Source organism: Kineosporiaceae bacterium, from assembly GCA_016713225.1.
Lineage (GTDB): Bacteria > Actinomycetota > Actinomycetes > Actinomycetales > Kineosporiaceae > JADJPO01.
The window spans coordinates 228,884-455,988 of sequence record JADJPO010000001.1 but is presented as its reverse complement, the minus strand read 5'-3'; the positions used below and the strand labels follow the sequence as shown (position 1 = coordinate 455,988).

Annotated in this window: 219 protein-coding genes and 4 pseudogenes (2 of these 223 running past the window's edge); 100 read left to right on the top strand and 123 right to left on the bottom strand. The window is 71.0% G+C overall.

Going from position 1 to position 227,105, the window contains the following annotated elements; translation table 11 throughout:
- From pdhA to IPK24_02060, 6 genes and pseudogenes are all read right to left on the bottom strand, one after another.
- Positions 1–966, bottom strand: the 5' portion of a protein-coding gene (gene pdhA, locus IPK24_02085; protein MBK8074363.1) for a pyruvate dehydrogenase (acetyl-transferring) E1 component subunit alpha. Its footprint begins 192 nt before the window's first position; only the first 966 of its 1,158 coding nucleotides appear in the window; it begins with the start codon at positions 964–966; its stop codon lies off the left edge, out of view.
- 179 nt (positions 967–1,145) lie between these two features.
- The gene (locus tag IPK24_02080; GenBank protein ID MBK8074362.1) at positions 1,146–1,709 is read right to left on the bottom strand and encodes a hypothetical protein; all 564 of its coding nucleotides are present in this window, start codon (positions 1,707–1,709) and stop codon (positions 1,146–1,148) included.
- A 752-nt stretch (positions 1,710–2,461) separates the two neighbouring features.
- A pseudogene (locus tag IPK24_02075) lies at positions 2,462–2,722 on the bottom strand (procyclic acidic repetitive family protein).
- A gap of 315 nt (positions 2,723–3,037) precedes the next feature.
- Positions 3,038–4,027 (bottom strand): ornithine cyclodeaminase family protein, encoded by a 990-nt coding sequence (locus tag IPK24_02070; GenBank protein MBK8074361.1) that lies wholly within the window; start codon positions 4,025–4,027, stop codon positions 3,038–3,040.
- 88 nt (positions 4,028–4,115) lie between these two features.
- A complete protein-coding gene (locus IPK24_02065) occupies positions 4,116–4,667 on the bottom strand; it encodes an ERAP1-like C-terminal domain-containing protein (GenBank protein MBK8074360.1) in 552 nt (183 codons plus the stop codon).
- Entirely contained in the window at positions 4,604–6,628 is a 2,025-nt protein-coding gene (locus IPK24_02060; GenBank protein MBK8074359.1) for an aminopeptidase N, read from the bottom strand. Before IPK24_02060 ends, IPK24_02065 begins: the two co-directional genes overlap by 64 nt.
- A 144-nt stretch (positions 6,629–6,772) precedes the next feature.
- Between IPK24_02060 and IPK24_02055 the strand changes: the two genes are divergently transcribed.
- Positions 6,773–8,302, top strand: a complete 1,530-nt coding sequence (locus tag IPK24_02055; GenBank protein MBK8074358.1) for a UDP-N-acetylglucosamine 1-carboxyvinyltransferase — start codon at positions 6,773–6,775, stop codon at positions 8,300–8,302.
- 6 nt (positions 8,303–8,308) lie between these two features.
- Here IPK24_02055 and IPK24_02050 read toward each other — a convergent pair whose 3' ends face one another.
- The 11 genes from IPK24_02050 to IPK24_02000 all read right to left on the bottom strand — a co-directional run bounded on the left by IPK24_02050 (position 8,309) and on the right by IPK24_02000 (position 18,537).
- Positions 8,309–8,650 carry a CD225/dispanin family protein gene (locus IPK24_02050; protein MBK8074357.1) on the bottom strand — a complete coding sequence of 114 codons (342 nt, stop codon included), beginning with the start codon at positions 8,648–8,650 and terminating at the stop codon, positions 8,309–8,311.
- A gap of 241 nt (positions 8,651–8,891) precedes the next feature.
- Positions 8,892–9,323: a DUF2752 domain-containing protein gene (locus IPK24_02045; GenBank protein ID MBK8074356.1), complete on the bottom strand. Its 432-nt coding sequence runs from the start codon at positions 9,321–9,323 to the stop codon at positions 8,892–8,894.
- A gap of 4 nt (positions 9,324–9,327) precedes the next feature.
- Entirely contained in the window at positions 9,328–9,786 is a 459-nt protein-coding gene (locus IPK24_02040; protein MBK8074355.1) for a CD225/dispanin family protein, read from the bottom strand.
- A gap of 107 nt (positions 9,787–9,893) precedes the next feature.
- Entirely contained in the window at positions 9,894–10,511 is a 618-nt protein-coding gene (locus IPK24_02035) for an RDD family protein (GenBank protein MBK8074354.1), read from the bottom strand.
- A 117-nt stretch (positions 10,512–10,628) separates the two neighbouring features.
- Positions 10,629–11,984, bottom strand: coding sequence for an aldehyde dehydrogenase family protein (locus IPK24_02030; GenBank protein ID MBK8074353.1), 1,356 nt, complete (start codon positions 11,982–11,984; stop codon positions 10,629–10,631).
- Positions 11,985–12,091: 107 nt separating this feature from the next.
- A complete protein-coding gene (locus IPK24_02025) occupies positions 12,092–12,628 on the bottom strand; it encodes a YbhB/YbcL family Raf kinase inhibitor-like protein (GenBank protein MBK8074352.1) in 537 nt (178 codons plus the stop codon).
- Positions 12,629–12,688: 60 nt separating this feature from the next.
- Complete coding sequence (locus IPK24_02020; GenBank protein MBK8074351.1) at positions 12,689–13,708, bottom strand: proline racemase family protein; 1,020 nt, start codon at positions 13,706–13,708, stop codon at positions 12,689–12,691.
- A gap of 30 nt (positions 13,709–13,738) precedes the next feature.
- Complete coding sequence (locus IPK24_02015; GenBank protein ID MBK8074350.1) at positions 13,739–14,563, bottom strand: SAM-dependent methyltransferase; 825 nt, start codon at positions 14,561–14,563, stop codon at positions 13,739–13,741.
- Between the two features lie 119 nt (positions 14,564–14,682).
- Positions 14,683–15,732 carry a dihydrodipicolinate synthase family protein gene (locus IPK24_02010; GenBank protein MBK8074349.1) on the bottom strand — a complete coding sequence of 350 codons (1,050 nt, stop codon included), beginning with the start codon at positions 15,730–15,732 and terminating at the stop codon, positions 14,683–14,685.
- A complete protein-coding gene (locus tag IPK24_02005; protein ID MBK8074348.1) occupies positions 15,632–17,371 on the bottom strand; it encodes an FAD-dependent oxidoreductase in 1,740 nt (579 codons plus the stop codon). The genes IPK24_02010 and IPK24_02005 overlap by 101 nt, the downstream gene beginning before the upstream one ends.
- A complete protein-coding gene (locus tag IPK24_02000) occupies positions 17,368–18,537 on the bottom strand; it encodes an FAD-binding oxidoreductase (GenBank protein ID MBK8074347.1) in 1,170 nt (389 codons plus the stop codon). The genes IPK24_02005 and IPK24_02000 overlap by 4 nt, the downstream gene beginning before the upstream one ends.
- Here IPK24_02000 and IPK24_01995 point away from each other — a divergent pair.
- Positions 18,536–19,027 (top strand): phage holin family protein, encoded by a 492-nt coding sequence (locus IPK24_01995; protein ID MBK8074346.1) that lies wholly within the window; start codon positions 18,536–18,538, stop codon positions 19,025–19,027. The two genes, IPK24_02000 and IPK24_01995, sit on opposite strands and share 2 nt — an antisense overlap.
- Here IPK24_01995 and IPK24_01990 read toward each other — a convergent pair.
- The gene (locus IPK24_01990; GenBank protein MBK8074345.1) at positions 18,996–19,433 is read right to left on the bottom strand and encodes a VOC family protein; all 438 of its coding nucleotides are present in this window, start codon (positions 19,431–19,433) and stop codon (positions 18,996–18,998) included. The two genes, IPK24_01995 and IPK24_01990, sit on opposite strands and share 32 nt — an antisense overlap.
- 79 nt (positions 19,434–19,512) lie before the next feature.
- Here IPK24_01990 and dhaK point away from each other — a divergent pair, with 79 nt between their 5' ends.
- The 9 genes from dhaK to IPK24_01945 all read left to right on the top strand — a co-directional run bounded on the left by dhaK (position 19,513) and on the right by IPK24_01945 (position 27,277).
- The gene (dhaK, locus tag IPK24_01985) at positions 19,513–20,508 is read left to right on the top strand and encodes a dihydroxyacetone kinase subunit DhaK (protein ID MBK8074344.1); all 996 of its coding nucleotides are present in this window, start codon (positions 19,513–19,515) and stop codon (positions 20,506–20,508) included.
- A 2-nt stretch (positions 20,509–20,510) separates the two neighbouring features.
- Positions 20,511–21,182 carry a dihydroxyacetone kinase subunit L gene (dhaL, locus tag IPK24_01980; protein ID MBK8074343.1) on the top strand — a complete coding sequence of 224 codons (672 nt, stop codon included), beginning with the start codon at positions 20,511–20,513 and terminating at the stop codon, positions 21,180–21,182.
- 3 nt (positions 21,183–21,185) lie between these two features.
- Positions 21,186–21,605, top strand: coding sequence for a dihydroxyacetone kinase (locus IPK24_01975; protein MBK8074342.1), 420 nt, complete (start codon positions 21,186–21,188; stop codon positions 21,603–21,605).
- 634 nt (positions 21,606–22,239) lie between these two features.
- The gene (locus IPK24_01970; protein ID MBK8074341.1) at positions 22,240–24,135 is read left to right on the top strand and encodes a DUF222 domain-containing protein; all 1,896 of its coding nucleotides are present in this window, start codon (positions 22,240–22,242) and stop codon (positions 24,133–24,135) included.
- A gap of 122 nt (positions 24,136–24,257) precedes the next feature.
- Positions 24,258–24,500 carry a hypothetical protein gene (locus tag IPK24_01965; protein ID MBK8074340.1) on the top strand — a complete coding sequence of 81 codons (243 nt, stop codon included), beginning with the start codon at positions 24,258–24,260 and terminating at the stop codon, positions 24,498–24,500.
- A gap of 52 nt (positions 24,501–24,552) precedes the next feature.
- Positions 24,553–24,798 carry a hypothetical protein gene (locus tag IPK24_01960; protein MBK8074339.1) on the top strand — a complete coding sequence of 82 codons (246 nt, stop codon included), beginning with the start codon at positions 24,553–24,555 and terminating at the stop codon, positions 24,796–24,798.
- An 18-nt stretch (positions 24,799–24,816) separates the two neighbouring features.
- Entirely contained in the window at positions 24,817–26,031 is a 1,215-nt protein-coding gene (locus tag IPK24_01955; GenBank protein MBK8074338.1) for a hypothetical protein, read from the top strand.
- 31 nt (positions 26,032–26,062) lie between these two features.
- The gene (locus tag IPK24_01950) at positions 26,063–26,491 is read left to right on the top strand and encodes a carboxypeptidase regulatory-like domain-containing protein (protein MBK8074337.1); all 429 of its coding nucleotides are present in this window, start codon (positions 26,063–26,065) and stop codon (positions 26,489–26,491) included.
- Between the two features lie 60 nt (positions 26,492–26,551).
- Positions 26,552–27,277: a 1-acyl-sn-glycerol-3-phosphate acyltransferase gene (locus IPK24_01945; protein MBK8074336.1), complete on the top strand. Its 726-nt coding sequence runs from the start codon at positions 26,552–26,554 to the stop codon at positions 27,275–27,277.
- Positions 27,278–27,297: 20 nt separating this feature from the next.
- Here the strand turns inward: IPK24_01945 and iolD (IPK24_01940) are convergent, their stop codons facing one another.
- The 4 genes from iolD (IPK24_01940) to iolC form a co-directional block, all read right to left on the bottom strand.
- On the bottom strand, positions 27,298–29,220 hold the full coding sequence (gene iolD / locus IPK24_01940) for a 3D-(3,5/4)-trihydroxycyclohexane-1,2-dione acylhydrolase (decyclizing) (GenBank protein MBK8074335.1): 1,923 nt from the start codon (positions 29,218–29,220) through the stop codon (positions 27,298–27,300).
- A 90-nt stretch (positions 29,221–29,310) separates the two neighbouring features.
- Positions 29,311–30,282, bottom strand: a complete 972-nt coding sequence (gene iolB / locus IPK24_01935; protein ID MBK8074334.1) for a 5-deoxy-glucuronate isomerase — start codon at positions 30,280–30,282, stop codon at positions 29,311–29,313.
- Complete coding sequence (locus IPK24_01930) at positions 30,279–31,196, bottom strand: aldolase (protein MBK8074333.1); 918 nt, start codon at positions 31,194–31,196, stop codon at positions 30,279–30,281. Before IPK24_01930 ends, iolB (IPK24_01935) begins: the two co-directional genes overlap by 4 nt.
- Positions 31,193–32,194 carry a 5-dehydro-2-deoxygluconokinase gene (gene iolC, locus IPK24_01925; protein MBK8074332.1) on the bottom strand — a complete coding sequence of 334 codons (1,002 nt, stop codon included), beginning with the start codon at positions 32,192–32,194 and terminating at the stop codon, positions 31,193–31,195. The genes IPK24_01930 and iolC overlap by 4 nt, the downstream gene beginning before the upstream one ends.
- Positions 32,195–32,411: 217 nt before the next feature.
- Between iolC and IPK24_01920 the strand changes: the two genes are divergently transcribed.
- Entirely contained in the window at positions 32,412–33,158 is a 747-nt protein-coding gene (locus tag IPK24_01920; GenBank protein MBK8074331.1) for a GntR family transcriptional regulator, read from the top strand.
- Between the two features lie 10 nt (positions 33,159–33,168).
- Here the strand turns inward: IPK24_01920 and IPK24_01915 are convergent, their stop codons facing one another.
- Positions 33,169–34,242: a transaldolase family protein gene (locus tag IPK24_01915; GenBank protein MBK8074330.1), complete on the bottom strand. Its 1,074-nt coding sequence runs from the start codon at positions 34,240–34,242 to the stop codon at positions 33,169–33,171.
- A 178-nt stretch (positions 34,243–34,420) separates the two neighbouring features.
- Positions 34,421–35,440 (bottom strand): Gfo/Idh/MocA family oxidoreductase, encoded by a 1,020-nt coding sequence (locus IPK24_01910; protein ID MBK8074329.1) that lies wholly within the window; start codon positions 35,438–35,440, stop codon positions 34,421–34,423.
- A 101-nt stretch (positions 35,441–35,541) separates the two neighbouring features.
- On the opposite strand from IPK24_01910, the gene IPK24_01905 reads away from it, so the two are divergent.
- Positions 35,542–36,543 carry a LacI family DNA-binding transcriptional regulator gene (locus IPK24_01905; GenBank protein MBK8074328.1) on the top strand — a complete coding sequence of 334 codons (1,002 nt, stop codon included), beginning with the start codon at positions 35,542–35,544 and terminating at the stop codon, positions 36,541–36,543.
- 3 nt (positions 36,544–36,546) lie between these two features.
- Here the strand turns inward: IPK24_01905 and IPK24_01900 are convergent, their stop codons facing one another.
- The 5 genes from IPK24_01900 to IPK24_01880 all read right to left on the bottom strand — a co-directional run bounded on the left by IPK24_01900 (position 36,547) and on the right by IPK24_01880 (position 40,968).
- Positions 36,547–37,653 carry a hypothetical protein gene (locus tag IPK24_01900; protein MBK8074327.1) on the bottom strand — a complete coding sequence of 369 codons (1,107 nt, stop codon included), beginning with the start codon at positions 37,651–37,653 and terminating at the stop codon, positions 36,547–36,549.
- A 197-nt stretch (positions 37,654–37,850) separates the two neighbouring features.
- Positions 37,851–38,606 (bottom strand): alpha/beta fold hydrolase, encoded by a 756-nt coding sequence (locus IPK24_01895; protein MBK8074326.1) that lies wholly within the window; start codon positions 38,604–38,606, stop codon positions 37,851–37,853.
- A 50-nt stretch (positions 38,607–38,656) separates the two neighbouring features.
- Complete coding sequence (locus IPK24_01890) at positions 38,657–40,108, bottom strand: hypothetical protein (protein MBK8074325.1); 1,452 nt, start codon at positions 40,106–40,108, stop codon at positions 38,657–38,659.
- Complete coding sequence (locus tag IPK24_01885) at positions 40,105–40,566, bottom strand: hypothetical protein (protein MBK8074324.1); 462 nt, start codon at positions 40,564–40,566, stop codon at positions 40,105–40,107. The genes IPK24_01890 and IPK24_01885 overlap by 4 nt, the downstream gene beginning before the upstream one ends.
- A 138-nt stretch (positions 40,567–40,704) precedes the next feature.
- Positions 40,705–40,968, bottom strand: coding sequence for a hypothetical protein (locus IPK24_01880; GenBank protein ID MBK8074323.1), 264 nt, complete (start codon positions 40,966–40,968; stop codon positions 40,705–40,707).
- A gap of 162 nt (positions 40,969–41,130) precedes the next feature.
- Here IPK24_01880 and IPK24_01875 point away from each other — a divergent pair, with 162 nt between their 5' ends.
- Entirely contained in the window at positions 41,131–41,679 is a 549-nt protein-coding gene (locus IPK24_01875) for a low molecular weight phosphotyrosine protein phosphatase (protein ID MBK8074322.1), read from the top strand.
- 32 nt (positions 41,680–41,711) lie between these two features.
- Positions 41,712–42,491, top strand: a complete 780-nt coding sequence (locus IPK24_01870) for a fructosamine kinase family protein (GenBank protein ID MBK8074321.1) — start codon at positions 41,712–41,714, stop codon at positions 42,489–42,491.
- 15 nt (positions 42,492–42,506) lie between these two features.
- On the opposite strand, the gene IPK24_01865 is transcribed toward IPK24_01870, so the two are convergent.
- Together IPK24_01865 and IPK24_01860 are read right to left on the bottom strand one after the other, a co-directional pair.
- On the bottom strand, positions 42,507–43,538 hold the full coding sequence (locus IPK24_01865) for a threonine aldolase (GenBank protein ID MBK8074320.1): 1,032 nt from the start codon (positions 43,536–43,538) through the stop codon (positions 42,507–42,509).
- Complete coding sequence (locus IPK24_01860; protein ID MBK8074319.1) at positions 43,510–44,805, bottom strand: MFS transporter; 1,296 nt, start codon at positions 44,803–44,805, stop codon at positions 43,510–43,512. Before IPK24_01860 ends, IPK24_01865 begins: the two co-directional genes overlap by 29 nt.
- Positions 44,806–45,008: 203 nt before the next feature.
- Here IPK24_01860 and IPK24_01855 point away from each other — a divergent pair, with 203 nt between their 5' ends.
- A complete protein-coding gene (locus IPK24_01855; protein ID MBK8074318.1) occupies positions 45,009–45,848 on the top strand; it encodes an EamA family transporter in 840 nt (279 codons plus the stop codon).
- Here the strand turns inward: IPK24_01855 and IPK24_01850 are convergent.
- The 3 genes from IPK24_01850 to IPK24_01840 are packed head-to-tail and all read right to left on the bottom strand — an operon-like array spanning position 45,793 to position 48,074.
- Positions 45,793–46,965 carry an MFS transporter gene (locus tag IPK24_01850; protein ID MBK8074317.1) on the bottom strand — a complete coding sequence of 391 codons (1,173 nt, stop codon included), beginning with the start codon at positions 46,963–46,965 and terminating at the stop codon, positions 45,793–45,795. The two genes, IPK24_01855 and IPK24_01850, sit on opposite strands and share 56 nt — an antisense overlap.
- Before the next feature lie 8 nt (positions 46,966–46,973).
- On the bottom strand, positions 46,974–47,627 hold the full coding sequence (locus IPK24_01845) for an MBL fold metallo-hydrolase (GenBank protein ID MBK8074316.1): 654 nt from the start codon (positions 47,625–47,627) through the stop codon (positions 46,974–46,976).
- 45 nt (positions 47,628–47,672) lie between these two features.
- Positions 47,673–48,074, bottom strand: coding sequence for a hypothetical protein (locus IPK24_01840; protein ID MBK8074315.1), 402 nt, complete (start codon positions 48,072–48,074; stop codon positions 47,673–47,675).
- 68 nt (positions 48,075–48,142) lie between these two features.
- On the opposite strand from IPK24_01840, the gene IPK24_01835 reads away from it, so the two are divergent.
- The gene (locus IPK24_01835; protein ID MBK8074314.1) at positions 48,143–49,117 is read left to right on the top strand and encodes an EamA family transporter; all 975 of its coding nucleotides are present in this window, start codon (positions 48,143–48,145) and stop codon (positions 49,115–49,117) included.
- Positions 49,118–49,407: 290 nt separating this feature from the next.
- Here IPK24_01835 and IPK24_01830 read toward each other — a convergent pair whose 3' ends face one another.
- From IPK24_01830 to IPK24_01795, 8 genes are all read right to left on the bottom strand, one after another.
- Positions 49,408–49,827: a YeeE/YedE family protein gene (locus tag IPK24_01830; protein ID MBK8074313.1), complete on the bottom strand. Its 420-nt coding sequence runs from the start codon at positions 49,825–49,827 to the stop codon at positions 49,408–49,410.
- Complete coding sequence (locus tag IPK24_01825) at positions 49,827–50,519, bottom strand: YeeE/YedE family protein (GenBank protein ID MBK8074312.1); 693 nt, start codon at positions 50,517–50,519, stop codon at positions 49,827–49,829. Before IPK24_01825 ends, IPK24_01830 begins: the two co-directional genes overlap by 1 nt.
- A gap of 614 nt (positions 50,520–51,133) precedes the next feature.
- The gene (iolD, locus tag IPK24_01820; GenBank protein ID MBK8074311.1) at positions 51,134–53,017 is read right to left on the bottom strand and encodes a 3D-(3,5/4)-trihydroxycyclohexane-1,2-dione acylhydrolase (decyclizing); all 1,884 of its coding nucleotides are present in this window, start codon (positions 53,015–53,017) and stop codon (positions 51,134–51,136) included.
- On the bottom strand, positions 53,014–54,234 hold the full coding sequence (locus tag IPK24_01815; protein MBK8074310.1) for a Gfo/Idh/MocA family oxidoreductase: 1,221 nt from the start codon (positions 54,232–54,234) through the stop codon (positions 53,014–53,016). Before IPK24_01815 ends, iolD (IPK24_01820) begins: the two co-directional genes overlap by 4 nt.
- Positions 54,231–55,145, bottom strand: coding sequence for a 5-deoxy-glucuronate isomerase (gene iolB / locus IPK24_01810; GenBank protein MBK8074309.1), 915 nt, complete (start codon positions 55,143–55,145; stop codon positions 54,231–54,233). Before iolB (IPK24_01810) ends, IPK24_01815 begins: the two co-directional genes overlap by 4 nt.
- Positions 55,142–56,122, bottom strand: coding sequence for a hypothetical protein (locus IPK24_01805; GenBank protein MBK8074308.1), 981 nt, complete (start codon positions 56,120–56,122; stop codon positions 55,142–55,144). The genes iolB (IPK24_01810) and IPK24_01805 overlap by 4 nt, the downstream gene beginning before the upstream one ends.
- Complete coding sequence (locus IPK24_01800; protein ID MBK8074307.1) at positions 56,119–57,078, bottom strand: 5-dehydro-2-deoxygluconokinase; 960 nt, start codon at positions 57,076–57,078, stop codon at positions 56,119–56,121. Before IPK24_01800 ends, IPK24_01805 begins: the two co-directional genes overlap by 4 nt.
- A 6-nt stretch (positions 57,079–57,084) precedes the next feature.
- A complete protein-coding gene (locus tag IPK24_01795) occupies positions 57,085–57,984 on the bottom strand; it encodes a TIM barrel protein (protein MBK8074306.1) in 900 nt (299 codons plus the stop codon).
- Positions 57,985–58,132: 148 nt separating this feature from the next.
- Here IPK24_01795 and IPK24_01790 point away from each other — a divergent pair, with 148 nt between their 5' ends.
- Both IPK24_01790 and IPK24_01785 read left to right on the top strand, forming a co-directional pair.
- On the top strand, positions 58,133–59,182 hold the full coding sequence (locus IPK24_01790; GenBank protein MBK8074305.1) for a Gfo/Idh/MocA family oxidoreductase: 1,050 nt from the start codon (positions 58,133–58,135) through the stop codon (positions 59,180–59,182).
- Positions 59,183–59,211: 29 nt separating this feature from the next.
- Positions 59,212–60,222, top strand: coding sequence for a LacI family DNA-binding transcriptional regulator (locus IPK24_01785; GenBank protein ID MBK8074304.1), 1,011 nt, complete (start codon positions 59,212–59,214; stop codon positions 60,220–60,222).
- Here IPK24_01785 and IPK24_01780 read toward each other — a convergent pair.
- The 4 genes from IPK24_01780 to IPK24_01765 all read right to left on the bottom strand — a co-directional run bounded on the left by IPK24_01780 (position 60,215) and on the right by IPK24_01765 (position 63,434).
- Positions 60,215–60,445 carry a biotin/lipoyl-binding protein gene (locus IPK24_01780; protein MBK8074303.1) on the bottom strand — a complete coding sequence of 77 codons (231 nt, stop codon included), beginning with the start codon at positions 60,443–60,445 and terminating at the stop codon, positions 60,215–60,217. The genes IPK24_01785 and IPK24_01780 overlap by 8 nt on opposite strands.
- Positions 60,446–60,447: 2 nt before the next feature.
- Positions 60,448–61,428, bottom strand: coding sequence for an alpha-ketoacid dehydrogenase subunit beta (locus IPK24_01775; protein ID MBK8074302.1), 981 nt, complete (start codon positions 61,426–61,428; stop codon positions 60,448–60,450).
- A gap of 83 nt (positions 61,429–61,511) precedes the next feature.
- A complete protein-coding gene (locus IPK24_01770; GenBank protein ID MBK8074301.1) occupies positions 61,512–62,501 on the bottom strand; it encodes a thiamine pyrophosphate-dependent dehydrogenase E1 component subunit alpha in 990 nt (329 codons plus the stop codon).
- A gap of 162 nt (positions 62,502–62,663) precedes the next feature.
- A complete protein-coding gene (locus IPK24_01765; protein ID MBK8074300.1) occupies positions 62,664–63,434 on the bottom strand; it encodes a helix-turn-helix domain-containing protein in 771 nt (256 codons plus the stop codon).
- Positions 63,435–63,586: 152 nt separating this feature from the next.
- Here IPK24_01765 and IPK24_01760 point away from each other — a divergent pair, with 152 nt between their 5' ends.
- From IPK24_01760 to IPK24_01750, 3 genes are all read left to right on the top strand, one after another.
- Positions 63,587–64,417, top strand: coding sequence for a methyltransferase domain-containing protein (locus tag IPK24_01760; GenBank protein ID MBK8074299.1), 831 nt, complete (start codon positions 63,587–63,589; stop codon positions 64,415–64,417).
- Positions 64,418–64,487: 70 nt separating this feature from the next.
- A complete protein-coding gene (locus tag IPK24_01755) occupies positions 64,488–64,922 on the top strand; it encodes a DUF4395 domain-containing protein (GenBank protein ID MBK8074298.1) in 435 nt (144 codons plus the stop codon).
- Positions 64,923–64,966: 44 nt separating this feature from the next.
- Complete coding sequence (locus IPK24_01750) at positions 64,967–66,034, top strand: NAD-dependent epimerase/dehydratase family protein (protein MBK8074297.1); 1,068 nt, start codon at positions 64,967–64,969, stop codon at positions 66,032–66,034.
- 46 nt (positions 66,035–66,080) lie between these two features.
- Here the strand turns inward: IPK24_01750 and IPK24_01745 are convergent, their stop codons facing one another.
- Entirely contained in the window at positions 66,081–67,217 is a 1,137-nt protein-coding gene (locus tag IPK24_01745) for a HAMP domain-containing histidine kinase (GenBank protein MBK8074296.1), read from the bottom strand.
- Positions 67,217–67,942 carry a response regulator transcription factor gene (locus IPK24_01740; GenBank protein MBK8074295.1) on the bottom strand — a complete coding sequence of 242 codons (726 nt, stop codon included), beginning with the start codon at positions 67,940–67,942 and terminating at the stop codon, positions 67,217–67,219. The genes IPK24_01745 and IPK24_01740 overlap by 1 nt, the downstream gene beginning before the upstream one ends.
- Positions 67,943–68,044: 102 nt before the next feature.
- Here IPK24_01740 and IPK24_01735 point away from each other — a divergent pair, with 102 nt between their 5' ends.
- The 3 genes from IPK24_01735 to IPK24_01725 are packed head-to-tail and all read left to right on the top strand — an operon-like array spanning position 68,045 to position 70,020.
- Positions 68,045–68,719, top strand: coding sequence for a glycosyltransferase (locus tag IPK24_01735; GenBank protein MBK8074294.1), 675 nt, complete (start codon positions 68,045–68,047; stop codon positions 68,717–68,719).
- Positions 68,720–68,761: 42 nt separating this feature from the next.
- Positions 68,762–69,385, top strand: coding sequence for a DUF2064 domain-containing protein (locus IPK24_01730; protein MBK8074293.1), 624 nt, complete (start codon positions 68,762–68,764; stop codon positions 69,383–69,385).
- Entirely contained in the window at positions 69,382–70,020 is a 639-nt protein-coding gene (locus IPK24_01725) for an SAM-dependent methyltransferase (protein MBK8074292.1), read from the top strand. Before IPK24_01730 ends, IPK24_01725 begins: the two co-directional genes overlap by 4 nt.
- Positions 70,021–70,102: 82 nt before the next feature.
- Here IPK24_01725 and IPK24_01720 read toward each other — a convergent pair whose 3' ends face one another.
- Together IPK24_01720 and IPK24_01715 are read right to left on the bottom strand one after the other, a co-directional pair.
- On the bottom strand, positions 70,103–70,438 hold the full coding sequence (locus IPK24_01720) for a hypothetical protein (GenBank protein ID MBK8074291.1): 336 nt from the start codon (positions 70,436–70,438) through the stop codon (positions 70,103–70,105).
- On the bottom strand, positions 70,435–71,442 hold the full coding sequence (locus IPK24_01715; GenBank protein MBK8074290.1) for a molybdopterin-dependent oxidoreductase: 1,008 nt from the start codon (positions 71,440–71,442) through the stop codon (positions 70,435–70,437). Before IPK24_01715 ends, IPK24_01720 begins: the two co-directional genes overlap by 4 nt.
- A 262-nt stretch (positions 71,443–71,704) precedes the next feature.
- Here IPK24_01715 and IPK24_01710 point away from each other — a divergent pair, with 262 nt between their 5' ends.
- Positions 71,705–73,105, top strand: coding sequence for a DUF2029 domain-containing protein (locus tag IPK24_01710; GenBank protein ID MBK8074289.1), 1,401 nt, complete (start codon positions 71,705–71,707; stop codon positions 73,103–73,105).
- Here IPK24_01710 and pntB read toward each other — a convergent pair.
- The 3 genes from pntB to IPK24_01695 form a co-directional block, all read right to left on the bottom strand.
- Positions 73,095–74,573: a Re/Si-specific NAD(P)(+) transhydrogenase subunit beta gene (gene pntB, locus IPK24_01705; GenBank protein ID MBK8074288.1), complete on the bottom strand. Its 1,479-nt coding sequence runs from the start codon at positions 74,571–74,573 to the stop codon at positions 73,095–73,097. The two genes, IPK24_01710 and pntB, sit on opposite strands and share 11 nt — an antisense overlap.
- Before the next feature lie 3 nt (positions 74,574–74,576).
- The gene (locus IPK24_01700; GenBank protein MBK8074287.1) at positions 74,577–76,103 is read right to left on the bottom strand and encodes a Re/Si-specific NAD(P)(+) transhydrogenase subunit alpha; all 1,527 of its coding nucleotides are present in this window, start codon (positions 76,101–76,103) and stop codon (positions 74,577–74,579) included.
- A 301-nt stretch (positions 76,104–76,404) separates the two neighbouring features.
- Positions 76,405–77,124: a peroxiredoxin gene (locus IPK24_01695; protein MBK8074286.1), complete on the bottom strand. Its 720-nt coding sequence runs from the start codon at positions 77,122–77,124 to the stop codon at positions 76,405–76,407.
- A gap of 158 nt (positions 77,125–77,282) precedes the next feature.
- On the opposite strand from IPK24_01695, the pseudogene IPK24_01690 reads away from it, so the two are divergent.
- From IPK24_01690 to IPK24_01670, 5 genes and pseudogenes are all read left to right on the top strand, one after another.
- A pseudogene (locus IPK24_01690) lies at positions 77,283–77,972 on the top strand (hypothetical protein).
- Between the two features lie 511 nt (positions 77,973–78,483).
- The gene (locus tag IPK24_01685; protein ID MBK8074285.1) at positions 78,484–80,460 is read left to right on the top strand and encodes a bifunctional diguanylate cyclase/phosphodiesterase; all 1,977 of its coding nucleotides are present in this window, start codon (positions 78,484–78,486) and stop codon (positions 80,458–80,460) included.
- On the top strand, positions 80,457–81,620 hold the full coding sequence (locus IPK24_01680; protein ID MBK8074284.1) for a diguanylate cyclase: 1,164 nt from the start codon (positions 80,457–80,459) through the stop codon (positions 81,618–81,620). Before IPK24_01685 ends, IPK24_01680 begins: the two co-directional genes overlap by 4 nt.
- Before the next feature lie 46 nt (positions 81,621–81,666).
- Positions 81,667–83,058, top strand: a complete 1,392-nt coding sequence (gene purB / locus IPK24_01675; GenBank protein ID MBK8074283.1) for an adenylosuccinate lyase — start codon at positions 81,667–81,669, stop codon at positions 83,056–83,058.
- 107 nt (positions 83,059–83,165) lie between these two features.
- Entirely contained in the window at positions 83,166–84,545 is a 1,380-nt protein-coding gene (locus tag IPK24_01670) for an AAA family ATPase (protein MBK8074282.1), read from the top strand.
- A gap of 29 nt (positions 84,546–84,574) precedes the next feature.
- On the opposite strand, the gene IPK24_01665 is transcribed toward IPK24_01670, so the two are convergent.
- A complete protein-coding gene (locus IPK24_01665; protein MBK8074281.1) occupies positions 84,575–85,477 on the bottom strand; it encodes a DMT family transporter in 903 nt (300 codons plus the stop codon).
- A 66-nt stretch (positions 85,478–85,543) separates the two neighbouring features.
- Entirely contained in the window at positions 85,544–86,290 is a 747-nt protein-coding gene (locus IPK24_01660; protein MBK8074280.1) for a phosphatase PAP2 family protein, read from the bottom strand.
- 266 nt (positions 86,291–86,556) lie between these two features.
- Between IPK24_01660 and cysK the strand changes: the two genes are divergently transcribed.
- The 3 genes from cysK to IPK24_01645 are packed head-to-tail and all read left to right on the top strand — an operon-like array spanning position 86,557 to position 90,357.
- A complete protein-coding gene (gene cysK, locus IPK24_01655) occupies positions 86,557–88,419 on the top strand; it encodes a cysteine synthase A (GenBank protein MBK8074279.1) in 1,863 nt (620 codons plus the stop codon).
- A 43-nt stretch (positions 88,420–88,462) separates the two neighbouring features.
- Complete coding sequence (cysE, locus tag IPK24_01650) at positions 88,463–89,200, top strand: serine O-acetyltransferase (protein ID MBK8074278.1); 738 nt, start codon at positions 88,463–88,465, stop codon at positions 89,198–89,200.
- The gene (locus IPK24_01645; GenBank protein ID MBK8074277.1) at positions 89,197–90,357 is read left to right on the top strand and encodes a glutamate--cysteine ligase; all 1,161 of its coding nucleotides are present in this window, start codon (positions 89,197–89,199) and stop codon (positions 90,355–90,357) included. The genes cysE and IPK24_01645 overlap by 4 nt, the downstream gene beginning before the upstream one ends.
- 58 nt (positions 90,358–90,415) lie before the next feature.
- Here the strand turns inward: IPK24_01645 and IPK24_01640 are convergent, their stop codons facing one another.
- The 3 genes from IPK24_01640 to IPK24_01630 form a co-directional block, all read right to left on the bottom strand.
- Positions 90,416–91,018: a hypothetical protein gene (locus IPK24_01640; protein ID MBK8074276.1), complete on the bottom strand. Its 603-nt coding sequence runs from the start codon at positions 91,016–91,018 to the stop codon at positions 90,416–90,418.
- A 35-nt stretch (positions 91,019–91,053) separates the two neighbouring features.
- Entirely contained in the window at positions 91,054–91,638 is a 585-nt protein-coding gene (locus IPK24_01635) for a hypothetical protein (GenBank protein ID MBK8074275.1), read from the bottom strand.
- Positions 91,639–91,742: 104 nt separating this feature from the next.
- A complete protein-coding gene (locus IPK24_01630) occupies positions 91,743–94,913 on the bottom strand; it encodes a hypothetical protein (protein ID MBK8074274.1) in 3,171 nt (1,056 codons plus the stop codon).
- Positions 94,914–95,246: 333 nt separating this feature from the next.
- Between IPK24_01630 and IPK24_01625 the strand changes: the two genes are divergently transcribed.
- From IPK24_01625 to IPK24_01600, 6 genes are all read left to right on the top strand, one after another.
- Positions 95,247–95,483, top strand: coding sequence for a DUF2630 family protein (locus IPK24_01625; GenBank protein MBK8074273.1), 237 nt, complete (start codon positions 95,247–95,249; stop codon positions 95,481–95,483).
- Between the two features lie 250 nt (positions 95,484–95,733).
- On the top strand, positions 95,734–96,015 hold the full coding sequence (locus IPK24_01620) for a metal-sensitive transcriptional regulator (GenBank protein MBK8074272.1): 282 nt from the start codon (positions 95,734–95,736) through the stop codon (positions 96,013–96,015).
- 181 nt (positions 96,016–96,196) lie between these two features.
- Entirely contained in the window at positions 96,197–96,415 is a 219-nt protein-coding gene (locus tag IPK24_01615; protein ID MBK8074271.1) for a heavy-metal-associated domain-containing protein, read from the top strand.
- A gap of 64 nt (positions 96,416–96,479) precedes the next feature.
- Complete coding sequence (locus tag IPK24_01610; GenBank protein MBK8074270.1) at positions 96,480–98,753, top strand: copper-translocating P-type ATPase; 2,274 nt, start codon at positions 96,480–96,482, stop codon at positions 98,751–98,753.
- A 49-nt stretch (positions 98,754–98,802) separates the two neighbouring features.
- Positions 98,803–99,591, top strand: coding sequence for a sulfite exporter TauE/SafE family protein (locus tag IPK24_01605; GenBank protein ID MBK8074269.1), 789 nt, complete (start codon positions 98,803–98,805; stop codon positions 99,589–99,591).
- A gap of 26 nt (positions 99,592–99,617) precedes the next feature.
- Complete coding sequence (locus IPK24_01600) at positions 99,618–100,679, top strand: endonuclease/exonuclease/phosphatase family protein (GenBank protein MBK8074268.1); 1,062 nt, start codon at positions 99,618–99,620, stop codon at positions 100,677–100,679.
- 10 nt (positions 100,680–100,689) lie between these two features.
- Here IPK24_01600 and IPK24_01595 read toward each other — a convergent pair whose 3' ends face one another.
- From IPK24_01595 to IPK24_01570, 6 genes are all read right to left on the bottom strand, one after another.
- Complete coding sequence (locus IPK24_01595; protein ID MBK8074267.1) at positions 100,690–101,880, bottom strand: lycopene cyclase; 1,191 nt, start codon at positions 101,878–101,880, stop codon at positions 100,690–100,692.
- Between the two features lie 128 nt (positions 101,881–102,008).
- Positions 102,009–103,097, bottom strand: coding sequence for a diguanylate cyclase (locus IPK24_01590; GenBank protein ID MBK8074266.1), 1,089 nt, complete (start codon positions 103,095–103,097; stop codon positions 102,009–102,011).
- Positions 103,098–103,280: 183 nt separating this feature from the next.
- Positions 103,281–104,201 carry a biotin-dependent carboxyltransferase family protein gene (locus IPK24_01585; GenBank protein MBK8074265.1) on the bottom strand — a complete coding sequence of 307 codons (921 nt, stop codon included), beginning with the start codon at positions 104,199–104,201 and terminating at the stop codon, positions 103,281–103,283.
- On the bottom strand, positions 104,198–104,836 hold the full coding sequence (pxpB, locus tag IPK24_01580; protein ID MBK8074264.1) for a 5-oxoprolinase subunit PxpB: 639 nt from the start codon (positions 104,834–104,836) through the stop codon (positions 104,198–104,200). The genes IPK24_01585 and pxpB overlap by 4 nt, the downstream gene beginning before the upstream one ends.
- A gap of 24 nt (positions 104,837–104,860) precedes the next feature.
- Positions 104,861–105,658, bottom strand: a complete 798-nt coding sequence (locus IPK24_01575; GenBank protein ID MBK8074263.1) for a LamB/YcsF family protein — start codon at positions 105,656–105,658, stop codon at positions 104,861–104,863.
- Positions 105,659–105,738: 80 nt separating this feature from the next.
- Positions 105,739–106,554, bottom strand: coding sequence for an HNH endonuclease (locus IPK24_01570; protein MBK8074262.1), 816 nt, complete (start codon positions 106,552–106,554; stop codon positions 105,739–105,741).
- Between IPK24_01570 and IPK24_01565 the strand changes: the two genes are divergently transcribed.
- Entirely contained in the window at positions 106,553–107,581 is a 1,029-nt protein-coding gene (locus IPK24_01565; protein MBK8074261.1) for a Gfo/Idh/MocA family oxidoreductase, read from the top strand. The genes IPK24_01570 and IPK24_01565 overlap by 2 nt on opposite strands.
- A gap of 27 nt (positions 107,582–107,608) precedes the next feature.
- On the opposite strand, the gene IPK24_01560 is transcribed toward IPK24_01565, so the two are convergent.
- From IPK24_01560 to IPK24_01535, 6 genes are all read right to left on the bottom strand, one after another.
- Positions 107,609–108,535, bottom strand: a complete 927-nt coding sequence (locus tag IPK24_01560; protein ID MBK8074260.1) for a hypothetical protein — start codon at positions 108,533–108,535, stop codon at positions 107,609–107,611.
- Between the two features lie 207 nt (positions 108,536–108,742).
- Complete coding sequence (locus IPK24_01555) at positions 108,743–110,896, bottom strand: serine/threonine protein kinase (GenBank protein ID MBK8074259.1); 2,154 nt, start codon at positions 110,894–110,896, stop codon at positions 108,743–108,745.
- Positions 110,897–110,913: 17 nt separating this feature from the next.
- Positions 110,914–113,442, bottom strand: coding sequence for a serine/threonine protein kinase (locus IPK24_01550; GenBank protein ID MBK8074258.1), 2,529 nt, complete (start codon positions 113,440–113,442; stop codon positions 110,914–110,916).
- A 434-nt stretch (positions 113,443–113,876) separates the two neighbouring features.
- Positions 113,877–114,872, bottom strand: coding sequence for a hypothetical protein (locus IPK24_01545; GenBank protein ID MBK8074257.1), 996 nt, complete (start codon positions 114,870–114,872; stop codon positions 113,877–113,879).
- Positions 114,873–114,890: 18 nt separating this feature from the next.
- The gene (locus IPK24_01540) at positions 114,891–115,547 is read right to left on the bottom strand and encodes an ankyrin repeat domain-containing protein (GenBank protein ID MBK8074256.1); all 657 of its coding nucleotides are present in this window, start codon (positions 115,545–115,547) and stop codon (positions 114,891–114,893) included.
- Between the two features lie 74 nt (positions 115,548–115,621).
- A complete protein-coding gene (locus IPK24_01535) occupies positions 115,622–116,593 on the bottom strand; it encodes an SBBP repeat-containing protein (GenBank protein ID MBK8074255.1) in 972 nt (323 codons plus the stop codon).
- A gap of 78 nt (positions 116,594–116,671) precedes the next feature.
- On the opposite strand from IPK24_01535, the gene IPK24_01530 reads away from it, so the two are divergent.
- Positions 116,672–117,172 carry a winged helix-turn-helix transcriptional regulator gene (locus IPK24_01530; protein MBK8074254.1) on the top strand — a complete coding sequence of 167 codons (501 nt, stop codon included), beginning with the start codon at positions 116,672–116,674 and terminating at the stop codon, positions 117,170–117,172.
- Between the two features lie 30 nt (positions 117,173–117,202).
- Here IPK24_01530 and IPK24_01525 read toward each other — a convergent pair whose 3' ends face one another.
- The gene (locus tag IPK24_01525) at positions 117,203–117,727 is read right to left on the bottom strand and encodes a permease (protein ID MBK8074253.1); all 525 of its coding nucleotides are present in this window, start codon (positions 117,725–117,727) and stop codon (positions 117,203–117,205) included.
- Here IPK24_01525 and IPK24_01520 point away from each other — a divergent pair.
- The 3 genes from IPK24_01520 to IPK24_01510 are packed head-to-tail and all read left to right on the top strand — an operon-like array spanning position 117,689 to position 120,698.
- On the top strand, positions 117,689–118,672 hold the full coding sequence (locus IPK24_01520; GenBank protein ID MBK8074252.1) for a response regulator transcription factor: 984 nt from the start codon (positions 117,689–117,691) through the stop codon (positions 118,670–118,672). The two genes, IPK24_01525 and IPK24_01520, sit on opposite strands and share 39 nt — an antisense overlap.
- On the top strand, positions 118,672–119,808 hold the full coding sequence (locus IPK24_01515; protein ID MBK8074251.1) for a HAMP domain-containing histidine kinase: 1,137 nt from the start codon (positions 118,672–118,674) through the stop codon (positions 119,806–119,808). The genes IPK24_01520 and IPK24_01515 overlap by 1 nt, the downstream gene beginning before the upstream one ends.
- Before the next feature lie 35 nt (positions 119,809–119,843).
- Positions 119,844–120,698: an EamA family transporter gene (locus IPK24_01510; GenBank protein MBK8074250.1), complete on the top strand. Its 855-nt coding sequence runs from the start codon at positions 119,844–119,846 to the stop codon at positions 120,696–120,698.
- Here IPK24_01510 and IPK24_01505 read toward each other — a convergent pair.
- Positions 120,646–121,863: an AlkZ family DNA glycosylase gene (locus IPK24_01505; GenBank protein MBK8074249.1), complete on the bottom strand. Its 1,218-nt coding sequence runs from the start codon at positions 121,861–121,863 to the stop codon at positions 120,646–120,648. The two genes, IPK24_01510 and IPK24_01505, sit on opposite strands and share 53 nt — an antisense overlap.
- Before the next feature lie 25 nt (positions 121,864–121,888).
- On the opposite strand from IPK24_01505, the gene IPK24_01500 reads away from it, so the two are divergent.
- A complete protein-coding gene (locus IPK24_01500; GenBank protein ID MBK8074248.1) occupies positions 121,889–123,322 on the top strand; it encodes an MFS transporter in 1,434 nt (477 codons plus the stop codon).
- On the opposite strand, the gene IPK24_01495 is transcribed toward IPK24_01500, so the two are convergent.
- The 5 genes from IPK24_01495 to IPK24_01475 form a co-directional block, all read right to left on the bottom strand.
- Entirely contained in the window at positions 123,292–124,728 is a 1,437-nt protein-coding gene (locus IPK24_01495) for an amidase (protein ID MBK8074247.1), read from the bottom strand. The two genes, IPK24_01500 and IPK24_01495, sit on opposite strands and share 31 nt — an antisense overlap.
- Positions 124,729–124,755: 27 nt before the next feature.
- Positions 124,756–125,979 carry a Fic family protein gene (locus IPK24_01490; protein MBK8074246.1) on the bottom strand — a complete coding sequence of 408 codons (1,224 nt, stop codon included), beginning with the start codon at positions 125,977–125,979 and terminating at the stop codon, positions 124,756–124,758.
- A gap of 328 nt (positions 125,980–126,307) precedes the next feature.
- A complete protein-coding gene (locus IPK24_01485; GenBank protein MBK8074245.1) occupies positions 126,308–126,490 on the bottom strand; it encodes a hypothetical protein in 183 nt (60 codons plus the stop codon).
- Positions 126,491–126,515: 25 nt separating this feature from the next.
- A complete protein-coding gene (locus IPK24_01480) occupies positions 126,516–127,484 on the bottom strand; it encodes a pirin family protein (protein ID MBK8074244.1) in 969 nt (322 codons plus the stop codon).
- Positions 127,485–127,530: 46 nt separating this feature from the next.
- Positions 127,531–127,863 carry a helix-turn-helix transcriptional regulator gene (locus IPK24_01475; protein ID MBK8074243.1) on the bottom strand — a complete coding sequence of 111 codons (333 nt, stop codon included), beginning with the start codon at positions 127,861–127,863 and terminating at the stop codon, positions 127,531–127,533.
- A 126-nt stretch (positions 127,864–127,989) separates the two neighbouring features.
- On the opposite strand from IPK24_01475, the gene IPK24_01470 reads away from it, so the two are divergent.
- Entirely contained in the window at positions 127,990–128,667 is a 678-nt protein-coding gene (locus tag IPK24_01470) for a nucleoside phosphorylase (GenBank protein ID MBK8074242.1), read from the top strand.
- Here IPK24_01470 and IPK24_01465 read toward each other — a convergent pair.
- From IPK24_01465 to IPK24_01455, 3 genes are all read right to left on the bottom strand, one after another.
- Positions 128,654–129,667, bottom strand: a complete 1,014-nt coding sequence (locus IPK24_01465; GenBank protein ID MBK8074241.1) for an NAD-dependent epimerase/dehydratase family protein — start codon at positions 129,665–129,667, stop codon at positions 128,654–128,656. The genes IPK24_01470 and IPK24_01465 overlap by 14 nt on opposite strands.
- A 79-nt stretch (positions 129,668–129,746) precedes the next feature.
- Positions 129,747–131,441, bottom strand: a complete 1,695-nt coding sequence (locus IPK24_01460; GenBank protein MBK8074240.1) for an FAD-dependent oxidoreductase — start codon at positions 131,439–131,441, stop codon at positions 129,747–129,749.
- A 14-nt stretch (positions 131,442–131,455) separates the two neighbouring features.
- Entirely contained in the window at positions 131,456–132,346 is an 891-nt protein-coding gene (locus IPK24_01455; GenBank protein ID MBK8074239.1) for a hypothetical protein, read from the bottom strand.
- A gap of 92 nt (positions 132,347–132,438) precedes the next feature.
- Between IPK24_01455 and IPK24_01450 the strand changes: the two genes are divergently transcribed.
- From IPK24_01450 to IPK24_01420, 7 genes are all read left to right on the top strand, one after another.
- Positions 132,439–133,059: a threonylcarbamoyl-AMP synthase gene (locus IPK24_01450; GenBank protein MBK8074238.1), complete on the top strand. Its 621-nt coding sequence runs from the start codon at positions 132,439–132,441 to the stop codon at positions 133,057–133,059.
- A 124-nt stretch (positions 133,060–133,183) separates the two neighbouring features.
- On the top strand, positions 133,184–133,657 hold the full coding sequence (locus IPK24_01445; protein MBK8074237.1) for a hypothetical protein: 474 nt from the start codon (positions 133,184–133,186) through the stop codon (positions 133,655–133,657).
- The gene (locus tag IPK24_01440) at positions 133,644–134,144 is read left to right on the top strand and encodes a hypothetical protein (GenBank protein MBK8074236.1); all 501 of its coding nucleotides are present in this window, start codon (positions 133,644–133,646) and stop codon (positions 134,142–134,144) included. The genes IPK24_01445 and IPK24_01440 overlap by 14 nt, the downstream gene beginning before the upstream one ends.
- Positions 134,141–134,794, top strand: a complete 654-nt coding sequence (locus IPK24_01435) for a hypothetical protein (protein ID MBK8074235.1) — start codon at positions 134,141–134,143, stop codon at positions 134,792–134,794. The genes IPK24_01440 and IPK24_01435 overlap by 4 nt, the downstream gene beginning before the upstream one ends.
- A gap of 36 nt (positions 134,795–134,830) precedes the next feature.
- Entirely contained in the window at positions 134,831–136,060 is a 1,230-nt protein-coding gene (locus IPK24_01430) for a hypothetical protein (protein ID MBK8074234.1), read from the top strand.
- Entirely contained in the window at positions 136,057–136,284 is a 228-nt protein-coding gene (locus IPK24_01425; protein ID MBK8074233.1) for a ferredoxin, read from the top strand. Before IPK24_01430 ends, IPK24_01425 begins: the two co-directional genes overlap by 4 nt.
- 37 nt (positions 136,285–136,321) lie before the next feature.
- Positions 136,322–136,537 (top strand): DUF5302 domain-containing protein, encoded by a 216-nt coding sequence (locus tag IPK24_01420; GenBank protein ID MBK8074232.1) that lies wholly within the window; start codon positions 136,322–136,324, stop codon positions 136,535–136,537.
- Between the two features lie 29 nt (positions 136,538–136,566).
- On the opposite strand, the gene IPK24_01415 is transcribed toward IPK24_01420, so the two are convergent.
- Both IPK24_01415 and IPK24_01410 read right to left on the bottom strand, forming a co-directional pair.
- Positions 136,567–137,253: a nucleotidyltransferase domain-containing protein gene (locus IPK24_01415; GenBank protein MBK8074231.1), complete on the bottom strand. Its 687-nt coding sequence runs from the start codon at positions 137,251–137,253 to the stop codon at positions 136,567–136,569.
- 39 nt (positions 137,254–137,292) lie between these two features.
- A complete protein-coding gene (locus IPK24_01410) occupies positions 137,293–137,523 on the bottom strand; it encodes a DUF2461 family protein (GenBank protein MBK8074230.1) in 231 nt (76 codons plus the stop codon).
- Positions 137,524–137,864: 341 nt separating this feature from the next.
- Between IPK24_01410 and IPK24_01405 the strand changes: the two genes are divergently transcribed.
- Entirely contained in the window at positions 137,865–139,568 is a 1,704-nt protein-coding gene (locus IPK24_01405) for a hypothetical protein (protein ID MBK8074229.1), read from the top strand.
- Positions 139,569–139,608: 40 nt separating this feature from the next.
- Here IPK24_01405 and IPK24_01400 read toward each other — a convergent pair whose 3' ends face one another.
- Positions 139,609–140,250, bottom strand: a complete 642-nt coding sequence (locus tag IPK24_01400; protein ID MBK8074228.1) for a DUF4230 domain-containing protein — start codon at positions 140,248–140,250, stop codon at positions 139,609–139,611.
- Positions 140,251–140,650: 400 nt separating this feature from the next.
- Here IPK24_01400 and IPK24_01395 point away from each other — a divergent pair, with 400 nt between their 5' ends.
- Genes IPK24_01395 through IPK24_01385 form a run of 3 tightly spaced genes read left to right on the top strand, consistent with a single transcriptional unit; the run spans position 140,651 to position 143,919 of the window.
- Positions 140,651–141,271 (top strand): ribonuclease HI, encoded by a 621-nt coding sequence (locus IPK24_01395; GenBank protein MBK8074227.1) that lies wholly within the window; start codon positions 140,651–140,653, stop codon positions 141,269–141,271.
- Between the two features lie 60 nt (positions 141,272–141,331).
- Positions 141,332–142,255 carry an ABC transporter ATP-binding protein gene (locus tag IPK24_01390; GenBank protein ID MBK8074226.1) on the top strand — a complete coding sequence of 308 codons (924 nt, stop codon included), beginning with the start codon at positions 141,332–141,334 and terminating at the stop codon, positions 142,253–142,255.
- Positions 142,252–143,919: a hypothetical protein gene (locus IPK24_01385; GenBank protein MBK8074225.1), complete on the top strand. Its 1,668-nt coding sequence runs from the start codon at positions 142,252–142,254 to the stop codon at positions 143,917–143,919. The genes IPK24_01390 and IPK24_01385 overlap by 4 nt, the downstream gene beginning before the upstream one ends.
- A gap of 27 nt (positions 143,920–143,946) precedes the next feature.
- Here the strand turns inward: IPK24_01385 and IPK24_01380 are convergent, their stop codons facing one another.
- Together IPK24_01380 and IPK24_01375 are read right to left on the bottom strand one after the other, a co-directional pair.
- A complete protein-coding gene (locus tag IPK24_01380; GenBank protein MBK8074224.1) occupies positions 143,947–144,543 on the bottom strand; it encodes a globin domain protein in 597 nt (198 codons plus the stop codon).
- Positions 144,544–144,553: 10 nt separating this feature from the next.
- Positions 144,554–144,961, bottom strand: coding sequence for a roadblock/LC7 domain-containing protein (locus IPK24_01375; protein ID MBK8074223.1), 408 nt, complete (start codon positions 144,959–144,961; stop codon positions 144,554–144,556).
- A 196-nt stretch (positions 144,962–145,157) separates the two neighbouring features.
- Between IPK24_01375 and IPK24_01370 the strand changes: the two genes are divergently transcribed.
- On the top strand, positions 145,158–146,036 hold the full coding sequence (locus tag IPK24_01370) for an OmpA family protein (GenBank protein MBK8074222.1): 879 nt from the start codon (positions 145,158–145,160) through the stop codon (positions 146,034–146,036).
- Positions 146,036–146,620, top strand: a complete 585-nt coding sequence (locus IPK24_01365; GenBank protein MBK8074221.1) for a hypothetical protein — start codon at positions 146,036–146,038, stop codon at positions 146,618–146,620. Before IPK24_01370 ends, IPK24_01365 begins: the two co-directional genes overlap by 1 nt.
- A gap of 20 nt (positions 146,621–146,640) precedes the next feature.
- Here IPK24_01365 and IPK24_01360 read toward each other — a convergent pair whose 3' ends face one another.
- Together IPK24_01360 and IPK24_01355 are read right to left on the bottom strand one after the other, a co-directional pair.
- Positions 146,641–147,966, bottom strand: a complete 1,326-nt coding sequence (locus IPK24_01360) for a saccharopine dehydrogenase NADP-binding domain-containing protein (protein ID MBK8074220.1) — start codon at positions 147,964–147,966, stop codon at positions 146,641–146,643.
- Positions 147,967–148,095: 129 nt separating this feature from the next.
- The gene (locus tag IPK24_01355) at positions 148,096–149,325 is read right to left on the bottom strand and encodes an MFS transporter (GenBank protein MBK8074219.1); all 1,230 of its coding nucleotides are present in this window, start codon (positions 149,323–149,325) and stop codon (positions 148,096–148,098) included.
- On the opposite strand from IPK24_01355, the gene IPK24_01350 reads away from it, so the two are divergent.
- Positions 149,306–151,060 carry a DHA2 family efflux MFS transporter permease subunit gene (locus IPK24_01350; protein ID MBK8074218.1) on the top strand — a complete coding sequence of 585 codons (1,755 nt, stop codon included), beginning with the start codon at positions 149,306–149,308 and terminating at the stop codon, positions 151,058–151,060. The two genes, IPK24_01355 and IPK24_01350, sit on opposite strands and share 20 nt — an antisense overlap.
- A 57-nt stretch (positions 151,061–151,117) precedes the next feature.
- On the opposite strand, the gene IPK24_01345 is transcribed toward IPK24_01350, so the two are convergent.
- The 3 genes from IPK24_01345 to IPK24_01335 form a co-directional block, all read right to left on the bottom strand.
- On the bottom strand, positions 151,118–152,500 hold the full coding sequence (locus tag IPK24_01345) for a hypothetical protein (GenBank protein ID MBK8074217.1): 1,383 nt from the start codon (positions 152,498–152,500) through the stop codon (positions 151,118–151,120).
- A gap of 365 nt (positions 152,501–152,865) precedes the next feature.
- Complete coding sequence (locus IPK24_01340) at positions 152,866–153,885, bottom strand: OmpA family protein (protein MBK8074216.1); 1,020 nt, start codon at positions 153,883–153,885, stop codon at positions 152,866–152,868.
- 287 nt (positions 153,886–154,172) lie between these two features.
- Complete coding sequence (locus tag IPK24_01335) at positions 154,173–154,547, bottom strand: PH domain-containing protein (protein MBK8074215.1); 375 nt, start codon at positions 154,545–154,547, stop codon at positions 154,173–154,175.
- A 957-nt stretch (positions 154,548–155,504) separates the two neighbouring features.
- Between IPK24_01335 and IPK24_01330 the strand changes: the two genes are divergently transcribed.
- Entirely contained in the window at positions 155,505–156,389 is an 885-nt protein-coding gene (locus IPK24_01330; GenBank protein ID MBK8074214.1) for a universal stress protein, read from the top strand.
- 55 nt (positions 156,390–156,444) lie between these two features.
- Here the strand turns inward: IPK24_01330 and IPK24_01325 are convergent, their stop codons facing one another.
- From IPK24_01325 to IPK24_01310, 4 genes and pseudogenes are all read right to left on the bottom strand, one after another.
- Positions 156,445–158,400 (bottom strand): APC family permease, encoded by a 1,956-nt coding sequence (locus IPK24_01325; protein ID MBK8074213.1) that lies wholly within the window; start codon positions 158,398–158,400, stop codon positions 156,445–156,447.
- Positions 158,401–158,485: 85 nt separating this feature from the next.
- The gene (locus IPK24_01320) at positions 158,486–159,529 is read right to left on the bottom strand and encodes an FAD-dependent oxidoreductase (protein ID MBK8074212.1); all 1,044 of its coding nucleotides are present in this window, start codon (positions 159,527–159,529) and stop codon (positions 158,486–158,488) included.
- Entirely contained in the window at positions 159,526–160,059 is a 534-nt protein-coding gene (locus IPK24_01315; protein ID MBK8074211.1) for a GNAT family N-acetyltransferase, read from the bottom strand. The genes IPK24_01320 and IPK24_01315 overlap by 4 nt, the downstream gene beginning before the upstream one ends.
- Positions 160,060–160,899: pseudogene (locus IPK24_01310) on the bottom strand (2-phosphosulfolactate phosphatase).
- Between the two features lie 92 nt (positions 160,900–160,991).
- Between IPK24_01310 and IPK24_01305 the strand changes: the two are divergent.
- The 3 genes from IPK24_01305 to IPK24_01295 all read left to right on the top strand — a co-directional run bounded on the left by IPK24_01305 (position 160,992) and on the right by IPK24_01295 (position 162,754).
- On the top strand, positions 160,992–161,501 hold the full coding sequence (locus tag IPK24_01305; GenBank protein ID MBK8074210.1) for a DinB family protein: 510 nt from the start codon (positions 160,992–160,994) through the stop codon (positions 161,499–161,501).
- 62 nt (positions 161,502–161,563) lie between these two features.
- On the top strand, positions 161,564–161,776 hold the full coding sequence (locus IPK24_01300; protein MBK8074209.1) for a low temperature requirement protein A: 213 nt from the start codon (positions 161,564–161,566) through the stop codon (positions 161,774–161,776).
- A 21-nt stretch (positions 161,777–161,797) separates the two neighbouring features.
- Positions 161,798–162,754 carry a low temperature requirement protein A gene (locus tag IPK24_01295; protein ID MBK8074208.1) on the top strand — a complete coding sequence of 319 codons (957 nt, stop codon included), beginning with the start codon at positions 161,798–161,800 and terminating at the stop codon, positions 162,752–162,754.
- Between the two features lie 4 nt (positions 162,755–162,758).
- On the opposite strand, the gene IPK24_01290 is transcribed toward IPK24_01295, so the two are convergent.
- Entirely contained in the window at positions 162,759–163,562 is an 804-nt protein-coding gene (locus IPK24_01290) for an LLM class F420-dependent oxidoreductase (protein ID MBK8074207.1), read from the bottom strand.
- A 107-nt stretch (positions 163,563–163,669) separates the two neighbouring features.
- Here IPK24_01290 and IPK24_01285 point away from each other — a divergent pair, with 107 nt between their 5' ends.
- The gene (locus IPK24_01285) at positions 163,670–164,500 is read left to right on the top strand and encodes a maleylpyruvate isomerase family mycothiol-dependent enzyme (GenBank protein ID MBK8074206.1); all 831 of its coding nucleotides are present in this window, start codon (positions 163,670–163,672) and stop codon (positions 164,498–164,500) included.
- 89 nt (positions 164,501–164,589) lie between these two features.
- Complete coding sequence (locus IPK24_01280) at positions 164,590–165,132, top strand: NAD(P)H-dependent oxidoreductase (GenBank protein MBK8074205.1); 543 nt, start codon at positions 164,590–164,592, stop codon at positions 165,130–165,132.
- 26 nt (positions 165,133–165,158) lie between these two features.
- On the opposite strand, the gene IPK24_01275 is transcribed toward IPK24_01280, so the two are convergent.
- A complete protein-coding gene (locus tag IPK24_01275) occupies positions 165,159–165,974 on the bottom strand; it encodes a PIG-L family deacetylase (GenBank protein MBK8074204.1) in 816 nt (271 codons plus the stop codon).
- 269 nt (positions 165,975–166,243) lie between these two features.
- On the opposite strand from IPK24_01275, the gene ppk2 reads away from it, so the two are divergent.
- A complete protein-coding gene (ppk2, locus tag IPK24_01270) occupies positions 166,244–167,311 on the top strand; it encodes a polyphosphate kinase 2 (GenBank protein MBK8074203.1) in 1,068 nt (355 codons plus the stop codon).
- A gap of 27 nt (positions 167,312–167,338) precedes the next feature.
- Here the strand turns inward: ppk2 and IPK24_01265 are convergent, their stop codons facing one another.
- Together IPK24_01265 and IPK24_01260 are read right to left on the bottom strand one after the other, a co-directional pair.
- Positions 167,339–167,929, bottom strand: a complete 591-nt coding sequence (locus tag IPK24_01265; protein MBK8074202.1) for a GNAT family N-acetyltransferase — start codon at positions 167,927–167,929, stop codon at positions 167,339–167,341.
- Positions 167,930–167,951: 22 nt separating this feature from the next.
- Positions 167,952–168,311, bottom strand: a complete 360-nt coding sequence (locus IPK24_01260; protein ID MBK8074201.1) for a hypothetical protein — start codon at positions 168,309–168,311, stop codon at positions 167,952–167,954.
- A gap of 275 nt (positions 168,312–168,586) precedes the next feature.
- On the opposite strand from IPK24_01260, the gene IPK24_01255 reads away from it, so the two are divergent.
- A complete protein-coding gene (locus IPK24_01255; protein ID MBK8074200.1) occupies positions 168,587–169,063 on the top strand; it encodes a CoA-binding protein in 477 nt (158 codons plus the stop codon).
- A gap of 90 nt (positions 169,064–169,153) precedes the next feature.
- On the opposite strand, the gene arfB is transcribed toward IPK24_01255, so the two are convergent.
- Positions 169,154–169,579 carry an aminoacyl-tRNA hydrolase gene (gene arfB / locus IPK24_01250; protein MBK8074199.1) on the bottom strand — a complete coding sequence of 142 codons (426 nt, stop codon included), beginning with the start codon at positions 169,577–169,579 and terminating at the stop codon, positions 169,154–169,156.
- A gap of 71 nt (positions 169,580–169,650) precedes the next feature.
- Here arfB and IPK24_01245 point away from each other — a divergent pair, with 71 nt between their 5' ends.
- The 4 genes and pseudogenes from IPK24_01245 (at position 169,651) to IPK24_01230 (ending at position 172,179) form a co-directional block, all read left to right on the top strand.
- Entirely contained in the window at positions 169,651–170,022 is a 372-nt protein-coding gene (locus IPK24_01245; protein MBK8074198.1) for a DUF1905 domain-containing protein, read from the top strand.
- Between the two features lie 150 nt (positions 170,023–170,172).
- Positions 170,173–171,083, top strand: a pseudogene (locus IPK24_01240) (ABC transporter ATP-binding protein).
- Positions 171,080–171,937, top strand: a complete 858-nt coding sequence (locus IPK24_01235; GenBank protein MBK8074197.1) for an ABC transporter permease — start codon at positions 171,080–171,082, stop codon at positions 171,935–171,937. The pseudogene IPK24_01240 and the gene IPK24_01235 overlap by 4 nt, the downstream one beginning before the upstream one ends.
- Before the next feature lie 5 nt (positions 171,938–171,942).
- Entirely contained in the window at positions 171,943–172,179 is a 237-nt protein-coding gene (locus IPK24_01230; protein MBK8074196.1) for a helix-turn-helix transcriptional regulator, read from the top strand.
- An 86-nt stretch (positions 172,180–172,265) separates the two neighbouring features.
- Here the strand turns inward: IPK24_01230 and IPK24_01225 are convergent, their stop codons facing one another.
- Both IPK24_01225 and IPK24_01220 read right to left on the bottom strand, forming a co-directional pair.
- Positions 172,266–172,724: a GNAT family N-acetyltransferase gene (locus IPK24_01225; GenBank protein ID MBK8074195.1), complete on the bottom strand. Its 459-nt coding sequence runs from the start codon at positions 172,722–172,724 to the stop codon at positions 172,266–172,268.
- Positions 172,725–172,761: 37 nt separating this feature from the next.
- Positions 172,762–174,366 carry a CotH kinase family protein gene (locus tag IPK24_01220; GenBank protein ID MBK8074194.1) on the bottom strand — a complete coding sequence of 535 codons (1,605 nt, stop codon included), beginning with the start codon at positions 174,364–174,366 and terminating at the stop codon, positions 172,762–172,764.
- A 494-nt stretch (positions 174,367–174,860) separates the two neighbouring features.
- Here IPK24_01220 and IPK24_01215 point away from each other — a divergent pair, with 494 nt between their 5' ends.
- The 3 genes from IPK24_01215 (at position 174,861) to IPK24_01205 (ending at position 176,684) form a co-directional block, all read left to right on the top strand.
- Positions 174,861–175,160, top strand: coding sequence for a hypothetical protein (locus IPK24_01215; protein MBK8074193.1), 300 nt, complete (start codon positions 174,861–174,863; stop codon positions 175,158–175,160).
- The gene (locus tag IPK24_01210; protein ID MBK8074192.1) at positions 175,157–175,753 is read left to right on the top strand and encodes a VTT domain-containing protein; all 597 of its coding nucleotides are present in this window, start codon (positions 175,157–175,159) and stop codon (positions 175,751–175,753) included. Before IPK24_01215 ends, IPK24_01210 begins: the two co-directional genes overlap by 4 nt.
- 166 nt (positions 175,754–175,919) lie before the next feature.
- Complete coding sequence (locus IPK24_01205) at positions 175,920–176,684, top strand: hypothetical protein (protein ID MBK8074191.1); 765 nt, start codon at positions 175,920–175,922, stop codon at positions 176,682–176,684.
- Positions 176,685–176,734: 50 nt separating this feature from the next.
- Here the strand turns inward: IPK24_01205 and IPK24_01200 are convergent, their stop codons facing one another.
- On the bottom strand, positions 176,735–176,953 hold the full coding sequence (locus tag IPK24_01200; protein MBK8074190.1) for an RNA-binding S4 domain-containing protein: 219 nt from the start codon (positions 176,951–176,953) through the stop codon (positions 176,735–176,737).
- A 136-nt stretch (positions 176,954–177,089) separates the two neighbouring features.
- Between IPK24_01200 and IPK24_01195 the strand changes: the two genes are divergently transcribed.
- From IPK24_01195 to IPK24_01165, 7 genes are all read left to right on the top strand, one after another.
- Positions 177,090–179,294 carry a serine/threonine protein kinase gene (locus tag IPK24_01195; protein MBK8074189.1) on the top strand — a complete coding sequence of 735 codons (2,205 nt, stop codon included), beginning with the start codon at positions 177,090–177,092 and terminating at the stop codon, positions 179,292–179,294.
- 95 nt (positions 179,295–179,389) lie between these two features.
- Positions 179,390–179,830 (top strand): peptide-methionine (R)-S-oxide reductase MsrB, encoded by a 441-nt coding sequence (msrB, locus tag IPK24_01190; GenBank protein ID MBK8074188.1) that lies wholly within the window; start codon positions 179,390–179,392, stop codon positions 179,828–179,830.
- Between the two features lie 6 nt (positions 179,831–179,836).
- Positions 179,837–181,387, top strand: a complete 1,551-nt coding sequence (locus IPK24_01185; protein MBK8074187.1) for a YdiU family protein — start codon at positions 179,837–179,839, stop codon at positions 181,385–181,387.
- A 343-nt stretch (positions 181,388–181,730) separates the two neighbouring features.
- Complete coding sequence (locus IPK24_01180; protein ID MBK8074186.1) at positions 181,731–182,861, top strand: hypothetical protein; 1,131 nt, start codon at positions 181,731–181,733, stop codon at positions 182,859–182,861.
- A gap of 178 nt (positions 182,862–183,039) precedes the next feature.
- Positions 183,040–184,938 carry a dynamin family protein gene (locus tag IPK24_01175; protein ID MBK8074185.1) on the top strand — a complete coding sequence of 633 codons (1,899 nt, stop codon included), beginning with the start codon at positions 183,040–183,042 and terminating at the stop codon, positions 184,936–184,938.
- Positions 184,925–186,448, top strand: coding sequence for a dynamin family protein (locus tag IPK24_01170; GenBank protein MBK8074184.1), 1,524 nt, complete (start codon positions 184,925–184,927; stop codon positions 186,446–186,448). The genes IPK24_01175 and IPK24_01170 overlap by 14 nt, the downstream gene beginning before the upstream one ends.
- A complete protein-coding gene (locus IPK24_01165) occupies positions 186,441–188,315 on the top strand; it encodes an Hsp70 family protein (GenBank protein ID MBK8074183.1) in 1,875 nt (624 codons plus the stop codon). The genes IPK24_01170 and IPK24_01165 overlap by 8 nt, the downstream gene beginning before the upstream one ends.
- On the opposite strand, the gene IPK24_01160 is transcribed toward IPK24_01165, so the two are convergent.
- Both IPK24_01160 and IPK24_01155 read right to left on the bottom strand, forming a co-directional pair.
- Positions 188,291–188,701: a DUF1801 domain-containing protein gene (locus IPK24_01160; protein MBK8074182.1), complete on the bottom strand. Its 411-nt coding sequence runs from the start codon at positions 188,699–188,701 to the stop codon at positions 188,291–188,293. The two genes, IPK24_01165 and IPK24_01160, sit on opposite strands and share 25 nt — an antisense overlap.
- A 76-nt stretch (positions 188,702–188,777) precedes the next feature.
- Positions 188,778–189,194 (bottom strand): MmcQ/YjbR family DNA-binding protein, encoded by a 417-nt coding sequence (locus IPK24_01155; protein ID MBK8074181.1) that lies wholly within the window; start codon positions 189,192–189,194, stop codon positions 188,778–188,780.
- 47 nt (positions 189,195–189,241) lie between these two features.
- Here IPK24_01155 and IPK24_01150 point away from each other — a divergent pair, with 47 nt between their 5' ends.
- Complete coding sequence (locus IPK24_01150) at positions 189,242–190,219, top strand: NADP-dependent oxidoreductase (GenBank protein MBK8074180.1); 978 nt, start codon at positions 189,242–189,244, stop codon at positions 190,217–190,219.
- A 56-nt stretch (positions 190,220–190,275) separates the two neighbouring features.
- On the opposite strand, the gene IPK24_01145 is transcribed toward IPK24_01150, so the two are convergent.
- On the bottom strand, positions 190,276–191,268 hold the full coding sequence (locus IPK24_01145) for an NAD-dependent epimerase/dehydratase family protein (protein ID MBK8074179.1): 993 nt from the start codon (positions 191,266–191,268) through the stop codon (positions 190,276–190,278).
- Positions 191,269–191,384: 116 nt separating this feature from the next.
- Here IPK24_01145 and IPK24_01140 point away from each other — a divergent pair, with 116 nt between their 5' ends.
- Together IPK24_01140 and IPK24_01135 are read left to right on the top strand one after the other, a co-directional pair.
- Positions 191,385–193,124: a beta-lactamase family protein gene (locus tag IPK24_01140; GenBank protein MBK8074178.1), complete on the top strand. Its 1,740-nt coding sequence runs from the start codon at positions 191,385–191,387 to the stop codon at positions 193,122–193,124.
- Positions 193,125–193,143: 19 nt separating this feature from the next.
- Positions 193,144–193,710 carry a TIGR00730 family Rossman fold protein gene (locus tag IPK24_01135; GenBank protein ID MBK8074177.1) on the top strand — a complete coding sequence of 189 codons (567 nt, stop codon included), beginning with the start codon at positions 193,144–193,146 and terminating at the stop codon, positions 193,708–193,710.
- 125 nt (positions 193,711–193,835) lie between these two features.
- On the opposite strand, the gene IPK24_01130 is transcribed toward IPK24_01135, so the two are convergent.
- The 8 genes from IPK24_01130 to IPK24_01095 form a co-directional block, all read right to left on the bottom strand.
- Complete coding sequence (locus tag IPK24_01130; protein MBK8074176.1) at positions 193,836–195,452, bottom strand: alpha/beta fold hydrolase; 1,617 nt, start codon at positions 195,450–195,452, stop codon at positions 193,836–193,838.
- A 170-nt stretch (positions 195,453–195,622) separates the two neighbouring features.
- Positions 195,623–196,492: an aldo/keto reductase gene (locus tag IPK24_01125; protein ID MBK8074175.1), complete on the bottom strand. Its 870-nt coding sequence runs from the start codon at positions 196,490–196,492 to the stop codon at positions 195,623–195,625.
- On the bottom strand, positions 196,489–197,133 hold the full coding sequence (locus IPK24_01120; GenBank protein MBK8074174.1) for a proteophosphoglycan 5: 645 nt from the start codon (positions 197,131–197,133) through the stop codon (positions 196,489–196,491). Before IPK24_01120 ends, IPK24_01125 begins: the two co-directional genes overlap by 4 nt.
- Positions 197,134–197,246: 113 nt before the next feature.
- Positions 197,247–197,831, bottom strand: coding sequence for a TIGR03086 family protein (locus IPK24_01115; protein MBK8074173.1), 585 nt, complete (start codon positions 197,829–197,831; stop codon positions 197,247–197,249).
- A 6-nt stretch (positions 197,832–197,837) separates the two neighbouring features.
- A complete protein-coding gene (locus IPK24_01110; GenBank protein MBK8074172.1) occupies positions 197,838–198,356 on the bottom strand; it encodes an SRPBCC family protein in 519 nt (172 codons plus the stop codon).
- Positions 198,353–198,727 carry an ArsR family transcriptional regulator gene (locus IPK24_01105; GenBank protein ID MBK8074171.1) on the bottom strand — a complete coding sequence of 125 codons (375 nt, stop codon included), beginning with the start codon at positions 198,725–198,727 and terminating at the stop codon, positions 198,353–198,355. Before IPK24_01105 ends, IPK24_01110 begins: the two co-directional genes overlap by 4 nt.
- A 146-nt stretch (positions 198,728–198,873) precedes the next feature.
- Complete coding sequence (locus IPK24_01100; protein MBK8074170.1) at positions 198,874–200,151, bottom strand: bifunctional glycosyltransferase family 2/GtrA family protein; 1,278 nt, start codon at positions 200,149–200,151, stop codon at positions 198,874–198,876.
- The gene (locus IPK24_01095) at positions 200,148–202,199 is read right to left on the bottom strand and encodes a glycosyltransferase family 39 protein (protein ID MBK8074169.1); all 2,052 of its coding nucleotides are present in this window, start codon (positions 202,197–202,199) and stop codon (positions 200,148–200,150) included. Before IPK24_01095 ends, IPK24_01100 begins: the two co-directional genes overlap by 4 nt.
- Before the next feature lie 164 nt (positions 202,200–202,363).
- Here IPK24_01095 and IPK24_01090 point away from each other — a divergent pair, with 164 nt between their 5' ends.
- From IPK24_01090 to IPK24_01080, 3 genes are all read left to right on the top strand, one after another.
- Positions 202,364–203,323 carry an ABC transporter ATP-binding protein gene (locus tag IPK24_01090; protein ID MBK8074168.1) on the top strand — a complete coding sequence of 320 codons (960 nt, stop codon included), beginning with the start codon at positions 202,364–202,366 and terminating at the stop codon, positions 203,321–203,323.
- Positions 203,320–204,168, top strand: a complete 849-nt coding sequence (locus IPK24_01085) for an ABC transporter permease subunit (GenBank protein MBK8074167.1) — start codon at positions 203,320–203,322, stop codon at positions 204,166–204,168. The genes IPK24_01090 and IPK24_01085 overlap by 4 nt, the downstream gene beginning before the upstream one ends.
- Positions 204,169–204,546: 378 nt before the next feature.
- On the top strand, positions 204,547–205,338 hold the full coding sequence (locus IPK24_01080) for a DUF2183 domain-containing protein (GenBank protein MBK8074166.1): 792 nt from the start codon (positions 204,547–204,549) through the stop codon (positions 205,336–205,338).
- A gap of 21 nt (positions 205,339–205,359) precedes the next feature.
- On the opposite strand, the gene IPK24_01075 is transcribed toward IPK24_01080, so the two are convergent.
- Entirely contained in the window at positions 205,360–205,734 is a 375-nt protein-coding gene (locus IPK24_01075) for a carboxymuconolactone decarboxylase family protein (GenBank protein MBK8074165.1), read from the bottom strand.
- 113 nt (positions 205,735–205,847) lie between these two features.
- Between IPK24_01075 and IPK24_01070 the strand changes: the two genes are divergently transcribed.
- From IPK24_01070 to IPK24_01060, 3 genes are all read left to right on the top strand, one after another.
- Positions 205,848–206,360 carry a YbaK/EbsC family protein gene (locus tag IPK24_01070; protein MBK8074164.1) on the top strand — a complete coding sequence of 171 codons (513 nt, stop codon included), beginning with the start codon at positions 205,848–205,850 and terminating at the stop codon, positions 206,358–206,360.
- 10 nt (positions 206,361–206,370) lie between these two features.
- Complete coding sequence (locus tag IPK24_01065) at positions 206,371–207,312, top strand: LLM class F420-dependent oxidoreductase (GenBank protein MBK8074163.1); 942 nt, start codon at positions 206,371–206,373, stop codon at positions 207,310–207,312.
- Positions 207,313–207,402: 90 nt separating this feature from the next.
- Positions 207,403–208,866 carry a threonine synthase gene (locus IPK24_01060; GenBank protein MBK8074162.1) on the top strand — a complete coding sequence of 488 codons (1,464 nt, stop codon included), beginning with the start codon at positions 207,403–207,405 and terminating at the stop codon, positions 208,864–208,866.
- Positions 208,867–208,950: 84 nt separating this feature from the next.
- Here IPK24_01060 and IPK24_01055 read toward each other — a convergent pair whose 3' ends face one another.
- From IPK24_01055 to IPK24_01025, 7 genes are all read right to left on the bottom strand, one after another.
- On the bottom strand, positions 208,951–210,519 hold the full coding sequence (locus IPK24_01055; protein ID MBK8074161.1) for a hypothetical protein: 1,569 nt from the start codon (positions 210,517–210,519) through the stop codon (positions 208,951–208,953).
- A 10-nt stretch (positions 210,520–210,529) separates the two neighbouring features.
- Positions 210,530–211,249, bottom strand: coding sequence for an ABC transporter ATP-binding protein (locus IPK24_01050; protein MBK8074160.1), 720 nt, complete (start codon positions 211,247–211,249; stop codon positions 210,530–210,532).
- On the bottom strand, positions 211,246–212,133 hold the full coding sequence (locus tag IPK24_01045) for a hypothetical protein (protein ID MBK8074159.1): 888 nt from the start codon (positions 212,131–212,133) through the stop codon (positions 211,246–211,248). The genes IPK24_01050 and IPK24_01045 overlap by 4 nt, the downstream gene beginning before the upstream one ends.
- Positions 212,134–212,614: 481 nt before the next feature.
- Positions 212,615–212,971 carry a DUF1801 domain-containing protein gene (locus IPK24_01040; protein MBK8074158.1) on the bottom strand — a complete coding sequence of 119 codons (357 nt, stop codon included), beginning with the start codon at positions 212,969–212,971 and terminating at the stop codon, positions 212,615–212,617.
- Positions 212,961–214,385: a sugar kinase gene (locus tag IPK24_01035; protein MBK8074157.1), complete on the bottom strand. Its 1,425-nt coding sequence runs from the start codon at positions 214,383–214,385 to the stop codon at positions 212,961–212,963. The genes IPK24_01040 and IPK24_01035 overlap by 11 nt, the downstream gene beginning before the upstream one ends.
- 26 nt (positions 214,386–214,411) lie before the next feature.
- Complete coding sequence (locus IPK24_01030; protein ID MBK8074156.1) at positions 214,412–215,911, bottom strand: FAD-binding oxidoreductase; 1,500 nt, start codon at positions 215,909–215,911, stop codon at positions 214,412–214,414.
- A gap of 5 nt (positions 215,912–215,916) precedes the next feature.
- Positions 215,917–216,693 (bottom strand): SDR family oxidoreductase, encoded by a 777-nt coding sequence (locus IPK24_01025; protein MBK8074155.1) that lies wholly within the window; start codon positions 216,691–216,693, stop codon positions 215,917–215,919.
- A 62-nt stretch (positions 216,694–216,755) separates the two neighbouring features.
- Between IPK24_01025 and IPK24_01020 the strand changes: the two genes are divergently transcribed.
- Positions 216,756–217,817 (top strand): acyl-CoA/acyl-ACP dehydrogenase, encoded by a 1,062-nt coding sequence (locus tag IPK24_01020; GenBank protein MBK8074154.1) that lies wholly within the window; start codon positions 216,756–216,758, stop codon positions 217,815–217,817.
- Positions 217,818–217,861: 44 nt separating this feature from the next.
- On the opposite strand, the gene IPK24_01015 is transcribed toward IPK24_01020, so the two are convergent.
- The gene (locus tag IPK24_01015; protein ID MBK8074153.1) at positions 217,862–218,299 is read right to left on the bottom strand and encodes a hypothetical protein; all 438 of its coding nucleotides are present in this window, start codon (positions 218,297–218,299) and stop codon (positions 217,862–217,864) included.
- Positions 218,300–218,362: 63 nt separating this feature from the next.
- On the opposite strand from IPK24_01015, the gene IPK24_01010 reads away from it, so the two are divergent.
- The 7 genes from IPK24_01010 (at position 218,363) to IPK24_00980 (ending at position 226,898) form a co-directional block, all read left to right on the top strand.
- The gene (locus tag IPK24_01010) at positions 218,363–218,752 is read left to right on the top strand and encodes a cupin domain-containing protein (protein MBK8074152.1); all 390 of its coding nucleotides are present in this window, start codon (positions 218,363–218,365) and stop codon (positions 218,750–218,752) included.
- Positions 218,753–218,890: 138 nt separating this feature from the next.
- The gene (locus IPK24_01005; GenBank protein ID MBK8074151.1) at positions 218,891–220,573 is read left to right on the top strand and encodes an ABC transporter ATP-binding protein; all 1,683 of its coding nucleotides are present in this window, start codon (positions 218,891–218,893) and stop codon (positions 220,571–220,573) included.
- Between the two features lie 11 nt (positions 220,574–220,584).
- The gene (locus tag IPK24_01000) at positions 220,585–222,360 is read left to right on the top strand and encodes an ABC transporter ATP-binding protein (protein MBK8074150.1); all 1,776 of its coding nucleotides are present in this window, start codon (positions 220,585–220,587) and stop codon (positions 222,358–222,360) included.
- A gap of 64 nt (positions 222,361–222,424) precedes the next feature.
- On the top strand, positions 222,425–223,324 hold the full coding sequence (locus tag IPK24_00995; GenBank protein MBK8074149.1) for an SDR family NAD(P)-dependent oxidoreductase: 900 nt from the start codon (positions 222,425–222,427) through the stop codon (positions 223,322–223,324).
- Positions 223,325–223,452: 128 nt separating this feature from the next.
- Positions 223,453–224,400, top strand: coding sequence for a YegS/Rv2252/BmrU family lipid kinase (locus tag IPK24_00990; GenBank protein MBK8074148.1), 948 nt, complete (start codon positions 223,453–223,455; stop codon positions 224,398–224,400).
- A gap of 879 nt (positions 224,401–225,279) precedes the next feature.
- Positions 225,280–226,386, top strand: coding sequence for a hypothetical protein (locus IPK24_00985; GenBank protein MBK8074147.1), 1,107 nt, complete (start codon positions 225,280–225,282; stop codon positions 226,384–226,386).
- A complete protein-coding gene (locus IPK24_00980) occupies positions 226,383–226,898 on the top strand; it encodes a hypothetical protein (protein ID MBK8074146.1) in 516 nt (171 codons plus the stop codon). The genes IPK24_00985 and IPK24_00980 overlap by 4 nt, the downstream gene beginning before the upstream one ends.
- Before the next feature lie 45 nt (positions 226,899–226,943).
- Here IPK24_00980 and IPK24_00975 read toward each other — a convergent pair whose 3' ends face one another.
- On the bottom strand, positions 226,944–227,105 hold the 3' portion of the coding sequence (locus IPK24_00975) for an LD-carboxypeptidase (protein ID MBK8074145.1). The gene runs 888 nt beyond the window's last position; the window shows 162 of its 1,050 coding nt (coding positions 889–1,050); the start codon falls outside the window, past its right edge — the gene reads right to left on this strand; it ends in the stop codon at positions 226,944–226,946.

Sequence of the window (227,105 nt, the reverse complement as noted above, 5' to 3'; positions counted from 1 at the left end):
GCGTTCATCGCCGGTTCCGGTGAGCAGCAGGTATTCGACCAACCGGTCGATCGGATCGAGTTGCTGCCAGTGTTCGAGTTCGCCCGTCGGCCGGTATCGGCTCGGATCATCGGACGTCGTGTGCGCGCCCATCCGGTAGGTGTAGGCCTCGATGAAGGTCGGCCCCTCGCCGCGGCGCGCCCGATCGAGGGCCGCACGGGTGACGGCGTACACCGCCAGCACGTCGTTGCCGTCGACCCGGATCCCGGGGAAGCCGAAGCCGGATGCCCTGCGGTACAGCGGGATCCGGGTCTGGCGCTGATTCGGCTCCGAGATGGCGAACTGGTTGTTCTGGCAGAAGAAGACCACCGGCAGGTTGAACACACTGGCGAACACGAACGCCTCGCTGACGTCGCCCTGCGAGGTCGCACCGTCCCCGAAACAGGCCAGCACTGCGGTGTCCCGCTCCGGATCGCCGGTGCCCACGTTGCCGTCCCGTTGGATGCCCATCGCGTAGCCGGCCGCGTGCAGCACCTGGGTGCCGATGACGATGGAGTACAGGTGCAGGTTGTGTTCGGTCGGGTTCCACCCGCCCAGACTCACCCCGCGGAACAGTTCGAGGATCTGCGCCGGTTCGATGCCTCGGCACCAGGCCAGACCGTGCTCGCGGAAGGTGGGGAACGCGAAGTCCTGGGCCGCCATGGCTCGGCCGGCCCCGATCTGCGCCGCCTCCTGACCGAGCAGCGGCGCCCAGAGGCCGAGTTCACCGTGGCGCTGCAGGGCCGTGGCCTCGGTATCGAACCTGCGCAGCAGGACCAGGTCGCGGTAGAAGCCGCGCAACGTTTCGGCGTCCACATCGAGGGGGTACTCGGCCGGACGCTTGCGGGCGCCGTCCGGGGTCAACAGCTGGACGAAGTCGATCGCCTCGCCACCGGAGGCCATGGTGTGCGGGGCGGTATCGCCCCGCGGGGACTCAGCATCGTTCATCGTGCGCTCCTTCGTCGGACCGCAGTCGGGGTCTCCGCTGTCGGCTCGGCCGGACCGGCGCCTGCCTGCCGGGTGAGGAGGCCGAACACCGCACGCTGCACGCTTCGTCGCAGCGTGCTGCCACGATACAGATCGAGGGCGTTCGCGCAGAAGACGCCGGAGCGGGCGTTCGGCGAACCTCAGCCGCCCACGGCACCGCGCCGCCACGAGGTCGGTGCCGGAACGGGAGCCGAGCGGCGTGCGGCCGGGCGGGCCGGCGTCCGAGGGGTCGCGAGCGCCGGGTCGATGATCCGAACGGTGACCAGCCGCCCGCTGCGGCTCAGCTCACGCACCAGGGTGACCGGCGGCGGTCCGATCCTGGCCGGCGGCACATTCTCGGCCGGCACGAACGGCGCTGCCTGGTCGGTCTGGTGGGTCTGGACGGTCTGGTGGGTCTGGACCGGCCGCGCGGACGCGGTGCGGGGGTCGCGCCCTGTCGGCCGCTGCGCGCGGGGGTGGCGAACCGGCTCGGCAGCGAGGACGGCGCGCCCGGTCCCGGCGGTCCCGACCGGTCCGGTCAGGGTGATCGGGGGCGGAGCGGTGGACGCCGCGAGCACGGGAGCGGCCTGCGCCGCCGGCTCGGCCGAGCGCACCTCGGCGTTGCCCGGACTGGCGATCAGACCGAAGGCCAGCACCGACCCGGCACCCATCAACGAGGCGGCTACCACGGGCAGCACAACCCCGGTCGAATGATCCACGCGCATGAGGTCACTCTATGCGTTCGATCGCCTGCAATACGTAGCCAACGGCTATGGCGCGGTCAGGATGCCGAGGCGGTGGGGGCAGGACGCGTGATCGCCGAGGTGTTCGGGGAGGAACTCGGCGACGGGCCGACGGGGGACGGTGAGGGCGAGGTGGAGATCGCACTGGTCGGCCGACTGCTGACGGACTGCGGGACGTTGCCGACGACCACACCTCGATACCTGGCACCGACCAGCCTCCACCTGGTGTCGGCCCGGTGCATCACGGCGAGATCGTCGACCGTGAAGTACTCAGGCCTGCTGCCACCCGCTGTCACGTCGCGGAACCAGATGACCACGGTGTCGGCGTCGATCGACTCGGTGCGGTCGGCGGCCACCGACATGTCGCGCAGCACCTGCTTGCGCTGCTCGGTCGCCGTGTCGTACCCCTGCTGCTCGGACTCCACGCAGATCTCTCGCGTTGCCCACATACCGTCGCGACCGATGCCGTCGTAGTGGTCGCAGACCGCCGCGATGTCGCCGCGGGCCCAGGCGGCGTTGCCGTCGCGCCACGCCGTGACAGCCGCCTGTCGCACATCGGTCTGCGTGGCCACCTCGCGCAATCGGCCCGCCCCCGGCCAGAAGACCAGGGCGAGGCCGGCCAGCGCCCCCACCACCACCGCGGCGATCACGATCGGCCGGCGGCGTGATCGCGGCTGCGGGGACGACGACGGGTGGAGTGCCGAGGGGGCCTCGGAGGTCGGCCTCAGGTCGAGGGGCGTCACGACCGGCTCCGGCTCCACTGCCGGCGGGGACGTCACCTCTGGAGCGAGCTTCAGGACCGGCTCGGGTTCGGGTTCCGACTCGGGGTCCGGTTCCGGCTCGGGTTCGGGTTCGGGTTCCGGCTCCGGTTCGGGCTCCGGCTCGGGTTCGGGTTCCGGCTCCGGCTCCGGCTCGGGTTCCGGCTCCGGCTCCGGTTCGGGCTCCGACTCTGGCTTCGGTTCGGGCTCTGGCTCGGGCTCGGGTTCAGGCACCGGCGCCAGAGCCGGCTTCGCGCTCGGTGCAGCGGCCGGGGCCGGCTCCTCGCGCGTCACCGGCTCAGCGGCGGGGGTGGCCGGTGCAGCAGGGGTGGCCCACCAGCCGACCGGACGCGATGCCTCGGCCTTCTCCCGCTGCTCACGAGGGACTGCTGTGCCGCAGGCGGTGCAGAACAGGGCCTTCGCGCCCAACTCGGCGCGGCAGGACAGGCACAGACGCGGGGACACGTCTGTGGTCGTCATCGTTCGACCCCCTGATCGGTCGTCAGCTCACGGCACGGCCACCTGCCCCAGCAGGTCACCCGCAGGATACGGCTACCAGCCGGTGCGAGTGCCGAAGGGCGGGGTGTGCGACGACTCCATCCGGTCATAAGCGGCAGACGCGACGACCAGGTCCTGCCAGGCCTCACCACAGCCCTTGAACAGTCGCGGACGGGGATCGTCCAGCTTGAGGTGCTCCTTGACCAGTTGGGCCAGATCACCCGTGATGATGTCGGGGCCGCACTCGCCGTCCCGGATCGGGATCAGCAGGTCACCGGCCTCGCGCAATGCGGTCTCGCGCGTCTCGACCACCACCAACGAGCGCAGCACGGTGGTGGAGTCCACCTCACGAGCATCGGGTTCGTGGCTGCCGACGGCGACCACCACGGCCTCGTCCCTCAGCCACTCGCCACGGATCACCGGATCCTGAGCCGTGGTGGCACACACCACGACGTCCGCCGCACGCACCGGCTCCTCCAGCCCGTCGGCCAGATCCGCGCCCGCCACGACCTCGACGATCAGCCCCTGCCCGGCCGCCCAGCCGGCCATCGCCTCGGCGCGCTGCCGATCGCGGCCGACGACGGTCAGGTGCGACACCGGCCGGACCGCCTGCACGGCCTCGACGTGGCCGTATCCCTGCGGTCCGGTGCCGATGACGACCAGCCGGACGGCGCCCTTGACGGCCAACCGACGAATGGCCACCGCCGAGGTGGCCGGGGTGCGCAGCGAGGTGAGCGCCACGCCGTCCACGATGGCCACCGGGCTCAGCCCGACGGCGTCCATCAAGACGTAGACCCCCTGAATCCGCGGGCGGCCGATGGCCGGGTTGTCCGGCGCGATGGTCACCAGCTTGATCCCGACGAACCGCGACGTGGCGGCCGGCATCAGCAACAGCTGCCCGGCCTGGGTCAGCACCGAGGTGCGCGCCGGGGTGGCCCCAGGGGCCGTCCCGTCGTAGAGCGCCGCCTCCAGCGCGACGATGGCAGCGGTCATCGGCACGAGAGCTCGAAGCTGCGTCGCGCCCAGGACAGGAAGGCCGGCCATGCCGGCGGCCACGTTCGTCATCACCACGAAGCGTCGCGCCATCGACAGGGCACCGCCACCGATCCGGCAAAGAAACCACCAGAGATGGTCACCCCGGGTGAGTCGCGGACGTCTCAGGTGGTTGAATCGTCACCATTAGTGAGTGATCCGACACAGCGAGGCGGCGACGGAGGTCATCCGCGCGATCGAGCACCACCCGGGCCACGGCCCGGTCGACCTCCGGTCGGGCCGCCAGGTCCTCGGCGAGCCGGACGGCAGCGCGATTCGACGTCGTCCAGGGGAAGAAGCTGCCGGCGGCGTCGGCCAGCGCCCAGCCGGACCGGTGCTCCGCCATCGAGGCGACGACCTCGAAGTACGGCAGCACGTAGGGGTCGGTGAGCGCCTGCTGCCCCCACTGGTACATGCCCGCACCCGCGGCGGCGACGACGTAGTTGGATGCCCTGGTCTCACCGGTGACGTGGCGCCAGGCCCAGGCCTTGGCCGACGGTTCGGGCAGGGCCGCCAGACACCCGGCCAGGGCGATCTCGGCCCGAGCGCTCGGGTCGTCCCGACAGCGGCGGTGGAGTTCGTCGCTGGTCACCTCACCGAGGGCGGCCAGGCGGTGCAGGATCCGCCAGCGCAGGTCGAGATCGACTGCCACCTCACCGATGACGGCCGCCTCCAGCCAGCCGCGCAACGCCTGCGCCGACGTCGCGGAGTCGACGCCCACGCGGGTCGCCGCCAGCCGCACGTCCGCCGTGCGGTGGTGGTCGTGGTGGAGGCCATCACGCCACACATCACGTCGTGCAGCGTGGCGAGGGCCTGCGGCGGGTCGTCGCACACCGGCACCAACCGGGTCACGGCCCAGTGCCCGATCGTCTCCACCGCGACGCTGTCCCGCTCCGTCGGCAGGGCGGCGAGCACCAGGTCGAGCGCCACCGTGGGGTCGAGCTCGGCCTCGTGCAGGCTGCTGCGCAACGCGGTCCAGGTCGCCGCCCGCAGCATCGGGTCGCCGGTGCCGGGCAGGATCTCGACCAGCGCCGTGACGGTCTGCGGGTCGAGGCAACTCACCGCCCACGAGGTCACGCCGGCGTCCAGGACGACGGCTGCCCCGGCCCTGACCGCCGCTCCGGCAGACTCGGGTAACGGTGTTCGAGTTCCGTTGGCCTGCACGGCATGCCGCGCCCACCCCGACTCGTGGTGTACCGCCACGGTCACCGGGTGCCGCCGCGCGCTCACCGGCCGGACGCCGACCGCAGCCGTCGACCGGTCGAGCCGCAGCCGGTCGACCCCCGGCGCCGCGAGCCAGTCGCGCACCCAACCGGACAGGTCGATCCCCGCGGCCGACTCCCAGGCCGAGACCAGGTCGGCCATGGTGGCGTTGCCGAATCGATGGCTCACGATGTGCTGCCGCAGACCGGCCAGGAACGCCGCATCGCCCAGGGTGGTCGCCAACTGGGCGACCAGGGCCGCCCCCTTCGCATAGGAGATGCCGTCGAAATCGGCCAGCGCCGTGGCGGCATCCGGCGCCGGCCCACCCGCGACCGCGTGGGTGGTGGGACGGCTGTCGGCGGCGAGCCCCCAGTTGCGGCGGCGAAACGTGTCGTGCACCCGGGCATCGGTGTACTCGGTGGCCTGCGACGTGACCCGTTGGCCCAGGTACTCGGCGAAGGACTCGTTGAGCCACAGGTCGTCCCACCACCGCGGGGTGACCAGGTTGCCGAACCACATGTGGGCCAGTTCGTGCGCCACCGTCGTCGCGCGGTTCAGCACCTCTCCCCGAGTGATCCCGGAATCGAAGATCATGCTGTCGCGCAGCGTCACGCACCCCGGGTTCTCCATGGCGCCGGCGTTGAACTCGGGCACGAAGGCCTGGTGGTAGTCGCCGTAGGGGTAGCGGACGCCGAACAGCCGGTGCAGTTCGGCGAAGCTCTGCCGGGTCACGGTCAGGATGTCCTCGGCCTGTCGGTCCAGCTCGACGGCCAGCGAGCGCCGGGCGGACAGGCTCAACGGAATCGACACCCCGTCGACCTCGGCCACGTCACGCACCACGTGATACGGCCCGGCCACCACGGTGAACTGATAGGTGGCCAGCGGTGGAGTCACCGCGAAGGTCCATCGGCCCGGTTCGACCTGGTCACCGGGGGCATTCGCGAAGACCACCCAGTCGGGGTGACAGGTCACGCTCAACTGCACCGGAGCCTTGAGATCGGGTTGGTCGAAGCAGGCGATGATGCTGGGCGCGGCGTCCAGGAAGCTCATCGCGTAGAGATAGACCCGGCCGTCGGCGGGGTCAACGGCCCGGTGCAGGCCCTCACCGTCGGTGCGGTAGGCCATCTCGGCCTCGACCTCGAGCTCGGCCTCGCCCGCCTCGAGGTGTAGCGGGAAGCGCGCGCCGTCCAACTGGTCGACCTGCAGGGCCACCCCGTCGAGCCGGACGCCGATCAGCCGCACCGGGGCGACGTCCAGGAAGGTGGTGCCGGCTCCGTGAACGGTGAGGCCGATCCGGGTCCGCGAGATGTATCTGGTGGTGTCGTCGCCGAGATCAAGCTCGACGACATAGTTGCGGACCGTGATCATCTCGGAACGCCGGGCCGCCTCATCGCGACGCAGGGAAACCATCGGATCACCTTAGGGGCGCTACAGATCGGCGGCCACCACGGCAATCGACAGGTCCCGTGCCACCCTGTGACGCTTCACTCTCGGTGGGCGCGTCGTGGGGCGAAGCGGTCATCGGCATCTCACATACGAGATACGGTGTGCGCCATGTCCGAGGCCCACCTCGCCCAGATCGGCACGCTGATCCGCGGCGCCCGCACCCATCGCGGGCTCACCCAAACCCAACTCGCCGAGGCGCTCGGCACGAGCCAGAGCGCGGTGCACCGCATCGAGCGGGGTCAGCAGAACCTCACGGTCGAGATGATCGCCCGGATCGGCGAGGCACTGGACTCGGAGCTGTTCCACCTGGGCTCCGGCCCGGTGCACCTGCGGGTGCACGGCCCGACCAAACTGGCCGGCGCGATCGATGTGAAGTCGTCGAAGAACGCCGGCGTGGTGCTGCTGTGCGCGGCCTTGCTCAACCGCGGCCGGACGACGCTGCGCCGGGTCGCGCGCATCGAGGAGGTCAACCGGCTGCTCGAGGTCCTGGACAGCATCGGCGTACGCAGCCGGTGGCTCAACGGTGACGGCGACCTCGAGTTGACCCCCAGCGGCGCCATCGACCTGTCGGCGATCAACGCCGACGCCGCCCGTCGCACCCGTTCCGTCATCATGTTGCTCGGTCCGCTGCTGCACCAGCTGGAGTCGTTCCACCTGCCGTACGCGGGTGGCTGCCAGCTCGGACTGCGCACGGTCGAGCCACACCTGACAGCGCTGCGACCCTTCGGCCTGACCGTCGCGGCCACCGAGGGCGAGTACCTGTGCCAGGTGAACCGCGAGGTCGCCCCACACCGGCCGATCGTGCTGACCGAGCGCGGCGACACCGTGACCGAGAACGCCTTGATGGCCGCCGCACTGCACGAGGGCGAGACGGTGATCCGCAACGCCTCGTCGAACTACATGGTTCAGGACCTCTGCTTCTTCCTGCAGGAGCTGGGCGTCACCGTCGAGGGCATCGGGACGACGACGCTGCGGGTGCGCGGGGTACGCGAGATCGACGTCGACGTCGACTATGCGCCGTCCGAGGACCCGATCGAGGCGATGTCGCTGTTGGCGGCCGCCATCGTGACGGACTCCGAGATCACGATTCGCCGGGTGCCCATCGAGTTCATGGAGATCGAACTCGCCGTCCTCGAGGGCATGGGGCTGGACTACGAGCGCAGCGAGGAGTACCTGGCCGCCAACGGCCGCACCCGGTTGGTCGACCTGACCACCCGCAAGTCGGTGCTCCACGCGCCGATCGACAAGATCCACCCGATGCCGTTCCCGGGCCTGAACATCGACAACCTGCCGTTCTTCGCCGTGATCGCGGCCACCGCGACCGGGCAGAGCCTGATTCACGACTGGGTCTACGAGAACCGGGCGGTGTATCTGACCGAGCTGAACCGGCTCGGCGCCTCGGTGACGCTGATGGACCCGCACCGCGTGATCGTCCAGGGGCCCACCCGCTGGTCGGGCACCGAGGTGGTCTGCCCACCGGCGCTGCGTCCGGCGGTGGTGATCCTGCTGGCCATGCTGGCCGCCAAGGGCACCTCCGTGCTGCGGTCGGTCTACGTGATCAACCGAGGCTACGAGGACCTGGCCGAGCGACTGAACGCCCTCGGCGCCGACATCGAGATCTTTCGCGACACCCTCTGAGGCGGTTCATGGCGCGAGGCCTCCGGGCCTCTGGGCCAGGAACACCGGGATGGCCACCGAGACCACGATCGAGAGCCCGATCACCACGATCGTCGACAAAGCCGAGATGACCGCCCACTTCTTGGCCGACTGTGCCGCGACCATCGCCTCGGTGTGCCGGCCCGCGTCGTACAGGTCGTTGACCTTCGCAGCCTGCACAATCGACACGATGCCGGCCGGAAGGCAACACAGCACGGTGGTGAGGATGGCCCAGACCAGGTAGTTCTCGGGCCGGGTAGCGGCGCCCTGACCGGGGCGCCCGTACAGGCCCGCCCCCTGCCGCGTCGGTGTCCCGAACTGAGGTGGCATCCCGAACTGAGGTGGCGTCCCGAACTGAGGTGGCGTCCCGAACTGGCCGACGCCCGGCAAGCCGCTGCTCGCCTCGCCCGCCGGGGGCGGGAGCGACCCGTAGCGGCCAGTGCCGAACTCATGGCCACGCGACTCAGCGCCCACCGGCCGTGAGCCGAACCGATTCGACTCGTCCTGGCCAGGATCATCGACCACGTGCACTCCTCGGGATCGGTCTCATCGGGATGTCTCGGTGCCGACCTCAGCCGGACGGCGCGAGCCCCATAAACGGTGGCCAGGGCAGATTGCGCGCCACCCAGTACGCGCCGACCAGTACCGCCAGGGCATAGATCACCCGGGACGGCGCATGGGCAACCCGCGGCCAACGCTTCGTCCACCGAGGCGGCAGCGACCAGGCCAACCAGGCATAGCCGAGAACCGGCACCACGATCACGGCGAGCACGTTGTAGCTCACCGCCCCGGAAAGGTCACCGGCGAGCAGGCGGTTCAGCGCCCGCAGCGACCCGCACCCCGGGCAGTAGGTGCCGGTCAACGCCAGCCAGGGGCAGACGCCGTAGGCGGCGGGCTGCCGCGGATCGTGCACGGTCAGCGCGGCGGCGGCGAGCAGCGTCGCGCAGCCGGTCGCGGCCGGCGCCACCCATCTCGGCAGCGACCGGCCGACGCGTCCACGCATCGCGTCAGGGAGCGAGACTGCCGCTCGAACTCACCAGGACGACGAATCCGAGGTAGAGGACGCCGACGACCACGGCGGCGACCGCGGAGATGATCGACCACTTCTTGGCCTGGTCGGCCGCAGCCTGCGCCTCGGCGTAACGACCGGTGTCGTACAAGCCGTTGACCTTGCCCGCCTGGACGATCGCCACGATGCCGGCGGGCAGACAACAGAGCACCGTCGACAGGATCGCGATCACCAGGTTGTTGTTCGGCCGCGGCCTGCTGGGCGGAGCCGGGTAGCCGGTCTGCGGTGCCCCGAGCTGCGACGCACCGAACTGCGGCGACCCGAACTGCGGCGACCCGAACTGCTGAGGCGACCCGAACTGTCCGCCCGCAGGAGGCGGGAACCCACCACCGGGTGGCTGCTGGCCGGGCGGCTCGTACCGAGGAGGCTCGGACGGCGGGAAGGGGCTCTCGGTCACGACACTCCTCCAGAGGTCTGGCTACTGAACGTGAGTCATATCGACGTCGAGTAGCCAGATCCTGAGGGGTTGCGACATGTTGCCCCGAGGCCGGGCCGCCGTGACGGTCAGCGGGGGGCGGCCGTGATCACCACTGTGCTGCAGACCTTGTCGGCGAAGGTCTGACGGCGCTCGTCCCAGAGCGGCCACAGGTAGCCGATCATCATCGACCACGAGTCGAGCAGGTGCGCCAGGTCGCGCACGAAGGCCATGCCGCCACCGATGGGTCGACCGGTGCTCGAACTGACCAGCCAGAGCCCCAGCTTCTTCTTGCCCCAGGATTGACCGCGCCCGCCCAGGACGTAGCGGTTCCAGATCACGCCGGCGAGCATCACCAGGCCGCCGATGCCGACCAACGCGATCCCTGCGACGGTGACACCATCGCTACCCATCGTGCCGTCCTCACGCAGATTGGCGAACAACAGGCCGAACCCCACGAGGTAGGGAATCGCGAACGGGATCATGAACACCTGGTCCAACAGATAGGCCCCCACCCTCGTGCCCCAGCCGGCGTACGCCGAGGTCGACGCATACGCCTGCGCCGGTGGTGCGGGGTACGCCGGTGTGCCGTACGCGGGCACCGGTGCCCCGTGTGCCGGCGTCCCATAGGCCGGCGCCCCGTAGGCCGGCGCCACCGGGGTCGACGCCCCATATTCGGGCGCTGCGTAAGGGTTCGGTTCACTCATCGGTCGCTCACCTGCATGCTGATCACAGTCCCTCGAGTCGGTTGATCTTCGGGGAGCGACCCTACTGCGCACCACCGACATTCGCCCCCGAGTGGGGTGATCCACGGAAACCGGCCATCAGGGGTGCGGCGAGAGCGTGATGGTGCGCGTCGAGGCGTAGAAGTCCAGGGCGGCCAGCCCCTGCTCGCGCGGGCCGTAGCTCGACTCCCGCTCGCCGCCGAACGGTGCCCAGAAGTCCACCCCGGTGGTCGGCGCGTTCACCTTCACCAGCCCGGTCTGCACCTGCCGCGCCACCGTCAGCAGCGCCCCCAGGTCACGCCCGTGCACGCTGGTCACCAGGCCGTAGCGCACGTCCTCGGCCAACCTGACCGCCGTGGCGACGTCCGCGGCCGGCAACACCACGCTGAGCGGGCCGAACGTCTCCTCCTGCGCCACCGGGTGATCTGCGGCGAGACCATCGATCACCGTCGGGGCGACGAACCAGCCGTCGCCCTCGGCGCCCGCGGCGACGCTGACACCGCCGGCGAGCACGCGCCCCCCACCGGCCGTCGCCGCCTCGGTTGCGGCCAGCACCTTCTCGCGTGCCGCCGGCGTGATCACCGGTCCGACCGCCACCCCGGCCGACGCCGGGTCACCCGGCTCCAGGGCGCGCACCGCGGCCACCAGCGCCTCGGTGACCTCGGCGACGCGCGCGGCGTCCCCGATGGCGATCACCCGGCGGGTGGCAGTGCACTTCTGACCGGCGAACCCCATCGCCGCACCGGCGATCATGGCGGCCGCTGCGGCCGGGTCGGCGTCCGGCAGAACGATGGCGGCGTTCTGGCCCCCCATCTCGGCCTGCACCGGGACGCCGCGCTCGACGGCCGCCATCGCCACGCGGCGACCGACCCCGGCCGAGCCGGTGAAGCTGATCACATCGGAGTTCTCGACCAGCGCGGCACCGGTCACCGGGCCGCCGGGAACCACTTGGAACAGGTTGGCCGGCAAGCAGTCTGCGAGCAGCTGCGCCAACCACTGGGCACCGCCGAGGGAATCCGGGGACGGCTTGAGCAGGACGGCGTTGCCCGCCGCCAGAGCAGGTGCCGCCTTCCACAACGGGATCGCCAGCGGGAAGTTCCACGGTGTGATCAGGCCGGCGACGCCGTGCGGACGCCGCTCGGTGAGCAGCATGCCGGGCAGACTCGGCGGCAGAACGCTACCGAGCGGGGCATAACACGCCTGGGCGTAGTACTCGAGGATCGCCACCGCGCGTCCCACCTCGCCGGCGGCCTCCCCCGCCGGCTTGCCCACCTCGGCCACGATCAACGCTGCGGCCTCGGAGGCCTTGGCGCGCAGGGCATTCGCCGCGGCCGTCAGGGCCGCGGCCCGCGCCGGGGCCACCTGCCCCCACCACTCCCGCTGCGCCCTCCGGGCCCGGTCGGCCGCTGCGGCCACGTCGACCGGGGTGGCCGACGGCGACTGCGCGACCACCATCGACGGCTGCTGAGGGCTGAGCGAGCGGATCTGGCCGTCGTCGATGGCGGTCACGAGTGAGGGTCCTCTCGAGGGTGATCGGGCAGAAGGGCTGAGGGACGGGTGATCTAGTGCGCGAAGGTGCCCACCACGATGGCTCGCGCCAGCGTGTGGAAGGCCAGGTTGAACGAGACCACGGCCGGGCTGGCCGAGCCGTCGACCGGCAACGCGTCGACGTCCACGGCGTGCACCACGAAGAAGTAGCGGTGCACCTGGTCGCCGGGCGGCGGGGCGCAGCCGTCGTAGCGGCGGTTGCCGAAGTCGTTGCGGACGTGGAACGCGCCGTCCGGCAACTGGTCGTCGTCCGCGCCGGCACCGGCGTCCAGCGAGGTCACCTCGGCCGGGATGTTCACCGCGAGCCAGTGCCAGAAGCCGGACGGCGTCGGCGCATCGGGGTCGAAGCAGGTGACACAGAACGAGCGGGTGCCCTCGGGCGCCCCGGACCAGCTCAGCTGGGGCGAGACGTTGGCGCCGGCGGTCGAGTCGTGCACGAAGCGCAGGTCCATCGCGGCGCCGTCCGACAGATCGGCACTGGTCACGGTGAACGATCCGACGGCGGGCAGCAGGTCATAGGGGTTCGGGGAGACGGGTCGGTCCAGGCTCATCACAGGCTCCTTCGCAGGCGTGGCGGGACGGAGAATACGGCTCCGAACTTCAGCTCGGGACTACAGCTCGAAGCCTTCCGGGAAAGGGTCGCCCGGGTCCAGGTGCCATTGGGCCGTTCCGGTCACCCAAGCCCGTCCGGTGATGGTCGGGATGATCGCCTCCAACGCGGCGGCACCGCCCTGACCGCCGACGGTGACCCGCTCGACCGCGCGGCCGACGAAGTGCGTGCCGATGAACGACTCGTTGACGAAATCGGTGTTCAGCTCGAGCTCGCCGCGCGCCACCAACTGGGCCACCCGGGCACTGGTGCCGGTGCCGCACGGGCTGCGGTCGAACCAGCCGGGGTGGATCGCCATCGCGTGCTGCGAGCGCTGCGCGGTCGAGCCCGGCGCCACGAACTGCACGTGATGACAGACCGCGATCTCGGGGTTGTCGGGGTGCACCGGACGACGCTGCTCGTTGATCGCGGCCATCAGGGCCAAGCCGGCGTCCAGGATCTGCTGCTTGTTCGCCCGGTCGAACGCGATACCGAGCTGGGCCAACGGCAAGATGGCGTAGAAGTTGCCGCCGAAGGCCATGTCGTAGCCGACCTCGCCGAAGCCCTTCACCTCGACCGTGGCCTCGCGCTCGAGCAGGAAGCTCGGCACGTTGCGGATGGTCACCGCGCGCGCGGCACCGTCCTCGACCCGGACGTCGGCGATCACCAGCCCCGCCGGGGTGTCCAGCCGGATCGTGGTCACCGGCTCGACCACCTCGACCATGCCGGTCTCGACCAGCACGGTGGCGACCCCCATGGTGCCGTGGCCACACATCGGCAGACAGCCGGAGACCTCGATGTAGAGCACCCCGACGTCGGCGTCCGGGCGGGTGGGCGGTTGCAGGATCGCCCCGCTCATGGCCGAGTGGCCCCGCGGTTCGGTCATCAGGAACGTCCGCAGGCCGTCCAGGTGGGTCATGAAGTGCCGACGACGGTCGAACATCGTCTCGCCGGGGATGACCCCGACTCCTCCGGTGACCACCCGGGTGGGCATGCCCTCGGTGTGGGATTCGACGGTGTGGATGACCCGGCGCGACCTCATGGGCGGCACTCTACGGTCGCCGCGGCGCTCTCAGGGCTTGCGGGCGACACCACACAGCGCCGGCGAGTAGTCCACCGACGCGGAGGTGCCCGGCGCCGGACGCCACTCGTTCAGTGAGACCACCCCGGGCTCGATCAGGTCGAGGCCCTCGAAGAACGCCGTGATCTCGTCGCGGGTGCGCCGCTTCATCTGCGTCCCCACCTTCTCGTTGTACTTCGAGGTGGCAGCGTTGGCGATGCCGACCTCGTCGTCCCGCATCGGGTGCGAGACCACCAGGTAGCTGCCGGGGGCGAGGGCCGCAACCAGGTCGCGCACCAGATCGTGGGCGTCGTCCATCAAGAACTGCAGCGTCATCAGCAACAACAAGCCGACCGGACGGTCGAGGTCGAGGGTCTCGGCCGCCCGCCGCAGCACCGCGGCCGGGTCCCGCAGATCGGCATCCAGGTAGGCGATGGTGCCCGGACTGCCGACGAGCAGCGCATGGGCGTGCACCAACACGATCGGATCGTTGTCGACATAGACCACGCGGGTGTCCGGCGCGATCGCCTGGGCCACCTCGTGCACGTTGTTGGCCGCGGGCAAACCTGTTCCCAGATCGAGGATCTGAGAGATCCCGGCCTCTCTCACCAGGTACTCGACGGCCCGCACCAGGAAGGCCCGATTGGCGCGCACGCCGGGCACGATGCCGGGGTTGGCCCGGATGACCGCCTCGGCGGCCTCTCGATCGGCGGGGTAGTTGTCCTTGCCCCCGAGCCAGTAGTCGTACACCCGGGCCGGATGAGCCACCGAGGTGTCGATCTGCACCACACCGCGGTGATCGCCCAGTCCGGAGGATCCGTGCTGGCCTGCTGACATGAGGTGACCCTGCCTGCCGTCGTCGACGTGTGCACTGATTGCCACGAACGTTGACGATTATGCCTGCCCGGCTCCCCCGGCGACGATGCCGGGAAGGTCAAGGAATCCTCGAGAACTCCTCAGCGCAGCCCGGCGTCCTGGGCTGCCTGCGTGGCCGTGCGGACCGCGGCCTCCTGCTCGGGCAGCAGCGGTTGACGGGGCGGACGGCACGGGCCGCCGTAGCGTCCGGCCATGTCCATCGACAGCTTGATCGCCTGCACGAACTCGGTTTTCGAGTCCCAACGGAGCAACGGGTGCAGCGCCCGGTAGAGCGGCATCGCCTCGCTCAGCCTCGATCCATCGGACGCCGCGGCCAGGCTCGCGCGCCACAGGTCCATGCTCGCCCGGGGCAGGGCATTGGGGTAGCCGGCCACCCAGCCGACCGCGCCGGCCAGGGCCAGCTCGAGCGTGACGTCGTCGGACCCGACCAGCAGGTCCAGACCCGGCGCGAGTTCGGCCAGTTCATAGGCCCGCCGGACGTCGCCACTGAACTCCTTGACGGCGACGATCAGTCCCTCACCGTGCAGTCGGGCGAGCAACGCCGGGGTCAGATCGACCTTGGTGTCATAGGGGTTGTTGTACGCCACGATCGGCAGGCCGACCCGGGCAACCTCGCGATAGTGCTCCATCACGGCCCGCTCATCGGCGCGATACGCGTTGGGCGGCAACAACATCGCACACGGGGCGCCGGCCTCGGCGGCCTGCTCGACCCACCGGGCCGATTCCCGCGCACCATAGGCGGCCACACCGGGCATGACCACGAACGGGGTGCCCGCGGCGATCAGCTCGGCGGCGACCTCACCGGCGGTACGCGCCACGGCGGCACGCTCGTCGTCCGTCAGGGTCTGGTACTCACCCAGCGACCCGTTGGGCACGACGCCGTCGCACCCGTTCGCCGCGAGCCAGCGCAGGTGGTCGGCGTAGCCGTCGAGGTCGACCGCCAGCGCGTCGCCACCGGCCGGACGCAGCGGAAGCGCGGTGGCCACGAGCACGCCACGCCAGGGAGTCTCGGTCACGGCAACCCTCGATTCAGAGTGATTCGTCGGATGATTCGACCAATGATGCCAGTCGTGGGGCCGCCGCAACAGGGCGCGGGTCGACGAACTGCCCCGAGCGCCGTCCGGTGGCATCGGCCACCAGGCGGTCGACTCCCTCGCCGCAGATCCGTCCCTGACACCAGCCCATGCCGCATCGGCTCAACAGTTTGGCGGTCCGGGCGTCGGTGGCACCCAGCTCCCGGACGACGCCGCGCAGCCGCTCGGCGTCCACCTCTTCGCAGCGACACATCACCGTCTGCGGCGTGACCGCCTCGAGCCAGGCGGGCCGCACCGGGTGCGCCAGGTGCATCGTGGCCGCGAAGGCGGCGAGCTTGCGACGGCGGGCCAGGTCCGCGCCATCCGGGGCACTGGGGACGCCGCGTGCCCGAGCCGCGGCGGCAGCCCCGGCCAGGCGACCCGTCACCTGGGCCAGTGCGGCACCACCGACACCCGCGACCTCGCCGGCCACGAACACGCCCGCCACGCCGGTGCGGCCCTCGGCGTCGGCGACCACGGCCGGGGTATCGGCGTGGGCGATCAGGTGCGAGGCCCCCACGGTGCACCCGGCCTGCTGGGCCAGCTCGAGACGAGGGGTGAACCCCCAGCCGACGGCCAGCGCATCAGCCCGTACCCAGCGCGCCGACCCTGGCACCAGATGACCATCGCCGGTCAGCCGCATCACCTCCACGGCCTCCAGTCGATCACGCCCCCGCGCTGAGACCACGGCGTGCCGGGGACGGACCGGAACCCGTTGCCGCGCAAGGATGGTGGCGTACTGCGCGGCCTCGAGCAGCACCTGCGGGACGGCGGTCGCCGTGCGCCAGCGACGCGCCCAGGCCCGGCCGTCACCGGCCTCGAACACCGCCGCGACCTCGGCCCCGGCCTGCACCAGACCGGCGGCCAACGACACCAGGAACGGGCCGGTGCCTGCCACCACGACCCGCCGCCCGGGCAACACCCGGTGTTCCTTCAGCAGCGCCTGGGCACCACCGGCGCTGAGCACGCCCGGCAGGTCCCAGCCGGGGAACGGCAACACCCGGTCGTGCGCCCCGGTGGCCACGACCACGGCGGACGCCGTGAACGTGACCGCTCGCTCGCCGGGGCCGTCGGGCCGCTGCGTGCCGCCGTCGAGGGCGTGGACCACCACCCGGCCGGGCACTGCGGTCACGTCGAGCCGCCACACGCGGTGCCGGGGCCGGTGACGCAGCAGGCCGATGGCCGCCGCACCGCTGACCGCCACCTCGAGGGTGTGCCAGGCCTCCACGCCGTGATGATGGGGGCCGAAACCGTCCGGGCCATGACGCCAGTACTGGCCGCCCAGGCGCGCCTCGGCGTCCAGGAGCACCACCTTGGCGCCGTCGGCCGCGGCAGCAGCTGCGGCGGCCATCCCCGCAGGGCCACCGCCGATGACCACCACGTCGGTCGAGACCTCTTCGAGGGGAATCTGTTCCGAGGTGGTATCGACTGCGGGGGGAAGGGCTGCGCCGGACTGCGGTACGACAGACATGCCCGCCGCGGCCGGAGTGATGCAGGCCCGCTGGTCACCGACCCCATCGATCACGACCAGGCAGTCGTGACAGATCCCGATGCCGCAGAACACCCCGCGGGGCGAGCCGGCGACCCGGGTGGTGCGCAGCACATGGTCACCCGCCGCCCACAGCGCGGCACCGACGCTCTGGCCCGGCTCGAAGGGAACCCGCCGACCGTCGAAATCGAACCACCCCGTGCTCACGCCGCCCCCTCGAAGCGTTCGGGCCGCACCGATGCCAGGTCCGCGCTCGGCGGGGCACCGGTGAGGATCTCGGCCACCAGCTGACCGGTGCCCGCGGCCAGGGCCACGCCGGCGCCCTCGTGACCACACGCGTGCACCAGCCCCGGGGCGCGTGGGTCCTCACCGATCACCGGCAGGTGGTCGGGTGAGTACGGCCGGTAGCCCCGGTAGGTCCGCAACAGCCGGGCACCGGCGAGCACCGGGAACAAGGCGACGGCCTGAGTGGCCAACCGCCGGACGACGGGCACCGGCATCCCCGGATCGAACCCCACGCGTTCGCGGCTGGCGCCGATCAGCACGGTGCCGGACGGCGTCCCCTCGACCACGGCACTCGACTCGAGGCCGGCCGCGTCGCTGGCCACGGTGGACAGGTACTCGGCGGCATACACCTTGCGCCGGATCAGCGGCGGAAGCGGTTGGGTGACCAGGACGACGCCGCGCCGCGGCAGCACCGGCACGTTCACCCCGGCCAGGGCGGCCAGCGGCTGCGCCCAGGCCCCGGCGGCGTTGACCACGTGAGCGCACTCGATGCGGGCGCCACCGGACAGCTCGACCCCGACCACCCGGCTGCCCCGGCGAAGGAACCCGGTCACCTCGACGTGGGTGCGCACCACCGCACCCAGCCGGCGCGCGGCGGCCAGCAACGTGGCGGTGGCGAGCATCGGCTGCAGCTGGCCGTCCTGGGGGTAGAGCATGCCGCCCGCCAAGCCGTGCGCCAGGTGGGGTTCGAGCTCGCGCAACCCCTCGGCGCTCACCGTCGAGGCCTCGATCCCCATGCCCCGTTGGCCGGCGGCGATCTCCTCCAGCCGGGTCAGGGTGGCGGCGCCGGCGGCGATCATCAGGCCGCCCTTGCGCTCCAGCTCGATGCCGCCGCCCGGCAGACCGGTCACCTCGGCCAGGTGTTCGCTCACCTCGTCCCAGTGCGCCAGGGAGTGCTGCGCCAGAGCCAGCTCGGGCCCGGCCGGTTTGTCCGAGACCAGCAGATTGCCCTCACCGCCACTACTCGCACCACCGAAGATCGTGCCGCGATCGAGGACGGTCACCGCCAACCCGGCCCGGGCCGCCGCCAGCGCACACGCCGCTCCGACGATGCCGGCGCCGATCACCACCACATCGGGCGAGCTCATGGGGCGTTCGTATCACGCAGCGGCAGGCTGCGGCATCAGACCATGCCGATCTCTCCGATCAGGACCAGCGGTGGCCGAGCGAGGCCGACCTTGCGAGAATGCGATCGTGAAGTCTCTCGCGATCAAGGTCGTGGTCAACGCGCTGGCGATCTGGGTCGCCACGCTCGTCGTCCCTCAGGTCGATGTCACCGCCGCCGACACCACCGGGCGCGTGGTGACCCTGCTGGTGCTGGGCGCCGTGTTCGGGGTGATGAATGCGCTCGTCAAGCCGATCGTGAAGGTGCTGGCGTTCCCCTTCTACGTGCTCAGCCTCGGGTTGTTCGCGTTCGTGGTGAACGCGTTGATGCTCGAACTCACCGACTGGTTGTCGGACTCGCTCGGCATCTCGTTCAGTTCCGGACCGTTCTTCTGGTCCACCATCGGTGCCGCCGTCGTGGTGACGTTCGTCAGCATGGTGCTCAACCTGGTGCTGCCGGACGGCAAGGAATGACGCTCTGACCGATCGGCCCGGGGTTGAAGGCCACCTCCCACCGGAACCCGCTGGGGTCGGCGAAGTAGCCCGAGTAGCCGCCCCAGTCCCGGTGCTCCCCGGCTCGCACGTGGCGTGCACCGGCCGCTCCGGCCGCCTCGAGCACGGCGTCCACCTCGGACGGCGAGGACACGTTGTGTGCCAGCGTGATCGGCACGATGCCGTCACCGCGCCGGATCGGGCCCACCTCGGCCTCGAATCCGGTCGCGCTCCACAGCGAGAGCACCACGCGCTCGGCCACCCGGAACATCAGCACCTCTCCGGGCACGTCGAGGTCGGATCGCCACCCCAACCCGTCGACGTAGAACCGCCGCGCGGCGTCCAGGTCGTCGACCGCGAGGGTGATGAAGCTCAGGCGCTGATCCATGTATCGACCTCCGCGAGCGGGTGCATGCTGGTGCCCGCATCCTCTCGCGTCAGCCGGCTGCCGACCTTTGGAGATGGCGATGAAGAAGCTCGTCAACGACCCGGCCGAGATCGTCACCGACGCCTTGCGGGGCATGGCCGCGGCGCACCCGAGGCTGCGGGTCGATCTCGAACACAAGGTGGTCTCGCGCGGCGATGCTCCGGTCGCCGGCAAGGTCGCGCTCGTGTCGGGCGGCGGATCGGGCCACGAGCCACTGCACGCGGGCTTCGTCGGGGTCGGCATGCTGGACGCCGCGTGCGCCGGTGAGGTGTTCACCTCGCCCGTGCCCGACCAGATCCTGGCAGCGACCACGGCCGTGGACGGCGGCGCCGGCGTGCTGCACATCGTCAAGAACTACACCGGCGACGTGATGAACTTCGAGATGGCGGCCGAGTTCGCGGCGGACGCCGGGATCGAGGTCGCCTCGGTGGTGATCGACGATGACGTGGCGGTGCAGGACAGCACCTGGACCGCGGGCCGGCGCGGCGTCGGCGGCACGCTGCTGGTCGAGAAGATCGCCGGGGCCGCGGCGGCCCAGGGCCGATCACTGACCGAGGTCACCGACCTGGCGCTACGAGTGAACGCCTCGGTGCGCAGCATGGGCGTGGCGCTGACCTCGTGCACCGTGCCGGCCGTCGGTCACCCGACGTTCGACCTCCCCGAGGATCAGATGGAACTCGGCATCGGCATCCACGGCGAGCCCGGACGGCGACGCGTGCCGCTGGCCTCGGGCCGGGAGGTGGCCGCGATGCTGGTCGAGCCGATCCTCGCCGATCTGGACTTCACCGGAGCGCCGGCGCTGCTGTTCGTCAACGGGCTCGGGGGCACGCCGCTGATCGAGCTGTACCTGATCTACCACGAGGTGGCCGAATTGCTCTCGGCCGCCGGGGTCACCGTGGCACGCAACCTGGTCGGCCCCTATGTGACCAGCCTCGACATGGCCGGTTGCTCGGTGACCCTGCTGCGCGCGGACGACGACCTGCTCGGCCTGTGGGACGCGCCGGTGGACACGCCCGCACTGCGGTGGGGAATGTGACGATGACCGGCGAGAGCATCGACGCCGCGGCTGTCGACCGCTGGCTTCGTGAGGCCGCCCGACTGGTACACCTGGAGCGAGATGCCCTGACGGCGTTGGACTCTGCCATCGGGGACGCCGACCACGGGCTCAACCTCGACCGTGGGTTCAGCGCCGTGGTCGCCGAGCTGGACGCGGCGGGCGATGGGTCGACAACGCCTGCGGCCGTCCTGAAATCGGCCGGCATGAAACTGGTGAGTACCGTCGGCGGAGCCAGCGGGCCGCTCTACGGCACTCTGTTCCTGCGCATGGCTGGCGCGGCCGGCGCCTCGGAATCCCTGGACGCCAACGGGTTCGCGGGGGCGTTACGAGCCGGGCTGGACGGCGTCCGGGCTCGCGGCAAGGCCGATCTGGGCGACAAGACTCTGGTCGACGCCCTGGAACCGGCATGTCTCGCCGCTGAATCAGCCGTGTCGGCCGGCGAGGGTCTCGGCTCGATGCTCGAGGTGGCGGCCACTGCCGCCGTGGCCGGGCGCGATGCCACGGTTCCGATGCTCGCCCGCAAGGGCCGGGCCAGCTATCTCGGCGAACGCAGTGTGGGACATCAGGATCCGGGAGCGACGTCGATGGCGCTGTTGCTCAGGGCGGCTGCCGACTCGCTGGTCACCACCTCCGGCTCACCCGGGAACGGCTGAGCCGTGGTCGGTTTGGTGGTGGTGAGCCACAGCCGGGCCTTGGCTCGCGCAGCGTTGACGCTCGCTGAGCAGATGCTGACCTCGCGCCGTCCCCCGATCGAGCTGGCCGCAGGGCTCGACGAGACCACGTTCGGCACCGATGCCACCGCCATCGCGGCCGCCATCACGGCGGCCGATGCCGCCTCCGGTGGTGACGGCGTCGTGGTGTTGATGGACCTCGGCAGCGCCGTACTGTCGGCCGACCTCGCACTCGACCTCGTGGACGACGCAGGGTTGCGTGAACGGGTGGTGCTGTCCCCCGGCCCCCTGGTCGAGGGCTTGGTGATGGCTGCGGTGACCGCCGCCACCGGCGCATCGCTGGCCGCCGTGGCCGAGGTCGCAGCGAATGCCTTGCACCCGAAACAGGTACGCCTCCAGGCGTGAGCCACGGCCGCAGGGCGAGATGAGAGCGGATGACGGATTCCCTCTGCAGTGCGGGCTCTACCTGCGCCCCTTCGCTCGCGCCACCTGCCACGACGGCATCTTCCCCAACCGCGGGCGTGACCCCCTCACGCCGCATGACGTGCGGCGCCTGGTGGAGCGGCTGCGCGAGGCAGGGCTGCCGCCGGAGCGACCCTTCGGCAGCGCCGTCTCCGGGAACGCCAGCCAGCCTGGGGCGATCCCGTCACGGTCAACCTCCCCGCCCTCGCCAAGGCGGGGGCAACGTGGTGGATGGAGTCGCTGATCCACCACGACCCACTCGACCTCTCGCTGAGGTCGTCGACGCCGGGCCGCCTCACAGCTGAGGTCAGGGTTATCGACGGGTCAGGGTTATCGACGGGTCAGGGTTATCGACAGGACAGCGCCATCGAACCCGGCGCGCGCCGGCTGGTGGGGCGAAGTCTCTGAACGTCGTCGTCGGTGCGAGGCTTGGGCGCAGAGTTCTCCCGATAGGCAAAGTGCCCTGAAGGCTCACTCTGTGACAGTGAATTCCTTCAAAAAAATCGTTCTGCTGCAATGGCTTTCATAGCCTCATCAGGCGGCTTGGTTGTCGGTGGTCGCCCGTACTGTTCGATTCATGGAGCCGGAGCAGACACCCGATCCGGACGGCGACCCCGCCGTCGGGAACGGCGACGTATCCGGTATCCCGCATGATGCCGGCCAGGCCGCGGATGAGTTCGGTGCCAGCCAGGTCACCGCAGTGTTGGACGAGGTCACGACCCGAATCATGCAACTGCAGACCACCCCCACACTGACCTTGTCGGACGATGAACTGCGCACCGCGGTGATCGCTGCCCACCGGGTCGCGAACCAGGTCGAGGCCGCCGTCCTGCACCTGGTCCGCGCCCTGGATGATCGGCCCGAGGCAATGCCGACCTGCGCACCCGGCAAGGTCGCCGCCACGTTCCTGGTGCATGCACTACGCATCGACCCCGGCACCGCCGCCCGCGACGTGGCCGCGGCCCGTGCCCTCGACCCGGACGGCGCCGGGGTGGGCGTCGGCGGCGACAGCGACGGTGCGGGTCTGGGCGGCGCCGTGTCGGGGTTGCCCGGGGTCGGGGCGGCGTTGGCGGAGGGGGACATCTCCCGCCGCCACGTCGAGCACGCCGTCGGCTGCCTCGGTCGCATCGATGCCGACGTGCTGACCCATGTCGACCCGGACGGGATCTCTGGGATCCAACGAGTCGACGATTTCCTGGCCGAACAGGCCCGCAAGCACGCCCCGCACATGTTCCGGCGTCTGTGCACCCAGCTCGAAGAAGCACTGAACCCCGACAAGGGATTCGATCCCGAGGCCCACCAGAAGCGCTACCTGCACCTGGGCACCGACGCCATGACCGGGATGCTGATCGGCCGGTTCGCGCTCTCCCCCGCCGACGGACTGATCGTCCGCAATGTGATCCACGCATTGAGCGAACCCACCAAACCCAGCAAGACCACCGAGACCGACGCTGACGCCTGCTCTGGCGGGCAGGTCCAAGGTGAACTGCCGCTAGGTGATCCACGCACCGCGGCGCAACGCCGGGCCGACGCCCTGACCCACCTCGCCCGTCTCGCCCTGCACCGTGGCACCGACCCCGACGAAGGCACCGACGAAGGCACCGACGAAGGACCACCCGCCGATGCCGCGGGCCGCAACGACACCGCCACCCCGACGGATACCGCCACCAGCCCCAGCGACGACACCGGCAACGACAGCAGCTGCAACAGTGACAGTGATAGCAGCGACAACGGCAGCGGCAGCGGCGTCAGTGACGACGCCGGCGAGGATGGCAGTGGCGCGACGTCGTCCGCGGGGCCGGCAACCACCCGCCAGAGCAGCCCACCCACCACCGGCAGACCGCCCAGCCCGCCACCCCCCAAAGGCGTGCACATCTCGCTGATCGCCACCCTCGACCAACTCACCGCCGCCCTCACCCCGAAACCCACCCCCGGTGCCGGGCTCGGCAGCGACCTCGGCCCCGGCGGCGGACCCCTACCCCGCCACGTCCTGGCCCAGATGCTCTGCACCGCCCTGATCTCCCCCACCATCCTCGACGGCAACGGAGCCGTGCTCGCTCAGGGACGGGCCCAACGCCTGGCCACCCCGGCCCAGCGCCGCGCCGTATTCGCCCGCGATCGCGGCTGCGTGATTCCCGGGTGTGATGCCCCGCCCGACTGGTGCGAGGTCCACCACATCACCCCCTGGGCCGACGGCGGTCTCACCGACGTCGACAAGATGGCAGCCGCGTGCGGACGCCATCACACCGGCTTCCATGCCGGCATCTGGACCATAACCATGATCAACGGTGTGCCCTGGGTCATCCCCCCGGTCTGGCTCGACGCCCTCCAACGCCCCCGCCGCAACACCATCCACGACGATGAGCGAGCCGCCCACCACCTCGCGCAGCACCTGGCCGAGCAGCTCGAACTCGACCTCGACGCAGCGCCCGGTCTCCCGCTCGGCCTCGAGAGGCCCGAGGACCCACCGTGACCAGCCGGCGGCCGCGAGACAAGCCGAGAGAAGTTCAGCTGCGATGTATCCGGCAGACTCGCCGGCCCCTCAACAGTGTGATGCGCGTCAGACCGAGCGCGCCGAAGAGCAGGGGGTCGGGTGTGAGAACGTCATCGCGCCCATGGTTGTGGGCGACCACTGCACTGTTCGTGATCTTCTCGCTGCTCCTGGTGGCAGCCTTGGTGGCACCGACCTGGATCGAATCGGTGCTGGGCTTCTCGCCCGATGCCGGCACCGGCGAGGCGGAGTGGGGACTCGCCACGGCATTCGGGGTCGTCGCCGTGGCGTCCGGCCTCTTCGCGGGGCGTCAGTGGCGCCGAGTGTGGGTCAGTTCCCGCGCTTGACCGTCGGTACTCGCCCGCCAGTATCAGAACGACATGACACGAGGAGCATCGAATGCCTGACGAGGAGACACCTGTCGTGTTCGACGACGTCGAGGACGCGTCGTCCGCCGACGCCGGCCCGGAGCGACGGCTGCCCCGCGGCGTGAGGAGCGCGTCGGCCGACCAGGACCGGCCCAGTGCGCAGGAGCTCGACCAACGCGAGGCTCGCATGAGCGGGCCGCGCAAGCCCATGGGTCCTGACGACGACCGGCCGCTGCTGGACGACGGAGTCGAGCCGACCGAACCCGAACAGCCCTGACGACACCGAAGAGGCGTGATGGCTACTGTCCAACTGATCAGAAACATCGGCCTGACCGACACCGCCACGACGGCCTCGACCTCGAACGTGGGCGAACCGAGCGCCGCCACCTCGGGTGGCAACATCTTCTTCACCGGCAACTGGTACGCATCCCGGTCCACCAACGACGGCACCAACTGGACCTTCGTCGATCCGTACACCACGCTGCCGGCAGCCGCCGGCGGGTTCTGCTGCGACCAGTTGGTGCTGTACAACCCGCGCCACGACATCTGGGTCTGGGTTCTGCAGTACGTGGCCACGGGGGGCAACAACGTGTTCCGCGTCGCGGTGAGCCGCGGTGCGTCGTTCGGGTCCTGGTATTGGTGGGACTTCAATCCCCGGTCCCTGGACGCGACCTTCACCGACCTGTGGTTCGACTATCCCGACGCGGCGTTCAGCGCCAACCATCTCTACCTGACGTTCAACTCGTTCAATGCGGCCGGTAACTGGCAACGGGCCTTCGTGTTCAAGCTGCCGCTCGCCACGTTGGCCTCCGCCGGATCGTTGGGGTACCAGTGGTGGTCGACGACCGCCAACGGTTCGCTGCGCCTGACCCAAGGTGCGGGAGCCAACATGTTCTTCGGCAGCCACAACGGCGGGACGACCCTGCGGGTGCACTCCTGGCCGGACGCCGTGACCTCCATCTCCTCGTTCACCGTCACCACGGCGGCGTGGAGCAACGGGCCGTACACCGCTCCCGGCCCGGGTGGCGTCGATTGGTTGGGCAGGCTCGACTCCCGCATCACGGGGGCCTGGACGAGCGGCTCGGAGGCAGGCTTCATGTGGTCGGCCTCGGCCCGAGCGGGCCGTCCCCTCCCGTACGTCAAGGTCGTCACCATCGATACCTCGGCCAAGACGATCACCGGTCAGCCGGACATCTGGAACGAGACCTCGGCCTTCGCCTACCCGGCGTGCGCGCCCAACTCCTCCGGTCAGGTCGGCGTGAGCATGTTCTTCGGGGGCGGCGCTCGGCATCCGTGCCACGTCGTCGGCGTCCGGGACGGTTCGGCCTGGCGGTTGGTGATCACACGGTCCTCAACCAATGGCCCGAGCGGCAACCGATGGGGCGACTACGTCACGGTGCACCCACACAGCCCGGACTCCTCGACGTGGGTGGCCACCGGCTACACCATGCAAGGAGGCACAGACCGCCGCAACGTGGAACCGCAGTATGTGCAGTTCCGCGCCGTCTGAGGTTTCTCAGGTCGGACGCCGGGTCCGCGGGGTGGGTCCGCTGGTCGGCGCAGCGCTGATCCTGCTGCCGCTGGCCGGCCTCGGCACCGGGTGCGGCGGGAGCGATGATGGCCGATCAGCTCCGCGGGCGGTGGTGGTCACCGGACGGGTGGTGACCACCGCCTGCCCCGAGGTGAGGTCACCACCCCCCGGTGGCTGCCCCGCCAGCCCGATCGCGGGGGCGACCGTGGTCGTGCTCGATGCCGGTGGGGTCGCGGTGGTCCAGACGACCACCGCGGACGACGGAACGTTCCGTCTCGCGACTCAGCTCACGCCTGGCCCCTGCACGATACGAGCCACCGGTCCGCAGCCGGGCGCAGCGGGACCGGCCACGGCGTCGGCCACGGTGACGGTGACCGACGGGTCGCCGGAGCAGCGGGTGTCCGATCTCGAACTCCGCCTCGACACCGGAATCCGCTGATCGTGTCCTCGGGGGTGGGTGTCTCGGTTCGGCCGGCTGGTTCGCGCATAATGATCCGCCGTGAGTCTCTACGCGGTCGCGATCACGGTGATCGACGCCGTCCTCGGTCTGAGCACGCGGCGCACGCATCGCCACCTCGACCGGATTCCGCGCGACGGGCCGGCGATCGTGGTCAGCAATCACCTCTCGCTCAGCGACCCGCTGGTGCTGGGGTGCGCGCTGCGTCGGGCCGGGCGTCGAGGCACCTTCCTCGCGATGGCCGAGGCCTTCTCCTGGCCCGTGGTGGGCAACCTGCTCCGCCGCACCGGGCAGATCCCGGTGCGGCGTGGTCTGGACCCCCAGGCTGCGATCCAACCCGCGCTCGAGGCCCTCGCCCACGGCTGGGTGGTGGCGCTCTACCCCGAGGGCCGCATCACCACCGAGCCCGACTACCGGCCGATGCCGACCGGCCGCAGCGGCGCCGTCCGGCTCGCCCTGGCGGCGGACTGTCCGATCGTGCCGGTCGCGCAGTGGGGCGCCCACTGGCTGGTCACCCGCGAGCACACCTCGTCGCTCACCCGCCGGCTTCGCTGGCTCGGCAGGCTGCGGCCCAACCGGGTGCCGCGACGACCCCCGGTCACGGTGACGGTCGGCGCACCGATCAGCCCTGCCGAGCTACGGGCCGCGGCCGGTCCGGACGGCACCGACCTGCGCGCCGCCACCGATCTGGTGATGAGTCGGGTCCGGGCACTGCTCGCCGAGATCGCCCACGACGACCTGCCCGACCTGCTCGACCCCGCCGCCTGAGCGATCGGCCTGGCACACACTCAGCCGAGCCAGCGCACCTGCAAGCCCTTGTTCGCCTCATAGGACTCGCGACCCGACAACGAGGTCGGCACCCCGACCTCCCACCAGGCGCCGGCCTCGGTCCAGGACGACGGATGCGTACGGCAGAACACCACCGCCGGACGACGCGTGGTCCGGGCGGTCTCCTTCGCGCGCAGGTAGGCGGCGCGCAGGTCCTCGACGCTCGATCCCTCGGGGACGTCCTCCACCTCGGCACCCAGCGCCCGGGCGTGGGCGGCGAAGTCCACCCGCAGCTTGGATTCGGCACCCGGGCCGCGGGCATCGTCCAGCAGGTTGTTGAAACCCGCTGCGCCCTGGTTGGTCTGCAACCGATGGATCACCGCGTAGCCACCGTTGTCGCACAGCACCATGACGAACGGGTGACCCGAGAACGCCGCCGAGTAGAGCTCCGAGTTGAGCATCAGGTACGACCCGTCCCCCAGCAGCGAGGTCACCACGCCGTCCGGGTGGGTTCTCGCGCGAGCCATCGACGCGCCCCACGGCCCGGCGACCTCGTAGCCCATGCACGAGAAGCCGTACTCCAGATCCATGGTGGCGCCCGAACCCGGGTGCACCGGCGTCTTGTCCTCGGGCACGTCGTTCACCGTGCGCCAGCCGCCGTGGATCTCGCCGGGGTAGCCCCCCGAGGAGACGACCACGTAGTCGTCGTACGTGCTGGCATCGTTGACCACACCCAGCACCTGGGCGTAGGTGAGCGACCCGTTTGGCGCCGCCCCGGCGCGCAACGTGTCGATCTGCGCATCCCACGAGGCCTTCTCGGACGCCGCCCGCGCCGTCCACGACCGGTCGACGACCCAGCCGGCCAACGCCGCCTTCAGCTCGACCAGCGTCTCGCGGGCATCGCCGACCACGGCGTGGGCATTGTGCTTGACCGCATCGAAGCGAGAGGTGTTGATGTGCACCAGCTTCGTGTCCGGCCCGAACAGGGTCCACGAGGCAGTGGTGAAGTCCTGCAGCCGAGTACCGACGGCCAGGACGACGTCCGCCTCGCCGGCCAGGGTGTTCGCCGAGGTCGCGCCGATGATGCCCAGTGCACCCCCGTAGAGCGGGTGATCGTGCGGCACCAGAGTGCGTCCCGCCGGGGTCTCCACGATCGGAACCCCGTGCACCGTCGCCAGTTCCATCAGGTATTGGCCCGCACCGGAGTACCGCACGCCACCACCGGCGACGAGCAGCGGCCGCTTGGCGGCGCGCAGGATCTCGACGGCCTCGCCCAGCGCCCAACTGTCCGCCCGCGGCCGCGGCACCTTGTGCACCCGGGTGGCGAACATGGCCAGGGGGTAGTCGAACTCCTCGGCCTGCACGTCCTGGGGCAGGGCCAGGACGACGGGGCCGACGTCCGCGGGATCGGTGAGCACCCGGGCCACCTGGGGCAGCGTCGACATCAGCTGCTCGGGCTTGGTGATCCGGTCGAAGTACCGCGAGACCGCGCGGAAGGCGTCGTTCGCCGTCGTGGTCGGGTCGCCGTAGTGCTCGACCTGCTGCAGCACCGGGTCGGGGCCGCGGCCGGTGAAGGTGTCGCCGGGCAGGAGCAACAGCGGCAACCGGTTCGCCATGGCCAACCCGGCGGCGGTGACCATGTTCAGCGCGCCGGGGCCCACCGAGGACGTCGCGACCATCACCTGCCGGCGGTCCATCGCCTTGGCGTACGCCGCCGCGGCGAGCGCCATGCCCTGCTCGTTCTGGCCTCGCCAGGTGGGCAGGGCCTCCCCCGCCTCGTGCAGCGCCGTCCCCAGCCCCAGCACGTTGCCGTGACCGAAGATGCCGAACACCCCGGCGAACAGCGGCGCCTGGCTGCCGTCGAGCAGCTCGGTGCGCTGGGCGATCATCCAGCGCACCAGCGCCTGGGCGGTGGTCAGGCGAACCGTGTCGGGGTGGGTCATCGCGAATCTCCCGGGAAGTCTTGGTACTACGTGACTTTGGGTCCGGCTCCGGTTCGGCTCCGGTTCGGCTCCGTGCGACTCCGATTCGGGTCAGGTCGCTCGCAGGCCGTCGGTGCGGCCCTCGGACGTGGTGACCGGGCACCGGGGATCGGTCGGCATGCCGTCCCAGGTGTCCCGCACCCAGCCGTGGGTCGGGTCGTCGCAGAACGCCATCGACCGGTCGGCGGCCGGCCCGGCCATCACGTTGAGGTAGTACATCGGGTACCCCGGCGCCGCGACGCACGGGCCGTGGTAGCCGTGCGGCACCCGGACGGCGTCCCCGTCGCGCACCTCGATGAACTCGTTCAGCTCCGCCAGCCCGGCGGCCTCGTGTTCGGGGCCGGTGTAGGTGCGGTGATAGCCGAACCCCTCACGGCTGTGACTCACCTGATCGTGTCCGGCGATCTTGTAGAAGTAGATCTCCTCGTTGACCACCGGGCAGTCGTGGGTGGCATCGTGCTTGTGCGGCGGATAGCTCGACCAGTTGCCGGGCGGAGTGATCAGCTCGACGGCGATCAGCTTCTCGGCGTGGTCCCACACCCCGGGCACCCCGAAGGCGTTGACCTGTCGCGTCGCCGGCCCGGCGCCACGGAGCTCGATGCTGACCGCCTCGGCAGGCCCGTAGCGCGGCGGCAGCCGGTTCTCACACCGGGCCGAGGGCAGGGCCACCTCGGCGCCGTGCGCGCTCACCATGGTGATCATGCTGTCCCGACCGATGTAGGCGAAGTCGCTGACTCGCTCGAAGGCGCTGACCCGCCCCTTGAGCGCGTACCGGGCCTCGGTGATCGCCGGGGAGTTCTGCGGCCCCACCTCGAGCGTCAGCCCACCCGCGAGCGGCAGCACGAAGAACTCCTCGTTGCCGGTGGGGAACCGGCGCAGCTCGCCGGGCTCGAGCCGGAACACGCGCAGCCCGCTGTACGTCCAGCCGGCCTTCTCCGGGGTCAGGGTGAGCAGGTCACCCGGTCCTGGTCCGGCAAGGGTGAGCCAGGGATGATGCAGAACCGACTCGATGGACTCGGTCATGGCGACGGTGCCTCCTCGGCTGCCGCTCGGAGCACCCTCGCCGCGGCATCGACAGCGCCGGCGACATCGTCGTCCGGCGGGTAGAGCAGGGAACGACCGACGACCAGGCCGCGCACGACGTCCTGGCGCAGGGTGCGCCCCCACGAGGCCAGGGCGGCCTCCCGGTCCGGGCCGGGTGCGCCTCCCAGGACGACGCAGGGCAGCGTCGTCGCTCCGAAGACCACGTCCGGCTCCTCACACGCGGGCATCTTCAGCCAGGTGAAGGCACTCGAGGTGCCGAGCGCCGAGGCCACGGTAGCCGCCCGGGCCAGCGCCCCGGGATCTCTGAGCAGCTGTGGTGACCCTGCGGAATCGCGCGTGTACGGCAAGGGTTCGACCATGGCCATCAAGCCCCGGTCGGCCAGCTCCGACACCGCCCCGGCGCAGGCCTGCAGGGTCGGCGCGACCCCGGGGTCGGAGTCGTCGATCCGCAGCAGCATTTTGCCGCCCTGCAGCCCGCAGCGGGCGATCGCGGCGGCGTCATACCCGGTGAACCGGTCGTCCATGGTCCACACCGCACCGTCCAGCCCGCCGCGGTTCATCGAGCCGATGACCACCTTGCCGTCCAGGGCACCGAGCAGCAGCAACTCCTCGACGATGTCCGGGCTGCCGAGCACCCCGTTGACGTCGGGGTGCGCCAGGGCGGTGACCAACCGGTCGAGCAGGCGGCGACGATCGGCCATCGCCATCGGGTTCGCCCCGATGGCGAGCGCCCCCCGGCCCGGGTGGTCGGCCGCTACCAGGAACAGGTTCCCGGCCTCGTTGAACCAACTGGACGGCGCGCGCCGGTCCGCGTAGGCCGGCGCGATCCGGTGCGGCTCATACGTGCGGCGGCGCACCAGCTCGGCCCACGCGGCGTCCGAGATCGCGGTCATGACGTGCCCTCGGCGCGGCTCTGCGCGACGAAGTCGTCCAGCTCGCCGATGGTGGGCATGGCGTCGGCGCAGGCCAGGCGCGAGGCGACGATCGCTCCGGCGGCATTGCCGTACTCGGCGCAGCGCACCGGGCTCCACCCCGAGAGCAGACCGTGGATCAGCGCAGCGCCGAACGCATCCCCGGCACCGAGCCCGTTGACCACCTGGACCAGCCGCGGGGCCACGGTGGCCATCCCGTCCCTGGTGGCGACCAGAACCCCCTCGGCGCCTTTCTTGACCAAGGCCACCTCGATGCCGAGGTCGAGCAGCCGCAGCGCCGCCTGCTCGGGGTCGGCGGTGCCGACGGCGACCTCGACCTCGGCCCGATTGCCGACCGCCACGTTCACGAACGGCAGCACCCGGCCGTACTCCTCGCGCGCCTGCGAGACGGAGTTCCAGAACGAGGCCCGCCAGTCGAGGTCGAGGACGGTGAACCGGCCCGATCCGGGGGCCGGGCGGCCGCGCCGGGCGAGCATCTCGAGCTGCGTCGAGCGCGACGGCTCGCGAGAGGCTCCCGTGGCGGTGACCCAGAGCAGCCGGACGTCGCTGATCACTGCCCAGGGCACATCCTCCGGCTGCAGGGTGAGATCCGGGGCGACCGGTGCCCGGTAGAACAGCAGCGGCGGGTCCTCGGGCGGGTTCAGCGCGCAGAAGGCGATCGGCGTCCGCAATCCGGCGGCGGTGCCGACGTAGCGGGGGTCGACCCCGAAGCCGCGCATCGCCGTCCGGGCGAAATCTCCGAAGGCGTCCTCACCCACCTTGGTGAGCACGCCGCTGGCGTGCCCGAGCCGCGCCGCGCCCACGGCGACGTTGGTCGCCGTGCCGCCGAGGAACTTGGCGAAGCTGGTCACCTCGGCGAGCGGAACCCCCGACTGCTGCGGATAGAGATCGACCCCGACCCGGCCGACGGCGAGCACCTCCAGGGCGCCGTGAGGCGGGTCCGGCTGGCTCACGGTCATCTCCAGGGGTCGCAGCGTCGCCTTTCATCCAACCGGGCCACCTCGAAGCATGTCAATACTTTGTCCTAACATAAAGACAGATGCGGAGAACATATCCGGCGGTCTCGGCCTATTGTCCTGACATCTCTAGTAGATGACTTTGTCTCCTCGATGTGGCCATACTGCCAACGTGCCGACCCCACCGGACCACCGCGTCGTGCCCTCGAACTCTCAGGCCGTGATGGCCGCGCTGACCCTCGACCGCACCAGTCCGGTGCCGTTGTACTTTCAGGTCGCCCAGGCCCTCGAGACCGCCATCCTGGACGGCCGGCTGCCGCCCGGCACCCGGTTGGACAACGAGGTGCAGCTCGCCGAGTCGCTCGGCCTGTCCCGTCCGACGATGCGCCGGGCGATGCAGTACCTGGTCGAGAAGGGCGTGCTGGTGCGCCGCCGCGGCATCGGCACCCGGGTCGTCCAGCCGAAGGTGCGTCGTCCGCTCGGGCTCAGCAGCCTCTTCGAAGACCTGACCGCCAGCGGACAGCGCCCCACGACCCAGGTCCTGGCCTTGACCGTCGAAGCCGCCGACGGGGCCATCGCACAGGCCCTGGCCGTCGAGCCGGGCACACCGATGAGCGTCCTGGTCCGCCTGAGATCGGCGGCCGGCTCGCCGATCGCCCGGATGTGCAACTACCTGCCGCACACGATTCCCGGCATCGCCGACGGCCTGACCGTGACAGCACTCGAGGACCAGGGGCTCTACCAACTGATCCGGGCGGTCGGCGTCCAGCTGCACGCCGCCGACCAGACCATCGGTGCCCGGACGGCGACCGCCGAGGAAGTGCGCCTGCTCGGCGAGTCCCGAGGGGCCGCCCTGCTCACCATGCAGCGCACCGCCTACGACGACCACGGCCGGGTCGTGGAGTACGGCACCCACGTCTACGCGGCGTCCCGATACTCGTTCTCGCTGAGCATGTTGGCCGGCTGACCCGGTCTGCTCACCGCAGGGGGCTGGGCACCACCACGTCGCGCACCAGGGACTCGAGCTCGTTGTTGGCCGCCAGGAACTGGCGCAGGGTATTCAGGGTGGCCCCGAAGTCGTCGAATTCCTCCACACTCATGCCGTCGACGTCGTACGCCGTGCGGAATTCGGCGAGGTGACCGTAGAGCGCCTCGACGATCCGCGGATCGACGGGGTTGTCCATGCGCGGGGTCGCGCTGATCCCGCTGGTGTTGAACCGCTTCTGCCACCCGAACGGCGGCGAGATCACCACGTTGCCGCCGATGAACTCGCTCCAGTGCATGTGGTTGCGGAATGCCGCCGACAGCAACCGGGTGCGATATCCCCGCTCGGCGTAGATGGCATGGGCCTTCTTCATCACGGCCACCCCGGCCCACTCGTAGTAGCCCGGGTCGAGGGTGACGCCGGCCTGCTCGGCGGCGACCTTCATCCAGTCGTCCAGCCGGCCGACCATGATGGTGCAGACGGGTCCCATGGTCGAGACGTCCAGTCCCTCGGCCTCCCGCCGGCGCAGGCCGTTCTCGACCGCCTCACCGACGGCCAGCGCCTGCGGCACCGTGAACGAGACGGTGGCGTTGACGCTCACGCCACGGTAGGTGACCTCTTCGATGGCCGCGATACCCGCTGCGGTGGCGGGGATCTTGACGATGATGTTCTCGGCGAGCGAGTCGAAGTGCACCGCCTGGGCGACCAGACCGTCGACATCGCGGTGCAGCCGGGGGTCGGTCTGCACCGAGAGCCGGCCGTTGCGGCCCTTGTGCTCGACGAAGGTCGGGTGCAACAACGAAGCCGCCTTGACCGACAGCTCCTCGACGATCATCCAGCCGATGGCATCCTCGGTGGCCGTCGGGTGCGCGGTGGCCAGCTCGGCGATCCGCGCCCGCCAGGACGGAAGGTCGGCGTTGATGGCCGCCAGCGCGATCACCGGGTTGCAGGTGGCACCGACCGCACCGAAGCTCATCGACTCGGCGAGCTCGCGCGGGTCGGCGGAGTCGTTCCACAGGCAGGTGGGCGTGGTGCGCGTCATCTGCAACAGCGGACTGATGGTCATCGAGTGCTCCTCATGCTTGGTTGGACACAATGATAGGACAAAGTCGATGCGACAGAAAGAGCCCCTCGGCGACGACCGAGGGGCTCTCCACGTGTGGTTCTGCAGCGGGCGGCGAGCTCAGCCGGCAACCGCCGTGGCCAGGTGACGCCCAGACGGCCGGCGCTTCGGGCCTTCCGCCTCAGCCGACGCGCAGGTCGGCGGGATCGATGCGCACCGGGGATCCGGTACGGCGGGAGGTCTCGCACGCCTCGGCCAGCACCAGGCTGACCAGGCTGTCCTGCACGGGCGAGGGGTTGGGGACGCGACCGGCGATGACGTCCAGGAAGGTCGCCATCTCGCGGACATACGCCACGGCATACCGCTCGATGAAGCCCGGGTAGGCGCCCTCGCCCGGGTTGTGGCCGCCTGCCTCGAGACTGGTCAGCGGGGTCCTGGCGTCCCATCCGGCCGCCAGGGCCTGCTCGCTGCCGATCGCCTCGATCCGGTTGTCGTAGCCGCCACCGTGACGCCGTCCGCCGGCCAGCTGGGCGATCACTCCGCCCTCGAAACGCAGCGTGATCGACACCGTGTCGACATCGTCCGCCTCGGCGAATGCCGGGTCGACCAGCACCGACCCGGTGGCGTGCACCTCGACCACGTCGCGTCCGACCAGCCAGGGCACGCAGTCCAGGTCGTGGATGAACAGGTCGCGGAAGATGCCGCCGGACGTCGCGACGTACTCCGCACTCGGGGGCTCCGCGTCGAAGGCCGTGGCCCGCACGACGTAGAGGTCGCCGAGCGCCCCACGGGTGATGCGCGCCTTCAGCTCGGCGATCGCCGGATCGAAGCGGCGCTGGAAGCCCACCAGCACCGGTACCTCGGTGCGCTCGACGGCCCGGATCACCTCACGGATCGTGGCCAGGTCGGCGGCGACGGGCTTCTCGACCAGCACCGGGACGCCGGCGTCGAGAGCGGTGTAGACCGCCTCGGCGTGGGCCGGGGTCGGCACCGCGACCAACAGGCCGTCCGCACCCTTCAGGGCCGTGGCCAGGTCGGGTGCCGCGGTCACCGGGACGGCGCCGGTCAGCAGGGCTGCCACCTCGGCCGCCCGGCCGGGGGCCGGGTCCTGGACGACGACCTCGCTCACGCCGGGTGTGGCGGCCAGGTTGCGCGCGTGCATGACACCGATCCGGCCGACGCCGGCGACTGCGATCCGCATGAGCATTCCTCGCGAGTGGAATTGGAGCGCTCCAACAATTGGAGCGCTCCAACGATGTAGGCTGCACCGGCACCGTGTCAAGACGTCTCAGGAGGTGTGCCGTGCGCCGCCCCACCATGGACGACGTGGCCGCCCGGGCCGGCGTCTCGCGCTCGCTGGTCTCGCTGGTGATGCAGGACTCCCCCAAGGTCAGCGCCGCTCGCCGAACCGCCGTGCGCGAGGCGGCCGCCGAGCTGGGCTATGCCCCCCACACGCTGGCCCGCGAGCTGGCCAGCGGCAGCTCGTCGGTGCTCGCCGTGCTGGTCTCGGACCTGCGCAACCCCTACTTCGCCGATGTCGTCGAGGGCGTCGAAGCCGCTTGTGAGAGCGCCGGTCTGCAGGCCATCCTGATCACGGGTGGACGCCGCCCGAGCACCGAGGAGCGGGCCATCGACACCCTGCTCGGGTTTCGCCCGGCCGGCTTGGTGCTGCTCTCACCGGTGGTGGCCTCAGCGGTGTTGGCCCGGGCCTGCCGCGGCGTCCCGGTGGCAGCGGTCGAGCGGGCGGTACGGCTGGCCGGGGTGGACACCATCGTCGACGACGGCCGGACCGGCGCCACGCTGGCCGTCGACCACCTGGTCGGTCTGGGACACCAGGCGATCGTTCACCTCGACGGCGGTCGCGGCGCGGGCTCGGCGGTGCGCCGCCGCGGTTACGCCGAGGCGATGGCCCGACACGGCCTGACCGCCCGGATCGAGCCGAGCGAGTACACCGAGCAGGCCGGGGCCGCCGCCGTCGGCCGGCTGCTCGCCACCCGCCGGCGGTTCACCGCCCTGGTGGCCGCCAACGACATCAACGCCGTCGGGGCGATCGCCGCGCTCGAGGACGCCGGACTGCGGGTGCCGCAGGACGTCTCGGTGATCGGCTACGACAACACCCGGCTGGCCGCGTTGCGTCACATCGGCCTGACCACCGTCGATCAGCCTCGGCTCGACATGGGCCGGCTGGCCGTCGAGTGCGTGACGCAGCGGCGCGATGACCCGACTACGCCGGCCCGCCGTCACCGGCTGGACCCGACTCTGGTGGTCCGCACCACGACGGGTCCTCCCCCGGCCTCGGCCTGAACCTCAGCCGGAGGCGCCCGTCGGCGCATCAGCCCATCGCTGCCAGGCCGCCAGCGCGTCGTCCTGGGTCACGGCGAGGGTGGTGACCCAGTCGCGCAGCCCGGCGACGTCGTCCGGCGGGGGCTGCCCCGAGCGGGCGGACCAGGCCGCCAACCAGGCCAGCTGCGCCGTCCGGCTGGGCACGTCGGAGTCGAAGACCGTGAACCGGATCATCTCGGTGACCGCCCGAGCGCGCAGTTCCTCGCCGGTGAACCACGCCGCCAGTTCCGCCAGCGTGGTGGCCTGGTTGACCATCGCGGTGACCGAGCGATCGGCGGCACGACGCGGCTGGCTCGCCAGGCGCATCTGCGCCCTGGTGGCCTGCTCCCACAGCCGTGCATGATCCTCGCCCTGACGCGAGGACGCCCGTGGCCGGCGTCCTGAACGGATGGTGGCCTGCCGATCCACCGAGTCCGCGATGAGCAGGCGGAGCAGCGACTCGTGAGCCGCCAGCCCCTCGACCGGCGGCAGGTCCCAGTCCTCGGGTGACGAGGAGGGGCCGGGGCCGGCCTCACGCACACGAGCCCACTCGGCGTCCCGCGCCTCCAGGTAGGGGGCGAGATCGTCAACGGTCACCAGGTGCACATCGTCCAGAGTGATGCCGCGGCCGGTGACGCACAGGGTCACCCCAGCGACTGTGGCGCGAGCGGCCCAGGTGTGGTGCGGCCCCTGGACGAGATGGGCGGGCTCACGGATATCGGCCACCCAGAGCTCACCCGGCTCCGGGCCGGTCACGGCGGTCGAGCCCGGCTCGTCCACCTCAGCTGACTCGCCCACCCGATCGAGCTCGGCCTCGACGGCATCCTCGAGCGGCGACGACAGCTCGGCGGAGTTCACCGTGGTGACCTCGAGATAGGGCCCCGAGACCGACAGGTAGTCGCCGAAGCTGAGGGTGACCCGCTCCCAGAGGCCGTCAGAGGTTCCGAATTCCGTGAGCATGGCAGGGGTGAGCCGCGGCTCGGCCAGCCCGAACACCGGGAACGGCCGGCCCGCCAGCAGGTCGGCACGCCAGGCGCGTTCGAGCTGATCGTGCAGCGCGAGCTGCGGGTCGTCGGGCTCGGCATACTCCATCTGGCCACCCTGACCCGACGATCCGCGACGGACAAGGCCCGCAGGTCGACTCGCGACCGACCGGGTCAGTTGCGCGACGAGGGGCAGGCCGGCTTCGGGCGACGGGCTCACGGTCGGCCTCGCGCGGGTCAGGGTTGCCCGATTCGGCGGAGCCCATCACGGAGTCCGATCAGGAGTCCGGTCTCAGGAGTCCGATCTCAGTCGATGCAATGCTGCCGGATGGTCGTCACGACGAGGTCGGGCACCCGCACCTGCGGCAGATGGTCGACGTCGGGGATGCGGATCAACCGCGCCGAGGGAATCCTGGCCGCAGCCGCCGTGGCGGCCTCCACCATGGACGCCGGGTCGAGGTCGCCGACCATCAGGACCGTGGGAATCGTCAACTCCCCCAATCGATCCCAGGCAGGTTCGAGCTCCCGCCAATAGGCCTGTTCACCGGCGTCCGCCCCGGCTGCGGCCGTCACCAGGTCACGCACGAACGGCTCGCGGCCGGCCGCGCACCAGACCTCCAGCATCAACTCGACCAACCCGGGACGGTCGCCCGCCTCGGCCAGGGCCACCCACCGTTCGCTGAGCTCGGGCTCCTCCGGCCAGGGGTAACCACTGATCCCCGGGGCGAGCAGCACCAACGAGCGCACTCGCTTCGGCGCATCCAGGGCCGCTGCGAGCGCCGTCGCACCGCCCATGCTGTTGCCGACCAGATGGGCGCTGTCGAGGCCGGCGTGATCGAGTACCCGGAGCAGGTCGCTGACCCAGTCATAGGGCTCGGTCGGCTGCGACGAACCGCCGTACCCGCGCATGTCGTAGCGGATCACGCGGTGCGTCTCGATCAATGCCGGCCACACCGGATCCCAGACCCGCATGTCGGCGATGCCGGGGTGCAACAGCACCACCGGTGGGCCGTCGCCGGCCGAGTCCTCCACCTGGAGGTGGTCGCGCCCCGCCTCGATCATCTGCCGCACAGTGCCACCCTAGCCGCGGCCCGGCGAGGGGCCAGTGCGCGTCATCCGCTCACCCTCGTCATCCGCTCACCGGTGACGAGCCACGTGGTCGAGGTCGCCCCGGGCCGATCCAGGAAGCCGGTGAGCTCGCCCCGAGCGCGCACCAGGCCCGGATCGTGCGAGGCCTCGACCTTCGCGGCGGTCTCGGCGTATCGGGTGAGCTCGTGCGCCCCGGCCGGGTGGGTACCGGACGGCGCACGCACCGTCACCCAGCCGGGCCGGTCGGGATTGCGGGCGCCCTCGGCCCACGGCACGGCGTCCTCGACGTGCTCCAGCGACAGCACCCGCACGCCGACCGGCACCGGGGTGGCACCGATCGGCGAGCCGGCAGTGACCACATGGGTGACGGTCACCTGCTGGCGCACCGCCGGATCGGTGGCCACCTGCGCCGCGACGATGCCCCCGAGCGAGTGCCCGACCAGCAGCACCGGCTCGTCCGGCCGGGCACCGCAACGGCGTAGCCCCGTACTCACCAAGGCGGCCACGGCCGTCGTCCGGCCGTCGAGGGCGTGGATGTCGGCGGTGACGTCGAACGGCTGGCTGCCGGCCTGGGGCGACCATCGCCGGGTGCCCGGGATCATCACCACCCACGAGCGTGCGCCGTCCGCGCCCGTGACCCGGTCGACCCGGATGGTGCCGACCTGCCCGGCCGCCGTCGAGGTGCTACCGGGCACGTCGGACGGCGCCGCGGACAGGCTCGCCGTGCGGGTCAGCAGGTCCGCGAGGCCGGACGACGCGCGCCCGGCGTGCGCCGCCCCCACCTCGGCGCGCACCCGCGCGGTCTCGGCGAAGATCGGTGTCACCGCACCGGCCCGGGCCAGCAGCCCGATCAGGCGGCGTTGATCGGCAGGGATCGCCCCGGCCAGCAGCAGCCCCAGCGGACCGGCCAGGGGTCCGAGCGTGACGGCCACGGTGCGCAACGCGGAGGGCAGCGCAGCGCCCAGGGCATCGCCCGCCCCCGCGCGCTCGGCGAACAGTCCGAACAGTCGAGCCGCGTCGGCAGCCAGCCCGGGCCAGGTCTGCGGCCCCAGGGCCAGGGTGCCCGCCACGGCGCCACCGAGCCCGAGGGGCAGCACGGAACCGCCGAACCCCACCAGCCGGCGAACCACCTGTGCCGCCACGGCATCACCCGTGCGATAGAGCTGCGCGGCGCTGCGCAACGCGGCGCCCAGAGCGCCGACCCGCAGCGCGCAGCCGGCCAGACCGGACGGCCCGGCCAGCGCTCGGGCCAGGGCACCCTCGGCGACCACGGCGGTGGCCGGCGCCACCGCCCAGGTGGCCACCAGAGCCGGGTCGGTGCTCACCTCCAGCACGCGGGCGGCAGCGACGACGAGGTCGTTCCCGGCCGTCGACAGCCGGGCCGCGGTGGCCTCGAGATCCTCCAGCCAGGCCTCCGTCCCGCCCACGCCGCCCCGCACCCTCAGACCGTCGTCCGGGTCACGGTCGGTGCTCATCGCATCGGCTCGACGGGCGGCTCCAGGACGGCGGACAGGCGTCGTCGCAGCTGTTCGCCCAGGGCCTCGGCGGGGCCGTCATCGGGCTCGTCGACAGAGCACCACAGCCCGTCCCGGGCCTGCCAGCGAGCCAGGGGCTGAGCCCTCGCCCCGGCCGCGGTGACCTCGAGCCGGGTGCCGTCGGCGAGCCGGGGCGCTGATTCCGCCGACCCCACGAGAGGAATCCACCGCAGCACCTCCTCGACGGCCGCCCCGGCGGGCAGCAACGCCACCTGCACCCAGGCGACCGTGTCCGGCTCATCCCGGGGACGACACCCCAACCGGACCAGCGTCATCACCGCAGCCAGCCCGTCGGCGACCGACAGGTGCGCTGCCAACCGCACCGTGCCCGACGAGAGGAGCAGGTCCACGGCGTTCTCGCCGCGCGCCAGCACCGCGGTCACCGCCGCCACGACCACCGGCGCGACCTGCTGACTCTGCTCGCTCAGCTCGCCCAGCTCGCCCAGCCAGCCACGGCTCGCCGAGGCACCAGGCCCGAAACGTGGCCAGGTCGACGGTGAGCCGCACCGCGGTATCGCACGTCACCGCCTCGGCGGTCACGAGAGCACCCCGGCCAGGGCCTGCACCCGCTGCCGCTGCACCGCCACGGCGTGCCCGGTGAGGGCCGCCGCGGCCTCGCTCAGCAGCTCCGCAACCCGGCTCACCCGCTGCCCCGCCTCGGCCAGTTCAGCCCGAAACCGCTCGGCGGCCAGACTCGACCACACCACCGAGTCTGCCCGGACCAGCGCGGTGGCGACCTCGGACACCGCCGCGGCCACCAGCGCCGTCCGATGGGCCAACTGATCGATCTGACTGCTCACGTCGTGCTCCCTCCCGAAGGAGTCGCCCCTGCGACACCTGCCCCGGCACGCTAGGTCGCTCGCCCGAGAGAGGTCATCCATGTGGCCCTCGCCTGTGGACAGCGGTACCGTCAGAGGCCGCAGTGGACGGAACGACGAGCAGATTGCGAGCCTGCGATCGTGATGCACCAGCCGGCTCAACGGGCCTATCGGGTCTGTTTCGTGTGCACGGGAAACATCTGTCGCTCTCCGATGGCCGAGTACGTGCTGCAGGCCATGGTCGAGACGCGCGGCCTGCAGAACCTGGTCGAGGTCGACTCCGCCGGCACCGGCGAGTGGCACATCGGTGAACGCGCCGACCGGCGAGCCCTCGCCGCACTCAGCCGACGCGGCTACGACGGCAGCGAGCATCGGGCCCGGCAGTTCGAGCCGTCATGGTTCACCGACCACGACCTGATCATCGCGTTGGATCGCGGTCACCTGCGCAGCTTGCGCTCGTGGGCGCCCACCGAGAGCGCCCGCGAGCGGGTGCAGTTGTTGCGCGGATTCGACCCGGCCACCGAGCCCGACGCCCTCGGCTCCGATCTCGATGTCGCGGACCCGTACTACGACGGCACCCAGGCGTTCAACGAGGTGCTCGCCCAGATCGAGACCGCCTGCGCCGGACTGCTCGATTGGGTGGTCGAGCACCAGGCGCTCGCCGCCCAGCGACCCGGTTCCGCAGTGCACTGAGGGGCGACACCGTGGACCACCCATCCGACCCGGTGATCAAACACCGCGCGGATGCCCCCCGGGGCTTCTTCGCCGTCGAGGCGGCCGGTCTGGCCTGGTTGGCCCGGGCACGGCAGGACGGCGGCGCCGAGGTGGCACTACCGATCGGGCCGGTACCCCTGGACGCCACGGCCTTGCGGGTCCCGCGGGTGCTCTCACACCCGGCCACCCCCGCGGCGGCCGAGCAGTTCGGACGCGAGCTGGCCGCCACGCACCGCGCCGGAGCCCCCTGGTTCGGCTGCCCACCCGAGGGGTGGGATGCCGACGGATTCATCGGGCCGATTCCCTTGCCCCACAATCACTCTCAACGGGACATCGGCTGGGGGGAGTTCTTCGCCCGATATCGGATCGAGCCCTATCTACGCCAGTCCCACGATCGCGGTCTGTTGCCGGATCGGGCCGAGCGAGACCTCAGCGCCCTGTGCGAGAGGCTCGCGGGCGGCGATGCCCGGCTGTGCGGTCCGGACGAGCCGACGTCCCGGCTGCACGGTGATCTGTGGTCGGGCAACGTCTTGTGGGACGGCGTGAGCGCCGTCCTGATCGACCCTGCCGCCCATGGTGGGCACCGGGAGAGCGACCTGGCCATGCTCGCCCTGTTCGGCCTGGACCAGCTGGACCGCGTACTGGCCGCCTATGACGAAGCGGCTCCGCTGGCCGACGGGTGGCGCGACCGGGTCGGACTGCATCAACTCTTCCCGGTGCTGGTGCACACCGTGTTGTTCGGCCAGTCCTACGGCGCCCAGGCCGCAGCCCTGGCCAGGCACTACCTGTGAGCGAGACCGCCGACGTCAGGCGAGCAGCTTCCGGGCCGCCGCGATGAACTCGTCCACCAGTTCGACCGTGGTGTCCCACGAGCAGAGCAACCGCACTTCGGTGGTCGCCTCGTCCCACACGTAGAACATCGCCACCTGCTGCAGCGACTCGACCACCTCGCGGGGCAGGGTCACGAAGACGTGGTTCGCCTCGCGTGGCCTCGTGACCCGAACCCCGGGCAGGCCGACCAGACCGTCATGCAGTCGAGCCGCCATCTCGTTGGCGTGCAACGCATTGCGACGCCACAACTCATCGGTGAACAACGCCAGGAACTGGGCCGACAGGAACCGGCCCTTCGATCCCAGCTGCATGAACTGTTTACGCACGAAACGAAGCGAGGGACGCAACTCCTCCGCGAAGACGACGACCGCTTCGGCGCCCATGGCACCGTTCTTGGTGGCGCCGAACGACATCACGTCGACGCCGGCACCGACGGTCAACTCGGCCAGCGAAACCCCCAACGCTGCAGCGGCATTGGCGATCCGCGCGCCGTCCACGTGCAGGTACATGCCGTCCTCGTGAGCGGCGTCCGCCAGGGCTCGCAGTTCGATCGGCGTGTAGAGCGTGCCGTATTCCGTCGACTGGCTGACCGATACCACTCGCGGCTGCGTCTGATGCTCATCGCCGAGGCGGGTCCGCACGCCGCGCACCAGGGCGGGCGTGAGCTTGCCGTCAGGCGTGGGCACGGCGATCAACTTGGCGCCGGTGATCCGTTCCGGTGCACCGCACTCGTCCACCGCGATGTGGGCCGTCGCGGCACACACCACGTGATCCCATGGCCGCAGCATCAGCTGCAGCCCGACCACGTTGGCCCCGGTTCCGTTGAACACGAAGGCAATCCCCGCCTGCGACCCGAGCTCGGCCTGCATCGCCGCCACGGCCCTGGCGGTGACGTCGTCCGCGCCATAGGGAGTGGCGTGACCGATGTTCGCGGCTGCGAGGGCAGCCATCACCTCGGGGTGGACGCTCGCGTAGTTGTCACTGGCGAGACTCGGCGGATTCGACAGCTTCGGCGGATTCGGCGGATTCGGCGGATTGGACACGGTCCCCTGACTCTCGGTCGATGTGGTGGTGGCGCCACACACGTTGGGCGAGCAGCGACAACGCCACCGCGCCGAACAGGGCGAGGGTAGCGCCGCCGAAGCCCACCCGCGGGCCGCCGCGGTCGATCAGCAGCCCCGCCAGCGCCGTCCCACCGGCAGCCCCGGCGGTGAACGCCGTCGTCAGCCAGGCCTGTGCCTCGCTCAGCCGGTCGCGCGGGGCACAGTCGTCGGCCAGGTTGCCGAGCATGATGATGGCCGGGGCAATGGCCAGGCCCGCCGCGAACAACACCGGCATGAGCAACCACAACGTGCTGGTACCCCGGGCGACGAACACGGTGACCAGCCCCAGCCCCACCCCGAAGGCACCCAGGACGAAGGGCAGCCGGGGCGGTTCGGCACCAGGCCAGTGCCGCATGCCGTACAGGGTGCCGCCGATGGCGCTGCCCCCGGCGATGGCGGCGAACAGCAGGCCGACCCGTGCCTGGCTGCCCAGCACCACCTCGGCGGTGGCCGCCAGCGATACGTCGAGCTGACCGAAGCCCAGCGCCAGCAGCACCGTCACGGCGAGCGTGGCCACCACGCCGACCGAACGCAGCGGTGACTCACCCCGCACGTGCGCCCCGCGCGCATGGGGCTCGGGCTCCCAGGCCCGAGCCGCCGGGGTGAGCGCATAGCCGATTCCGCCGGCACCCAGCAGGAGCGCGACGATCAGCAGGGGCAACTCGTCGACCCCCAGCACCAACAGCGCCGACAGCAGCAACGGGCCGCCGACGAACATCACCTCGACGACCACGGCCTCGAGCGCGTAGGCCGCTCGCCGGTCTGCCTCGTCGTCCAGGATCACGCGCCAGGCGGCACGCATCGCGGGCGAGATCGGCGGGAAGGCGACCCCCACCCCCACCGCGAGCACCAACAACGTGGCGTCGGATGCGCCGTGCACCGCACCCAGCGCGAGAGCGGCCAACAGCACACAGGACACCGCCGAGAGCGGCGCGATGACCCGGGGCTGGCCGACCCGGTCGATCAGGGCACCCCACCCCGGCGAGGCCAGCGCCACCCCCACGGTGAACGCGGCGGTGACGGCACCGGCGATGGCGTAGGTGCCGCGCACGGACTGCACCAGCAGCACCATGCCCAGCGGCGCCATCGAGATGGGTAGCCGGGCGGCGAAGGCAGCCAGGAAGGGCCACATCGCACCACGGGTGCCCAGGATGCGCAGGTATCGCCTCATCGGGCATCACGTCGGGGCATCGGGTCAGTGTGCCAGCCCTTGTGCCCGTCGCCACCGAGTCATCCCATGAACCTGCGTTTTCGCTCCGAGACCGCGAGGCCTCACACTGTGCCGTGGTCACCGCCGAACAACCCCTGGGCACCGACCCGACGGGCGTCACCCGACCCGGACGCCGCCGAACCCGGCCGCGCGACGTGGCGCTGATGCTGACCGCGGCGGGCAGCACCCAGACCGGCGCTGCGTTGGGTGCACGGGCCTTCGACACCATCGGCCCGGCCGGGGTGGTCGCCGTCCGGCAATTGGTGGCCGCGGCGGTGCTGCTGCCGCTGGCCCGGCCCGACGTCCGCCACCTGCGCTGGGCGCAGTGGTGGCCGATCCTGTTGCTGACCACGGTGTTCGCGGTGATGAACCTGTCGGTGTACGCCGCGATCGACCAGATCGGGCTGGCCCTGGCGGTGACGCTCGAGTTCCTCGGACCACTCGCCGTGGCCCTGGGCAACTCCCGGACGGCGCGCGACCTGGTCACGGCGATCGCCGCCGGCGTCGGCGTCTACGTGCTGGTGTTGCCGGGGCCGACCAGCGACTACCCGGGCGTCGGCCTCGGACTGTTCGCCGCCTGCTGCTGGGCCGCGTACATCCTGCTCAACCGCGTGGTGGGTGCCCGAATGCCGGGGGTGCAGGGGACAGCGCTGGCCACGTCGATCTCGGCGTTGGGCTATCTGCCGGTGCTGGTCGTGCTGGCGCGATCCGGGCGGCTCACCCCGGTCGCTCTCGGGTTCGCCATGGCGGCCGGTGCGCTCGCCTCGGCCGTGCCCTACGCCCTCGACCTGATCGTGCTGCGCACCGTCTCACCACAGGTGTTCGGGGTGGCGATGAGCGCCCATCCGGTGATGGCCGCGATCGCCGGCATGGTGGTGCTGGGTCAGGTGCTGAGCTGGCACGAGTGGCTGGGGATCGCCGTGATCGTGGCGGCCAACGTGGTGACGGTCACGGGACGACGGCGAGCACCACGGCAGCCACGGCCAGCAACCCCGGAACGATGAGGAAGGCGGTGTGCACGCTGGTCGCGTCGGCCAGCGCGCCGAGGGCGAACGGCGCCAGGCCGATACCGGCACTGATGCCCACCGACAGCGTTCCGGATGCCTTGTCCTGCTGCCCTACCGCGTGACCCATCAGCAGGGACATCCCCAGCGGGAAGTGCCCGCCCACCCCCAACCCGGTGATCACCAACACGGTGAACGCGATGAGCGGGCTGGGCGCCGTCCAGAGCCCCAGCCAGCCGAGGGCGGCCAGCGCCAGGGTGCCGAACAACATCGGCCGCGGCGTCAGGCGTAAGGCGAGCCGCGAGATCAGCCACCGGCCGGCCGCCATGCCGGCGACCAGGGCCGAGACCCCACTGGCGGCGGTCGAGTCGGACATACCGACCTCACGGCGCAGCAGTTCGGTGGTCCAGGTGGTCAGGCAGAACTCGACACCCACGCAGAGCACCACCACGACCATCAACGGCCAGAACGCCGACGGTAGCCGTCGCTGGTCGGTGCCCCGGGCGGGCAGGGAGGAATCGACGGCGGGGGTGGGCCGGGGGATGCCCCCGAGGTGACCACCGAAACGCAGCACCGACACGCCGATCAACACCGTGGTCACCACCAGCGCCGGACGCCAGCCGAGCCCGGCCCGCACGCCGGCCCCCACCGCCAGTGGGGCGATCAGCCCGACCGCGGCGGCCACTGCGTTCGCCTCGCTGAGCGCCGCCGGACCGTGGCTGTGATGGTGCTCGATGAGGATCGGGTTGAGGCAGATGATGGACAACGAGCCGCCGAACCCCATCACCAGCGCCGCGGTCAAGGTGAGCGCCGTCGGCCGCCCCACCAGCAACAACCCGATGCCGAGCAGGATGGCCACCCCGGCCAGCTGCAAGGTCACCCGACGGCTCCAGCGCCGCACCAGGGTGGTCACCAGCAGACCCGAGATCAGGCCGCCGGACGCCTGCGCGGTCAGGTGCAACCCGCCCACGGTGCGACTGACGCCCTGATCATCGATCAGCAACGGAACCATGGCCCCGAAGCCGTACAGGAACCAGGCCCAGCCGGCCAGCGAGAGGTAGGCGGTGATGGTGACGGAATCCCGACGAAGGCCATCCGCCCTCGCCGGGGGAGGCAACGGCGTGTTCAGGGCAGGATCACGGCCCCCTGGCCGGCCAGATCGTGCAACGTGAGATCGTCACCACCGAACTGGCCGACGTGCATCAGGTAGAGGCCCCGGCCCTGCGGCGACAGCAGCCCGTCGTGGATCGGCACGAACGCACTCGGGCCGATCCGGCGGACGAAGTCGATGCTGTCGCGCACCGCCGTCCAGGGGGCGTTGATCGGCACGGCGAGGACGTCGACCGGACCGGGGTCGGCATCGTAGGCATCGCCCGGGTGGAACAGCGTGGGTTCGCCGGCCGCCGCCAGTCGCACGCCGACATTCGCCACCGACGGCACCCGGGAGTGGTTGAACGCGTGCTCGGCGCCGCGGGGGCTGACGGTCACCTCGCCGAGGGTGAGGTCGCTGCCCTCGGCGAGCACCGCGACGTCCAAACCCTTCTCGCGCAACAGCTGTGCGGTCTGTGGGTCGGTCGCAACGCGAGCACCGGGGTTGGCAGCCAGCAGCGCCGGGAAGCGGTCGACATCGAGGTGATCGGCGTGCTGATGGGTGACCAGGACGGCATCCAGACCGGTCAGCTCCTCGAAGCCGGCCGAGAAACCACCCGGGTCGATCAGGATGCGGCGGTCGGCGAGCTCGACCAGCAGGCACGAGTGGCCGAAGTGGGTCAGGCGCATGCCACGACGGTAGCCGCCGCCGGCCGGCTGCGGCATGTGAGGGGGTCAGCGATCGCCGAACAACCGTCGCAACAGTCCCCCGGACGACGGTCGAGCTGCGGGCCCGGCGGCGGGTCGAGCAGCGGGCCGGGCTGCCCCGGGGGGACGCGGCACCGCTGGTCGGGTGACCACCGGGATGTCGTAGTCAGCGGTGGCGATCGCCTCGACCACCTGCTGTTCGGTGAAGTCCTGCGAGCCCGGGATGGACGGCACGAACGAGACCAGCACCCCGTTGCGCATCACCTGGGCCTCGAGGCTCGCGGTGCCGTCACTGTCCCAGATCGCGACCCGGTCGCCGTCCAACCGCACCCGGACACCGAACTGGTAGACCCCGGCCCGTTCGACCTGGGCCAGGACGCCGCGCGCCCGCAGGGCGGCGACCACACGTTGAGCTCGAGCCTCGTCCATCAGCGAACGCTAGCCGGGGTTTCTGGGAGTGAGCTGTGGATCGTGACGGCACGGTTAGGGTGAGCGCCGTGGATTCATCCGATGACTTTGCCCGGCCGGCGCGGTCCGCGCAGAGCAGGCCGTGGCGGGGTGTCGGGTATGTCCTCGTGTCGGCGGGGTTGTTCTCGGTCAACGGCAGCGTGAGCAAACTCCTGCTGGACGGGACGCTGTCGTCGCTGCAGCTGGTCGAGCTGCGCTGCCTGGCCGCCTCGGCGGTGTTCGCCGCGGCGGCGGCCATCCGCAACCCGGCCTCGCTGCGGATCGGACGCCGCGAGTTCGGCTTCGTGCTCGTCTACGCCGTGGTCGGCGTGGCCCTGGTGCAGTGGCTGTATCTCATCGCCATCTCGCGGATGCCGGTGAGCATCACCCTGCTGATCGAGTTCACCGCACCGGTGCTGATCGCGCTGTGGGTGCGATTCGTGCGCAAACACCCGGTGCGACAGAGGATCTGGGTGGCCCTCGGACTCACCGTCACCGGACTGGCCCTGGTGGCCCGGGTCTGGGACGGGCTCACCCTGGACGCGCTCGGGCTGCTGGCCTCGATCGGGGCCGCGCTCTCGCTGACGGTGTACTACCTGCTCGGCGAGCACGGCGTCGGACGGCGCGACCCCTGGTCGCTGGCGGCCTGGAGCTTCGGGATCGCCGGAGTGTTCTGGGCGCTCTCGGCACCGCTGTGGCAGGTGCCCTGGGGCCGACTCACCGGCACGCTGGCGGTCGGTGAACTCGGGGTGTCGCTGCCCACCTGGGCCTTCCTGCTCTACGTCGTCCTGCTCGGCACCACCGCACCGTTCGGGCTCGCCCTGCTGGCGCTGCGCGAGATCGGCGCCACCCGAGTCGGTCTGATCGCGACCGCCGAGCCACCGCTGGCCGGGCTGGTCGCCTGGCCGGTGCTCGGCGAGGTGCTCACCCCGGTGCAGATCCTCGGCGCGAGCACTGTGCTGGCCGGCATCGTGCTGGCCGAGACCGCCCGAACGGCCACAACCCCCGAGGCCCCCACGACCTGAGGCATGACACCCGCCCCCGGTGATCATGCAATCCGTGCACAAATCCTCCGTGATCATGCAATCCGTGCACATCGCCGACGATCGGCGCGCAAGATCACGACCTTCCAGGGACTTCCCCCCTTGACGGGAGGGGAATCCCCTGCGAGACAGTGATCTTCAAGCGGGGTTGATCTTGGACGACGCGCCCCCTTGGCGTCGGCAACTCCAGCGCAGCGTCGGGCGCGTGCACGGATTGCATGATCACCGCGGGTTTGTGCACGGATTGCATGATCACCGAGGTCGAGGGGTGGTCAGTCGATGCAGGAGTCGCGCTCGAACTGCCAGTGGTTGATCATGACCCAGCGGCACAGGCGCATGCCGAGCACGATGCCGACCAGCGTGACCAGCGCGGGCAGGTACCCGCTGGCCACCTGGACGATCGGGATCGAGGGGCAGCCGCCACAGATCGCCCAGCCCACACCGAACAGGACGGCGCCCGGAATCGTGCCCCGGTTCACCCGGCGCAGGTTCACGGGTCGGGGCAGTGCGATGGCGAGCAGCACGCCGGCCAGGGCCACGGCGCCCGCGAAGGACAACAGCATGCGCAGGTTCTGAAAGGTGAACATGGCGTTCAGCTCGCCGTAGTCACCGAACCCGATCTGCATCAGCACGAAACCCATGGCCAGGCCCAGGATTCCCGTCATCGCCGTGACACCACCACGGGTCCGCATCAGATCACCTTCCACAGCAGCGTCGACATCACGGCGGCAGAGCCGAAGAACACGGCGGTGGCCACCAAACTGGCGGGGTGCAACCGGCTACAGCCGCTCAGGCCATGACCGCTGCTGCACCCACCGCCCAGTCGGGTGCCGAAACCCACCATCACCCCGCCGACGAGCAACGCGCCGTACATCAGCGCCGGGTTCGCCGTCACCAGCCGGGCGAAATCGGGGCCCATGTCGCTGCGCAGCTCGAACCGGCCGGAGACCTTCGCCGCCAGCAGCCCGCCCAGGAACATGGCGATCAAGAAGACGGCCTCGGCCACCAGCGGCACCGGACGACGAGACCGATCGGCCACCCTGGCAGACCGCTCGGATGACGCCCGCTCGGGCCCGTGCTCGGGCGTGACCGGTTCGGACGGCATCGGTTCGGAGGCCATCGGTGCCGAAACCATCGATTCGGACGACATCGGTGACGGTGCCGCGACGCCGGCCATGGCCTCGGCCAGCGCTGCCGCGATCAGCTCGGGATCACCGAACTGTTCGTCCTGGAGTTCTCGACGCCGTTCGCGACGCCAATGGACCACGCGGTCCCAGCTGCCCGAGACGCCCAGGGGCCGATCGACCAGCAAGGTGAACAACACGGTCACCGAGCCCAGGGTCAGCGCGCCCACCCACCACGGCCAATACGGTGTCGGATTCATACCGGCTCCCTCATCCATGCCCGCACTCGCGCCCAGAGTCGGGTCAACCACGAGCCGGGCGCCCGGCCCGGCGAACCGTACGGTGGCCACGGCCCGTCAACCGGGTGGGCGCCCAGCGTCGTCGCGGGCTGCGGGATCTGACCGTTCAGCTGATCAGCCAACGCCTCATGGACGAGTGCCTGCTCAGCCCGTTGCTCCTCAACCCGCTGTTCCCGGTCCACCGACCGAGCCATAGCCAACGGCATGTGACCGTTGGGCAGAAGGGCCAGCGGCACCGGCTCCCCCATGGCGGACAGCCGGTATCGAGCACAGCCCTTCCACCCGGTCTCACTGTCGCAATAGACATCCCGCCAACCGGCCAGGCTCGCGTTCAGGAGAGGAAAGAGCGGGCAGTTGCCCCGGTGTCCACAGGCCATGTCAAACCCCCCAAGGCACTGTCACGAGGTCATCGCCGTCGGCCGGACGGATCGACTCGAAGGGTATTCAACCATGTCCAACACGCCCGAAAGCGGCTGCGATGGTTGCATTCGGTCATATGGCGCGCGGGCTGGCCCCGATCCAGGTCATCTCGGTCACCCCGTGTGAGATCGAGTCATCGCCGCCTGCAACCGACCTCAGACACCCCGCCGCTGGACGGCCAGCCCCGCATCGTGAGCCGCGCGCGCCGCCACCACGTCGGCGCGTGCGCTGACCTCGGGAACCCCGACCTGCCAGAAGGCCGAGCCGGGCGTCCAGTCGTCGGCCCGCACCGAGGTCACCACGACGGTGGTGCGGTCAGCGTGCCGGGCCTCCTGCAGGGCCGCGTGCAGCTCGTCCATGGAGCTCACCTCGATCGCCAGTGCCCCCAACGACCGGGCGTGCGCCCCGAAGTCGACGCGCACGTGAGCACCGGGACCCCGTGAGTCGGCGAGCATGTTGTTGTACGAAGCCCCGCCCTGGTTGCGCTGGAGTCGCTCGATGACCGCGAACCCACCGTTGTCGCAGACCACGAGCACGAACTTCGCGCCGGACAGCACCGAGGAATAGATCTCGGAGTTCAGCATCAGGTACGAGCCGTCGCCGACCAGCGCGAACACCTCGCCGTCCGGGTGGCTCAGCGCGCGCGCGAAGGCCGCCCCCCAAGCCCCGGCGGTCTCGTACCCCATGCAGGAGAAGCCGTATTCGCAGTCGAAGCCGGCGATCCCCTGGCTGCGCCAGTTGATGTTCAGCTCACCGGGCAGCCCACCCGCCGCCGTCATCACGTAGTCCTGCGGCGTCGCAGCCGCCTGCACGGCGCCGATCACGTGCGCGTAGCTCGGCGGCCAGGCGCCGTCCGGGCTGGTCCGGGCGGTGATGAAGGAATCCAGCTCGGTGCGGGCCCGGGCGGTGCGCTCGACCCAGTCCGGCGCCACGCTCCAGCCCTGCAGTCCCTCACGCAGCGCGGACAGCGACTCCCGGGCGTCGCCGGTCACCGGCACCGCGTGGTGCTTGAGCGCATCGAAGCGGGCCGCGTTCACGGTGACGATCGCCGCGGTCGGCGCGATACCCGTCCACGAACTGGTGGTGAAGTCCTCCAGGCGACTGCCGATCGCCAGCACCAGATCGGCTTCTGCGACAAGGTCATTGGCGGCGTCGGCGCCGGTGACCCCGATCGCGCCCGCGTAGCAGGGATGGTCGGCGACCAGGCTCGACTTGCCGGCCACCGTCTCGACCACCGGGATCGAGAACTCCTCGACGAGGGCAGCCAGTTCGGCCTCGGCGAGCGCATAGTGCACCCCGCCGCCGGCGATGACCACGGGACGGCGGGCGGCCCGGATCGCGCGCGCGGCCCGGTCGAGTTGCCCCAGATCCGGTCGCGGGCGAACGATCTCGTGTACCCGGACGTCGAAGAACGCCGCCGGGTAGTCGTAGGCCATCGCCGCGACGTCCTGGGGCAGGCCGAGGAATGCCGGGCCGCAATCGGCAGGGTCGAGCAGCGTGCCGACCAGCTGGGGCAGGCTGGCCAGCAGCTGCGCGGGATGAGTGATCCGGTCCCAGTAACGCACCACCGGCAGGAAGGCGTCGTTGACCGTCACCGACGGCACCCCGAAGTGCTCCACCTGCTGCAGCACCGGATCGGGCAACCGCGAGACGAAGCTGTCGCCGCTGATGAACAGCACCGGCAGCCGGTTCGACATCGCCACGCCGGCGGCGGTGACCATGTTGGTGGCGCCAGGACCGATCGAGGACGTGGCCACCATCACCTGACGCCGACGTCGTGCCTTGGCGAACGCCGCGGCGGCCAGGCCCATGCCCTGCTCGTTCTGCGCCCGCCACACCGGGATCTCGTCCCGGTGCTGCTCGAGGCTGTGCCCCAGGCAGGTGACGTTGCCGTGACCGAAGATCGCCAGGACGCCGGGGAACAGCGGGCCGATCGGGGCACCGGGCAGGTCGTCGAGCACGATCTGCTGGGCGATCAGGTAGCGCACCAGTGCCTCGGCCGTGGTGATCCGAACCGTTTCTCCCACAGGGTGATTCATTCCTGTTCTCCGTCGCGCCACGAGGGGACCTGTTGCCAGGACCGGGTCTGCCATGAGTCGATCAGAGCCTGCTGCACCGCCACGACGTCCACGGCCTGGGCGAAACCCGGCCGGAACCGGGTGCCGGTGGCCAGCGCCTCGAGGAAGGCGTGGTCCTCGATGGCGACCAGGTCCTCGAACCCGATGGCATTGGCCTGGCCGGGCACGAAGGCGCCGTGGTACGGGAACCGGTCTCCCCCGAAGATGGTGGTGTACCCGGTCTCGGCGCTCCCGTCGCGCCGGTAGTACTGCAACTCGTTGAGCCGCTCCAGGTTCCACGCCAGGGAGCCCTCGGTGCCATAGATCTCGAAGGCATTCTGGCTCTCCGGCCCGACCATGGTGCGGCTGCACTCGAACGTGCCGGTGGCCCCGTCGGCGAACCGGCACAGCATCGAGGCGAAGTCCTCGTTCTCGACCTCGCCGGTCGGGTCGTCGGCGCTGCCCCGGCCGTAGTGGCCGGCCGATCCGGTGGGCAGCGGGCGCTGTCTGATCGTGGTCTCGCGCATGCCGACCACCTCGGTGATCGGGCCGAGCAAGAACTGGGCCAGAGCGACACTGTGGCTGAGGATGTCGCTGGTCACGCCGTAGCCGGCCTGATCCAGCTTGAATCGCCAGGTCAACAGACCCAACTCGTCGCTGCCGTACATCGACAGGAACCGCCCGCGGTAGTGGGTGATCCGGCCCAGGCGTCCCGAGGCCACCAGCTCGCGGGCGTGCAGCACCAGCGGCGCCCACAGGTAGTTGTAGCCGACGCCGGTGCCGACCCCGGCGGCGGTCGCCGCCCGGTGGGCGGCCACCGCATGCTCGGGCTTGCCGCCGATCGGCTTCTCACTGAAGACGGCCTTGCCCGCGGCGCAGGCGGCTTCGATCATCGGCACGTGCAGCATGTTCGGCGCGGTCACCCAGACGGCGTCCACGTCCGGCGCGGTGACGGCCTCGCGCCAGTCCTCGACGGCGCGTTCGAAACCGAAGTCCGACACGGCCCGGCGCCGACGGTCGGCGTCGATGTCGGCACAGACCACCAGGCGCGCCTCGGCCCGGCGCTCGGGGAACAGCGACGGGATCCGCATCACGGAGCGGCTGTGGGCCTGGCCCATCCACCCCAGACCCAGGACGGCGACCCCGATGCGACGGCGTCCGGCGACGCCGTCCTTCGCGGTGTTCATCGTGGCGTTCATCGGGCCACCCGCCCGGTGGCAGCGGTCATCGGCAGCCGCGCATCCGGCTCCTGATCGACCCAACCGGTCCGGATCCAGGCGTGCGCCGGGTCGTCGCAGAAGGCCATGGTGCGGTGCGGACCCGGGCCGGCGAGCACGTTGAGGAAGTACATCGGGTACTCCGGCGGGGCCACCGTCGGACCGTGGTAACCGTGCGGCACCAGGTAGACGTCGCCATCGTGCAGCGTGACCGTCTCGTCGACCGAACCATCGACGGAGTAGACGTGGAAGAGGCCCTGACCGTCCGGGTGTCCGTGCAGGTGTCCGGGCGTGGAGTCGCCGCCGGGGCCGGTGCGTCCGATCCGGAAGTAGTAGATCTCCTCGTTGGAGGTGGGGCAGCCGGCCAGGCCGTCGTGGCGGTGCGGTGGCCAGGACGAGAGGTTGCCGCCCGGGGTGATCACCTCGCAGACGTTGATCCGGTCGGCATCCGGGAACGAGTCCGGCGTCGCGATGTTGGTCACCTGGCGCGTGGCCCGACCTGCCCCGCGCACCTCCACGGCGACCTGGTCTGCCGGGACGTGGCGGGCCGGGAGCCGTCGGGACGCCCGGGCCGTGCACACCGCCACCTCACCGGAATCGCCGTGCAGCTCCAACCGGGCGCCCAGCGGGACGTAGAGCCAGTCGCTCACCGCGCTGAAGACCCCCTCCCGGCCGGCCAGGGAGAAGCTGCGGCCGTCGACGCGCACCTGAACGTCCTGCGCCGAAAGGGGTACCAGCACCGCCTCGTCCGGGCCGAGGTCGGCCTCGACCGGGCCGGCAGCCAGGTCGTACACGGTCAGCCCGCTGTAGGCCCAGCCGGCCCGCTGCGGCGTGATGTGGCAGCGCACACCGTCGTTCTCGACGAGGTGCTGCGCGGTCAGATGCCAACTCACCTGGTGACTCCCGGGGTGGTGTCGTCGGGGTGAACCGGATCGGGGTCAACCAGATCCGGGTGGACCAGCGCCGCTGCCCGGCGCATCGCGCCGTCCACGTCACCGTCATGGGGATACAGCAAGGTGCGGCCGGGCATCAGCCCGCGAACGTTGGGCTCGCGCAGCCCGAGCGCCCAGTCGTCGAAGACCTCGGCTGCCCGGGCACCCGGATCACCGCCGAGCATCAGGATGGGCAGGCTGGTGGCGCCGGCCACCTCACGCATCCGGCGCGACGCCGGGATCTTCAACCAGGTGTGTACCGAGCAGGCCCCCAGACCGGAGGCGACGGCCACCGACTGGACCATCCGCTCGTGCGAGGGGTCGAGCACGGCGTGGCCCGCCTCGTCCCGCCGATAGGGCAAGACCTCGACCACGGCGAGCCGGGAGTGCTCGGCCAGCGCGGTCACCGCGGCGGCCGCCGACTCCAGGGTCCGGGCCACCGCCGGGTCCGTCTCGTCGAGGCGAACCAGCACCTTGCCGCCGTCGAGGCCGTACTGCGCAATCCGTTCGGCATCGTAGGCGGTCACCCGATCGTCGAGTTCCCACCGGGCACCGACGATCCCACCCCGGTTCATGGTGCCGATCGCCAGGCGAGAGTCCAGCGCTCCGAGCCAGGCCAGGTCCTCGAGGATGTCGGCGCTGGCCAGCACGCCGTCCACACCCGGGGTCGCCAGCCCGCGAACCAGCCGGTCGAGCAGGGTGTAGCGATCGGCCGCTATCAGCGGGTCACCGCCGACGGCGAGCTTGCCCCGGGCGGTGTGATCGGCAGCGATCACGAGCAGCCGCCCGTCCGGGCCGACCAGCTCGCGTCGGCGACGGCGCAGCAGCGCCTCGTGCAGCTGTCGCGGCCGGCGTACCCGAGCCTCGATCAGTGCCCGGTAGCGGGCCGGGTCGAGGCGGGCCGAGCCCTCGGGCGAGGCAGCCTCCAGGCCCGTCATGCGGTGGCCGCCATCATGCGCAGCTCCTGCAGCGTCGGCATGTCGTCACTGCAGGTGAGCCGACCGACCACGAAAGCCCCTGCATCGCAAGCGGTTCGGCCGATCTCGCGCAACGGCAGGCCGGCCAGCAGGCCGTACACCAACGCGGCCCCGAACGCGTCGCCGGCACCCAGACCGCACACCACCTCGACCGGCCGGGAGGCGATCCGGTGCCGCTCATCCGGGGTCGCCATCAGCACCCCGTCACCACCGAGCTTGACCACCGCGAGCCGGACGCCACGGCGCAGCAACTCGTCGGCGGCCCGGTCCGGGTCGTCCACTCCCAGCGCCATCGTGCACTCGGCCTGGTTGCCGACCACCACCTGGCAGCAGGCGATGGCCTCGGCGGCACGCTGCCGGGCCAGGTGCGGGTCGGACCACAGCGCGGGTCGGTGATCCAGGTCGAGCAGGGTGGTGCCGGCATCGCGGTCGACCCGGTCGACGAGCCACGCCGCCAGCGCGTCCCCGGTGGTCCCCGGGGCCAGCGCCGCGTGCGAGACCCACACGGCACGGACGGCGCGGCGCGAGACCTGCTCGAACAGCTCGGCGGGCAGGCTGGCGTCGGGCGGCCGATCACCCCGGTAGAAGGCGACCTCCGGGTGCTCCGGGGGGTTCAGGGCGACCAGCGCCAAGGGGGTGCGCTCGCCCGGCTGGACCTGCACGTACCGGGTGTCGAGGCCGTGAGCGGCCAGGCGAGCGCCGACGTAGCGACCGAGGGCGTCGTCGCCGACCGCGGTCACCGCGGCCACGCGCAGCCCGAGTCGGGCGGCGCCCACGGCGACGTTGGTGGGGCTGCCGCCCACGGACTTCACGAACGTCTGCTGAGCCTCGAAACCGACCCCGCTCTCGCGAGGGTAGAGGTCGACGCTGACCCGCCCCACGGTCACCAGGTCCAGGGCGTCATCACCGCTCGCCACGCGTGACTACCCGACCAGCGCCGGAGCGACGACCTCGCGCAGGTAGGTCAACGACGACCCGACCTGGCGCACCGGCCCCTCGCCGTCCGCGGGTGGACCGTCCGTCAGGGCGGTGTCCTGCTCGATGACGTACATCCCGCGGTAGCCGGCCGATTCCAGCGCACCGACCACGCCGGCGATGTCCACGTCACCCTGCCCGAGCGGGCTGAAGAGCCCGGCCTGAGTGGCCGCCATCAGCGACCGCTCCCGCCGCAGCACGGCCGGGGCCAGGTCCAGCCGGACATCCTTGAGGTGCACGTGACCGACCCTGTCGACGCCCTGCCGGGCGAACTCCACCGGGTCGACCCCACCGATCGCGAGGTGGCCGGTGTCCAGGCACCAGCTCACATCACAAGAGTCCAGGACTCGGTTCACGTCGTCGGCGGTCTCCACCAGGGTCTGAACGTGCGGGTGCAGCACCTGATCCAGGTCGTGCTCGGCGCACAGCTCGTCGAGCCGGGCCAAGGTGTCGATCATGCGACGGTGCTCGGTGGCGCTGAGCGGCCGGGGAACCGACCAGTCGGGGTCGACCACCACCGCGGTGACGAACTTCGTCGCACCCGCCGCCTGCAGCAGCCGGGCCACCTCGCGAGCACTGACCAGCGAAGCCTCCACCTGGGCGGCATCGTGCGGCACGACCGGGGTGAACGCACCGAGCAGGCTCATCCCGTACCGGTCGAGCAGGGCACGGATCTCGTCAGCGGTGGACGGGAGGAACCCGGGGGCACCCAACTCGGTGCCCCGCAGACCGAGCGCCGACATCTCGGCCAGCACCCGCTCGGTGGGCAGCATCTCGCCCCAGCCGGGTACCTCGCACACCCCCCAGGAGATGGGCGCCGATGCCACTCGGGCCAGGAAGTCGCTCATCGTCACTGCTCCACTCCACGCACGGTCAGGTTGCTCCCTGCCCACGGAGGTCGTCCGTGTGGAACGTTCCCTTGGAGCGTTCCAATTGATAGTCTGACACGCGCCGTCGCGACCGGACAAGCCTTCCGGCCGGACAGGGAGGGGCCAGATGCGAGTCCTGGTGATCGGCGCGGGTCGCATGGGTGCCCTGCGCGCCGAGGACCTGCGCGCGGACCCCCGGATCAGTCAGGTGTTCTGTGCCAATCGTTCCCCGCAGCGGGCTCGCGACCTGGCGGCACAGCTCGGCCTCGACGTCGTCGACTGGCACCGGATCGGGTCGCTGGAGGTCGACGCGGTCGTGGTCACCTCGGCCACCAGCAGCCACGCCGAGGTCCTGCACCGGGTGCTGCCCACCGGTCGGCCGGTGCTGTGCGAGAAGCCGATTGCGCTCACCCTGGCCCAGACCGAACGGCTGATCGACCTGGCCGACGAGCACGGCAGCATCGTGCAGGTCGGCTTCCAGCGCCGCTTCGATCCGGGGCTGCGCGAGCTGCACCGACGGTGCGCCGCGGCCGAACTCGGCACGCTGTACGCGATGCGGCTGATGTCGCACGACCATGAACCCAGCGATGCGGCGTTCATCGGGTCCAGCGGAGGGATCTTCCGCGACCTGCACGTGCACGACCTGGATCTGGTGGCCTGGCTGACCGGGTCCCCGGTCAGCTCGGTCCATGCCACCGTTGCCGTGCGGGAGCACGGCCAGTACGACGTGCACCACGCCACCGCTGCCGGATCGGTGCCGGACGGCGACGTGGCCCTGATCCACGCGGTGACCGCCTCCGGGGTGCAGGTGAGCATCCACGGCGCCCGGCACGACCCGCGGGGTCACGACGTCCGGGTCGAGGCCTACGGGTCGGCAGACTCGGTCTGCGCCGGCCTGACCGAGCGCACGCCCCTGCTCGCCCTGGACGGCGCGCGCGCGGCCGCCGGCTCCGCGGCGCCTGCTGGAACAACGCTGCCCTATGCCGGCTTCGTCGACCGCTTCCGCGAGGCGTTCCGCGCCGAGACCTCCGCCTTCGTCGACCTGGCCTGCGGCGGCCCCAACCCGTGCCCGCCGCAGGCTGCGCTCGACGCGCTGCGGGCCGCCGTCGCCTGCGAGGTGTCGGTGCTGAGCGGCAGGCCGGTCAGGGTGGACGAGATCGTCACGACCGAGCAGTGACCGACGACAGACCAGCGACCGGAGCAGCGGTGAGCAGCAGCCGACCCACCATCCTCGACGTGGCGGCGCGGGCCGGGGTCTCCAAGTCGCTCGTCTCGCTGGCCCTTCGCGGCTCGCCAGCGGTCGCCGAGACCAGCCGGGCAGCGATCCTCGCCGCCGCGGCGGAGCTCGGCTATCGGCCCAACGCTGCAGCCCGCAGCCTGGTGGCCCGGTCGAGCCGCACGATCGGGGTCCTGGTGCTGGATCTGCACAACCCGGTGTTCGCCGAGATCCTGGACGGCGTGCTGGCCGGCGTCCGGGCACGCGGCTACAGCACGATGCTGGTGACCGGCGGATCCGACCCCGCGCTGGAGCAGACCGAGATCGACAAGCTGCTCGAGTTCCAGATCGAGGGGCTGCTGCTGGTCTCGCACCGGCTGTCGCCCGCTGCCCTGCGCGGCATCGCCACCGAGGTCCCGGTCATGGTCCTCACCCGCGGCGACGTCACCGGTCGTGGCATCGACACGGTCTGCGCCGACGATCGCCTCGGCGCGCACCTGGCCATCGCGCACCTGGTCGGCCTGGGGCATCGGCGGATCACGCACGTCAACGGCGGCGACAACCCGGTCGCCGCCGAACGTGAGCGGGGTTACCGGGAGGCGATGACGGATGCCGGTCTGGCCCGGCACATCACGGTGGTGACGGGCAGTCTGGACGACGGCGGCGGGTATCGCGCGGCCACCGAGGCGCTGGCGGCGGCCCGGCCGCCCACCGCCATGTTCGTCGCCAACGACTTCGCCGCCATGGGGGCGCTGGCGGCCATCGCCGACGCCGGTCTCACCGTGCCCGGCGACGTCTCGGTGGTCGGCTACGACGGCACCCGCTGGGGCTCGCTGCGCTCGATCGGGCTCACGTCGGTGGCCCAACCACTGGCCGACATGGGCCGATTGGGCGCCGACCGATTGTTCGACCGCATCGAGGGACGGCGCAGCCGCGCCCGGCACCTGCGCCTGGACGCTCGGCTGGTAACCCGGTCCACCACCGGTCCGGCCGTCAGGTGATCGAGGCGATCACCGTGCCCTGCGGCACGACGGCCTCCTCACCGACGTGCAGGTGAACGGTGCCCGCCACCTCGGCGGGCACCTCCATCGCCACCTTGTCCACCTGCACCTCGGCGATCAGCTGACCGACGGCCACCTGCTCGCCGTCCCGCACGAACCAGGTCGCCACCACTCCTTCGGCCGAGGGGTTCTTCTCCGACATCACCGGGAAGACCACGTCCATGCCTACGCCCCCACGACCGCACGGATGGCTGCCTCGATCCGGCCGGCATTCGGGAGCACCGCCTGTTCCAGCCCTCGGGCGTACGGGATCGGCACGTCCGGGACGGCGACCCGCTGCACCGGGGCGCGCAACACGCTCGGGTCGCGATCGGTGATGGTGGCCACCACCTCACCCGACATGCCGAACGAGAGGTAGTCCTCGTCCACCACGACCAGTCGGCCGGTGCGCGAGACCGACTCCCAGATCGCCTCCCGGTCCAGTGGCACCAGGCTGCGCAGGTCGATCACCTCGACGTCGGCCACGCCCTCGGCGGCGAGCCGATCTGCGACGTCCAGCGCATGGTGTACCGACAACGAGATGGTGACCACGGTGCAATCCGTTCCGGGGCGGGCGATCCGGGCCTTGCCGATCGGCACCTCGTAGGCCTGCTCGGGCACGATGTCCGTCGCCCGGGGGTTCTTGGCCATCCACGGCAGGCCCATGACGCCCTTGTGGAACATGTAGACCACCGGGCTGTCGTCGCGAATCGCGCTGATCATCAACCCCTTCGCGTCGTACGGCGTGCTCGGGACGACCACCTTCATGCCGGGCAGGTGCGCGAACAGGCCCCACAGGCACTGGCTGTGCTGCGCGGCGTCCGAGTACCCGCCGCCGACCCCGGTGGTGAGCACCATGGGTACCTTCACGGCACCGCCGGACTCGTAGTGGATCTTCGCCATGTGGTTGTAGATCTGGTCCAGGCAGACGCCCATGAAGTCGACGAACATCAGCTCGGCGATCGGGCGCATGCCCTCGGTGGCGGCACCGACGGCCAGCCCGATGAACGCGGTCTCCGAGATCGGGGTGTCGATGACACGCTGCGGGCCGAACTGGTCGAGCAACCCGCCGGTGGAGCCGAAGATGCCGCCGTAGGCGCCCACGTCCTCGCCGAGATAGAACACCTCGGGGTTGGCCGCCATCTCGGTGGCGATGCCCTCGGCCATGGCCTTGGCCGTGGTGAGGCGCCGCGTGACGGCGGCTGCCTGGGTACCGGTCTGCGTGGCGGTCGCTGTGCTGGTCTCGGCGGTCACGACCGCACCTCCTCGGCGAAGACGTAGGCCGTGGCCTGCGCGGGATCGGGCAGTGGGGAGTCCTTGGCGAACGCGATGGCATCGTCCACCGCGGTCAGGGCGTCGGCCGTGGCGGCGGCCACCGCGGCGTCGTCCAGCACCCCGGCGGCCCGCAGACCTGCCTCGTAGGTCGGGATCGGGTCGCGCCCCGGCACCCCCTCGAGATCGGAGCGATAACCCTGGGCATCGCCCTCGAAGTGACCCCACAGGCGCAGCGTGTGCACCTCGATCAGGCTCGGGCCACCGCCGTTGCGAGCGCGTTCGACAGCCCGGCCCGCCGCCGCCCACACCGCTTCGACGGCGTTGTCCTCGACCCGCTCGCCCGGCATGCCGTAGGCCGCGGCGCGTGCGGCGTTCGAGGGCACCGACGTCGAGACACTGCGCGGCACCGAGATGCCCCAGTCGTTGTCCTCGACCACGAACACCACCGGCAGCTTCCACACGGCAGCCAGGTTCAGGGACTCGTGGAAGGCACCCTGGTTGGCCGCGCCCTCGCCGGTGACGGCGACGGCGATGCGGTCGGTTCCCCTGCGCGAGAAGGCGAACGCCTGACCCAGGGCCGGTGGGTAACCCTCGGCGATGATGCCGGAGCAGCTGAAGTGGGTGTCGGGGTCGAACAGGTGCATGTGCCCGCCGCGGCCCTTGCCGAGCCCGGTCTCGCGGCCGAAGATCTCGGCGGCGAGCTTGCGCAGGTTCATGCCGTGGGCGATCGCCAGGTGGTGCGGGCGGTGGGTCGCCGTCACCGCGTCGTCCGCGGTCAGGTGATCACACATGCCCACGGCCACCGGTTCCTGCCCCGCGGCGAGGTGCATCTCCCCCGGGATCAGCCCGGCGCCGATGTCCCACACCGGCGATTTGTCGGCGTGATAGTCGCGCAGCAGGGCCTCTTCGAAGGTGCGGATCAACACCATTTGGCGATACAGGGCAAGCCGTTTGGCGTCGTCCAGACCTGAACCCCCCGTGATCGACGGGTCCGCGGATGTCAGGGTCATCGGCGTTCTCCTCACGCGCACAGCGGCGGGCACGGCGTCGTGCCCGTACCTCAGATCCTGCGCGGGTGAGTGGCCCACGTCACGAGGCAAGTTTTCAGATGGTGATAGAGCCGGTTCCTAGTGGGCGAGCTCCAGCGCCAGGCGGTGGGCGGCGCGAGCCAGGTCGACGGCACGTCGACGGGCGCCGTCCAGCGCGGGGGCGGCGACCGAGACGGCCACCGCGCCCACCGCAACGTCACCATCAGGCCGGACGACGCGCACCGGCGTTGCGACGCAGGCGATCCCGAGGCTGTACTCCTGGCGGTCGACCACCACACCGCCGGACTGGTCGACCCCGTCGGTGCGGGCCAGGCCGCGCAACAGGCTGCGGCGGTCGGTGAGGGTGTAAGGGGTCAGATCGGCGAGTTCGTGCCGGGCCAGATAGTCCAGGCGGCCCTCGTCGTCCAGGGCGGACAGCACGGCCTTGCCCAAGGCGGTGGCGTGTCCGGAAGCCGTCAGGTCGACCCACAGATCGACCCGCGGCGCGGCGGGCGAGTCGACGACGTCCACCAGATCGAGTTCGCCGTCGCGGTAGAGCACCAGGTAGGCGGCCGCGTGCAGGGTCTGGTGCAGCCCCGCGAGCGCCGGCCGCACCCGATCGCGCAAGGAATCGGGATGCATGCGAGCCGAGAGCGCGCTCACCCGCTCACCGAGCACGTATCCCCCGTCGAGTCGGCACAGGTAGCCCTCGTGCACCAGGGTGCGCAGCAGGTGGTAGGTCGTGGGCAGCTTCTCGCCGGTGACCCGGGCCAACGCCTTGGCGGTCACCGGACGCTCACTGGAACCGACGGCGTCCAGCAGGTGCAGGGCACGCTGGACCGAGGTGATCAGCGTCGGTTGACCGGTCATGCCGACCTCCCTCCGCGACAGCGCGGACGTTGTGACCCAGTTCACGGTAGGCCGCCCGGTTCCCGCTGAGAAGGGGTGGCGGGGCAGGAAGTCGTTGTCTCGAATTACGATACACGCTGTCCCACGATACGGACGGCATCTACGCTTCGGACATGACCACCGACGACGCGGTCTACACCCACGGACACCACGCATCGGTTCTGCGCTCGCACAGCTGGCGCACGGCCGAGAACTCGGCGGCCTATCTGCTGCCGCAGTTACGCCCAGGCACCACCGTGCTGGACGTGGGGTGCGGCCCCGGGACGATCACCGCCGACCTGGCTGGGCTCGTCGCTCCCGGACGCGTCGTGGCCATCGATCCCGCCGAGGACGCCGTCACGGCCACGCGCGAGGCTGCCGCGGCGTTCGGATCGACCACCGTCGAGGCGGCTCGGGCCACGTTGGACGAGTGGGTGGCAGCGACGCCGGACGACCAGCCGGGATTCGACGTCGTCCACGCTCATCAAGTGCTGCAGCACCTGGCGGACCCGGTGGCGGCCCTGCGCCAGATGGCCCAGCTGACCCGGCCCGGCGGCCTGGTCGCCGTCCGCGACAGCGACTACGCCGGTTTCAGCTGGTACCCGCAGCTGCCCGAACTCGACGCGTGGCTGGCGCTCTATCAGCGAGCCGCCCGAGCCAATCGCGGCGAACCGGACGCCGGACGCCGCCTGCTCAGCTGGGCGCGTCGGGCCGACGTCTTCGCCGAGATCACCCCGAGCGCCTCGATCTGGTGCTTCGCCACCCCCGACGACCGCGCCTGGTGGGGCGGGATGTGGGCCGACCGCATCCTGCACTCGGCCATGGCCGGGCAGCTCCTCGCTGCCGGATGGGCGACGACCTCCGACCTGCAGCGGATCAGTGCGGCCTGGTCGGCGTGGGCGGCCGCCGCCGACGGCTGGTTCGCCGTCCCGCACGGCGAGCTGGTCTGCCGCCTGCCCACCTGACCGCCGAGCACCGAGAAACTCCTATCAATTTGATGTATTTTGATGGCTTGATCGACGAGTGAGGACCTCCATGACTGCCGTGGCCACCCCGCCGGTGGCGGGGATCGACCCCCGTGGACCGCGGTTCGCCGCCGCCCTGACCAGTGTGGTGCTGGCGGTGACCGTGCTGACCGGCAACATCTGGGTGCTGGCGGCCCAGGTCGCGCTGTTCGCCGTCGGCGCGTTCGCCGGGGTGCAGCGCACCCCGTACGCGGCGATCTTCCGGCGCGTGATTCGTCCCCGGCTGTCGCCGCCGGCCGACCTGGAGGACCCGGCCCCGCCGCGGTTCGCCCAGCTGGTCGGCCTGGTGGTCACCGGTGTGGCACTGCTGGCGGCCCTCGCCGGGGTGGGCCTGGCCGTCGAGATCGGCGCGGGTCTGGCCCTGATCGCCGCATTCCTGAACGCCGTCTTCGGCCTGTGCCTGGGCTGCGAGCTCTACCTGCTGATCCGGCGCGCCCGCGGCTGAGGTGCCGCCGGTGGCCAGAACCCTCCGTGGCTAGGGTGAGGCCCGTGAGGTTGCTGGTCACCGGCGGGTCCGGATTCATCGGCTCCGCCGTCGTGCGCGCCGCCCTGACGGCCGGGCACGAGGTGCGGGTGCTGGACCAGTCCGGCGGCGACGCCCCCGGCGGTCCCGAGGTCGAGGTGGTTCACGGTGACGTCCGGGACGCCGACCTGGTCGAGTCCGCCCTGGCCGGCGTGGACGCCGTCAGCCATCAGGCCGCCAAGGTGGGCCTGGGGGTGAACCTGGACGACATGCCGGACTATGCCTCGGTCAACGACGTCGGCACCGCGGTGCTGCTGGCGGCCATGGCCCGACAAGGCGTCGGCCACCTGGTGCTGGCCTCCTCGATGGTGATCTACGGTGAGGGCGGCTACCGGTGCCCTGAACACGGCCCGATCGCGGCGCCGCCGCGGCAGGTGGCCGACCTGGCCGCCGGTCGCTTCGATCCGCTGTGCCCGCGCTGCCGCCGCCCCCTGGAGCCGACCCTGGTCGGTGAGGACGCCGTGCCCGATCCGCGAAACGCCTACGCGGCCAGCAAGGTGGCGCAGGAGCACCTGGCCCGCATCTGGGCTCGTGAGTGCAGCGGCACCCTGACCGCGTTGCGCTATCACAACGTCTACGGCCCGGGCATGCCCCGCGACACCCCCTACGCCGGGGTGGCCGCGATCTTCCGCTCGGCTCTGGCCCACGGCGAGGCACCGAGGGTGTTCGAGGACGGCGGCCAGCGCCGGGACTTCGTGCACGTCGACGACGTCGCCGCGGCCAACCTGGCAGCCCTCACGGCGCAGACCGGGGACGAGACCACTGCGCGAGCAACGGAACAGTCCACGGCACAGGCAACGTCGCGGCTCGCGGTCTACAACGTCGCCAGCGGGGTGCAACGCACCGTCGGTGAGCTGGCCGCCACGCTGGCCGAGGTGATGTCGGGGCCGCCGCCGGTGGTCACCGGCGAATTCCGGCTCGGGGACGTCCGGCACGTCACCGCCGACACCGCGCGCATCCGATCCGAGCTCGGCTGGCGGCCCCGGGTCGACTTCCGGGACGGCATCGCGCAGCTGGCCGCTGCCTCGACGTGAGTCCCGCGGCAGCGGGGGGTGACAGGGCTGGTCGGTTTCGACCCGGTCAGTTCGGCCCGGCCACCGGCAATCGGACGTCGAAACAGCAGCCCTGGGCGGTGTTGCGCACACTGATCCGACCCTGATGCGCCTCCACGATGCCGCGGGCGATGGCCAGACCGAATCCGGCCCCGCCGTCCGGCCGCGGCGTCCGGGCCGGTTCGGGGCCGCGCCACCCGGGCTCGAACACCCGGCTCAGATCCTCTGGCGCGATCCCGCCGCAGCCGTCGCTGACCGACAGCACCACCTCGTCGGCGAACAAGCGGCCCACCACCCGAACCGCGCCGTCCGAGGGCGTGTGCCGGATCGCGTTGATCACCAGGTTGGCCAGCACCCGGTTCATACCCCCGGCATCGATGCGCAGTGAGGCCGGATCGACGGCCGCATCCAACGCCACCCCGCCCGCCGTGGCCACCGCCGCCGAGCCGGACACCACGTCGGCCACCAGATCCCGCGCATCCACCTGCTGCAGGCTCAACGCCAGCCCACCGGAACGGATTCGGGACAGCTCGAACAGATCGTCGACCAGGTGGCTGAGCCGATCGACCTCGCGCCGGATCTGGCGGTGGTAGCGATCCGGGTCGTCGACCACCCGGTCCTCGAGCGCCTCGGCCATGGCCCGCAATCCGGCCAACGGGGTGCGCAGGTCGTGACTCACCCAGGCGATCAGCTCGCGCCGAGAGGCCTCCAGTGCCTGCTCGCGGGCACGGGAGGTCGCCAATCGCCGACCGGCCGAGATCAACTCGGCGTCGATCTCGGCCAGCTCGCGCAACACCGGGCGAGCATCGGGCACCGCCTCCGGTAGGGCGGAGCCCTCACGGGCGCCCAGCGAGCGGGCCGTGGCCCGTACCCGGCGGACGTCGCCGATCACCTGCCGCGCCAGGAACCACGAGACCGCCGAGGCCACCACCGCAGCGATCAACGTCACCGGCAGCACCACGGCCAGGTCGTGGGTCGAGATGAACATCGCCCGCGCCGCCCCGACCACGCCCACGACCACCGAGCCGACGGCCACCACGCTCACCGCCGCCAGGCTGGCCGGCACCGAGCGCGGCCCCCAGCGCACCGCGAGCAGCCCCAACACGGCGACAGCGCTCGGCAGCGATGCCCCGAGCAGCCAGATCGACAGGGTGGCCCGATCCATCACGCCGGCCCGGTCGGGTCGGTGGTGGCGGGGTCGCCGTCCCAGCGATAGCCGACCCCCCAGACCGTCACCAGGCGGGACGGCGCGGCCGGGTCGGGTTCGACCTTCTCGCGCACCCGCCGCACGTGCACGGTCACGGTCGAGGTGTCGCCGTAGTCCCACCCCCACACCTCGTGCATCAGGCGTTCTCGGGTGAAGACCTCACGCGGGTGCGACATCAGGTGCACCAACAGGTCGAACTCGCGGTTCGTCAGGGCGAGTTGTGTCCCCTGGCGGGTGAGACTGCGAGCCGCCAGATCCACCTCGAGGTCACCACAGAAGAGCCGCCGGTCGGTGTACTGCCCCGCGGTCGCCGTCCGGGTGCTGCGCCGCAGCACCGAGTGCACGCGCAACACCAACTCGCGCGGGCTGAACGGCTTGACCAGATAGTCATCGGCGCCTGTTTCGAGCCCCAACAGCCGGTCGCTCTCCTCACCGAGCGCGGTGAGCATGATCACGGGAAGATCAGGGCGCGACCCTCGCAGCCGGCTGCAGACCTCCAGCCCGCTCAGCCCCGGCAGCATCAGGTCGAGCACCACCAGATCAGGTCTGGTGCGTTGGGCCACGGCGAGCGCCGTGACACCGTCGGCCGCCTGATCGATGGTCAACCCTGCCCGCTCCAGGTAGGTCCGCACCACCTCGGCGACCGTCGCGTCGTCCTCGACCACCAGCACCCGCGACGTCATGCCGTCGAGCGTAGGCGCACGGCCGGCCGGCTTCCGGCCCACCGGGTCGGCCGTTCGTCTTCCGTAAGACCTCGGCCGCGCACGTGCACCTAGCGTCGCCGTGTGAGCGCTCCCCCTGCCGCGGTCGACATCGTGCTGCCCTGCCTCAACGAGGTGGAGGCGCTGCCGATCGTGCTCGCCGGTCTGCCGCGCGGCATGCGCGCCCTGGTGGTGGACAACGGCTCGGACGACGGCAGCGCAGAGGTCGCCGCGGCCCTGGGCGCCATGGTGATCACCGAACCCCGGCGGGGCTTCGGTGCCGCCTGCGCCGCCGGACTGGCTGCGGCCACCGCGCCGATCGTGGCGTTCTGCGATGCCGATGCCTCGTTCGACCTACAGGAGATGACGAAGGTGGTGGCCCCGGTGGCCACCGGCACGGCCGATCTGGTGCTCGGGCGACGGCGTCCGATCACTGCCACGGCCTGGCCGGTCCATGCCCGAGCGGCGAATCTGGCCCTGGCCACCCTGCTGCGGCGGCGCACCGGCAGCCCGGTTCACGATCTGGGTCCGATGCGCGCCGCCCGACGAGAATCGTTGCTGGCCTTGGGGATTCGTGACCGGCGATCGGGCTACCCGTTGGAGATGGTGTTAAGGGCCGCCGTCGCCGAGTGGCGCATCGCCGAGGTCGACGTCCGCTACGCACCGCGCACCGGCCGCTCGAAGGTGACCGGCACCCTGCGGGGAACCCTCGGCGCCGTGCGGGACATGAGCCGCGTGCTGGCCGAGGTGCACCGGTGAGCGCCGTCGAGATCGAGCGAGCCCGCGGCCGCGCTCACCGCCCTGGTGCTGGCGAAGGTGCCTCGCCCTGGGCACAGCAAGACCCGGCTGATCCCCACCTTCGGCCCCCAGGGCGCCGCGCAACTGGCGGCGGCCGCGCTGACGGATACCCTCGACGCGGTCCGCCGAGCCACGGTGACCGATCGGGTGCTGGTCCTCGACGGGGATGTCCAGGAATTGCCCGACTCACTGTCGACTCGGGGTTTTCGGGTCATTCCCCAGGCCACCGGCAGCCACACCGACCGGCTGATCGCGGCCTTCGAGACGGCCATCGGCCCTGCCGTTCTGGTCGGCATGGACACCCCCCAACTGGCACCGCAGGCGATCCAACTGCACCTCGATGACCCAGTCGAGGCATGGTTCGGTGCCGCCGTGGACGGCGGGTGGTGGGTGCTGGGGCTGCGTCACCCGCGCCGCGATGCCCGTCGGGTCCTGGACGGCGTGCCGATGTCGACTCCGCAGACCGGCCGCCTCACCCGAGATCGATTGCTGGCCGGCGGATTACGAGTTCGCGATCTTGCCGTGCTACGTGATGTCGACGAGGGCGTGGACGCCGTCGCCGTGGCGCGCCAGGCACCCCACCTCCGGTTCTCTCGGCTGGTCGAGCAGCTTCGAGCCGGCCGGTGATCGCCGTCGCGGCCGAACTGCACCACTTCACCTCGGTTCGTGACGATCACGGCTGGGTCGAGGTGCATCACGGCGACGTCCTGGTGGAGCGTCATCGGGTGACCAGGTGGTTGCGCGAGGCCGACGCAGCCGATCGGCGGCTGCTGGCGGGCTGCACCGAACCCACGCTGGACGTGGGATGCGGCCCTGGCCGGTTGATCGCCGCCCTCACCGCACACGGGGTGCCGTCCCTGGGCATCGACATCTCCCTCGAAGCGGTGATCAGCACCCGGGCTCTGGGTGGCGCTGCGCTGCGACGCGACGTCTTCGCCCCGATCCCCGGTGAGGGTCGCTGGCCCTGGGCGGTGCTGGCCGACGGCAACATCGGCATCGGTGGCGACCCGGCGCGCCTGCTGCGACGCCTCACCGAGATCCTGGCCCCCGGAGGTGCAGCGGTCGTCGAGGTGAGTACGACCGAGATCGATCATCGCGGCATGAGCCGGGTGCGGTGCCCGAACGGCACCTTCGGGCCGGCGTTCCCCTGGGCTGTCGTCGGGGCCGCCGCCCTGAGCCACCTGGCTGCCGCGACGCAGTGGCAGGTCTGCGGCGATTGGCAGCAGGACGGACGGCGAGTGCTGACCCTGCGCCGCCCCTGAGGCGCGTTCCACCCACCCCTTGGTGATCATGCAATCCGTGCACGTTTGTCGGGTAGCCGGCCCGTTTCCCCGACGGGCGTGGTCACGGACGCAGCAACGGCGGCGCGGCCAGCAGGGCCAGACTCACCGACACCAACAGCGCGATGCCGAGTGCCCGCCGCCACCTCCGGTCCGGAATCCGGGCCACTGCCACACCCACCAGCAGTGCCAGCGGCGCCAGCACCGCATCGTGGGCCAGCAATCCGCCGGCGAGCCACACTGCAGCAGCCACGGGATGAGTGGCACTCGGTGCGCTGATCACCAGTTGCCAGAGGCCGGCGCCGATGAGCAGGACGCCGACACTCACCAGCGCCCACCGGCCTGGTCCCGGCGCCTCGGCCTCCGCCGGGGCGGGTTCTCGATCGCGGTCGGCGCTCACGCCGGCTCGATCCGACTGAGCCACTTGGTCTGCTGCACCCCGGGGCGATTGGGCCCGATCAGCCGCAGCGGGTAGCCGTGATCCAGGTCCAACGGTTGTCCGTTCAGGCGTAACGCCAACAGGGTCAACGGGTCCCATGCCTGGGCCGGGTTGAGCGGTGAGGTGGCATAGAGCCAGTTCTGCTCCAGCGAGACCGCCCGCAGGTGGACCCCGGTCGGCACGCCGGCCAGTTCCAGCACGGTGCGCAGCGGGATGCCCGTCCACTCGGCGTCCGCGCTCCAGCCCTCGACACAGGCCATGGGCAGCCGGGCGGTCACCTGGGGCAGCGCCGCCAGCTCGGCCAGCGACAACTCCAGGGTGCGCGCACCGACCACGCGCAGCCGCCACGCGGGATCGGTTGCCCGAGAGGCGATCCCCGCCACCGCGGCGGTCCGGTTCACGGCCAGACCCTGGGGTCCGTCCAGCGGATCGCGGGGAGCGAGCAGCGAGATTCCCCGCAGCCAGGTCACGCTCTGACCCACCGTGGCCAGGCTCACCGCGGCGACGGCGGTCAGTGACCCGACCAGCAGCGCTCGGCGGTCGGCGTCCGGCACCGGGTCGACCTGGCGCGGCTCCGCGGGCCGAGGTGAGCGCAGCAGGGGGGCCTTGAAGGCGAGGTGGGCCGCAAGCGAGCCCATCACGATCAAGGCGACCGCATAGTGCACCCGGGGGAAGAAGAAGGGCCACGGGTACCACCGCGCCACGTTCAGCAGGCCGCTGACCAGTTCGAACACGGTGCCGGCGACCAGCGGTACCAGGAGCAGGCGCTCGAGGCCATGGCTCGCCGAACGCACCGGCGGCCACGTGAACAGTCGTCGGTAGACCACCCACAGCTTGGCCAACAGCAGCGGGACGGCGGCGATCCCTGATGCCACGTGAAGGCCCTGTGTGAACCGATACCCCCACACCGGGCGACTCGGCAGCTCGAGCCACCCGATCGGATGCTGGTGCAGGTGGCTGATCATGCCGGTGACGAAGGCCGTGCCGATCGCCACGCCCAGCAGGCGTCCCACGGTCAGAGCGCTGCGGGTGTCGTGGGCGCCGGGCGGGAACGGCTCGTCCAGCGGGTGCACCACGTCGGTGCGGACCTGGCGCACCGCCGAGGCGAGGCGATCGGGAAGGGACACATCACGACGCTAACCGCGGGCCTCGAGACCAGGGCTTACGAAAGCCTGACGTCGCCCGGGAACGCTGGCGACGACCGGCTCCGCCCACCACAGTGAGGTGGTGCGCCTCCGTCCTCGCCAGGCCCTGATGCCGGCCGTGAGTGGCCTTCTGCTGTCGGGGGTGGCGGTCCGGCTGACCGTTCTGGCCGGTGATGCCGGCAGCGGCCGATGGCGATTGGCCGGCTCGATCGGGCTCGCCTGGGTCGCGTTCGCCCTGGGCGCCTGGGGCGTGCGCCGGCTGACGGGACGGACGGCGACGGCCCTGATCGTGGGGGGCGGCATCGCCCTGCAGGTCATCGCCCTGAGCTCGCCGCCGCGCCTGACCGACGACTTCTTCCGCTACGCCTGGGATGGCCGGGTGCAGGCGGCCGGCATCTCGCCGTATCGCTTCACCCCCACCGACGATGCCCTCGCCGACCTACGCACCCCATGGCTGTTCCCCACCGAGTGCGCCGACCGGACGCCGGTGTGCACCAGGCTGAACCACCCGACCTCACCCACGATCTACCCGCCGGTGGCCCAGGCCGAGTTCACTGCGGTGCACCTGCTGACCCGCCCGCTGGGACCCGACGGCGGCCGGGAACGCACCTGGCAACTCCTGGCGGCCGCCCTCGCGACGGCCACCACGCTGGCGCTGATCCGGCTGCTGCGGCGCCGGGGGGATCCACGGCAGGCGGTGCTGTGGGCGTGGTGCCCGACGGTGGTGCTCGAGACCGGCGGCAACGCCCACGTCGACGTCCTGGCCTCGCTGCTCGTCGTGCTCGCCCTGACCGCGGTGACCGACGGTCGGCGAGTGCGCGGCGGCGTGCTGATCGGACTGGCCATCGCCACCAAACTGCTGCCGGTGTTGCTGCTGGTCCCCTTGGCTGCGGCACGATCAGCGGACACCGGAATGCGGCCGATGGCGATCCTGCGGCGTCGTCTGCGCGCCCCGGGCACCGTGGTGATCGTGGCCCTGACCACTCTCGCGGCGACCTACCTGCCTCACCTGGTCACGGTCGGCACTCGGGTGCTGGGGTTCCTGCCCGGCTATCTGCCCGAGGAAGGGTTCGACGGCCGGACCCGCTTTCCCTTGCTGCATCCGGTCTTTCCCGGGCCGAGCTCCGTCGTGGCCGGCGTCCTGGCCCTGGTCGCGATCGCGGGCTGGGTGCTGGTGCGGTCGACCCCGGACCGGCCCTGGACCGGGGCGATGATCCTCGTCGGGCTCGCCTTCGCCCTGGTCGGTATCAGCTACCCCTGGTATGCCCTGCTGCTCGTCCCGCTGGTGGCGCTGGACGGGCGCGCACCCTGGCTGGCCCTCGCGGCAGCCGCCTACCCGGCCTACCTGGCGCCGTCCCTGGGATGGTCGGTCAGCGTCACGGCAGCGATCACCTACGGCATCGCCCTGGCCTGGTTGGCCTGGTCCTCCCGGTTCTCTCGGTCCTCGCGGTCCTCGAGTCGTCCGGCCGCGATCAGGCGCTGAGGTGCCGGACGATGTCCTCGACGCGCACCTTGGCGTCGCCGAACAGCATCTGGCTGTTCTCCTTGAAGAACAACGGGTTCTGGACGCCGGCGTAGCCGGTGGCCATCGACCGCTTGAACACGATGACGTCGCGTGCCTTCCACACCTCGAGCACCGGCATGCCCGCGATCGGGCTGCCCGGCTCCTCCAGCGCGGCCGGGTTGACGGTGTCGTTGGCGCCGATCACCAGCACCACGTCGGTGTCGTCGAAGTCGTCGTTGATCTCGTCCATCTCGAGCACGATGTCGTAGGGCACCTTGGCCTCGGCCAGCAGCACGTTCATGTGCCCGGGCAGGCGACCGGCGACGGGGTGGATGCCGAACCGGACGGTGATGCCCTTGGCGCGCAGCTTCGAGGTCAGCTCGGCCACGGGGTACTGGGCCTGTGCCACCGCCATGCCGTAGCCGGGGGTGATCACGACCGTCCGCGCCGCCAACAACATCTCGGCCGCACCCTCGGCGTTGATCTCGCGGTGCTCACCGTAGTCACGAGCCTCACCGGTCACCGCGCCGTCCGAACCGAACCCACCGGCGATGACCGAGATGAACGAGCGGTTCATGGCCTGGCACATGATGTAGCTCAGGATCGCACCGGAGGACCCGACCAACGAGCCGGTGATGATCAGCAGGTCGTTGTTCAGCATGAACCCGGCTGCCGCGGCCGCCCAGCCCGAGTAGCTGTTCAGCATCGAGACCACCACGGGCATGTCGCCGCCGCCGATCGCGGCCACCAGGTGGAAGCCGAGGAACAGCGCCAGCACGGTCATGATCCCCAGCGGGATGAGCCCTCGCGGCAGGTCACCGACCGAGTGGTCGTTCATGAACCAGATCATCAGGGCGACCGAACCGAGGATGATCCCCAGGTTCAGCACGTGACGGCCGGGCAGGGCCAACGGCGAGGACTTCATCCGCGCACTCAGCTTGGCCCAGGCCACGATCGAACCGGTGAAGGTCACCGCACCGATGAACACCCCGAGGAACACCTCGACGGAGTGGATGTAGGCCATAGCGTCGGTCGCGGCGTGGTCGGCCTCGAGGTAGGAGTTGTACCCCACCAGCACGGCCGCGATACCGACGAAGCTGTGCAGCATGGCCACCAGTTGCGGCATACCGGTCATCTCGACCGTCCTGGCCCGCCACGACCCGATGGCCAGACCGATGAGCATCGGGACGGCGATCAGGGTGATGGTCACGGCCGTCGGACGCTGACTGTCCCGCAACGCCAGGGCGATGGTGGCCACCAGGGCGAGGCCCATGCCCGTCATGCCGAGCGCATTGCCGCGCTCGGCGGTCTCGTGCTTGGACAGTCCACCCAGGGCGAGCACGAACAACACCCCGGCGATGATGTAGGCGGCCGTCACCAGTCCGGTGAGCTTGCCGTCGGACGCGGCCGCCTCGGCGGCGAGCTGTGCGGTGGTCAGGATGGCCATGACTCAGTCCTTCCTGAACATCTGCAGCATGCGGGAGGTCACCAGGAAGCCACCGAAGATGTTGATGCTGGCCACCAGGACGGCGATCACGGCGAGGACGGTGATCGCGAGGTTGTCGCTACCCACCTGCAGCAGACCGCCGACCAGGATGATGCCCGAGATCGCGTTGGTCTCGGACATCAGCGGGGTGTGCAATGCGTGGGCCACGTTCGAGATGACGTAGAACCCGACGAAGACCGCCAGCGCGAAGACCGTGAAGTGACCGAGGAAGGCCGTCGGCGAGAACGTGGCCAGGACGGCGAACAGCAGCGCGGCGAGCGCACCACCGACGACCTTGCGGCGCGGATCCGGTGGTGGTGCAGGCTCTTTGGCCACCACCGCGGCCACAGCGGCAGCGGGTGCCGCCGACACCTGAACCGGTGGTGGCGGCCACAGGCTGGTGCCGTTGTGCACCACGGTCAGGCCGCGGACGACGACGTCGTCCAGGTCGAGCGTCAGCTCGCCGTTCTTCTCCGGCGTCAGCAGCTTGAACAGATTGACGATGTTGGTGCCGTACAGCTGTGAGGTCTGCGCCGGCAGCCGGCTGGCCAGGTCGGCGTAGCCGAGGATCGTGACCTGGTTGTCGGTGACCACCTTCTGGTCGGTCACGGTCAGGTCGCAGTTGCCCCCGTTGGCGGCGGCCATGTCGACGATCACCGATCCGTGGTCCATCTTGGCCACCGTCTCGGCCCGGATCAGCTTGGGCGCCGGGCGCCCGGGGATCAGCGCCGTGGTGATGACGATGTCGGCCTTGGCGGCCTCCTCGTCGTACATCACGGCGGTGAGCCGCTCCTGGTCGGCGGTCATCTCCTTGGCGTAGCCGTCGGCGCTGACCTCTTGTTCCATGTCGATGGTGACGAACTGGGCGCCCATCGACTCGACCTGCTCGGCCACCTCGGGGCGGACGTCGAAGGCCCGCACGATGGCACCCATCGACCCGGCGGCACCGATCGCGGCCAGACCGGCCACCCCGGCACCGACCACGAACACGCGGGCCGGGGGCACCTTGCCGGCCGCGGTGACCTGGCCGGTGAACTGGCGGTGGAACTCGTGGGCGGCCTCGATCACGGCGCGATAGCCGGCCACGTTGGCCATCGACGAGAGCACGTCCATCGACTGCGCGCGCGAGATGCGCGGGACGGCGTCCATCGCCAGGCCGGTGACGCCGCGGGCCTGCAGGGCGGCCAGCAACTCGGGGCTGCGTCCTGGTGCCATCAACGAGACCACCGTGGCGCCGGGGCGCAGCCGCGCGATCTCGGCGTCCGTCGGGGCATTGACCTTGATCACGATGTCGCTGGACCACACCTGCTCAGCAGTGCCGATCCCGATACCGGCATCGGTGTAGGCGGCATCGTGCTGATCGGCCAGGTTGCCGGCACCGGCCTCGACGACCACCTCGTAGCCCAGGGCCACGAGTTGGGCGGCGGTCTTCGCTGTCGCGGCGACCAGCGTCTCCCCCGGGCGTGATTCACGTGGTACACCGATACGCACGGTTACCTCCAACGGAATGACCGGACGGCCTGCGATGACCCTGGCGGACTAGGCATACCGGTCACAACCGTCAGACGCCAGTACCCGGACGGGTCGGCCACATCCATCGCCGAGCGGGGTCGGCGGCGAGCCATCGGGTGAGGTCAGCCATTGTCCGTGGGACCGCTCACCGCGTGTGTGGGCGACCCTCACGCGCTGAACATACCCGCCGCTCCGGTCATGCTCCGCGGCGCGCTCAGGTGACCAACGCCACGAAGACCGCGTCTGCCTGGCATTGACACATCCACCAGGCAGACCCGGCTCAGGACTGGAGTCGCTGCGTGATGACCGACTCAGGCAGTTCCTTGGTGCAGAAGAACCAGTCCACGCACTCCACGCCCTCCTCGACACCCTCCATGCGGTCCTTGGCGGTACCGCACGATCCGGCCGGGGGGACGATGACCCGCTCGCCCGGACGCCAGTCGGCCGGAGTCGCAACCTCGAAGGCGTCGGCTACCTGGAGTGCGATGGCCACGCGCAACAGTTCGTCGAAGTTGCGGCCCAGGCTGAGCGGGTAGTAGATGATCGCCCGAACCACCCCGTGCGGGTCGATGAAGAAGACCGCCCGAACAGCCTTCGTGGTGTCCTCGCCCGGCATGATCATTCCGTACTTGGTGGCAACCTCCATCGACACGTCGTCGATCAGCGGGAAGGTCACCTCGACGTCCTTCATGTCCCGGAAGGTGATCTTCTCCTTGATGGTGCGCAGCCAGGCGATGTGGCTGTAGAGGCCGTCGACCGACAAGCCCACGAGTTCGGTGTTGTGACGCCGGAAGTCCTCCTGCATGGTGGCGAAGGTCATGAACTCACTGGTGCACACCGGGGTGAAGTCGGCCGGGTGCGAAAAGAGGATCACCCATTTGCCCGCGTAGTCCTGCGGGAAGCTCACCTGACCCTGAGTGGTCTGGGCCACGAAGGCGGGTGCTGCATCGCCGATGCGGGGCATCGATGCGACAGGGGACGGAACGGAGACGACGGACATCGAACTCACCTTTCGACGGGATGTATACCCAGGGGGGTATGTTCGACCCTACTCTTCAATCTGGAATCATTCAAGATTTCAGGGCACTGTCGGGTGGCCCACCCCGGCCGGGCAGCGGGCACGACGTGGCCCCCAGGAGGCCGTGACGGCATGGGCGGGTGAGCTCGCCGCAGACCCCTGACGCCCGTGACGCCCAGCTACCCCCGGATGCTCCGCTCGGCCCCCTCGACGGCCGCTATCGCGCCAGCGTCGCCCCCCTCGCCGAGCACCTGTCCGAGGCGGCACTCAACCGGGCACGGGTGCAGGTCGAGGTCGAGTGGCTGATCCACCTGGCGACCACGGGCGCCATACCGGGCATGCGCCCGCTCAGCGCCGCCGAGCAGGCCCGGCTGCGCGACGTCGTCCGGGGCTTCGACGGTGCGGCGGTCACCGAACTTGCCGAAATCGAGCGCGGGGCTGCACGACGTCAAGGCGGTGGAGTACCTCAAGCGCCGCACCGACGGCACCTCGCTGGCCGACGTGGCCGAGCACATCCACCTGTTCTGCACCAGCGAGGACATCAACAACCTGGCCTACGCCGCACGCATGGGCAACCGGCCACTCCGACCACCCTCGGCAAGGAGCTGGCGGTGCTGGCCCACCGGCTGCGCCGGCAACTGCGCCGGATCGAGTCCGCCGAATACCTGGGCAAGATCAACGGCGCCACCGGCACGTTCGCGCGCGTCGTGGGTGCCCCGGCCACCGACTGGCCGGCTTCCTGCGAGTTCGGGGGCGAACACCCGGGCGGGTGTGCCGGGCGATGCGCACATGCTGCAGGCACTCACTACACCCTCGCAGTAGTGGGTTGAAACGTCCCCTTTGCCGTTCCTGCGGGCTACGCTTTCCAGGATCTGCCGTACGCCGAACAGCGACGTGCTCGAGCCGATGTCTTGTGTCAGCGGTGAGGCCGTCCGATGAGGGTGGTGTGTCAGTCACTTCGCATGCCGTGGTGCACTCCAAGACGATGGTTGCCCGGCGATGGCCGTACGCCGCACTCATCGGACTCGGTGCGCTGACCGCTGCGGCTTTCGTGAGCCAACCGCAGGGGGTCGGCGGACTGGCCTTTGGCGTGTTCGGCACGACGTGCACGATCGCGATGGCGATCGGCCCGGTGTTGCGACGCGCGCAACCGCGCAGGGCGTGGCGCTACCAAACCGCATCCGCAGTGTGCTTCCTGGGTGCGACCCTCGTCGGAGCGGGCGCGATCCCCACCTCAGCCGGGGTCCTCGCACAGCGCGACGTGTGGATGGTCGTCGCCTATCTGACGCTCATCACCTGCTACGTCCGACTCTTGCTCGCCCATCCGGGGCAGGGCGGACCATGCTGCTGGACGGCGGCATCATCAGCGGTGGGGTCTTCCTCGCCTTCTGGAGTGGACTGTTGGCCTCCGGCCTTCGAGGCGCGGAACTGCGCGCCTCCTACGGCGGGGTGGGAAGTGCGGCCGCGTCGGCCTTCTTCGCCTCCTGCGACGGGCTGATGTTGATGATCACCTTCCGGTTGGCCTACGCGGTCGGGCGTCAGGTCCCGGCCGTCACGGCGCTCCTGGTTGCCGCTGGAGGACGCTTCATCACCACCACGGCCTTCGCCGCGGCCGACCACTTCGACAGCACCTCCCTGGTGGCGGTATTGGATGTCGCCATCGTCGCGACGATCACCGCGATGGTCATTGCCACCACGCACCCGTCTTCGGTCGATCTGCCCGGTCAGGCGCGACCCACAACCGAACGAAGCCCAGGCCGACGATCGATGCTCCTCCTGCTCCTCGTGGTCCCCGCCGGGGCCGCGATCGGCTTCCCGGTGAGCGGGCGATACGACGCCCTGGTCCGGATCGTCGTCCTCGCGCTCATCCTGATGCTGGTCTACCTGCGCCTGGCCACGGCTGACGACGAACGCGACCTGGCCGACGCCAGCGCGCTGCACCGCACCCGCCACGACACCTTGACCGAGCTGCCCAACCGGACCGCCTTCCTCGCGGACACCGCGAAGACGCTCGAGGCCGCGGACCGGGACGGCGGACTGTGGACCCTCCTGCTCCTCGACCTGGACCGGTTCAAGCACGTCAACGACACCTGGGGACACTCGGCAGGGGACGAGCTGATCCGAGCCCTCGGCGAGCGCCTCTGTCGACTGGTGCGCGCCGAGGACATCGTCTACCGGATCGGGGGGGACGAATTCGTGATCCTCGCCCAGCTCCCCCTGGGCGATCAGCTCTCTGTGATCGCCCAGCGGGTGCTGAGCGAGATCGCCCAGCCCGTGACCCTCGGCTCCGGGCAGGTGTTCAACGTCACCGCCTCGATCGGCGTCTCGCAGGCGGAATCGCCCGCGGCGACCTCGGCTGAGGAACTCCTCCGGGATGCCGACATCGCCCTGTTCACGGCCAAGGACCGAGGCCGGGCGACCTGGACCCTGTTCGACACCTCGCTGCGCGACCGCGTGACCGATCGGGTTCGGCTCGCCGAGGATCTGAACGAGGCGGTTCCCGGCGGGCAGATCGTCGCGTTCTATCAACCGATCCGGGGCGCAGCGGGGTTCGACACGCTGACCGGGTTCGAGGCCCTGGCCCGCTGGCACCACCCCCAACGCGGACTGCTGTGCCCGACGCAGTTCATCCCGCTGGCGGAGGACTCCGGACGCATCGTCGAGGTTGGTGAGGCGATCCTTCGCCAAGCCTGCCGAGACGTCGCCCGGTGGCGACGCATGAGCGGAGCGGAGCTGCATGTCTCGGTCAATGTCTCAGCCGTTCAGATCGCGCGCTCCGACGTCGCCGCAGCGGTCGCGGCAGCCCTCCAGGACGAGGGCCTACCCCCGTGCGCCCTGTGGATCGAGATCACCGAGTCGCTGCTCATGCAGGACAAAGCCCTGGCCCTGCGCACCATCGAGAGCCTGTCCGCGGTCGGCGTGAAGATCTGTATCGACGACTTCGGCACCGGGTACAGCTCCCTCGGCTATCTGAAGGACTTCCCGGTCGATGTGGTCAAGGTCGATCGGGCGTTCGTGGCGGCGCTGACCGACGACCGGCGTGCGATCACTCTGACCGGCGCGATCATCGACATGGTGCACGCCCTGGGCCTCGACGGGGTGGTGGCCGAGGGTGTCGAGCGTCAGGACCAAGCCGACATCCTGACGAGCCTCGGCTGCACCTGGGGGCAGGGCTTCCTCTGGGGCCGGCCGATACCGGCCGATCGCACTGACGCTCTCCTGGCGGAGGAAGCACTGCCACGCCTGGTCCCCTCGGACGTGCCGCCGGCTGATACCAGGCAGACCCTGACCAGCGGAATAGCGAGGCACCTCCCGTGACCTTCTCGCTCCACGCTCGCAGGGCTGCCGGCAGCACGGCGCCCGATCCCCCCGGGCAGGCTGTCGAACCGGTCGCACTCGGTCGGGTGGGCGCGTGGGTCAGCCGGCTGAGCCGGTCACCCGGCGAGGGCGGCCTCGACCTCACCGACGACCCGGCCGTACGTCGTCGCGCCGCCATCCTGATCACCTGGCTGACCCTGTTCGGCCTGCAGATCACGGTTGCCTCACAGCTGCGCGGGTCGAGCACATGGCCGATGGCGGGCGGCGTGACGCTCGGGCTGGGCCAGGTTCTGGTCATCGTCGTGGCTCTCACCCGCCGGAACCGGCTGAGCGACACCGGCCTCCTGCTCCTGAACCTCGGTGCGGTGGCGACGATGATCCCCACGCTGGTGTCCACCACACCGGTCGGCTCGCTGCGCAGCGCGGAGCTGGTCCTGCTGGCCCCCCTGATCATCGGTTGTGTGTTCTGCCGACCTCGCTGGCACACCGCGGTGATCGCCATCGGATGCACCGTCGGTGCCCAGCTGATCAGTGCGAAGCGGCTCGCCGGACAACCCGATCTCGTCGAGGAGATCCTGGGCGAGCTGGTGGTGTTCTGCCTGATCGCGCTCGTCGTCCGATCGCTGCGCGAGTCGGCGCGCGCCGCCTTGGTCCAGTCGCGCCGTGGCGAACTGACCGATCCACTGACCGATTTGCCCAATCGCCGCGGTTTCGAACGCACTGGCTCCGACCTCGTGCGGCGATGCACCCGCCAGAACGAGATGGTCGCCGTGATGGTGCTGGACCTGGACCACTTCAAGCGGGTGAACGACGAGCAGGGCCACGCCGCCGGGGACGAGGTCCTACGCCGAATGGCGGAACTGCTGCGCTCGGGTGTGCGGGCGGGCAACCTCGTGGCGCGACTCGGCGGCGAGGAGTTCGCCGTTCTCGCCCAGGTCCAACCGGGCGAGGGGCGCCTGCTCGCCGAACGCCTCCGTGAGCTGATCCAGGATCAGCTCACGCCCATCACCGTGAGCATCGGCGTGATCGAGACGGTGCCGACGCAGGCCACCGCGACAACCTCCGAGGCCGAGGCACTCTGGCATGCGGTGGCGAGGGCCGACGCGGGCCTCTACGCCTCCAAGCACGCCGGACGCAACCGCGTCACGATGGTGACCTGAGCACCACGACCGGCGCGGACACACCGCGGCCGGGCCCCATGACACGATGGCGGACGTGAACCAGGCTCCTCGTGACCCGCTCCCCCACGCCCCGCTCGGCCCCCTCGACGGCCGCTATCGCGCCAGCGTCGCCCCCCTCGCCGAGCACCTGTCCGAGGCGGCACTCAACCGGGCACGGGTGCAGGTCGAGGTCGAGTGGCTGATCCACCTGGCGACCACGGGCGCCGTACCGGGCATGCGCCCGCTCAGCGCCGCCGAGCAGGCCCGGCTGCGCGACGTCGTCCGGGGCTTCGACGGTGCGGCGGTCACCGAACTGGCCGAGATCGAGCGCGAGACGCTGCACGACGTCAAGGCGGTGGAGTACTACCTCAAGCGCCGCACCGACGGCACCTCGCTGGCCGACGTGGCCGAGCACATCCACCTGTTCTGCACCAGCGAGGACATCAACAACCTGGCCTACGCGCTGATGGTGCGCGGCGCCGTCCGGGACGTCTGGTTGCCGGCGGCGAGCGCGCTGGTCGACCAGATCGCGACGATGGCGGTCGAGCACCGGGACGCCGCGATGCTGGCGCGCACGCATGGGCAACCGGCCACTCCGACCACCCTCGGCAAGGAGCTGGCGGTGCTGGCCCACCGGCTGCGCCGGCAACTGCGCCGGATCGAGTCCGCCGAATACCTGGGCAAGATCAACGGCGCCACCGGCACGTTCGCAGCGCACGTCGTGGGTGCCCCGGCCACCGACTGGCCGGCTTCCTCACGCGGGTTCGTCGAAGGGCTCGGGCTGACCTGGAACCCGCTGACCACCCAGATCGAGAGCCACGACTGGCAGGCCGAGCTGTATGCCGATGTGGCACGGTTCAACCGGATGCTGCACAACCTCGCGACCGACGTCTGGAGCTACATCTCGCTGGGCTACTTCGCGCAGGTGCGGGGGCAGGGCACCGTTGGTTCGTCCACGATGCCGCACAAGGTGAACCCGATCCGGTTCGAGAACGCCGAGGCGAACCTCGAGGTGTCGTGCGCCCTGCTCGACGTGCTGGGGACGACGCTGGTCACCTCGCGGCTGCAGCGTGACCTGACCGACTCGTCGATGCAACGCAACATCGGCACGGCGTTCGGTCACTCGCTGCTGGCGATCGACAACGTGAAGCGTGGCCTGGCCGGTCTCGATGTGGACGGCGCCGCGCTGGCGCGCGATCTGGACGCCACCTGGGAGGTGCTCGGCGAGGCGGTGCAGTCGGTGATGCGGGTCGAGGGGCTGGACCAGCCCTACGAACGGCTCAAGGAACTGACCCGCGGACGGCGCGTGGACGCCGCGGTGATGCGTGAGTTCGTGCTCGGACTGGGCCTGCCGGACGCCGCCCGCGACCGCCTGCTGGCCCTGACGCCCGCCACGTACACCGGTCTGGCGTCGTCCCTGGTCGATCATCTCGGCTGAAGATCACCACTTTCCAGGGGATTCCCCCTACAGCGGGGACATCCCTGGACTGCGACGTAACAGTACAAACAGTTTGTACTACACAGTGTTTGTAGTACGTTTTGGATGTGCACCTCATTGGCCGAACGCGAGAGCTCGCCGAGTTGGACGGCGCTTGGGACCGGGCCGTGTCGGGGCAGCCGGAGCTGGCCGTCATCTGGGGCCGACGGCGCGTGGGCAAGACCTACTTGTTGAACCACTTCGCAGACGGCAAGCGCGCTGTGTACTTCACCGCTACCCGGCAGGACTCGGACGATCGCCAACTCCAGCGGTTCGCTCAGAGCCTTCACGAACAATTGGGCGACGAGGTCCGCGATCTGGCACCGAGCGGTTTCCCGGATTGGGAGGCAGCGCTGCGGTTCGTCGTGCGCTTGGCCGAGTCCTCGCCCCTGCTCCTCGTCCTGGATGAGGCACCGCGGTTGTCGGGATCGCGCTCGGACTTCGCGGACACGGTGTCCGCCGTCTGGGAGAACCGGGTCAGAGATCAGAAGCTGCTGATCGTTCTGTCCGGATCGGCCGTCGCGGTGATGGAGCAGATGATCGGCCCGCACGGTGGTCTTCACCGGCGTGCGGGGCTGGAGCTCCGAATGGACCCGTTCTCGCTGATGGAGGCACGGGCGTTTCAACCGAACGTGGATCCGGCGAGCTTCCTCCAGGCCTATGCCGCGTGCGGGGGTTACCCACTGCACCTACGCCGCTGGTCCGGCGAGCGAACGGTCGAACAGAACCTGCAGGAACTCGCCTTCACTCCCGGAGGGCTGCTCGTGCGCGATGCCCCGGACATCCTCTCGGAGGATCTCGACTGGCGGGGAGGGTACGAGCGGGTTCTCGGTGCCATGGCCGGTGGCGCCAGGCGCCGCTCGCGCATTGCCGCCCGAGCACAGCAGCGCATCGACTACACCCTGGACCGCCTCCGTCGAGCGGGTTACGTCCAGGTCAGTCGGTCCATCGGCGAGGGCGGGTCGCCGGACCCGTTGTACGAGATCGCTGACACCTACCTGGCCTACTGGTTCACCATCCTGCGCGACGATGCCGATCTGATCGAAGGAGGGCAGGGCAGAGCCGTGCAGGCCCGGACGGCGGGACGCTGGCAGACGCACCTGGCTCGGGTCTTCGAGGCCTCGGCGCGCGATCACACCCAACGCATGGTCATTGCCGGGGACCTACCGTCTGACGCCATCGTCGGGCGCTGGTGGCGTGACGAGACCGCCGAGATCGACGTCCTGGCGATCAGCGTGGACGGACCGGCTCTGATCGGCGAATGCCGATGGCAGGCGAAGCCCCTCGACGAACGCGACGTGATCGCCTTGCGCCGCAAGGCGGTTCACCTACCGCCGGCTTCTGCGGCACCGATCTACGCCTTCTGGTCTCGCGGCCTCCCCGACGAGGCGCTGGCAGCCCACCCGGACGTTCGCACCTTCACCCCCGCCGACATCCTCGGTGAGTAGCGGCCCCTCGACCGCGTGCCAGTCGATGATCACGGTGCCGACGCGCGCGGCGTCAGGGACAGCACGGCGACAGCGGTGAGCACGAGCAACGCCCCCGTCCCGCTGGTCAGCGTGATGGGCTCGGCGAGCAGTACGGCCGCGAGCACCACCGCCGTGGCCGGTTCGAGCAGGGTGAGCACCATCGCCACGCCGCCTGGCGTCGTCCGCAGGCCCAGGTAGAACAGCATGTACGCGATCACGGTGGTGACCAGGCCGAGGTAGAGCAGACCGCCGACCACCGGGACGGTGAGGGGCACCGCCGCCCCCATCGCCAGGGCAGGGCCGAGCAGCAGCACCATGCCGATCGCCGTCGTCCCGGCGGTCAGCGCCTGCGGCGACAACCGGCCGGACAGTCGTCGTGAGATCAGGGTCGACCCGGCGTAGAGCAGCCCCGAGGCCACCGCGAGCACGATGCCGCGCGTCGGGTGCGGCGCCACGACATCCGTGGTGTGCGACAGCGAGACCAGGGCCAGCCCGGTCAGCGCGCAGATCAGGACGGCCACCGTGCGCGGGGTGGGCCACTGCCGGGCCCGAGCGCTCTCGGCCGAGACGGCGGCCACCGGCGCCAGGCCCAAGGTGACCAGGGTGGCCACCGCCACCCCGACGTCCGCGACGGCGTAGAAGTAGGTGAGCTGGAAGCCGATCGAGGCGGTCGAGACCACCAGCAACCTGGCCCCGCGATCGGCGCGGCCGAACTCGGCGCGCAACGACCGGACGCCGTCCGCACCCACGATCAGCGCGAGGGCGCCGGTGGCGATCACCAACCGCCAGAACAGGATCACCGCCGAGTCGAGGTCCGCGTGATCCTGCAACAACCGGACCGAGATGCCGATCGTCGCCCAGAGCATGCCCGTCACCGAGATCGCGACGATCCCCCGCCGGGCGCTGCTCATCGGCGCACTGTAGTCGCGAATCCCCCACCCCACCCCTCGGTGGGGGGGGGGCGTCATCACCGAGGGTCAGGCGGCGTCGACGGCCTTCGGGTGGTGGCCGGTACGCAGCAGCCAGACCCGGTGACCGGTGATCACGATGGCGAGCCAGGCCAGGCCGAGCGCCCAGGCCACCAGCACATCGGTGAGCCAGTGGTGGCCGAGGAACACCCGGGACAGCCCCATTGCCGCGGCGTAGCCACCCGCGAACACCAGCAGGGCCAGACGCATCCACCGAGTGCTGCATCGCTCGATGAGCAGGTAGGCCACCACACCGGCGACCACGAGGGTGTTGAGCGTGTGCCCGCTCGGGAAGGAGAAGGACGACTCCAGCGGGGGGACGGCGAGCTCCGCCGGCGGGCGGACCCGGCCTACCACGGCCTTGCCCACCACGGTCATCAACACTGACCCCAAGGTGGCCAGCGCCATGAGCACGAGGGGCGTCCAGCGCCGCCAGGCGACGGCGATGGCAGCAGCAGACACCGCCGCGATCACCGGCGAGTACGTCGAGCCACCCAGGTCGGTGAACGTCGTGACCGCATCGTCCAGCCCCGGGTTCCGGTGGGCGACGGCGAACTCCAGCACCGGTTGATCCAGCCCGGCGACCCCCTCCGACTCGGTGACCGCGTCGTAGATGGACGCCGCGGCGGCCGTCATGCCGAGCGCCAGGGCGAGCAGGGCGGCCAGGGTCAGCGCGATGGCCGGATGCCGCCCGACGAAGCGCTGCAGTTCGGCGACCCGAGCGGCCACGAGACGGCTGATGGGGGCGGTGGGCACCACTCCATGGTGACCCAGCAGAGATGCCGGCGCATCCTTCTTGTTTGTCAAACCCTGTAGGTCTGATCGAGAATTTGCCGCTGCGCTCCCGCCCGACGCGATGCTCTGGTTTACTGCTCCCGTGCAGTCGGACAACCGGAGCAGCCGCGACCTGTGGGTCGAGGGCAGCATGCTCGCGCGTCCGATCAGCTGTCTCTGTTGTCGCTAGGGGTTACCGTCCCGCGGCTCGACGCCGCCACCCGTGCGACCAGAACAGGACCCTGTCGATGTCCCCCAGCACTGCATCCACGGTCGTCGTCGTGCACGCCCACCCCGACGACGAGGCCATCTTCACCGGACTGTTGCTGCAGCGCCTGGCAGCCCGAGGCAACCGGGTCGTCCTGGTCACCGCCACCGGCGGCGAACTCGGCGAGCCGTGCACCGGCGGCGACAGCGCGTCGTCCCTGGGCGCCGTCCGGGTGCGCGAACTGGAGCGGGCCTGCGAGCTGCTCGGTGTGGCTCGGCTGGTGCTGCTCGGACGGCGCGACTCCGGTCTCCCCGGGACGGCGGCCAACCGGCACCCGGACGCGCTGCTCCGGTGCCGGCCGGACGCCCTGTCGGCGACCGTGGCCGACCTGGCCATCGCCGAGGGCGCGGCAGCGATCGTGCACGACGACGCCACCGGCATCTACGGGCACCCGGACCACGTCACCACGCATCGGATCGGCTCGGCCGCCGCCGCGCTGGCACGAGTCTCCGGATACGAGGTCACCGTCGATCGGGACCTGCTCGACGGCACCGACCATGTGATCACCCGTGCCGTCGCTTCACTCGGCGGTACGACCTTCGGTGCTCCCGCCGAGCAGATCGGTTTGGCATTGCACGGATCGGCCCGCGAGATCGCCGGTAAGCGGGCCGCCATGGCCGCCCATGCCAGCCAGATCGACGCGGCGGAACTGTCCGGGCCGGGATTCGCCCGGCTCTACGGTCACGAGTGGCTGACCCGCACCCGAGGCCCGGCCGTCCTCGAGTCACTCGCGACGGCACCCCGGCCGATCGCGTCGTCGGCGGTGATCCCCCACCAGTCGGGGTTGTCACGGCCGACCCCGTTCGCTCCACCACCAGTCCCGCGACCAGCCCGTCAACCAGCCCGTCAACCCGGCCCACGGGCCGTCCCACCCGGAGGTTCACGCATGTCCATCCCTGAGTCCGCCAGCCCCCGCATCGCCGATGACGTCACCCAGCTCATCGGCAACACCCCACTGGTCCGGATCAACCGGATCACCGACGGTGCCGCCGGCGAGGTGCTCGCGAAACTGGAGTTCTTCAACCCCGCGCACAGCGTCAAGGACCGCATCGGCGTCGCCATGCTGGACGCCGCGCACGAGGCCGGTCTGATCGGGCCGGACACCGTCATCGTCGAGCCGACCAGCGGCAACACCGGCATCGCCCTGGCCATGGTCGCCGCCGCCCGCGGACTGAAGATCGTGCTGACCATGCCCGAGACCATGAGCAAGGAGCGGCGCCAGGTGTTGCGCGCCTACGGTGCCGAGCTCATCCTCACCCCCGGCCCCGAGGGCATGGGCGGGGCGATCGCCAAGGCCGAGGAGCTGGCCAAGTCCGACCCGAAGTACTTCATCCCGCAGCAGTTCGCCAACCCGGCGAACCCGCAGATCCACCGGGTCACCACCGCCGAGGAGATCTGGCGCGACACCGCCGGCGGCGTCGACATCGTGGTGTCGGGCATCGGCACCGGCGGCACCATCACCGGGGTCGGGCAGGTGCTCAAGGAGCGCAAGCCATCGGTGCAGATCGTCGCCGTCGAGCCGGCCGCCTCGCCGGTGCTGTCCGGTGGCGCCAAGGGGCCGCACCCGATCCAGGGCATCGGCGCCGGCTTCGTGCCGCAGGTGCTCGACACCGCGGTCTACGACGAGATCATCCAGGTGGCCAACGACGACGCCTTCACCACGGCTCGCCGCGCCGCCGCAGAAGAGGGCCTGCTGGTCGGCATCTCCTCCGGCGCCGCGTTGTGGGCGGCGCGCCAGGTGGCCTCGCGGCCCGAGAACGCCGGCAAGCAGATCGTCGTGATCATCCCGTCGTTCGGCGAGCGCTACTTGAGCACCGCGCTGTTCGCCGACCTAGCCGACTGACCTCGCCGACCGAGACCCAGACCACGACGGAGAGGGCGAGCCGATGTTCCGACGCATCCGACAGGACGTCCGCGCGGTGCTGGAACGGGACCCGGCCGCCCGCTCCGCGTGGGAGGTGGCGCTGTTCTACCCGGGGCTGCACGCGCTGTGGGCGCACCGGGTGAGCAGCACGCTGTGGCGACGCCGTCGCTACACCGCGGCCCGCGGCCTGTCGCAAGCGGTCCGCTGGGCCACCGGGATCGAGATCCACCCCGGCGCCCGCCTCGGCGAGGGGGTGTTCATCGATCACGGGGCCGGCGTGGTGATCGGTGAGACCGCCGAGGTCGGCGACGAGGTGACGATCTACCACGGGGTCACCCTGGGCGGCAGCAGCCTCGAACCGGGCAAGCGTCACCCCACCATCGGCAATCGAGTGACGATCGGTGCCGGGGCGAAGATCCTGGGCAACCTGACCGTCGGCCACGACTCCCGGATCGGCGCCAACGCCGTCCTGGTCCGCTCGGTGGCGGACAACTCGGTCGTGGTCGGCGTCCCGGGTCAGGTCATCTCCCGCTCTCGCAAGCGGACGCCGTCCGATCGCCCCGACCTCGATCACAGCAACACGCCCGACCCGGTGGGCGCGACGGTACGCGAGCTGCTCGATCGGGTCGCAGCGCTCGAGGCGCGCCTGTCCGCCGGGCCGGGCGAGCGGATCGAGGCGATCGCCCGCCGCGAACCCTCGGCGGACGCCGTCCGCATGGTCGACGTCGGACTCTGGCAGCCCGGTGACTACTCGATATGACGAACAGTCCCGAGCGGGTGAGCTTCCGTCCGTCGGCGGCGACGACGATCGGCGTCGAGTGGGAACTGGCTCTGGCCGATCCCGACACCGGTGACCTGGTCTCGGTCGCCGATCAGATCCTGGACGCCGTCAGGCCGGCCGGTTCGGCGCGTCATCCACGCATCCACCAGGAACTGCTGCTCAACACGGTCGAGCTGGTGACCGGGGTGTGTGCCACGGTGCCGGAGGCTCGGGCCGACCTGGCCGCCTCGCTCGCCGAGGTGCGCACGGCGACCGACCCGATGAACGTCGAGCTGTTCTCGGCCGGATCGCACCCGTTCGCCAGCTGGCAGGACCAGCGGGTCGCAGACGGCGAACGCTATGCGACCCTGATCGATCGCACCCAGTGGTGGGGCCGCCAGATGATGATCTACGGCGTGCACGTCCACGTCGGGATCACCCGCCCGGAACGCGTGTTGCCGATCCTCAACGCGCTGCTCACGTATTTCCCTCACCTGCAAGCACTCTCGGCATCCTCGCCGTATTGGGGCGGGATCGACACCGGGTATGCCAGCAACCGGGCGCTGATGTTCCAGCAGTTGCCCACCGCAGGGCTCCCGTTTCAGTTCGACACCTGGGCGCAGTTCGAGTCCTATCTCGACGACATGTTCGTCACGGGCGTCATCGAGCAGTACAAGGACGTCCGCTGGGACATCCGGCCGTCCCCGGAGATCGGAACCCTCGAGGTCCGCATCTGCGACGGCCTGCCGACCCTGGCGGAGGTATCGGCGATCGCTGCCCTGATCCATTGCCTGGTGGTCGATCTCGACGCCCGGCTGGACGCCGGTGAATGCCTGCCCACGTTGCCGCCCTGGCACGTGCAGGAGAACAAGTGGCGTTCGGCGCGGTACGGCCTGGACGCCATCGTGATCCTCGATGCGGCCAACCGCGAACGACTGGTCACCGAGGACCTGGCCGAGCTGCTGGAACGGCTCGCGCCGACCGGTCGGCGGTTGGGCTGCGAGCCGGAGCTGGCCTCGGTGTGGCAGATCGTCGAGCGCGGCGCCAGTTATGCCAGGCAGCGACAGGTCGCCGCCGCGCACGACGGCGACCTGCGCGCCGTCGTCCGCAGCCTGGTCGCCGAGTTGCGCCACGAGCCGGTGCAGCCGATCGACTGACGGGGGCAGGCGAGGCGACGACACGCACCGCGAGCCGGTCGAGGCGGTGTGATCCAGCTCAGGACGGCGTGAGCACCCGCAGGGCGCGGGTCCGGGCGACGATGATCCCGGCGGTCAGGGCATTGATCACCCCGAAGTACACCGGGTAGAGCAGCAGCGTGAGCCCGGCCGGCCCCTCGGCCAGGGCGGCCAGAACGCCCGACGCCCCGGCGAGCGCGAAGGTCGAGAGCGTCTCCGAACCGGGGTCACGCCAGGTCTTGGGCAGCATCATCAGCGCCCCGGCGAGGTCCGCCACCACGACACAGACCACGGCGACCAGGGGCTCGTCCGAGACCTGCCAGCCCAGGATGCCGACGATGGCCACACCGATCAGTGTCTGGTCGATCCGGGCCAGTCCACCGACCCCCCGCCGAATCGACAACGCGAACACCATCGTCATGCTCACCGCCTGGATCCCGACCATCACCAGGCTCCAGCCGCCCCCGCCGCCCCACTGGGAGAAGAAGGCGACGATGCCCAGCACGCTCCACACGCACCAGGTGCCGCGGTGCGGCCGGGTGCTCCCGCGCAGCACGTCACGCACATAGGGCACGGGATCGATCAGGGACAACAGCCCGGCGGCCAGCCCGAGGCCGACCGCCCAGCTGAGTTCGCTGGTCACCTCACCGCCCGGTCAGCAGACCGGTCCCGGCCGGCTCAGTACCGCACCTCGGTGTGGAGGCACCCGGCCCAGTGATCCTGATCCCAGTAGCCACCCGTCACGCAGGTGTTGTCCCCGTCGCCGCCGTCCAGGGTGTTGACCGGCACGGTCTCACCGACCGCGGCATCGACGCCCACCAGGTCGTACCCGTACAGCATGTCGTTCCCCTTGGTGCCGTAGAGCGTGTCGGCACCTTGGTCGCCGTAGATCCTGTCGTCGTCCTCGTTGCCGAAGAGGACGTCGTCGCCGTCGTTACCCTCCAGGCAGTCGCGCCCGAGCCCGCCGAAGACCAGGTCGTGACCCGCCCCGGCGAGGATCACGTCGTTGCCGCCGAGCCCGGCGATCACATCGGGGCCGCCGAGCCCGACGATCAGGTCGTCGCCGGCGGTTCCGGTGAGCACCTCGCCGGCCGCCGTCCCCCTGATCACGTTCAACGGCAGGATGCCGACCACCGCTCCCCCACCGGGGTCCAGGCAGCCGACGGTCGGCGAGACGGGAGCGGCCGCCGCCGGGGCGGCCAGGGCGGGGATTCCCGCCAACAACAGCGAGATCGCCGCCAGGGAGATGCTTCGGGCCTTCATCGACTGCTCCTCGGGTGAGTGTGGTGTGTGGTCAGCCTCTCCGCAGGTATCAGTACCGCGTCATCACGGCCCTCTCGTCACGGCCCTCAGAGATGTCACGGCCGTCACGGCGCCGAGCGCAGCACCTCGGGACTGGGCGCCGGGGCCTCGATCGAACGCATGGCCGCCGACCAGCGGTCGAAGGCCCGCCGCGCCTCACCGTGGCGTCCCGCCCGCACCAGGACGCCGACCAACGCCCGGTGGGCGGATTCGTCCAGCGGGTCTGCGGCCAGCAACCGCACCAGGCCGGCGATGGCCTGATCGTCGTCGCCGGCTCGCCGGGCCAGCTCGGCCGCCGCCCGCACCGAACGCAGCCAGGCGGCGCGAGTCTCCTCGCGCAGCGCATCGGCCCATTCCTCGTACGGTTCGTCGTCGAAGGCATCGCCGACGTAGGCGCTGTCCACCTCGGCCAGCAGCTCTCGGGCGCGGGCGACCTCACCGGCCCGAGCCAGCCGGACGGCGTGTGCCGCGTCGCGCAGCAACTCCTCGGCGTCCACCACGACGTGTTCGCGCACCAGCGACAACCCGGCGGGGTCGGCCCGGATGTACTGGTCCGGCGGGAAGATCTTGCCCGCGTCGAGCACGGACCGGACCACCGACAACAGCACCGAGAGCCGGTGCGCGGTGCGTTGCGGTTCGTCGTCCGGCCAGAGCAGTTCACAGATCTCGCCGCGGGGCACCGGGCGACCGCGCCGGGCCACCAACAGCTTGACCAGGGTGCGGGCCTGCTTGGAGCGCCAGGCAGTGAGCGGCACCGGACGGCCCGCGGCGCTGACCTCGAACCCGCCCAGCACCCGCACCCGCAGCGAGGACGCGGTGCCGTCGACCGGCAGCACCGGCCCGCCGTCCACCGACCGGACGCCGAGCTGCAGCAGGCGTCGGCCGGCTTCGCGGGCCGCGACCCGGGCCGCGGCATCGGCCCCCGGCAGCCGGCCCATCAGCACGGCCAGCCGGTCGACCGCGGGCAGGGCGCCCGCGCGCTGCCACAGCGCCGCCGCCTCGGCCAACGCCGCCCGGGCGGTCGGGGGGTCCGGCGCCACCGCGCCGGTGAGTTCGAGCGCCTCGGCCAACGCTGGGGTCACCCGGGCGTGACGTGCCCCCTCGACCGCCTCGGCAGCCAGCTCGCGCGCCCTCGCGACGTCGCCCTCGGCCAGGGCGACCCAGCCCCGGGCGACCAGGGCCGCCGGACGCATCTCCGCCGGCGCGATGGCGACGGCCTCGTCCGCCGGCACCCTGGCTGCCGCGACGACGTCCGGGGTCCGGGCCTCCGCCATCACCCGGCTGAGCCCGCACAGCGCCGGAACCAGCACCTGCATGTCGCCCATCTGCCGTGAGAGCTCGACCGCCTCTTCGTAGGCCATCCGGGCTTGCTCGGGCAGGCCGAGCACGCGGCGCACCTCGCCGAGGCCCCGCAGGCCGATGGCCGCGCGGGCCAGCCCCACCCGGCGTCCCAGCCGAGCGGTGCGTTCGAAGGCGAACTCGGCCTCGGCATACCGGCCGACCCGCACCAGGGCCTCACCGACGTTGTGCGTGGCCACCTGCAACAACCCCGGTGGTGCCCCGAGTTCGGCGGCCGCCCGCGCGCGCAGTGTCACCTCGAGCGCCGCCTCGTACTCCGCGATGGCGAGCAGGTGGTCGCCCTGGTTGACCAGCACGCGGGCCAGCTGGACGACGTCCCCGGCTGCCTCGGCGGCGTCCCGGGCCAGGCGCAGGTGCAGTTCGCGGTCGGATCCGGTCTCGCTCAGCGCCAGGGCCGTGTAGGCGGCCGCCCGCAACCGCGGTTCGCCGGCACTCTCGGCGAGCGCCACCCCGCGGCGGGCAACCTGCTGCGAGACCTGCGCCTCACCGAGGGCGAACAGGGCGCTGGCCCGGCAGGTGTGCAACATGACCAGATCAGCCGGCGCAGCCGGGTCGGCGGCCGGGTCGACGTCCGGGTCGGCCGCGCCGTCACACGCAACCAGGGCCTCGCGGTAGGCACCGCGCATGTAGCGGACCATGGCCACCCGCCAGGCCAGGGCAGCGCTCCAGGACCGGCCGGACTCGACAGTGCGCACCAAGGATCCGAAGACCCGCGCGGCGCCCTCGATGTCCCCGGCCATCCGGCGCGCATCGCCCAGCAGCAACTGCAGCCGGACGTCGTCGCGCGCGGCGTCCGGCAGGTCGTCGATGAGCGCCGCCAGGGCCGTCGCGCCACCCGCCGCGAGCATCTCGTCGCCCTGCTCGGCGATCAGAGCGACGGCCAGGTCGCTCTGCCCGGCCCGCACCAGGACCACGGCGGCCCACAACGGCAGGCGGTGCGCGACATACCACTGCGCCGCGGCCCACAGCCGGTGCGCGTCGGTGGGCGGGACGCCGCGGCGCCGCACCGCCGCCGCGAGCACGGGCACCGGGAGCCAGAGCTCGGGGACGCCGCCGGTCCGCACCCCGGGCAGCGGGGCCAGCACGCCGATCGCGGCCAGATCGGCCAGCGCCGCCTCGACCGGCGAGCCCTCACCTGGTTGGTGGGCGGACCGGGCGGACCGGGCGGACTGGGCGGACCGGGCGGACTGGGCGGGAACGTCCGGCAACGCGACGTCCAGGTGGCGCAGCAACTCCGCCGAGAGCGGGCCGACGTCCTCGGCCAGTTCCAGGATGGTGCGCATCGCAGGGGTGAGGTCGGGGATCACCTGTTGGTGCAACCAGGACGACGTCGCACCAGCCGGATCGGTGAGCACCTCGGCCAACCCCGACAACGCCGTCCCGGATCGACCCAGGGCGTCACCGGCCCAGTGCACCAACGCGGGCCACCCGGCGGTGAGCTGGTGGATCGCCTCGGCCTGGTCGGCGTCCTGGATGCCGTGTTCGTCGCGCAGGACACGAGTGGCGGCCTCGACCGACAGCGCCAGGTCGGTGGCATGGCGTTCTCGAACCGGACGGCGCAACGCGGCCAACGCCGACCGGTTCAGCGGCCGGCGGGAGGCCAATGCCAGGTGCACCGAGGCGGGCAGCCGGCCGAGCGCCACCAGCAGCCGGTGCTGGTCGGCTTCGGAGAGCCGGTCGAGATCGTCGATCAGCAGGGCGTCCGACGCCGCCGGGTCGGGCGCTCCCGGCCGGTCGAACTCGGCCAACAGCCGGTCAGCCGGCATCACCTGGGCCTGGCCGGACTCCGCGGCGAGCGCCTCGAGCACCGTGGTCTTGCCGTACCCCGCTGCAGCAACGACGAGCACCCCGGCGCGGGCATGCACGGGCACGGTCATGTCGCTCACGCCTCCTCTCGCCGGGGCCGTGTCCGAGAGATTTCGAGAGATTCGAGAGATTCGAGAGAGCGGACGGGACGGGTTGGCGCTGAATACTGCCACTCCTGACCCCGGTGCGTTTCGTCGCGCGCCCGACACTTTGCCCGGGCACCCGAGGCGCAGCGCAGCGCAGGCACGATTCGGCCGCCGAGGCAACGTGCGATCTCTCACTCTGGGTAAACGTTTACTGAGCTGTTCGCGCCCTGGCGTGACCACGCTCCGTGGGTCAGGGTTTGTGATGCCAGTCACCGAACGCAAGCGCGGCGATCCCGTGCGCGACGAGGAGGACCCGCGATGGAGGACCGAGAGATCCTGGACGTGATTCAGGGGTTGGTCGCGGAGGAGCACTGGGTACGGGGGCAGCAGGAGAAGGACGCCATCGACCCCGACGCCGCTGCCGCCCGACTGCGTGAGGTGAGCGCCCGGCTCGAGGAGATGTGGGCCACCCTGCGCAAGCGCCGCGCCCTGCGGGCGGCGGGGGTCGACCCCGACGCGATCGACCTGCGCGCCTCCGGGGTCATCGCCAGCTGAGCTTCTCGGGTGTGCAACCTGATCCCGGCTGATCTCGTGTAGCTGACGGCCTTCTTGATCTGTGGCGACTGGTTCCTGGCCGATGACCTGGTGCAGGACGCCCTGGCGCGGCTGTATGCCGTGTGGCCACGCGTCGTCCCACGGGGTGATCCACGCTCGCCCGTCGCGGGAATACCCTAGGGGGGTATAGTCCTTCCTACTGACGCGGCCAGTCACGGCCGTCGAGGTCTCAGCGTCAGAGAGGGCGGGCATGCCTGGGTACACCGGCGAGAAGGACGACTATCTCCGGCGGTTACGCCGGATCGAGGGCCAGGTCCGCGGCGTCCAGCGGATGGTCGAGGAGGACGTCTACTGCATCGACGTCCTGACCCAGATCTCCGCCATCACCAAGGCCTTACAGGCGGTCAGCCTCGGCCTCCTCGAAGATCATGTCGGCCATTGCGTCGTCAACGCCGCCCGTGAATCCGATGAGGCCGCCCAGGCCAAGGTCCGCGAGGCCGCCGAGGCCATCGCCCGCCTGGTGCGCAGTTGACCCCCGACCAGCCCGGTGCGGGCCGCCTCGAAACCTGCTCGTGCTCCGCAGGTGACCGACGGTCCGGCAGAATACGCCGCCTGGAGCGTTCCCTGCGGAGCAGGATGAGTCACCAGCGGAGCATGAGCAGGTTTGCGTGAGCAGGTTTGGTTCAGTGAGCAGGTTCAGTGAGGAGATCGGGATGACCACCACGACGTTGCAGGTGAACGGACTGACCTGCGGCAACTGCGTCAGGCACGTCACCGAGGGGCTGACCACGCTGGACGGCGTGAGCGAGGTGGCGGTGGAGCTGGTCGCCGGGGGCACCTCGACGGTGACCGTGACCAGCCAGGCACCGCTCGACACGCAGGCCGTGCGCGAAGCTGTGGACGAGGCGGGATATGAGCTCGTCGACAGCTGATCACGCCGCAGCGGCCCGCCGGCCGATCGTCGCCCTGCGGGCGCTCGACCTGCCGGTCACCGGCATGACCTGCGCCTCGTGCGCGGCCCGGATCGAGAAGAAGCTCAACAAGCTGGACGGCGTGATCGCCTCGGTCAACTACGCCACCGAGACGGCTCACGTGGTCTTCCCCGACCACTTGGACCCGGCCGAGCTGGTGGCCACCGTCGAGAAGACCGGCTATGGCGCCAGCCTGCCCCCTCCCCCGCCGACCACCCACCCGGACGACGCAGCAGCCGACACGTCCCAGGCCGCGGACGACGTCCGGGACGACGAGGCCGCCGCCCTGCGGCAACGACTGCTCATCAGTGCGGCGTTGGCGCTGCCGGTGCTCGCCCTGGCGATGATCCCCGCGCTGCAGTTCCGCAACTGGCAGTGGATCAGTCTCACCCTGGCCTCCCCCGTCGCGATCTGGGGCGCCTGGCCGTTCCACCGCTCGGCCGTGATGAACGCCCGGCATCTGGCCACCACCATGGACACCCTGGTCAGCCTCGGCATCACCGCTGCCTACACCTGGTCGCTCTACGCCCTGCTGTTCACCACGACCGGTGACTCGGGCATGACCATGGCCGACATGACAGCCATGCGCGAGCACGGCATGGCCGCGGCCGACCTCTACCTCGAGGCCGCCGCAGCGGTCACCGTCTTCCTGCTCGCCGGGCGGTATGCCGAGGCCCGGGCCAAGCGGCGCTCGGGGGCGGCACTGCGGGCGTTGCTCGACCTGGGCGCCAAGGACGTGGCCGTGCTGCGCGCCGACCCGGCCCAGCCACGCGGACCCCGGATCGAGCAGCGGATCCCGATCTCGCGACTCACCGTGGGTGAGGAGTTCATCGTTCGCCCCGGCGAGAAGGTCGCCACCGACGCCGTCGTGGTCGAGGGACGCAGCGCGCTCGACGAATCCCTGCTCACCGGCGAACCGGTGCCGGTCGAGGTCGGCCCGGGCGATGAGGTGACCGGGGCAACCATCAACACGTCCGGGCGGTTGGTGTTGCGCGCCGTCCGGGTGGGCGAGGCCACCCGGTTGGCCCAGATCGGCCGGTTGGTGACCGATGCGCAGAGCGGCAAGGCACCGGTTCAGCGCCTGGCCGATCGGGTCTCGGCCGTGTTCGTGCCGGTGGTGCTGGTACTGGCCGTCGCCACCCTCGTCGGCTGGCTGCTGATCACCGGGGACGTCACGCGCGCGTTCACCGCCGCGGTGGCCGTCCTGATCATCGCCTGCCCGTGCGCCCTCGGCCTGGCCACCCCCACGGCCCTGCTGGTCGGCACCGGACGAGGCGCCCAGCTCGGCGTCCTGATCAAGGGGCCGGAGGTCCTGGAACAGACCCGCCGTGCCGACACCGTCGTCCTGGACAAGACCGGAACCGTGACCGAGGGGCGGATGAGCCTGGTCGGGGTCGAGCCGGTCGAGCCGTTCACCTCCGCCGGATTGCTGCAGTTGGCGGCCGCGGTCGAGTACGCGAGCGAGCACCCGGTGGCCCGGGCGATCGTGGCTGCCGCCGAGGATTCACGTGAATCCACGGTGTCGATGCCGGGCGGCGCCCAGCTGTCCGACTTCCGTTCCACCCAGGGTCTGGGAGTGCGCGGAGTGGTCGAGGGACGCCGGGTGCAGGTGGGCCGCGCCGGCTGGATCGAGGATGCCGGAACCGTTCTCCCGGAACAGATCTCGGACGCCGCGCGCCGGGCCGAGCAGGCCGGCCGGACCACCGTCGTGGTGGCCGTCGACGGCGAGGCAGCCGGTGTCCTCACCGTGGCCGACGCCGTCAAGCCCTCGTCGCGCGAAGCCATCGACCAGTTGCGTGAGCTCGGCCTGCGCCCGGTGCTGCTGACCGGCGACAACGAGGCCGCCGCGCTCATCGTCGCCGAGCAGGTCGGGATCGCCGCCCGCGACGTGATCGCCGGAGTGCTACCCGAGGGCAAGGTCGACGTCGTCCGCCGGCTGCAATCCGAGGGACGCGTCGTGGCCATGGTCGGCGACGGCGTCAACGACGCCGCGGCGTTGGCCCAGGCCGACCTCGGATTGGCCATGGGCACCGGCACCGATGTCGCCATCGAGGCGAGCGATCTCACGCTGGTGCGCGCCGATCTGCGCGCGGCAGTGGACGCCGTCCGGCTCTCGCGGCGCACCTTGGCGACCATCAAGGGCAACCTGTTCTGGGCGTTCGCCTACAACGTCGCCGCCATTCCGTTGGCTGCCTCCGGGCTGCTGAACCCGATGATCGCCGGCGGGGCGATGGCCTTCAGTAGCGTGTTCGTCGTGACCAACTCACTACGGCTGCGCCGCTTCGCCTCGGCCGGCTGAGACAGCCCGCCGTGACCCTCCTCGTGAACCCCGCGTGACAGCTGTCACCATCGGCGACCTCGGCACCCTCGGGATCGGCGCCCTGATCACCCTGGCCGTCGGAGCCCTGCTCATCGGCTTCTCCAAGACGGCCATCGGTGGGGTGGCCCTGGTCAGTGTGGCGATCTTCGCGGCGGTGTTGCCGCCGCGCCTGTCGACCGGCGTGGTGCTGCCCTTGTTGATCACGGGTGACGTGGTGGCGGTGCGCAGCTATCACGCCCACACCGACTGGCGTGCCCTGTTCCGGCTCGCCCCCGCGGTGCTGGTCGGCATGGCCGCCGGCTGGGCGTTCATCGCCGCGGTGGACGACACGGTGATGCGTCGGGCCATCGGCGCCATCCTGCTGGCCCTGGTGGCGATTCGGCTCATCACGCAGCGGTCCGGCGCCGGCTCGACCCCGTCCTCCGCGAGCGAGGACGCCGACACCACCGCGTCGGCCCCACCGGCCCGCCGGCTGGCAGCCTGGGGCTACGGGTCGCTGTCCGGATTCACCACCGCCGTGGCCAACACCGGCGGTCCGGCCATGTCGCTCTACCTGCTCGCCGCTCGGTACTCGGTACTGGCCTTCATGGGCACCATCTCGTGGTTCTTCTTCATGATCAACGTGATCAAGGTGCCGATGGGCCTGGGGCTACAGATCATCACGCCATCGACCCTGATGCTCGACCTCGGCCTGATCCCCGCGGTGCTGTTGGGCACCTGGATCGGCCGGCGGACGTTGCCCCGGGTGCCTCAGCAGCTGTTCGACCGGCTCGTACTGATCACGACCGTGCTGGCCGCACTCAACCTGTTGCGCTGAGCCGACACCTCGAGGGGGGCGACGACGTGAAGACCACCGGATCGGGAGGGGAAACCCTCACCGGGACACCCGGCGGTGGGGCGACCACCACCAGCCGGACGCCGCGCCGTCCCTGGTGGCGGCGCCTGGCGCGCGCACTCGGTGGGCTGATCGGTTGGCTGGCCCTGCTCGGTGCCGTGGCCGCACTCGTCTCGATCGCCGACGGTGGCGATCGAGGCCTCACCGGGATCCTGCTCGCCGCTCTCGGGGCCTGGGTGGGTCCGCTGCTGGTCCTGGCTGCGGCCATCCTCGCCCTCTGCCGGCTGCGACGCAGCACGCTGATCGCCGTCATCGCGCTGCTCGGCGCGCTGGCCTGGCTGAAGCCCCATCCCCACGGGGGCGGGCACGCCGACGGTCCCCCTGGTGGCGGGTTGCAGCTGCGGGTGATGACCCAGAACCTGCTGTTCGGCGAAGCGGACGCTTCAGCCCTGGTGGCGCGGGTACGAGCCGAGCAGCCCGACGTCCTGATGCTCACCGAGCTGACCCCGGACGCCGTCCGCCGGCTGGACGCCGCAGGACTGGCCGACCTGATGCCCCACCGCACCCTGGCGCCGCAGGACCATGCCTCGGGCTCCGGTCTGTACTCGACGCGCGACCTGATCGAGCCCAGCACGGTGCCCGGAACGGCGTTCGCGGCGGTGCAGGCACGGATCGACCTCGGCGGGAAACGGATCACGGTGGCCGCGGTGCACCCGACCCCTCCGCAGATGACCGCGTGGGCCGCCGACCACGCCGCGCTGCGGTCACGGTTCGGCCCGCAACTGGCCGCCGGCGAACCGGTGGTGCTCGCGGGCGACTTCAACGCGACCGTGTTCAACGAACCGTTCCGCCGCCTGCTGCAGGCGGGATTCGTGGACGCCGCCACCGCGGGGTCCTGGGCCTGGCAGGGGCAGACCTGGCCGACCGACCGCCGTCCCTGGCCGCCGGTGATCCGGATCGACCACGTGCTCGGCCCACGCGGCACCGTGGTCGAGCGGGTGGCGACCTACCCGCTGGCGGGCTCGGACCACCGCGGCCTGATGGCCACCCTGCGTCTGCCGCCCGCCTGACCTCGCGGCGTCACCGGCCGAGATGCCAGCGTGCCGCCAGATCGCCCAGCGCTGCGCGGGCCATCGCCCCGGTCGGGGCCGCCCCCATCACCGACAGGTCCGACCAGACGCCGGCCGAACCGTCCATGAACCGCAACACCCGGTCGGCGCGACCGGTGGCGAACAGGGCCGGGAACAGGTCGGCCCCCTCGACGTACCCCCGATCGAGCGCCCGCAGCATCACCGCGTCCGCCCAGCGGTGCCAGCGCCGATGGGGCCGGGGCGGCACCGGACGCCGTCCGGCCAGGATCGCCCGGGCCATGACCGTGGCCTGCCGTTGCATCGTCGCGAAGGCGTAGCCGGTCGAGGGTCGAGTCGCCCCACCCGAGGTCCCGATGCGGTAGATCCGGTTGCCGGCGCGTCGGGAGAAGACGGCGTCCGTCATCGGGATCACCCCGTCCTCGACGTCTTCGACGGTGTAGGTGCCCGGCACACCGCCACTTCCCCAGCGCTCGACCAGGTAGGCGGCCAGGGCGTCGTCGTAGGCCCGCGGCGGGAGAACATCGCGGGAGAACTGGGTGTACTCGACCAGACCGGTGAACTCGTCGCTGGGCAGGATGTACCCGAAGGCCGTGCCGCGCTGGGGTTGCGGCACGGAGAAGTCCATCAGCACCGGCACCTGCGGATTCAAGGCACGATGGTTGAATCGCACCTTCCAGCCCCGGAAATGTTGCAGCAGTTCGGTTCTGGCGGAGCGGCGCGGCTCGACCGGGCGGGAGTCGAACACCCAGCGGGCCGTGACCTCCTCGCCACCGGCGCGCACCGTGACCCGGTCCTGGCCGTCGCGGATCTCGTCCACCGCGACCGGGATCCGGACGGCACCGATGCGGGCGGCCGCGTCGTCCGCCAGGGCGTAGAAGTCGGACGAGCGCACCATGACGTAGCGCAGATCGCCCAGGGAGTACCGCCGTTCACCCCCGTGGCGATCGACCACCGAGACCGCCTGCCAGGACCGATGGACGGCGGGCTCGATCGGGCTGAGGCCGTCGTCCCAGAAACACCAGGTGCGGTCATCGTCGCGACGGTGCACCGGATCGATCAACACCACCGAGGGCGTCTCGACGTGGTCGGCGACGTCGGCCGCGTTGAGCAGCCGGTCGAGGGCCGCCACCAGGCTGAGGCCCGCGCCACCGGCGCCGATGATCGCGACGTCCACGTGCACGCCACCAGACTGCCGGGCCCACTGCCGTCCCACCGCCGTTGTGGCATCCGGCTCGCCGCGGGTGATGAGTTGCGGCTCGGGGGAGGTCGCCAGCGAGTCCGCCTCCCGACCCGGGCCACTCGGCGCGCTCAGCGTTGCTCCGCGAGTCTGGCCTGCTCCGGTGAGCCGTGCAGACCGCCGAGCGAGAGTGCCTCGGCGCGAGGCCGGGGCGGGCCGGCGAGAGCGGAGTGAGGGGCCGCACCCGCCGCGACGCGACGGGCCTGGCGGCGTCGGGCTCGCTTCACCGCGTACATCGCGGCATCGGCCCGGCGCATCAGGGTCGCCGGCTGGTCACCCGGGCGACTCATGACCGCACCGATGCTGACACCGATCCCGACGGCCACCTCGATCACGTGCGCCTCCGGGTCCGGTGCCCCCGCGGCGGCGAGGGCCTCGTCCTCGCACTGCACCTCGACCGGACGGCTCACCGTGGCCTCGATGCGCCGGACCAGTTCGGCCAGCGCGCTCTCGTCCGGGACGTCGCCGGCCACGATCAGGAACTCGTCGTCGCCCAGTCGGCCGGCGCTGTCCCCGGCACGCAGCACGCTCGCCAACCGCCGCCCCACCTCGGCCAGCACGGCGTCACCACAGGGTCGGCCGTACCGATCGTTGATGCTCTCGAGATGGTCCAGGTCGAGGTAGAGCACGCCGACCGGCAAGCGGATCGAGGCGGCGCGAGCCAGGGCGGCCACCAGGCGTTGCTGCACCAGTTCACGGTTGGGCAGACCGGTCAGGCCGTCATGAGTGGCCAGGTGCACCAGCCGCTGACGTTCCAGCCTGCGCCCGGTGGCATCCTCGATGTGCGCCAACAGGTACGGTCGCTCGCCCAGGACGACGGTCGCCGCGGTGGCCTGCACCAGCCGGGGCGCGGCGTCCGGCGGGCTGAGGTTCACCTGCACCCGGGCCACGAGCCGCCGGCCCGCGCTCACGGCATCCAACCCCTCGCACCACTCGGTCACCTCATCGGCCTCGCCCGGCGTGTGGCACAGCAGGTCGGTCAAGCCCCCGGCGTCCGGGTCGATGCCGGTCCCCCCGAGCAGATCGCGCAAGGTGACGTTGACATCGCAGAAGCGCCCGTCGAGATCGCACAGGGCGACGCCCACCGAGGCGTGCTCGAACAGGGCACGAAAGCGGTCGTCGCCACGATTCGATGTCGACGAGCGATGAGCCGTCGGCACTTTGCACCTCCTTTGGTCGCGTCGGGATGTTCCGTCGATGTGATTCTCTGTAGTGATTTGACTCCACTGTGTGACAAACGCTAGGAGAAAGCAATGATCTCTGCCGTGTGGCGTGGCGCCCCCACCCCGCCGTGATCAGGCCATCCGTGTCCACCGATGTATCGATGTGCACGGATGACATGATCACCGCGGGGTGGGCGCGATACGCCGGCTGTCCTGCGGGCGGTGGTGCAGCCGGAATCGCTGCCCCGGGCGCAGTTGCGCGGCGGCGTCCACGTGCTCGTCGTGCAATACCGCCGCGACGGGGTAGCCACCGGTCACCGGGTGATCGGCCAGGAACACCACCGGCTGACCGGACGGTGGCACCTGGATCGCCCCCCGGACCAGTCCCTCGCTGGGCAGCTCGTCGGTGACCGCGCGGGTCACGACCGGCCCCTCGCACCGCAGACCCACCCGGTTGGACTGGGCCGAGACCACCCAGGTCGTCTGCCACAACGTTGCCGTGCCGGCGGCGTCCAGCCAATCGGCCCGAGGGCCGGGCACGGCGTCGAGTGCCACGACATCGAGCGGATCCGGCAGGGCGGCCACAGGCACCTGCGCGATCCGCGGCCAGCGAGCCAGGTCGGGGCTGTCGGCGCCACCGATCGGCACCACGTCACCCGCGCGGAGCGCGCGCGGGCCGAGGCCCGACAGGGTGTCGCTCGCCCGCGATCCGAGCACCGGGTCGACCTGGACGCCGCCGCGCACGGCCAGATAGGCCCGAAGACCCGCCGCCGCCGGACCCAGATCGAGCTGGCCACCGGTCGGGACGTCGATCACCGCCTCGTTCGCCGCGACCCGGCCGTCGAGGGTGACCGGGCAGGACGCGCCGGTGACCGCGATGGTCAACTCGGCCAGGGCGAGCACCGACAACCCGCCGAGCGTGACCTCGAGGGCGGCGGCGCTCTGGTGGTTGCCGACCAGGCGGTTGGCCCGCCGGAAGGCCGCCCGGTCGGCGGCCCCCGACCGCGTCACGCCGAGGTGGGCGTAACCCGGCCGGCCGAGGTCCTGCACGGTGACCAGGACGCCGACCCGTTCGACCAGCAGCGCCGGTTCGGCGATCATCGCGCGCCGTCCGGGACGAACTGCACCCGGGCGCCGGGGCGCAGCAGCGCCGGTGGGTCGGCGTGCACGTCCCAGATGGTCGCCTCGGTGTGGCCGATCACCTGCCACCCGCCGGGGGAGCTGCGCGGATACACCCCGGAGTACGGTCCGGCCAGCCCCACGGCACCCGCCGGGACGACAGCCCGCGGGGTGGCGCGACGCGGCACCTGTAGCCGCGGATCACCGCCGATGAGATAGGCGAACCCGGGCGCGAAGCCGGTGAAGGCGACGGTCCACGGGGTGGCGGTGTGGGCCTCGATCACCTCGACCGGGCTGAGCCCGGTGAGGGTGGCAACCTCGGCCAGATCGTCGCCGTCGTAACGAACCGGCACCTGGATCGGCGGTGCCCCGCGCTCGTCCTCATCCTCGCGCCCGGGGTGCTCGGCCGAGGTGACGTCGCTGATCCACCCGGCCACAGCGGCCGGGCTGAGCACGCTCGGATCGAAGGTGACCAGCACGGTGCGCGCCGCCGGCACGAGGTCGACCACCCCGATCTGCCGATCCCGGTCGAGCGCCCGGTGAACCGCCAGCACCTCGCGAGAGCCACCGTCGATCTCGATCAGCTGCGCACGATCGCCCAGGGGCAGCAGGCGCACGGACCAGGTCACTCGATCACCTTGTCACTGCGCGCCCACGAATGTCTGCACCACGACACCTGCCGCCGCCAGAGCGTCCCGCACCGCGCGCGCCGACTCGGCGGCGTCCGGGCTGTCGCCGTGAAGGCAGACCGACTGCGCCGCAACGGGAACCACGCTTCCGTCGTCCGCGATCACCTCGCCCGCGACCACCATCCGGACGGCGCGCGCCGCCACCAGGTGCGGGTCACTCACCACCGCCCCCGGTCGAGAACGCGGCATCAACCGCCCGTCGCTGGTGTACCCGCGATCGGCGAAACACTCGGCCACCGGCCGCAACCCGGCCTCGGCGGCCGCCGCGAGCAGGGCCGACCCCGGCAGTCCCAGCACCGGAAGGTCCACCGTGCCCACCGTGGCCATGGCGTTCGCGAACTCACGCACCGCCCGGACGACCGCGAGCGCCTGCGCCTCGTGGTGCACCACGGCGTTGTACAAGGCCCCGTGCGGCTTCACATACCGAACCCGGGTCCCGGCCACCCGGGCGAAGGCGTCGAGCGCACCGAGCTGGTAGAGCACGTCGTCGCGCAGGTCGTCGGGGGCGACGTCCAGGAATCGGCGACCGAACCCGGCCAGGTCGCGGTAGCCGACCTGCGCCCCGATCGCGACCCCGCGCCGAGCCGCCAGCTCGCAGGTACGCCGCAAGGTGGCCGGATCGCCGGCATGGAAGCCACACGCGACATTGGCACTGGTCACCACCTGCAGCACCGCCTCGTCGTCGCCGAGTCGCCAGCGGCCGAACGACTCCCCGACGTCGGCGTTCAGGTCGATCACGCGTTCGGGCATACGCTCACCGTGCCGCACCGGCGACGGCCGTGTCATCCCGTGTCATCCCGTGAGCCCGTGCCGCGTGATCGGCATCGCCGTCAAGGGGTGGGCAGCAGTTGGGTCGGGCAGTCGGCCAGCACCGTCGCCACGGCATCGTGCTCGGCCTGGGTCATCCACAGCCTGTAGCGGGTCTTGACCGCGATCACCCGCGCCACGAAGGCGCAGCGCGCCTCGGGTCGAGGCGGCAGCCAGCTCGCGGCGTCCGAACCGTCCTTGGCGGCGTTGGTCGACTCCTGCACCGCGAGCAGCTCGAGCGGGTCGTTGTAGAAGGCGCTGCGGCGCGCCAGGGGCCAGTGCTGTGCACCGGTACGCCAGGCGTTGCCGAGCGGCACCACGTGATCGATGTTCACCAGGCCCGAGGTTCGCGTGCCCCGCGCGAAGGCCACCACGGCACCCGTATAGGGGTCGCGCAGGGTGCCGCGCTCGACGATGCAGCCGGCGGTCCGCGGCCGCAGCTCGACCTGCGTCAGATCACGCCGCAGCACATCGTTGCGGGTGTCGCAGCCGTTGCCGTCCGGGTCGAGCCAGCCGGCGCCGTAGGCCGCCCGCGAGTACCCCGTGAGCGGCTCCTTGGGCCGGATCACGATATGCGACAAGGCATCTCGGGCGAGTATCGAGGCAGTCGAGCCGCTCGGGGTCGGCCGGGACGGCATGGGCGTGGCGGGTGCGGCGGACGGCGTCGAGCCGGCGGCAGGCGTCCCCCGCCCGCTCAGCCACCAGCCGAGCCCCGCCAGGACGACGAAAAGCACCGCCACCGCAAGCACTGCTCGGGCGGAGTCCCCTCGGGGTCGACGACGCCGCACGGTCCCTGGCACGCCTGTCACCGTTGCACAGAGCTGGCAAGCTGCGCTCATGACGGACCCGAGCCATGAGAACGGCACCGACCACGCCGACCGCCCGCTGCGCTGGGGTGTGCTCGGCACCGGTGGCATCGCCCGCTCCTTCATCCGCGAGGTCGGCGCCCTGGACGACGCCCGCGTCGTCGCCGTGGGCTCGCGCACCACCGAACGCGCCGAGCAGGTCGCCGCCGAACTCGGTGTCCCGGCGGCCCACGGCTCGCTGCAGGCGTTGGTCACCGACCCCGCCGTGGACGCCGTCTACGTCGCGACGCCTCACCCCGCGCACGCCGAGGGAGCCCTGGCGGCGATCGGGGCGGGCAAACACGTCCTGGTCGAGAAGCCGTTCACGATGAACGCCGCAGAGGCCCGCCAGGTCGCGACGGCGGCCCGCGATGCCGGGGTGTTCTGTCTGGAGGCGATGTGGACCCGGTTCCTGCCCCACGCCGTCCGGATCCGGGAACTGATCGCGGACGGCGCGCTGGGCGAGATCCGTACGGTCGTGGCCGATCACGGGCAGGGGTTCGCGGCCGATCCCGCTCACCGGCTCTACGATCCGGCTCTCGGCGGCGGCGCGGTCCTCGACCTGGGCATCTACCCATTGTCGTGGGTCGTGATGGTGCTCGGCGTCCCCACCGCGGTGACCGCCGTGGCCGACCCGGCGATGACCGGCGTCGACGCCACCACCTCCGCCGTGCTCCGTTACCCCAACGGCGCCCACGCGGTGATCACCACGACCCTCACCGCCCGAACCGCCTGCCGGACGTTCATCACCGGCACCGCGGGCACCATCGACGTCGAGCCGATCTTCTACGCCCCCACCGGTTTCACCCTCACCCGCCGTGAGGGCAGCAGCGAACACTTCGAGACCCCGGCGCTGGCCGGGCCGGGCAAGGGCCTGCGGTTCGAGGCCGCCGAGGTGGCCCGGTGTGTCCGGGCGGGACTGACCGAGTCACCGGTGCTGCCACTCGACGAGACGATCGCCATCATGGAGTTGGTCGATGAGATTCATCGCCAGATCGGGCGCTCCGGCCTCACCGGCTGATCCTGCCGGGCGGTCGCCGTCCGAGACTCAGAGGGTGATCACCGAGCTGCGGGCCACGACGGTCCCGCCCTCCCAGGTGCAGGTCTTGACCGCTTGGTAGCTGCCCAAGCCGGCGTACTGGTACGCCACGGAACCCGCGGCACGGCCCACGGCCACGGATCCCAGCGAGACGCCTCCTCGCTCGAGGCGCACCGAGCACGTGGTGGCGGGCGTCGGGCTGATCACCGCACTCCAGACCACGTACAGGAAGGTCGACCGGGTGAGCGAGACGGTGCCGGCGGTGGGTGCCGGAGGCATGATCGTCACCGACTCGGCGGCCGAGTCGGTGCACGAGCCCAGGGAGTTGCACACCCGAGCCGAGAACGAGTACGCCACGCCGAGCTGCAGCCCCGAGACACTCGCGGTGTAGGGGCCGGCCGGCGACGGGGCGATGCCCACGGCGACGGGGCCACCGAAGACCGTGATCGATGCCAGGGTGCCGCGGTTGGGAACCACATTGCTGATCGACAGGACGACATACCCGCCGCTCACGGTGGTGCCCTTGTTCGTCACCGTGAGCACGGCGCGCTCCGGCTGGCTGGGGGGCTGCGGGGACGGCGCGGGCGCTGCTGGTGAGGGCTGCTGCGGTGTGGCCGTGACCCGCAGGGTCGCCGTTCGGCGGGGACTGGGTGAGCGCCGGGGTGTCGTCCGCCGTGGCGCCGGGTCGGCGCGGTGGGAGCTCGAGGCCACCGTCGTGGCGGCGGCATCGACGGAGGTGGCGGGGCTGGGCGACGCCGGGCCAGTGGGCGTGGGGGCCGACGTGGGTGACGGTGCGGCCACCGGGAGCGGGTTCACCGTCACCAGGTCCGCCCCGCGCCCGGGCCATCTGGCAGCGATCACCAGCGCCACCACGAGCACCAGCGTGGTGGCGGCCAGGACGATTCCCGGGAGACTGCGCGCCCGCTCAGTTTTCATGGTCGACCCGGTGACTCCATCTCGCTGTGATCACTCTCTGCGAGAATCCCTCGAGCTCTGCTCCAAAGGGGCCACGCAACGTCACCGACACTAGAGGAATCGTGTCTTCTCGGGTGCAGAAATGCCCGATCAGAGACCTGGCACCATCCTCCGACCACGGACGGTGACTGCGAGGCTGAGGTAGCCCGCGGGGCGGGCTGCGCCGGCCTAGGACACTGCCGTGGCGTCCGCCACGTCCCACGTCACGACGACTCCCCGACCGGAGCGCAGCACCAGGCGCGAGGAGTCCTGACTGAACCGCAACTCGGCCGAGGCATCGAGCACGTTCGGCGCGGAGGAGTGGATCACCCCGGCCACCGCGCCCAGCAGCGGCCCCACCACGGTGCCGTCCCGGACCCGCCAGATCTGGCCACCGTCACGTCCGAATCCGGCGAGGTAGGCGCCGTCCGGGCTGAAGGCCAACGCCACCGGCCCACCCCCCGGACCGGAGCCCAGCAGCCATGGCATCACGGTTGCCGACGCATTCGCCGAGAGGCTCGACAGGATCACCGTGTCGCCGTCGAGGCCGACGCGGGCCACGCGCGTGCCCGACGGGCCGACAGCCAGCGGGAAGGCGAGGGACGTCGCATCGTTCGGCATCGAGGCGATCGCCTCACCGCGCGGATCGACCGTGACCGACCACACGCCGAGACCTTCGTCGTCCGGCAGGGGGGCGGCGATCGTGTCCAATCCGGCGTCGGCGGCCCAGACCCCCCAGGCGCCCGCTGCAGCGGTAGGCATCCCCGCGCCCGCCAACCGCCCGGCGCGCGTGTCCAGCAGGTGGACGGCATGGCCGTCCACCCCGAGGGCCAGCCACTGCCCGTCGGCCGAGAACTGCAGGCGTTGCACCGTTCCGGCGATCACCGCGGTCACCCTGGCGCCCGAACTGAGGTCGTCGATCCGCACCCGGGTGTGCGTGCGGGACACCTCGGAGAGAACCAGGACCCGTTCGACGGCCGGGTCCGGAAGCAGACGGCAGGTCGCGTTCTCGGATTCGATCCTGGTGCTCACCCTGGCCCGGCCGGAGGCGGCGTCCTTCGTCACCAGGGAGCAGCCCTCCTGGGCGGTCACCGTGGAACCGTCGGAAGCCACCGAGAACCCGGTTCGAATCCCTGCGGCGAACAGCTGAACCGGAATCACCCGGGGCTGAGTCAGCGCTCTGTCGTCCTGGACGTCTCGGGCGTCGTCCCGGTCGGTGTCGCCCGCGTGCTCGGCGGCGGCCGCGGGGTCGAACGGTTCGCCCTCCGGGGTGTCGCTGTCGCGGTTGACCCCGCCGAGCCCGACCAGCAGAGCCGCGGCCGCCGGAATGACCAGCCAGCGCCAGCCCCGCCACGAACCCCGTCCCACGAAAGGCACCTGCCGGGGCGGCAGCGTCGTCCGGGGCGGCGTCGTCCGGGGCGACGACGCCGGCCGGGCCGACGCGACCGTACCTGGGCCGGGCGGCGGTGGAGTGCCCCAGGCGGGAACGGCGGGTCGTGGATCGGGCACGGCTGGTCGCGGATCGGGAACGGCGGCAGGCAGGGTGCGCGAGTCATGAGCTGCCCGCAACACCAGCTCCATCGCCTCGGCGGCATCCGGACGCGTCGCCGGATCCGACCCCAGGCAGCGGCGCAACACCTCGGCCAGCGCCCCTGGCACCCCCGGCAACGGGTCGTCCGAGCAGGTCGGCACGGCACCGGACGCCGCGAACGCCACCGTCGCTGCCCAGGCAAAGAGGTCGGACGCCGGCGACACCGGGTGGCCCGCCGCCGCGGTGAGCTCCGGGGCGAGGTATTCGCGGGTCCCGAGCACGCCGTCCGAGGTGTCCTCGACCTCACCGTGGCGAGCCACGATCCCGAAATCCACCAGGCGCGGCCCGTCCGGCCCGAGGACCACGTTCGAGGGCTTGATGTCCCGGTGCACCAGCCCGGCATGGTGCACCGAGCGCAGCGCCGTCAGCGTCGCGAGGGCGAAGCGGTCCAACTCTCCGTCCCGCAACGGGCCGCGAGCCCGGACCGCGTGCGCCAGGTCGGGGCCGGGCACGTACTCACTGACCAGATAGGCCGGGTCGGTGTCCGGGTGGGCGTCGAGCAGCCGCGCGATGCCGAAGCCGGCCACGCCCTTCAACGCCTCGATCTCGGCGACCAACTGCTGCCGAGCTTCCGGATCGGCCATCCACTGCGGGTCGAACACCTTGACCGCGACCGCACCCCCCGCCTGGTCGCGCCCCAGGTAGACGGTGGCCTGCCCGCCTCGGCCGATGCGCCGCTCGATCAGGTACGGCCCGACGTCCGACGGGTCCTCGGGGCGCAGCGCATCCCCGGCACCGTCCCTACCTGTCACCAGACTCCTTCGCGGCCTCAGGGAATGGCCAGCACCGAACTCTTCACCTGGACCTGCCCGCCCGAGTACGTACACGTCTTCGTGGCCTGGTAGCTGGTCTTCGCCTTGCCCGTGAAGGTCGTCTTACCCGCGGCCAGCCCGATGCTGCGTGAGGCCAGACCGCTGCCGGCCGGGGTGCTGACGACCTCGACCGTGCAGGTGGTGCCCGCCGGCGCCGCCGTGGTCGCCGTCCAGGTCACCGTGACCACCATCGCGGCCCGGGTCAGCGTGACGGTGCCGACCTTGGGCGGCGGAACGGGCACGGTGTAGGTCGCGGCGTCCGAGGTGGTGCACAGCCCGACCGAGTTACAGACGGTGGCGGTGAACGAGTACTGCTTGCCCGCCGTCAGGGCACCGACCGTGGTCTGGTAGCCCGACTGCCCGGCGACGACCGGGATCGAGACCGTCTTGCCGTCGTAGGCGATCGAGATCGAGGTGACACTGCCGGAACCGGCCGAGACCCCGCCGACCGACAACCGGGCCTGGGTGGCACCCACCCCCTCGGCCGACAACGAGGGCTTGCCCGGCGGGTGCTTGGGCGGGGTGTAGCTCACCACGCCCGAGGAGGCGCACAGCGCGAAGCTGTTACAGACCTTGGCCGAGAAGGAATAGGGCTTGCCGGCGGACAGTCCGACCACCGTCGTGCGGTACGAGGTGGCCTTGCCGTTGCCCACGGGGACGGCGACCGACCCGGTGCCGAAGCTCACCGTGATCGAGGACAGCGTGCCGGTGGTGGGCGTCACCTTGGTCACGGTGACGACCGCCTGGCCCTCTCCCGATTCGGCCACCGTCACCGCCGGAGCACCCGGAGGCAGCTTGGGTGGGCTGTAGGAGGCCGTGGAGGCCGAACACAATCCCTCGGTGTTGCACACCGTGGCCGTGAACGAGTAGGTCTGCCCCGCAAGGAGTTTGTCGAAGGTGGCGCTGTAGCCGGAGGCCCGTCGCACGGTGACGGATCGCCCCTGGGACGTGATGGTCACCGAGGCCACGCCACCGGTGGTGGGCTGCACCCCGGAGACTCGCGCTACGGCCTTGCCCAGGCCCGCCCCGGTGATGGACAGCTGAGGCCGGCCGGGATGCTGCGGCGCCCGGCCGCCCTGCACGCCGCCCTGAAGGCCCCCGGACGTCGAGGGCGGCTGCGACGGAGTCGGTTCCGCACCGCCGGCGCTCGGCAGGGTGGCGGCGGTGCTCGGTGGCGGCGAGCTGGGCTGAGCGCTGGGCCCTTGGGCCACCACGGCGACGGAATCATCACGTCCCTGCCAGGCCATCAGTCCCAGCACGGCCCCCGTGCCCACCGCCAGGGTCGCCAACGCCAGGGCGGCCAGGCGACGCGGGGAACGCCGAGACCGCCCACGCTCGTCCACCAGCCGGTCGAGGTCGGCGCCCAGCATCGGGCCGTCGGGCTTGAACCCGGCCACGCGGGGGGCACCGGTCTCGAGACGCATCGGCGGCGGTACCGATCCCACCGCGGTCCCGGGCAGCACGGTGATCCGTCGCCCGGGCTCCTGAGGCGGTGCCGGGGCGGGCTGCAGCGACTGACCTGCCGCGGTGGTCTCACGCACCAGCGTGGGCGCGTCCTGCGCCGGCGTGGGTGCGTCCTGCGCCGGCGGTGTCGCGGTGTGTTCGACCGCTCGAGCCCAGAACGACCCGTTGCCCTGGCCGAGTCCCTCCAGGCCCGAGGCCACCTGCCGCATCCGGGGGCCGACCTGTTCGGCGGCCGGACGACGCTCGGGGTTCTTGTCCAGCAGATCGCACAACAGCTGCCAGACCGGGTCCGGCAAACCCTCCGGACGAGGCAGTGGCTGATTCACGTGCGCCATGACGAGGGCGAGCGGTTGCGAGGCGGTGAAGGGCTGCCCCCCGGTGCAGAGCTCGTACAACACCACGCCGAGGCCGTAGACGTCGGAGGCGGCGGTGGGTTGACCACCCAACCCCACCTCGGGCGCCAGGTATTCGGGGGTTCCGAGCGCGCTGCCGCGGGCGACCAGCCGGTTCACCGCGACCCCGGCCACCCGCAGCCGCAACCGGCCATCGGCCTCCTGCTCACCGAACACGTTCTGGGGGGTCAGGTCACCGTGCACGGTCCCCGCCGCGTGGACCGCCGCCAGACCATCGGCCACCTGGGCGGCGAGTCGCAGCGCCTGCGCAGGCGAGCAGGGGGGCTGGACACACCGGTGCAGGTCGTCGCCCGGCACCAACTGGCTGACGATGGCCAACTCACCGGGTTCGGCCAGGACGTCGATGACCTGAACCACGTTGGGGTGGCTGATCGACCGCAGCCGGTCGCGCTCGGCGCTGAAGGCCGCGACCACCGCCGGGTCGGCCGCGAGGTCGGGACGCAGGATGTCGACGGCGACCTCGCCGCCGTCGCGCACCCTGGCTCGGTGAACCCTGCCGTGTGCGCTGTGCCGGAGCAGTTCACCCACGGTGTAGCGCGAGTCCAGGTGCACGCTGAGGGCATCACCCGCCACCTCGGTCACCCCGACCGGATTCTGCTCCCCGTTCATGAAACCGTGCTCCTCGCCCCGACGACCTCGACGGCCTCACCCCACCGACCGCGCGCGGACATCATCTTCCACCCCGCGACGACCGAGGACGAGGTGATACCTGCCGAGAATTCCCTCGTCGAGCCATGACGATCTGCCCTCCCCCGAAGGTTGCGACCCCACCTCCCCCCGTCGCCCAACGGTCGTTGCGGTGAGCCGAGGGGTCATCTCGTGGACGTCGAGGTCGACTCGACAACCTCCTTCGACGGGCACAGGCTGGTCGGAACAGGATCACCGTGACCGCGGCGCGAGCACGGTTCCCCGGTGCGGTGTCTCCCCCACACCCCCAGGGGCAGCCCGCCGAGGCGCGGGCCCGGTCTTCCCCGAGGCCGGGCCCGCTGGCCTGCTGCCTGCCCGGCACCCGGGCGCACCCTCCACGCCGCCCGCGGCGCAGCTCAGGACTCCAGCCTGGCCACCAGGGTGTTGAGCACAGCGGCCGCCTGATCGGCGTCCTGCACGGTGACCCAGGTCGCGGAACCGTCATACGTGTCCACGCGCAGGGCAGGCCCCGACCGCGTGACGAAGCCGCGGCCGTGTGATCGAAAGCGCAACCCGTAGCCCCCGAAGTCGCGCAGCGGGGAGAGATCCTCGGCGGCTGCGGAGCGCACCTGGTCCATCGGGATGTCGATCCACGTCATCCGGCCGAACGACTGCACCCGAACCCCGGCCTCGTCGACCGAGACCTGCCCGCGCAGCATGCCGACGATGCCCACCGTGGCCATCGTCGGAATGATCGCGACCCACGGATCGACGACCGCGGCGAGCACCACGGCGAGCACTCCACCGAGCGCCACCGCGACCACGGCCCCGGTCGCCCACGGGGTCGGCCCCCGCCACGCCGACGGCTCGGTCGAGCCGGCCGGCAGCCGCGGGGCGTCGTCCGGCAAGGGATCGCGGTGCGCCGGTGGCGCCGGCCGGGCCGGCCGGAGCAACCGCCAGCTCAGGACGGCGAGTGCCGTACCCACCACCACGCCGGCCGCCAGCCAGGGCCCCGGATCCGGCGCTTGGTGGGCATCGGCGAGCCCTCGTTGGCCCAGCAACGACCCGTACATCATGGTGGCGGCCAACCCGACGACCCAGGCATGAGTGACCCCGAGGACGCGGCGGCCGTCGCCGGGCAGGACGGCGGCCAGCGCGCCGAGTACCAGCGTCAGCACGACGAGGATCACCCCCGCCGTGACCAGATATCCGGTCAGGGGTTGCGTGTGGTCGACCCCGTTCATGCCGTAGTGGGACGCCACCTCGACCGGCAGGTTCGGCCTGAGGGCCGAGCCGAGCAGCGTGCCACCGACCACGACCACCAGGGTGAGCGCAACGACGATGACGAACCATCGGGTCAGGGACGGCGTGACGGTGCGAGGGGCGGGGTCGGCAACAGACAGCGGCTTCACAACTCTCCGTTGCTGACGTCAGGGAGCCGGGGACTCGAGCAGGGTCACCATCTCATCGTGTTCCCGCGCGACGGCGATGTCGAGGGCCGTGCGACCCTGCGGGTCCCGGATCGACCGGTCGGCCCCGGCCCTGAGCAAGCGGCGTACCACCTCGCGGTGCGCCTCCTCGCCGTCGCCGAGGATGACCGCCTCCAGCAGCGCCGTCCAGCCGAGGCGGTTGACGTGATTCACGTCGACCCCGGCGACGACGAGGCGATCCACGATCTGTGCGTACCCCCGGTGCGCGGCCCGGATCGCCCCGGTGCCGTTGTAGGAATCGGTCGCCGTCACGTCACCACCGTGCGCCAGGAAGAGCTCGAGCAGACGCGGGTCGTCCCCGACCTCGGAGGTGGCGATCAGGAACGGGCTCTGCTCGCTGTCGTCCTTGCGGTTCACATCGGCACCCGCCGCCACGAGCACCCGCGCTGCCTCGACCCGATTCTGGTAGGCCGCCTTGGCCAGCGCCGTGGAGTTGTTGCGATCCACCGCCTGATCCAGCCGGGCACCGCGGGACAGGGCGGCCCGCACACCCTCGACGTCGCCGTGAGCGGCCGCCAGCAGCAACGCCTCGTCCGGCTTCTCGGGCTCGGCGCACCCGCTCAGCGCCACCAGGAGGATCGCCAGGACCGCGACCACCGATCGGCTGAGCCGAGACCCGATGACCCCGCCGACCGCAGCCCGTGGAACCCGTGGAACCCGTGGAACACGGCTCATCGCAGCGGGATCGCGACCACCCGGTCGCCGGCCGGTGGGGCCGCGAAGCCGAATTGGGAGTCGACCGCCAGCAACTCACCGCGGGCGAAGTCGGCCGTGGTGAGCGTGCGGTCGGCCGGGGTGGCGATCACCTGACGGACCTGCGCCGCGCTCCAGCCCTCGGACAGCCGCAGCGTGGTGACCTTGCGCGCGAAGTTCTGAACCACCACGAGGGTGTGGCCGCGCAGCGCCAGACCGTCGGCGTTGACCAATGCCTCCCCGGCCACCTGGATCTGCCGAACCGCCTTGGTGTGCAGGTCGATTCGCCACAGAGCGCCGGTCGTACCCTGCGCCAGCAGCAGGTAGCGACGATCGGGAGTGCTCACGATGCCACCGAGGTCGAAGTCGGTGAGCGATGGGGTGTAGGGCACCGTGGTCGAGACGTCGAGCCAGTTCTCGATCCTCCAGACGCCGCGCCGCTCGACCACGCGCCAGATGATCGGCAACGACGAGTCGGTGACGTACGCGGCGCCGTCCGGCCCGATCCACACGTCGTTGAGGAACGAGCCCGTCACGCCGGTGGCCAGCTCGGCCCGGAGCGCTCCGGTGCGGTCGAACACCCGGACCTCACCCGTGGGTCCACCGGCGACGTACACCCGGCCCGCGCCGTCCACGGTGATGCCCCGGCCGTTGTCGCCCTCGCGGGGACCGACCCACACCGACAGCTGAGGCGAGCCGATCCGGGCCCGGTAGATCGTGCCGCTGCGGTTGGTGGCACTGACGTAGACATAGCCGGCGCGTTGATCGACACCGATGCCCTCGAGGTAGACGCCCGCCTCGGGCAGGTCGTAGCCGATCGAGCCGGCAGAGCCCGAGCCGGCCGTCGCCGCAGACGCCGGGGCGGCGACCGTGAGCAACCCGGCCAGCGCCGTGGCGGCGGTGAATACCGCCGAACGGGTGAATCCCAGCGCACCACGACGTCCCGTCATGCCATCCTCCTTGATTGCTGACCAATCAGCCAACCGTAACCCCGGACTCAGAAGGTGGCCAGTGCCTACACTTTCGCCATGGTCGACCCCGCATGGCTCGATGAGCACGAGTTCGTGATGTGGCGCTCGTTCTTCTACATGCGCCGCGATCTCGAGCGCGCCCTCGAGGCCCAACTGGCCGAGCACGGCCTCTCTCATGCCGACTACACGGTCTTGGTCGTGTTGTCCGAGACCGAGGGCACCGTGATGCGGGTCCGCGACCTGGGCGAGCAGATCAGCTGGGAGAGCAGCCGACTGGCTCACCATCTGCGTCGCATGGAGCAGCGCGGCCTGTTGGTGCGCAGCGACGCGCTCGATGATCGCCGGGGCACCTTGGTCACCTTGACGCCTGCCGGCCTGGCCGCCATTCGCGAGGCCGCCCCGGGTCACGTGGACGCCGTGCGGCGTTACTTCGTGGACCTGCTCGACGCGAACGAGATCGAGATGCTCGCCTCGATCTCTCAGCGGGTGAGCGCGGCCGTCAAGGGCGTTCCCCTGGTGGAGACCCGCGAGACCGCCGCCGCAGCCGCCGAGGGCTGATCCCGAGACGGCGAGGTTCGCCCGCCGAGATCAGGGGGCGGTGTGCGACATGCCGGGCATGCTGTCGCCGCCCGGCATCGCCTGTTGCGGGGTCCATCCCGCGATGGTCGGATCGAGCATTCCCACGATCATCGCCACGTGGGCGACCACCAGGAAGACCGCGACGAAGGTGACGTGGAGCTTGCGCGCCCGACGAGCCTCGCCGCGACCGAGCACCCCGAGCTCGACCAGGGTGATCCCGATCAACGGCAGCGCGCCGGCCAGGTAGGCCAGCACGGCGATCAGGTCCACCGGGCCGCGCCAGCCCCCGCTCGTCGTCAGCGGGATGACCGCGTTCTTCAGGAGATAGACCCCGATGGCCACCATCACGGGGCCGACCGCGATCCCGGCCCACCGGCTCAGTGCGACCACCCAGGACGGTGGCCGGGTGCTGAACAGCAGCACCAACTCGGTGATCGCCAAGGTCTCGGCCAAGATCACCGGTATCGCCATGAACAGCACCAGGTTCCACGGCTGATGGGCGGCCAGCAGCCCCATGTAGTGGGTCATGCTCATACCGTCCATCGCGCCCCCACTGGTGACGTCGGGCAGGAACAGGACGCTGATCGCGGCCGCCGCCGTCACGGCGGTGACGATCGGCAGCAAGGGGCCTACCTGGGGCACGAGCGTGGGTGTGGTGCTGCGGGAGTCTGTCGTGGTCATGGGATTCACTCTCGACAGCGCCCCCCACCGGGACGCCGCAGGAATCCTGAAGATTCGACGAAGATCGGTGTCGGCGGCACACTCGGGCGGGTGAGTCCACACCAGGTTCTCGTGGTCGACGACGAGGTGCCCCTGGCTCGCCTCGTGGCCGGCTATCTGACCAAGGCCGGGTACGAGGTGGCCATGTGCCACACCGGGCCGGACGCCGTGACGCTCGCGCGCGACGTCCGCCCGGACGTGATCGTGCTCGATCTCGGGCTGCCCGGGCTGGACGGGCTCGAGGTGTGCCGTCAGGTGCGCACCTTCTCGGACTGCTACATCCTCATGGTCACCGCCCGGGACGACGAGGTGGACACTCTGGTCGGGCTGTCGGTGGGTGCCGACGACTACGTGACCAAGCCGTTCAGTCCCCGAGAGCTGGTGGCCCGGGTGCAGGTGGTGTTGCGCCGCCCGCGCAGCGCGTCGGCCGCCGTGCCGACCCCGGTGGCCGAGGAACCGGCGCGGCGATTCGGAGCGTTGCACATCGACGTTGCGGGGCGTGAAGTGCATCTGGACGGCGAGCCGATCACCTTGACCCGCACCGAGTTCGACCTACTGGCCGCCTTGTCGCAGCGTCCCCGGTTCGCGTTCAGCCGGCGCCGACTGGTCGACGAGGTGTGGGGCGAGGGCTGGGTCGGCGACGATCACCTGGTCGACGTCCACATCGGGCACATCCGGCGCAAGCTCGGCGACGACGCGGCCACCCCGCGCTACGTCCGCACGGTGCGCGGCGTCGGGTACCGCATGGGTGAGGGGTGATGGACCAGGCCGCCGCCGCAGACCCGCGGTCGGCGCGGCGTCCCGGACTGGCCGGGCGACTGCTCGTCGGTCAGGTGGTGGTGTTGGCGATCGGCATCGTGGCCGCCGCCGTGACCGCGACCGCGGTGGCCCCGGCGCTGTTCCACGAACACCTGCTGCGGGCCGGCCACCACGTCACGGACGCCGAGCGCAGCCACGTCGAGGAGGCGTTCACCTCGGCTGGTCTGCTCTCGCTCGGCGCCGCACTGATCGCCGCGCTGATCGCCGCGCTCGCGGCGTCCTGGTACATCGGACGACGCATCCGGCGACCACTCCTGACGCTCACCGAGGCCGCTTCGGCGGTGCGGGCCGGACACTACGACGTCGAGGTGCCCACCGGCGGCGGAGCCGAACTCGACACGCTGGCAGCCGGTTTCAACGAGATGGCCGCGCGGCTGGGACGCGTCGAACAGACCAGACGCCGGCTGCTCACCGACCTGGCCCACGAGTTGCGCACGCCGATCGCCACACTGGACGGCTACCTCGAGGGCCTCGAGGACGGGGTCGTCGACTGGACGCCGCAGACCATGACCCTGCTGCGGTCACAGACCGCGCGACTGACCCGCCTCGCCGACGACCTGCGCGAGGTCTCGCGCGCCGAGGAGGGGGTGATCACCCTCGACCTCACGCCGTGCGACCTGCTCGGACTGGTGCAGGATGCCGTGAACTCGGCCCGAGAGCTCTTCGCACACAAGGGTGTTCGGCTCGAGGTCACGCCACCGGGGACGTCGGCATCGGTCGAGGTGGACCGGCAACGGATGGGCCAGGTACTCACCAATCTGCTGGGCAACGCCCTGCGTCACACCCCCACAGGTGGACTGGTGCAGCTGACCGGATCCGTTGGACCGCAAGGCGTCCGGGTGTCGGTGGAGGACTCCGGCGAGGGCATCACCGCCGAACACCTACCCCACGTGTTCGATCGCTTCTACCGCGCCGACCCTGGCAGCGGCACCGGCGTCGGGCTGACCATCTGCCGGGCCCTGGTCGAAGCCCACGGCGGCAGCATCACCGCCGCCTCGGAGGGTGCCGGCCACGGGGCCACCTTCACGATCACCCTGCCGGCCGGCCGAGCCGGCCGACAGCCGCTCGGGAGCTGAGGCCGTTGCCGTGGCGGGACACTGCGCTCGCCGTGATGGTCGCCGTCATCTGGGGGACCAACTTCGTCGTGATCGAGGCCGGGCTGGCCGACATGCCGCCGTTGCTCTTCCTGGTGATCCGGTTCGTGGTGGTGCTGTTCCCGGCTCTGCTGATCGTGCCGCGCCCGGCGGTGGGCTGGCGTGATCTCGCCGTGGTCGGCACCTTGATGAGTACGGCGCAGTTCTCCTTGCTCTACCTCGGCCTGAACGCCGGGATGCCGGTCGGGCTGGCCTCGCTCGTGGTGCAGGTGCAGGTGTTGCTGACGGTGCTCATCGCCCGGGTGGTGCTGCGCGAACGCCCGACCCGACGTCAGGTAGCGGGCGTACTGCTCGGGGCCGCCGGGCTGGCGATCGTCGCCGTCGGGCGCTCGGCCGCCACCCCGCTGGACTCGTTGCTGCTCACGGTTGCCGCGGCGCTGTGCTGGGCGGCCGGCAACGTGGCCTCGCGTCGGCTCGGCGTCGTCTCGGGGCTGTCGATGACGGTGTGGTCGGGCGTCGTGGTGCCGCTGCCGTTGCTGCTGCTCTCGCTGCTGGTCGAGGGGCCGCAGCGGATCGGCGATGCCCTCGCCCACGTTCCGCTGAGCGCGATCGGCTCGACGCTCTTCACCGCGTATCTGTCCTCGCTGGTGGGCTACGGCGTCTGGAACTCGCTGCTGGCCCGCCATACGGCAGCCGCCGTGGCCCCGTTCACGTTGCTCATCCCGGCCGTGGGGCTGATCACCGCGTGGCTGGTGCACGGCGAACTGCCCAACCCGGCCGAGGCGAGCGGCGGCGTCCTGCTCGTGCTGGGGGTGGGGATCAGCGTGCTCCGGCGAGCTCCCGCTGAGCGGGTGAGGCGAAGCGCACCGTGATCCGCACGTCGCCGAGCAGCTCGCGGACGACGTCCAGCCGGCGCTGCAGCTGGGTGCGGCGTCGGGCCGGCACCGCCTCGAACCAGCCGGTGCGCAGCTCGCCGTCCGAGGCTTGGGTCCAACAGCCGACGACTCGGCCGTCGACCCAGAGCGTGGCGCCGGCATTTCCATTGCGGTCGAAGGCCTCCGCCGCCGCCGCGGGCAGGTACCAGTCGCGCTGCTTCCAGCCCATGGTGGTCGGGTCGAGCGAGGGCAGGACGGCGACCCACGGCTCACCCGGTGCGGTGGTCTCGGGCGCCGAGCCCGTGGCGTCCAACAGGTCGTCGGCGGCGTCCAGCCAGCCGGGGGCGCCGTCCAGGTCGACCTCGACGGCGCCTGCATCGGCCAGCGCCCGCCGGGTCACGGTCGCGGTCCAGCCGAAGTACCACTGCACGTCGGTGGTGGTGCCGGGGCCGAACCGGCGCAGCCACTGCCGGGCCAGGTCTCGTGCCGCCTGGCGCGGATCGGGGGGCGTGCCGTCCGGCCCGAGCAGGGCGCCCGGCGACCAGGTGTCCATCGCGGCCCAGGTGTACTGACCGCTGACCCAGCTGCCCACCGGGCGGGTTCGCACGATCGCCCCCTCGAAGCCCAATTGCAGCAGCACCCGGGTGTGGGCCGCCTGGGTGCCCTCGTACGGCTTGCCCACGGCCAGGCGCAGCGGATGGGCCAGCTCGGGGACGCGTTGCCCGAGGGAACGGGCCGTCATCGGGCCGTGCGTGTGCAGCAGGTCGAGCAGGTCGGCCTTGGCCCCGGCGAGCCAGTGCTCGCCGTCCGCGATGCCGCTGTCGGCCAGCATGCCCAGCAGCCGGCGGTGCTGAGCGGCGGCGTAGACCGCGGTGGTGGTGGCGTGCATCCGGGCCAGCGTGGGCGGGGTGGTGATCCACAACGTACGGCGCATGGCATGGTGGCGCACCACGCTGCGGTCGACGTAGAGGGCCTGGTCGACGCCCTCGATCGACGGGTTCGCCATCCGGGCGGCCGCCGACAGGTAGACCGTCACCGGGTCGGTGGAATGCAGCGCCAACACACTCTCGGCCAGCGCCGGGACCCCGTCCGTCGCCCGGTGCGGCAGCAATCGGTGGCTGTCGGCGAGCCGGGCTCGGCGCTGGGTGCTGCTGATCGTCATGGGCACAGCAGTCATCATGGAGCGCATGAGCGACACCCGGACAGTCGAGCCCGACGTCCGGCGCATCCATCGCGCATGGCTCGTGGCCGCGGTCACCCTGGGCGCGTTGATCACCGCGGCGGCGTTCCGCTCCTCGATCGGGGTGCTGATCGAACCGCTGGAGCAGGAGTTCGGCTGGACCCGGGCCACCACCTCGGGCGCGGTGACGCTCAACCTCGTGCTCTACGGCCTGGTGGCCCCCTTCGCCGCCGCGCTGATGGAGCGGTGGGGCATCCGCCGTGTGGTGGCACTCGCGCTCACCCTGGTCGGCGGCGCCAGCGCTCTCACCCTGCTGATGACGGCAGCCTGGCAGCTGTGGCTGCTGTGGGGGCTGCTGATCGGGGTGGGCACCGGCTCGATGGCCCTGGTGTTCGGCGCGATCGTCGCCAACCGCTGGTTCGAGGCCCGCCGCGGCTTGGTGACCGGCATCTTCTCCGCCGGTAACGCCACCGGCCAGCTGATCTTCCTGCCCGTGGTGGCGCGGGCGGTGGAGGGACCGGGATGGCGCTGGGCCGCTGCCGGCATCGCGGTGTACGCCACCCTGATGATCGCCCTGGTGCTGGCCTTCCTCGACGACCACCCCAGCGACCGCGGTCTCCTCCCCTACGGCGCCGCCCCCACCCCTCCCCCACCTCCGTCCCCGCCCCCGCCCCCTCCCCTCGCCCCCCTCGAGCGCAATGTCACGTTGCACTCGTCTGGCGAGCGTGACGTGACATTGCGCTCGGGGGGGATGAGCGCGATGGACGACGGTCCCCCCACCGCGGCGACGCAGCGTGACTCCACGTCGTCCACCTCGGCCGTTCGGACGGCGCTGGGCGTGCTCGCAGAATCCTCACGCCGGTGGACGTTCTGGGCGCTCGCACTGACCTTCTTCGTCTGTGGCTGGTCGACCAATGGACTGGTACAGACCCACTTCGTGCCGGCCGCGCACGATCACGGCATGCCGACCACGACGGCTGCCGGATTGCTGGCCGTGGTCGGCATCTTCGACATCATCGGCACCCTGGCGTCCGGCTGGCTCACCGACCGCATGGACTCGCGCGTCCTGCTGGCCGCCTACTACGGCCTGCGAGGGGTGTCGCTGCTCGTCGTCCATCAGATGCTGGCACCCTCGGTGGAGCCGAGCCTGTGGGTGTTCATCGTGTTCTACGGCCTCGACTGGGTGGCCACGGTGCCGCCCACGGTGGCGCTGTGCCGTCAGCACTTCGGGCTGCAGCGTTCGGGCGTGGTGTTCGGCTGGGTGTTCGCCTCACACATGGTCGGCGCCGGGATCGGGGCGAGCGTGGCCGGGTGGATCCGGACGTCGTCCGGCAGCTACCACGACGCGTGGATCATCGCCGCCGAGCTGTGCTTCGCCGCTGCCGTGGTGTCGCTGTCGATCCGGCGCTCTCAGGGCGTCCAGAGCAGCGGCGACAACTGACCCACGGTGTCCTCGATCGCCTGCGCGGCGTCCAGGGCGACGTCCTCGCGGTAGCGCGAGGCGACCAGCTGGACGCCGGTGGGTAGACCGTCCACCAACCCGGTGGGCGCCATGGCGGCGGGCAGCCCGAGGATGTTCATCGCGATGCTGGGGCGCAGCGACCGCCACACTGCCACCGTGTCCGCGGTGCTGCGAACGTCCTCGTCGACGGCGAGCAACGGACCGAGCAACTCGGGGACGACGAGCACTGGGTAGGTCTCGAGGAAGCCGAGCCAGGCGCGGATCAGGGTGGTGCGCCGGGCCAGGTCGTCGATCTGCTCGCCGAGCGTGGCGTAGGGCTGGGCCAGCTCGCCCACCGCCGCCCAGTAGGTGATCATCTGTTCGCTGCCCAGCCGATCGAGCACCGGGCCGAGCTGGTGGTTGAGGTCGGCCATCATGAGCCGGAACGCGAGGTCGGCACTCGCCCCCACGCCAGGGGTGTCGGCCTCGGCGACCTCGACCACCTCGTATCCGGCCGCGGCCAGAGCCGTTGCGGCCCGGTCGATCCCGGCGAGCACGCTGGGGTGAGTGCGCTCGCCGTCCAGCCCGCGCAGCACGGCAGCCCGCCGCGGCACCGGTGGCCCCTCCAGCGGGGCCGGCACCCACCACGGGTCCCGGACGTCGCGCGCGGCCATCGCCGCCAGGCCCGCCCGCACGTCGGCGACCGACCGGGCCAGCACCCCTTGCACCGACATCAGCGTCGCGATCGTGGTGCGTTCGGCCAGGCCCGAGGGCAGGTAGGCGGGCACCCGGCCCTGGGTGGGCTTGATCGCCGGGACGCCGCAGTGCAGCGCCGGGATGCGCACCGAGCCGCCGATGTCGTTGCCGTGCCCCAGCGCGCCCATGCCGGACGCCACGGCCGACCCTGCGCCACCGGAGGATCCGCCGCACGAGGTGGCGTCGTCCCAGGGGTTGTGGGTCAGCCCGTACAGCGGGTTGTTCGTGGTCGGGCGCATCGAGATCTCGGGGGTGTTGGTGCGCCCCACGATCACCGCTCCCGCCGAGCGCAGGTTGGCGGTGACCGGCGAGTCCGCCGGTGCGATCAGGTTCGCCCACCCGGGCAGCCCGTTCGGCGTGCGCTGCCCGGCGACGTCCACGTTGTCCTTGATCGTGACCGGGACGCCGTGCAGCGGACCGGTCGACTCACCGCGGGCGAACGCCTCGTCGAGCGCGGCGGCGCCGGCCATCGCCTGCTCGGCCAGATCGAGGGTGATCGCGTTCAGGTGCGGGTTGACCGCCGCGACCCGATCGAGGACGGCGCGCGTCACCTCGGTGCAGCGCACCTGCCCGGAGCGGGTGGCCGCGGCCGCCTCGACGGCTCCCCATTGCCACAGCGGACGGTCGGGCAGGTGCGTATCAGTGGTCACGAGATCGAGTGTGAGGGCGAGACCGGGTCAACTCCAAGCGTCGGTCACCGTGCGTGCGACCGGGCCGGTCTCGGCGCCCACTTCCTCATACGAGAAGGGCTTCTCCAGGATGTCGAGCACCGTCGCCGCGACCCAGTAGAGCTGCCCACCACGCCCGATCGCCTGCGGGTCACCCACCCAGCCACGGGCCTGAGCATCCTTGATCAAATTGCGTGCGCCCTGGTTCGTGATGCCCAAGTGGTTCTGGACCCGGCGCACGGTGAGGTAGGGGTTGGTGAAGACCAGGTCCACCAGGCCGGCGATCATGGACCGTGACCGCGCCGCATCCTGGAGGTACTCCTCTCTGAGCCGTACCACCAGACCGGCCCGGTGGACGGCGTCGTCGGCAGACCTGGCGATCGCGGTCAGGAAGAACTGGATCCACTCCTGGATCTCGCCTCGCTCCCGTACTCCTTGGAGCAGGGAGTAGTAGGTGTTCCGGTGTGCCTCCAGATAGCCGGACATGTACAGCAGCGGGGTCGTCAGCCGCCGCTCCTGCACCAGCATCAGGCCGACCAGTAGTCGGCCGATGCGTCCGTTGCCGTCCAGGAAGGGGTGGATCGTCTCGAACTGGTAGTGCATGAGTGCCGCACGGACCAGCACCGGCATCCGGCCGGGCTCGTTGACGAAGCGCTCCCAGTCGATCATCAGCTCCGGTAGGTACTCCGGCAGCGGCGGTACGTACGTCGCACTGTCCGGGCTGTCCGTGGGACTACCGATCCACACCGGTGAAGTACGGATCTCACCCGGCAGCTTCTCCGCCCCCCGGACACCGCTGACCAGTTCGCGATGGGCCTGCCTGATCAGCCGCTGTGTGAGGGGCAGGGTGGCGAGCAGGCGGTATCCGGTCTCGCTGGCTCGCAGGTACCGCTTCACCTCCTCCACGTCCGCATCGACACTCGCCGCGCCGTCCGCGGCCTCGGCCTGCATCACGTTCGCCAGCGACGTGTTCGTCCCCTCGATCCTCGAGCTGGCCAGGGCCTCACGAGTCGAGTACGGCCCGACGAGGAGCTGTGGATTCCGGATCAGCTGTCCCAGACCGTGCAGATGGCCCAGCGAGCTGTCGGCGGTCGACAGGGCGAGGATCGTCGCCTCCGAGAGCTCCAGCGTGCGCGGCAGCGGATTCGGCGCGTAGAAGCAGAACGCCACCCGACCTCCCGGTCGGCGCATCGGCTTTCCGAAGATGGTCTCCGTGTAGCTATCCGGGTTCATGTACGGAGAGTATTGGAACTGCCTCTCACCCTCCAAGACGTGAGCCCGGTTCGTTGGAGCTCTGGTTGGATCCAACGTTGGATCCAAGGGCAATCTCCACGAGGAAGTCATGGGAATCGAGGCTGACGCTCCAACAAACAGGAGGGTTTCGTTGGAGCGTCGGCCCGGCGCTCCAACGAGCGTTGCATCTCGAGCCCGACGCTCCAACAAACAGGGGGGTTTCGTTGGAACGTCGGGCGGACGATCCAACGTCGATGGCACCTCATGGGACTGCGCAGCGTCTTGCCCTGTCGACTACCGTCAGTGATGACGGGCGGTCAGCGGCTGATCAGCCCGCCGTCCCGCCACATGCCCGCCAGACCAGGCTCGCCGTCCGGTGCGCCCCGTAGGCGCGGATCCGTGCCCGGCGCGGTGCCACGATCTGCTCGGCGTAGACCTGCCGGACGGCGGGCTCAACACCCTGCTCGCCCTGGTCGTGGTCGCCGAGGTGGTGGCGTTCCAGATCTTCCACCCCGAGCAGGAGCCCCGGTAGCAGCTCAGAGCTGGTGACCGGTGCGGGTTCGCGGCCGCAGCCGGACGTTCGGCAGTGCCGGGGCGGGGATGCGATCGACCTCACCGACGTACCCCGACACCTCGCCGAACCGTTCGGCGGCGGCCTGCCACTGCTCGCGGAACGCCGCGATCTGCTCGTGGGAGCGCCCGATGAAGTTCCACCACATCACCACCGGCTCGGTGAACGGCTCGCCCCCGAGCAGCACCACCCGCGCCGGCTCATCGCCGATCACCTTCAGCCGCAACGAGTTCGGCCCCACGTCGCGATACCCGAGCTCACCCCGCCGCAGCCGGACGCCGTCCAGTTCGACCTCGCCGGCATCGACCAGCACCCCGTGCTCGAAGTCCTCGTCGGCACCCCACAGCCGATCGGCGCCCGGAGCGAGGGTGAGCTCCACGCCGAGCAGCGGCGTCGCCGTCCGCACCGGTGAGACCTCGCCGTCGAAGGCCCCGATGAACACCTGCGTGCGCACGCCGTCGTCCTCGTGCACCGGCGGCACGTAGTGCTGGAAGTCGCGCGGCCCATCGGCCTCGGCCTGCGGCAGCACCACCCACAGCTGGACGCCGTGCAGCACCCTCGTGCCCGGCGTCGACACCTCGCTGTGGGCGATCCCGGCGCCGGCCGTCATCAGGTTCAACTCCCCCGGGCGCACCAGCTCGTGCACGCCCGCCGAGTCACGGTGCTCGACCTCACCGGCGAACAACCAGCTGACCGTGGCCAGGCCGGTGTGCGGGTGCGGCGCGACGTCCATGCCACCGGTCCCCGATGGGCCGGCGACGTCGTCCGGGCCGTAGTGGTCGACGAAACACCAGGCCCCCACGAAGGCTCGCTCGCGAGAGGGCAGGGTACGGCGCACCGTCATCGCGCGAAGCCCGCCGAGCGGTACCTCACGCGGCGGGATCACCTGCACCGCGGTGTGTGCGTCCTCGGCCACGCCCCAGCTGCCGGGCATGCTCACCCCTTCCGTGTGGCCCCAGCCTACGGACCCCGGGCCGAGGTCACGACCCGGGTGAGGTGACCGTCAGCAGATGGCCGTGCCGGCGGCCCCACCGCTCGATCTCGCGCAACACCATCGACAAGCCGTTGCCGGCCTCGGTGAGGTCGTAGCGCACCCGGGTCGGGCCGTCGTCCAGCTCGGTGCGGGTGAGCAGCCCCAGCTCGGCCAGCTCGCGCAGCCGCATCGCCACCATGCGCTCGGTGGCCCCGGGCAGCGCGCGCACGATGCCACCGAAGGTGGTCTCACCGGCCAGCATGACCCGCACCACGTCCGCCGCCCAGCGCCGGCTCAGCAGCCGCATCGCGTCGTCGAACGGCCGACTCGGATCGATCACGCTCGAACCCTACCGATTAGGCTCATCAGCGTGGAGCTGCCGTTGGCCGAGGACGACCTCGACTCCCCCGGTGTCATCGAGCCGTCCCGCGTCTTCCGGCCCAGCGGGGCGCCGTCCGCCCTGGTGATGTGCTTCTTCCCGGAAGTCGTTGCCGCCCAGGGTGATCGAGTCCACACCCAGTTACGCGGCATCCACGGCAAACGCCCCCTGTTCGAGACCGACGTGGACGGCGAACGGGTCGCCTTCTGCCATGCCCCGGTCGGGGCGCCGGCAGCTGTGCTGTTGCTCGAGGAGGCCATCGCCCTGGGCTGCCGCGACATCATCGGGGTGGGTGGCGCGGGCGCGCTGATCGACGGCCTGGACGTCGGCCACCCGGTGGTCGCCGACAGCGCCGTCCGGGACGAGGGCACCTCGCTGCACTACCTGCGCCCCGGGCGCACCGTCGAGGCCCACCCGGACGCCGTCGCGGCGATCGTCCAGACGCTGGACGCCGCGCAGGTGCCGTACACCCGCGGGCGCACCTGGACCACGGATGCGCTCTACCGCGAGACCCGCGAGCGGGTCGACCGCCGGGTTGCCGAGGGATGCCTGACCGTCGAGATGGAGGCCGCCGCGTTCTTCGCCGTCGGCGCCTACCGCGGAGTGCGCGTCGGGCAGCTGCTGTTCGCCGGCGACGCGTTGCACGGCGACGACTGGGACCACCGGGGGTGGTTCACCGCCGCCGATGCCCGCACCGCGACCTTCCTGCTGGCACTGGACGCCGCGGCGCGACTGGCTCGACGGCCCCGACTCACTCGGGGGTGAGGCCGGTCAGCTCGGCGAGGAACATCCGCTCGTCGGCGCAGGTCAGGCCCGCCCCCCGGGCTCGGTCGACCCCCTGGGTGATCTCCCAGGCCAAGGTGTCGGCCAAGGTCTCGGTCAGCGGCCGCGTGGCCAGGCCCTCGGCCCGGGCGCGGGAGCCCGCGCGGCTGGTGAAGCCGGTCCAGTCGGGGTCGTGCAGCCACAGCGGTAGAGACTGCTCGCCCATCCACTCCTGCACACCCTGAGCGATCAGCCACTCGTCGGTCGCGCTCACCACCGGGTCGACGTGCCCGGCCACCTGGCGGGCACCACCCAGGAACTCCGCCAGCGAGAGGGTCTCACCCACCACGTCGAACGCCCCGGCGGTCCCGGCCAGCCCGGCCGCGATCAGCCAGGCGGCCTCGTCGCGCACATCGATGAGTTGCACCGTGCGGCCGTCGGTGTCGGGCACCAGCACCAGGCCGTCCCGGCCGCACGGGTGCGCAAAGCGCATCGGCCAGTAGCCCGAACGCCCCGACGTGTCGCCCGGGCCGCCGATCAGGCCCGACCTGGCGATGAGGCAACGGTCCTCACCGAAGGTCTGCACGACGTGCCGCTCACATGCCACCTTGGCCGGGCCGTACTGCTCCATCGAACCCATCACGTCGTCGGCCAGCGGCGAGAGCAGGCGAGCAGATTCGTCGGCCCCCGGCCGGGAATGGTCGGCGTAGACGCTGCCCGTCGAGACGAAGGCATAGTGCCGGCACCGGTCGACCAGCGCCCGGACGGCGCGGCGCACCTGGCCGGGCTGGCGGGAGACATCGACCGCGAGATCCCACTGCGTACCCATGACCGCCGTCAGGCCATCCTCCGCGTCCCGGTCGGCGGTCACGAACGTAGCGCCCTCGGGCACCGTGCCGGATCGTCCGCGGGCCAGACAGCTCACCTCGTGCCCGGCCGCCACGGCGGCTCGGGCCACCTCACCGCCGAGCCAGCCGGTACCACCCAAGACCAGGATTCGCATGGCCACAGCCCACCCCGAACCGGGCGCCTCCACAAGCGCAGTTCACTTCCGGCGTAGGTCGAGGCCCTCCCACGCGTCCTTACGCGTTCACCTCGACAGTGTGAATCTCCTGTGCCGACAGGAGCTGATGCACGAGCCTGATCGCGATCGAGCCCTCGCCGACCGCGGAGGCGACCCGGTTGGGAGAGCCGTGGCGCACATCGCCGGCGGCGAAGACGCAGGGCAGGTTCGTCTCGAGCGAGAGCGGAGGTCGCTCGAGCGGCCAACCGTCCGCGGGCATGAGGTCGACCCCCGTGCGCAGGAAGCCGCCTCTGTCGCGCGCCAGGGAGTCGGGCAGCCAATCGGTGTTCGGCAGGGCACCGATCATCACGAACACCGCGTCGGCGGCCACGGTCTCGGTGCTCGCGTCGGTGGCACGGCGCAACACCAGCCGCTCGAGCCGGCCCTCGCCCACGGCCCCCACGACCTCGGTGCCGAGGCGGACCTCGATGTTCGGCGTGCCTTCGACCTGCTCGACGAGGTACTGCGACATGCCCTTGGCCAGCGACGTGCCCCGCACCACGAGCGTGACCCGTCGGGCGTACTCCGCGAGGTGCAACGCCGCCTGGCCGGCCGAGTTCGCGCCGCCCAACACGAAGACGTCGGCGCCGGTCATGCCCGGCGCCTCGGAGCCGGTGCCGCCATAGAAGACGCCCGCACCGACCAGGCTCTCGAGTTCATCGACCGCGAGCCGGCGGTAGGCCGCACCGCAGGCCAGGATGACCGCGGCGGCACTGACATCACCGCCGTCGGAGAGCGTCACCTCGATGCGGTCGCCCTCACGCCGGATCGCCGTCGCGTCGTGCATGAACGCGAACTTCGCGCCGAACAGCCAGGCCTGCTCGAAGGCGCGCTCGGCCAGCACGCGTCCGTTGAGGCCGCGCGGGAAGCCCAAGTAGTTGCGAATCAACGAACTCGACGTGGCCTGACCACCGATGCCGCCGCGGTCGACGACCAACGTGCGCAAACCCTCCGACGCGCCGTAGACGGCTGCCGACAAGCCGGTCGGGCCACACCCGACGATGACGACGTCGACCTCGCGACGATCTGGATCGATGGTGGCACCGACCGCCCTGGCCAACTCGAGGTTGTCCGGGTCGGCGAGCACCTTGCCGTTGGGGAACACCACGAGCGGCAGCGGCAACGGCGCCGGGTCGTCCACCGTCGCCAGCAGCTCTCGCCCCTCATCGGACTCGGCGAGCACGAACGCGTGCGGCACCGCGCAGCGCCCGAGTACCTGGCGCAGCTCGTAGGCGCGCCCGGTCCAGGACTCACCGACGACGTGCACGGTCTGCGGCGACACCCTGCGCGCGTTCGCCCACTCGAGCAGGAACGTCGACACCGACTGATGGAAGAGTTCATCGGGCGTGCGCGACGGACGCACCACGAAGTACTCGATCTGACGGCGCGCCATCGCGTGGAAGATCACCTCGCCGGTGCTCCCATCGCCCCAGGTTCCCCAATCGATCACCATCCCGCGCTGCGCGTGGGGGTAGCGCGTGCGCACCGAGGCCAGGAATTCAGCCCCGGTGGAGTCGCAGACCCGCAGCGCCGCCAGGACGAGCGCGACATCCTCACCCGCGTCGGCCAGCTCTTGGAGCTGGGCGGACGCCTGCCGAGCCGACGATGCGGTCAGCACGCGGTAGCTGCGCGCGTAGCGGTCGATCAGCTCCCGCTCGACGACACGCAGCGACTCTGGATCCTCGTCGACGACGAGGAGGACAGGGCCTGCCACATGCCGAAATGTACCTACGACGACGGCGCGCGCGAGTTGGGAGGAACCGTGGCCACCGGGGTCGGGTCGGCCCGCAGGCACCCGCTCTCCTTCGGCAGGCGGGGGCGCAGATGGACCCGGTAGCTGACGCCGGCATCAACCCACGCCGTCGGCCCCGGCGCCCGCCGCAGCCTGGGGAGCAGCATGGCCACGCCCGCAGCGTCCACCTCGGTGCAGGAGAAGTGCTGGACGCCGTTCGACCGGGTCGGTCCGATGCCGAGCGGCGGTCCGGGCCAGGGCGCCGATGTCCGGAGGGCCGCGTCCTCGGCCATGAGCACCGTGCTGCGCAGCAACACCGTTGTCGGCTCCAGCGGCTTCGCCTCGGGTGAGGCAGCCATCATCTCGTCGAGCACCGAGGTGATCTCGCGCCGACCGGCGCGCTGACCGCGCGGGACGGCGTCGCCGGCGAACTCCTCGTCGCCCAGGCCGTAGATGGACGTCGTCACAGGGCCGGTGCCGTCGTCCAGCACGACCCCGACGCTGGAGGCATCCATCAGGTCGGGGATGTTCCAGTCCGAACCGTTCTCCACACCGGCATCGCGCAGGGTCTTCACCCAACGCCGAATCGTCTCTGCCGCAACGGGTCGAGACTGCACACGCGCCAGAACGGGCACGAACTCCAGTGGCGGCACCGGGTCGGCTTCGGGCGCAGGGGTGTACAGCCTGCCGTCGACCAGATAGGCGAGGGGAAGCGGCCACGGCACCTGACCGCCACCCTGTTCGAAGCGGATCATCATGGCCTGGGGGTCGCCCAAGGTCTCGCCCTTCGGGGTGCACCCGGCACAGACCGCTGCCACCACGGCGGCCAGACCCATCACCAGCGCCGGCACGGCGCGGCGCATCGCCTGTCGGCCTGTCCGGCTCACGGCTGTCACCTCCGTGCGCTGTGACGCACGCCGTGCGCCGGTGGTTCCTCCTACCTCTGCTCAGGACCCGGGAACGCGGCTAGGCTCGCCGGGTGGCGCGCTACTTCGACGTGCATCCTCGGGACCCTCAACCGCGGGCGATCGCCCAGGCGGTGCAGATCGTGCGGGACGGCGGCCTGATCGCCTACCCGACCGACTCGGTGTTCGCGCTCGGGTGCTCCCTGGGCAACGCCGAGGGCAAGGAGCGCATCCTGCGCATCCGCCACCTGGACGACCGCCACCACTTCACCTTGTTGTGCAAGGACTTCGCCCAGCTCGGCCAGCTGGTGCAGATCGACAACCACGTCTTCCGGGCGATCAAGGCGGTCACCCCGGGCAGCTACACCTTCATCTTGCCGGCCACCAAGGAGGTGCCCCGCCGACTACTGCACGCCAAGAAGAAAACCGTCGGGGTGCGCATCCCCGATCATCCCGTGGCGCTGGCGCTGCTCGACGCCCTGGGCGAGCCGATGCTCACCTCCAGTCTGCTGCTGCCCGACGAGGAGGAGCCGATGACCGACGGCTGGCAGATCAAGGAGGCCCTCGATCACCAGGTGGACGCAGTGATCGATTCGGGTGAGTGCGGGACCGAGCCCACCACCGTGGTCGACTACTCGGACGGTTCGGCCCAGATTCTGCGTCACGGCGCCGGGGACCCCAGCCTGTTCGAGTGAGGCCCCCGGGTGAGTCCGAACGGGTGACCAGCGGTCACGAGACTGCGTCGAACTCGCTTCAGTTCTCCCGCCGGTCAGCCGAAGAGCCGTTGTGCCCCTTCAGCGAAGATCTCGCCTCGCCGCTGTGGCCCTCGCCGTCGGTGTCGGCGGCGTAGCTCTGACGTCGGCCACCGGTTCGCTGGAGTCACCTCGAACGGCACTCATCACTGCCGCCTCGGCACTGGCCGGCGGGCACGCCGCGCCGAGCCCGGCCGACACCGCTGAGCTCACCCGCCGGGCCGGCGAGCTGCGCGACCAGGTCGAGGCCCTGCAGCGCCAGGTGTCCCTCGCCGAGCGGGCCACCCCCGGCATGACTACGGACGGCCCCGTGACGTCGTCCACCCCGGCGGCTGGCACATCGACCCGCCGCTCCACGTCAGACGCCGCGCCTCGTCGATCACCACCCCGCACGGCGGCCGGACATCGTGCCGCGATCACGCAGCCACCAACGACCCGGCGTGCGCGGCCCACCACACCGTCGGCCGAGCCCCGATCGGGACACGACGGGTCAGACCACGAATCCGACGACCACGAGAGTTCGGAGGATGACGATGACTGAGCGATCCACCCTGACCCGAGCACTGGTCGCGGCGCCCGCCATTGCTGCAGCCTTCGCCGGCGCGGGCCTCTACGTGGCCCAGACCCAACCCCTGGCCGGCATCGTCGAGGCCGGTCACCAGACGGATGCCACTCGCGCCCGAATCGCCGACCTCGAGGCACAGATCCAGCAGGACATGACCGCCGTCGACCAGTTGCGCCAGCGGCTCGACCAGCTACAGCAGACCTCCGAGGTCGCCGCGAGACCCGAGGCATCGCCCGCCACGCCGCCGGCAACCCGGTCCGGCAGCGTGTCGCGTCGGACGACCGACCGGACTGCGGCCCGCACCACCAAGAGAACCAGCTCCGGATCGACGCGCACGACGTCCAAGGCCGCCCCGAAGCCAGCCCCGAGAGCAGCACCCAAGCCGGCACCGAAACCCGCGCCCAAGAAGACCACCGCCCCGAAACCTGCTCCCAAGACCAACACGTCCACCGGGGGCTCGTGATGCGGCGTGCCGGCCAGATCCTCCTCGCCAGCCTCGGCGCAGGGATCTCGGTGGCGTTGATCGGGTGGACGGTACAACTGCTGTCGCAGCGCACCGCCTCGGCCTGGTTGTTCGCTCGGGCAGCGGGGTTGTGCGCCTACCTGATCATGATGGCGCTGGTTCTCGTGGGCACCGCACTGGCCGACCCCCGACGGTCCCGCCGCTCCTCGACCAGCCGGACGGCGCGCATCCGCCTGCACCTCGCTCTGGCCGTCTTCATGGTCTGCTTCACCGCCGGGCACATCGTCGTGCTCGCCCTGGACGAGAAGGCCGGCATCGGCTGGCTCGGCGCCCTCGTGCCCCTGGCGAGCAGCTACCACCCGGTGCCGGTCGCCCTCGGTGTGCTGGCCACCTACGCCGCCCTGATCGCCACCGTCACGGCAGCTCTCGCGGGGCACGTGCTGGGTCGGCACTGGGCGGTGATCCACCGCGCCGGGGCGCTGATCGCCCTGGCCACCTGGCTGCATGCCGTGCTGACCGGCACCGACAGCGACGCCCTGCAGTGGTTCTACGTGATCACCGGAGTCATGGTCGCGACTCGGGTGGCGCGACGCCACCTGGCCCTGGCCGGGCCGACCGCCGAACTGCACGCCACCTGGATCCCCTCGTGACCGGCGTCGGCACCATGGCGGAGCGCGGTGTGGTGTGTGGTGTCACCGTTCGGCCTGACCGAGCCGATCGACTGCGAACTGGACGGCGCGGTGCGCCTGCCCGCCCTCGCCGAGGACGCCGCCGCCCACCACCGTCACTTCGGATCCGCACCGACGCTGAGCCGCGGTGCCCTCACCGACCTCGTCGCGCGGGCCGCGCTGACCGGGCGCGGGGGCGCGCACTTCCCCGTGGCGCTCAAGTGGCGCGCGGTCGCGGCGTCCGAAGGCACCGCCGTGGTGGTGGCCAACGCCGCCGAGTCGGAGCCGGCGAGCACCAAGGATGCTGTTCTGCTGCAACGATTTCCGCATCTGGTCCTGGACGGTCTGGCCGCTTGCGCGCGAGAGCTCGGCGCCGACACCACGATCGTCTGGCTGCACGAGGGGGACGACGCCACGCTCGACGCGCTCCGTCGGGCCCAGGCCGAACGCCAGGGATCGGGCCCGACCGAACCCCGAGCACAGTTCGCCATCGGGCCGGCGCGGTATCTCACCGGGGAGTCCTCGGCGCTGTTGTCCGGCCTCAACGGCGGCACCGTCCTGCCGACCTTCCGCCGAGTTCCGGCCGCCCGCAGCGGATTCGCCGGCAGACCCACGGCGGTTCACAACATCGAGACGCTGGCGCGCGTGGCCCTGCTGGCGCGCGATCTGCCCGCCGCAGGCGGCCTGTTCACCGTGGTCACCGACCGCCGCACCGTGATCGACCCGGGCGGCACCGCCACGTTCGCCGACCTGCTGGGCCGGGCCGGGATCACCCGGGCACCGGACGCCGTGCTGCTCGGCGGCTACGGCGGTGCCTGGGTGCCCTGGAGCCGTCTCGCGGCGGCATCGGTCGACCCGATGGCCGTGCCCGGCCTCTCCGTGGGAGCCGGCGTGGTGATCCCGCTCGCCGCCGAGCAGTGCGGCCTGGCCACCACGGCGGCGATCGCCGGCTACCTCGCCGAGCAGGGCGCGCGCCAGTGTGGCCCCTGCCGGTTCGGCCTGCCCGAACTCGCCCGCCAGGTACACCGGCTGGCCCGCGGCGGCCGACACACGGCGTCCGCCCTGGCCGAGCTGGACGACCTCGTGGGCGAGGTCACCGGGCGTGGCGGCTGCGCTCACCCGGACGGGGCGGCCTCGGTGGTCGCCACGGCGGTGCAGGTCTTCACCGCCGACATCACCTCCCACCGCGACGAACGCCGCTGTCTGGGTACCGGCGAGGCCGCCGCGCTGCCGGGGATCACGCGATGACCGCCGCCCGAATGATCATCGACCCGATCTCGTGTCGCGGCGTGGGTCTGTGCGCCCATCTCGCGGAGCGCCTGATCCGACTCGACCGCTGGGGTTACCCCATCGTGTCGGCCGAGCCGCCGGCACCGGCCGACGAACGCCGGGCCCGAGCCGCCGAGCGGGCCTGCCCGCACCGCGCCGTACGGGTCGAGCAGGACGATCTGCCCGTGCCGCTCGAGGAATGAGCTCGCTCCGGCCGCCGCCTCGAGTCAGGATGTGCCCATGAGCGAGACCGCCGACGGCACCGAGAGCACCGAGCCCGAGAGCACCGAGCCCGAGAGCACCGAGGACGCCGCCCGCCGCAAGTTCCGTGAGGCGTTGGACCGCAAGAAGTTCGGCCATCACGGTCACGACGGGGGTGCCCACGACCCACGGTCGTCCGCGCCCCACAGCTCACCGGCCAAGCCGCAGCGCACGTTCCGGCGCAAGTCGGGCTGACCTGCCCGGGCCGCCTGCCTCGGCTCCGATCACCCCAACGGATCGGGGCCGTACAGGGTGCGAATCACGTCGGCCGCCAGTTCGTGGGCCTCGTGGCCCGGACGGCGTTCCCACGTGAGCACGAACCCCGCATCCCGGACGGCGACCTGTCGTTCGTCCAGGATCCGCCCGACAAGAGCCGCGTGGCGCGGCAGCCGGAAGCGCGCCCAGGTCGCGCCGTCCTGCTCGGACAGGAACCGATTCTGTTCATGGAACGCCAGGGCGCGGCAGGCCGTGAGCACGACATCGTGCTCGGTGCCGACGTGCAATCTCGTCTCCAGCTGCTCGACCCACTGACGGCGCACCCGCGCCCGCGGGATCTCACCGAACTGCTCGGTCACCGGCCGGCCACGCACCACGAGCCCGCACGCCCGGGTGATCGCCAACGGCAGCACCAGCTCCGGGCCGGCGGCACGGGGGGTGCGAGCGAGCGCGTCCTCGACCACGGTCAGCTCGAGCGGCTGCCCCTCCCACTCGGCGAACTCCTTGGCGAAGACCTCGAGCCGCTCCGGCGGAGCGCGGCGGACGACGATCAGGAGGTCGATGTCGCTCTGACCGGGGGTCCATCCCCCCAGGGCGATCGACCCGTGGACGTAGACCCCGACCTCCCCGGGGGCATCGCCGAACTCGGCGAGGGCCGCCGCCGTCACCGCCTCGACCGTCTGCCGCCAGGTCACAGCCGAGGATCTCCCTCGCCGCCCCGGCTGTCCAGCCGGTCAGGCGACGTGCGCGCCCACGTGCGTGCTCAACCAGTCCACCAGCGGCCGCATCGTCCACCAGTCCGCACGCACCCGATCGAGCGCAGCCGGACCGGCGAGCCAATCCGGTTCGCCGTGACGACAGCCGGCGGTCAGCGAGCGGTGCCGCAACAGCTCGACGCGAGCGTGGTCGGCCGGGACGCCCCGTGGCCGGGTCTTTGACAGGCGAGGGTAGTCAGAGCCGGACACGACGGAAGTTTCCCACTTTCACTCACCGTGGTATGCGATCGACTACTGTTCGTTACTTCGGCTGGGGGGGCCGTGACAATCATGGCGGGATCACCAGGGGGAGACACGTGGGGCGCAGAGCGACATCGCGGGCCGATGTCGAGGTCATCGACCTGCGTGACGGGCGTGAGGAACCTGCCGACGACGGGTCGGGACCCATCGAGGACGCCGTGTCGGTCAGGTCACACTTGGAGAGTGTTAACAAACCCCTGATGTTGACGCGTCCGAATTCGGGTGAAGTTCTCTCCGTGCACCCGTCCCGCCGAACCACCGCTCCCCCCGCTTCCCGTGGTCGACGAACCGTGGTGCGTGTCCCCCGCGCCGAACCCGAACCCATCGTGACCTCACGTCGGGAGGCGCGGGCGCGCGGCTCCCGTGCCGATGCCCGTGCCGAATCACGCACCGATTCCCGCACCGATTCCCGTGGCGCCCAGCACCGCCCGCCCACGCTCAGCGCCCCTGCCACCGGCAGCCTCAACCTGCCGACCGATGCGCCGCTGACCCGGTCCGAGGCGCGTCTGCGGTCACGCACCGAGGCCCGTTCCGAGCTCCAGCCCGAGGTCCGTCCCGAGCTCCAGGCCGAGGATGTGACCCCGACCCGCGCCGACGGTCGACGGGCAGGCCGGGCGGAGGCCGACCACACCCGCCACGCCAAGGAGCACCGCCGCCACCGCGCCACCCCGCCCGAGGTCGTCGCCACGCGGGTGGCGCCCCGGTCCGGCGTCCGCGAGCAACGCGCCGGACGGCGCCGCGTCGCGAAGCTGCGTGCCCTGGCCGCGATCACGCTCTCGGCCCTCGGGGTCGGCGCGGCCACCCTGACCTCCAGCGAGTTCGGCCGAGGTTCCGACGAGGTGGTGGCGGTCGAGCAGTCGACTGCCATGGCGGGCATGACGGAGTGGGACGAGCGTCACCCCCGCCCGCCACGCACCATCACCAACGACCCCTCGCAGACCGCGGACTCGACGGCCACCACGGCGCGCAAGCCCACCGCCCCGAAGAAGACGACCTCGACGGCCACCACCCGCAAGGGCGTGGTGCTCGACGGCCGCATGATGGGCGGCCTGTACAACGGCGCGTCCGGCCTGGGCGTGACGGACGGCAGCTTCCAGTCGTGGCTGGGCCAGCCGGTCACCTTGGCCGCGACCTGGGCCGACACCGATGACGAGGTGCAGCGCACGCTCTCGCCGTTGCAGGACGAGTATCGCGACTGGCAGGGCGGTCTGGACATCGCCGTCGGGGGCACCATCCTGGGCAGCGGCGAGAACTACGCCGAGGCCGCCAACGGTGCCTACGACGACCGGTGGCGTGCCGCCGCGAAGGTGCTCGCCGAGACCCGCAAGGGCAAGAAGGGCCCGACGTTCGCCCGTCCGTTCCACGAGATGAACTGCGACTGGTACGAGAACTGGACCGTCACCCGCGACAACTCCGCGGACTACAAGAAGGCCTTCGCCCGGTACGTGGGCATCCTGCGGGCTGCCCTGCCCGAGGTCTACATCGCCTTCTCGCCGAACTACGGCACCTGCAACGGGCTGCCGATCTCGCTGTGGTACCCCGGGGACGACGTCGTCGACGTCATCGCCCCCGACTACTACAACGACTACCAGGACCAGGCCAACGGCAGTGTCTCGGGCTGGAACGACGAGTCCGACACCTATGACAACCTCGGCAACCCGACCGGTCCGGAGGCATGGCGGCGCTGGGCAGCCCAGCACGGCAAGCCCATGGCCTTCCCCGAGGTGGGGCTGAAGCCCGCCAGCCAGGGCGGCGGCGACCGGCCGGAGTGGATCAGGGGCCTGAATGCCTGGCTGAACAAGCACGCCAACACGGCGACCTGGCAGATCGGGGAGAACATCCCCAAGGACGCCGCCGGCACGGTGCTCTACTTCGCCTACTTCAACGTCTGCCACGACGGCGACTGCCAGTTCACCATCCACGGCCAAGGCGCCAACCCGCAGTCCGAGCGGGTGTACGCGGACCTGAAGTGGGGGAACAACAAGATCGGCTGAGCCGGTCGGCCGGCCCGACAAACCGATCGGGATCGGCGGTCTACCGCTCGTCGGTGAAGGTGACGGTGACGTCGCGGAAGCCCAGTGACGTCAGCAACGAGGTGAGCATGGCGCGGGTATTGGTTCGCGCCCGCTGCTTCAACTCGTCGGTGCGCGCCCCGGCCTCGGCCAGCCTTGCCTCGGCGATCCGGTAGAGCTGCTCGGTGTTGGTGCCGCCGCCCTGGGTGTCGATGGCGTCCTGCAGCCGCTCCTTCAACCCCCGCCGGTGGTCGGCCACGTAGCTGCGGGCCAGGTCCAGCCGCGGGGCGCCGAGCGCCGGCCCCGGCAACCGGACCGTGGCCGCGGTGCGATCGCCGTTCACGCTGACGCTGCCCGAACCCAGCCCCGAGAAGTCGACGGTGGCATCCACCGATCCGGCGGCCACGAAGATCACCCGCTCACCGGCGAGGAAGGCCGGCAGGTTCGTGACGTCCTTCTCCTGGTCGATCACGATCTCGTAGTACCCGGACGCCGCCTGGTAGGTCTTCAGGTCACTGAGTTTGAGCACCACGGCCGGACCGGAGCGGTCGACGGTCTGCTCGTGGAACGGGTTGAGCCCCGAGACGGTGCGGCCCAGCACCCAGGTGAGGATCAGCGCGGCACCGGCGATGCCGATCGCGACGGCCACGACCGTTCCGCCCATGCGTGCCAGCAGGCTCGGGGAGCGGTCGTCGTCCAGGTGACCGTGCCGGATCGGACCGGTGTGATCCTCGTTCACCCCGGGGGCCGTCGGCGTGATCGCCGCCGACAACTCGTCGTCCCCGCCGGACGTCGCTGCGCTCGGCGGAGGTGTCGCGGGTGTCCCGTCGCCGGGCGGGGCGTCGTCCAGGAACTCGGTGGCCAACTCCTCCGTCCGCCGGCGGGCCACCTCGACGTCCGCCGGCGCGGGTGTCGTGGCTGGTTTGTCGGGCATGGCCCCTCCGGCTCGGTCTCAGCTCGGTCTCGCAGCCCCCTGGAGCGGCTCTGCCCCTCCAGCATGCCGTGAGCAACGGCGGCGGACCACCCGCCACTCGGTCGCGCAGCGCCACCGTAAGCTCACGCGTATGGCGTTGACGGCGAAGTACGCGACCACCTGCGGGGTGTGCGGCCAGCAGATCCGGCCGGGCGAACAGATCCGGTCGATGCCGAGCGGTTCCGCCGGACGCTGGTCCCACGAGACGTGCGCGGCCACCGAGGCACCGCCGTCGGCCGGGGTGACACCGTCGCCGACCGACACGCCCCTGGTTGCCCCCTCCGGAGCGCTCGAGGTCTACACGGACGGCGCGTGCTCGGGAAACCCCGGCCCCGGCGGGTGGGCCTGGGCGACCGCCGACGGCCGGCAGGACAGTGGCGGCGAAGCGCACACCACCAATCAGCGGATGGAGATCAACGCCGCGCTCGAAGCCGTGCGCAGCCTGCCCGGCGAGCTCATCGTGGTCAGCGACTCGACCTATGTCGTCAACTGCTTTCGCGATGCCTGGTGGCGCGGCTGGCTCGCCCGGGGGTGGCAGACCAGTGCCCGCAAGCCGGTGGCCAACCGTGACCTGTGGGAACCCCTGGTGGACGCCGTCCGCGACCGCGGCGATGTGACGTTCCGATGGGTGAAGGGTCATTCGGGCGACCCGATGAACGATCTGGTGGACCGGCTGGCCGTCGAGGCGGGCAAGCTGCAGATCAACCGTTGACCGAGCTTGCCGGTCCGCCACACGTTGGCGGGGCGAGGGCGCAGTGCCAGACTCGCAGGTATGAGCGAGACGCCGATTCTGGTCGAGGGATTGCGCAAGAGCTTCGGGGCCACCATCGCCCTCGACGGGCTCGATCTGCGCGTCGAGGCGGGCCAGGTGCACGGGTTCCTCGGGCCGAACGGATCGGGTAAGTCGACCACGATTCGGGTGTTGCTCGGCCTGCTGCGCAGCGACGGCGGCACGGCCCGGTTGTTCGGTGGCGACCCCTGGGCACAGGCCGAGAGCCTGCATCGCCGGCTGACCTACGTGCCCGGCGATGTCAGCCTGTGGCCCAACCTCACCGGTGGCGAGGTGATCGACCTGCTGGCTCGGCTGCGCGGGGGCATCAATCCCACTCGACGCGCCGAGCTGCTGGAGCGATTCGAGCTCGATCCGACCAAGAAGGGCCGTTCGTACTCCAAGGGCAACCGACAGAAGGTCGCCCTGGTCGCGGCCCTGGCCTCGGACGCCGAGTTGTTGATCCTCGACGAGCCCACCTCCGGGCTGGACCCGTTGATGGAGAGGGTGTTCCAGACCTGCATCGGCGAGATTCAGCGCGAGGGGCGCACCGTCCTGCTGTCGAGCCACATCCTGTCCGAGGTCGAGCAGCTGTGTGATCGGGTGAGCATCATCCGTGCCGGGCGCACGGTGCGCACCGGATCGCTGGACGAGCTTCGGTCCCTGACCCGGACGACGGTGCGCGCCGGCCTGGAGCGCGCGCCGGCCACCGCCGAACTGACCGCACTGGACGGCGTCCAGGACGTACACCTCGAGGACCACCAGGTGAGGCTGGCTGTCGATCCCGCACACCTCGGCGACGTGCTCGCCGTCCTGGGACGGTTCGGCATCCGCTCGCTGGTCAGCCAGCCCCCCTCGCTGGAGGAGTTGTTCATGAGCAGCTACGACAGCGCGGCGGCGCCGGTCACCCAGGAGGTGGCTCCATGACACCCCCGACACTCCCGACGGCCGAGTCGCCCGGGTCGGCCGGGGCCACCGAGGCGGCCACCGGCCCTCTGACCGCGACCACGACCCTGCTGCGGCTGGCCCTGCGACGCGACCGAGTACTGATCCCCTCGGTGACGGCCGCGCTCGTCGTCCTGGTGGTCAGCTCGGCCCAGGCCACGTTCGCCCTGTACAGCGCGCAGGACACCGCGAAGCTGGCCCGGGACGTGGCCGGAGTGGCCGGCAACCCGGCGTTCACGGCGATGTACGGGCCGATCGCGATGCCGCCGTCACTGGATGCCTTCGCGGTGTTCAAGACCGTGATGATGGGCGCGATCTTCCTCGCGATCGCGACAGTGTCGATCGTGCGCCGACACACGCGCACCGAAGAGGAGGAGGGCCGCTTCGAGCTGATCGGGGCCGGGGTGGTCGGCCGGTACGCGCCGCTGGCCGCGGCGTGCCTGGCCGCGCTGATCCTGGTGGTGCTCACCTGCACCCTGAACGCCCTCGGGATGCTGGCCCTGGGCATGGATCCGGCCGGCACCACGGCCTTCGTGCTGGGCTGGTTCGGGGTCGGGCTGACGATGACAGCCGTCGCGGCCGTGGCCGCCCAACTGACCGCGACGGCTCGCGGTTGCACCACGATCGCGCTGGCGACACTCGGTCTGTTCTTCGGGCTCCGCGCCATCGGGGATTCGGTGGACGGCGCCGCCTGGCTCGGTTGGCTGTCGCCCCTGGGCTGGCTGGTCAAGCTCCAGCCCTACGGTGGCAATCGGTTCGGCGTCCTGTTGCTGCCCCTGGTGGTCTCGGTGGCCCTGTTCGCCCTCGCCGTGGCCCTGCTGCAACGGCGCGACCTGGGCGCCGGGCTGGTGGCCGAACGGCCCGGACCGGACCGGGCCGGCCGCTGGCTGGGTAGCTCACTCGGCCTGGCCTGGCGATTGCAGCGGGGCAGCCTGCTCACCTGGACCGTGGCGATGATCCTGGTGGGCGGCCTGGTCGGATCGTTGGCGGCCAGCGTCGAATCGATGCTGAGAGACCCTGCCACGCAAGACATGTTGCGCCGGCTGAGCGGCAGCGACGTCACCGACCTGACCAGCCTGTTCCTGGCGGCCGAGTTCACGTTCGTGGGCCTGGCGATCGCCGGGTACGGCATTGCGGCCACGCTGCGGCTGCGCGGCGAGGAACGCGACGATCACACCGAGCCGGTGCTGGCCACGGCGACCAGCCGGTGGCAGTTCCTGGGTAGCCATCTGGTGATCGCCCTGCTCGGGAGCACGTGGCTCGCAGCCGTTCTGGGCGCCGTGGTGGGCCTGCTGCGCGGTCTGGCGACGGGCGACCTCGGAGGTCAGCTGGCGACCATGCTCGGGGCGGCGCTCGCCCCGCTGCCCGCGGTGTGGGTGTGCGTCGGCCTGACGACGCTGATCTTCGGGCTGGTGCCACAGTGGACGTCGACGGCCTGGATCCTGTTGGTGGCCTTCGTCGTGGTCGGCGAGTTCGGTGAGCTACTCGGCCTGCCCGAGGTCGTCCGCAGGCTCTCGCCGTTCGCCCACCTGCCGGCGCTGCCCGGCGGTGTGATCACCGTCCTGCCGCTGACCACCCTGGCAGCCGTGGCCGTGCTGACGCTGACCGGTGGGTCGACTGGATTTCGGCGTCGCGACGTGGGGTGAGCGACGGCGCGCCCAGGCGTGACGCGTTCAGCGGTGGCCGGTTTGGATCCGGGCCGTGTCGAGCGCCTCGTTCACCTCGGCGTCGCGCAACCGCTCCAGCAGCGCCTCGGGCATGCCCACGACCTCGTACAGGGCCGAACTCACCGCGTGCTCCGAGGCGCCGACGATGATCGCTCCCACGGTGGCCGCGAGCCGCCGGAAGGCGTGCCCGAGGGATTCGGCGATGCTGCTGTCGATTCCCGCCGCCGCCGCGTGCTCGGCGACGAAGGTCACCGTGAAATCGGCCATGGCGAGCATCATCGGATTGCTCACCCGCCGCACCACGTGCACCAGACCGACCAGGGCCATCCAGGCGAAGTAGTCCTGATCCAGCGGCCCGATCACCGTGCGCTGCCACCACTGGGCGAGGGTGTTCTCGCGAGCGGCCCGCTCACCATCGCGGAACACGCCGGCGGTCGGCGGGTGGGCGAAGACCGTATCGTAGAAGTCGGCCACGAGCCGATCGCTCACGCTCAGCAGCGCGTCTCGCTGGGACCTGATCAGCTCGGCATCGGCTGTGGTGAACCGGCCCGCCGGGGGCATGTCGGCGATCGCCGCCTCGGCGATCGCGGCCATGGTGTCCATGACCCCGCCCTCAGGTGAGCAACTGGTTGATCTTGACCGAGACAGCACGCGCCTCGATCCGCATCAAGGCGAGATTGGCATCGCTGGGGCCACACATCACCAGCACCGCCTGGCGGCCTGCGGAGTAGGCCACCAGATATCCGGAATCCCCCCGGACCACGGCCTCCTGGAAATCACCAAGGCTGATGCGCTGGCTGATCCGGGTACCCAGACCCAATGCGGTGGCGGCCATCGCTGCCACCCGGTCGGCGTCCGTTTCGGCGAAATCGTGCGCAACCGGCAGACCGTCCAACGAGGCGATCATCACGCCGTTCAACTCGGGGACGGCATGGCGCACGTCCTGCAGCAGCAGGTCGAGCAGTTCACCCTTGCCCCGCACGGGCACGTCGCCCGGCAGTGCGTGCCCTGGCTCGGTCATCTCGCTCCTTGCGACGTGCGGTTCCCCGCCGTTGGTGCTCGCCGAACAGTCCGTCTCAGCGTGGCGGACCCATTACTGACAGTTGTGATCGCCCGTCCGTCCGTGTTCGCCGATTACACGGATGACACAGCATGACCTGGGCTTGAATAGCATCGGGATCGTACAGCGATCCCGACCAATCCCGGGGACGCGAGGGGTGAGAGTGCGGTCCCACGACCCGATCAGCGCAGCGACCGACGCCAAGCGGCGGCCGGCACTGGCACTTGCCCTGCTGCTGCTCGTGGTGGGCGGCGGTTCGTGGTGGACCTCTCGCCAGATCGAGTCCGATGTGACCTCGCGGGCAACGGAAGCCGTGCGGGCCACCGATCCCACGGCGCACGTGCGGGTCTCCGGTCGGGACGTCATCGTGAGCGGACTGCAGACCCCCTTCGCCGGCGCGAACGACGTTGCGGCCCGAGCGGCCGAGGTGACCGGGGTGCGCCTGGTCGTCATCGAGCAGGCATCGGTGGCCACCGGCCACCTCGATGCCGCGAAGCCGACCCCAACGGACCCGGCGCCGGCGACGGCGACGACAACACTGTCCGCGGCGCCGTCCTCCTCGCCATCGTCATCCCCGTCGTCATCGTCATCCCCGTCGCCCTCGTCACCGTCGGTGTCGACCTCGCCATCGGGCTCGCCGTCGCCGTCCGGCACGGCATCCCCCGCCGGCGGCACCACTCCCGCCCCGGCCGATCGCTTCGTTCCGGTTCGGGTGCTGTTCGGCCAGGACGTCCATCGCCTCGACCGGCGGGCCATGGCCGCACTGAACCCGGTGGCGATTTACCTGAAGAATCACGCGAACGCCCGCATCGTGGTGCTGGGGAATTCCGACAGTTCCGGTTCGGCACGGGTCAACACCACCATCTCCACATTGCGAGCCGAAGCCGTCAAGACCTACATTTCGACCCGGGGGGTTGCGCCTGAACGGATTCTCATCAAGGTCCAGGGCGATTCCAAACCAGTGGCGTCCAACGCCACCATCGCCGGACGTGCGCTGAACCGGCGCGTCGATGTCTACCTCGAGGACCAGCGCTGATGACCGGATTCGCCTACCTGTTCACACAGGTCGCCGCCCTGGCCGCGCTGTCGGCCCTGGTGGGGCTGTTGGTGGGTCGCCACCTGCTGCCTCGGCGCCGGTCCTCGGCCCGACCACCTGCTCCGCAGGAGGCCCCGACGTCCGACGTCGGCACCAGCAGGTCATCCGGCCTCACCCCGGCCCACGGCCTCGACACCGATGATCTCGAACCGGCACTGTCGAAGCTCGAGCGTCGATTGCGGGCCTCGGAGGCCGAGGTCGACGACCTGCGTCGCGCCGTGGCCCAGGTCTCCGACCACAAGGACGCCGAGATGGGACGCATCGAGGTCGGTGCGATCCGTGCGTTGGACTCGGTGATCAGCACCCATCAGCAGCAGCTCAACGAACTGCAGTCGCAACTCGAGACCGCCACACGCACCGCGCGCGAGCAAGAGGAGCGCTTCGAGGCGGAGCGCTTGCTGGCCGAGCGGCTCCGCACCGTGATCTCGGCCCGAGACGAGCGGATCACCGAGTTGTCGAACCAGTTGTCGACCAAGGGATCGGCGACCGCGAACGGGCATCGCGACGACTCCGGCACCGACTGACCGCGCCGATCCGTCCGTCCTCAGAGCCGGCGGCAGCTCACCGTGAAGCCGTGCGCGCGCAGCCGGTCGAGGATCGCCGAGCCGAAGGCCGTGGCCGGTGTCAACACCCCGGCGCGATCGGGCAGGTCGTCGCAGGCCAGCGACAACGCGCTCTGGCCGAACATCACCGCCGTGCCGGAGTACCCGGGGTCGTAAGCCGCCGCGATCCGGGTCAGGTAGCGCGCCCCCGAGGTGGTGTCCGCCTCGATCTCGACCGCAAAGTGCCCGGCGCTCATGGTCTGATCACTCGGCCCCTCACCGGGCACGGGTAACACCCGATCGAGGACGGCGCGGGTGGGTCCGAACCGCAGCCCGCCGTCCAGCATCGCCTGAGCGATCGCCACGCCTCCGGCCAGCACCACGCCCCGCGCCCCCGACCCCGTGTCCAGCACCTCGTCATAGTCGAGGTGGCGGCCGTAGGACCAGCCGGTCAGCGCATTGCTGCGTCGCACGATCCGCGTGTTGAAGCCGGCCATGAGCGAGGGCACCGAGTACACCCCGGAGGCATCGGCCCGATCGATGGGCAACGCCCGCACCGCGAGCTCGAGTCGGTTCAGTCGCCCGTAGGTGTCCAGCCGCGACAGCCAGCTCGGGCGCGGTGCGGGGCGCCGGGGCCGACGCGCCCACGGACCGTTCGGGGCGGCGTCCGGTTCTTCGTGGCGTGCCGGGCTGAGCGCATACGGATCGGCCAGGATGCGGCGAGCACGGGGGCTGGCTGCCGCCGTGAGCGCCTGCTGCCGTGCCGTGTCGATCGTGCCCCCGCTGATCCCCCCGGAGAAGGCTCGGACGTGCAGGACGGCATGAGTGAGCTCGCCGGCGTCGTCGGAGGCTGCTCGGTGCGCCGTGAGCCACACGCCGAGATCGGAGGGCAGCGCCTCGAATCCGCACCCGTGCACGATGCGGGCGCGGGTGCGCTGGGCGGGCTTGTGGTTGTCGTCGATGCTCTGCCGGACGAAGAGCACCTCACCGGTGAGGTCGGTGTAGTGGGTACCCGCGGCAGCGCACGCTGCCACCAGCTCGTGGCCATACGTCACGTAGGGCCCGACCGTGGTGGCCACGACGCGCGCGCTCTCGGCCAAGCGCCTCATCTGGGCGGCGTCCAAGGCGTCGGCGACCAGCAGCGCCCAGTCGGCGGCCACCGCACCCAAGCCGTCCCGGACCTGTTCGAGCCGGTGCCGCGAGCGCCCGGCGAGCGTCACCCGCACCCCGGACGGCGCGTGGGTGGCCAGGTGCCCCGCCGTGAGCCGTCCCACGAATCCCGTCGCACCGAAGAGCACGACGTCGTGGTCACGGGCAGGGGAAGCCACCTGCCGAACCTAGCGAGTCCATCGCCTCCACGACAGGACATCGGACCGAGTGAGTCGTCACGGGACGAGCTCGGCATCCCGGTCGGCGGAGTCGTCCCAGCGGCCAGACCCGTGTCACCGAGACGGGGATCAGCCCGAGTGGGTGGTCACGCCGTAGCGGGCGCGGGTCGCCAGTGCCCACCGGGCTGCCGGCACCCCGGCGGCGGCCACCGCAGCCACCGACCCCGCCAGGATGTACCAGCCGACCTCGCCCAGACCGACGCACAAGGCGGCCACCAGTGGCGGACCGGCGATCCCGGGGATGGCCCAGCCCATGCCGGCCAGGGCCTGGTACTGGCCTTGCCGCTCGTGGGGGGCCAGCCCCATCTGCACCCCCCACTGGCCGCCGGAGCTGATCATCTCCCCGATCACGTGGGCGCCGGCGCCCAGGACCAGCAGGGCGATCCCCATCGCCACCCCGGCCGCACCCGGTAGCCAGGTGTCGGTGCGGGCGACCAGGCCGATCAGGACGAATCCCCCGGCGATCCACACGCCGCCGCGCAGCAGCGACCCGGCGGCCGTGGTGACCGAGTCGGATCGTCGCGACAGGCGCACCTGGAACAGCGCCACCGCCACCGTGTTGAGCAGCAACAGAACGGCGATCATCACCCGCGGCAGATGGGTTCGCTGGGTGAGGTAGAGCGCGATGCCCAACTCCATCACCGTGAAGTGCAGCGTGAACAGGCCCAACAGCACGGTGATCGCCACGAAGGGGCCGTCACGCAGTGCCGGGAACAGCGGCTCACCCACCTGGTGGGGAACGGCGGGCAGCGCGGGGAGCCGATACGTGACGACGGCCGCGAAGCCGGTGACGACGGCGTCCAGCAGGAACACCGCCACGTACCCCGAGGGCCGGTCGATCAGCAGGGCAGCGCCACCGGCGAGCGAGCCGAGGGCGATACCGACGTTGGTCACGGCCCGTAGATACGCTTTGAACAACACCCCTCGCCCGCCGCGTGCGATCTGCGCGATCACCCCTTGCTGGACCGCCATGGACGCCGTTCCGGCGACGTTCCACACGCTGAGCGCCACGACCAACCCGGTGACGGTCTGGGCCAGGGCAGGCAGCGCCGAGGCCACGGCCAGCAGCCCCAGCAGGATCACCAGGACGCCGCGCGGGCCACGGGTGTCGGCCAACCGGCCGGCGGGCAACTGGCCCGACAACCCGATGGCCGTCGACACCGCCATGGCCAGGGCGACCTGAGCCGCGGTGAGACCCACGACACGTGTGAAGTAGACCGCGCTCGTGGTCATCACAGCGCCACTACCGAAGCGGTTCGCCAGTTGACCCAACGCGAGAATGCGCAGCTCGCGATCCACGGGGACACCCCGGTGGGTCAGCCTCCCCGGAGCCGGCTCGTCCATTCACCGCACCGTAGTGGCTCACTCCCGACGGGGCGTCGCCCCACCACCAGCCGTTCGCAGGCCGGCAGTTAAGGTGGACCTCACCTGTGTCGCCCAGCGCGGCCGATCCCCCGACAGTTCGAGGTCTCGCGTGTCCACCGCTGCACCTGCTCAACCTGTCTACCCCGAGAAGATCGACGCTGCCGTCCTCAAGGTGGCCGGCGTCGTCGTCCTGGGCGCGATCATGTCGATCCTCGACATCACGGTCGTCAACGTGGCGCTGCCCGTGTTCCAGACGATCTTCGCCTCGGACGCCGCGAACCCGGTCGCGTATTCGACGGTGGCCTGGACCGTGACCGCATACACCCTCTCGCTGGCCACGGTGATCCCGTTGACCGGTTGGGCCGCAGACCGTTTCGGCACCAAGCGGCTCTACATGCTGGCCGTCGTCCTGTTCACCGCAGGCTCGGCACTGTGCGCCTCGGCGTCCAGCATCGAGATGCTGATCGGCTTCCGGGTGCTGCAGGGTCTGGGTGGCGGCATGTTGATGCCGCTGGGCATGACGATCATGACCCGGGCTGCCGGGCCGGCCCGGATGGGCCGCCTCATGGCGATCCTCGGCGTCCCGATGCTGCTCGGACCGATCCTCGGTCCGATCCTCGGTGGCTGGCTGATCGAGCACGCCAGCTGGCACTGGATCTTCCTGATCAACGTGCCGATCGGCCTGGTCGCCGTGATCTACGCCAGCGTCGCGCTGCCCCGGGACCACACCGAGCCCTCGGAGTCCCTCGATGTGCTCGGCGTGGCCCTGATGTCACCCGGTCTGGCCCTGTTCCTGTTCGGGATCTCGTCGATCCCGATGAAGGGCACCATGAACGCACCCCGGGTCTACATCCCGATGGCGATCGGCGTCGTCCTGATGGCGGCGTTCGTCTGGCACGCGTTCCGCCCGGCGCATCCCCTGCTCGACCTGCGACTGTTCCGCAACCGCAATCTGCGGGTCGCCACGATCACGATGTTCCTGTTCGCCGCGGCATTCTTCGGTGGCCTGCTGCTGGTGCCGACCTACTTCCAGCAGATTCGCGGTGAGTCGACGCTGCACGCGGGGTTGCTGGTGGCGCCGCAGGGCATCGGGGCGATGCTGACCATGCCGATCGCGGGCGCCCTGGTCGACAAGATCCCGGTGGGACGCGTGGCTCCCTTCGGCCTGCTGCTGATCATCGGTGGCATGTTCGGGCTGACCCAGGTCGAATCCACGACCGAGTACTGGAAGATCATCGTCCCGCTGTTCGTGATGGGCATGGGCATGGGCGCAACGATGATGCCGATCATGACCTCGGCCATGAAGACGCTGACGTCGCACGAGGTGGCGCGCGGTTCGACGTTGATCAACATCGTGCAGCAGATCGCCAGCTCGATCGGGGTGGCGATCATGTCCGTGCTGTTGACCAACGCGCTCAAGGACTCTCCGCTGGCGCTCCCGGCGATCGGCTCGTGGCGTGATCCTTCGCTCGCCGAGAAGATCGGCGGCCCGGCGGGCGTGGCCAAGGGCCTCGCCGAAGCCGCCGGGGCGTTCTCCAGCACCTTCTGGGTGGCGGCGTTCATGGTCACGTTGACCCTGGTCCCGGCGCTGTTCCTGCCGCGCAAGCGCGAGGAGTCGCACCTGCTGGACGACGTCGAGCCGGGCTCGGCATCGGTGGTCATGCACTGAGAACCGGGGTACGTGAGACACCACCTGATACTCGGCCCACCCAAGCCATCGGCGCCTTCATCTGGCAGCCGGAGCGGGGCTCGGCAGCGGGAACCGCGTGAAGAAGTAGTAGGACCGGCCAGGGGGCCAGATGTTCTGCTCCTCGTCGGTCCAGGTCGACGAGACGGGATCCGCGGTGAGGGTCACCGAGTGAATCGTCGTACCGTAATAGGACATGATCGATGCCATCGGGGGCACTGGGTCGTCGAGGCGTCGGGTGTGGGTGCGCAGCACCACAACCAGGTAGGTCGGTCGGTGTCCACCCGCCGTGGTTCGACCGCGGAGCGGCGCGAGGTGCTTGGCGGCGAGCGCCGATCGCGGGTCCATGAGCTGACTGGCGTAGGACTCGATGTCGCGCGTTGCCATCGCCTCGATCTCCTTGGCCTCCAGACGGCTCAGCCAGGCGTCGAAGGCGGCGAGCGCCACGGCTGACAGGACGCCCACGCCCGCCTTCAGTCCCGCCTTCGGCAGGATGCGCCGCGTAGACCCCGTGATCGTGCTGCCGCCGCCGGCCCCGGTGGGCGCCACCGCCGGCTTCGCGGCGGGGGGGAGGACCACAGGCTCGGCGGGACCGGTCCGTGCCGCAGGCGTCGGTACGGGCGGCTGAATCCGACGGGCGGGGAGGTGGGGATTGGAGAAGGTGGCTGAGCCGAACCGGACCTCCCGGACCGGAGACCCCCGCTGAAAGAAGATCCGGTTCATCGACGTCTGGACGGCCTCGCTCGGCCGTTGCGCGAAGGAGACGACGATCGTGTCCGCCTCCGACAGGTTGGCGGCGTTGCTGATTGCCTGCTTGACGCAGTCCTTGGCGACGGCGCGCGCCTGGGCCGGCGTGCGGTTGAGCAGGTTGTGCGACTTGAGGTTGATCCGAAGGACCTCCAGAGTCCCGTCCTTGTTCCGCCTCGTCACCGAGTAGTCGGGTTGTGCATATCGGTCCCGCCCGGGTTGCAGGTCCATCCCCGGCAGTTCCTTGTGCCCGGCAACGTGCTTGCCCTGCGCCTCGGCGCCGGGTGGCGTGCGCTGCAGCTCGTCGAAGTGGAACTGCCGGGCCACTCGATCCCTCGTCGACATCCGCTTCTGCCAGAGGAGCCTTCGGAACCGCTCGAGGTCGGCCGCCTTGCGCGCCATCGATCTCTGGTTGGCGCCTGGCCGCCGGTACTCCCGCTCCAACGCCGACAGCTGCCGCTCGACGTCCGCATCGCTCAGCTGTCCCAGATCCTTGCCTGCCGTGGCTCGCTGCCTCCGTCGTTCCTGGGTCGCCGCCTTCTGCTGTCGCCTGCGGATCCGGGCGTCGTCGTCGGGTTCACGGGCGACCGTCAGCGGCGTCTCGGCGGCAGCACCCGTCGTCGCGCGCGCGAGTCCGGCAACGGCGCGATTGCCGGCGAGGCGCTGAAGGGCCATGAGCGACCGACGGCAGCCGCCTGTGACCGCCAGCCGGTCGGGCGGCAGCCGGTCGGGAAGAACCAGGTGAAGGGATCGCTCCTCAGCCGATGGCTTGGGGTCGTGCCGTGTGACGGGTGTCGCGACCTCCTGCGCGGGAGTCCGGGGCTTCGCCATGCGCCGCGGATCGGCCATGATCATCACCGACTCTCGTTCACTCCCTCACCATGACCACGGCTCCCGCCCGACGCAACACCGTCCGCGCGTCGTCCGGGGCATCCGTGGCTGCCCCCTCGGGCAAAGCGATAGATCACTCTGGTGCGCGTCGCCGACGCCACAGGGCCTCGCGGCCGTGGCCGCAAGGCCCTGTAGCGTCCCGGTGAGCGTCAGGAGATCTTGATCTCCACCCGCCGGGCCTTCTGCAGGTCCGAGCCGGCCTCCACGCCCTTGGCCTGCAGGGTGTAGGTGGCCGACTTCGCCCCGGCAGCCTTCAACGCGGCCTCGACCGCAGCAGCCCGGCGCTTCGACAGCGCCAGGTTGGCCTGGGCGTTGCCGCGGACGTCGGCGACGCCGGTCAGCTGCACCGTGACGTTCGCCGGGATTGCCGCAGCAGCCTTCTTGATGACCGCGGCCGCGTCCGGACGAATGACCGCCGAGCCGGTGTCGAAGTAGACCACGAAGGTCTGGGCCGCCGTGGTGCCGGCTGTGCTGCCGCTGCCCGAGTCGGTGCTGGGGGACGCCGACGGAGCCGGGGCCGCACTGGCGTCGTCCGTACCCCCCGCTCCGGACGCCGACGCGGCACCAGTGGAGGCGCCGGAGGGCGTGGCCATCGAGTCGTCACCCGTGGCGCCCGCCGAGGCGCCGGCGTCCGCGCTCACCGAGGCGCCATCGCTGGAACCGGCCGCCGCTCCACTCGCCTCGCCCGGCGTCGCCGCGCCGGTGGCGCTGACGGACGACCCCGACCCGGACGTCGCAGCGGTCGTGCTCGCGTCATCTCCGCCGCAGCGCGAGAGGCCGAACCCGATGGCCGCCACGCCGATGACGGCGGGTACGGCCCACTTGAGCCAGCCGGCACCACCGCGGCCGGCGGCGCCGGCGGCGGCGGCAACTCCGGCACCGCCCGCGGCGCGCCCGGCACCACCCAGGGCCGCACCGGCCGCGCCGGCCGCTGCACCGGCCCCCTCGATCCCACCGAGCACCGAGCCGCTCAGACGGGTGAACAGCCCGCGCAGCCATCCGGCGTCACGAGAACGGATCCGCGCCGGCAGGTCCGCCCACTCCGCATCGGACAGGTGGGGCTTCAGTGCGTCCAGCGCACCCTCGTCGTACTGACGCTGTATTCCCTCGAAGTCACCGGCCGCGACGCGGCGCAGGAGGTCTGTGATGAGCCCAGGAAGATCAATCATGGTGGTCAGCTATCCAGCTCACCGAGCCCCGGCGCAAGCCTTCACCACCACCGCGTGTCACACAGCCGATCGTTTCGCCGGAAAGATCCCTGTATCTGTCGCCGCACGTGATGAGAAGCACAGGATCTCGACCGACCCGACCGATCACCGTGACCGACCGTACTGACTGACGAGACGCCAAACCCGTTGCGCTGGAATGCAATCGGAGATGTCAACGGGACAGCGGACGCCGCCAGACATTCGTGTCACTCGGACAGCGTTCACCCGGGCTGCGCGCGCTGTGCGAGTCAGAGCACGTAGGTGGCGATCAGATGACCGAGCCATCGCACGTCGTAGTTGCCCTTGAACTCGAGCCGCACCTTACCCAGACCGCTGAACCACAGCTCGAGCTCGGCATCCAGGTCGAAGGTTCCCGCGGTCTCGATCGAGAACGCCTGCACCTTGCTGTACGGCAGCGATGTGTAGTCACGCTTCTTGCCGGTCATTCCCTGCACGTTGACGGCGATCATCCGCTTGTTGGTGAACACCACGAAGTCACGTACCGCCTTGAAACACGCCAGGATCTGCTCCCCCTCGATGATGAGCGGGGCCACGGCGGGCGCGATCGCCTCCGGCGCCTCTGGGCTGAGCCGGAACACCGATCCGTTCGTGAAATCGATCATCTCGACATCCTTCTCCCGGGCCGGTACTGCCGTGGATGCCCACACAGGGGCACAGCATCGTGGTCGAGCCGGAGCTGCGCGGCGGGAGCCCTCGATGGCCGCAGGAACCCACCCCGGACAACTTCGCACTCACCACCAGCACCCCCGGCCGTCCGGCGCACTGGCCAACTTCGACCCGCTGGTGCCCGGCTGATCAAGGAACACCTCGGGACACCCCGCCGAGTCGTCATCAAGGGCCACTTCGGAAAGACGTCGGCGCATACCTGCGCAGATAGCTGGTCGCAACGCCCGGTTTCGACATGACAAACACACTTCCCACGACAACTTAACGTGCTATGTTGCATTTCGCAAGTCAACTGCCGCGAAATTGGGAGGCATGCAATATGTCTGTGCGCAAAATGAAACCGAAGTCCAGTTTCGCCAAATTCCTCGCTGTCGTTGTCGGGATGGCTGGAATGATGTTGGCATTTCCGGCACCTGCCAATGCTGGGTTTCTCTGTAACACTATCGGCAAGTGCGGAACGATCTCCGTGAGTGGTGGAAATCGCCCGGTCCTTGTGGCCTGCAACTGGTCTTATCGAGTCGACGACGTCCTCGTTTACTCGGGGCAAGTCTCATACAACAAGTTCACGTCGCGCGGCGCACGCTGTACCGACGCAGACGGCTATTGGGTACCCCCCACCGGAACGCTATGTCGCTGGGTATACGCGCCACACGGGATTGCTGAGTGCGTCAAACAATCGGCTGGTTGGCATAAGATCAGTGACAACGAACGTAGTGTCACGCTCAGGTCCTCCAGCTAGCGCCGTGACCTATTGGCAATAGCTCTTCTCCACAGCGGCGCACTGGCAGGCCCCCATGATTGAGGGCGCTGGTCAACTCATATCTCGTTTTCCGATGACGTCTCGCGCCCAATGGGGGCTCCAACCTCGAGCCGTACCCCAAGGGGGATGAACAGTGAGCATCGTGGTCTCCTACGGACCAGAGGGCCGCGGCCGCGGTGGGCTGGAGCTGGCCCGTCTGCTGAGCGATTCCTCCGGCCAGCCGGTGCTCATCTGCTGTGTCATCCCCGACCGATGGCAGGGCATCGGCGGAATGGTGGAGATCGACCGCGACTACCAGGACTACCTGCAGAGTCTGGCCCACGCGGCGCTCGACCGTGCCCGCGAGGCCCTCGGCCCGGTGACCGCGGGGGTGGATGTCCAGGTGGTCACTGCCCGGTCTGCGCCGGCCGGTCTGGTCGAGGTCGCCGAACGGAGCAAGGCCTGGATGCTGGTCACCGGCTCTTCGGCCGACGGCAGTTGGGGCCACGTCGCCCTGGGCAGCGTGACCGACCGGCTGCTGCACAGTTGCCCCGTACCCGTGGCGATCGCACCACGGGGCTACCGCTGTCACTCAGGGCAGACGATGCGGCGCATCACCGTGGCCGTCGACGGCAGTGAGTCGACCGGCGCCGTCCTGCGCAGTGCGGCCGAGATGGCCCGGGGTGCCAACGCCCGTCTGCGGGTGGTGACCTTCGCCGTCCGGACTCGCACGATGTACCCACCCGAGCTGGGTCTGCACATCGAGGAACGCGTGATCGCCGCCTGGCGACAGCAGGCCGCTGCCGTGGTGGACGCGGCGATCGCCGAGTTGCCCGCAGATCATCGAGGCGAGATCGAGCAGGTGGTCGCCGAGGCCACGACCTGGCGCAACGCCATCGAAGAGCCCGGCTGGGCCGAGGGCGACGTCCTGGTGCTCGGCTCGAGCACCTCGCAGTCCCTGGTCTCACGCGTGTTCCTGGGCTCGACCGCCACCCGCATCCTGCGGTACTCGCCGGTGCCCGTGATCGTCGTCCCCTGACCGTGATCATGCAATCCGTGCACGTTTTGTGCACGGATTGCATGATCACGGCGAGTCAGCCGCCGACGTGCACCTGCGGACGACGTCCCGGATCGGGCTCGGCACGGCGCAGGATCTCGTGGGTCAGTGGGGGGATGTCGCCCTCGCCCGCGAGCAGGAAGCGCAGGGCGTTGGCTCCCGGATCACGCTCGCTCCACTCGAAGTAGGCATGCGGCGGCTCGGTCGAACGGTTACGCACGTAGAGCAGGACGGCGGCCAGCACGTTCGGCACACTGACCCCGGTCGCGCGCAGGATCTTGTGCCGTCCGACCGTCACCGCGGTCAGCGGCACCGGGGCGGTGAAGTCACTGGCATCGGTCACCTCGACCTCGAGGAAGGTGACCTTGTGGCGCCGGGTGAGGTGGTTGTCGACGCGCACCTCGAGCGCCTTCTCGCGGTATTCCTCGGTGTCCCCCGCATCGAGGCGGTTGGCGATGAAGCGCACCGGCTGCTCGCCGTCCACCAGACCCACCAGGAGCGCCTCGGCCGCCTCGTCCGGCACCACCCGCGGAACCCGCAGCTCGGTGCTCCGGGTGACCCGCGAGATCAGACTGACGATGAGGATCATCACGACGAACACGGCGGCGATGACCAGACCCTCTGGGCGCTCCGCAACCGTGACCACGCTGGTGTAGATGAAGATCAGGCTGACCACGGCGAAGAAGGCGGCGGTGCCGCGGTGGCCCCGTCGCAGTTCGGTCAGGAACACGGCGACCGCCGCCGAGGTCATCAACGCCAACACCCCGGTGGCGTAGGCGCCCGCCTGCTCGTCGACGTTGGCCTGGAAGAAGAGCGTCACCAGGATGGCGACAAGGCTGAACACGACGACCAGCGGGCGGGTCGAGCGAGCCCAGTCCGGGGCCATGCCGTAGCGCGGCAGGTACCGCGGCACGATGTTCAACAGACCGGCCATCGCCGAGGCCCCGGCGAACCACAGGATGCCGATGGTCGCGATGTCGTAGGCGGTGCCGAAGGTCTCCCCCAGGTTGGCGTGAGCGAGGTAGGCCAGCGCACGTCCGTTGGCCTCACCGGCCGGCGCCCCGTTCTCCGCGGCCAGGAACGCCTCGCGGGGGATCAGCAACGTGGTGACCAGCGACGAGCCGATCAGCATCACGCTCATGATCGCTGCAGCAGTGGTGAGCAGCTTGCGGGCGTTGCGAATCCGCCCGATGGGGTTGGCCCGGGTGTCCGTGGCGTCGCCCTTGACCAGCGGCATCACCACCACGCCGGTCTCGAAACCCGACAGGCCCAGCGCCAGCGCGGGGAAGACCAGCAGCGCGGCGCCGATGATGCCCAACGGCGAGGAGTGATCGACCAGCATCGCCGCCTGCCAGTCGTCGAACAGGTCGGGGTGCGCGAACACCCGTTGCAGACCGTCGCCGATGACGATGGCCGACAGTCCCAGATAGGCGATCACCAGGATCACCGCCAGACCGATGGCCTCCTTGAATCCCTTCAGGAACACCGCCGCCAGCGCCAGCAACAGCACCAGCGTGACCGCCACCTGGTGACCGGACAGGGCCGACTTCAGGTGCGGATTCTCGATCATGTGGGCGCTGGCATCGGCCGCCGACAAGGTGATGGTGATGATGAAACCCGTTGCCACGAAACCGATCAGGGTGAGTACCAACAGTTTGCTCGGCCAATACGACAGCAACCGCTCGAGCATCGACAGGCTGCCGTCACCGTGGGGACTCTCACCGGCCACCCGGCGGTACATCGGCAGCGCCCCGAACAGGGTGATCAGCACCAGCACCACCGTCGCGATCGGCGCCAGCGCGCCGGCAGCCAGAGCCGCGATGCCGGGTTGATACCCCAGGGTGGAGAAGTAGTCGACACCCGTCAGGCACATCACCCGGAACCAGGGCTGCACGTGCTGGTGCTGTGCGGCCTCCTGCTCGCTCTCGTAGAAGCCCCCGTCGGGGTCGGCGTCCGCAGCATCGACGAACCAGCGCCGGAACCGCTCGGACACCGAGGCCGGGGCCGCCGGGGCCGGCTCCGGGACGACTGAGGGCGGAGTGTCCATGGTCACGGTCGGCCATCCTACGGATGGCCGATCAGCTCAGCAGCTGCCGCGCCGCCTCGACGCCGGACAGCATCGCGCCCTCGACCTTGGCATCGCCGAAGCCGTCCCCGGCGAACACCAGCGGCGGCGTCCCCATGGCCCGCAGGCATCGTCCCGGATGCGTCACGACGGGCCGGGCGTAGCGCCAGCGCTGCAGTTGCATCAGTGCGGGCCATGGCTCGGCGTCCCCGTAGCGAGCCAGCTGGGCAGCGGCGAGCAGATCGGCGGCGACGTCCTCGATCGAGGCATGCCACGCCTGGGCGCTGTACCGCGCGTCGGCGTGGATCGTGAGCACCGGGCCGGGGGACGTGCCCTTGACCTGGTTGTCGGCCAGCCACTCGATCGGCCCGGTGGCCGGGTCGATGGCGCCCGGCACGGGCAGGCCCGACGGGCCGGTCAACGGCACCAGCAGGGCCAGGCACGGGTCGTATCGGACGGCGCGCAACGCGGCCTCGTCGGCCGCCACCAGTTCGGTGCCCCCCGCGACCAGCAGGTCGAGGGACTGCGGCACCGGCGGGGTGAGGATCAGGGCGTCCGCGTGGTGGGTCAGGCCACCGGCCGCATCGGGGCCGGTGTCGATGCGCCAACCGGCGTCGTCGTGCCAGATGGCCCTCACCGTGGTCTGCAGCCGGACGTCGAGCCCGGCCGCCAGGTGATCGGCGAGGGCGCGCATCGAGGGGACGCCGCGATAGCGCGGGTGCCCGTCGGCGCTCGTGTCGTCCGGCAAACCCCCGGGGCCGACCTGGCCGTGGAACCAGGGCATCACCAGGCCCAGCGCCTGCCACTGGGCGACCAGCGCGGCGAACTCGGCGGTGTGGGTGGTGATGAACTGCGCCCCGTGATCGGCGGTGAGGCCCGATCCGGGCGGCTGCTCGGGGTCAGCGAGGCTGCGGGTGGCCAGCCGTCCGCCGGCGTAGCGGCCCTTGTCGAGCACCACCACCTCGTGGTCGGCGGCCAGGGAGCGTGCCGCGGTCAGCCCGGCGACGCCCGCCCCGACGATCACGATGCGCCGGCGCGGGCGCAGTGGGCTGGTCACGAGGCCGTTCCCTGATCGTCCACCGGGCCACGGTAGGGCTGTCGCCGCGGCACGGCAGGTCGGAGGTAGCGGACGTCGGGCTCGCGCTCCTCGTTGCCCTGACCGTCGGTGAACTCGACGGCGGTGAAGCCGTGGCGCTCGTAGAACCTGCGTGCGCCGGCGTTGACCTGGAACGTCCACAACTCGAGGCGATTCGGGTGACGGGCACCGGCCACGGCGAGCAGGGCGGAGCCGATGCCGCGGCCCTGCGCCGACGGGTCGACGTAGAGCTGGTGCACCCAGTCGTCGTGCGTGGTGAGCAGGCCGACCACGGCCCCGGCGTGGGCCCGAGCATCGCCGGCGGACTCGGCCACCCACGTCCGGTCCCCCGGTAGCAGGATGTCGCGGACCCAGCCGCGGACCTCGTCGTCCGGGTGCGCCCGACGTACGCTCGCCAGCGCGGATTCCCAGGCGCGCAACCAGACCGTGGCCACCTGCTCGGCGTCGTCGGCCGTTGCCGGGCGAATCACCACCCCATCGTGGTGCGGCACGAAGGCACCCGAGACCAGCTGGGGCACGATCGAACTCGCATCGCACTCCGCGGCGATGTCGAGGTCCGGCGCATCCCCGCGACCGGCCAGCTCCCGGCCACTCGCCGAGTCGCCGATCGCCGCCCGTAGCAGCGAGGCCTGACAGGTCGGGCCGGGTTGTGCCGCGTCTCGGGGGGCAAACCCGGCCCTACCCACCGCCACCTCCCGCCAGGACGCCACGGCCAGGCGTGCCTCGAGGGACAGGTCGTCGTGGCCGGCCTCGACCAGCGCCGACAGGATCGCGCCGGCGCCGAGCAGGTCTTCGGCCGCGGGACGCAGCGTGCCGTCCGGCCATCGCTCGCCGGCCGCGAGTATCGCGATCGATTCGCCGGCGTCCAACAGGGTGGCGAGCCGGCGAGCGACCGCGCTGCGGTTGCGCAGGCACCCGGCGAGCACGTCGACCCCGTAATCGGCCAACGCAGCGCTGATCGTCGCGCCGTTGGGCGAGGGCAACAGCACGCGTCGGGTGCTGGCTGCGTTGCGGCGCAGGGACTGCGGCGACAGCGTCACGGCGGCCGGGTCGAGCCGTCCCCGGTCACGGTGGGCGGCCGGCGTGGCGCCGAGCGCCCGGGCCGCCCGCACGGCCTCGGTGGCGTCGGTGGCCCCGGGCTCGAGACGCCATGGCCAGGGGTGGACGACGATTCCGGCGTCGGCCGCCACGCTCACCGCAGTGCTGAAGCTCAACACGTCCACGATGACGCAGGCGCGCACCTGATCGGCCAATGCCGACGCCCCGGCCCGGCCCCACTCGAATCGGATCCGATGGCCGGTCTGATCGGTGAACCGATCGGTGGTCGCCATGCCCTCAGCCTGACATCCGGCACCGGGACGGCGGGCGGGCAGCCGGCGGCAGTGGGCACTAGCGTGGCCGCATCCACGACGAGAGAGGCACTATGAGCGAACGCGATGACCTGATCGAGGCCCTCGGCAAGCAGCGGTTCTTCCTGCGGCACACCGTGCAGGGGCTCACCGACGACCAGGCGCGGTTGCGCCCGACCGTCAGCCAACTCTGCCTGGGCGGGTTGATCAAACACGTGGCCGCGACCGAGAGCCGCTGGATGGAGTTCGTCCTCGACGGCCCGGCGGCGATGGCCGTTCCGAACGCGAATGACCCGAACACCGACTGGAGCGAGTGGACCAACCTGTTCCAGCTCCTGGACGACGAGACCCTCGACGGCGTTCTGGCCGAGTACGAGAAGGTGGCCGCGCGCACCGACGAACTGGTCCGCACCCTGCCCGACCTGGACGCCGCCCAGCCCCTGCCCGAGGCCCCGTGGTTCCCGCCGGGTGCCCGTTGGTCGGCCCGCCGGGTGCTGCTGCACCTGATCGGCGAGACCAGCCAGCACGCCGGGCACGCCGACATCCTGCGCGAGAGCATCGACGGGCAGAAGAGCATGGGCTGAGGGTCTCGGTCTCACCCGAGATCTTCCCGCCGGCGCCTTCGGCCACGGGCCATACTCCAGCCATGACACGGGAGCCCGCCGAGCTCATCACCCACGTTCCCCTCCGGCGGCCGCTGCTGGCGCGCGACCGGCACGAGGAGGGGCGGACGGCCACCCCACTCGAGTTGCTCTTCGACCTGGTGTTCGTGGTGGCGATCGCGAGCAACGCCGCACAGCTTCACCACGGCATCACCGAGGGCCACTACGACACCCTGGTCGGCTACACCATGACCTGATTCGCCATCTGGTGGGCCTGGATGAACTACACGTGGTTCGCGTCGTCCTACGACAACAACGATGTCGGCTTCCGACTGCTCAGCTTGTTGATCATGGCTGGGGCGTTGATGCTCGCCGCGGGCGTTCCGGACATCTTCGCCGACGGCCAATCCGTGATCGTCGTCCTCGGGTACGCCGTGATGCGACTCGGCATGGTCGGCTTGTGGCTGCGCGCCGCTGCGGCCAACCCCGCCGGACGACGCGCCGCCCTCACCTATGCCGTGGGCATCACCGCGGTACAACTGGTCTGGGTCGCCCGACTGGGTGTGCCGGACCACTGGCTGGTGATCACGTTCTTCGCCTGCGTCGCCCTGGAGCTGGCGATCCCCGTGGTGGCCGAGAGCATCGGCGGATCCAGTACGTTCCACCCGCGCCACATCGCGGAGCGCTACGGCCTGTTGACCCTGATCGTGCTGGGTGAGGTGATCCTCTCGTCGGTGCAGGCCGTGCAGGGGGTGATCTCGACGCCCGACGGGTTCGGGTGGCCCATGGTGCCGCTGGTGATGGGTGGCCTGCTGCTGGTGTTCGCCCTGTGGTGGTTGTACTTCGCGCGCGAACACCACGACATCGTCGACAACCCCCGCACCGTCTGGATCTTCGGCTATGGCCACCTGCCGATCTTCGCCTCGGCGGCCGCTGTCGGGGCCACCCTCGCCGCCGGCGTGGATGTCGCGCAGCACGAGGCCCACACCAGCGCTCGGGTGGTGTCACTCCTGCTCGCGACCGCCCTGGCCATCTTCGTGCTCTTCCTCGGGTTCATTCGAGCGGCCCACGAGCGCAACGGGTTGCATGACCTGCTGCCGCCCGCCGTGGTCGCCGCCGCGGTGTGGGCCATCGCAGCGCTCGGGCTGCCGATGGGGTGGTCGGTGCTGGCGATGGGCCTGGTGCTCACCGGCGACGTGGCGCGGCACGTCTGGTGGCCCACGCAGCGGAGCTGAGGCCTCAGCGGGATTGCGCGTCGCGCCAGGCGATCCAGCGGCGCAGGTTGGTGGTGTCGTAGTCCGGACCGCCCGCACTGATCGTGATGAAGGTGGCGCCGGCCTGCACCAGGCCGGTGGCGACGTCGTCCGGGGCCTGGCCCTGGTTCAGCCCGACCGAGATCTCGATGTCGGCGACGTCGCGACCTTCCGCGGCGCAGTGCTCGGCGAGCACGGATCGCTTGTGCCGCAGCTCGTCCGGGGTGCAGAAGCTGTGCCAGATGTCGGCGTGACGGGCCACCAGGCGCAGCGTCTTCTTCTCACCACCTCCGCCGATCAGGATGGGAATGCGCCGAACCGGCTTCGGGTTCAACGCCTCCCAGCGTCGCTCGATCCGGGGTAGGGCGTCGCGCAGATCGTCGAGTCGGCTGCCCGCCGTCCCGAACTCGTAGCCGTAGGCGAGGTAGTCCTTCTCGAACCAGCCCGATCCGATGCCCAGGATCAGTCGGCCGTTGCTGATGTGGTCGACGGTGCGCGCCATGTCGGCCAGCAGCTCGGGGTTGCGATAGGAGTTGCAGGTGACCAAAGCGGTCAGCTCGACGCGTGAGGTCTGTTCGGCGAAGGCCGCGAGCATGGTCCAGCACTCGAAGCTCTTGCCCTCAGGGTCACCGAACAGCGGGTAGAAGTGGTCCCAGGTCGAGACCACATCGACCCCGAGCTCCTCGGCCTCGCCCACGGCGCGCCGGATCGCGGCGTACTCGGCGTGCTGTGGCTGCACCTGGAATCCGAGGCGGATCGGCGCCGTGGTCTCGATGGCCCGGGTGGTCATGTCACGCCCTCCTTGTGCACGGCGCCCCATCCGGCGCAGTGCATGGTTGCACGTCTCGTCCCGCCGGCCATTCCGCCAGGAGGGCGCAGCTGCCTAGGCTCGCGGTCATGGACGATCGCGAACGCCTGGCCGGCTACATCGACATCTGGTGGAGCGCCATCGACGACCTGCTCCGGCTGGTGGAGGCGTTGGACGCCGAGCTGTCCCCGGCGGATTGGCACCGCCCCACCGACCTGCCGGGCTGGGACGTGCACGACGTGGTGGCCCACCTGGCACATCTCGAGGCGGTGCTCGCCGGCGCGCCGGAGGAGCCCCCGAGTGCCGAGCCACCGCCGGCTCACGCCACGAACCCGACCGGGGTCTACACCGAGCACGGAGTGCGCGCGCGGCGTGATCGCACCCCCGCCGACCTGATCACCGAGCTGCGCCAGGCCGCCGCGCGACGCCGGGCCGAGCTGGCGGCCAACCCGCCTACGGACGCCGCGGCGAGGCCCGAGCGGATCTTCGGCGGTCTCGACTGGGACTGGCAGACCCTGTTGCAGAACCGCCCGATCGACGTGTGGATGCACGAACAGGATCTGCGCCGGGCGCTGGGCCGCCCTGGCAATCTCGACAGCCCGGCCGCCCGTCACACCATCGGGCTGCTGGCGCGCTCGCTCGGTTTCGTGCTCGGCAAGCGTGCCGGGGCGCCGGCCGGAGCCACGCTGATCGTCGAGATCGGGGACGATCGGCCCCGCGCCTTCGCGGTGTCGGCATCGGGGCGAGGCGAGCCCGTGCGCGAGCTCCCACCGGACCCCACGGTGCGCCTGCGGATGGACGCCACCAGCTTCGCGGTGCTGGCCGGTGGGCGCCGAGAACCCGAGCCCGGCGCCGTGGTCATCGAGGGCGACCAGCCGCTCGGCCGGCGCATCCTCGCCGCCATGGCCGTCACTCCGTGAGCCAGCGCACCCCGCCGTACGGAACAGATCACCCCGGTCCGGGGTTGAGGGGATCAATTGAGCCTTCAACTATCCCATCCGGAGGACCCGTGAACGTGCTCGTCCTGGTCGGCAGCCTGCGCCCCGACTCGCTCAACCGTCGCTTCGCCCGCGCCGCCGCCGCCGAGCTGCCGCCGGGTGTCGAGGCACGGTTCTTCGACCGGCTGCCCGAGCTTCCGCGCTACGACCAGACGCTGGACGTCCACCCGGCGCCTGCCGTGGTCGCCGAGCTGCGTGAGGCCGTGCTGGCGGCCGATGCCCTGCTGGTGGTGACGCCCGAGTACAACGGCGCGCCGTCCGGACTGATCAAGGACGCCATCGACTGGGTCTCCCGTCCCCGCGGCGAGCCCGCGATCGCCGGCAAGCGCACCGCCGTCCTGGCCGCGACGATGGCGCCCCGTGGTGCCGTCTGGGCGCGCGAGATGACCGCACGCTCGCTCACGGTCGCCGGGGCCGTGGTGCTGGCCGAGACCGTCGGCCTGGCCACCGCCCACGAGGGCCTGGACGGCGACACCATCGTGGACGACACCACCCGCGCGGCCGTCACAGCGCTGCTGGCCGACCTCGTCGAGGCCGACGCCCTCGTCGCCTGACTCCCGCCGGAAACGGCTCGATCGACTCAGTCCCGATCGAGCCGGTCCTCGTCGAGGATCCAGCCGGAGCGCATCCCGACGATGCGCCCCGGCTCGATGAAGTACTCGGTGCCGAACATCATCGCGAACGGCTCCGGCGGGATCGCGAGCATCATGCCGACGTCCGTGGTCTGACTGGCGTGGGCGGTGAGCGAGGCACGCTTGCGGTCGAGGTAGGCCGCGACGTCGACCTTCCAGTGCAGCTCCGCCTCGGGGGTGCCGATCGGATTGCCGTCGTCGGCCGGCGCATCCGGGTCCCAGTCGCCGGTGTCCATGCCGCTTGCCGCCGCGGCCCGGAACACCGCCCGCATGGCGTCCCGGTTCATGGTTGCCTCGAGCAGCCGCGGACGCCGCTTGGCCAGCTCCACCGCACGTCGCGTGATCCGGTGCACCGCAATGTGATCGGGGTGCCCGTAGCCGCCGTGCCAGTCGTAGCCGATCAGGATGTCGGCGTCCTCCTCGTCGAGCACCGCGACGATGCGGCCGGCAGCCTCGTCCACGTCGGCGTTGTGCAACGCCTCGGGGTCGTGGTTCTGCTCCCACCCGGTCATACCCGAGTCGGAGTAGTCGAGCCAGGCAACCCGAGCCAGCCCGATGGCGTCGGCCGACGCCTGGGCCTCGAGGCGGCGCCGCTGAGCCACGCTCTCGCCGTCCGCCAGATCGGTCGGCGCCTCGCCGTGATCGCCGTTGGTGGCGAACACGACCACGACCCGATGGCCCTCGTCGGCCGCACGAGCCATCGACCCACTGGTCAGGCTGGCCTCGTCGTCCGGGTGGGCGTGAACGAAGACGATGGTGGACATCGGGCCATCATGCCGTTTCGGATCGCCGGTGGCCCGGCGGGTGCCCGGCACGTCAGGGTGACGTGGTGACGGTGCGGGTGGTGGCCGGTCCGGCACCGGCCGCGTTCAACGGCGTCACCGTCGGCTACGTGCTGATCCGCAGACTCGATCCCCGCAGCAAGCGCTGAACGGCCCATGGACGGGTACTCCGTTCGGTCGATACTCAGCGGGATCACGTCAATGGACCAGGGTCCCGTGTGACCGAAAAGTCGGCTCTTACCCTGGCGGGCATGACTGCCCGCCGCCCGGCCACGAAGGCCTCCCCGCCCGCCCCCGTCGAGGCCACGCCGTCCCCGGACGCCGCGTCGCCGACCGAGGCGACCGCCCCCGCACCCACCGATCTCGCCGCCGGGCCGGACGTCACACCGTCCTCGAACGGCGCGCTCACCGCCGCCGCTCAGGAGATCGAGCGACTGCGCCACCAGCTCGAGCCCGACGAGGACCCCGAACTGGACAACAAGGACGCCAAGAAGGCACCGGCGTGGAAGATCGGGTACCCGTACCCCAAGAAGATCAATCGCGAGGAGTACGAGACCACCAAGTACGCCCTGCAGATCGAGCTGCTGAAGCTCCAGGCCTGGGTCAAGGACACCGGGCAGAAGATCGTGATCCTGTTCGAGGGCCGCGACGCTGCCGGCAAGGGTGGCTCGATCAAGCGATTCACCGAGCACATGAACCCGCGGGGTGCCCGGGTTGTCGCCCTGAGCGTCCCGACCGAGGTCGAACGCGGCCAGTGGTACTTCCAGCGCTACGTCGCCCACCTGCCGACCGCCGGCGAGATCTGCATGTTCGACCGGTCCTGGTACAACCGGGCCGGCGTCGAGCGCGTGATGGGCTTCTGCACGCCCATCCAGTATCTCGAGTTCATGCGCGAGTGCCCGGACTTCGAGCGGATGCTGGTGAACTCCGGCGTCAACCTGTTCAAGCTCTGGTTCTCGGTGGGTCAGGAGGAGCAGGCCGCGCGGTTCGCCTCGCGCCGGGTCGACCCGGTCAAGCAGTGGAAGCTCTCGCCCACCGACCTGGCCAGCCTCGACAAGTGGGGCGCCTACACCGAGGCCAAGGAGGCGATGTTCTTCTACACCGACACGCCCGTGGCCCCTTGGACCGTGATCAAGTCGAACGACAAGAAGCGCGCTCGGCTCGAGGCGATGCGGGTCGTGCTGTCGCACTTCGACTACCCCAGCAAGGATCACAAGCTGGTCGGTGCCCCGGACCCGAACATCGTCGGCGCGGCGTCCCAGATCTTCGAGGACGGCGAGCACCCGGGGCACCTGCTGCCCAAGCTGCCCACCGTCTGAGTCCGGCCACACGGCGCGGGGGATGGCTCAGCGGTCGAGCCATTCCTCGCGCAGCAGGGCATAGGTCAAGCCGTCGAGCCAGCGACCGGAACGGTGCAGCCCGTCCCGGATGGCGTGGGACTCGCGCCGCAGGCCGATCCGCTCCATCAACTGCCACGAAGCGGTGTTGTCCGCGAAGCAGCCGGCCACCACGCGTCGCAGCCCGAGCGGTCCGAAGCACACCTCGACCGCGGCCCGCACCGCCTCGGTGGCATACCCCTGGCCGCGATGATCCGGGTGCAGCACCCAGCCCAGTTCGGCCTGGACGCCGCGCGCGGCGGGACGAGCTTCTCGCTGCGACCAGGCGTCGTCGACCCTGAGCATGAGGTCGCCGATCACCTGTCCCGATCGCTCGATGATCAAGGTCATGGCGAGCCGATCCGGCGCGCAGAAGTACTCGGTGTACTGCTCGAAGGTCTCCGGCGCCGTCGTGATCCACTCGTAGACCGCAGGCAGGCTGCGGATCGGCCAGGTGGTGCGCGCGTCGTCCGGCGTTGCTCGACGAAGGGTCAGGCGATCCGTGGCGATCGGCCAGTCGACCTCGGTCAAGGGGTCACGGCGCGGCGGGGTGTCCTTCACCCCGCCATGATGCCCTCGGGGCTCAATGGCCCCAATGGTGACCGTGCAGTTGCAGCGTGGAACTGATGATCAGCATGTGGTCCGGCCGCACCCGCGCCGGCAGGCGGCGCCGTCCGATCGGTTCGCCGAACAGGGCGTACAGGTGCGGGAAGCTGGGATCGCCGGTGGCCATCACCTCCCGCAGACGCGCGCTGCCGGGCAGTTCCTTGGTCTGGTCGCGACGACGGTCCTTGCCCAGGAACTTCAGGGCAGCGTGGTCCAGGACGTGTGAGTGGATCGCCAGCCCGGTCAGCCCCAGCAGCTCGGCGGTGATGAGCAGGCATCCCTGGGTGTTCTCGTCCCAGGCGGCGAGCCGCTCGTTCACCTCCGAGACCTGCGTCATGGCGACGGTGCGAGTGGACTGCGCGAGCGCGGAAACCGGCATGCTGAACCCCCAGGCAGGGACGTGATCAGGGTGTCGATGACGTCGACGCTGACGGGAACCGACGCCCGCCCCTGTCGGCAGCGACCACAGGGTTTGCAGTACCTGACAGGTGCGGGCGGCCAGCTTCACCCGATCGGCAGATCAAGTCGGCGGGTTCAACGGTGACGTTCGACCCGGGCCGGTACCCGGCGCAGGGCGAAGGCTGGAGGTTCGGCCATCACGGAGGGTTTGTCATGGTCAGCATCACCGAGGCCGCCGCGGAATTCCTCACTGCACGACGTATCGCTGTCACCGGGGTCTCGCGGCAGGCCGGATCACACGGTGGCAACGCCGTCCTGACCGGGTTGCGGAGCCGAGGCTTCGAGGTGATCCCGGTCAACCCCGCGGCGACCGAGGTCGAGGGGGTGCGCTGCTACCCCACCGTCACGGCGATCCCCGGGGGCGTGGACGCGGTGGTGATCGCCACCCGACCCGAGCACGCCGCTGCCACCGTGCGGGAATGCGCCGAGCTCGGCATCACCAAGGTCTGGATGCACCGGTCGTTCGGCGGCGGGAGCTTCAGCCAGGACGCCGTGGACGTCGCCGCCCAGCTCGGCGTCCGGCTCATCCCGGGCGGCTGCCCGCTCATGTTCGGCGCGGGTGCCGACCGCGGGCACCGGTTCATGCGCGGCGTCTGTCGGCTCACCGGGGCCGTGCCGCGCCAGCTCTGACCGCGGTGCTCCCCAACTCCCGATGATCCACACCCCGGTGATCATGCAATCCGTGCACAAAACGTGCACGGATTGCATGATCACCGGGGTCTAGAGGTCGCCGGGACGGCGTAGGCGCTTGGTCTCGGAACGGCGCTTCTTGGCCTCGATCCGGCGGCGTCGGGCACCGGCACTCGGTCGGGTGGGACGACGCCGGGGCGGCGGCGGCGCGAGGGCCTGGCGCACCAGCGCCGCGAGCCGGTCCCGGGCAGTGCCGCGATTGCGGCGCTGCGAGCGGTACTCCGAGGCCACCACGACAAGGGTGCCGGCGACGAGGCGGCCGGCGAGCCGGTCCAGCAGGCGTTCTCGCTGGTCGTCGGTCAGGATCGGGGAGCCTTCGACGTCCCAGATCAGCTCGACCCGGGAGTCGGTGGTGTTCACCCCCTGACCGCCCGGTCCACTCGACCGCGAGAACCGCCAACTCAGCTCGGCCGCGGGGATGGCGAGCGCAGCGGTGACCGGCAGGTCGGGCTCCATGCCCTCAGCGTGGCAGGCGATCGCACCCGATCACACGGTGAATTGTCACCGCCCCCACCTACGCTGCCCGCATGGTTCGACGACCCCCACCCGACCGACCTTCCGCACGATCGGCCGACCCTGCTGCCGAGGCCGCCGACTTCGAGTTCGCGACCACGCTGTGGCTCTGGTCCGGCGGGGGTGGCGGCGGTTCATGGCACTTCGTGACGGTGCCCGAGGGCATCAGTGACGAGATCGCCGACCTGACAGCGGGACGACGGGCCGGGTTCGGCTCGGTCAAGGTGCGCGCACGCATCGGGTCGACGCAGTTCGAGACCTCGGTGTTCCCTTCCACCGAGCAGGAGGCGTACATCCTGCCGGTGAAGAAGTCGGTTCGGACGGCCGAACACCTGACCGCCGGTGACCGGGTGACCGTCCGGCTCGAGCTGGTCCATCTCGCCTGACCTGGCTCGGCCGGCGGGGTCGGCCGGGCAGCCCGCAACGGCCTTGCGTCGACAGACTGCCGCACTGATCTGGCGATATGTAGCAGGTTCAATACACTCAGGATCATGACCACGACATTCGAGTCGGTCATCGACGTGACCGGTCTGCACATGTCCTACGGCTCCACCTCCGTGCTGCGTGGCGTCGAGCTGCACCTGAGCGCGGGTGAAGTGGTCGTTCTGCTCGGGCCGAACGGCGCCGGGAAGACGACCACCATCGAGATCCTCGAGGGCTTCCGCGCGCCGTCCTCGGGGTCGGTGCGGGTACTCGGCGTCGAGCCGCTGACCGCGGACGAGGCCTGGCGGGCCCGCGTGGGGGTGGTGTTGCAGTCCTGGCGCGACCACGCCCGGTGGCGGGTGCGTGAACTGCTCGCCCATCTCGGCGAGTTCTATCGCCCGTTCGCGACGCCGCAGCGCCCCCGGCCGTGGGACACCGACGAGTTGCTCGCCCGGGTCGGTCTGTCGGACAAGGCGGATCGCCAGATCATGGGCCTGTCCGGCGGCGAGCGACGCCGGCTGGATGTCGCGGTCGGGCTCGTGGGGCGACCCGAGCTGTTGTTCCTCGACGAACCGACGGCGGGCTTCGACCCGCAGGCCCGCCGCGATTTCCACGATCTGATCCGCAGTCTGGCCGATGCCGAGGTCACGATCCTGTTCACCACGCACGACCTCGACGAGGCCGAACGCCTGGCCGACCGCATCCTGGTGCTCGCCGGCGGGCGCATCATCGCCGACGCCTCGCCCGATGCCCTGCGTCGCCAGGTCGGCGCCACCACCGAGGTGCGCTGGGCGCGCGACGGCGCCACCCACGTGCACGCCACCGAGACCCCCGCCGACTACCTGCGCGAGGTGCTGAACGCCCCGGCGGGCCGATCACCGATCTCGAGGTACGTCGCGCCAGTCTCGAGGATGCCTACCTGGCGCTGGTCCAGCGGCTCGAGGCAGCCACCCCGGACGACGACCCCGACGCCGCCGTCCGCGATTTCGTCTCCAGCGCCACCGTGTCCGGGGAGGTTCGATGAGCAGCAACGGCCTCACCACGTCGATCGCACGCAGCGCGCTGCGCCAGGCCCGCATCGAGCTGAGGGTTCAGCTCACCTCGTGGACGGCGCTGGGCTGGGTGATGTTCCCGGCGATCGGCTTGATCGTGCTGTTCTTCCTGCGCGACCAGGAGGTGATGGGCAGCCAGGTCAGCCTGGCGCAACTCGGCATCCCCGGACTGCTCGCCATGAACCTGATCAGCAGCGGCGTGATGGGGGTCGCCGGCCAGTTGATGACCGAGCGCGACGACGGAACCCTGTTGCGTGCCAAGGCGATTCCACACGGCATGCAGGCTCACCTGATGGCCAACGTCCTGATCTTCACCGGCACGTCCCTGATCCCGGTGGCGGCCCTGCTGGTGGCGGCCTCGGTGTTGGTGGACGGCGTGACCCCGACGAGTGCAGGGGGCTGGCTGCGTTTCGTGTGGGTCGCCGTCCTGGGGCTGTTCGCCACGCTGCCGATCGGCGCCCTGCTGGGGGCGCTGATGCGCAGCCCGGTGGTGCTGGGCATCTCGAGCCTGTTCCTCTACGGCGCCATGGCGATCTCCGGCATCTTCTACCCGCTGTCGGCCCTGCCCGGATGGCTGCAGTGGGTCGGTCAGTGCCTGCCCACGTACTGGCTCGGGATCGGCCTCCGATCAGCTCTGTTGCCACCCGAGGCGGTGGCGCTCGAGCTCGGGCAGTCGTGGCGCCTCTGGCCGATGGTGGTGATCCTCGGGGCCTGGGCGCTGGTCGGGCTGATGTTCGCGCCCGGCGCGCTGCGGCGGATGGCCCGGCGACAGTCCGGCTCGCAGGTGGCCGCGGCCCGCGACCGGATCATGTCTCGCGGATACTGATCGCCGTGTCCGAACAGGTTCACAACCGGATCGCCATGTTGCGTGCCGAGCGCGGCGTCTCGCGGCGCGACCTCGCCGCCGCGTTGGGGGTGCACTACCAGACCGTGGGGTACCTGGAACGGGGCGAGTACTCCCCCAGCCTGCACCTGGCGCTGCGGATCGCGGCGTTCTTCGACGTGCCCGTCGAGGTGGTGTTCTCGACCGAGCCGTTCCCGTTGTTGGGCAGTGGTCGCGCCGGGTGAATCTCACCTGGAGTGCCGCACAGAGCGCATGAGCTTCGTCGAGTTGACCACCGATGTCGGTGGTCAACCCGACGAAGCCTCCGCGGTCAGTCGAGGGTGCGGGTCATGAACGTGCTCAAGGGGTCGGGGCGGTAGGGGCCGAAGGGATCGCACTCGACGAAGCCGTGGCGGGCGTAGAGGGCGCGCGCCGGGGCGAAGAACTCCTCCGAGCCGGTCTCGAGGCTCACCCGGGTGAACCCTCGCGCGCGAGCCTGGTCGAGGATGTGGGCCACCAGGGCGCTGGCGATGCCGCGACGGGCGTGGCTGCGGGCCGTCCGCATCGACTTGAGCTCGGCGTGGTGGGCGTCGAGCGGTTTGAGCGCTCCGCAGCCGACGAGGCAGCCCTCGTCGTACGCCGACCAGACGGTGGCGCCGCCGGTGCGCAGGTCGTCCAGGTCGAGGGTGTGGGTGCTCTCTGGCGGGGTGATCGCACGCAGTTCGGCGGTGTGCTCGGCCAGGAACGCCGCGATCTCGGGGCCGGTCAGCGGGTCGACGAGGATCTCCACGACCGCCCAGGGTAGAGCCCTGGCGTTCGCGGCGGGTTCAGTACAGCCGCAGCACCGTGGCCTGCGCCGGCGGAGCCAGGTGCACCTGGGGGTTGCCGGCACCGGTCAGATCGGTGGTGCTGTAGCGCACGAACAACCCCGACTGCGCTGCGCGCAGGGTGAGGTAGCCGCTGAGTTTGAAGGGGCTCTCCACATCCCGCGGGGTCAGCACGAAGGCGTTGCCGTCCGAGGGCGTGAACCGGAAGGCGTACACATTCGGGTTGCCGCCGGCGGTCAGGATCTGGGTGCTGGCGTGCAGGAAGGTGCCGAACTTCTCGTTGACCAACTCGTGCCCGGTGACGAGGTCGCGGACGAACCAGCGGTCCGAGCGCGAGCTGGACAGGGCGTGGTGGTAGACCTCCTGGTGCTGGCCGATGGTCTCGGTCTGACTGGCGTGGGCGCACTGCTGGGTGCCGCGTTCGACCAGCGCCAGGGCCTTGTCCCGCGGGATGGCCGTGAGCAGCAGGCCGCCCGATCGCACCAGCCTGACCTGGTCGCGGACCGTCTCGAGCTCGCCGGCCAGCCCGGTGGCACCCGAGATCGCCAGGGCCGTCTCCAGCCGGGCGATGTACGGCAGGATCACACCCTCGATCGAGTCGCGAGAGAACACGGTGTTCAACAGGTCGGTGATCTGCGCCCGGACGCCGTCCAGCAACGTCGGGTCCTGGCGCACCAGCCGGGCGAGCACACTGTCGTCGTCCAGGTTGAAGGACGTCGCGGGTTGCAGGATCTGATCCAGACCCCACGGGATGAACTTCAGGTGGACGTGCGCGACATCCGGGGCGGCGATCGGGATCACGTCGTTGTAGACGTAGGCATTGTTGGCGTTGCTGGTGTAGCCGTCCCAGTGCTTCAGCAGGGTCTCCATGGCGTAGAACCGCTGGAAACTCGGCAGGTAGACCACCTCGGCCGCGGCGGCCGGCCCGGCGGCGATGCGCTGGGCGGCCAGCAGCAGGTCCGAGCCGTCCTCGACGTCCGAGAAGCCTTGGTGAGTGAGGCGCCCGGCGGTGACCATGGCCTCCGTCAGATCCTCACCGGCCTCGATCTCGTAGAGGTTGCCCTCGTCGTTGCCGAACGTGTTCTGGATGTGCCGCTTGCGCACCGGTTCACAGTTGACGTAGGTGCCCTGATCCTCACCGTTGACGATCACCCGGGCGATGTTGCACCGCGAGTGCGGCATGCCCGCCAGCCGGAAGAGTTCGTAGCCCAGCGGCTGCCGGATGTAGGAGGCATCCTGAACGCTGTTGTGCAGCGTGACGTACTGGGTGCCGATCAGGGCCTCGATGGCGTCCTCGTGGTCGGTGAACCGCGAGAAGTTCAGCCGCAGTGAGGGTTTGGTCTTGCTGAACGAGCCACAGAACGACTTTTTCGAGATGCCGACGTCGACGAAGGACTGCGGGCCACCGGGCAGGGCGGTGCCCGAGATCTCGACCGAGGTGGCGTGGAACCAGTCGAAGCGCTCACCGGTGAACTGGAAGTTGCAGAAGCCACCGTGCGGTTCAGCGGCCTTCAACGCGTCCCAGTCGGCGGGTGCCATGGTGATCCGCACGGTGACGACGTTGTCGACGGCGTAGAAGGCGTTGCACAGGTCCTGGAGCGTCATGACCTTCACAGAGGCAGGTCATGGTCGTTCTGATACCTGAGTTCACGAGGAGCTCGGCCCTTCAGGCCTCCCGCGTCACTCGCCGGAGTGCAGGCGCTGCAGATCCACCAGCTGGACGCCGCTGCGCCTCGAGGCCTCCTCGTTCAGAGCAGCCGTGAGACCGTGGCGCGAGAACACCAGCAGCATGTGGGGTTGGCTGACCCACCGTCCAGTCGAAGATCACCGTTGGATCGCAGTCTGCACCGGTTCAGGCGGAGCAGACTGCGACCTCACGACGATCATGGACGACGGCACGTGGCCTGACGAGCCGCTGCGGTCGTGCCCGGCTACATTCGAGACCAGGACGACGCCCGGCGAGGTGGCGGGCAAATCCGATCCATCCGCATCCGGCGCGGTCGTCGAGTCCCGGTGAGAGGTGACATGAACGAGGTGGACATCAGGCCATGAGTGCCTTCGCCGGCCTCGCCACGGTCTATCGACGGCATCCTCGGCTGGTGCTCGCCGTTGCCGTGACATCACTGCTCGCCGTCCTGTTTGCGGTGCGGCTCGTCGCGGGAGCCGTCTACTGGTCGCATCACCGGCAGGAGCAGATCAAGCCGTGGATGACCGTTGGGTACGTCGGCCACAGTTGGGGTGTCGATCCGAGGGCCATCGACGAGGTGGCCGGCCTGCCGATGCCGTCCGGTCATCCATTGACCTTGCAGGAGATCGCCGACCAGCGCGGCATCCCCGTGGGCACGGTCATCAGGCAGGTTGAGGTCGCGCTCACCACCGTGAAGTCAGCGGATCGATGACCGAGTGGCTGCTGGCGCTGGTGCCCACCTACGGCGCGTGGCTGCTGGCGGGGGTGACGTTCTTGTCAGCACTCGCGCTTCCGGTTCCCTGCTCCATCCTGATGATCGCCGCGGGAGGCTTCGCCGCCGTCGGTGAGTTGTCGCTCGCGGCCGCAGCAGCCGCAGCCCTGGCCGGTGCCATCTCCGGTGACCAGACCGGGTACCTGATGGCGCGGCGAGGCGGCGGCGCCCTCGCCCAGCGATTGGCTTCTCGTGCAGCACCACTGGCCAGGGCGAAAGACCTGCTCGAGCGGCGCGGCGGCGCGGCGGTGTTCCTCTCGCGGTGGCTGGTCTCGGCGCTCGGGCCGTACGTCAACTTTGCTGCCGGAGCCGCCAACCAGCCGTGGCTCGTCTTCACCGTCTGGGGCGTGCTCGGCGAACTGGTCTGGGTCACGCTGTACCTCGGGGTCGGTTACTACTTCGCCGGCAACCTCGAGGCGGCGTCGTCCATGGCCGTCGAACTGCTCGGGATGCTGGCCGCCGGCACCCTGGCCGCCGGATTGACCTGGTGGTTGATCAGCACCCTGCGATCCGAACAGGACGCCAGGGCGTGACCCGCGGACGCCCGGTGAGATGTCCGGATTGCCGAGCGACGAGAACCGGCACGGGTGTAGGAAGGACGCAGATCGACCATTGACAGGCACTGCGGCGCCCTCCCCGCGGTGCTCGACCGGGTCATTCGGTATCGAGGTCGCTTTTCTCCGAGGAGGGGACATTTCCATGACATTCGGCATGCGCACCATCAGGGCATGGCTGAGCCGAATTACGGTTGTGCTGGCACTGGCTGCCGTACCGCTGGCCTTCAGTCCGAGCGCCGAGGCGGCCATCGCCAAACCCCGTGTCGGGTGGTACTTCTCGAACAGTCAGGTCGATCAGGGCGCCACCGTGCGCGTCGTCTGGTCGGCCACGGGAACGCCGCGCGGTGCCCGCCTGCTCCTGCAGCGGACCACCGGCACAGCCAACCGCTGGATGAACGTGGTCTACCTGCGCACGCTCAAGGGATCCACCACCACCAAGGCGCCGATTCGGGGGACGTACTCGTACCGCATCGTGGTGCTGAACGCGAAGCGCAAGGTGGTCGCCTCGTCGGCGCATGTGCTGCGCAGTTACGCCAAGGTTCCGTTGAGCACGATCATGCGCGACACCACCGCAACCGTGCCGATCAACGGCACTTTGTTCCGCTGGGTCGCAAGGTACGACTACCCCGGCCCCTATCGATTCCTCCACCTCGATGCCACCAGCTGCCGGTCCGGCACGTTCCAGCTCGCCAAGGACGGCGCCGCCGGCAACGTCGGATCGTTGAACATCGTTCAGGAGACGGCCGATCTGCAGGTCGGGTCGGTGACGGCGGTGGGCACCGCCTCGCTGAACGCCACTCTGAGCGGACACGCGGTCGACTTCACGATCACCGACGTGGCCGGTGACGGCGGCTACACCTACGTCGACGGCGTCCTCAGCTGCTCGACGGCCAACGGACGTCCCTGACATCCGCCGCCCGACGGCGGGTGGTCACCCACCGCCGTCGGGCCGCGTGCCTACACAGCGGCCCGAGTCACGCGTAACACCTGGCCCCGCACCGCGACCACATCGCCCGGGACGAGTTGGCGACCCCGCCGATCCTCGGGCTGGTCGTTCACCAGCACCACGTCGTCCGCCAACAGCTCCTTGACCTCGGCTCCGGCCTGGACGACGTCCGCCAGTTTCAGGAATTGGCCCAGCCGTATCGCGTCACCATTGATCTGCACGTCCGTCACGCGGCCATCATCGCGCGGCGCCGCCGCGGGAGACCAATTCCAAAACCTGACGATTCACGACCGACGGATCAACTACGGTGCATCTCGGGGAATGCCGGCGAATTCGGCACCCATTCCCCACAGTGCAGGGGGATGCATGAGCACCAAGGACGCCACACCCGAGCCCATTTCTGAACCCGTTTCCGAGCCCACGTCCGCCGCGCGGCCGGAGCGACCACTCGGTGCTCGATATCTGCTGGGCGAGGTGATCGGGCGCGGGGCCATGGGCCGGGTCTACCGCGGACGCATCCGCGACGGCGAGCCGAACCTGGCGATCAAACTGCTGCGCGACGACCTCGCCGAGGATCCCGAGCTCGTGGCCCGCTTCGTTCAGGAACGCCAGCTGCTGCGCACCATCACGCACCCGCACGTGGTCACCGTCCACGACCTGATCCTGGACGGCGACGACCTCGCCATCGTCATGGACTACGTGGACGGCGGCAGCCTCACCACCGCCGTCCCGCGCCCGTGCCCACCGGAACTGGCCGCCGAGTTGTCCGCCCAGCTCGCCGAGGCGCTGACCGCCGTCCATGCGGCCGGGGTGGTGCACCGCGACCTCAAGCCCGGCAACGTGCTCTGTCAGAAGGCCTCCGACGGCACCATCGGTGTTCGCCTCACCGACTTCGGGGTCTCCCGGCTGCTGTCCGGCACCCTCACCCGAGTCACGTCCCTGATCGGTACCCCTGGCTACCTGGCCCCCGAGGTGACCCGGGGGCACCCGGCCACGGCCGCGACCGACGTCTATGCGCTGGGGGTGATGCTCTACGAGCTGCTGACCGGGCGCGCACCCTTCCTCGGCGACAACGCTCACGCTCTGATCCGGGCGCACAACGACGACCCCGCCCCCCGGCCGGCCAACCTGCCGGACGCGCTCTGGACACTGCTCGACCAGATGCTGGCGAAGGCACCCGACGCACGTCCCACGACCACCCGGATCGCCGCCGAGCTCCGACGACTCGCCCCCGGACTGACCGGCACCGGCCCGTTCCCGGTGAGGACGGCGCCGTTGCCCGCGACCGACTCCTCACCGACGATGCCCGGTGGTGTGACGATGCCGAAGCGGCCGGCCACGCCACCGGCCGCTCAGGGCATCTGGCCGCTTCCAGCGTCCGTCGCGGCGCCTCCAACCCCGGCCCGGCCCCCGAGCCCCTCCCCCGCACCCGCCGTACCGGCCGCACCCGCCGTACCGGACCCGGCCGAAGCCCCCACCGAGATCGCCCGCATCGTGCGGATCGCGCCGGGCCAGGCCACCCCGAACCCGCACCCGAACCCGAACATCGGCATCGGCATCGGCAGCGGCAGGGGCAGCGGCCTCACCGACCCCGAGCCCCCGACGCGGTCACGGCGCCTGGCTCTGGTGGCCTCGGGCGCGACCGCCGTCCTGGCCGTCACCGGCGGCATCATCTGGGCCGTCAACCGGACGCCGCGCACGCTGCGCACCACCACGGTGGCGGCCTCGGCGCCCACCGGGTCGACGACCCGCAGCGCGTCGCCCGCGACCGCGACGGCGAGCACTGCCGTCACGACCTCGGCCGGCGCCGTCCCTGTCGCGCCGGCCGGCGGCGGGCAGACGGTGATCGTGCAGCAACCTGCTCCGGTGATCCCGGTCGAGCCCGCCGCGCCGACCTCCACCAAGGTCACTGCCCCGGTCGTCACGACCAAACCCGCCGCAGCGGTGCCGGCACCGAAGGTGGATCCCGCGGCGACCCCGGCTCCCGCCACGCCGGTACTCGAGGTGAACCAGGCCACGGTGGCCTCGCGCATGGTGTCCGACGGCATTGCACCGCTGCGGGTCTCATCGGTGTCGACCCCCTCGGGCACGATCACCTCGATCACGATCACCTACGGCGGCAGCCAACCCGTCACCCCGAGCGCCGGGGTCACCAGCTACACCACGACGGTCACCGGATTGTCGAACGCGACGCAGTATCGATTCACCGCCGAGGTCTGCAACTCCCTCGGCAAGTGCGCCACCTCCGCGGCCGTGAGTTTCGTCCCCTACGGCTGGCCGGACCTGTCCGGGGTCACCGCCGCCGTGTCCGGCACCACGGTCACCATGAAGTGGCCCGCGGTCCGCTCGAACGGCAACCCGAACGACCTCACCTGCAGCTTCGAGGTCGCCAGCAGCGATGCCTCGGCGCCCGCGAAGCGCACCATCGGGATCGGGTCGGGGTCGACCGTGTTCTCGGGCAAACCCGGGTACACCTATCAGGGTGTGCGGCGATGCTCCATGGACATTCAGCCCTCCAGCGTCCGAACCGAGGTCAGTCCCACGGTGAAGCTGGCCGGCCCCGCGAGCTGACCCGGCACTCGAGGCGGAACAAGCGCGGCGCCGTCCGAGTTTGACCGGGTGTGAGCGAGCAGACCCCCAGCACCCAGACCCCCACCGACCAGACCCTGACCTGGCCCGGCGTGCTGCGCCTGGCCCGCGAGGGCAACCCGACCCCACCGCGCCGTGACGAGCGCACCCCGCAGCAGTGGCGTGAGGTGCTGAGCCGCGAGCAGTACCGCGTGGCCCGATCGGCGGGCACCGAGATGCCGTTCAGCTCCGACCTGTGCTCCCTGTTCACCGCCGGCCTCTACCAGTGCGTGTGCTGCGGCACCGAGCTGTTCGACTCCTCGACCAAGTTCGAGAGCGGCACCGGCTGGCCGAGCTTCACCCAGGCGGTCGCCCCGGACGTCGTGGCCTACAACCTCGACACCAGCCACGGCATGCAGCGAGTCGAGACGGTCTGCAACGTGTGCGACGCCCACCTCGGGCACGTCTTCCCCGATGGCCCCGAACCGTCGGGCCTGCGCTACTGCATCAACGCCGTCTCACTGCAGAAGGTGCACTGAGCCGGCGTGACGCAGACCGCGACGGCACCGGGCCCGGCTGGGGTCCCGCAGTTCGACAACAGCTACGCCCGTGAGCTGGACGGCGCGTACGTCGCGTGGGCGCCCAGCGCGCCCCCGCACCCACGCGCCGTCCGGCTGAACCATGCCCTGGCGGCCGAGCTCGGGCTGCCGGACGGCTGGATCGAGACCCCCGAGGCCCTCGCGATGCTCAGCGGTTCGACCGTGCCGGACGGCGCCCAGCCGATCGCGCAGGCATACTCCGGCCACCAGTTCGGCAGCTTCAGCCCGCTGCTCGGTGACGGCCGCGCGGTGCTGCTGGGCGAGCTGGACGACGTCCACGGCGTGCGTCGCGACCTGGCCTTCAAGGGCTCGGGCCGCACCCCGTTCTCACGCGGCGGCGACGGCAAGGCCGCCCTCGGGCCAGTGCTGCGCGAGTACCTGATGGGCGAGGCGATGCACGCCCTGGGCATCCCGACCACCCGGGTGCTGGCCGCCGTCGCCACCGGCGAGACAGTGCAGCGCGAGCGGGTGCTGCCGGGCGCCGTCCTGACCCGGGTGGCGGCCTCGCACCTACGGGTGGGCACCTTCGAGTTCGCCGCGCGCCGTGACCACGGCCTGCTGCGGCGGCTGGCCGAGTACGCGATCGCGCGGCACTACCCCGAGCTCGCCGCGATCGAACCGGACGCCGAGCGCTACCTCGCGCTGTTGCGCGGCGTGATCGATCGGCAGACCGCGCTGATCGCCCGGTGGATGGGCGTCGGGTTCATCCACGGCGTGATGAACACCGACAACATGACGGTCTCCGGCGAGACGATCGACTTCGGGCCGTGCGCCTTCGTCGAGGCCTACGACCCCCGGGCGGCGTTCAGCTCGATCGACCACGGCGGCCGCTACGCCTTCGGCAATCAGCCCGCGATCGCGGGGTGGAACCTGACCCGGTTCGCCGAGACCCTCGGCCCGCTGATCGGCGATGATCGCGACGTGGTGGTGCCGCAGCTGCTCGCGGCCCTCGACGACGTCGACGTGCGCTACGCCCATCACTGGACCGCCGTGCTGCGGCGCAAGCTCGGCATCGACGCGACCTCGGAGGGTGCCGGCGACGCGAACGTTGTCGCCGATCGGGCCCTCGGCGAGGACTACCTCGAGCTACTGCGCCGACACGAGGTCGACTTCACCCTCGGCTGGCGTGGCCTGGTCGATCTTGCCACGACGGACGACGCCCAACGGCTGCGCGATCGGTTCGGCCCGGACGGTGTGGCCGACCTGGACCAGTGGCTGGAGCGCTGGCGTGAACGGTTGCAGCGCAACGGATCCACTGATGAGGGGCGCGAGGTCGACCTGGATGCGATGCGCCGGGCGAATCCGATCTACATCCCCCGCAACCACCGCGTCGAGGCGGCGCTGACCGCAGCGGTGGAGCACGACGACCTGGCCCCGTTCGAGCGATTGCTGGCTGTTCTCGCCGACCCGTTCGCCGAACGCTCCGACGACGCCGAGTTCGCCGAGCCTGCCCCCACCGACGTCACCGCCACGTATCGAACATTCTGCGGTACCTGAGCCGACCCCGAGGCCGCCGCCGAGCCGACCCTCCAGCCGACCTCCAGCCGACCTCCAGCCGACCTCCAGCCGACCTCCAGCCGACCCTCCAGCCCCGCGGAGCACACCCCGCGCCCATGATCGCTGTTAGATCGCAGATTGCTCCGGCCGGGCGGTGGCGAACTGCGATCTAACGGTGATCATGGTCGTTTGTGCCCGGGACATCGCGTGCTGATGTCGTGCTGAGCGGGCGCTGACCACGCGCTGACACCCCCTTCGTACGGTCCGTTCGTACTCGAGTCGTCACCGATCGGCGGCTCGGTCGAGCAGCCCCTTCGGGGGGCGAGGCGAGAAGGGGAACCAGATGTCGATCATGGGAACGGTCACCGACAAGACCGTGGAGTTCATTCGCGAGGCGCTGGCGCTGATCACCGGCGGCCTCGATCCGGACAGTGCGGTCGAGGCCGCCAAACAGCGCGTCGGGGTCACCGACGAGGAGCTCAGCCAGGCCGACACCGGTGACCTGCTGCAGGCGCTGTGCCTGACCCCGGACGCGCCATTGTGGAGCGACTACTTCACGGCGGTGCAGCAGAGCTACAACGGCAACGGCAACGTCGTGGTGCAGGGGAACAGCACGCACAACTCCTCGGGCAGCAGCTCCGTCGGATCGGGTGGTTCCGGCGGGTCCAGTGGTGGGTCGAGCGGCGGGTCGAGCCACGGCTCCAGCACCGCCGCCTCGCCCGCCGAGCAGATCGTCTACAACTACAACAGCTACGAACAGACGATCAACGACCAGGACAACCTGTTCCAGGGGGTCTTCACCGGCGACCTGTCCATCGACCAGAGCCAGACCGACATCGACGGCGACGGCAACCAGGTCACGCACGGCGGCGGCCAGGCCCAGAACGTCAGCGGTGAGGGCAACTCCGGCGCCCAATCCGGGTTCGGCGACGCCAACTCGACCAGCGGCGACAACAGCCCGCTGATCGACGGCGACGCCAACGGCGCCGGGTTCAACTTCGGCGCCGGTAACCAGCAGGTGGCCTCGGGCAACACGGTCGGCGGCGACGGTCAGGCCGGGGCCTTCGGCGGCGGTGCCACCAACGTCTCGCACAACGACGCCAGTCACGGTGGAGCGGTCTCGGGCGTGGGGGACGCCACCGGCCACTCCAACGATTCGCACGACTCCAGCCACGTCGACCAGGACGTCGACATCAGGGTCGACCGCGACAACCGCCACGACGACAACGACACCGTGATCGTCGACCACCACGGTGGTGGCGGTGGGCACGGTGACGGCGGGCACCACGGTGGACACGACGGCGGGAACGACGGCGGACACGATGACGACGGCCAGGGCGGTGGACACCACTCCAACGATCACCACGGCAGCGATCACCACAGCGACACCGGCCACCACGGGGGTGGGCAGCAGCCGGGTCACGACTCGGGCGACCCGGGTTCGGTGCCGCACGACCCGCCGACCATCGGCTGATCCTCCGGCCTGATGACGGCCCGGCTCACGGGCCTGATCCACCGGCGCGCGTCGACTCGATCCCTCCAGTCGACGCGCGCCGGCCCGCCGCCCTGCCCCCGCGAACGGTCCCGCGACGACTCGATGCCGCGATCCGGCACCGGCTCTGCCCACCCAGCACGAGTGGAGGTGACCCACCATGCCCGCACCCACCGAGTCGCTCGACCGGACCCGGGCTCTGGTCGAGCTCGGCCTTCAGGCGTGCACCGCCTACGGCCGCCCGGACCTCGGCCACCGACTGACCCTGCTGCGCCGGCGACTGGCCGACCCGGGCTTTCACGTCGTGGTGACCGGAGAGTTCAAGCAGGGCAAGAGTTCGCTGGTCAACGCCCTGGTCGGTGCCCCCTGTTGCCCGGTGGACGACGACCTGGCCACCGCCGTGGCCACCTACCTGCGCCACGGCGAGCACCCCAGCGCCTGTCTGGTGTACGACGGTGACCCGCCGCGGCGCGAGCCCATCGCCGCCGGCTCCCTGCGGCGCCACGTGGTCGAGCCGCACCGAGCGACGGACGCCGCGAGCTCCACCAACCCGACGGCTGCTCGGACGGCCGACCACCTGATCGGCGTCGAGGTCCGGTTGCCGCGCGCGCTGCTGGCCGGCGGCTTGGTGCTCGTCGACACCCCGGGGCTCGGCGGCCTGGCCTCCTCCCACGCCGCGATCACCCTGACCGCAGCGGCCACGGCCGATGCCCTGCTCTTCGTCACCGATGCCTCGCGCGAACTCACCGCCGCCGAGGTCGCCTTCCTGCGAGCGGCGCGCGACCTGTGCCCGGCCGTGCTCTGTGTCCTCACCAAGATCGACCTCTATCCGCAGTGGCGCACCATCCGCGACCTCGACCAGGCCCATCTGGCCACCGCCCTGCCGGACGTCGAGCTGGTGGCCGTGTCCTCCACGCTGCGCCACCTCGCGGCCCGCGGCGCCGACCGAGCCCTCAACGAGGAGTCGGGATTCCCCCCGCTGGTGCGGTTCGTGGCCGAGCAGGTGACCGGGGACGCGCGGCACCGGCAGGCGACACTCGCCGCGGCCGAGGTGATCTCGGTGTGCCGGCAGCTGGAGGTGCCGTTCGACTCCGAACGCGCCGTCCTGGTCGACCCGGCGCGCAGCCGCAGCATCATCGACGACCTGGCCGCGACCCGTCGCCAGGTCGACGAACTGCGGGGCGCGGCCTCGCGGTGGAACCAGACCCTCTCGGACGGCATCGCCGATCTGACCGCCGACGTCGACCACGACCTGCGCCGCCGCATCCGCCTCACGGTCGAGGCGGCCGACGAGGCCATCGAGGCCGCCGACCCGCTGGATGCCTGGCCCACGCTGGAGGCCTGGCTCGAGAGCCGTACCGCGCACGAGCTGGTGGCCAACTACACCCTGCTCAAGACCCGGGCGCTGGCCCTGAGTGACCACGTCGGACAGCACTTCCGTGATGGCTCGAGCCCGCTGACCGGGCTCGGGGTGTACGACCCGACCGGTGTCTTGAACCGCCAATCCCTGACCCACGAGGTGGCGCTCGAACGGATGACCGCCGGCACCCAGACCATGGTGGCGCTGCGCAGCAGCTACACCGGCATGCTGATGTTCACCGTGTTGGGCAGCCTGCTTCACCTGTCCCTCGGCCCGTTGGGCGTCGGGGTCGGGCTGGTGATGGGTCAGCGCGGCCTGAAGGAGGAGAAGAAGCGCCGCCTGGAGCATCGGCGCGCCCTGGCTCGACAAGCCGTGCGCCGTTACTGCGACGACGTGCAGTTCGTGATCGGCAAGGACTCTCGCGACACCCTGCGCCGCATCCAGCGGCAGTTGCGCGACCACTACGCCACACGCGCCGACGAGCTGAGCCGGTCCAGTGGTACCGCCCTGCGAGCGGCCACCGAGGCCGCGGAGGCCGGCCAGTCCGAACGCACCCGGCGGCTGCGCGACGTCGACGCCGAGCTCGACCGACTGCGCCGGCTGCGGACCATGGCCGAGGCCATCGCCACGCCACCATCCGCCGCGCTCACCGACGTCGAGGACCAGGAACCGGGAGGGTCGACCCGTGCCGCCGGGTGACAGCGTCGGCCGGCCGCCGTCGTCCCTGCTGGGGCAGACCCACCGGCTCATCGAGCATGCCCTCACCGTCTACTCCGGCAGCGCACCCCGCGCCGAAGCCCCTGTGAGACAACGCCTCATGGACTTGCGCCGACGCCTGGACGCACCGCTTCGGGTCGCCGTCGCCGGGCGGGTCAAGGCGGGAAAGTCCACGCTGCTCAACGCCCTGATCGGCGAGCGGTTGGCCCCGACCGACGCCGGCGAGTGCACCCGGGTGGTGACCTGGTACACCGACGGACACACCTATCAGGTCACGCTCACCCGCCCCGACGGCAGCAGCCGGCAGGCCCGGTTCGGCCGGCAGGACGGACCGATCGAGATCGACCTCGCGGGCGAGGCGCCCGACCAGCTGCACAGCATCACGATCAGCTGGCCCTCTCAGGCGCTGCGTCGATCGACGCTGATCGACACCCCGGGCATCGGGTCGCTGTCGGAGCAGATCGCCCGCCGCACCTGGGAGTTGCTCGCCTCGGACGACGAGGTGACCCCGGCCGACGCCGTGATCTACCTGATGACCCACGCCCACCGCGACGACGTCGAGTTCCTGGCCGGCTTCCACGACCGTGAGGTGAGCCGGCCCAACCCGGTCAACGCCATCGCGGTGCTGTCCCGAGCCGACGAGATCGGTGCCGGACGAGCGGACGCCCTGCGCTCGGCTGCGGCGATCGCCCGACGGCTGGCCGCCGACCCGCAGGTGCGCCGGGTGGCTCAGACCGTGGTGCCGGTCGCCGGCCTGCTCGCCCAGACCGCCACCACCCTGACCGAGCGAGAGGCCAAGCAGCTCGAGCTCATCGCCGCCCTGCCGGCACCCGACGCCGAGCTGTTGCTGCTCTCGGCCGACCGGTTCGTCACCACCCTGCCCGACCTGGGCCTGAGCGCCGCCGAACGCACCGCACTGCTCGATCGGTTCGGGCTGTTCGGCCTGCGCGCGGCCTTGACGGTGTTGCGCCGACGCACCGTCACGGCGTCCGAGCTGGCCCGTGAACTGACCGCCGTCAGCGGCCTCGACGACCTGAATGCGGTGCTGCAGAGCCTGTTCCACGAACGGGCCGAGTTGCTCAAGTCGCGCTCGGCGCTGCTGGGCGTCGATGCCCTGGTGCGGCGGCACCCGGTGCCCGGCGCGACGGCCCTGGCCGCAGCAGTGGAGCAGATCCTGGCCGGCGCCCACCCGCTGCACGAGTTGCGGGTGCTCTCGTCGCTGCGGGCCGGCTGGGTGACCGGCCGCCCCGAGGTGCTCGCCGAGCTGGAGCAGGTGATCGGTGGTGCCGGACAGTCGGTCACCTCCCGGCTCGGGTTGCCGCCGGACGCCGGGCCGACCAGCCGGCGCCAGGCCGCGACGTCCGCGCTTTTGGCCTGGCAACGCCGGGCCGAGAGTCCACTCTGCCCACGACAACTGGCCGTCGCGGCCCGGGTGGCGATCCGGACCTGCGAGGGCATCATCACCGAGGAATCCGGGGGACATCATGTCTGAGCCGTTGCAGCCCAACTCATCTCGCCACCCGCTCCCGATCTCGCAGCCGCGTGACGCGGCGTCCGGGTACACCCTCGGCGTCGATCTCGGCACCACCTTCAGCGCCGCCGCCGGGTGCCGAGCGGGGCGCGCCGAGGTGATCTCGCTCGGCAGCCACGGCGCCGCCGTCCCCTCGGTGGTCCTGCTGCGCGCGGACGGCACGCTGCTGAGCGGCGAGGCCGCCGAGCGGCGGGCCGTCCTCGAACCCCACCGGGTGGCCCGGGAGTTCAAACGACGCCTCGGCGACAGCACCCCGATCCTGCTCGGCGGCAGCCCGTATTCGGCCGAGGCGCTGATGGCCACCCTGCTGCGCTCCATCGTCGATCAGGTGGTGGCCCGCCAGGGTGAGCCACCGGTGGCGCTCTGCCTGACCCACCCGGCCACCTGGGGGGCCTTCAAGCTCGACCTGGTGCGCCAGGCCGTGGCCCTGGCCGGGCTGGACGGCGACCCGGCGCGACCGGTGCACCTGATCGCCGAGCCGGTCGCCGCCGCAGCACACCACAGCCGCGATCAACGGATCCCTCCCGGTGCGCTGGTGGCCGTCTACGACCTGGGCGGCGGCACGTTCGACGCCGCCGTGCTGCGCGCCACCGATCTGGACTTCGAGATCCTCGGCCAGCCGGAGGGAGTGGAACGGTTGGGCGGCATCGATTTCGACGCCGCGGTGTTCCATCACGTGATCAGCGTCCTCGGGCCGGCGGCCACCGAGCTGGACGACGACGACCCGGCCGTCCGGGCCGCGCTGGCCCGGCTGCGGGAGGAGTGCGTGGCCGCCAAGGAGGCCCTGTCGTCGGACACCGACGTCGCCATCCCGGTGGTGCTGCCCGGCCTGACCACCGAGGTGCGGCTGACCCGGGGGGAGCTGGAGGTGATGATCACCCCGGCGTTGGAGAGCAGCGTGCAGGCGCTGCGTCGGGCCATCGGCTCGGCCGGGCTGGAACCTCAGGATCTGCACGCGGTGCTGCTGGTCGGCGGCTCCTCACGGATCCCGTTGGTGGCTCAGCTGGTCGGCGAGCTCGGGTGCCCGGTGAGCGTTCAGGCGCACCCCAAGTTCGCGATTGCCCAGGGCGCGGCTCACCTGGCCCAGCCGGCGCCGGCCCCGGCCACCCGGGCGACGGGGCTTCCCTTGCTTCCGCTCGTCACCAGCGCCACCAGCGCCACCGGCTCACCGAGTACTGCCACCGGCTCACCCGGTGCCACCGGCAGCGCGACCCCGCCGGTGCTCGACCCCGGTCCCACCGCACCGGTGTTCGACTGGTCCCCCGCGGCGCGGGCCGGGGCGCCCGACCTGGGTCGCCGCCGCCTGGTGCGGGCCATCGTCGGCGGCGTGATCCTGGCGGGCGGCCTGGCCGGCTTGTCGGTCGCCTACGCCACCTTGCAGGACGACGCCGCCCGCGCTCCCGGCGTCGGGAGCTTCAGCAGCACCTCGCCCACCACCGCGCGGGTCGCCTCGGGGCGCCCGGCGACCACCCGCACCGGCCGGACCGGCGCCCAGCCGGGGGCGGTGCCGAACGGCGGTGGCAACCCGGGCGGGTCCGAGGGCGGAGCGATCGGTGAGGTCGAGCCGACCACGGCACCCCCGCGGACCACGCCCGCCGTGACGCCGACCGGTGCCCCCTCCCCCGGCACGACCACCGGCACGACCACCACGACGGGCGCTCCGTCGGCGTCCGTGCCCTCGCCCAGCCGCACCCGCACCCGCACGCCCACCCGCACCCGGACCCGCACCCCGACGGTCACCCGCACCCGCACCCGGACACCGACCCCGGTGTCGACCCCGGTGTCGATCCCCCTGGCGACGCGTCAGCCGGCAGTGGTGTCGCGATAGGAGCGCACGATGAGTTCGCGCAGGGTGCCCTGATCGATCGCGTCCAAGCGCTTCAGGTACAGGCAGGCTCGGCCCAGCGTGTGCGGCCCCAACTGCGCCAACAGGTCGCCGTACCGGTCGAAGCCGTTGAGCAGGTAGACCGTCAGACTCGCCTTGCGAGGCGAGAAGCCCACGGGAGGCCACTCCAGCGACTCACCGCGCGCCGTGGCGTAGGTGTGCCGCCCGAAGCCCACGATGCTGTCACCCCACATCTCCGGCGGCAGTCCGGTGGCCTCGGTCATGAGGTCGCAGACGGCACGGGCCTCCGTATGGCGACGCGGGTCCGCCACCGAGGCCAGGAAGTCCTCGACGCTCGCGCCGGTCGGTCGGGTCTTGGGTTCTGCCATCACGCCTCCATCAACGTGCCGGTATCGCTGTCCCAGTCAGTCCCAAATCAGTCCCAGTCAGCACAGTCAGGCCCAGTCAGCGCCTCGCGACGTCCAGTCGGGCCACCCGCCGCACCCCGGCGGTGAGCCGGTAGGAGGTCTCGATCAGTTCGGCCACCTCCTGCCAATCGGTGGTGCCGGCAGCGTCGTCCTCGTCGCTCAGCTGCACCCCCACCCAGCCGCTGGGGCCCAGATAGGCCGGCAGGTAGCACCGCGGATCCTCCAGCAGCGCCTGACGTTCCTCGGGGTCGGCGAGCACCACCACCGATGCGCGGTAGGCGATCCACTCGCCGTCCCGCCGGATCGAGCCGCCGAAGTAGGCGAACACCTTGGTGGTGTAGAACGCCGGGTGCCCGTGCGAGATCTTCTCGGCGGCGTCCGGCAGGGCCAGGGCGATCGCCCGAACCCGCGCCAGCAACGGGTCGTCGTCGTCGAACATCAGCGGGTGGGCCATCACCCCAGGGTAGGTGCCCGGTGATGGCTCGTCGTAGGGTCCCGCCCATGAGTGCCGAGCCAGCACGTCGCCACAGCCGGGTCGTCGTCGCCACCGCCTACGGCGGTCCCGAGGTGCTGGCCGTGCTGGACGTCGAGCAACCGCTCCCGGGGGCCGGCCAGGTGCTGATCGAGGTGCAGGCGGCGGGCACGAACCCGTTCGACCACAAGGTCTACAGCGGCACCATGGGCCGCGACCCGGCGCTGCTGCCGATGCGCCTGGGCGCCGAGGTCGCCGGCGTCGTGGCCGCGCTCGGCGAAGGGGTCGGCACGGACAGCACCGGTGCCCCACTCGCCGTGGGCGATGCCGTGATCGGCTATCGGGTCGTCGGCGGCTACGCCAGCCAGGTGATCGCCGGCGCCCAGAACGTGTTCGCCCGCCCCGAGAACCTGACCGCCGAGCAGGCCGCCGGACTGCTGTTGACCGGCGTGACCGCCGCCCACCTGCTGACCGCGACCCGCGTCGGCCCCGGCGACACGGTGCTGATTCACGGCGCCGCGGGAGGCGTCGGATCGATGGCCACCCAGCTGGCCGTCGTCCGGGGTGCCCGGGTGATCGGTACCGCGAGTACCGGCCGGCACGAGGCGATCCGCGCGCTCGGCGGCGAACCGGTGAGCTACGGCACCGGGCTGGCCGAGCGGGTGCGTGACCTCGCCCCGGGCGGCCTCGACGCCGCCCTCGACACGGTCGGCACCGACGAGGCGGTCGACACCTCGCTCGAGCTGGTCGCCGACCGCAGCCGGATCGCCACCATCGCCGCGTTCGGCCGCGCCCCCGGCCTGGGCATCCAGCTGCTCGGCGGCGGCGCCGGTGCCGACCCGGGCACCGCGATCCGTGCCGCAGCGCGGGCCGAGCTGGTGGCCCTCGCCGGCCAGGGCCGACTCACCGTGTCCGTCGACCGCAGCTTCGCCCTGGACGACGTGGCGGCGGCGCACACCTACCTCGCCACCGGGCATGTCCGGGGCAAGGTGGTGTTACTGCCGTAGCGGCGGCCTGACGTCGGTGAGGCCACCGGCGTCGCCGGGTCAGCGGTACTGCCGGGTCAACCGGCGCGTAGACCCACCAGGTGGTCACGACCGGCCAGGTAGCGCGTCAGGCCCTCGGCGAGCGGCATCGGGTACCAGTCGAGCTCGGCGATGGCCCGCTCGGGGCGCGGCTCGAGGCCCGCGGTGATGAAGTCGAGCTGCACCTTCGACAGGATCGGACGCAGCCGCACTGCGCGACCGGCCTGCTCCAACGGCCACACCGCGCCGTAGGCGAGCCGCGCCGGCACCGTGGGTGGCACGAAGCTCTCGGCCTGCCGGCGTACCTCGCGCGCCAGCGTGGGCAGGTCGCACATGGTGTCGCTGAGGATGAACGCGCCGTCGTGATCGAGGCTCGCCACGATGCCGTCGGCCAGGGACTCGGCGTGGATCAGCGGGAACCGGCCCCGAGGCACGACGGGCAGCCGCCAGAACCGGCGGTGGATCAGGTTCTCGATGACCGAGGTGAAGCCGTAGCCGGTGTCCAGTCCGCCGTAGAGCGCCGCCGGGTGGATCGTGGTCAGCCGAGTGCCGGTGCGTTCGGCGAACGCCAGCGTCTCGACGTAGGCGTGGTACATGGCCCGGAAGTACGGCGTCAGCCCGGCCGGATCGCTCAGCGGGTACTTCTCGCGGATGATGCCGCCGCGGTGGTCGAACACCTCGTAGGTCGAGACATAGACCAGCCGGCGCAGCGGCGACTCCTCGACCGCGCCCAGGAACCGCGTCAACAGACCGTGGTTGACCTGCTCGAACACCCGGGTGTCGAAGGCGAACTGTTCGGGAAGGCCGACCCCGTACACGGCGCAGTCGATGCCGGTCAGGGCCTGCGCGAACACCTCGGAGGTGAACTCGGGGGCACTGTGCACCCGCACGCCGTCCGGGAAGGGCAACCGATCGCGACGCACCAGCACGGTCAGGTCGTGCCCGGCGGCGTGTAACGCGTGGGCCAGGGCGTAGCCCACCTGGCCGGTCGCGCCGACCAGAAGGATCTTCATGGCGGTCAGGGTACTCACCGGCCCGTCCCTGAGGGAGGGGCAATTCACCGCGCAGTCGTCTGGTCACGCCGCGCATCGGCACGGGCGCGGACAGGGGCCGTGGGAAGCCAGGACGAGGATGGCAGGATCCTGGCGTGGTGGACATCGACCTGGACCTGGTGGAGCGGCTCGTCGACGAGTATGCCGCGGACGGCGCCCAACCCGGGCTCGCCTACGGAGTGGTCGAGGGTGGGCACCTGGTGCACTCCGGCGGGCGTGGCGTCCGGGACGTCGCGGGGGGTCATCTCCCGGACGCCGACACCGTGTTCCGGATCGCCTCGATGACCAAGAGCTTCACCGCCGCCGCCGTCCTGCAGCTGCGCGATGCCGGCCGGCTGCGGTTGGACGACGAGGTGGCCGCGCATGTGCCCGAGGTCGCCGGCCTCGACCTGCCCACCACCGATTCGCCGGCGCTGACGATACGCGCCCTGCTCAGCATGGTCGCCGGCTTCCCGACCGATGACCCGTGGGGCGATCGTCAGCAGGACCTGCCGGACGAACGGTTCACCGCGCTGCTGGCCGGCGGGCTGAGCCTGGCCTGGGCCCCGGGCACCGTCTACGAGTACAGCAACACCGGCTATGCCCTGCTCGGCCGAGTGATCGCGCAGGCTGCGGAAGCCGAGTACCCGGACGTCGTCCAGCGGGGCCTGCTCGCGCCACTCGGCCTGCGGGACACCGGCTTCGACGAGGCGGTGGTCGAACCCGAACGGCGCGCCCTCGGCTACCGACGAACCGGAACCGAGTGGGAGCGCGTGCCGTTCGATGCCCACGGCGCCTACGCACCCATGGGTGGACTGTTCAGCACGGTGCGCGACCTGGCGCGGTGGGTCACGTTTCTGGCAGAGGCGTTCCCACCCCGAGACGATCCGGACGACGGCCCGCTGAGCCGGGCCTCGCGGCGTGAACTGCAGTTGGCTCAGCTGACCCTGCCACCCGTGGTGACCTGGCGAACGGTCGCCGAGCCTGCCGTGATCCGTAGCGCCGGTTACGGTTTCGGACTGCTCACCGAACACGACCCCCGGTGGGGAACGCTGGTCTCGCACAGCGGTGGGTACCCCGGATTCGGGTCGCACATGCGGTGGCACCCGCAGAGTGGGCGGGGTGTGATCGTCTTGGCCAACGCCACCTACGCGCCGGCCCGGGTTCTGGCTGGACAGGTGATGGATTCGCTTCTGACACTACGGGTCTCGGGTGGGGTCGCGCTGCGGTCGGCCCCGGGCGGCGGCGCGGTGTGGCCCGCCACCGAGGCGGCCCGCACGGCCGTCACCCGACTCGTCACCACGGGCGCCGACGCCGAGGCGGAACGTTGGTTGGCGATGAACGTCGACCTCGACGAGCCCTTGGACCGGCGCCGGGCGCAGTGGTCCGACCTCGGCGCGCGGCTCGGGCCACTGGTGCCCGATCCCACGGAGGCACCGCAGTCGGACTCCCCCGCCCACAGCGTGTGGTGGTTGCGCGGCCCCGGCGGGCGGGTTCGAGTGGAGATCCAGCTCAACCCCGAACTGCCGCCCCGGGTGCAGACCCTGGACGTGACCGCGGTGCCGCACCCGTCGATGTCGTTGCGGGCCATCGCCGAACGGCTCACGCGGGCGCTCGCGGACGACGTCCCGACCTGGCCGGACGACGTGCCGGTCGCGGCCGGACTGCGCGAGTCCGCCCGGCGGCAACTGGCGGTCGCGGCGGCCTGGTCGACCGGGGCCACGCTCGGCCCGGCGCTCGCCGGGGACGGCGTCACCCGGGTCACGTTCCGCCTCGACGGCCCGGTGCCGTTCACCCTGACCGTGGCGACGAACGCCGAGGGTGTGGTCACCGAGCTGACGATCACCCCGGCCTGACCGGCTAGCCTGCCCGTCGATGAGCGAGCGACGACGTATCTGTGTGTTCTGCGGATCCTCCACCGGCACCGACCCCGCCCACCTCGCGGCGGCCGTCGAGCTGGGCGGCGCCCTGGCGGCGTCCGGGATCGGCCTGGTCTACGGCGGTGCCCAGGTCGGGTTGATGGGTGCGGTGGCGGACGCCGTGTTGGCGGCCGGCGGCGAGGCGATCGGGGTGATCCCACGGCAGCTGTTCTCGGCCGAGGTGCCCCACCCCGGGCTGACCGAGCTGCACCAGGTACCGGACATGCACGCCCGCAAGGCCTTGATGTACGACCTGGCCGACGCGTTCGTGGTGTTGCCCGGGGGTCTGGGCACGCTGGAGGAGCTGTTCGAGGCCGCGACCTGGAACCAGCTCGGGCTGCATCAGCGGTTCAAGCCGATCACGGTGTTCAACGTGGGCGGCTTCTATGACCCCCTGGTGCACTTGCTGGACGACGCGGTGACCGCCGGGTTCGTCTCGGCCCGGTGGCGGGCGAGCATCTCGACCGCCGCGGACGTGGGGCAGGCGGTGCAGGTGCTCGAGCGCACCCGGATCGAGCCCTGACCGAACCGCGCTGAACACGGTCTGAGCTGGGTCTGAGCTGGGTCTGAAAGGGCTCGAGCCGGCCACCAGGCGATCCCACGCTCAGGATCGGCCCGGTGGCCGGCTCGCCGTTCACCCCGAGCGGCTCACCGCCTGCCGGTGTGCAGCAGAGCCGCCAATTCCGCGCGATCGGCGCCGCCCGGCGCCGCCTTCTGGGCCGCTGCCCCGGCAGCGGCGGTCGGGTCCGGGACCGGGAGCGGCGCACACGTGGTGTCCGCGCGCCGTCCGGACTTGCGGGACGGCAGGGTGCCGTCGGCGAGGTAGGCCGCGATCTGGTTGTCCAGGCAGGCGTTGTCGAAGAGCGACATCGCGTGGCTGGTGCCGCCCGGCAGCCCGATCAGGCGCGAGTTCGGGAACCGGCTGCGCACCTCGAGGCTGCCCTCATAGGGGGTTGCGGCGTCCAGGGTCTCGCCCACCAACAGGATCGGCGCGACGCCCCGGCCGGTGACCTCCACCGGACGAGAGGACTTGACCGGCCAGAACGCACACGGCGCGTTGAACCAGGCGTTGCCCCAGGTGAGGAACGGCGCCTTCTTGTAGGTGCGCCAGTTGTCCTCACGCCAGGTCGACCAGTCGCGCGGCCACGAGGCATCGACACACTGCACGCCGAGGTACATGGCGAAGCTGTTGTCGTCACCGACCCCGGCACCGTCGTTGTATGTGTCGACCAGCGGCTGCGGGTCGGCGTGGGTCGCGTTCCAGGTGGCCCACAGGTCGGCCAGGTCGAGCCAGGTGATCTGGTAGTACCCGGCGCTGAGGAAGATGTCGCTCCACTCGGAGGCGCCCACCACCCCACCGGCCGGGTTCTTGGCCAGCTTGGCGCGCTCGGCGTACCACAACGCCTCGACCTGCTTCTCGGTCTTTCCGAGGTGGTAGACGCTGTCGTACTTCGCCAGCCAGGCCCACCATGCGGTCTCGGTGGTCTCGAACGCGACGTCCTGGTCGAGGTTGGCCTGGTACCAGACCTTGCGCGGGTCGACGTTGCTGTCCAGCACCATGCGGCGCACCTTGTCGGGGTACATGGTCGCGTAGACCTGGCCCAGGTAGGTGCCGTACGAGAAGCCGTAGAAGTTCAGCTTCTTCTCACCCAGCGCGAGCCGGATCCGGTCCATGTCGCGCACCGAGTCGGTGGTGCGCAGGTTGGACAGCAACGCGGAGCCGCCCGCCGTGCCGCAGGCCTTCGCGTAGGCCTTGGACTTGGCCAGCCAGGCCTTCTCGATCGCGGCGGTGGTCGGCTCGTAGATCGGGCGAGGCCCGGCGGCGTAGTTGGGGTCGCAGCTCAGCGCGGGCGTACTCGACCCGACACCCCGCGGGTCGAAACCGATCCAGTCGTAGGCGGCGCCGGCACCGTTGGGCACGAATTCACCCAGGATCGACAACGTCAGACCCGAACCGCCGGGGCCGCCCGGGTTGACCAGCATGATGCCCTGGTACTGCGCATCCGGCACCGTGTGCTTGATGCGCGAGATGGCGATCTGGGCCTTGGCTCCCGAGGGTTTGCCGTAGTCGAGGGGCACGCTCACGAAGCCGCACTCCGCGTTCCGGCGGATCAGGCCGGGGCTCTGACACGGGCCCCAGGTGACCCCGGCCACCACGTCGGCTGCGGCCGGAGCCGACTCGGCCACCGGCGCCGGGGCCGCGGCGGCCAGCGAGGCGGAGCCGAGGGTGGCGGCCGCAACGAGCGCAGTCGCCGATATCAACATCCGTGTTCTCTGCACGCAAGTTCTCTCTTCCCCGTGGCGCCGAGGCGTCACGCGCTGGGCATCTCGAGCGGGGACGCCGACGGTGTCGACTCCCCCCGGACAGTGAGATGACCAGTCCTACCGCGTTGTCCGCTTCGCGGGCAATCGGGGTGACCCGCGGCTTTTTTCCGCTAGGCCAGGGCATCCATGTGGAACTCGTCCGGGTTCGGCCCGGTGCGCATGCCGCGATCGAGCGCCGCGATGGCCGCCAGCTGGTCGTCGTCCAGGGTGAAGCCGAACACGTCGAGGTTCTGGCCGATCCGGTGCGGGGTCACCGATTTCGGCAGCACGACGAGCCCGAGCTGCAGGTGCCAGCGGATGATCACCTGGGCCGGGGTGACCCCGTGCCCGGCTGCGATGGCGCCGATCGCCGGGTCGTCGAGCACCTTGTGGCCCGAGGCCAATGGGCTCCACGACTCGGTCACGATGCCGTGGGCGGCGTGGAAGGCTCGCAGTGCGGCCTGTTGCAGGTAGGGGTGCAGCTCGATCTGGTTGATGGTGGGCAGCTCGCCGGTCTCGGCCTCGAGCCGCTGCAGGTGCGGGACGTGGAAGTTGCAGACGCCCACCGCTCGGATGCGGCCCTCGTCGCGCAGCGCGAGCAGCTCGCGCCAGGCCTCGACGTAGGTGTTCGCGTCCGGCACCGGCCAGTGGATCAGGAACAGATCGAGCTGGTCGAGCCCGAGTCGATCCATCGACGCCTCGAAGGCCGGGCGCACGCTGCGGTGGTCGTCGTTCCACAGCTTGGTGGTGACGAAGATGTCCTCACGAGCGATTCTCGTGGCGGCCAGCGCCCGGCCGACCCCACTCTCGTTGCCGTAGAGGCGGGCGGTGTCGATGTGCCGGTACCCCACCTCGAGCGCCCGCTCGACCGCGGGCTGCACCGCGTCGTCCGGCACCTGCCAGACACCGAAACCCACCTGAGGGATCGCGACGGTGGCGGCATCGGCGGCGATGGCACTGCCGCGCAAGGAGATCGAGGGGACGTCACGGGGATCGGTCATGCGGGCGATCCTAGGCTGGGGGCGAAGGCCCGTGCGGCGGCAACGGCAGCGTCCAGGTCGCCCCCTGCTGCACCCAGCAACCCGGCCGCCTGCTCGCGGGTCAACTGTGCGCCGGCGGCAATGGCGCCGAGTACCGCTGCAGGATCGGTGGTGTGGGTGAGGCCCGCGTCGGTGTTCAGACCGGTCGCCGACTCATCCACGGAGGCGATCAGGAGCTCGTCCGAGACCGCCGGCAGCCCGATCGAGGCGAACCCGTCGTCGAGGTCGTGGTCGGCCCGCGACCAGGTGGCGCCGTCGAAGCCGTAGATGAAGCCCACCCAGTCGTCGTCGGCGTAGTTCGCCAGCACGTCCCACCAGGCCGGCGCCCCGGCGAGCAGGTCGGTCTCCTCCTCGTCGAAGTACTCGGCAGCGCCACGGAAGTAGGTCTCGGAGTACTCGTGGTCGTTGCCCAGCAACACGGCACGCCCGCCGCCGAGCAGGTGCAGGTCGGTCCAGTTGCCGCCGCCGTCGTCGTAGTGCCAGACCGGCCCGGCGGCGTGGCAGTGCGTGCCGAAACCGACCGCGGCCTGGACGGCGGCGGCCACCGCCCAGCGGCGGCCCAGCTCGGCGGGGGCGGGTAGGTCGACGGAAACCAAGGTCATGACGCATCAGCAAACCACACGGTTCGCACCAGATTCGTCAGAACGGGGCCGGCGGCCACTGCCCACGCGCTGCGGGGCGAGTTCTGACGAATCTGGTGCGATCAGGCCGATGATCAGATGTGTGGAGTCCAGAACGGGTCACGACCGATGAAGCCGATCAGGCGCGTCTGCGCATCGGCGTCGGCCGGCACCGGCACCCGGCTGCCGAACTGACCCGAGGCCCGGATCATGTCCTCCATCGGCTCCATGCCGGCGAGCATGTCCCGGCACAGGTCGGCGTCGAGCCGGTCGTCCTGGCCGGTGGCCCGGGCGAGATCCCAGGTGTGCATGAAGACGTCGACGGTGTAGAACCGGTCGATCAGCGCTGTCAACGGCATCGCGCCGAACCGCGGGTCATCGACGATCCGGGACGACGCGGGGTCGTCGAGCAGTGCCTGCACCGCCGCGGCGTGCGTGTCCCACGCGGCCACCGGGTCGTCGTCCACACTCGGGCCGTGGCGGTTCAGATCAACCCCGGCGATCGAGCCGAGGAATCCCGGCAGCCAGTCGACGAGATGCCGGACGACGTCCCGCGCCTGCCATTCCGCGACCGGGGTCGGTGCCGCCCAGGAGCCGGCGGCCTCCGCGCCCTTCACCCGATCGGCGAAGCCGGCGGCCACGACGCGGTGGCGGGCGGCGGGTTCGGTGGGCAGGGCCATGACTGATCAGAGCCTTCCGTCGGTGAGCAGGGCGTCGATCTTGGCATAGCCGTCGTTGACGCCGACCTCCATGCCGCTGCGCAGCCAGGCGTCACGGTCCTCGAAGCTGTCGCACAACGACTGCGCGTGCAGCCGGGTGCGGCCGTCGCCGAGGTCTTCGAAGGTGAGGGTCTCGAGTGAGACGCCGTCCGGCTGACCCTCCCAGGTGAAGGTCTGCACGATGCGATCCTCGCGCACCTCGTGGAAGCAGCCGCGGAAGGCGAAGGTCATACCGTCGGAGCCGTCGCCGTGCTGACCGGTGAAGCGCCAGCTGCCGCCCGTGCGGGCATCCCAATAGTCGATCGTCGCGGTGGTGCCGTGCGGTCCGACCCACTGGGTGTACAGCTCAGGGTCGGTGTGGGCGCGCAGCAACTGGGCCGGCGTGGCGGCGAAGTCGCGGGTCATGCGGATCGCCGGCACGGTCGGGTCGGCCTCGATGACGGCCTCGACGTAGCGGGTGTCGGCGTGGCTGGGAGCGGTGCTCATGATGCGGTTCCCTCCTGCAGGGTGGACTCGGTGTCGTCGTTCGGATGGTCGGCGGCGGTCATCGCGGCCAGCACGGCGTCCAGGCGCTGGTAGCGCTGCTCGGCCTGACGGCGGTAGCGCTCGATCCACTTCGTCATCAGGTCGAACACCTCCGCCTCGAGATGCACCGGACGCCGTTGCGCGTCGCGGCTGCGGGTGACCAGACCGGCCTCTTCCAGCACCTTCAGGTGCTTGGACACCGCCTGCACGCTCACCTGGTACGGCGCGGCGAGCTCACCGACGGTGGCATCACCCCCGCTGAGCCGGGCGACCATGTCGCGCCGGGTCGGGTCGGCCAGGGCGGCGAACACCTTGGACAGCTGATCGGTCATCCCACGTCCTCAACTACTTGGTTGAATAGACCGTAGGCGCGAGTCACCTCTTTGTCAACCATCCAGTTGAATACCCCCCGTTCCCGCCCGAGCGCAATGTCACGTCACGCTCGTCCCCGACGAGCGCAACGTCACGTTGCACTCATCTAGCGAGCGTGATGTGACATTGCGCCCAGGGGGGTGGTGGGGCCCAGGGGGGGGGTGGGGTCCAGGGGGGCGGGGGAGTTCGGGGCCAGGGGGTTGGGGGGTGTGGCGAACATCCAGTGGCGCATCAGGATGAACTTCAGCGCGGTCGAGGTGACCGTGGCCACGGCGAGGATCAGGGTGCTGGCCAGGGTCGGCGCGGTGGGCCAGAGGGCTCCGAAGCCCCACAGCGCCAGAGCGGTCACGGCCCAGGTCAACGCGAAGACGCCGAAGCCTTGCACCTGGTTGGTGAATGCCCCTTCGCGCCGGCGGATGCCGAAGGTCCAGCGCCGGTTGACGCCGGTGTTGACCACCGTGGCGAAGGCCAGTGCCGCGGTGTTGGCCCACTGCGCCGACCATCCCGGCAACGAGCTGTCGAGCAGGGCGAACAGGCCGAGATGGATTGCCGTGGTGAACACGCCCACCACCGCGAATCGCACCGACTGCGCACCCAGCCCGGACTGCGCCGTGGTGCGGCCCAGCCGCTGCCGGATCGCCTCCAGCGGAAGGTGATCGAGCGTGCGGTGCAACCGCCGGACGCCGCGCAGGTCGTCGGTCGCGGTGGTCACGATGTCGACCCGCGAGTCCGGGTCGTCGACCCAGTCCACCGGCACCTCGTGGATCCGCAGCCCGCACCTCTGGGCCAGCACCAGGAGTTCGGTGTCGAAGAACCAGGTCGGGTCCCGTACCAGCGGCAGCAACTCGGCCGCGACGTCCGAGCGAATGGCCTTGAAACCACACTGCGCATCGGTGAAGCTCGCGCCCAACGCCGTCCGCAGGATCAGGTTGTAGGCCCGCGAGATCGCCTCGCGTTTCGGCCCCCGGACGACGCGCGAGTCGCGGTGCAACCGGGTGCCGATGGCCACGTCGGAATGTCCCGACAACAGCGGAGCCACCAACGGCCACAACGCATCCAGGTCGGTCGACAGGTCGACGTCCATGTAGGCGAGCACCTGAGCCGGCGAGGCCGACCACACCTGCTTCAGCGCCCGGCCCCGGCCCTTCTGCTCCAACCGGACCCACGTCACGTCCGGCACCGTCGCGGCCAATTCTGCTGCCACACGCGGGGTTTCGTCGGTACTCGCGTTGTCGGCGATGGTGATCCGGTATGCGTAGGGAAAGGTCGCCTCGAGATGGCGGTGCAGCCGGCGCACGCACCGGGCCAACGCGCGCTCCTCGTTGTGGACCGGGATCACCACGTCCAGCACCAGGCCGTCGATCCGCCGCGTCACGGCCGTCATGACGCACTCACCGGCTGGGTCAGGTCGTACAGGGTGACGCTGCCGATGGTGACCGCGGTGTAGTTCTGCTGCACCCAGGTGCTGATCTCACTCGCCGAGCCGGACGAACCCGGGCCGCCGCGACCGCCGCCCTGCCCGGAGGCCACCAGGTAGTGGATCTCGCCGGCGGCGACGTGGGCCTGGAACTGCGCCAGGGTCGGGCTGGGGTCGGATCCGTTGAACCCGCCGATCGCCATCACCGGCAGCTCACTGCCCAACTGCAGCCCGGCGGCCTGTTGGCTGCCGATCGCGGCCGCCACCCAGGTGTAGGACTCGGCGTCGGTGCGCAGCGCCGTCACCAGCTCGGCGCTGGGGGTGCTGGCGTTCAGCAGCCCGCCCATGCCGCCGATCGGCCCGCCGGGCTGGCCACCCGGCCCGGCGCCGTTCGGCGGAGTCGGCATCACACCCGTCGTGCCACCCTGCATTCCACCCTGCACACCGCCCTGCATCGCACCGGGACCGCCGGCCGGCATCCCGCCGCCCATCCCGCCGGGGCCGCCGCCCAGGCCGCCCGGACCGTTCCCGGTGCGCGGTCCGGCCGTGACGATCGACCCGGTGTGCGCCGTCGAGATCGTGGTCGCGGTGTAGGCGGCCGAACCCGCCAGCCCGCTGACCAGCGCTGCGGCCACCACGCCGGCCACCACCACCCTGCGCAGCCGGTGGACGACGAGCAGCCCCGCCGCTGCCACGACACTGACCACCAGCACGCTGTAGCGCAGCCAGTCGCCGTACTCGGTGGTGCGGCTCAGCAGCGCGAACGACCACACCCCGGCGACCCAGGTCGCCGCGGCGAGCACCACACGGCCGGCGATGCCGCTGCGCCGCTCCCAGGCCTCGGCGGCCCCCATGCCGATCAGGGCCGCGACCGCCGGCGCCAACGCCACGGTGTAGTACTCGTGGAAGATCCCGGCCATGAACGAGAAGGTCAGTCCGGTGACCAGCAACCAGCCACCCCAGACCAGGTAACCGGCCCGGCGCAGGTCGGTGCGCGGCGCCCGGCCCCGCAACACCACACCCGCGACCAGCAGGATCAGCGCCGACGGGATCAGCCAGGAGATCTGCCCGCCGATGGCGTCGTTGAACATTCGGCCGATTCCGGTGGTACCCCAGCCGTTTCCGCCGCCGACCGAGCCGGTCTCCTCACCGTTGATCCGGCCGAGGCCGTTGTAGCCGAAGGTCAGCTCCAGGAACGAGTTGGTCTGGCTGCCACCGATGTAGGGCCGCGCGCTCGCCGGCACCAGCTCGACGATCGCCACCCACCAGCCACCGGACACCACCATGGCGGCGACGGCGGCGAACGCACCGACCATGCGGCGGCGCAGCGTCGTCCGAGCCATGATCACCCAGGCCAACCCCAGGGTCGGGACGACGAGCATCACCTGCAGCGTCTTGGTCAGGAAACCGAACCCGATGAAGACCCCGGCCCAGACCATCCAGCGGATCGCACCCGCCTCGACCGCGCGCAGGGTGGCCCAGGCGGCCAGCACCATCAACAGGGTGAGCAGGGCGTCCGGGTTGTTGAACCGGAACATCAGTGCGGCGACCGGAGTGAGTGCGAGCACCATGCCGGCGATCAGCCCTGCGGGGGCACCGAAGGCCCGTTTCACGGCGGCGTGCAGCACGGCCACGCTCGCCACGCCCATCAACACCTCGGGCAACAGGATCGCGAGCGAGTTGAGCCCCAGCAGCTTCACCGAGGCCACCATCACCCACAGTGCGGCGGGGGGCTTGTCGACCGTGATCGAGTTGGCGCCGTCCAGCGAGCCGTAGAACAGCGCCTCCCACCCGGTCGAGCCGGCCTGAACGGCCGCCGAGTAGAAGGCGTTGGCCCAACCGTTGGCGGTCAGGTTCAGCAGGTAGGTGCCCAGGGTCGCGGCGAGCAGCAGCCACAGCGCGGGCCGGGCCCATCGCGGATCGGGGCGCCGCCCGGCGGTGCCCTCGCCCGGGAGGTCGGCGGCCGACTCAGCGGACTGGCCTGGGCGCGGTCGGGGTCGGAGGTCGAGGCTCATGCCCCCAACGTCGTCCGCCCGACTGTGGTCGCCCTGTGGACCGTCTGCGTTGGGTCGGTGAATTGCCTCGAGATCGGCTGGGAACGGGTGGCCATCGGGCGAAACGCCCCGCCGGTGGCGTTTCCGGTTGCCGAGGTGTCGGGGGTGGCTGCAAGGATCGAGGCATGACCCCTTCGGCAGAGCCCAGGTCGGGGACGCGGATCGAGATCCGCAACCTGACCAAACGGTTCGGTGACGTGACAGCCGTCGACGACCTGTCGTTCGACGTCGACCCGGGCCGGATCACCGGCTTCCTCGGCCCCAACGGCGCCGGCAAGACCACCACCCTGCGCATGGCGCTCGGTCTGGTGCGGCCCACCAGCGGGACGGCCACGATCGGCGGCCAGTCGTACCTGAAGATCCATCAGCCATTGCGGGTGATCGGCTCCGCGCTGGAGGCCACCAACTTCCACCCCGGTCGCAGCGGCCGCAACCACCTGCTCGTGCTCGCCGACACCGCGGGCGTCGGCGGCAAGCGGGTCGACGAACTGCTCGAACTCGTCGGACTCGCCGACGCCGCCGGCAAGCGCGCCGGGGGCTACTCGATGGGTATGCGGCAACGCCTCGGGCTGGCCGCGGCCATGATCGGCAACCCCCAGGTGTTGCTGCTGGACGAGCCGACCAACGGCCTCGATCCCGAGGGCATCCGGTGGCTGCGGGGCTTTCTGCGTCAGCTGAGCAGTGAAGGTCGCACCATCTTGGTCTCCAGCCACCTGCTGTCCGAGGTGGAGCAGACCGTGGACGACGTGGTGATCATCAACCGGGGACGCCTGGTGAAGGCCGCATCGATCGACGAACTGCACGGCGAGGCGACCTGCGTCGTCCGTACGCCCGACCCGACCCGGTTGGCCCAGGCCCTGCACGCCTCCGCCGGGTTGCGCAGTCGGCCCGGCACGGGCGACGAGGACGGCGCGCTGGTGGTCACCACGTCCGATCTGCGCCTGGTCGGCAACGTGGCACTCGAGGCGGGGCTGGCGATCTGGGAACTCCGGGCGCACGGTGGCGACCTGGAGGAGCTGTTCTTCGAGCTCACCGAGACGCCACACACAGCCCCTACCGGGGCACAGACGGGAGCAGTGGCATGACCGGGGCGATCCGATCCGAGATCCGCAAGGTGTTCACCACCCGGTTGTGGTGGGGCATGGCCCTGGGGATGGCGGTCCTGGCGGCGCTGATCTCGATGGGCTTCGCGGCCCTGGTGTCCTCCGATGCTGTCGACGGGGGTAACGGGCCTGGGGGCGATCAGGGCAACCCCTTCGCCAAGATGACCGTGGGCACCGCCCAGCTGATCTACAACGCCGGGCTGATCCAGCAGTTGACGACGCTCTTCCCGTTGGCGCTGGGCACCTTGTTGATCACCAGCGAGTACCGGCACAAGACCATCAGCGCCACCTTTCTGAGCACCCCGAACCGATGGGTGGTGCTGTTCTCGAAGATGGTGGCGGTGGCCGCCATCGGGGCGGTCTACGCGGTGGTGCACGCCGCCGCGAGCGTCGGCGGTGGGGCGAGCATCCTGGCGGCGGTCAAGCACCAGCCGACCCTGCTGGGCGAATCCCAGGTGTGGCAATCGCTCGGCATCGGGGTGGCCGCGTTCGCGATCTGGATGATGTTCGGTTTCGGCATCGGCATGCTGATCCGCAACCAGATCGCCGCGGTGCTGATCGGGGTGGGCGTCGCGTTCATCGCGCAGATCGCCCTCAACATCCTCTTCACGGTCAAGGAGTGGTACTCGGCGATGAAGTGGCTGCCGGGCAACCTCACCGCCAACATGCTCGTGACCAGCGACCCCGTCGAGGGGCAGCAGGTCGACCCGGCCACCCAGGCGCAGTACTTCGAGTTCTGGTGGCAGGCCGGGTTGGTGCTGCTGGCGTATGCCGTGGTGCTGGCCGCGATCGGGGCCTTCCTCACGACACGCCGCGACGTCACCTGAGGCGTGGGCACCCATCCCGCCGGACGCCTCGAGGACGTCTGGAACGCCGCCTGGGGCGCGGTGTTCCGGCGGCGCGGGTGGCGGCCGGTGATCGTTCCCTACCAGGGCTACGGCCGGTCGGGGGACGAGGGCTTCGTCCGGGTACTCGCCCGGGTGCTGCTGGTGCCGGGGCAGGAGCCCCGGGTGAGCCATACTGCCTCGCCCCGGGCGTCGGTCGGGGCACGGGCCCGATCGCTGCGGGACTGGTCGGTACGGGAATGGTCGGCGCGCGCACCGTCCGGTCGCGCCGGCGCCGCCGTCCGGACCGCCCCACCGGGCCTGCCCGACCGGCGGGGGTGGCGGGCGTTCTTCACCCTGCCCGCGGCCCATGCGCCGGTGATGGTGACGGTGAGTGGTGTGGAGCATCAGGTCCGGGCCGATCGGTCGGGCATCGTGGACGCGCGCCTACCTGGCCCCGAGGTGACGCCCGGCTGGAAACAGGTCACCCTGCACATCGACCTGCCGGACGAGCACACCGCGGACGCCGTCACCGCGCGGGTGTTCGTGGTGGCACCCGAGCAGAGCTTCGGTCTGGTCAGCGACATCGACGACACGGTGATCCGCACCCTGCTGCCCCGGCCTCTGCTCGCGGCCTACAACACCTTCGTGCTGCGCGAGACCTCGCGTAGTCCGGTGCCGGGCATGGCCGAGTTGTATCGGACGCTGCTCGCCCGACATTCCGGGGCTCCCACGGTGTACGTCTCGACCGGGGCGTGGAACACGGCCGCGATGCTGCGGCGCTTCCTGGCACGCCACGGCTACCCGGAGGGTCCGATGTTGCTCACCGACTGGGGGCCGACCAACACCGGCTGGTTCCGCAGCGGTCCGGATCACAAGCGGGCCTGCCTGCATGCTCTCGCCGCCGACCTACCCTCGGTGCGCTGGGTGCTGGTCGGGGACGACGGCCAGCACGACCCGAGCCTGTACGCCGAGTTCGCCCGCGAGCGGCCCGATCGGGTGCGCGTGATCGCGATCCGGCAGTTGACGGTGACCGAGCAGATGCTGGCCCACGGCACGGCCACCCAGCGGATCGGCGAGCACTACGGCCCGGCACGCAGCGTCGTCCCCGAGGTCCGGGCACCGGACGGGGTGTCCCTGGCCGCTGCCTTGACCGGGCTCGACGTGTCCTGACCGGCGGCGTCCTGGCCGGCGTCAGGCCCTGGGCTGCTCCTTCTTGAGTCGGTCGAAGTGCTCGCGGAACTCGAGGAACGAGGCCAGAGCCCGCGGCCCGTGCACCGTGGCCGGGCCACCGTTCATCACCAGTGCCACGCCGATCGCCTCGGCGGCCTCGTCGATGGTCGCTCCGGCTCGGGCCGCGCTCTTGGCGTGGGCGGCGATGCATCCGTCGCACTGCTTGGAGATCGCGATGCTCAAGGCCATCAACTCCTTGACCTTGGCGCTCAGGGCACCATCGTGCAGAGCCGCGGTGCGCGTGCTGGTGTACCCGTCGTAGACCTCGGGGATCAAACTACGCAGCTTGGCTGCATCGTCACGCAGACCAGCGAGGACATCGTGTCCGTGGGGCATGAACAGCTCCTGGGGTGGACCGGATCCGCGGATCGGATCGCTACGGCAAATCTCTCAGTCTCTGTGGTGATCGGCTCGGCGGGGCCGTTGCCGTACTCCTAGGCTGAGCAATCATGAGCGGCAGCGATGCAGTCGAGGCCCCGGGCGAGCAGCGGGCGGCAGCGGCACTCACGGCGTCCGGCATGACCTACGTGATCACCCGGCACGGGCCGGTGGCATCGCTCGCCGAGGCGGCAGCAGCCCGCGGGGTTCAGCCGGGCGACATCGTCAAGACCCTGGTGGTGCGCCGGGGCGAGGGCGACTTCCTGTTCGTGTTGGTGCCGGGCGATCGTGAGATCTCCTGGCCCAAGCTGCGGGCCTACCTGGGCGTCAACCGGCTCTCGATGCCGGACGCCGCGACCGCGCGCGAGATGACCGGCTACGAGCGGGGCACCATCACCCCGTTCGGGTCGACCAGCGCATGGCCGGTGATCGCCGATGCCACGCTGACCGGGCGGACGGTGTCGATGGGAGCCGGGGCACACGGCGTGGCCGCGACGGTCGAGGCGGACGACGTGGTGCGGGTGCTGACCGCCGAGGTCGCCGACGTGACCGAGCCGACGGCCTCGGGCGCAGGGCGTGGGTAGCCTGCGCGCCATGAACCTCACCGACCTGCGCATCTTCACCGAGCCTCAGCAGGGTGCGAGCTACGCCGACCTGCTCGCCGTGGCCCAGCGCACCGAGGCGCTGGGCTTCGGCGCCTTCTTCCGCAGCGACCACTACCTGGCCATGGGAGGCGTCTCGGGGATGCCCGGGCCGACCGATGCCTGGATCACCCTCGCCGGGCTGGCGCGTGAGACCTCGACGATCCGGCTCGGCACGCTGGTCTCGGCCGCGACGTTTCGGCTGCCAGGGCCGTTGGCGATCAGCGTGGCGCAGGTCGATGCGATGTCGGGCGGCCGGGTCGAGTTCGGGTTCGGGGCCGGCTGGTTCGAGGCCGAGCACACCGCTTACGGCATTCCGTTCGGCTCGGTCGGCGACCGGTTCACCAACCTCGAGGAACAGCTCGCGATCATCCACGGCATGTGGCGCACCCCGGAGGGCGAGCAGTTCGATTTCGCCGGCGAGCGCTGGCAGGTGAAGGACTCCCCTGCGCTACCCAAGCCGGCCCAGGCGGGTGGCCCACCGATCATCATCGGCGGCGGTGGCCCGGCCCGGACGCCGCGCCTGGCCGCCCGGTACGCCGCCGAGTTCAATCTGCCGTTCGGCTCGCTCGAGGCCTTCGCCGAACGACAGCGCACGGTCGGTGCGGCGTGTGCCGCGATCGGGCGCGACCCGTCGTCCATGATCTATTCAGCGGCGGTGGTGGTGTGCTGCGGCAGCGACGAGGCCGAGGTCGCGCGCCGCGCTGCGGCGATCGGCCGTGAGCCGGACGAGTTGCGCGCCAACGGCGCGGCCGCCACGCCCGAGCAGGTCGCCGCGACGTTGCGGGCCTGGCGCGACGCCGGTGCCCAGCGGCTGTACCTGCAGATTCTCGACCTGGCCGACCTCGATCACCTCGACCTGATCGCCGCCGAGGTGGCTCCGCTGCTGGCCTGAAGCGCCTCATTCATGATCATGACGGGTTCGTCCGCGATGGACGAAACACATCGTCACGATCATGGAAACCCGTCCCAGTAGGCTGGCCGGGTGGAGTCCCAGCAGCCGGTTCGCTATCTCAGCACCCGCAGTGATGCGCCGCCGCGCACCTTCAGCGAGATCCTGCTCGAGGGCCTGGCCCCTGACGGCGGGCTCTACCTGCCGACCCACTACCCCCGCCTGGACGCCGCGACGCTGCGGTCGTGGCGCGGCCTGAGCTACGCCGATCTCGCCGAACGGGTGCTGTCGCTGTTCATCGACGACATCCCGGCCGCGGACCTGCGTGACCTGGTGCACCGCACCTACACCCCGGCGGTGTTCGGCACCGAGGCGATCACCCCGCTGACGCCACTGATGGGGTTCGACGGCGGCGCGCTCTCGCTGCTGGAGCTGTCGAACGGCCCGACGCTGGCCTTCAAGGACATGGCGATGCAGCTGCTCGGCGCCCTCTTCGAGTACGAGCTCGGCCGCCGCGGGCAGAGCCTGAACATCCTCGGCGCGACGTCCGGCGACACCGGCAGCGCCGCCGAGTACGCGATGCGCGGGCGCGCGGGCATCGCGGTGTTCATGCTCAGCCCGCACGGGCGGATGAGCCCGTTCCAGCAGGCCCAGATGTTCACCCTGGCCGAGCCGAACATCCACAACCTCGCGGTCGAGGGGGTCTTCGACGACTGTCAGGACGTGGTCAAGGCGGTCTCGGCCGACCTGGACTTCAAGCGCCGGCTACACATCGGCACCGTCAACTCGATCAACTGGGCGCGGCTGGTGGCACAGGTGGTCTACTACGTCGCCGGGTGGCTGGCCGCGACCGACCCCGCTCGCGGGGGTGGCGGCGACGACCAGCAGGTCAGCTTCACCGTGCCGTCCGGCAATTTCGGCAACATCTGCGCCGGCCACGTGGCCCGCATGATGGGCCTGCCGATCCGCCGATTGGTGTTGGCCACCAACGAGAACAACGTGCTGGAGGAGTTCATCCGCACCGGAACCTACCGGGTGCGCGGCGCCACGGACACGCACGAGACGTCGAGCCCGTCGATGGACATCTCCAAGGCCTCCAACATCGAGCGGTTCGTGTTCGACCTGCTCGACCGGGACGCCGCGCGCGTGGCTCACCTGTTCGGCGATCTGGTGCCCTCCGGCGGCTTCACGATCGGTGCGGCGGAGCACACCCGGATCGCCGAGTTCGGCTTTGTCGCCGGAACCAGTTCTCACGCAGACCGTTTGGCCACCATCGCCGCAGTCCACGCGGGGTCCGGCCGGCTGATCGACACGCACACCGCGGACGGCGTCCACGTCGCGCGCCACCACGTCGAGGACGGCGTCCCGATGATCGTGCTCGAGACCGCCCAACCCGTGAAGTTCGCGGACGTCGTCCAGCAGGCGACCGGGGTTCGCCCGCCGCTACCGGACGCGGTCGCCGACCTGGAACAGCGGCCGCGGCGCTTCGAGCTGATGCCGGCCGATGCCGAGCAGATCAAGACCTACGTCGAGAAGCACGCCGTCACCACCCGGTGATCATGTAATCCGTGCACATTCCCCGTGATCATGTAATTCGTGCACGCTCGTGAAACCACTCACAAGCGTGCACGGATTGCATGATCACCGCGAGGTTTGGGGGTCGGGGCGCGGGTAGCGGACGGCGACGTACAGAGCCACGACGGTGAACACCGCTTGCAGCAGGAGCATCGACGGCGTGACGTGACCGGTCACGATGGCTGTGATCACCGGGATGCTCCCCGCCACAGCCAGGTCGGGGCCCTGGGCGACCACGGCGGACAGACCGGGGGGGATCGCCCCCATCGGAGTCATGATCAACGGTCCGGAGAAGTCCGGGATCGGACGCGAGGCACCACGTGCAGCCGCGGCAGCCCACATCGGGGCGGCCAGCAGACCGAGTGACAGGTGCCCGGCGAGGTCGCCGAAGCGCCAGGCCAGCAACGCCATCACCCCCGGTGCCCAGAACGCCATGACCGCCGCCGGCACCACCAGCCGGGCCAGGCGCAGGCCCGCCTCACCGAGCGGCAACATCGTGTTCAGCGCCGGCACCAGCTGCGCCCGCCGGATGCCGTCGACGGTGGCGAGCGCCGCCAGATAGGCCCCCACCATGGTGGCGGCGACCACCACCGACGTCCGAGGGGTGGGCGTGAGCAACGGCAGGGCGGGCAGACAGGCGGCCACCGCGAGCTGCGCCGGGTACCGCCGGGTGCGAACGAACAGCGCCCACTCGGCCAGCACCACGACCAGCACGACCCGCCCCCACCTCGGCCGGCGCGCCACCCACGGCACCGACCGCAGCAGCCAACGCGCTCGGCGTTGTGCCGGTTCGGATCGGGCCGACAGCGCCCGCCCGAGGCCGCGCGGATCGAGGGAGAGGACGGCGACCAACGCCTCGTCCGCGCTCGCACCCTGGCTGCGCAGGCTCACCCCGGGCACGCGATCCAGCCGGGCATCCCACCGCACCATCAGGCCGGCCGCCAGGGCGCTGAACGCCACCGCTGCCACGGCCAGGCCACCGGACACCCGCGGCGCCGGCCGGGCCGCGAGCGCCACCAGCACCCCGAGGGCAGGTGTGGCCATCACCATCAGGTCGGCGATCCGACGGATCATCCGGTGGACGTCGGGACGCGGCTGGGCCAGCCCGGCGAGTTCGATCGCCGACGCCGTGAGCGCACCACCGGTGACCGCTGCCACGACGACGCCCGACGGCGCGGCACCGGAGGCCAGACCCACCGCGGCTCCCGTCACCGCGCCGATCAGTGCCCCGCCCCCTGGCCAACGCCAGGCCGCCGCCCGCAACAAGGTGCGCCGCTCGACCGACAGCGACAGCCACCACACCGACTCGGCGGACGACACGGCCAATGGCCCCAAGCGGGTCGCCACACCGACCAGGGCACCGATCGCGGCCAGGGCTGCGAGCAGGGCGAGCCACCCGGCGTCCAACCAGGGGCCGGCCGCGGTGTCCGGTGCCGCGACGGCGTCCCCAGGGGCCAGCCGACCGGCCAGCGAGAACACGGTGGCCGAGGTCATGAGCACCGCGACACCGACCATGTAGAGGTCGCCGAACACGTCCGTGAAGCCGGCTGCGACGTTGCGACGCCCACTGCGCCGGGTCCAGCGCCGAATCTCGGTCCCGGTCGGCAACGGCGGCTCCACCTGCACCACGGTCATGGCCCGGCCGTCATTGTTCGGCCCGGATCAGGTCGGCGCCACCGGCGGCGTCCAGCACCTGCACCGCGTGCTCGGCGATGGCGACCACGGTGGTCGCCACCCGGGCGACCAGCTGCGGGTCGTGCGAGGCCATCAGGACGCCGCCCCCGCCGTCCCGCTCGTCGATCAGGAATTCCCCCAACCGGTGCCGCATGGCGGTGTCGAGTCGTTGCTCGGGCTCGTCCAGGATCATCAGCGACCGCGGCCGGGCGAAGGCGGCGGCGAGCAGCAGTCGCCGCCGCTGGCCGGAGGACAACGCCGCCGGCAACGCATCGGCGCGCTCGATGAGCCCGAAGTCGTCGAGCTGGGCCTCGACCACGCCGTCCGGGTCGGCCACACCATGACCGGCGCAGGTCAGCAGCAAGTGTTCGCGCACGGTCAGCGTCGGGAAGAACGCCTCCTCACCCAGGTCGATCGCGACATGCGAGCGGAACCGGCGGGTGCGGTCGTCGACCGGCCCACCCATCACCTCGACCGTGCCCGCCAACGGCCGCAACAGGCCGACCACGGTGCGCAGCAGCGTCGATTTGCCGGTGCCGTTCGCGCCGACGATCACCACCAGGTCGCCGGGCTCGACCACCAGGCTCACCGGCGGGCACACCGGCAACCCGTACCCGACGTGCACGCCATCGAGGCGCAGCAACGCGGTGGTGCCGCCTGCTGCCGGGTCGGCTTCGTGAGCGGAGGTCATACCCCGATCGAACCAGGCCCCGGCGGCGACGGGGACTGCGGCGACGGGGAGCCACCTCGCGATCGCCGCACGGCCGTGATCCCGGCCCCGATCACGGCCGCGAGGGCGACCAGGGCCAACGCCGCCACCAGCCCCGGACGCCGCGTGGCGTCGTCCCGGAACCAGCCCCCGGCCAGCACGGCGCCGCCCGTCCAGGCGGCCCCGCCCAGGCCCAGACCCAGCGCGGTCAGCTCCCGCAGCGGACCGAGCCCGCGAACCTCGCCGCGGGTCGAGAGCAGCAACGGGAATCGCGGCGCGGTGCGCAGCAGCGTGCCGTCGTCCGGCGGGGGAACCTGACCCGCGGTGCCGCAAGCCCACACATCCTCGCCGGGGCCGATGATCGTCTCGAGGAGGCGCCAGTCGCCATCCAGCTGCGCGATCGGCTGCCGGGCCGGTAGCTCGTGGCGGCGCACGAACCGCACCTCGCCCTGGCTGGCCTGCGCGAGCTGCCGCACGGTCAGTCCACCGAGCTCGTGCGCGGCCAGCGTGGTGTTCGTCGCGGTGACCGTGGCCCCGCGGGGATCGACCTGCACCCGCATGCCGGCATCGGTCAGGTCGAACCAGCTGCCGGACGTCGCGCCGGCGCGTTCGTGCCAACGTGGCTCGGACGACGCGCTGCCCCGGTAGCGCTCCTGCAGCGACCACGACCACCAGACACACGCCCGGCGGGAAACCGGCGACAGCATCGGCTCGGCGGCGTTCGTGGTGCCGGTGAACGTCACGCGGCGGCCCGAGGCCGGGCCCGGGGTGAGAGCGGGAGTGAGCCGGCGCTCGATCCGGGCACCCAGGCCGAGCAGTCCCAGCCAGCCGAAGCCGGCACCCACCGCGAGCAACAGCCCGATCACGAGCGCGATGACAGCCTCCCCGGTCGACTCCGCCGCGAACGCCAGTCACTGTGACACATCAGCTACGGCGGGGTAGCGGTGTTCTCCACCGCATCCCGCTCGCCCTCGTCAACCGATCCAGCCGAAGCCGGCGGCGACGAAGATCACCGCGGGCGGGAAGAGCACCCACAGCGGCGACTTGGGGAAGGCCGCCACACCGACCATCGCCGAACCCAACAGGTAGAGCCCGATGGTGTGGATCGATGATCAGGCGAATCAGCCCGGCGCGGTGGCGGCTCGACGGACGCGTGCGGACGGCGTCCGTCGAGCCATGCGAGGGCCACCTCCGCGTCCACCCGGTTGCTGGCTGCGCACCGGTGATGACTCAAAGCTACGACTGAGCTACCCAGAGTGTCGATACGCCTGCAGGGTGACCCTGGCCCCCAGGGCTTCGTCGCATTGACCACCGAAGTCGGTGGTCAAAGCCACAAAGCTCGCCGGATCAGCGGGGGCTCGAGGTCGCCAGTTCGAGGCGGTAGCGGATCATGCGTTCGATCAGGTCGAGCGGCAGCGGCTCGGTGTGCGGGAACTGCACCGAGCCCTTGGCCCAGGTGCGGTCACCGAACTCGTCGGCGAAGTGCTCGATGACCGGCGGCGTGGGATAGAAGCCGACGTGCTTGTCGAACCCGGCCCAGTGCACGAAGTTCTTCCCCTTCAACCGGAACGTCGGTATGCCGTAGGCGATCACTGCCGTCACGTCCGGCACGATCGAGCGCACCAGCTCTTCGATCTGCGTCAGCCGGCCGACCGTGAACTCACCCAGCGGGGCGTAGTGGTCGGCGAACACCTCATCGGTCATGCGTCACACCCTGTCCGGAATCCCGCGCCACCGTCCAGCGGAACAGCGGATCAGTGAACTCGTGCAGTCGCGCGTACACCGTCCGCACCGCCGCATACTCGGCCATGCCCTGCGGATCGGGCGTGAACACCGCGCCCGGTTCGACCATCGCGGCCACCGCGGCATCGATGCCGGGGTGGACGCCGGCCCCGACCGCGGCACAGATCGCCGAGCCCAGCAGCGCACCGTCCGCGACAGCGGTCCGCTGGGTCGGGCGCGCGAACACGTCGGCCAGGATCTGCATCATCAGGTCGGCCTTGGCCCCGCCGCCGCTCACCAGGATGGTCGAGAACGATCGCCCCAGAGCCGTTTCCATCACCTCGAGGTGGCCGGCCATGGTCAGCGCGATGCCCTCGAGGATCGCGCGATGGACGGCGCCGCGCCCCTGGGTGCCATCGAAGCCCACCAGAGCCCCCCGACGAAACGAGGCCTCGGTGGGCGCCAGCCAGTCGAGCACCGCGAGGAGTCCTTGACACCCCCGGGGCACGGCCGCCGCCTCGGCGTTCAGCAGGTCCTCGTCGCCCGGGTCGACCCCCGCCAGGTCACGAAACCAGCCCACGGTCCACATGCCGCGCCGGATGCCGCCGGACTCGTAGAGGTACTCCCCCGGCACCGCGGCGGTGTTCACCCAGTAGGCATCGCTGCTCGCCTGCGCGGCGCCCGGGGTCATCGCGGCGATGTAGGTACCCAGTGAGAGCAGAGCCGTGCCGGGGCTGCGCAATCCGCAGCCGAGAGCCTCGACGGCCTTGTCGTTCGCCGTGGCGAACACCGGCAGTCCGACGGGGATGCCGGTGGCTGCAGCCGCCTCGGCGGTCACCCCACCCAACCGCGCGCCCGGCGGCACCAGCTCGGGCAGCATCGCCCGGGTCATGCCGAGCGCCGCGAACGCCGCCGGATCGCTCGACCAGGCCATCGCCGCCAGATCGAACGGCCAGGCGCCCTGGTAGTTCGCGGCGGTGTCGGTGAACGCGCCGGTGAGCCGGTGCGTGATGTACCCCGAGGACGCCGCCACCCGGCTCACGCGCGGATCGCCCCCCTCGGCGAGGGTGGGCACCTGGCGTCCGACCCGGACGTCCATCCAGCTCAGCAACGGTTCGACCAAGTGACCGTCGGCGTCCAGCAGCGCCCGACAGAACCGGATGGTGCACAGCCCGACGCCCACGATCCGGGCGAGATCACCGCTGTAGGAATCGAAGACGTCGCGGCAGGCCGCCACGATCGAGTCCCAGAGGTCGTCGTCCGGATGCACCACGTGCCCGGGCGCCGGGTGGTCATAGGGACGCAACTGGCGCCGAGCCGAGACCACCACCTGGCCCGCGGCGTCCACCAGGGCGACCTTGGTGCTCTGCGACCCGTTGTCGATCGCGAGCACCAGCGGGCCGTCATCGCCCGGGCCGCGGGTCACGGAGCCTCCGGCACGAACAGGGTGCCGGTGTTCATGATCCGGTGTGGGTCGAACTGCTGCTGCAGCCCGGCCAGCAGCCAGTAGGCCGACCCGTGCTCCTCACGCACCCAGGGCGTGCGGTACTTGCCGACACCGTGATGGTGCACCATCGAGCCGCCGACCCGCAGTGCCTCCTCGACCACGATGGCGTTCAGCGGGATGTGGTATTCGGTGATCTCATCGGCTGGGGCGCAACGAATCTGGTAGTCGTACACGAAGTACAGATTGGTGCCGGTCTGGTAGCTGTGCGAGGAGTGCGCACCCAACATGGTCAGGTCGGCGGCGTGGGCGAACTCGGCCCTCACCCGGCGCATCACCGAGGCGTACAACTCACCCACCCGCGACCAGTCGCAACTCACCTCGGTGGTGAACCCCAGGTGCGCCTGCTCGCGCATCACCACCTTCTCGGCGTCGATCTTGTCCTGACCCCAGTTGAGGCCGTCGAACCAGGCCTCGATCAGCGCCGGGTCGACCGGGGTGTGTGGACGCGTCGCGAAGACCTGCTCGATGCCGCCGGCGGTGGCGTCGGCCAACGGCTTCGGGCCTTCGGCGATCAGGACGACGACGTTCTTGCCCTGGTGGAAGTGTGCGAAGTGCTGCCGGGCGTCCTCGGGGGAATAGACCCGACAGACCGAGGGCCGGTAGCCGGCGGTGACCAGGTCGTGCAGCGCCTCGACACCGGCGGCGAAATCGTCGACCAGACAAGCGAAGTAGCGATTGTTCTCGGGGGTGTACCGGAACAGCTTGACGGTCACCTCGGTCACCACACACAGCGCGCCCTCGTTGCCGATGATCACGTGGCGGATGTCCGGCCCGGCGGCCCGGCGCGGCACGTTCTTGATTCGCACCACCTGACCGCCGGGGAAGACCGCCTCGAGCCCGACCACCATGTCCTCGATGCCGCCGTACAACGTCGAGAACTGGCCGATCGATCGCGTGGCGACCAGACCGCCATACTGTGCAAGGGGTTTGGACTGGGGTGAGTGCCCGGTGGTCAGGCCGCGAGCCCGGACGGCGTCCTCGAGCACCTGCAGCGGCACGCCGCACTGCACCGTGGCCATCAGGTTGGTCTCGTCGATGGCGAGGATCGCGTCCAGCCCCGAGGCGTCGAGCACGATCGAGTCCTCGACGATCGTCTCCAGCCCGCCCTCGGTGGCGGTGCCGCCGGTGCGCGGGACGACCGTGACCAGGTTGTCGTGGGCGAACCGCAACACCGCGGCGACGTCGTCCGTCGAGCGGGTGCGCACGATCGCCGCCGGGATCGGGCCGGCGTACTGGCCGTGCACCGCGGTGTACTTGCGGAACCGGTCGACGCTGGCCTCGCGCAGCGCCTGCTCGTCGATGACCACCTCACCGGCGTCCAGGCCACGCAACCCAGCGACGATCGCCGTCCGGTCGAGCGGTGAACGGGACGGCAGCCGGGCGGGCGGCGGCGGAAAGGTATCGGGTTGGGTCATGGCGCTCACCGAACCAGGTATCCGCCGTCGACGACCAGCACCTGGCCGTTGACGTAGTCCGAGGCACTGCCGGCCAGGAACACCAAGGCCCCCATCAGGTCGGCCGGTTCGCCCCACCGCCCGGTGGGGATGTGGTCGAGCACCCGCTGGTTGGTCTCGGGGTTCGCCCGGGTGGCCTGCGTGATCGCGGTGGCGTAGTAGCCCGGCGCCAGGGCGTTGACCTGCACGTTGTGCTCGGCCAGCTCGTCGCAGTAGGCCCGGGTGAAGCCCACCAGCCCGGCCTTGGTGGCGGCGTAGGCGGGCGAGGTGCGCCCACCCAGGTAGGAGAACAGCGAGGCGATGTTGATGATCTTTCCCGAACGCTGCGGGATCATGAACCGAGCCGCCTCGTGGGCCAGCTCGAACGCGGCAGTGAGGTTGACCGCCACCATCGGGTCCCACTGGGCGCGGCCGAAGTCCTCGACCGGGGCGAGCTCGCAGATGCCGGCCGAGTTGACCAGGATGTCGATCCCGCCCAGCTCGTCGACGCACCGCTGCACCACCTCGGCGGCCACGCCCGGGGCCGTGATGTCGGCCTCGACGACGACCAGGCGGCGCCCGGTGGCCTCGACCAGCCGGGCCGTGGTGCCGTCGTCCGGGGCCAACGCCGCGACCAGCACGTCGGCGCCCGCGGCGGCCAGGGCGAGGGTGAAGGCACGGCCCAACCCGGTGTTGCCACCGGTGACCACTGCGCGGCGTCCGGCCAGCGAGAACAGGTGCAAACCGAAGTCGGTGATGTCCATGGTGGGCGCAGGCTACCCGCCGCCGATCCCCCGCCCGTGAGGCACGCCGTAGCCTTCACCGCATGGAATCCGCGGTGGTGCAGCGAGCCCGACGACTGGCCGATGAGGTGTTGTTCCCGGCGGCCATCGACGTCGACCGCGCCGCCCGGGTGCCGGCCAGGTTGCTCGACGCCTTGGCGCAGAACGGTTTCTACGGCCTGGGTGCGCCGTCCGAGCTGTCCGGCCTCGACCTACCGGACGACGCCGCACGAGCCGCGGTGGTCGAGGCCTTCGCCGGGGGGTGCCTGTCGGCCGCGTTCGTCTGGTTGCAGCATCGCGGGGCCTTGCGGGCGGTGGTGAGCGCTGCCGCCTCGAACGCCTCGGCCGCCTCGACCGCCGTGGAGCACCACCTGCCCGAGCTGGTTGCGGGGCGGTTGCGGGCGGGTCTGGCCATCGGGGCCGCCACCCGCACCGGACCACCGCTGATCCGGGCGCTCACCGAGCCCGGTGGGGCGTGGCGGTTCAGCGGCCGAGCGCCCTGGGTGACCGGGTGGGGCATGGTCGACGTGCTGCTGATGGCCGCCCGGGACGCCGACGACCAGCTGATCTGGGCGCTGGTGCCCGCCGACTCCCCCGGGCTGCACCCCGAGACCCTCGCGCTGCTCGCGGTCAACGCCAGCGGCACGGTGACCCTGACCGTGGACGACGTGGTGGTCCCGGCCGAGCGAGTACTCACCATCGAGCCGCACGCCGCCTATCTGGCCCGGGACGCCGAGTCGGTGACGTTCAACGGGTTCCTCGCCGTCGGCGCCGCCGGACGGGCGATCCGCCTGATGCGCGAGGCAGGTGTCGACGCGAGTGGCGAGGACCCGTTCGAGGGGCAGGTCATCGAGACGCTGTCCACCGAGCTCGACCAGGTGCGGCAACGGCTGCTCACGGCCACGGCGGACGACGCGCCGTCCGCGCGGGCGGCCGCCTCGGAGCTGGCGATGCGGGCCGCGGCGGCGCTCGCCGCACATCAGGGATCGCGTTCGGTACTGGCCGGTTCCCATGCCGGACGCCTGATCCGCGAGGCGACGTTCCTGCTCACCTTCGGCAGCCGCCCCGCGATCCGGCGGCAACTGCTCACCCGCTTGGCCCGGTGAACGACCGGGGCCGGGTGGCGCCTGGCCCGGTCCCGACCCGGAGTTCAGATCGGGCGCAGCAGACGGCTCGCCGGGTCGACCGAGCCCATCGCGAGGACGGCGTCCAGGTTGCGGCGCAGAGCGAGCGCGTCCCGGCCTCCCACGCGCTCGGCCAACTCGCGCTCGAACCGGTCGTGCAGCCCACGGGCAGTGGCGAGCGCCAGCCGGCCCCGGTCGGCGAGCTCGATGAGCCGGGCGCGGGCGTCGTCAGGGTGGGGTGAGCGCCGGACGTAGCCCTTCGCCTCCATCTCGCCGAGGATCTTCGCCGCCCCCTGGGTGGTCATGTGCAGCCCCGGCAGCTCCAGCGTCGCCGCCGCCCGCCCGCCCTCGAACATGTGCCGTCCCCAGACGTCGAAACCAGCCGTCGCCATCTCGGCGTCGAGCCAGTCGACGAACGCGGCGTAGGCCAGTCCGAGTCGGATCCCGAGGTCGTCGTGCAGCACGGGTTGACGATATCAAACCTTAGTTATAGAACTGAGATTACCTATATCGAAGGAGCACCCACCATGCCTGTCATCGCCGGAATCGATGCCCCCACCTTCACCCTGGCCGACACCGTGTTCACCGGGCTCGCGACACCGAGCCGCGGCGCCGTCGAGAACGCGGTGTGGCGGGTCCGCCTCACCTCCTCGACCCCTGGCGCACTCCACACCCTCGACCGTGAGGAGGTGCTCGTGGCCGTCCGAGGCGCCGCGGTGGCCACATTGGCGGGCACGGAACACGCTGTCGCCGCGGGCGATGCGGTCCTCGTTCCCGCGGGCGTGCCCTTCGCGCTGCGGTGCGCCCAGCCGGAGGATGGCAGCTCACCCGAGTTCGAGGCGGTCGCCGTGCTGCCGGTGGGCGGGCGGGCTTGCCTGGTCGGGGGTGAGCCGTTCACCCCGCCGTGGGCCCGCTGACCGAGGGTTCGTGGCCGGACTCACCATTCCTCCTGACCGCGTGACGATCTGGCGACCTACCGTGGAACGGTGCGCAGCCTCCCCGTCCCCGACCCCGGCGAGGCCGACGCCGCGTCACCCGCGCGCTTTCTGTGGTGGATGGCCCGAGGGCAAACCTCAACACTGTTCGGGGGCATGGCCTTCGGCGTCCTGTGGATGTCGGCGCAGGCGCTGATGCCCGCCCTGATCGGCCGGGCGATCGACCACGGGGTGGCGCGACAGGATCTCGGAGGCCTGCTGCGCACGGTGTGCCTGGTGCTGGTGCTCGGCATCGTGCAGGCCGTCAGTGGCGTGATGCGCCACCGCTTCGCCATCACCAACTGGCTCATCGCCGCCTACCGCACGGTGCAACTCACGGTGCGCCACGTCGTCCATGTCGGGGGTGCGCTGCCGCGCCGGGTCGCCGTGGGCGAGGTGGTCACCATCGCCTCGAGCGACATGTCCCAGATCGGGCACGTCATGGACGTGATCCCCCGGTTCACCGGATCCCTCGTCGCCTTCGCCGTGGTCTCGGTGATCCTGCTGACCACGTCGACGATGCTGGGACTGGTGGTGCTGATCGGCATGCCACTGCTGATGCTGGCCGGCGCCCCGCTGCTGCGACCACTGCAACGCCGCTCGGGTCGACTGCGCCGGCTGACGGCCGATCTGTCGACCCGCGCCTCCGACATCGTCGCGGGGCTTCGGGTGCTGCGCGGGGTCGGCGGCGAGCCGCTGTTCTCGGCGCGCTATCACGCTGAGTCGCAACAGGTTCGCCGCGCCGGCGTCCGGGTGGCCCAGGTGCAGTCGGTCACCGACGCGCTGCAGGTGCTGGTGCCGGGCATCTTCGTGGTGATCGTGGTCTGGGTCAGCGCGCGGCAGGCAGTCAGCGGCCGACTCAGCCCGGGCCAGGTGGTGGCCTTCTACGGCTACGCCTCCTTCCTGACCATCCCGTTGCGCACGGTCATCGAGTTCGCCACCAAGCTGGTGGGGGCCTGGGTGTCGGCGCGACGCATCTGCGCCGTCCTGCACCTGGAACCCGATGCCGGCGAGCCGGCCGAGCCGGTGACCGCCCTGCCCGCGACGCTCGGCCGGGCCGATCTGATCGACCTGTGGTCGGGATTTCGCGCCCGGGCAGGGCACCTGACGGCCATCGTGCCCACCGATCCGGACGCCGGCGCCCACCAGGCGGACCGGCTCGGCCTGCACACCCCCGCCCCGGACGACGCCGTGCGGCTCGGAGACCTCCCCCTGAACCGGCTCTCCCGCAACGTATTGCGCCGACACATCCTGGTCAGCGACACGGCGGCACTGCTGTTCGCCGGCGACCTGGCCCAGGTGCTCGATGTGCGGGGACGCGCCAGCGAGAACGACCTGCGCGAGGCGCTGCGTGTGGCCGGCGCGCTGGACATCCTCGACGGGCTGCCCGAGGGCCTGGCCGGTCGGGTCGCCGAACGTGGTCGCACCTTCTCGGGTGGGCAGCGCCAGCGGCTGGTGCTGGCCCGGGCCGTGTTGGCCGACCCGCCGGTACTGGTGCTGGTCGAGCCGACCTCCGCCGTGGACGCCCACACCGAGGCCCGCATCGCCCAGCGGCTCCGGCAGCGGCGGCAGGGCCTCACCACGATCGTGATCACGACCTCTCCGCTGCTGCTCGAGGTGGCCGACGAGGTGGCCCTGCTGGACGGCGACCGGATCACCGTGGTCGGTCGACACGCCGGCCTGCTCGACACCCACGCCGGGTACCGCGCCGTGGTCACGCGCAGCGTGGGCGATCCGGACGAGGGCGACGAGGCAGCCCGATGAGCGCAGCGGCGATGGGCCGGGGGCTGCCGGTGGCGACCGCCGCTGCGGTGCGCCGGTATGCCGGCGACCTGATCCGGCGGCACCCGAGGCTGCTCTGGGGTGCGGTGGCGGTGCACCTGACGGCGGCACTGACGGCGCTGGCGGCGCCTCGCCTGCTGGGTGACCTGGTCGAGGCGGTCGAGGAGGGGACGACCACGGCACACGTCGATCGCCTCGTGATGCTGCTGGCCGCCTTCCTGTTGGCCCAGTCGGTGCTGACCCGGTACGCCCAGTACGCCTCCCAGGTGTTCGGCGAGCGCATCCTCGCCGAACTGCGGGAGGACTTCGTCGACGCCGTCCTCGACCTGCCGATCGGCATGGTGGAGTCGGCCGGGTCGGGTGACCTGCTCACCCGCACCTCGCGGGACGTCGATCAACTCGGCTGGGCCGCCCGGTGGGCGGTGCCGCAGAGCGTGGTCTCCGGCGTGCGAGCCGTGGTGGTGCTCACCGCCGCACTCTGGGTCGGCTGGTGGGTGTCGTTGGCCTTGTTGCCGATGGTGCCCGTGGTGGCGTGGGCCGCACGGTGGTACCTGCGCCGGGCCAAGGACGGGTACCTGCGCTCGGCGATGTCGTACTCGCGTATCACCGCGAGCGTGGCCGAGAGCGCCGAGGGGGCGCGCACGATCGAGGCCCTCGGGCTGGGCCCGGATCGCATCCGGCAGATCGACGCCGACTGCGCCGCCTCGTTCGCCACCGAGCGCTACACGTTGGGACTGCGCACCCGGTTCTTCCCGGTGGTCGAGTTCGCCTATCTGGTGCCGGGGGCGGCCACGCTGGTGCTGGGAGGCATTCTCCACCAACGCGGTTCGGTCTCACTCGCCGACGTCACGGCAGCGACGCTGTATGTCCAGATGCTCGTCGACCCGATCGATCGCTTCATCGTGGTCCTCGACGAACTGCAAGCAGCCCAGGCATCCCTGGCCCGGCTGCTCGGGGTGGCCCAGCTCCCGGACGACCGCCAGGTGAGCCACGCCGTCCCGGACGGCGAGAAGCTGGACGCACGCGACGTCCGGTTCGCCTACGGCGGGGGACGGGACGTGTTGCACGGGGTCGATCTGGACGTCGCCGTGGGCGAGCGCATTGCCGTGGTCGGCCCGTCGGGGGCCGGCAAGTCCACGTTGGGGCGCCTGCTGGCGGGCATCCACCCACCCCGCGTCGGATGGGTACGGGTGGGCGGGGTCGCCCTGGCCGAGTTGCCGCTGTCGATCCTGCGGGGTCACGTGGCCCTGGTGACCCAGGAGCATCACGTCTTCGCCGGAACCCTGCGCGACAACCTGGCCCTCGCCGTCCGGTCGAGCGCCGGGGACGACGGCCCCGCGCACCGCGAGGTGAGCGACGAGGCGATCACGGCCGCCCTGGTGGCGGTGGACGCCGCCGACTGGGTGGCCGCGTTACCGGACGGGCTCGACACCCTGGTCGGGTCGGGTGGGCGGCAACTCACGGCGGCGCAGGCTCAGCAGGTGGCGCTGGCGCGGCTGGTGCTGGCCGATCCCCACACCCTGGTGCTCGACGAGGCGACCTCACTGCTCGACCCACGGGCCGCCCGCCACCTGGAACGTTCGCTGGCGGCGGTGCTGCGCGGGCGCACCGTGATCGCGATCGCCCACCGGTTGTTCTCGGCCCACGACGCCGATCGAGTCGCCGTGATGGAGGATGGTGTGATCACCGAGTTCGGGCCGCACGCCGACCTGGTCGCGGCAGGCGGTGCCTATGCGCACCTGTGGCACTCCTGGCACGGCCGCGACTGACCCCCATCCCGGGTGGCCGGCTCGCTGACTCGACAACCAGAACTCGACGACCAGAGGAGCATCCATGGGCTTCACGCCCGCACAGCTCGGCGATCTCGGGGGCCGGCGCGCGATCGTCACCGGCTCCAACTCCGGCATCGGGGCGGTGCAGGCCCGCGAGCTGGCAGCGCACGGGGCGCACGTCGTCCTGGCGGTGCGCAATGTCGAGGCCGGCCGGGCCATCGCGGCCGGCATCGCCGGTGACACCTCGGTGGCCCACCTCGATCTGGCCTCGCAGCAATCGGTTCGCGAGTTCGCGGAGGCGATCGACGGCCCGGTGGACCTGCTGATCAACAACGCCGGCGTGATGGCCCCGCCGAGGTATCGCACCACGGTCGACGGCCACGAACTGCAGTTCGGCACCAATCACCTGGGTCACTTCGCGTTGACCGCGCGGTTGCTGCCGGCGCTGTTGGCCGCCCCGGCACCGCGGGTCACCACCGTCTCCTCCATCGCTCACCACCGAGGCGACGACCGGGTGGTCGCGGGCAATCCGGCCGCCGGATACGACCCGAACGTGTCCTACGGGCAGTCGAAACTGGCGAACCTGCTGTTCGCCCGGGAGCTGCATCGGCGTGCGCTGGCCGCCGGGTCACGCCTGACCTCGACCGCCGCGCACCCCGGGGTGGCCGTGACGAACCTGGTGTCGAGTCCAGATGGCATGGGCGCCAACCGGATCGTGGCCGCGGTGGCACCCGTGTTCATGCGACTGGTGCTACCCGGCGCAGAGGGCGGCGCCGAGGCGATCCTGTACGCCGCCTCGCTGGCCGAACCGGGTAGCTACTCGGGACCGCAACGCTTTCGCGAGGTGCGCGGACCCGTCGGCCCGGCACGCCTGAGTCCGTGGGCGCAGGACGAGGAGTTGGCCCGGCGGTTGTGGACGCGCAGTGAGGAGCTGACCGGCCTGAGCCTGACCATGTTGTGATGGCGCGATGGCGCGATGGCGCGATGGCGCGATGGCGCCGACCGATCCGGGCATCCGGATCCCATCCGGGTCTCACCCGATCTGGCCAGCGGTCGCGTGAGCCGGGACCGACCGGCTTGAATGCTGAGGTGACCCATCCCTTGCAGGAGCGGCTGCACCGCAACCGGCGACTCACCTTGCTGATCAACGTGCGCTCCCGGCGAGGCGCCGCGCAGCACCGGGCTGCCCGAAGAGCGCTGGAGGCCGGCGGCTGGAGCATCGACGCCGAACACCTGATCAGCGACCCGGCCGGGCAGTTGCCCGCGCTGCTACCCCGGCTGGCGGCCGAGCAACCCGACCTGCTCGTGGTGGGCAGCGGCGACGGCACGGTCTCGCACGTCGTCCACCACCTGGCGCACTCACCGACCGTGCTGGGCTACCTGCCGCTGGGGACGACGAACAACTTCGGCCGCTCGCTCGGGTTGCCGTTGAAGCTGTCCGGCGCCGTGGACGTGATCAACCAGGGCAGGGTCGCCGACATCGATCTGGGTCGGGTCGACGACCGGTACTTCGCCAACCTGGTGAGCATCGGCATCTCGGGCGAGGTTGCCGGGCGGACCCCGCACCAGCTCAAGCGGCGGATCGGGCGGCCGGCCTATGCCCTCACCGGGGCGCGAACCCTGGTACGGCACCAGCCGTTCACCGCCGAGGTGCGCAGCGGGACGACGACCTGGCGGGTTCGCACCCATCAGCTGAACGTCGCCAACGGGTCGATGCACGCCGGAACGGCGATCTCGGCCGATGCCAGCCTGGACGACGGCCTGCTGATGGCCTACACCCTCGGCGGGCGGTCACGGTTCTCGACCGTGCGGGCCACGGTGCGACAGGTGCTGACGCCGCGACATCCCAGCGAGCACAAGGGTTTTCTGCTCGGCGGCGACTTCACGGTGAGCACCGACCGGCCGTTGCCGGTCGACGTGGACGGCGAGATCGTCGGCACCACCCCGATCGAGATCCAGGTGGTGCCGCAGGCCTTGCACGTGATGGTGCCGTGGCCGCCTGGGGCCCCTGGGCCCAACGGCGCCACCCCGGGTTAGGCCGCGGAACCCTTCTGGGTGCCTTCGTCCCCTTCTAGGCTCCCGATGTGATCTCCAACGACCAGTACGGTCCGAGCACTCTGCCGGGCCCGGTGAAGTCCGCTCGGGTGGTGCTCTACCTGGGGGCGTTCTTCAGCGCTCTGGTGGCCGTGGGAGTGCTGCTCACCGGCCCGGACGGCGCGACCGTGGGCCGGATGGTGTGGGCGGTCTGGCCCGGCGTGGTGGCGTTCCTCGTGGCCGTCCACCTCGAACGCGGTGGGCGGTGGCGTTACACGCTGTCCCTGGTGGTCGCCGGTTTCTGGTTGCTCGGCGCCCTCGGGACGATCGGCCGCGGCGAGGCCCGCGGATTCGGCCAACTGATCCTGCCGGTGCTGCTGTTGGTGTTCGTGCTGCGGCCGGAGTCACGCGACTTCTTCGCCCTGGCCTCGAACGGCGCGGGTGGCGGCCGGTTCCGGCAGCTGCTCCGTCGGCCGGACAACGGCGTGACGGCGGCCGAGTACCTCGGCGTCCTGGTGGTGGTGGCGGTGATCATCGCAGCCATCGCCGGCTCGGGTGTGGGATCCACGATCAGCTCCGACGTCGGCAGCGCCGTCTGCCGCATCATGTCGGGCGAGGGGTGCGGGGACGGCTCGGGCGGGTCGGGGGTCGGGCGGGTCGAGCACGGCAGCGGGCGGCCCGGGCGGGACCGGTGCTGGCGACCCCGCCGGACCCGGCGCCGCCGCGCGGGCCGATGGCAGCGGGATCACCGTGCGAGACGACGGGACCGACGCCACCGACGCACCACCTGCCGAGGAACCGTTCTGTTCCGGGTTCTGGAACTGCGCCCTGAAGCAGACCGGCAGTGGCATCGCCAACGTGTTCCAGGGCGCCTGGAGCGACGTGACCGGTCTGGTGGGCCTGGCCGGCGACCTGATCACCGACCCGGTCTCCGTCGGCAAGGGCCTGTGGCAGGCCGTGACCCACCCGGTGGACACCGTCAGCGAGCTGATCTGGTCCGAGGAGGTCTCCTCCCGGTGGGACCGGGGCGACTACGGCGGCGCAATCGGCCGCGAGCTGTGGAACATCGGGTCCTTCTTCATCCCGGTCGGTGACATCGCAGCGGGCGTGGCCCGTGGCGCGAAGATCGCCAAGGGAGCCAAGGCCGCCGACCTGGCGGCGGACGCCGCCCGCGTGATCGACCGGGTGAGCGACCTGGCCTCGGACGCCGACCGCGCCGCCGACGCCGCCGAGGCGGCCGCCCGGGCGGGCAAGGCCGCCGACGCCGAGGCGGCGGCGATCCGGGCCCGGAAGGCAGCCGACGATGCCGCGGCCAAGGCGCGAGAGATCGGATGCCCGCTGGCCATCGGCCCGGTGAGCGTCGGTGGGGTGCCCGGACGGGCGGCCATGGGCGCGGGGCGCCCGATGCGCGGCGCCCTCCGGCTGATCGCGGCCGGGGGTTGCGACGACGTGACAGCCCAGGCCAAGGCGGCCGACGAGGCCGCCGATCAGGCCGAGGACGCCGCCGCCCACACGCCCGACGCCGCGGTCGTCGCCGACCCGGCGTTCACCAAGGGTGCGCTGGGTGAGGCCTTCGAGCCCGGCGTCGTCGACCCGGCCGGTTCCATGACCGCCAAGGAGCGGGCGATCGCCGATTGGCTGGAGCAGAACGAGGGGGCGCGGGTCGACGCCCGGGTGCCCGACCACGCCTCGGGGCAGAAGAACCCCGACACCATGGTGCGCACCTCGGCGACGGACCCCGGCACCATCGTCGAGTTCAAGACGCTCGAGAGTGGCTCGTCCACCGCGGTGCGCCGCAACCTGTTGGACGCGGCCAAACAGACCACGGACGGCGTCGTCGTGATCGACGGGCGCGCTGCCGGACTGACCGAGGACGCCGCGCGCCAGGGCTGGGCCCGCGCCCAGGGGCAGGCCACGCAGTACGGTCAGACCATGCCCTCGAAGGCCACGATCATCCTCGCCGACGGCTCCTCGGTCACCCTGCCGTGAGTGAGTCCGCCGTCCTCTTCGTCGAGGCGGAGCTGACACCGTCGGCGCTGGCCGAGGTGCTGGCCGGGGCGCTGCCCGACCTGCGGGGTACCCGAACGCCGGACGACGAGCCGTTTCTGGCCCGGGACCTGCCGGATCAGCAGTTCGCCCTCGGTGGGGTGGTGGCCGACAACGACCTGGCCAACGCGCCGGCCGACGACGAGAACGAGCTGCCGGTCGCCTGGCAGTCCGCTTACGACGAGTACCGCCTGTTGTGGGCGCTGCGCGGGTACGGCACGGGAGAGGCGCGCGAGCGACTGCTCGAGCAGACCGCGCGCCGCCTGTTCGAGGACGTGGTCGCCGCGACCGATCTGCAGGTGTTGCTGGTCTGCGCAGATCACCTGGTGGCGTTGCGCCTGCCCGGGCAGGCACCGGTGTGGTTCCCGGACGGCACGACCCCGGACGAGGACGGCCGCGACCTGTGGCTGCCGCATCGGGTGCACCCCGGGCGGCACGGCCCCTACCCGCGCTGAGCCCTACCCGAACTGAGCCCTACCCGAACCGGGCCGTCGGGCCGGTCAGGCGTAGTCGGCGAACACGCGGTGCTGCACGCCGTCCAGGGTGACCTGGCCGCCGTGCGGCACGATCCACTGCGGCCGGGTGTGCCCGAACGGGACGCCGACGCAGACCACGGCGTCCGGGTTGTAGCGCGCGATCGTCGCCACCGCGACGTCACGCTG

Bases quoted from the DNA above. Each gene is read 5' to 3' on its own strand.
- IPK24_02080 (MBK8074362.1), bottom strand. From the start codon at position 1,709: ATGCGCGTGGATCATTCGACCGGGGTTGTGCTGCCCGTGGTAGCCGCC.
- IPK24_02070 (MBK8074361.1), bottom strand. From the start codon at position 4,027: ATGGCCGGCCTTCCTGTCCTGGGCGCGACGCAGCTTCGAGCTCTCGTG.
- IPK24_02060 (MBK8074359.1), bottom strand. From the start codon at position 6,628: ATGGTTTCCCTGCGTCGCGATGAGGCGGCCCGGCGTTCCGAGATGATC.
- IPK24_02055 (MBK8074358.1), top strand. From the start codon at position 6,773: ATGTCCGAGGCCCACCTCGCCCAGATCGGCACGCTGATCCGCGGCGCC.
- IPK24_02050 (MBK8074357.1), bottom strand. From the start codon at position 8,650: ATGCCACCTCAGTTCGGGACACCGACGCGGCAGGGGGCGGGCCTGTAC.
- IPK24_02045 (MBK8074356.1), bottom strand. From the start codon at position 9,323: ATGCGTGGACGCGTCGGCCGGTCGCTGCCGAGATGGGTGGCGCCGGCC.
- IPK24_02035 (MBK8074354.1), bottom strand. From the start codon at position 10,511: ATGAGTGAACCGAACCCTTACGCAGCGCCCGAATATGGGGCGTCGACC.
- IPK24_02030 (MBK8074353.1), bottom strand. From the start codon at position 11,984: ATGGTGGTCGCGCAGTCGCCGTCGGCCACCCCGGTCGACGTGGCCGCA.
- IPK24_02025 (MBK8074352.1), bottom strand. From the start codon at position 12,628: ATGAGCCTGGACCGACCCGTCTCCCCGAACCCCTATGACCTGCTGCCC.
- IPK24_02020 (MBK8074351.1), bottom strand. From the start codon at position 13,708: ATGAGGTCGCGCCGGGTCATCCACACCGTCGAATCCCACACCGAGGGC.
- IPK24_02015 (MBK8074350.1), bottom strand. From the start codon at position 14,563: ATGTCAGCAGGCCAGCACGGATCCTCCGGACTGGGCGATCACCGCGGT.
- IPK24_02010 (MBK8074349.1), bottom strand. From the start codon at position 15,732: ATGCCACCGGACGGCGCTCGGGGCAGTTCGTCGACCCGCGCCCTGTTG.
- IPK24_01995 (MBK8074346.1), top strand. From the start codon at position 18,536: ATGGGGCGTTCGTATCACGCAGCGGCAGGCTGCGGCATCAGACCATGC.
- IPK24_02000 (MBK8074347.1), bottom strand. From the start codon at position 18,537: ATGAGCTCGCCCGATGTGGTGGTGATCGGCGCCGGCATCGTCGGAGCG.
- IPK24_01990 (MBK8074345.1), bottom strand. From the start codon at position 19,433: ATGGATCAGCGCCTGAGCTTCATCACCCTCGCGGTCGACGACCTGGAC.
- dhaK (MBK8074344.1), top strand. From the start codon at position 19,513: ATGAAGAAGCTCGTCAACGACCCGGCCGAGATCGTCACCGACGCCTTG.
- dhaL (MBK8074343.1), top strand. From the start codon at position 20,511: ATGACCGGCGAGAGCATCGACGCCGCGGCTGTCGACCGCTGGCTTCGT.
- IPK24_01970 (MBK8074341.1), top strand. From the start codon at position 22,240: ATGGAGCCGGAGCAGACACCCGATCCGGACGGCGACCCCGCCGTCGGG.
- IPK24_01960 (MBK8074339.1), top strand. From the start codon at position 24,553: ATGCCTGACGAGGAGACACCTGTCGTGTTCGACGACGTCGAGGACGCG.
- IPK24_01955 (MBK8074338.1), top strand. From the start codon at position 24,817: ATGGCTACTGTCCAACTGATCAGAAACATCGGCCTGACCGACACCGCC.
- iolD (MBK8074335.1), bottom strand. From the start codon at position 29,220: ATGACCCACCCCGACACGGTTCGCCTGACCACCGCCCAGGCGCTGGTG.
- iolB (MBK8074334.1), bottom strand. From the start codon at position 30,282: ATGACCGAGTCCATCGAGTCGGTTCTGCATCATCCCTGGCTCACCCTT.
- IPK24_01930 (MBK8074333.1), bottom strand. From the start codon at position 31,196: ATGACCGCGATCTCGGACGCCGCGTGGGCCGAGCTGGTGCGCCGCCGC.
- iolC (MBK8074332.1), bottom strand. From the start codon at position 32,194: ATGACCGTGAGCCAGCCGGACCCGCCTCACGGCGCCCTGGAGGTGCTC.
- IPK24_01915 (MBK8074330.1), bottom strand. From the start codon at position 34,242: ATGACCATCAGTCCGCTGTTGCAGATGACGCGCACCACGCCCACCTGC.
- IPK24_01910 (MBK8074329.1), bottom strand. From the start codon at position 35,440: ATGCGGATCGCAGTCGCCGGCGTCGGCCGGATCGGTGTCATGCACGCG.
- IPK24_01900 (MBK8074327.1), bottom strand. From the start codon at position 37,653: ATGGAGTATGCCGAGCCCGACGACCCGCAGCTCGCGCTGCACGATCAG.
- IPK24_01895 (MBK8074326.1), bottom strand. From the start codon at position 38,606: ATGATCGAGGCGGGGCGCGACCACCTCCAGGTGGAGGACTCGGCCGGC.
- IPK24_01890 (MBK8074325.1), bottom strand. From the start codon at position 40,108: ATGAGCACCGACCGTGACCCGGACGACGGTCTGAGGGTGCGGGGCGGC.
- IPK24_01875 (MBK8074322.1), top strand. From the start codon at position 41,131: ATGCACCAGCCGGCTCAACGGGCCTATCGGGTCTGTTTCGTGTGCACG.
- IPK24_01860 (MBK8074319.1), bottom strand. From the start codon at position 44,805: ATGAGGCGATACCTGCGCATCCTGGGCACCCGTGGTGCGATGTGGCCC.
- IPK24_01855 (MBK8074318.1), top strand. From the start codon at position 45,009: ATGCTGACCGCGGCGGGCAGCACCCAGACCGGCGCTGCGTTGGGTGCA.
- IPK24_01845 (MBK8074316.1), bottom strand. From the start codon at position 47,627: ATGCGCCTGACCCACTTCGGCCACTCGTGCCTGCTGGTCGAGCTCGCC.
- IPK24_01840 (MBK8074315.1), bottom strand. From the start codon at position 48,074: ATGGACGAGGCTCGAGCTCAACGTGTGGTCGCCGCCCTGCGGGCGCGC.
- IPK24_01830 (MBK8074313.1), bottom strand. From the start codon at position 49,827: ATGCGGACCCGTGGTGGTGTCACGGCGATGACGGGAATCCTGGGCCTG.
- IPK24_01825 (MBK8074312.1), bottom strand. From the start codon at position 50,519: ATGAATCCGACACCGTATTGGCCGTGGTGGGTGGGCGCGCTGACCCTG.
- iolD (MBK8074311.1), bottom strand. From the start codon at position 53,017: ATGAATCACCCTGTGGGAGAAACGGTTCGGATCACCACGGCCGAGGCA.
- IPK24_01815 (MBK8074310.1), bottom strand. From the start codon at position 54,234: ATGAACGCCACGATGAACACCGCGAAGGACGGCGTCGCCGGACGCCGT.
- IPK24_01805 (MBK8074308.1), bottom strand. From the start codon at position 56,122: ATGACGGGCCTGGAGGCTGCCTCGCCCGAGGGCTCGGCCCGCCTCGAC.
- IPK24_01795 (MBK8074306.1), bottom strand. From the start codon at position 57,984: ATGAGCGACTTCCTGGCCCGAGTGGCATCGGCGCCCATCTCCTGGGGG.
- IPK24_01790 (MBK8074305.1), top strand. From the start codon at position 58,133: ATGCGAGTCCTGGTGATCGGCGCGGGTCGCATGGGTGCCCTGCGCGCC.
- IPK24_01780 (MBK8074303.1), bottom strand. From the start codon at position 60,445: ATGGACGTGGTCTTCCCGGTGATGTCGGAGAAGAACCCCTCGGCCGAA.
- IPK24_01775 (MBK8074302.1), bottom strand. From the start codon at position 61,428: ATGGCCGAGGGCATCGCCACCGAGATGGCGGCCAACCCCGAGGTGTTC.
- IPK24_01765 (MBK8074300.1), bottom strand. From the start codon at position 63,434: ATGACCGGTCAACCGACGCTGATCACCTCGGTCCAGCGTGCCCTGCAC.
- IPK24_01760 (MBK8074299.1), top strand. From the start codon at position 63,587: ATGACCACCGACGACGCGGTCTACACCCACGGACACCACGCATCGGTT.
- IPK24_01755 (MBK8074298.1), top strand. From the start codon at position 64,488: ATGACTGCCGTGGCCACCCCGCCGGTGGCGGGGATCGACCCCCGTGGA.
- IPK24_01745 (MBK8074296.1), bottom strand. From the start codon at position 67,217: ATGGATCGGGCCACCCTGTCGATCTGGCTGCTCGGGGCATCGCTGCCG.
- IPK24_01740 (MBK8074295.1), bottom strand. From the start codon at position 67,942: ATGACGTCGCGGGTGCTGGTGGTCGAGGACGACGCGACGGTCGCCGAG.
- IPK24_01715 (MBK8074290.1), bottom strand. From the start codon at position 71,442: ATGATCAGCCACCTGCACCAGCATCCGATCGGGTGGCTCGAGCTGCCG.
- pntB (MBK8074288.1), bottom strand. From the start codon at position 74,573: ATGGCCATCCTGACCACCGCACAGCTCGCCGCCGAGGCGGCCGCGTCC.
- IPK24_01695 (MBK8074286.1), bottom strand. From the start codon at position 77,124: ATGTCCGTCGTCTCCGTTCCGTCCCCTGTCGCATCGATGCCCCGCATC.
- IPK24_01685 (MBK8074285.1), top strand. From the start codon at position 78,484: ATGCTGCTGGACGGCGGCATCATCAGCGGTGGGGTCTTCCTCGCCTTC.
- purB (MBK8074283.1), top strand. From the start codon at position 81,667: ATGGCGGACGTGAACCAGGCTCCTCGTGACCCGCTCCCCCACGCCCCG.
- IPK24_01665 (MBK8074281.1), bottom strand. From the start codon at position 85,477: ATGAGCAGCGCCCGGCGGGGGATCGTCGCGATCTCGGTGACGGGCATG.
- cysK (MBK8074279.1), top strand. From the start codon at position 86,557: ATGTCCCCCAGCACTGCATCCACGGTCGTCGTCGTGCACGCCCACCCC.
- cysE (MBK8074278.1), top strand. From the start codon at position 88,463: ATGTTCCGACGCATCCGACAGGACGTCCGCGCGGTGCTGGAACGGGAC.
- IPK24_01645 (MBK8074277.1), top strand. From the start codon at position 89,197: ATGACGAACAGTCCCGAGCGGGTGAGCTTCCGTCCGTCGGCGGCGACG.
- IPK24_01635 (MBK8074275.1), bottom strand. From the start codon at position 91,638: ATGAAGGCCCGAAGCATCTCCCTGGCGGCGATCTCGCTGTTGTTGGCG.
- IPK24_01630 (MBK8074274.1), bottom strand. From the start codon at position 94,913: ATGACCGTGCCCGTGCATGCCCGCGCCGGGGTGCTCGTCGTTGCTGCA.
- IPK24_01625 (MBK8074273.1), top strand. From the start codon at position 95,247: ATGGAGGACCGAGAGATCCTGGACGTGATTCAGGGGTTGGTCGCGGAG.
- IPK24_01620 (MBK8074272.1), top strand. From the start codon at position 95,734: ATGCCTGGGTACACCGGCGAGAAGGACGACTATCTCCGGCGGTTACGC.
- IPK24_01615 (MBK8074271.1), top strand. From the start codon at position 96,197: ATGACCACCACGACGTTGCAGGTGAACGGACTGACCTGCGGCAACTGC.
- IPK24_01610 (MBK8074270.1), top strand. From the start codon at position 96,480: ATGACCTGCGCCTCGTGCGCGGCCCGGATCGAGAAGAAGCTCAACAAG.
- IPK24_01585 (MBK8074265.1), bottom strand. From the start codon at position 104,201: ATGATCGCCGAACCGGCGCTGCTGGTCGAACGGGTCGGCGTCCTGGTC.
- IPK24_01575 (MBK8074263.1), bottom strand. From the start codon at position 105,658: ATGCCCGAACGCGTGATCGACCTGAACGCCGACGTCGGGGAGTCGTTC.
- IPK24_01565 (MBK8074261.1), top strand. From the start codon at position 106,553: ATGACGGACCCGAGCCATGAGAACGGCACCGACCACGCCGACCGCCCG.
- IPK24_01570 (MBK8074262.1), bottom strand. From the start codon at position 106,554: ATGAGCGCAGCTTGCCAGCTCTGTGCAACGGTGACAGGCGTGCCAGGG.
- IPK24_01560 (MBK8074260.1), bottom strand. From the start codon at position 108,535: ATGAAAACTGAGCGGGCGCGCAGTCTCCCGGGAATCGTCCTGGCCGCC.
- IPK24_01550 (MBK8074258.1), bottom strand. From the start codon at position 113,442: ATGAACGGGGAGCAGAATCCGGTCGGGGTGACCGAGGTGGCGGGTGAT.
- IPK24_01535 (MBK8074255.1), bottom strand. From the start codon at position 116,593: ATGACGGGACGTCGTGGTGCGCTGGGATTCACCCGTTCGGCGGTATTC.
- IPK24_01530 (MBK8074254.1), top strand. From the start codon at position 116,672: ATGGTCGACCCCGCATGGCTCGATGAGCACGAGTTCGTGATGTGGCGC.
- IPK24_01520 (MBK8074252.1), top strand. From the start codon at position 117,689: ATGGGCGGCCAGCAGCCCCATGTAGTGGGTCATGCTCATACCGTCCAT.
- IPK24_01525 (MBK8074253.1), bottom strand. From the start codon at position 117,727: ATGAGCATGACCCACTACATGGGGCTGCTGGCCGCCCATCAGCCGTGG.
- IPK24_01515 (MBK8074251.1), top strand. From the start codon at position 118,672: ATGGACCAGGCCGCCGCCGCAGACCCGCGGTCGGCGCGGCGTCCCGGA.
- IPK24_01510 (MBK8074250.1), top strand. From the start codon at position 119,844: ATGGTCGCCGTCATCTGGGGGACCAACTTCGTCGTGATCGAGGCCGGG.
- IPK24_01505 (MBK8074249.1), bottom strand. From the start codon at position 121,863: ATGACGATCAGCAGCACCCAGCGCCGAGCCCGGCTCGCCGACAGCCAC.
- IPK24_01500 (MBK8074248.1), top strand. From the start codon at position 121,889: ATGAGCGACACCCGGACAGTCGAGCCCGACGTCCGGCGCATCCATCGC.
- IPK24_01490 (MBK8074246.1), bottom strand. From the start codon at position 125,979: ATGAACCCGGATAGCTACACGGAGACCATCTTCGGAAAGCCGATGCGC.
- IPK24_01480 (MBK8074244.1), bottom strand. From the start codon at position 127,484: ATGCCCGGCAGCTGGGGCGTGGCCGAGGACGCACACACCGCGGTGCAG.
- IPK24_01470 (MBK8074242.1), top strand. From the start codon at position 127,990: ATGTGCTTCTTCCCGGAAGTCGTTGCCGCCCAGGGTGATCGAGTCCAC.
- IPK24_01465 (MBK8074241.1), bottom strand. From the start codon at position 129,667: ATGCGAATCCTGGTCTTGGGTGGTACCGGCTGGCTCGGCGGTGAGGTG.
- IPK24_01440 (MBK8074236.1), top strand. From the start codon at position 133,644: ATGACGATGACTGAGCGATCCACCCTGACCCGAGCACTGGTCGCGGCG.
- IPK24_01425 (MBK8074233.1), top strand. From the start codon at position 136,057: ATGACCGCCGCCCGAATGATCATCGACCCGATCTCGTGTCGCGGCGTG.
- IPK24_01420 (MBK8074232.1), top strand. From the start codon at position 136,322: ATGAGCGAGACCGCCGACGGCACCGAGAGCACCGAGCCCGAGAGCACC.
- IPK24_01400 (MBK8074228.1), bottom strand. From the start codon at position 140,250: ATGGGCGGAACGGTCGTGGCCGTCGCGATCGGCATCGCCGGTGCCGCG.
- IPK24_01395 (MBK8074227.1), top strand. From the start codon at position 140,651: ATGGCGTTGACGGCGAAGTACGCGACCACCTGCGGGGTGTGCGGCCAG.
- IPK24_01390 (MBK8074226.1), top strand. From the start codon at position 141,332: ATGAGCGAGACGCCGATTCTGGTCGAGGGATTGCGCAAGAGCTTCGGG.
- IPK24_01385 (MBK8074225.1), top strand. From the start codon at position 142,252: ATGACACCCCCGACACTCCCGACGGCCGAGTCGCCCGGGTCGGCCGGG.
- IPK24_01380 (MBK8074224.1), bottom strand. From the start codon at position 144,543: ATGGACACCATGGCCGCGATCGCCGAGGCGGCGATCGCCGACATGCCC.
- IPK24_01375 (MBK8074223.1), bottom strand. From the start codon at position 144,961: ATGACCGAGCCAGGGCACGCACTGCCGGGCGACGTGCCCGTGCGGGGC.
- IPK24_01365 (MBK8074221.1), top strand. From the start codon at position 146,036: ATGACCGGATTCGCCTACCTGTTCACACAGGTCGCCGCCCTGGCCGCG.
- IPK24_01350 (MBK8074218.1), top strand. From the start codon at position 149,306: ATGCGCAGCTCGCGATCCACGGGGACACCCCGGTGGGTCAGCCTCCCC.
- IPK24_01345 (MBK8074217.1), bottom strand. From the start codon at position 152,500: ATGGCCCTTCAGCGCCTCGCCGGCAATCGCGCCGTTGCCGGACTCGCG.
- IPK24_01340 (MBK8074216.1), bottom strand. From the start codon at position 153,885: ATGATTGATCTTCCTGGGCTCATCACAGACCTCCTGCGCCGCGTCGCG.
- IPK24_01335 (MBK8074215.1), bottom strand. From the start codon at position 154,547: ATGATCGATTTCACGAACGGATCGGTGTTCCGGCTCAGCCCAGAGGCG.
- IPK24_01305 (MBK8074210.1), top strand. From the start codon at position 160,992: ATGAGCGAACGCGATGACCTGATCGAGGCCCTCGGCAAGCAGCGGTTC.
- IPK24_01300 (MBK8074209.1), top strand. From the start codon at position 161,564: ATGACACGGGAGCCCGCCGAGCTCATCACCCACGTTCCCCTCCGGCGG.
- IPK24_01295 (MBK8074208.1), top strand. From the start codon at position 161,798: ATGAACTACACGTGGTTCGCGTCGTCCTACGACAACAACGATGTCGGC.
- IPK24_01290 (MBK8074207.1), bottom strand. From the start codon at position 163,562: ATGACCACCCGGGCCATCGAGACCACGGCGCCGATCCGCCTCGGATTC.
- IPK24_01285 (MBK8074206.1), top strand. From the start codon at position 163,670: ATGGACGATCGCGAACGCCTGGCCGGCTACATCGACATCTGGTGGAGC.
- IPK24_01275 (MBK8074204.1), bottom strand. From the start codon at position 165,974: ATGTCCACCATCGTCTTCGTTCACGCCCACCCGGACGACGAGGCCAGC.
- ppk2 (MBK8074203.1), top strand. From the start codon at position 166,244: ATGACTGCCCGCCGCCCGGCCACGAAGGCCTCCCCGCCCGCCCCCGTC.
- IPK24_01260 (MBK8074201.1), bottom strand. From the start codon at position 168,311: ATGACGCAGGTCTCGGAGGTGAACGAGCGGCTCGCCGCCTGGGACGAG.
- IPK24_01255 (MBK8074200.1), top strand. From the start codon at position 168,587: ATGGTCAGCATCACCGAGGCCGCCGCGGAATTCCTCACTGCACGACGT.
- arfB (MBK8074199.1), bottom strand. From the start codon at position 169,579: ATGGAGCCCGACCTGCCGGTCACCGCTGCGCTCGCCATCCCCGCGGCC.
- IPK24_01245 (MBK8074198.1), top strand. From the start codon at position 169,651: ATGGTTCGACGACCCCCACCCGACCGACCTTCCGCACGATCGGCCGAC.
- IPK24_01235 (MBK8074197.1), top strand. From the start codon at position 171,080: ATGAGCAGCAACGGCCTCACCACGTCGATCGCACGCAGCGCGCTGCGC.
- IPK24_01220 (MBK8074194.1), bottom strand. From the start codon at position 174,366: ATGACGCTCCAGGACCTGTGCAACGCCTTCTACGCCGTCGACAACGTC.
- IPK24_01210 (MBK8074192.1), top strand. From the start codon at position 175,157: ATGACCGAGTGGCTGCTGGCGCTGGTGCCCACCTACGGCGCGTGGCTG.
- IPK24_01205 (MBK8074191.1), top strand. From the start codon at position 175,920: ATGACATTCGGCATGCGCACCATCAGGGCATGGCTGAGCCGAATTACG.
- IPK24_01195 (MBK8074189.1), top strand. From the start codon at position 177,090: ATGAGCACCAAGGACGCCACACCCGAGCCCATTTCTGAACCCGTTTCC.
- IPK24_01180 (MBK8074186.1), top strand. From the start codon at position 181,731: ATGTCGATCATGGGAACGGTCACCGACAAGACCGTGGAGTTCATTCGC.
- IPK24_01175 (MBK8074185.1), top strand. From the start codon at position 183,040: ATGCCCGCACCCACCGAGTCGCTCGACCGGACCCGGGCTCTGGTCGAG.
- IPK24_01165 (MBK8074183.1), top strand. From the start codon at position 186,441: ATGTCTGAGCCGTTGCAGCCCAACTCATCTCGCCACCCGCTCCCGATC.
- IPK24_01160 (MBK8074182.1), bottom strand. From the start codon at position 188,701: ATGGCAGAACCCAAGACCCGACCGACCGGCGCGAGCGTCGAGGACTTC.
- IPK24_01155 (MBK8074181.1), bottom strand. From the start codon at position 189,194: ATGGCCCACCCGCTGATGTTCGACGACGACGACCCGTTGCTGGCGCGG.
- IPK24_01150 (MBK8074180.1), top strand. From the start codon at position 189,242: ATGAGTGCCGAGCCAGCACGTCGCCACAGCCGGGTCGTCGTCGCCACC.
- IPK24_01135 (MBK8074177.1), top strand. From the start codon at position 193,144: ATGAGCGAGCGACGACGTATCTGTGTGTTCTGCGGATCCTCCACCGGC.
- IPK24_01130 (MBK8074176.1), bottom strand. From the start codon at position 195,452: ATGTTGATATCGGCGACTGCGCTCGTTGCGGCCGCCACCCTCGGCTCC.
- IPK24_01125 (MBK8074175.1), bottom strand. From the start codon at position 196,492: ATGACCGATCCCCGTGACGTCCCCTCGATCTCCTTGCGCGGCAGTGCC.
- IPK24_01120 (MBK8074174.1), bottom strand. From the start codon at position 197,133: ATGACCTTGGTTTCCGTCGACCTACCCGCCCCCGCCGAGCTGGGCCGC.
- IPK24_01115 (MBK8074173.1), bottom strand. From the start codon at position 197,831: ATGGCCCTGCCCACCGAACCCGCCGCCCGCCACCGCGTCGTGGCCGCC.
- IPK24_01110 (MBK8074172.1), bottom strand. From the start codon at position 198,356: ATGAGCACCGCTCCCAGCCACGCCGACACCCGCTACGTCGAGGCCGTC.
- IPK24_01105 (MBK8074171.1), bottom strand. From the start codon at position 198,727: ATGACCGATCAGCTGTCCAAGGTGTTCGCCGCCCTGGCCGACCCGACC.
- IPK24_01100 (MBK8074170.1), bottom strand. From the start codon at position 200,151: ATGACGGCCGTGACGCGGCGGATCGACGGCCTGGTGCTGGACGTGGTG.
- IPK24_01095 (MBK8074169.1), bottom strand. From the start codon at position 202,199: ATGAGCCTCGACCTCCGACCCCGACCGCGCCCAGGCCAGTCCGCTGAG.
- IPK24_01090 (MBK8074168.1), top strand. From the start codon at position 202,364: ATGACCCCTTCGGCAGAGCCCAGGTCGGGGACGCGGATCGAGATCCGC.
- IPK24_01085 (MBK8074167.1), top strand. From the start codon at position 203,320: ATGACCGGGGCGATCCGATCCGAGATCCGCAAGGTGTTCACCACCCGG.
- IPK24_01080 (MBK8074166.1), top strand. From the start codon at position 204,547: ATGGTGACGGTGAGTGGTGTGGAGCATCAGGTCCGGGCCGATCGGTCG.
- IPK24_01075 (MBK8074165.1), bottom strand. From the start codon at position 205,734: ATGCCCCACGGACACGATGTCCTCGCTGGTCTGCGTGACGATGCAGCC.
- IPK24_01070 (MBK8074164.1), top strand. From the start codon at position 205,848: ATGAGCGGCAGCGATGCAGTCGAGGCCCCGGGCGAGCAGCGGGCGGCA.
- IPK24_01065 (MBK8074163.1), top strand. From the start codon at position 206,371: ATGAACCTCACCGACCTGCGCATCTTCACCGAGCCTCAGCAGGGTGCG.
- IPK24_01055 (MBK8074161.1), bottom strand. From the start codon at position 210,519: ATGACCGTGGTGCAGGTGGAGCCGCCGTTGCCGACCGGGACCGAGATT.
- IPK24_01050 (MBK8074160.1), bottom strand. From the start codon at position 211,249: ATGACCTCCGCTCACGAAGCCGACCCGGCAGCAGGCGGCACCACCGCG.
- IPK24_01040 (MBK8074158.1), bottom strand. From the start codon at position 212,971: ATGACCGATGAGGTGTTCGCCGACCACTACGCCCCGCTGGGTGAGTTC.
- IPK24_01030 (MBK8074156.1), bottom strand. From the start codon at position 215,911: ATGACCCAACCCGATACCTTTCCGCCGCCGCCCGCCCGGCTGCCGTCC.
- IPK24_01025 (MBK8074155.1), bottom strand. From the start codon at position 216,693: ATGGACATCACCGACTTCGGTTTGCACCTGTTCTCGCTGGCCGGACGC.
- IPK24_01020 (MBK8074154.1), top strand. From the start codon at position 216,756: ATGGAATCCGCGGTGGTGCAGCGAGCCCGACGACTGGCCGATGAGGTG.
- IPK24_01010 (MBK8074152.1), top strand. From the start codon at position 218,363: ATGCCTGTCATCGCCGGAATCGATGCCCCCACCTTCACCCTGGCCGAC.
- IPK24_01005 (MBK8074151.1), top strand. From the start codon at position 218,891: ATGGCCCGAGGGCAAACCTCAACACTGTTCGGGGGCATGGCCTTCGGC.
- IPK24_01000 (MBK8074150.1), top strand. From the start codon at position 220,585: ATGGGCCGGGGGCTGCCGGTGGCGACCGCCGCTGCGGTGCGCCGGTAT.
- IPK24_00995 (MBK8074149.1), top strand. From the start codon at position 222,425: ATGGGCTTCACGCCCGCACAGCTCGGCGATCTCGGGGGCCGGCGCGCG.